General features: G+C 33.7%; 209 protein-coding genes, 1 tRNA gene and 1 pseudogene (2 of these 211 cut by a window edge). 122 read left to right on the top strand and 89 right to left on the bottom strand.

Annotated elements, in window-relative coordinates:
* The 5 genes from C8P67_RS09900 to C8P67_RS09920 all read right to left on the bottom strand — a co-directional run.
* A protein-coding gene (locus C8P67_RS09900) for a class I SAM-dependent methyltransferase (RefSeq protein WP_115812880.1) crosses the window boundary here: on the bottom strand, positions 1-405 show its 5' portion. Its footprint begins 444 nt before the window's first position; 405 of the gene's 849 nt are visible here — the first part of the coding sequence; the start codon lies at positions 403-405; the stop codon falls past the left edge of the window.
* 88 nt (positions 406-493) lie between these two features.
* Positions 494-961, bottom strand: coding sequence for a GNAT family N-acetyltransferase (locus C8P67_RS09905; RefSeq protein WP_115812882.1), 468 nt, complete (start codon positions 959-961; stop codon positions 494-496).
* 244 nt (positions 962-1,205) lie between these two features.
* Positions 1,206-3,077 (bottom strand): tRNA uridine-5-carboxymethylaminomethyl(34) synthesis enzyme MnmG, encoded by a 1,872-nt coding sequence (gene mnmG, locus C8P67_RS09910; protein ID WP_115812884.1) that lies wholly within the window; start codon positions 3,075-3,077, stop codon positions 1,206-1,208.
* A 213-nt stretch (positions 3,078-3,290) separates the two neighbouring features.
* Positions 3,291-3,710 (bottom strand): rRNA maturation RNase YbeY, encoded by a 420-nt coding sequence (gene ybeY / locus C8P67_RS09915; RefSeq protein WP_115812886.1) that lies wholly within the window; start codon positions 3,708-3,710, stop codon positions 3,291-3,293.
* The gene (locus tag C8P67_RS09920) at positions 3,707-7,030 is read right to left on the bottom strand and encodes a hypothetical protein (RefSeq protein WP_115812888.1); all 3,324 of its coding nucleotides are present in this window, start codon (positions 7,028-7,030) and stop codon (positions 3,707-3,709) included. Before C8P67_RS09920 ends, ybeY begins: the two co-directional genes overlap by 4 nt.
* Before the next feature lie 160 nt (positions 7,031-7,190).
* Here C8P67_RS09920 and gltX point away from each other — a divergent pair, with 160 nt between their 5' ends.
* The gene (gltX, locus tag C8P67_RS09925) at positions 7,191-8,702 is read left to right on the top strand and encodes a glutamate--tRNA ligase (RefSeq protein WP_115812889.1); all 1,512 of its coding nucleotides are present in this window, start codon (positions 7,191-7,193) and stop codon (positions 8,700-8,702) included.
* A 34-nt stretch (positions 8,703-8,736) separates the two neighbouring features.
* On the opposite strand, the gene C8P67_RS09930 is transcribed toward gltX, so the two are convergent.
* From C8P67_RS09930 to C8P67_RS09945, 4 genes are all read right to left on the bottom strand, one after another.
* Positions 8,737-8,982: a DUF6327 family protein gene (locus C8P67_RS09930; RefSeq protein WP_115812891.1), complete on the bottom strand. Its 246-nt coding sequence runs from the start codon at positions 8,980-8,982 to the stop codon at positions 8,737-8,739.
* A 5-nt stretch (positions 8,983-8,987) separates the two neighbouring features.
* Positions 8,988-9,338, bottom strand: a complete 351-nt coding sequence (locus C8P67_RS09935) for a competence protein (RefSeq protein WP_115812893.1) — start codon at positions 9,336-9,338, stop codon at positions 8,988-8,990.
* A gap of 13 nt (positions 9,339-9,351) precedes the next feature.
* Complete coding sequence (locus C8P67_RS09940; protein ID WP_115812895.1) at positions 9,352-9,681, bottom strand: YtxH domain-containing protein; 330 nt, start codon at positions 9,679-9,681, stop codon at positions 9,352-9,354.
* A gap of 536 nt (positions 9,682-10,217) precedes the next feature.
* The gene (locus tag C8P67_RS09945) at positions 10,218-12,338 is read right to left on the bottom strand and encodes a glutamine--tRNA ligase/YqeY domain fusion protein (protein WP_115812897.1); all 2,121 of its coding nucleotides are present in this window, start codon (positions 12,336-12,338) and stop codon (positions 10,218-10,220) included.
* 106 nt (positions 12,339-12,444) lie between these two features.
* Here C8P67_RS09945 and C8P67_RS09950 point away from each other — a divergent pair, with 106 nt between their 5' ends.
* The 4 genes from C8P67_RS09950 (at position 12,445) to C8P67_RS22115 (ending at position 13,486) form a co-directional block, all read left to right on the top strand.
* Positions 12,445-12,663, top strand: a complete 219-nt coding sequence (locus C8P67_RS09950; RefSeq protein ID WP_115812899.1) for a hypothetical protein — start codon at positions 12,445-12,447, stop codon at positions 12,661-12,663.
* Complete coding sequence (locus C8P67_RS09955) at positions 12,663-12,959, top strand: type II toxin-antitoxin system RelE/ParE family toxin (RefSeq protein ID WP_115812901.1); 297 nt, start codon at positions 12,663-12,665, stop codon at positions 12,957-12,959. The genes C8P67_RS09950 and C8P67_RS09955 overlap by 1 nt, the downstream gene beginning before the upstream one ends.
* A 2-nt stretch (positions 12,960-12,961) precedes the next feature.
* Entirely contained in the window at positions 12,962-13,333 is a 372-nt protein-coding gene (gene folB / locus C8P67_RS09960) for a dihydroneopterin aldolase (protein WP_115812903.1), read from the top strand.
* Between the two features lie 82 nt (positions 13,334-13,415).
* Positions 13,416-13,486: transfer RNA gene (locus C8P67_RS22115), tRNA-Cys, on the top strand.
* Positions 13,487-13,650: 164 nt separating this feature from the next.
* On the opposite strand, the gene C8P67_RS09965 is transcribed toward C8P67_RS22115, so the two are convergent.
* From C8P67_RS09965 to rnr, 3 genes are all read right to left on the bottom strand, one after another.
* Positions 13,651-14,331, bottom strand: a complete 681-nt coding sequence (locus tag C8P67_RS09965; RefSeq protein ID WP_115812905.1) for a LysE family translocator — start codon at positions 14,329-14,331, stop codon at positions 13,651-13,653.
* 34 nt (positions 14,332-14,365) lie between these two features.
* On the bottom strand, positions 14,366-15,031 hold the full coding sequence (locus C8P67_RS09970) for a head GIN domain-containing protein (RefSeq protein WP_115812907.1): 666 nt from the start codon (positions 15,029-15,031) through the stop codon (positions 14,366-14,368).
* Positions 15,032-15,131: 100 nt separating this feature from the next.
* A complete protein-coding gene (rnr, locus tag C8P67_RS09975; RefSeq protein ID WP_115812909.1) occupies positions 15,132-17,312 on the bottom strand; it encodes a ribonuclease R in 2,181 nt (726 codons plus the stop codon).
* A 106-nt stretch (positions 17,313-17,418) separates the two neighbouring features.
* On the opposite strand from rnr, the gene C8P67_RS09980 reads away from it, so the two are divergent.
* From C8P67_RS09980 to C8P67_RS10000, 5 genes are all read left to right on the top strand, one after another.
* On the top strand, positions 17,419-17,652 hold the full coding sequence (locus C8P67_RS09980) for a putative signal transducing protein (RefSeq protein WP_115812911.1): 234 nt from the start codon (positions 17,419-17,421) through the stop codon (positions 17,650-17,652).
* A gap of 900 nt (positions 17,653-18,552) precedes the next feature.
* Entirely contained in the window at positions 18,553-18,981 is a 429-nt protein-coding gene (rpiB, locus tag C8P67_RS09985) for a ribose 5-phosphate isomerase B (protein WP_115812913.1), read from the top strand.
* 21 nt (positions 18,982-19,002) lie between these two features.
* A complete protein-coding gene (locus C8P67_RS09990) occupies positions 19,003-19,287 on the top strand; it encodes a nucleotidyltransferase family protein (protein ID WP_115812915.1) in 285 nt (94 codons plus the stop codon).
* A complete protein-coding gene (locus C8P67_RS09995; RefSeq protein WP_115812917.1) occupies positions 19,280-19,624 on the top strand; it encodes a HepT-like ribonuclease domain-containing protein in 345 nt (114 codons plus the stop codon). Before C8P67_RS09990 ends, C8P67_RS09995 begins: the two co-directional genes overlap by 8 nt.
* Before the next feature lie 8 nt (positions 19,625-19,632).
* Positions 19,633-20,553 (top strand): cation diffusion facilitator family transporter, encoded by a 921-nt coding sequence (locus C8P67_RS10000; protein WP_115812919.1) that lies wholly within the window; start codon positions 19,633-19,635, stop codon positions 20,551-20,553.
* Positions 20,554-20,682: 129 nt separating this feature from the next.
* Here the strand turns inward: C8P67_RS10000 and C8P67_RS10005 are convergent, their stop codons facing one another.
* The gene (locus tag C8P67_RS10005) at positions 20,683-20,946 is read right to left on the bottom strand and encodes a DUF1294 domain-containing protein (protein ID WP_115812921.1); all 264 of its coding nucleotides are present in this window, start codon (positions 20,944-20,946) and stop codon (positions 20,683-20,685) included.
* Between the two features lie 54 nt (positions 20,947-21,000).
* On the opposite strand from C8P67_RS10005, the gene C8P67_RS10010 reads away from it, so the two are divergent.
* Entirely contained in the window at positions 21,001-23,124 is a 2,124-nt protein-coding gene (locus tag C8P67_RS10010; RefSeq protein ID WP_115812923.1) for a Tex family protein, read from the top strand.
* A gap of 107 nt (positions 23,125-23,231) precedes the next feature.
* Here the strand turns inward: C8P67_RS10010 and C8P67_RS10015 are convergent, their stop codons facing one another.
* A complete protein-coding gene (locus C8P67_RS10015) occupies positions 23,232-25,754 on the bottom strand; it encodes a T9SS type A sorting domain-containing protein (RefSeq protein WP_115812925.1) in 2,523 nt (840 codons plus the stop codon).
* Between the two features lie 88 nt (positions 25,755-25,842).
* Here C8P67_RS10015 and C8P67_RS22000 point away from each other — a divergent pair, with 88 nt between their 5' ends.
* Positions 25,843-25,947 carry a S1 RNA-binding domain-containing protein gene (locus tag C8P67_RS22000; RefSeq protein WP_147298218.1) on the top strand — a complete coding sequence of 35 codons (105 nt, stop codon included), beginning with the start codon at positions 25,843-25,845 and terminating at the stop codon, positions 25,945-25,947.
* A 2-nt stretch (positions 25,948-25,949) separates the two neighbouring features.
* Here the strand turns inward: C8P67_RS22000 and C8P67_RS10020 are convergent, their stop codons facing one another.
* From C8P67_RS10020 to C8P67_RS10055, 7 genes are all read right to left on the bottom strand, one after another.
* Positions 25,950-26,963, bottom strand: coding sequence for a hypothetical protein (locus C8P67_RS10020; protein ID WP_115812926.1), 1,014 nt, complete (start codon positions 26,961-26,963; stop codon positions 25,950-25,952).
* Positions 26,941-28,569: an NAD(P)/FAD-dependent oxidoreductase gene (locus C8P67_RS10025; protein ID WP_115812928.1), complete on the bottom strand. Its 1,629-nt coding sequence runs from the start codon at positions 28,567-28,569 to the stop codon at positions 26,941-26,943. Before C8P67_RS10025 ends, C8P67_RS10020 begins: the two co-directional genes overlap by 23 nt.
* Positions 28,544-30,034, bottom strand: a complete 1,491-nt coding sequence (locus C8P67_RS10030) for a polyamine aminopropyltransferase (RefSeq protein ID WP_245980417.1) — start codon at positions 30,032-30,034, stop codon at positions 28,544-28,546. The genes C8P67_RS10025 and C8P67_RS10030 overlap by 26 nt, the downstream gene beginning before the upstream one ends.
* Positions 30,035-30,056: 22 nt before the next feature.
* On the bottom strand, positions 30,057-30,272 hold the full coding sequence (locus tag C8P67_RS10035) for a DUF350 domain-containing protein (RefSeq protein WP_115812931.1): 216 nt from the start codon (positions 30,270-30,272) through the stop codon (positions 30,057-30,059).
* Between the two features lie 210 nt (positions 30,273-30,482).
* Positions 30,483-31,679, bottom strand: a complete 1,197-nt coding sequence (locus C8P67_RS10045; protein WP_115812935.1) for a DUF4178 domain-containing protein — start codon at positions 31,677-31,679, stop codon at positions 30,483-30,485.
* A 3-nt stretch (positions 31,680-31,682) separates the two neighbouring features.
* Positions 31,683-32,045 carry an S-adenosylmethionine decarboxylase family protein gene (locus C8P67_RS10050; RefSeq protein WP_115812937.1) on the bottom strand — a complete coding sequence of 121 codons (363 nt, stop codon included), beginning with the start codon at positions 32,043-32,045 and terminating at the stop codon, positions 31,683-31,685.
* A gap of 220 nt (positions 32,046-32,265) precedes the next feature.
* Positions 32,266-33,663: a glycosyl hydrolase family 8 gene (locus tag C8P67_RS10055; protein ID WP_115812938.1), complete on the bottom strand. Its 1,398-nt coding sequence runs from the start codon at positions 33,661-33,663 to the stop codon at positions 32,266-32,268.
* A 442-nt stretch (positions 33,664-34,105) separates the two neighbouring features.
* Between C8P67_RS10055 and C8P67_RS10060 the strand changes: the two genes are divergently transcribed.
* The 5 genes from C8P67_RS10060 to C8P67_RS10085 all read left to right on the top strand — a co-directional run bounded on the left by C8P67_RS10060 (position 34,106) and on the right by C8P67_RS10085 (position 40,023).
* Positions 34,106-34,810 (top strand): Crp/Fnr family transcriptional regulator, encoded by a 705-nt coding sequence (locus C8P67_RS10060; RefSeq protein ID WP_115812939.1) that lies wholly within the window; start codon positions 34,106-34,108, stop codon positions 34,808-34,810.
* Between the two features lie 315 nt (positions 34,811-35,125).
* Positions 35,126-36,571, top strand: a complete 1,446-nt coding sequence (locus C8P67_RS10070; RefSeq protein ID WP_115812941.1) for an alginate export family protein — start codon at positions 35,126-35,128, stop codon at positions 36,569-36,571.
* 28 nt (positions 36,572-36,599) lie between these two features.
* Positions 36,600-37,835 carry a CmpA/NrtA family ABC transporter substrate-binding protein gene (locus tag C8P67_RS10075; protein WP_245980418.1) on the top strand — a complete coding sequence of 412 codons (1,236 nt, stop codon included), beginning with the start codon at positions 36,600-36,602 and terminating at the stop codon, positions 37,833-37,835.
* Between the two features lie 263 nt (positions 37,836-38,098).
* A complete protein-coding gene (gene ntrB / locus C8P67_RS10080) occupies positions 38,099-38,980 on the top strand; it encodes a nitrate ABC transporter permease (protein WP_115812943.1) in 882 nt (293 codons plus the stop codon).
* A gap of 236 nt (positions 38,981-39,216) precedes the next feature.
* Entirely contained in the window at positions 39,217-40,023 is an 807-nt protein-coding gene (locus C8P67_RS10085) for an ABC transporter ATP-binding protein (protein WP_115812944.1), read from the top strand.
* 129 nt (positions 40,024-40,152) lie between these two features.
* On the opposite strand, the gene tatA is transcribed toward C8P67_RS10085, so the two are convergent.
* Positions 40,153-40,326 carry a twin-arginine translocase TatA/TatE family subunit gene (gene tatA / locus C8P67_RS10090; protein ID WP_115812945.1) on the bottom strand — a complete coding sequence of 58 codons (174 nt, stop codon included), beginning with the start codon at positions 40,324-40,326 and terminating at the stop codon, positions 40,153-40,155.
* A 326-nt stretch (positions 40,327-40,652) separates the two neighbouring features.
* Between tatA and C8P67_RS10095 the strand changes: the two genes are divergently transcribed.
* The 7 genes from C8P67_RS10095 (at position 40,653) to C8P67_RS10125 (ending at position 47,793) form a co-directional block, all read left to right on the top strand.
* On the top strand, positions 40,653-41,048 hold the full coding sequence (locus C8P67_RS10095; protein ID WP_317125449.1) for a peptidase: 396 nt from the start codon (positions 40,653-40,655) through the stop codon (positions 41,046-41,048).
* 54 nt (positions 41,049-41,102) lie between these two features.
* Positions 41,103-42,590, top strand: a complete 1,488-nt coding sequence (locus C8P67_RS10100) for a GH3 auxin-responsive promoter family protein (protein ID WP_115812947.1) — start codon at positions 41,103-41,105, stop codon at positions 42,588-42,590.
* A gap of 31 nt (positions 42,591-42,621) precedes the next feature.
* A complete protein-coding gene (locus C8P67_RS10105) occupies positions 42,622-43,209 on the top strand; it encodes a transposase (protein ID WP_115812948.1) in 588 nt (195 codons plus the stop codon).
* A 134-nt stretch (positions 43,210-43,343) separates the two neighbouring features.
* Positions 43,344-45,023, top strand: a complete 1,680-nt coding sequence (locus tag C8P67_RS10110; protein WP_115812950.1) for a DUF6909 family protein — start codon at positions 43,344-43,346, stop codon at positions 45,021-45,023.
* Between the two features lie 8 nt (positions 45,024-45,031).
* Entirely contained in the window at positions 45,032-46,024 is a 993-nt protein-coding gene (locus C8P67_RS10115; RefSeq protein WP_115812952.1) for a hypothetical protein, read from the top strand.
* 12 nt (positions 46,025-46,036) lie between these two features.
* A complete protein-coding gene (locus tag C8P67_RS10120) occupies positions 46,037-46,564 on the top strand; it encodes a hypothetical protein (protein WP_115812954.1) in 528 nt (175 codons plus the stop codon).
* A gap of 44 nt (positions 46,565-46,608) precedes the next feature.
* A complete protein-coding gene (locus C8P67_RS10125; protein ID WP_115812956.1) occupies positions 46,609-47,793 on the top strand; it encodes a hypothetical protein in 1,185 nt (394 codons plus the stop codon).
* On the opposite strand, the gene C8P67_RS10130 is transcribed toward C8P67_RS10125, so the two are convergent.
* Positions 47,737-48,948 (bottom strand): O-antigen ligase family protein, encoded by a 1,212-nt coding sequence (locus C8P67_RS10130; protein ID WP_115812958.1) that lies wholly within the window; start codon positions 48,946-48,948, stop codon positions 47,737-47,739. The genes C8P67_RS10125 and C8P67_RS10130 overlap by 57 nt on opposite strands.
* A 6-nt stretch (positions 48,949-48,954) precedes the next feature.
* Positions 48,955-50,196 carry an oligosaccharide flippase family protein gene (locus C8P67_RS10135; RefSeq protein WP_170141445.1) on the bottom strand — a complete coding sequence of 414 codons (1,242 nt, stop codon included), beginning with the start codon at positions 50,194-50,196 and terminating at the stop codon, positions 48,955-48,957.
* 75 nt (positions 50,197-50,271) lie between these two features.
* On the opposite strand from C8P67_RS10135, the gene C8P67_RS10140 reads away from it, so the two are divergent.
* From C8P67_RS10140 to C8P67_RS10160, 5 genes are all read left to right on the top strand, one after another.
* On the top strand, positions 50,272-51,321 hold the full coding sequence (locus tag C8P67_RS10140; RefSeq protein ID WP_147298219.1) for a glycosyltransferase: 1,050 nt from the start codon (positions 50,272-50,274) through the stop codon (positions 51,319-51,321).
* Positions 51,322-51,327: 6 nt separating this feature from the next.
* A complete protein-coding gene (locus C8P67_RS10145) occupies positions 51,328-52,431 on the top strand; it encodes a glycosyltransferase (protein WP_115812964.1) in 1,104 nt (367 codons plus the stop codon).
* A gap of 81 nt (positions 52,432-52,512) precedes the next feature.
* Entirely contained in the window at positions 52,513-53,496 is a 984-nt protein-coding gene (locus tag C8P67_RS10150; protein WP_115812966.1) for a UDP-glucuronic acid decarboxylase family protein, read from the top strand.
* Between the two features lie 91 nt (positions 53,497-53,587).
* Positions 53,588-54,940, top strand: a complete 1,353-nt coding sequence (locus tag C8P67_RS10155) for an exopolysaccharide biosynthesis polyprenyl glycosylphosphotransferase (RefSeq protein WP_115812968.1) — start codon at positions 53,588-53,590, stop codon at positions 54,938-54,940.
* Between the two features lies 1 nt (position 54,941).
* The gene (locus C8P67_RS10160) at positions 54,942-55,709 is read left to right on the top strand and encodes a glycosyltransferase family 2 protein (protein ID WP_115812970.1); all 768 of its coding nucleotides are present in this window, start codon (positions 54,942-54,944) and stop codon (positions 55,707-55,709) included.
* 2 nt (positions 55,710-55,711) lie between these two features.
* Here the strand turns inward: C8P67_RS10160 and C8P67_RS10165 are convergent, their stop codons facing one another.
* Positions 55,712-56,242 (bottom strand): ORF6N domain-containing protein, encoded by a 531-nt coding sequence (locus C8P67_RS10165; RefSeq protein WP_115812972.1) that lies wholly within the window; start codon positions 56,240-56,242, stop codon positions 55,712-55,714.
* Between the two features lie 144 nt (positions 56,243-56,386).
* The gene (locus C8P67_RS10170) at positions 56,387-57,697 is read right to left on the bottom strand and encodes a phenylacetate--CoA ligase family protein (protein ID WP_115812974.1); all 1,311 of its coding nucleotides are present in this window, start codon (positions 57,695-57,697) and stop codon (positions 56,387-56,389) included.
* A gap of 135 nt (positions 57,698-57,832) precedes the next feature.
* Between C8P67_RS10170 and purD the strand changes: the two genes are divergently transcribed.
* Complete coding sequence (purD, locus tag C8P67_RS10175; RefSeq protein WP_115812976.1) at positions 57,833-59,107, top strand: phosphoribosylamine--glycine ligase; 1,275 nt, start codon at positions 57,833-57,835, stop codon at positions 59,105-59,107.
* A gap of 70 nt (positions 59,108-59,177) precedes the next feature.
* Here purD and C8P67_RS10180 read toward each other — a convergent pair whose 3' ends face one another.
* Positions 59,178-59,417, bottom strand: coding sequence for a DUF6341 family protein (locus C8P67_RS10180; RefSeq protein ID WP_115812978.1), 240 nt, complete (start codon positions 59,415-59,417; stop codon positions 59,178-59,180).
* Between the two features lie 145 nt (positions 59,418-59,562).
* Between C8P67_RS10180 and C8P67_RS10185 the strand changes: the two genes are divergently transcribed.
* Positions 59,563-60,492, top strand: coding sequence for a DUF6427 family protein (locus C8P67_RS10185; RefSeq protein ID WP_115812980.1), 930 nt, complete (start codon positions 59,563-59,565; stop codon positions 60,490-60,492).
* Here C8P67_RS10185 and upp read toward each other — a convergent pair.
* The gene (upp, locus tag C8P67_RS10190; RefSeq protein ID WP_115812982.1) at positions 60,487-61,140 is read right to left on the bottom strand and encodes a uracil phosphoribosyltransferase; all 654 of its coding nucleotides are present in this window, start codon (positions 61,138-61,140) and stop codon (positions 60,487-60,489) included. The two genes, C8P67_RS10185 and upp, sit on opposite strands and share 6 nt — an antisense overlap.
* An 88-nt stretch (positions 61,141-61,228) precedes the next feature.
* On the opposite strand from upp, the gene C8P67_RS10195 reads away from it, so the two are divergent.
* Together C8P67_RS10195 and C8P67_RS10200 are read left to right on the top strand one after the other, a co-directional pair.
* Positions 61,229-61,834 (top strand): DUF4254 domain-containing protein, encoded by a 606-nt coding sequence (locus C8P67_RS10195; protein WP_115812983.1) that lies wholly within the window; start codon positions 61,229-61,231, stop codon positions 61,832-61,834.
* A gap of 210 nt (positions 61,835-62,044) precedes the next feature.
* A complete protein-coding gene (locus C8P67_RS10200; protein ID WP_115812984.1) occupies positions 62,045-63,046 on the top strand; it encodes a glycosyltransferase family 9 protein in 1,002 nt (333 codons plus the stop codon).
* 88 nt (positions 63,047-63,134) lie between these two features.
* On the opposite strand, the gene C8P67_RS10205 is transcribed toward C8P67_RS10200, so the two are convergent.
* Entirely contained in the window at positions 63,135-63,443 is a 309-nt protein-coding gene (locus C8P67_RS10205; protein ID WP_115812985.1) for a hypothetical protein, read from the bottom strand.
* Positions 63,444-63,529: 86 nt separating this feature from the next.
* Complete coding sequence (locus tag C8P67_RS10210) at positions 63,530-64,582, bottom strand: ferredoxin--NADP reductase (RefSeq protein ID WP_115812986.1); 1,053 nt, start codon at positions 64,580-64,582, stop codon at positions 63,530-63,532.
* Between the two features lie 272 nt (positions 64,583-64,854).
* Between C8P67_RS10210 and C8P67_RS10215 the strand changes: the two genes are divergently transcribed.
* From C8P67_RS10215 to atpG, 12 genes are all read left to right on the top strand, one after another.
* Positions 64,855-66,315 carry a DUF5687 family protein gene (locus C8P67_RS10215; RefSeq protein WP_115812988.1) on the top strand — a complete coding sequence of 487 codons (1,461 nt, stop codon included), beginning with the start codon at positions 64,855-64,857 and terminating at the stop codon, positions 66,313-66,315.
* 58 nt (positions 66,316-66,373) lie between these two features.
* Positions 66,374-67,069, top strand: a complete 696-nt coding sequence (locus C8P67_RS10220; RefSeq protein WP_115812990.1) for an ABC transporter ATP-binding protein — start codon at positions 66,374-66,376, stop codon at positions 67,067-67,069.
* Between the two features lie 86 nt (positions 67,070-67,155).
* Positions 67,156-69,807 (top strand): type IX secretion system periplasmic lipoprotein PorW/SprE, encoded by a 2,652-nt coding sequence (gene porW / locus C8P67_RS10225; protein WP_115812992.1) that lies wholly within the window; start codon positions 67,156-67,158, stop codon positions 69,805-69,807.
* Positions 69,808-69,809: 2 nt separating this feature from the next.
* Positions 69,810-70,190: a bactofilin family protein gene (locus C8P67_RS10230; protein WP_115812994.1), complete on the top strand. Its 381-nt coding sequence runs from the start codon at positions 69,810-69,812 to the stop codon at positions 70,188-70,190.
* Positions 70,177-70,410 carry an AtpZ/AtpI family protein gene (locus tag C8P67_RS10235; RefSeq protein WP_115812996.1) on the top strand — a complete coding sequence of 78 codons (234 nt, stop codon included), beginning with the start codon at positions 70,177-70,179 and terminating at the stop codon, positions 70,408-70,410. The genes C8P67_RS10230 and C8P67_RS10235 overlap by 14 nt, the downstream gene beginning before the upstream one ends.
* 11 nt (positions 70,411-70,421) lie before the next feature.
* Positions 70,422-70,814: a DUF6168 family protein gene (locus C8P67_RS10240; RefSeq protein ID WP_115812998.1), complete on the top strand. Its 393-nt coding sequence runs from the start codon at positions 70,422-70,424 to the stop codon at positions 70,812-70,814.
* A 120-nt stretch (positions 70,815-70,934) separates the two neighbouring features.
* Positions 70,935-72,083 (top strand): F0F1 ATP synthase subunit A, encoded by a 1,149-nt coding sequence (gene atpB / locus C8P67_RS10245; RefSeq protein WP_115813000.1) that lies wholly within the window; start codon positions 70,935-70,937, stop codon positions 72,081-72,083.
* A 93-nt stretch (positions 72,084-72,176) separates the two neighbouring features.
* Positions 72,177-72,368: an ATP synthase F0 subunit C gene (gene atpE, locus C8P67_RS10250; protein WP_167357301.1), complete on the top strand. Its 192-nt coding sequence runs from the start codon at positions 72,177-72,179 to the stop codon at positions 72,366-72,368.
* 82 nt (positions 72,369-72,450) lie between these two features.
* Positions 72,451-72,951, top strand: a complete 501-nt coding sequence (locus C8P67_RS10255) for a F0F1 ATP synthase subunit B (protein ID WP_115813002.1) — start codon at positions 72,451-72,453, stop codon at positions 72,949-72,951.
* A gap of 2 nt (positions 72,952-72,953) precedes the next feature.
* The gene (gene atpH, locus C8P67_RS10260) at positions 72,954-73,487 is read left to right on the top strand and encodes an ATP synthase F1 subunit delta (RefSeq protein ID WP_115813004.1); all 534 of its coding nucleotides are present in this window, start codon (positions 72,954-72,956) and stop codon (positions 73,485-73,487) included.
* A gap of 36 nt (positions 73,488-73,523) precedes the next feature.
* On the top strand, positions 73,524-75,101 hold the full coding sequence (gene atpA, locus C8P67_RS10265; protein WP_115813006.1) for a F0F1 ATP synthase subunit alpha: 1,578 nt from the start codon (positions 73,524-73,526) through the stop codon (positions 75,099-75,101).
* An 87-nt stretch (positions 75,102-75,188) separates the two neighbouring features.
* Positions 75,189-76,049 (top strand): ATP synthase F1 subunit gamma, encoded by an 861-nt coding sequence (gene atpG, locus C8P67_RS10270; RefSeq protein WP_115813008.1) that lies wholly within the window; start codon positions 75,189-75,191, stop codon positions 76,047-76,049.
* Positions 76,050-76,107: 58 nt separating this feature from the next.
* On the opposite strand, the gene C8P67_RS10275 is transcribed toward atpG, so the two are convergent.
* On the bottom strand, positions 76,108-76,968 hold the full coding sequence (locus C8P67_RS10275; RefSeq protein ID WP_115813010.1) for a helix-turn-helix domain-containing protein: 861 nt from the start codon (positions 76,966-76,968) through the stop codon (positions 76,108-76,110).
* A gap of 270 nt (positions 76,969-77,238) precedes the next feature.
* On the opposite strand from C8P67_RS10275, the gene C8P67_RS10280 reads away from it, so the two are divergent.
* From C8P67_RS10280 to hflX, 19 genes are all read left to right on the top strand, one after another.
* Positions 77,239-79,368 (top strand): TonB-dependent receptor plug domain-containing protein, encoded by a 2,130-nt coding sequence (locus C8P67_RS10280; RefSeq protein WP_211319905.1) that lies wholly within the window; start codon positions 77,239-77,241, stop codon positions 79,366-79,368.
* Between the two features lie 23 nt (positions 79,369-79,391).
* Positions 79,392-80,621: a hypothetical protein gene (locus tag C8P67_RS10285; RefSeq protein WP_115813014.1), complete on the top strand. Its 1,230-nt coding sequence runs from the start codon at positions 79,392-79,394 to the stop codon at positions 80,619-80,621.
* Positions 80,622-80,628: 7 nt separating this feature from the next.
* Entirely contained in the window at positions 80,629-81,030 is a 402-nt protein-coding gene (locus tag C8P67_RS10290) for a hypothetical protein (protein WP_115813016.1), read from the top strand.
* 388 nt (positions 81,031-81,418) lie between these two features.
* Positions 81,419-81,856 carry a GNAT family N-acetyltransferase gene (locus tag C8P67_RS10295; RefSeq protein ID WP_317125450.1) on the top strand — a complete coding sequence of 146 codons (438 nt, stop codon included), beginning with the start codon at positions 81,419-81,421 and terminating at the stop codon, positions 81,854-81,856.
* A gap of 133 nt (positions 81,857-81,989) precedes the next feature.
* Positions 81,990-82,664 (top strand): hypothetical protein, encoded by a 675-nt coding sequence (locus C8P67_RS10300; RefSeq protein ID WP_115813020.1) that lies wholly within the window; start codon positions 81,990-81,992, stop codon positions 82,662-82,664.
* A gap of 3 nt (positions 82,665-82,667) precedes the next feature.
* Positions 82,668-83,789, top strand: a complete 1,122-nt coding sequence (locus C8P67_RS10305; protein WP_115813022.1) for a hypothetical protein — start codon at positions 82,668-82,670, stop codon at positions 83,787-83,789.
* A 26-nt stretch (positions 83,790-83,815) separates the two neighbouring features.
* Positions 83,816-85,630 carry an OmpA family protein gene (locus C8P67_RS10310; RefSeq protein ID WP_115813024.1) on the top strand — a complete coding sequence of 605 codons (1,815 nt, stop codon included), beginning with the start codon at positions 83,816-83,818 and terminating at the stop codon, positions 85,628-85,630.
* Positions 85,631-85,703: 73 nt separating this feature from the next.
* On the top strand, positions 85,704-86,474 hold the full coding sequence (locus C8P67_RS10315; RefSeq protein WP_115813026.1) for an ABC transporter permease: 771 nt from the start codon (positions 85,704-85,706) through the stop codon (positions 86,472-86,474).
* A 6-nt stretch (positions 86,475-86,480) separates the two neighbouring features.
* The gene (locus tag C8P67_RS10320) at positions 86,481-87,311 is read left to right on the top strand and encodes an ATP-binding cassette domain-containing protein (protein WP_115813028.1); all 831 of its coding nucleotides are present in this window, start codon (positions 86,481-86,483) and stop codon (positions 87,309-87,311) included.
* Between the two features lie 33 nt (positions 87,312-87,344).
* Positions 87,345-88,814 (top strand): AAA family ATPase, encoded by a 1,470-nt coding sequence (locus C8P67_RS10325; protein ID WP_211319906.1) that lies wholly within the window; start codon positions 87,345-87,347, stop codon positions 88,812-88,814.
* 128 nt (positions 88,815-88,942) lie between these two features.
* Positions 88,943-90,412, top strand: a complete 1,470-nt coding sequence (locus tag C8P67_RS10330) for a lipopolysaccharide biosynthesis protein (RefSeq protein ID WP_115813030.1) — start codon at positions 88,943-88,945, stop codon at positions 90,410-90,412.
* Positions 90,413-90,529: 117 nt separating this feature from the next.
* Positions 90,530-90,964 carry a dUTP diphosphatase gene (gene dut / locus C8P67_RS10335; RefSeq protein ID WP_115813032.1) on the top strand — a complete coding sequence of 145 codons (435 nt, stop codon included), beginning with the start codon at positions 90,530-90,532 and terminating at the stop codon, positions 90,962-90,964.
* Between the two features lie 82 nt (positions 90,965-91,046).
* Positions 91,047-92,057, top strand: coding sequence for a sugar nucleotidyltransferase (locus C8P67_RS10340; protein WP_115813034.1), 1,011 nt, complete (start codon positions 91,047-91,049; stop codon positions 92,055-92,057).
* Between the two features lie 128 nt (positions 92,058-92,185).
* Positions 92,186-93,538: a tetratricopeptide repeat protein gene (locus C8P67_RS10345; protein ID WP_115813036.1), complete on the top strand. Its 1,353-nt coding sequence runs from the start codon at positions 92,186-92,188 to the stop codon at positions 93,536-93,538.
* Positions 93,538-94,341: a DUF4292 domain-containing protein gene (locus C8P67_RS10350; protein ID WP_115813038.1), complete on the top strand. Its 804-nt coding sequence runs from the start codon at positions 93,538-93,540 to the stop codon at positions 94,339-94,341. Before C8P67_RS10345 ends, C8P67_RS10350 begins: the two co-directional genes overlap by 1 nt.
* Positions 94,342-94,364: 23 nt before the next feature.
* The gene (locus C8P67_RS10355) at positions 94,365-95,597 is read left to right on the top strand and encodes a murein hydrolase activator EnvC family protein (RefSeq protein WP_115813040.1); all 1,233 of its coding nucleotides are present in this window, start codon (positions 94,365-94,367) and stop codon (positions 95,595-95,597) included.
* Between the two features lie 104 nt (positions 95,598-95,701).
* Positions 95,702-97,129, top strand: coding sequence for a murein hydrolase activator EnvC family protein (locus C8P67_RS10360; RefSeq protein ID WP_115813042.1), 1,428 nt, complete (start codon positions 95,702-95,704; stop codon positions 97,127-97,129).
* A 78-nt stretch (positions 97,130-97,207) separates the two neighbouring features.
* Positions 97,208-97,972, top strand: coding sequence for a Bax inhibitor-1/YccA family protein (locus C8P67_RS10365; RefSeq protein WP_115813044.1), 765 nt, complete (start codon positions 97,208-97,210; stop codon positions 97,970-97,972).
* Between the two features lie 277 nt (positions 97,973-98,249).
* Entirely contained in the window at positions 98,250-99,491 is a 1,242-nt protein-coding gene (gene hflX, locus C8P67_RS10370) for a GTPase HflX (RefSeq protein WP_115813046.1), read from the top strand.
* A 43-nt stretch (positions 99,492-99,534) separates the two neighbouring features.
* On the opposite strand, the gene C8P67_RS10375 is transcribed toward hflX, so the two are convergent.
* From C8P67_RS10375 to C8P67_RS10405, 7 genes are all read right to left on the bottom strand, one after another.
* Complete coding sequence (locus C8P67_RS10375; protein WP_115813048.1) at positions 99,535-100,467, bottom strand: DUF3078 domain-containing protein; 933 nt, start codon at positions 100,465-100,467, stop codon at positions 99,535-99,537.
* A 70-nt stretch (positions 100,468-100,537) separates the two neighbouring features.
* Positions 100,538-101,047, bottom strand: coding sequence for a DUF2480 family protein (locus tag C8P67_RS10380; protein ID WP_115813050.1), 510 nt, complete (start codon positions 101,045-101,047; stop codon positions 100,538-100,540).
* 79 nt (positions 101,048-101,126) lie between these two features.
* The gene (locus C8P67_RS10385; RefSeq protein WP_115813052.1) at positions 101,127-101,450 is read right to left on the bottom strand and encodes an SUF system Fe-S cluster assembly protein; all 324 of its coding nucleotides are present in this window, start codon (positions 101,448-101,450) and stop codon (positions 101,127-101,129) included.
* A gap of 158 nt (positions 101,451-101,608) precedes the next feature.
* A complete protein-coding gene (locus C8P67_RS10390) occupies positions 101,609-102,019 on the bottom strand; it encodes a GxxExxY protein (RefSeq protein WP_115813054.1) in 411 nt (136 codons plus the stop codon).
* A gap of 51 nt (positions 102,020-102,070) precedes the next feature.
* On the bottom strand, positions 102,071-102,490 hold the full coding sequence (locus tag C8P67_RS10395) for a SufE family protein (RefSeq protein ID WP_115813056.1): 420 nt from the start codon (positions 102,488-102,490) through the stop codon (positions 102,071-102,073).
* Positions 102,487-102,918, bottom strand: coding sequence for a hypothetical protein (locus C8P67_RS10400; RefSeq protein ID WP_115813058.1), 432 nt, complete (start codon positions 102,916-102,918; stop codon positions 102,487-102,489). Before C8P67_RS10400 ends, C8P67_RS10395 begins: the two co-directional genes overlap by 4 nt.
* 12 nt (positions 102,919-102,930) lie before the next feature.
* Positions 102,931-104,145 (bottom strand): aminotransferase class V-fold PLP-dependent enzyme, encoded by a 1,215-nt coding sequence (locus C8P67_RS10405; protein ID WP_115813060.1) that lies wholly within the window; start codon positions 104,143-104,145, stop codon positions 102,931-102,933.
* Positions 104,146-104,331: 186 nt separating this feature from the next.
* Between C8P67_RS10405 and C8P67_RS10410 the strand changes: the two genes are divergently transcribed.
* Positions 104,332-105,684 carry a serine hydrolase domain-containing protein gene (locus C8P67_RS10410; RefSeq protein ID WP_115813062.1) on the top strand — a complete coding sequence of 451 codons (1,353 nt, stop codon included), beginning with the start codon at positions 104,332-104,334 and terminating at the stop codon, positions 105,682-105,684.
* A 238-nt stretch (positions 105,685-105,922) separates the two neighbouring features.
* Here C8P67_RS10410 and sufD read toward each other — a convergent pair whose 3' ends face one another.
* The 6 genes from sufD to C8P67_RS10440 all read right to left on the bottom strand — a co-directional run bounded on the left by sufD (position 105,923) and on the right by C8P67_RS10440 (position 110,916).
* Complete coding sequence (gene sufD / locus C8P67_RS10415; protein WP_115813064.1) at positions 105,923-107,239, bottom strand: Fe-S cluster assembly protein SufD; 1,317 nt, start codon at positions 107,237-107,239, stop codon at positions 105,923-105,925.
* A gap of 123 nt (positions 107,240-107,362) precedes the next feature.
* The gene (locus C8P67_RS10420; RefSeq protein WP_115813065.1) at positions 107,363-107,731 is read right to left on the bottom strand and encodes a four helix bundle protein; all 369 of its coding nucleotides are present in this window, start codon (positions 107,729-107,731) and stop codon (positions 107,363-107,365) included.
* A 50-nt stretch (positions 107,732-107,781) separates the two neighbouring features.
* The gene (gene sufC / locus C8P67_RS10425; protein WP_115813067.1) at positions 107,782-108,528 is read right to left on the bottom strand and encodes a Fe-S cluster assembly ATPase SufC; all 747 of its coding nucleotides are present in this window, start codon (positions 108,526-108,528) and stop codon (positions 107,782-107,784) included.
* Positions 108,529-108,564: 36 nt separating this feature from the next.
* Entirely contained in the window at positions 108,565-109,053 is a 489-nt protein-coding gene (locus C8P67_RS10430) for a flavodoxin family protein (RefSeq protein WP_115813069.1), read from the bottom strand.
* A gap of 7 nt (positions 109,054-109,060) precedes the next feature.
* Positions 109,061-110,509 (bottom strand): Fe-S cluster assembly protein SufB, encoded by a 1,449-nt coding sequence (gene sufB / locus C8P67_RS10435; protein ID WP_115813071.1) that lies wholly within the window; start codon positions 110,507-110,509, stop codon positions 109,061-109,063.
* Positions 110,510-110,586: 77 nt separating this feature from the next.
* Entirely contained in the window at positions 110,587-110,916 is a 330-nt protein-coding gene (locus C8P67_RS10440; RefSeq protein WP_115813073.1) for a HesB/IscA family protein, read from the bottom strand.
* A gap of 259 nt (positions 110,917-111,175) precedes the next feature.
* Here C8P67_RS10440 and C8P67_RS10445 point away from each other — a divergent pair, with 259 nt between their 5' ends.
* The 3 genes from C8P67_RS10445 (at position 111,176) to C8P67_RS10455 (ending at position 114,190) form a co-directional block, all read left to right on the top strand.
* Positions 111,176-112,135 (top strand): YjgN family protein, encoded by a 960-nt coding sequence (locus C8P67_RS10445; RefSeq protein ID WP_115813075.1) that lies wholly within the window; start codon positions 111,176-111,178, stop codon positions 112,133-112,135.
* A 4-nt stretch (positions 112,136-112,139) separates the two neighbouring features.
* Positions 112,140-113,207, top strand: a complete 1,068-nt coding sequence (locus C8P67_RS10450) for a M48 family metallopeptidase (protein ID WP_115813077.1) — start codon at positions 112,140-112,142, stop codon at positions 113,205-113,207.
* A 125-nt stretch (positions 113,208-113,332) separates the two neighbouring features.
* Positions 113,333-114,190, top strand: a complete 858-nt coding sequence (locus C8P67_RS10455; protein ID WP_115813079.1) for an MBL fold metallo-hydrolase — start codon at positions 113,333-113,335, stop codon at positions 114,188-114,190.
* A 63-nt stretch (positions 114,191-114,253) separates the two neighbouring features.
* Here C8P67_RS10455 and C8P67_RS10460 read toward each other — a convergent pair whose 3' ends face one another.
* The 3 genes from C8P67_RS10460 to C8P67_RS10470 all read right to left on the bottom strand — a co-directional run bounded on the left by C8P67_RS10460 (position 114,254) and on the right by C8P67_RS10470 (position 121,111).
* Positions 114,254-115,504, bottom strand: a complete 1,251-nt coding sequence (locus C8P67_RS10460) for a T9SS type A sorting domain-containing protein (protein WP_115813081.1) — start codon at positions 115,502-115,504, stop codon at positions 114,254-114,256.
* Between the two features lie 194 nt (positions 115,505-115,698).
* The gene (locus tag C8P67_RS10465; protein ID WP_245980419.1) at positions 115,699-116,757 is read right to left on the bottom strand and encodes a T9SS type A sorting domain-containing protein; all 1,059 of its coding nucleotides are present in this window, start codon (positions 116,755-116,757) and stop codon (positions 115,699-115,701) included.
* A 307-nt stretch (positions 116,758-117,064) separates the two neighbouring features.
* On the bottom strand, positions 117,065-121,111 hold the full coding sequence (locus tag C8P67_RS10470) for an RCC1 domain-containing protein (protein WP_115813085.1): 4,047 nt from the start codon (positions 121,109-121,111) through the stop codon (positions 117,065-117,067).
* A gap of 345 nt (positions 121,112-121,456) precedes the next feature.
* Between C8P67_RS10470 and C8P67_RS10475 the strand changes: the two genes are divergently transcribed.
* The 8 genes from C8P67_RS10475 to C8P67_RS10515 all read left to right on the top strand — a co-directional run bounded on the left by C8P67_RS10475 (position 121,457) and on the right by C8P67_RS10515 (position 129,966).
* Entirely contained in the window at positions 121,457-123,037 is a 1,581-nt protein-coding gene (locus C8P67_RS10475) for a S8 family peptidase (protein WP_115813087.1), read from the top strand.
* A gap of 63 nt (positions 123,038-123,100) precedes the next feature.
* The gene (locus tag C8P67_RS10480) at positions 123,101-124,966 is read left to right on the top strand and encodes a M1 family metallopeptidase (RefSeq protein ID WP_115813089.1); all 1,866 of its coding nucleotides are present in this window, start codon (positions 123,101-123,103) and stop codon (positions 124,964-124,966) included.
* Positions 124,967-126,236: 1,270 nt separating this feature from the next.
* A complete protein-coding gene (locus C8P67_RS10490; protein WP_115813093.1) occupies positions 126,237-126,761 on the top strand; it encodes a hypothetical protein in 525 nt (174 codons plus the stop codon).
* Between the two features lie 151 nt (positions 126,762-126,912).
* Complete coding sequence (locus tag C8P67_RS10495) at positions 126,913-127,329, top strand: hypothetical protein (RefSeq protein ID WP_115813095.1); 417 nt, start codon at positions 126,913-126,915, stop codon at positions 127,327-127,329.
* A 160-nt stretch (positions 127,330-127,489) separates the two neighbouring features.
* Positions 127,490-127,969 carry a hypothetical protein gene (locus tag C8P67_RS10500; RefSeq protein ID WP_115813097.1) on the top strand — a complete coding sequence of 160 codons (480 nt, stop codon included), beginning with the start codon at positions 127,490-127,492 and terminating at the stop codon, positions 127,967-127,969.
* Between the two features lie 170 nt (positions 127,970-128,139).
* Entirely contained in the window at positions 128,140-128,484 is a 345-nt protein-coding gene (locus tag C8P67_RS10505) for a hypothetical protein (RefSeq protein ID WP_115813099.1), read from the top strand.
* 177 nt (positions 128,485-128,661) lie between these two features.
* Positions 128,662-129,180, top strand: a complete 519-nt coding sequence (locus tag C8P67_RS10510) for a DUF3997 domain-containing protein (RefSeq protein WP_115813101.1) — start codon at positions 128,662-128,664, stop codon at positions 129,178-129,180.
* 297 nt (positions 129,181-129,477) lie between these two features.
* Entirely contained in the window at positions 129,478-129,966 is a 489-nt protein-coding gene (locus C8P67_RS10515; protein WP_115813103.1) for a hypothetical protein, read from the top strand.
* Positions 129,967-130,208: 242 nt separating this feature from the next.
* Here C8P67_RS10515 and C8P67_RS10520 read toward each other — a convergent pair whose 3' ends face one another.
* The gene (locus C8P67_RS10520; protein ID WP_115813105.1) at positions 130,209-130,829 is read right to left on the bottom strand and encodes an FMN-dependent NADH-azoreductase; all 621 of its coding nucleotides are present in this window, start codon (positions 130,827-130,829) and stop codon (positions 130,209-130,211) included.
* An 80-nt stretch (positions 130,830-130,909) separates the two neighbouring features.
* Here C8P67_RS10520 and C8P67_RS10525 point away from each other — a divergent pair, with 80 nt between their 5' ends.
* The 9 genes from C8P67_RS10525 (at position 130,910) to C8P67_RS10565 (ending at position 138,888) form a co-directional block, all read left to right on the top strand.
* The gene (locus tag C8P67_RS10525) at positions 130,910-131,791 is read left to right on the top strand and encodes a LysR family transcriptional regulator (protein ID WP_170141446.1); all 882 of its coding nucleotides are present in this window, start codon (positions 130,910-130,912) and stop codon (positions 131,789-131,791) included.
* Positions 131,792-132,038: 247 nt separating this feature from the next.
* Positions 132,039-132,464 carry a DUF5713 family protein gene (locus C8P67_RS10530; RefSeq protein WP_211319907.1) on the top strand — a complete coding sequence of 142 codons (426 nt, stop codon included), beginning with the start codon at positions 132,039-132,041 and terminating at the stop codon, positions 132,462-132,464.
* A 60-nt stretch (positions 132,465-132,524) separates the two neighbouring features.
* Positions 132,525-133,154 (top strand): DUF6624 domain-containing protein, encoded by a 630-nt coding sequence (locus C8P67_RS10535; protein ID WP_147298220.1) that lies wholly within the window; start codon positions 132,525-132,527, stop codon positions 133,152-133,154.
* 263 nt (positions 133,155-133,417) lie between these two features.
* Positions 133,418-134,251, top strand: a complete 834-nt coding sequence (locus C8P67_RS10540; protein WP_115813111.1) for a helix-turn-helix domain-containing protein — start codon at positions 133,418-133,420, stop codon at positions 134,249-134,251.
* 76 nt (positions 134,252-134,327) lie between these two features.
* Positions 134,328-135,776 (top strand): serine hydrolase domain-containing protein, encoded by a 1,449-nt coding sequence (locus C8P67_RS10545; protein WP_170141447.1) that lies wholly within the window; start codon positions 134,328-134,330, stop codon positions 135,774-135,776.
* A gap of 163 nt (positions 135,777-135,939) precedes the next feature.
* Positions 135,940-136,476, top strand: a complete 537-nt coding sequence (locus C8P67_RS10550; protein ID WP_115813115.1) for a DUF2975 domain-containing protein — start codon at positions 135,940-135,942, stop codon at positions 136,474-136,476.
* 3 nt (positions 136,477-136,479) lie between these two features.
* Positions 136,480-136,707, top strand: a complete 228-nt coding sequence (locus C8P67_RS10555; RefSeq protein ID WP_115813117.1) for a helix-turn-helix domain-containing protein — start codon at positions 136,480-136,482, stop codon at positions 136,705-136,707.
* A gap of 162 nt (positions 136,708-136,869) precedes the next feature.
* The gene (locus C8P67_RS10560) at positions 136,870-138,192 is read left to right on the top strand and encodes a serine hydrolase domain-containing protein (RefSeq protein ID WP_115813119.1); all 1,323 of its coding nucleotides are present in this window, start codon (positions 136,870-136,872) and stop codon (positions 138,190-138,192) included.
* A 237-nt stretch (positions 138,193-138,429) separates the two neighbouring features.
* Entirely contained in the window at positions 138,430-138,888 is a 459-nt protein-coding gene (locus tag C8P67_RS10565; RefSeq protein ID WP_115813121.1) for an SRPBCC family protein, read from the top strand.
* Positions 138,889-139,101: 213 nt separating this feature from the next.
* Here the strand turns inward: C8P67_RS10565 and C8P67_RS10570 are convergent, their stop codons facing one another.
* Both C8P67_RS10570 and C8P67_RS10575 read right to left on the bottom strand, forming a co-directional pair.
* Positions 139,102-141,762, bottom strand: a complete 2,661-nt coding sequence (locus C8P67_RS10570; protein ID WP_115813123.1) for an MGH1-like glycoside hydrolase domain-containing protein — start codon at positions 141,760-141,762, stop codon at positions 139,102-139,104.
* A 248-nt stretch (positions 141,763-142,010) separates the two neighbouring features.
* Positions 142,011-142,973 carry an L-threonine 3-dehydrogenase gene (locus tag C8P67_RS10575; RefSeq protein WP_115813125.1) on the bottom strand — a complete coding sequence of 321 codons (963 nt, stop codon included), beginning with the start codon at positions 142,971-142,973 and terminating at the stop codon, positions 142,011-142,013.
* A 285-nt stretch (positions 142,974-143,258) separates the two neighbouring features.
* Between C8P67_RS10575 and C8P67_RS10580 the strand changes: the two genes are divergently transcribed.
* Positions 143,259-143,933, top strand: coding sequence for a hypothetical protein (locus C8P67_RS10580; protein WP_245980420.1), 675 nt, complete (start codon positions 143,259-143,261; stop codon positions 143,931-143,933).
* A gap of 101 nt (positions 143,934-144,034) precedes the next feature.
* Positions 144,035-147,313: a transcription-repair coupling factor gene (gene mfd / locus C8P67_RS10585; RefSeq protein WP_394338647.1), complete on the top strand. Its 3,279-nt coding sequence runs from the start codon at positions 144,035-144,037 to the stop codon at positions 147,311-147,313.
* Positions 147,314-147,332: 19 nt separating this feature from the next.
* Here mfd and C8P67_RS10590 read toward each other — a convergent pair whose 3' ends face one another.
* Complete coding sequence (locus tag C8P67_RS10590) at positions 147,333-147,854, bottom strand: hypothetical protein (protein WP_115813129.1); 522 nt, start codon at positions 147,852-147,854, stop codon at positions 147,333-147,335.
* Positions 147,855-148,114: 260 nt separating this feature from the next.
* Here C8P67_RS10590 and C8P67_RS10595 point away from each other — a divergent pair, with 260 nt between their 5' ends.
* The 4 genes from C8P67_RS10595 (at position 148,115) to C8P67_RS10610 (ending at position 150,501) form a co-directional block, all read left to right on the top strand.
* On the top strand, positions 148,115-148,339 hold the full coding sequence (locus C8P67_RS10595) for a hypothetical protein (RefSeq protein ID WP_115813131.1): 225 nt from the start codon (positions 148,115-148,117) through the stop codon (positions 148,337-148,339).
* On the top strand, positions 148,330-148,623 hold the full coding sequence (locus tag C8P67_RS10600) for a type II toxin-antitoxin system RelE/ParE family toxin (protein ID WP_115813133.1): 294 nt from the start codon (positions 148,330-148,332) through the stop codon (positions 148,621-148,623). The genes C8P67_RS10595 and C8P67_RS10600 overlap by 10 nt, the downstream gene beginning before the upstream one ends.
* Before the next feature lie 84 nt (positions 148,624-148,707).
* The gene (locus C8P67_RS10605) at positions 148,708-149,640 is read left to right on the top strand and encodes a helix-turn-helix domain-containing protein (RefSeq protein WP_115813135.1); all 933 of its coding nucleotides are present in this window, start codon (positions 148,708-148,710) and stop codon (positions 149,638-149,640) included.
* Between the two features lie 102 nt (positions 149,641-149,742).
* Positions 149,743-150,501: an SDR family oxidoreductase gene (locus tag C8P67_RS10610; RefSeq protein WP_115813137.1), complete on the top strand. Its 759-nt coding sequence runs from the start codon at positions 149,743-149,745 to the stop codon at positions 150,499-150,501.
* A gap of 404 nt (positions 150,502-150,905) precedes the next feature.
* Here the strand turns inward: C8P67_RS10610 and C8P67_RS10615 are convergent, their stop codons facing one another.
* The 5 genes from C8P67_RS10615 to C8P67_RS10635 all read right to left on the bottom strand — a co-directional run bounded on the left by C8P67_RS10615 (position 150,906) and on the right by C8P67_RS10635 (position 155,972).
* A complete protein-coding gene (locus C8P67_RS10615; RefSeq protein WP_115813139.1) occupies positions 150,906-151,436 on the bottom strand; it encodes a hypothetical protein in 531 nt (176 codons plus the stop codon).
* Positions 151,437-151,579: 143 nt separating this feature from the next.
* Complete coding sequence (locus C8P67_RS22340) at positions 151,580-152,296, bottom strand: (Fe-S)-binding protein (RefSeq protein ID WP_115813141.1); 717 nt, start codon at positions 152,294-152,296, stop codon at positions 151,580-151,582.
* Between the two features lie 77 nt (positions 152,297-152,373).
* Entirely contained in the window at positions 152,374-154,479 is a 2,106-nt protein-coding gene (locus tag C8P67_RS10625) for an FAD-binding and (Fe-S)-binding domain-containing protein (RefSeq protein WP_115813143.1), read from the bottom strand.
* A gap of 340 nt (positions 154,480-154,819) precedes the next feature.
* Positions 154,820-155,476 (bottom strand): aspartate kinase, encoded by a 657-nt coding sequence (locus tag C8P67_RS10630; protein WP_115813145.1) that lies wholly within the window; start codon positions 155,474-155,476, stop codon positions 154,820-154,822.
* Positions 155,477-155,582: 106 nt separating this feature from the next.
* Positions 155,583-155,972 carry a YraN family protein gene (locus C8P67_RS10635; RefSeq protein WP_115813147.1) on the bottom strand — a complete coding sequence of 130 codons (390 nt, stop codon included), beginning with the start codon at positions 155,970-155,972 and terminating at the stop codon, positions 155,583-155,585.
* A gap of 245 nt (positions 155,973-156,217) precedes the next feature.
* Here C8P67_RS10635 and C8P67_RS10640 point away from each other — a divergent pair, with 245 nt between their 5' ends.
* On the top strand, positions 156,218-156,826 hold the full coding sequence (locus tag C8P67_RS10640) for a superoxide dismutase (RefSeq protein ID WP_115813149.1): 609 nt from the start codon (positions 156,218-156,220) through the stop codon (positions 156,824-156,826).
* 762 nt (positions 156,827-157,588) lie between these two features.
* Here the strand turns inward: C8P67_RS10640 and C8P67_RS10645 are convergent.
* The 4 genes from C8P67_RS10645 to C8P67_RS10660 form a co-directional block, all read right to left on the bottom strand.
* A complete protein-coding gene (locus C8P67_RS10645) occupies positions 157,589-159,487 on the bottom strand; it encodes an amidophosphoribosyltransferase (RefSeq protein WP_115813151.1) in 1,899 nt (632 codons plus the stop codon).
* 141 nt (positions 159,488-159,628) lie between these two features.
* On the bottom strand, positions 159,629-160,552 hold the full coding sequence (locus C8P67_RS10650; RefSeq protein WP_115813153.1) for a PfkB family carbohydrate kinase: 924 nt from the start codon (positions 160,550-160,552) through the stop codon (positions 159,629-159,631).
* A gap of 226 nt (positions 160,553-160,778) precedes the next feature.
* A complete protein-coding gene (locus C8P67_RS10655; protein ID WP_115813155.1) occupies positions 160,779-161,174 on the bottom strand; it encodes a hypothetical protein in 396 nt (131 codons plus the stop codon).
* Positions 161,158-161,745 (bottom strand): RNA polymerase sigma factor, encoded by a 588-nt coding sequence (locus C8P67_RS10660; protein ID WP_115813157.1) that lies wholly within the window; start codon positions 161,743-161,745, stop codon positions 161,158-161,160. Before C8P67_RS10660 ends, C8P67_RS10655 begins: the two co-directional genes overlap by 17 nt.
* Positions 161,746-161,968: 223 nt before the next feature.
* Here C8P67_RS10660 and C8P67_RS10665 point away from each other — a divergent pair, with 223 nt between their 5' ends.
* Entirely contained in the window at positions 161,969-162,316 is a 348-nt protein-coding gene (locus tag C8P67_RS10665; RefSeq protein WP_115813297.1) for a DUF6249 domain-containing protein, read from the top strand.
* Between the two features lie 63 nt (positions 162,317-162,379).
* Here C8P67_RS10665 and rnhA read toward each other — a convergent pair whose 3' ends face one another.
* Positions 162,380-162,859, bottom strand: a complete 480-nt coding sequence (rnhA, locus tag C8P67_RS10670) for a ribonuclease HI (protein ID WP_115813159.1) — start codon at positions 162,857-162,859, stop codon at positions 162,380-162,382.
* 5 nt (positions 162,860-162,864) lie between these two features.
* Positions 162,865-163,428, bottom strand: coding sequence for a phosphoribosylglycinamide formyltransferase (gene purN, locus C8P67_RS10675; protein WP_115813161.1), 564 nt, complete (start codon positions 163,426-163,428; stop codon positions 162,865-162,867).
* 175 nt (positions 163,429-163,603) lie between these two features.
* On the opposite strand from purN, the gene C8P67_RS10680 reads away from it, so the two are divergent.
* The 7 genes from C8P67_RS10680 (at position 163,604) to C8P67_RS10710 (ending at position 172,265) form a co-directional block, all read left to right on the top strand.
* Positions 163,604-163,840 (top strand): acyl carrier protein, encoded by a 237-nt coding sequence (locus C8P67_RS10680; protein ID WP_007137004.1) that lies wholly within the window; start codon positions 163,604-163,606, stop codon positions 163,838-163,840.
* A 191-nt stretch (positions 163,841-164,031) separates the two neighbouring features.
* Positions 164,032-165,291, top strand: coding sequence for a beta-ketoacyl-ACP synthase II (fabF, locus tag C8P67_RS10685; RefSeq protein ID WP_115813163.1), 1,260 nt, complete (start codon positions 164,032-164,034; stop codon positions 165,289-165,291).
* A gap of 1 nt (position 165,292) precedes the next feature.
* The gene (gene rnc, locus C8P67_RS10690; RefSeq protein WP_115813165.1) at positions 165,293-166,033 is read left to right on the top strand and encodes a ribonuclease III; all 741 of its coding nucleotides are present in this window, start codon (positions 165,293-165,295) and stop codon (positions 166,031-166,033) included.
* A gap of 115 nt (positions 166,034-166,148) precedes the next feature.
* Complete coding sequence (locus C8P67_RS10695) at positions 166,149-166,637, top strand: IPExxxVDY family protein (RefSeq protein WP_115813167.1); 489 nt, start codon at positions 166,149-166,151, stop codon at positions 166,635-166,637.
* A gap of 5 nt (positions 166,638-166,642) precedes the next feature.
* Positions 166,643-168,073 carry a pyruvate kinase gene (gene pyk, locus C8P67_RS10700; protein ID WP_115813169.1) on the top strand — a complete coding sequence of 477 codons (1,431 nt, stop codon included), beginning with the start codon at positions 166,643-166,645 and terminating at the stop codon, positions 168,071-168,073.
* Positions 168,074-168,179: 106 nt separating this feature from the next.
* Positions 168,180-169,826, top strand: coding sequence for a DUF6377 domain-containing protein (locus C8P67_RS10705; RefSeq protein WP_115813170.1), 1,647 nt, complete (start codon positions 168,180-168,182; stop codon positions 169,824-169,826).
* Between the two features lie 321 nt (positions 169,827-170,147).
* Positions 170,148-172,265 (top strand): glycoside hydrolase family 97 protein, encoded by a 2,118-nt coding sequence (locus C8P67_RS10710; protein WP_115813171.1) that lies wholly within the window; start codon positions 170,148-170,150, stop codon positions 172,263-172,265.
* A 108-nt stretch (positions 172,266-172,373) separates the two neighbouring features.
* Here the strand turns inward: C8P67_RS10710 and C8P67_RS10715 are convergent, their stop codons facing one another.
* From C8P67_RS10715 to C8P67_RS10740, 6 genes are all read right to left on the bottom strand, one after another.
* Positions 172,374-173,720 (bottom strand): DUF5689 domain-containing protein, encoded by a 1,347-nt coding sequence (locus C8P67_RS10715; RefSeq protein ID WP_115813298.1) that lies wholly within the window; start codon positions 173,718-173,720, stop codon positions 172,374-172,376.
* A 19-nt stretch (positions 173,721-173,739) separates the two neighbouring features.
* Positions 173,740-176,577 carry a carboxypeptidase-like regulatory domain-containing protein gene (locus C8P67_RS10720; RefSeq protein ID WP_115813172.1) on the bottom strand — a complete coding sequence of 946 codons (2,838 nt, stop codon included), beginning with the start codon at positions 176,575-176,577 and terminating at the stop codon, positions 173,740-173,742.
* A 208-nt stretch (positions 176,578-176,785) separates the two neighbouring features.
* Positions 176,786-178,000, bottom strand: coding sequence for an MFS transporter (locus tag C8P67_RS10725; RefSeq protein WP_115813173.1), 1,215 nt, complete (start codon positions 177,998-178,000; stop codon positions 176,786-176,788).
* A 361-nt stretch (positions 178,001-178,361) separates the two neighbouring features.
* Positions 178,362-179,402, bottom strand: coding sequence for a Gfo/Idh/MocA family protein (locus C8P67_RS10730; RefSeq protein ID WP_115813174.1), 1,041 nt, complete (start codon positions 179,400-179,402; stop codon positions 178,362-178,364).
* Positions 179,403-179,615: 213 nt separating this feature from the next.
* Positions 179,616-180,683 (bottom strand): NADH:flavin oxidoreductase/NADH oxidase, encoded by a 1,068-nt coding sequence (locus C8P67_RS10735; protein WP_115813175.1) that lies wholly within the window; start codon positions 180,681-180,683, stop codon positions 179,616-179,618.
* A gap of 139 nt (positions 180,684-180,822) precedes the next feature.
* A complete protein-coding gene (locus C8P67_RS10740; RefSeq protein ID WP_170141448.1) occupies positions 180,823-181,722 on the bottom strand; it encodes a S66 peptidase family protein in 900 nt (299 codons plus the stop codon).
* Positions 181,723-181,956: 234 nt separating this feature from the next.
* On the opposite strand from C8P67_RS10740, the gene C8P67_RS10745 reads away from it, so the two are divergent.
* Entirely contained in the window at positions 181,957-183,072 is a 1,116-nt protein-coding gene (locus C8P67_RS10745; RefSeq protein WP_115813177.1) for an endonuclease/exonuclease/phosphatase family protein, read from the top strand.
* A 54-nt stretch (positions 183,073-183,126) separates the two neighbouring features.
* On the opposite strand, the gene C8P67_RS10750 is transcribed toward C8P67_RS10745, so the two are convergent.
* Positions 183,127-184,077 carry an MBL fold metallo-hydrolase gene (locus C8P67_RS10750; RefSeq protein ID WP_115813178.1) on the bottom strand — a complete coding sequence of 317 codons (951 nt, stop codon included), beginning with the start codon at positions 184,075-184,077 and terminating at the stop codon, positions 183,127-183,129.
* 220 nt (positions 184,078-184,297) lie between these two features.
* Between C8P67_RS10750 and amaB the strand changes: the two genes are divergently transcribed.
* Positions 184,298-185,851 (top strand): L-piperidine-6-carboxylate dehydrogenase, encoded by a 1,554-nt coding sequence (amaB, locus tag C8P67_RS10755; protein ID WP_115813179.1) that lies wholly within the window; start codon positions 184,298-184,300, stop codon positions 185,849-185,851.
* Positions 185,852-186,046: 195 nt separating this feature from the next.
* On the opposite strand, the gene C8P67_RS10760 is transcribed toward amaB, so the two are convergent.
* The 6 genes from C8P67_RS10760 to C8P67_RS10785 all read right to left on the bottom strand — a co-directional run bounded on the left by C8P67_RS10760 (position 186,047) and on the right by C8P67_RS10785 (position 194,325).
* Entirely contained in the window at positions 186,047-187,336 is a 1,290-nt protein-coding gene (locus C8P67_RS10760) for an APC family permease (protein ID WP_245980421.1), read from the bottom strand.
* Positions 187,337-187,407: 71 nt separating this feature from the next.
* Entirely contained in the window at positions 187,408-189,870 is a 2,463-nt protein-coding gene (locus C8P67_RS10765; RefSeq protein WP_115813300.1) for a TonB-dependent receptor plug domain-containing protein, read from the bottom strand.
* Positions 189,871-190,312: 442 nt separating this feature from the next.
* Positions 190,313-190,837 carry a DUF6646 family protein gene (locus C8P67_RS10770; RefSeq protein WP_115813180.1) on the bottom strand — a complete coding sequence of 175 codons (525 nt, stop codon included), beginning with the start codon at positions 190,835-190,837 and terminating at the stop codon, positions 190,313-190,315.
* Positions 190,838-190,879: 42 nt separating this feature from the next.
* Entirely contained in the window at positions 190,880-191,611 is a 732-nt protein-coding gene (locus C8P67_RS10775) for a metallophosphoesterase family protein (RefSeq protein ID WP_115813181.1), read from the bottom strand.
* Between the two features lie 467 nt (positions 191,612-192,078).
* Positions 192,079-193,218, bottom strand: coding sequence for an ATP-binding protein (locus tag C8P67_RS10780; RefSeq protein ID WP_115813182.1), 1,140 nt, complete (start codon positions 193,216-193,218; stop codon positions 192,079-192,081).
* 234 nt (positions 193,219-193,452) lie between these two features.
* The gene (locus C8P67_RS10785; RefSeq protein ID WP_115813183.1) at positions 193,453-194,325 is read right to left on the bottom strand and encodes an aldo/keto reductase; all 873 of its coding nucleotides are present in this window, start codon (positions 194,323-194,325) and stop codon (positions 193,453-193,455) included.
* Between the two features lie 225 nt (positions 194,326-194,550).
* Here C8P67_RS10785 and C8P67_RS10790 point away from each other — a divergent pair, with 225 nt between their 5' ends.
* The 8 genes from C8P67_RS10790 to C8P67_RS10825 all read left to right on the top strand — a co-directional run bounded on the left by C8P67_RS10790 (position 194,551) and on the right by C8P67_RS10825 (position 203,838).
* Positions 194,551-195,555 (top strand): AAA family ATPase, encoded by a 1,005-nt coding sequence (locus tag C8P67_RS10790; protein ID WP_115813301.1) that lies wholly within the window; start codon positions 194,551-194,553, stop codon positions 195,553-195,555.
* Between the two features lie 77 nt (positions 195,556-195,632).
* Complete coding sequence (locus C8P67_RS10795; protein WP_115813184.1) at positions 195,633-196,496, top strand: DUF58 domain-containing protein; 864 nt, start codon at positions 195,633-195,635, stop codon at positions 196,494-196,496.
* A 48-nt stretch (positions 196,497-196,544) separates the two neighbouring features.
* The gene (locus tag C8P67_RS10800; protein WP_115813185.1) at positions 196,545-198,173 is read left to right on the top strand and encodes a hypothetical protein; all 1,629 of its coding nucleotides are present in this window, start codon (positions 196,545-196,547) and stop codon (positions 198,171-198,173) included.
* Positions 198,173-199,174 carry a vWA domain-containing protein gene (locus C8P67_RS10805; protein WP_115813186.1) on the top strand — a complete coding sequence of 334 codons (1,002 nt, stop codon included), beginning with the start codon at positions 198,173-198,175 and terminating at the stop codon, positions 199,172-199,174. Before C8P67_RS10800 ends, C8P67_RS10805 begins: the two co-directional genes overlap by 1 nt.
* 90 nt (positions 199,175-199,264) lie before the next feature.
* Positions 199,265-200,299, top strand: coding sequence for a VWA domain-containing protein (locus C8P67_RS10810; protein ID WP_115813187.1), 1,035 nt, complete (start codon positions 199,265-199,267; stop codon positions 200,297-200,299).
* 71 nt (positions 200,300-200,370) lie between these two features.
* A complete protein-coding gene (locus C8P67_RS10815) occupies positions 200,371-201,123 on the top strand; it encodes a tetratricopeptide repeat protein (protein ID WP_115813188.1) in 753 nt (250 codons plus the stop codon).
* Between the two features lie 93 nt (positions 201,124-201,216).
* On the top strand, positions 201,217-202,965 hold the full coding sequence (locus tag C8P67_RS10820) for a BatD family protein (protein ID WP_115813189.1): 1,749 nt from the start codon (positions 201,217-201,219) through the stop codon (positions 202,963-202,965).
* A 126-nt stretch (positions 202,966-203,091) separates the two neighbouring features.
* Complete coding sequence (locus tag C8P67_RS10825; protein ID WP_115813190.1) at positions 203,092-203,838, top strand: tetratricopeptide repeat protein; 747 nt, start codon at positions 203,092-203,094, stop codon at positions 203,836-203,838.
* A gap of 106 nt (positions 203,839-203,944) precedes the next feature.
* Here the strand turns inward: C8P67_RS10825 and C8P67_RS10830 are convergent, their stop codons facing one another.
* Complete coding sequence (locus C8P67_RS10830; RefSeq protein ID WP_115813191.1) at positions 203,945-204,445, bottom strand: CvpA family protein; 501 nt, start codon at positions 204,443-204,445, stop codon at positions 203,945-203,947.
* A gap of 160 nt (positions 204,446-204,605) precedes the next feature.
* Between C8P67_RS10830 and C8P67_RS10835 the strand changes: the two genes are divergently transcribed.
* The 3 genes from C8P67_RS10835 (at position 204,606) to C8P67_RS10845 (ending at position 206,767) form a co-directional block, all read left to right on the top strand.
* The gene (locus C8P67_RS10835; protein ID WP_115813302.1) at positions 204,606-204,962 is read left to right on the top strand and encodes a hypothetical protein; all 357 of its coding nucleotides are present in this window, start codon (positions 204,606-204,608) and stop codon (positions 204,960-204,962) included.
* Between the two features lie 100 nt (positions 204,963-205,062).
* Positions 205,063-206,082: a phenylalanine--tRNA ligase subunit alpha gene (pheS, locus tag C8P67_RS10840; protein WP_115813192.1), complete on the top strand. Its 1,020-nt coding sequence runs from the start codon at positions 205,063-205,065 to the stop codon at positions 206,080-206,082.
* A gap of 277 nt (positions 206,083-206,359) precedes the next feature.
* Positions 206,360-206,767, top strand: a complete 408-nt coding sequence (locus C8P67_RS10845) for a hypothetical protein (protein ID WP_115813193.1) — start codon at positions 206,360-206,362, stop codon at positions 206,765-206,767.
* Positions 206,768-206,939: 172 nt separating this feature from the next.
* On the opposite strand, the gene C8P67_RS10850 is transcribed toward C8P67_RS10845, so the two are convergent.
* The 3 genes from C8P67_RS10850 to C8P67_RS10860 form a co-directional block, all read right to left on the bottom strand.
* Positions 206,940-207,935: an NAD(P)H-dependent glycerol-3-phosphate dehydrogenase gene (locus C8P67_RS10850; RefSeq protein ID WP_115813194.1), complete on the bottom strand. Its 996-nt coding sequence runs from the start codon at positions 207,933-207,935 to the stop codon at positions 206,940-206,942.
* A gap of 299 nt (positions 207,936-208,234) precedes the next feature.
* A complete protein-coding gene (locus C8P67_RS10855) occupies positions 208,235-209,398 on the bottom strand; it encodes an iron-containing alcohol dehydrogenase (protein ID WP_115813195.1) in 1,164 nt (387 codons plus the stop codon).
* Positions 209,399-209,490: 92 nt separating this feature from the next.
* On the bottom strand, positions 209,491-210,261 hold the full coding sequence (locus C8P67_RS10860) for a type 1 glutamine amidotransferase domain-containing protein (protein ID WP_170141449.1): 771 nt from the start codon (positions 210,259-210,261) through the stop codon (positions 209,491-209,493).
* 99 nt (positions 210,262-210,360) lie between these two features.
* Here C8P67_RS10860 and C8P67_RS10865 point away from each other — a divergent pair, with 99 nt between their 5' ends.
* Positions 210,361-211,257 (top strand): LysR family transcriptional regulator, encoded by an 897-nt coding sequence (locus C8P67_RS10865; protein ID WP_115813304.1) that lies wholly within the window; start codon positions 210,361-210,363, stop codon positions 211,255-211,257.
* On the opposite strand, the gene nadD is transcribed toward C8P67_RS10865, so the two are convergent.
* The 6 genes from nadD to C8P67_RS10895 all read right to left on the bottom strand — a co-directional run bounded on the left by nadD (position 211,258) and on the right by C8P67_RS10895 (position 215,353).
* Positions 211,258-211,839: a nicotinate (nicotinamide) nucleotide adenylyltransferase gene (gene nadD / locus C8P67_RS10870; protein ID WP_115813196.1), complete on the bottom strand. Its 582-nt coding sequence runs from the start codon at positions 211,837-211,839 to the stop codon at positions 211,258-211,260.
* Positions 211,840-211,925: 86 nt separating this feature from the next.
* A complete protein-coding gene (locus C8P67_RS10875; RefSeq protein WP_115813197.1) occupies positions 211,926-212,288 on the bottom strand; it encodes a four helix bundle protein in 363 nt (120 codons plus the stop codon).
* 106 nt (positions 212,289-212,394) lie between these two features.
* Positions 212,395-212,967, bottom strand: coding sequence for a guanylate kinase (gene gmk / locus C8P67_RS10880; RefSeq protein ID WP_115813198.1), 573 nt, complete (start codon positions 212,965-212,967; stop codon positions 212,395-212,397).
* Between the two features lie 23 nt (positions 212,968-212,990).
* Complete coding sequence (locus C8P67_RS10885) at positions 212,991-213,731, bottom strand: hypothetical protein (protein ID WP_115813199.1); 741 nt, start codon at positions 213,729-213,731, stop codon at positions 212,991-212,993.
* 10 nt (positions 213,732-213,741) lie between these two features.
* Entirely contained in the window at positions 213,742-214,602 is an 861-nt protein-coding gene (locus tag C8P67_RS10890; protein WP_115813200.1) for a YicC/YloC family endoribonuclease, read from the bottom strand.
* Between the two features lie 400 nt (positions 214,603-215,002).
* Positions 215,003-215,353 (bottom strand): arsenate reductase family protein, encoded by a 351-nt coding sequence (locus tag C8P67_RS10895; protein ID WP_115813201.1) that lies wholly within the window; start codon positions 215,351-215,353, stop codon positions 215,003-215,005.
* A gap of 77 nt (positions 215,354-215,430) precedes the next feature.
* Between C8P67_RS10895 and C8P67_RS10900 the strand changes: the two genes are divergently transcribed.
* The gene (locus tag C8P67_RS10900) at positions 215,431-215,886 is read left to right on the top strand and encodes a DinB family protein (RefSeq protein WP_115813202.1); all 456 of its coding nucleotides are present in this window, start codon (positions 215,431-215,433) and stop codon (positions 215,884-215,886) included.
* Positions 215,887-216,042: 156 nt separating this feature from the next.
* Positions 216,043-217,191 (top strand): annotated as a pseudogene (locus C8P67_RS10905) (cystathionine gamma-synthase); the annotation flags it as partial.
* A gap of 62 nt (positions 217,192-217,253) precedes the next feature.
* On the opposite strand, the gene C8P67_RS10910 reads toward C8P67_RS10905, so the two are convergent.
* On the bottom strand, positions 217,254-218,039 hold the full coding sequence (locus C8P67_RS10910) for a THC0290_0291 family protein (RefSeq protein ID WP_115813204.1): 786 nt from the start codon (positions 218,037-218,039) through the stop codon (positions 217,254-217,256).
* Between the two features lie 301 nt (positions 218,040-218,340).
* Here C8P67_RS10910 and gdhA point away from each other — a divergent pair, with 301 nt between their 5' ends.
* The 6 genes from gdhA (at position 218,341) to C8P67_RS10940 (ending at position 226,715) form a co-directional block, all read left to right on the top strand.
* Positions 218,341-219,684 (top strand): NADP-specific glutamate dehydrogenase, encoded by a 1,344-nt coding sequence (gdhA, locus tag C8P67_RS10915; protein WP_115813205.1) that lies wholly within the window; start codon positions 218,341-218,343, stop codon positions 219,682-219,684.
* Positions 219,685-219,885: 201 nt separating this feature from the next.
* Positions 219,886-222,180 carry a type IX secretion system anionic LPS delivery protein PorZ gene (gene porZ / locus C8P67_RS10920; protein WP_115813206.1) on the top strand — a complete coding sequence of 765 codons (2,295 nt, stop codon included), beginning with the start codon at positions 219,886-219,888 and terminating at the stop codon, positions 222,178-222,180.
* A gap of 39 nt (positions 222,181-222,219) precedes the next feature.
* Positions 222,220-223,665 carry an MBOAT family O-acyltransferase gene (locus tag C8P67_RS10925; RefSeq protein ID WP_115813207.1) on the top strand — a complete coding sequence of 482 codons (1,446 nt, stop codon included), beginning with the start codon at positions 222,220-222,222 and terminating at the stop codon, positions 223,663-223,665.
* A 3-nt stretch (positions 223,666-223,668) separates the two neighbouring features.
* Positions 223,669-224,622: a hypothetical protein gene (locus C8P67_RS10930; protein WP_115813208.1), complete on the top strand. Its 954-nt coding sequence runs from the start codon at positions 223,669-223,671 to the stop codon at positions 224,620-224,622.
* A gap of 47 nt (positions 224,623-224,669) precedes the next feature.
* Positions 224,670-225,383, top strand: a complete 714-nt coding sequence (recO, locus tag C8P67_RS10935) for a DNA repair protein RecO (RefSeq protein WP_115813209.1) — start codon at positions 224,670-224,672, stop codon at positions 225,381-225,383.
* A 213-nt stretch (positions 225,384-225,596) separates the two neighbouring features.
* Positions 225,597-226,715 carry a peptidase associated/transthyretin-like domain-containing protein gene (locus C8P67_RS10940; protein WP_115813210.1) on the top strand — a complete coding sequence of 373 codons (1,119 nt, stop codon included), beginning with the start codon at positions 225,597-225,599 and terminating at the stop codon, positions 226,713-226,715.
* A 111-nt stretch (positions 226,716-226,826) separates the two neighbouring features.
* Here C8P67_RS10940 and C8P67_RS10945 read toward each other — a convergent pair whose 3' ends face one another.
* The 3 genes from C8P67_RS10945 to C8P67_RS10955 form a co-directional block, all read right to left on the bottom strand.
* Entirely contained in the window at positions 226,827-227,645 is an 819-nt protein-coding gene (locus C8P67_RS10945) for a peptidoglycan-binding protein (protein ID WP_115813211.1), read from the bottom strand.
* A 108-nt stretch (positions 227,646-227,753) separates the two neighbouring features.
* Complete coding sequence (locus C8P67_RS10950) at positions 227,754-229,058, bottom strand: ATP-binding protein (RefSeq protein WP_115813212.1); 1,305 nt, start codon at positions 229,056-229,058, stop codon at positions 227,754-227,756.
* A gap of 191 nt (positions 229,059-229,249) precedes the next feature.
* Positions 229,250-230,686 carry the 3' portion of an eCIS core domain-containing protein gene (locus C8P67_RS10955; RefSeq protein ID WP_245980422.1) on the bottom strand. It continues 2,412 nt past the right edge of the window, so the window shows 1,437 of its 3,849 coding nt (coding positions 2,413-3,849); the start codon falls outside the window, past its right edge; its stop codon occupies positions 229,250-229,252.

The raw sequence follows: 230,686 nt of genomic DNA on the forward strand, positions 1-230,686 counted from the left end.
AACAAAAGATACTCCTTTACTTTTTGCAATTGCTTTTGCTTTATCACTTGGTTCGGTTCCCATAGTTTTCCAGCCGTCTTTTCCAGCAACAGCCAAAAATTCTCCAGTACCCGCTCCAATATCCAAAATAGACCCTTTTGAAGGCTGATACGAATTAATTAAATCTAGTTTATTTTTTAGAGCAATATTTTTTACGAAATGATACGCTTTTTCAAATAATGATCTTTTTGAATCAGTGTGCGAAATATAATCGGCACTTTCGTAATAGCTGCCTAAAATATCTAAACTTGGCTGCGGATGCGTAACCAGCATATCCAAAGTTTCGTCATGATACAAATCGAAAGTTTCCTGAGAAACGGAATAATCTTTTACAGTAAGAAAATGTTTTTTGTTTGTAATATCCATTATTGTTTTTAAATAAATAATTTCAGCACTATCGAAAAGCTGAAAAGAAATTCTTTTAATTTTATTGGGTTTGAAAAATATTAATTTATTATGTTCTCTCCCATCTTATTTTTACAGCAGAAATTTTTTCATTTTCCAGCCGTATATTCTCGTTCACAATAAATCCGCACTTAGTATAAAACGCTAATGGAGATAAATATTGTTTTTTATTTCTTTTGAAATAATTCTGATGATCAGTCACCCAACCGTTCAAAACTAAATTATCCTTTTTCAATTCTTCAAGCAAAAGTATTCCAAAACCTTTTCCTTGTAATTTGGTATCAATTATAATTCCGAACCAATTTTGATCTTCTCGTAAAAAGGTAAAAGCCCAGCCCATCAATTGTTTTAAATCGTCAATCAGCAAATAATGTTTTAAGTTCGAAAGATCTGCTAAATACTTTTCAAATTCTTTTAAATCATTATAACAGATTCTCTCAGGATATTCAGAATTCCAAAGTTTAAATAACCTTTGCTTCTGTTCCAAAGTTAAAATACTTGTTTGAACAATATTCATTTTTTAAATCATTAAAAACCTATTAACTCAACAAATATAGGCAATACAGCAGTAGTTTCACGTGGAACATAAAGATTTTAGATATATGATTAATGAATGTTGATTTTAGATTTAAAACTAAATTGTTACAAATGATTTAAACTTAAGAACCAGATATCAGAAATTTAAAAAAATCTCAATTCTGAAATCTCATTCTGAAATCTCATTCTGAAATCTCAATTCTGAAATCTGCAATCTAAAATCCCTATCTCCCCATATAAATCAAAAGCACAGAAATATCACTTGGCGAAACACCGCTGATTCTTGAAGCTTGAGAAATAGTCACAGGTTTAATTTTATTCAATTTTTGCTTTGCCTCGATCGACATCGATTTGATTTTATTATAATCAAAATCTTCAGGGATTTTCACATCTTCTAATCTTGTCAGCTTATCAGCATTATTTCTTTCTTTTTCGATATAACCGGAATATTTAACTTGAATTTCGGCTTGCTCTAAAATTTCCTGATCAAGATCATTCGAAGCAACATATTCCTTTACTTTTTCAAATTTTAAAATATCTTCCAAATCAATTTGTGGTCTAGAGAATATTTTAAACATTTTATCTCCCTGCGAAATTAAAGCAGATTCTTTCTCTTCAAGAATCGGATTTGTTTCTGCAACCGAAATACTTGTCTCTTTGAAAAAAGAAACCATTTTTTCAGATTCATTCAATTTACGTTCCATTCGTCGTAAACGCGCTTCTGAAGCCAAACCAATTTCATACGACAAAGGCGTTAATCTAAAATCGGCATTATCCTGACGAAGTAATGTTCTATATTCCGCTCTAGACGTAAACATACGATAAGGCTCTTCAGTTCCTTTCGTAATCAAGTCATCAATCAAAACTCCAATATAGGCTTCGTCTCTTTTTAAAATCAACGGCGCTTTGTCATGCACTTTCAAATGCGCATTAATTCCAGCCATCAAACCTTGAGAAGCCGCTTCTTCATAACCAGTTGTTCCATTAATCTGTCCAGCGAAATATAAACCTTCAACTAACTTCGTTTCCAAAGTATGTTTTAATTGCGTCGGCGGGAAATAATCATATTCGATTGCATAGCCAGGACGAAAGAATTTTACATTTTCAAAACCGGCAACTGTACGCAACGCTTTAAATTGAATATCTTCCGGCAACGAAGTAGAAAAACCATTTACATAAACCTCACAAGTATTCCATCCTTCTGGCTCTACAAAAAGCTGATGGCGCTCTTTATCAGCGAAACGATTTATTTTATCTTCAATCGAAGGACAGTATCTTGGACCAATACTTTTTATTCTTCCGTTAAACATCGGAGAACGATCAAATCCTTCTCTCAAAATATTATGCACCTCATTCGAGGTATATGTCATGTGACAAGATTTTTGAAATTCCAAAGGCTTCGTCAAATCTGAATAAGAAAACTTGTCTGGCTTTGCATCCCCTTTTTCTTCATTCATTTTAGAATAATCCAAAGAACGTCCATCAACTCGCGGAGGTGTTCCTGTTTTCATTCTTCCCGCTTCAAATCCTGCTTGAACCAAATCTTCAGTAATCCCGAAAGCTGCGCTTTCTCCAGCACGACCTCCGCCAAATTGCTTTTCTCCAATATGGATCAAACCATTCAAAAAAGTCCCGTTTGTCAAAACCACAGATTTTGATCGAATCTCCACTCCCAACGAAGTTCTGATTCCTTTTATCTTTCCGTTTTCAATTATCAAACCTTTTACCATTTCTTGATAAAAATCCAAATTCGGAGTTCCTTCCAACATCATTCTCCATTCTTCGGCAAAACGCATTCGATCACTTTGAACTCTCGGAGACCACATTGCAGGACCTTTTGATTTATTCAGCATCTTGAACTGAATCGCTGTTCGATCTGAAACAATTCCGGAGTAACCACCAAGCGCATCGATCTCACGAACAATTTGGCCTTTTGCAATTCCGCCCATTGCAGGATTACAGGACATTTGTGCAATGTTCTGCAAACTCATTGTAACCAATAAAGTTTTAGATCCCAAATTTGCTGCCGCTGCCGCGGCCTCAGAACCTGCGTGACCCGCACCCACCACAATTACATCATACTCTTCTAAAAACATTTTCTTTTATATTAATCCTTTTCAAAAGGAATTATGAATTTTCAAATCTACGTTCCACGTGAAACACTTTAACTACTTTACATATAAAATTCTAAATACGTTCCACGTGGAACACAAAAACAAAACTTAAATTTTAATCTAAAATTTTTCAAAAAAAACTTAACGTTCCGCGTGTAACGTAATACTTTTTATATAATTTTGATAGGTTTGAATCTACTGTTCCACGTGAAACATAGCAATTTTTTCATCTTCTTTACTTCGCATTAAAGCTTCGTCTCCTTCCGATTTATCTTTATATCCACAGTAATGTAAAACACCATGAACCAATACACGTTTCAATTCATCTTCAAAACTTGTATTATAATCCTTTGAGTTATCTGAAACTCTTTCTACAGAAACAAAAATATCACCACTAATTTCGTTACCCATTGTATAATCGAAACTGATAATATCTGTAAGCGTGTCGTGATTAAGATACTCAAGGTTAATCTTGTGAAGGTATTCATCATCACAAAAGATGTAATTGATTTCACCCTCAGTTTTATTTTCTGAAACTATTACGGAACTTAACCAAGTGGCTATTGCCTCTTCATTCTCTAACGTGAATTCCGATTCGTAATTAAAATTGATCATTTGTTATTAAAATATATTTGAACTTTTTGATTAAAATTCGAGCGCAAAGGTAGCGATTGTCTATTTAATATCTCTATGCTATTTAAATAATCTGAAAGCGCCTTTGGTAAAGGACTCGCCTGATTACTATAATTCTTTGTATTAGTTTCAGACTGGCGTTTAGGATCTTCACCTTGTAAACGAATTGCCGTATCTAATTTTAAAAGTTCTTGTTTAATACTGTTTGTTCTTTGCAAAGATTCATTATTGAAACCCTTATTGAGCAACTGCTTTTCCAATTGTTTCATTTGTTCCAAAGCATTCTGACCGCTATTACCAATTCCCTTTTTATTCAGTTCTTCCTGCAACGCTTCACGTAATTGCTTTTGTTCTTTATAAATATCCATAGTTGCTTTTGCATCTCCTTCACCGTCTCCATCAGAATCACCATTCTCGCCTTGCCCTTTACCAGATTGAGAACCCTTGTTTTTACCCTCACCTGGCTTAGTTCCCTCACCTGGTTTATTACCAGGTTTCATTCCCTGCTTCATCTTCTCGCTAAGTTCTCCTTGCTTTTTGATAATATCTGGCAACTGCATTCCTGAACCTTGACCTGGTTTTGGTTTACCTCCGCTACTATTTCCGGACATCTGCATCTGCATACTATTTAGAGAATCACTCAATAAATCAGCCAGTTTATTAGCTGAGGAAATCGCATATTGCTGTTGAGAAAAACCTCTTTGCAGTTGAGAATCCGATAAACTTTCTAATGATTTATCGATGTTGTATTGAACATTGGCAACCTCTTTTGTAACTTGTTCGGCTATTTTGGGCTGACGCAAAGACATAGCAAACAAGCTGTCATCGATGTGTTTGAACTGTGTTTTTAAGTTCTGCTGGTTACGAATGTATTTGCCAAAAGAAGGCGAACCTAACTTGGTTGCTTTAAACTGATTCATCACATCTTCCTGTGAGAACGAATAAGCCAAGAGATTATCCAGTATCTGACGTAACATTTTCACATCCTCTTCTATCTGATCTTTGCTGGATTCTTCCATTGCCTTATCAATAGCTTTGGACATTTCCTTCATCTTCTTAGAAGCACTTTTTTGACTTTGTTTTGCTTTGGATTTATTGTTGTTTTGTAAATCACTACCCGCTTTATTCAAATCATCCTTGATACTTTTTTCCTTATCCAAATCTGAAGGGATGTCCATAGGTGATTTTAAATCTTCATTATCCTTATCCAATTGCTTCAACTCCTCCTGAATCTTTTCGAATTCTTCAGTAAGTTTCTTTTGTTCTTGCGCTGAATTCTCCTTTTCATTCTCAGATAATTTATCCTCTTTTTGAGATAACTTGTCTAATTTATCAGCTAACTGTTCAGCCTTTTTTTCTACATAATAACGTTTAGTTAATTCAACCAATTGTGCCAGATTCTTGTTTTGGCTTTTACTATTCTCTTTGAATTTTTCCAACTTCTGAACAAAATCTTCGTCCTTGATTTTATTGTTTAAGTCATTCAATTCATCCAATAACTTTTTGTTTTTATCCAATTCCTTATCAGTATTCTCTAAACGTTTTTGCAATAAATCTTTGGTTTCATCCTGCTGTTTTGGATTGGATTTATCCAAATTGTTTTTCATCTTGTTGGCAAACTGCTTCATCAAATCATTCTGTTGTTGCTGTTGCTTTATAAAATCATTTATCTTCTGACGATCATTAAAGTCCAAACCTTCTTTCTCCTTTGAAGTTTGTTGCAGTTTTTCCATTTGAGAAAACTGTTTATCCTGCTTTGATAATGTTTTTTGCAAACTGTTTATAGTGCTGTTTTGTTCCTGAAGCGTGTTGTTTTGCTTTTCTTCATCAGATAAAATTCGGTTTGAAAAGATAACGGAACGGGTACTTTTGAAATGATGAATAGCATCGTTATCAAAAACCTCAAAATAAAAATCATAGTTCTTGCCCTTTTCTACATCAAGATTACTTGGAAAATTAAACACAAACTGATCGAAAGTATCATGCTTTACAGCTATGGTTCCACGTTTTCCAGTCACAGGTTTTCCAGATTCATAGTACACAATCTGTAGTCGTGATACACCATAATCATCAGCCAATTGACCCACAAAATAGGAACTTTCGACACCCAAACTATCTGGAGCTTTTGTAATATTGATGGTTGGAAACTTATCTTTGACAACATTCAGCAGATAAGACAACTTTTCGAAGTTTTTTACTTCATTATTTGATGTAATTATTTGATATTCTGTATTTTGAACTATATTTTTAGTCAAATTAAAGGTGTTTTCAGACTTTGTGAATGGAAAAGCCTGAGAATCATTTTTCCACGTTACATCCTGCGTTCCATTTGTATTCATTATCCAAGAAACCTGAGTTCCTTCAGGTATAATTCCGTTACCGGTTCCTTTGACAATTGTGCTTTTCATATTCAAATATGATGGATATACAAACTTCATTTCAAAGTTGGAAATCGTTGGAACAGCAATCACTTTCAATTCATAATCGGGAGAAATAACTTTATTTGCTTCCAAATGAAAGGAAACATTGTCCATTGGTTTCGTTATTTTAAACTGAAATTCTCCTTGACGAACGGACTCTAGAAAATAACTTTCATCACCAATGATAATCATAACATTTTCCGGAACTATTTTTCCTTCGGATTTTACAGAAAGAATAAAATCTTTGCCCTGTTCTGAAACCAAATTAGGATTCAAAATCGTAAACTTAAACGGAGCCGGTGGCGTAAATGCAGAATTAAAATGCACTACCCTATCCAAACTTTGAGAAATAATTCGGCTATTTCCTGAAAGAAAAAAGAACAGCAAAAACAAAACCGGCAATATCGCTAACGGCAAATATTTTTTATTAGTACCAAAATCAATCGCTTTACCAAAAGGAACCGGACGCAAAGAATTAGCCTTTTGTTCGATGGAAGCCAACAATAATTCGGAGTTATAAACACTAGTATCCGACTTTGAAAGTTGCAGATAGTTTATCAAAGTATCATTCACTTCCGAGAAATGATTTCCAATGATTACTGAAGCCTGAGTATAATCAATTCCTTTCTGAAATTTGAATAATTTGAATATTGGAAAAAGTATAAAACGCAACAGCAGAAAGGTTTCAACTGCTATGAAAAACCAAAATAACAGCGTTCTTCCTTTTGGTTGCAACCAAAGAAAATATTCTATAAATAGCGTAAACAGAAAATAAATCAGTCCGAGACCTATGAAAAAAAGGACGCCACGGATTAATTCATTGGCATAATACTTCTTTATAAAATCTTCAAGTTTTTGATGTATCGAATAAGACTTTTCCAAAATATCGGTATTAATTTAATAACCAATAAAAGTACTAATTTTAATTAGATAAATATCAATTAGAAAATTGGTCAATTAGGGTTAAACTTGAAATTATCTCATTGAATTCATTTTCTAATTTTCTAATTCAGAGTCGTATATTTGCAAAAAATTTACAAGAATGTCAAGACCAGTACGCGTGCGTTTTGCACCTAGCCCAACAGGGCCATTACACATAGGCGGAGTTCGTACCGCTTTATTCAACTATTTATTTGCAAAAAAAAATGGAGGAACTTTCTATCTTCGAATAGAAGATACCGACCAGAATAGATTTGTTCCAGGTGCCGAAGAATATATATTGGAAGCTTTGGAATGGTTAGGAATTGCTCCGGAAGAAACTGTTGGAAAGAATGAAAAATTTGGACCTTACAGACAAAGCGAAAGGAAGCCTCTTTACAAACAATATGCTGATCAATTGATTGAATCAGGAAATGCTTATTACGCTTTTGATACTGCAGAAGCATTGGATGCTCACAGAAAACAGCACGAAGCAGAAGGAAAAACATTTATTTACAATCATCATAATCGTGAAAAACTAGATACTTCATTGGTTATTTCCAAAGAAGAAACTGCCAAAAGAATCGCAAATAACGAAGATTATGTTATCCGTTTTAAGACTCCTCAAAATGAAACTTTGCATTTGCAAGATATCATTCGCGGTGAAGTAAAATTTGAAACCGGTCTGTTGGACGATAAAGTTCTTTTCAAAAGTGACGGAATGCCAACGTATCATTTGGCCAATATTGTTGATGATCATTTAATGGAAACCTCACACGTAATTCGTGGTGAAGAATGGTTACCTTCTATGCCTTTGCACGTGATGCTTTACAGAGCATTTGGATGGGAAGCACCAGAATTTGCACATTTGCCTTTGATTTTAAAACCAATTGGAAATGGAAAATTATCCAAAAGAGACGGTGATAAAATGGGATTTCCTGTATTTCCTTTGGAATGGAAAACTGCAGAAGGCGTTTCATCTGGCTACAGAGAAAAAGGATTTTTTCCTGAAACTGTTGTCAACTTTTTATCACTGTTAGGATGGAATGACGGAACCGATAAAGAACTTTTTTCATTGGAAGAACTTACACAAGCTTTCGATTTAAAAAGAGTTCATAAAGCCGGAGCTAAATTTGATCCAGAGAAAAACAAATGGTTCAACCATCAATATTTAATGCAAAAAGAAGATTCAGTTTTGGCGGAAGAATATTCAAAAATCATTGAATTGAAACATTTAAACAGACATTATTCATTGAACGAAATGACCAAAATTGTTTCGTTGATAAAAGACAGAGCTGATTTTGTTTCTGATTTTTGGGAAATGAGTGACTTCTTTTTTATAGCGCCAACAGCTTATGATGAAAAAGCAAGCAAGAATTGGAAAGCTGAAACTCCAGCTTTAATGCAGGAATTGATTTCGGTAATTGAAGAAATAAGTGATTTTACTTCTTTAAATATTGAAACAATCGTTAAAGACTGGATGACCAAAAACGAAATTGGAATGGGTAAAGTAATGCAACCTTTCCGATTAAGTTTAGTCGGAGCGCTAAAGGGTCCTCACCTATTTGACATTGTCGAAGTCATAGGAAAACAGGAAACTGTTTCACGATTACAGAAAGCAATTGCAACGATATAAAACTAAAAAGCTCCCATTAATTTGGGAGCTTTTTTTATTTTCTATTAATAAAATAACTTATCAGATAAGGAACTATCGTCTGAAAAATAGATCTGAAAGGATTTGGAAAACGCTCTTTGTAAGGAGCTAAAAACCCAGCAATTATATTTTCAGGAGTTACAGAATCTTTTGTTTTTTGAACACTTAATATTAATTTTTGATAGCTGATCTGTTTTTCTAATTTCAGAATTTCTAAATCACGATCAATAGAAGCGTAGGAAGAATATTTTTTGTTTTCCATAAATATTAATCATTAAAAAAGATTTCTGAAAATTTCTCTAAGATTGGTCCTTCTATTACTTTGTCTTTAACCAAAAATAAAAGTAACGTAGAGATCAAATACATGCCACCAACAGAAAGAAAACCAAGCGTGTAACTGCCAAAATAATTACTTAAAGCAAAAGCAACTGCAATAGATCCAAATAATAAGACCATACTAAAGCACAATAAAATCAAAACAAATTTCAAAATCATGGTTGTTGATTTCATTGCAACCTTGAAACCCCATAATTTATAATATGAAACAGATTTTTCAAAATAAGCCTGGGCTTGATTTTGAATATCTTCTGAATTTTCTTTTATTTTATCGAATGCCATAAATTAAATTTTATTACTTCTGAAATTTAGCATTTTTTATTTTAAGTTCTGCCAATTTATTTTCTAAAAAAGTTATTACGTCTTCCGACTTATGACTTAAGTTGGAAACTAATTTTTCATAATTATGATCAATATCGTCTTTACTTAAAATTCCGTTATTTTTTATTTTCTCAGTTACTTCATTTAATTTATCAGTTAAATTATGTTTGGCTTCATCAAAACCATCCTTAATTTTTTCTCTGGTTTTAGAACCTTTTTCCGGCGCAAACAAAATTCCTATTCCTGCTCCAATTGCTACACCTGCTAAAACAGCTACTATTGTACTTCCTGTATTATTTGACATAATTATAAAATTTTAAAAGTTACTATTTACTAAATTTACAACTTTATGAACAAACATGTGTTAACAAGCCGTTAAACTGCAAAATAATGGGTCAAAAACTAAAATAAAGCCCGTATTTCAATTAAAAATTATAAACGAAGTATTGATATAGAAACTATAAAAAAATGTTTTAGAACAAATATATGAATGTCAATTTTAATAAATAAAATAAATTAAAATAATTTTTAAAATAGATTTAATAAATAATAAATATAATCTATTAAAATTTTAAACAATATAACTTGTTTTAATTATAAAAAAGGACCAAAAAAACAGAAAACTACAATTTTTAGCTAAAATTAAAATAAGAGCTTTTAATAAACAAAAAATAAAAAAACATAAATTGGTATAAACAAAATTTTAAAATCTATTAAAATCAATTTATGAAAGTCACTTTTAATAAATAAAAATTATTAAAATTCAAAAAATAATCAAAATATTATATAATAAAAAAGCGCTTTATAAAAAGCGCTCTTAATAGATAAAATTTATATTTTTTATTTCAACAGAAATTTTTCAATAAATTCTATTTCACGGTCTGTTGTACTTTTTGAAGGATTGGATTGTAGTTTCAAAACTTCCTCTTTAAAAGAATTTACAAAATCTGATTCATAATCTAAATTAGATAAATTTAAAATTGCTCTCGAACGAACAAAAGTAGATTCACTTCGCAGAGACATTAAATACAATTTAGATAAATCCTCATTGTCATAATCCGAAGGTTTCAAATTGGCATACTTCAGAATAAAATTGGCAAACAATAAAGAACTTTTATTATTGTTAATATTCTTTCTGAAAGAGTTTTGCAATAAACTGTAATTAGAAATTCCTGATAGCGTCTCCCCTATTGCTTTTCTGATTGCAATACGTTCTTCTCTTGTAGCAACTTTAAAATATTTATTGATTTCTTTCAGCGAATTATTAATGCTGTTTTCATCCTTTTTACCTTTCTCTTCCCAAGCATCTTTAAGCCCAACTGTCTTGTTAAATACTAATTTTGAATCAGTTGCATCTTTATCAACAACAAAATAACCCAAACGCTGAAATTGAAAATGATCACCAATTTTAGCTGAAGCTAAACTAGGTTCAACATATCCTTTGACAATTTCCAAAGAAGAAGTATTCATAAAATCCAGGAAACTTTTCTCTTTGTGGCTGTCTGGTGCTTCGTCAATAAACAAACGATCATACAAACGAACTTCAGCCTCAACAGCATGAGAAATAGAAACCCAATGCAATGTTCCAGCAACTTTTCGCTTACTAGCCTCACTCCCACTTCCACTCAAAGAATCCGTGTCATAAGTAACTTGAATTTCGGTAATTACACCATTAACATCTTTCGTAACACTTTCACCTTTAATGATATAACCATTCTTAAGACGCACTTCATTTCCTATACTTAAACGGAAAAATTTAGCTGGTGCTACTTCTAGGAAGTCCTCTCTTTCGATATATAATTCACGGGAAAAAGGCACTTTTCTATAACCAGCAGATTCATCTTCCTGATTATTTTCTGCATCAAGCAACTCTTCTTTTCCTTCCGGATAATTGGTAATAACCACTTTTACAGGATCTAAAACAGCCATAACTCTTGGAGCTGTTTTGTTTAAATCCTCACGTAAACAAAAATCTAAAAGTGATACATCAATGATATTTTCACGCTTGGCAACACCTATAACATCACAAAATTTACGGATAGCACTCGCAGTATAACCGCGTCTTCTTAATCCGGAGATAGTAGGCATTCTAGGATCATCCCATCCGCTCACAATGTTTTCCTGTACCAATTGCAGAAGCTTACGCTTGCTCATTACAGTATAATTCAAATTCAAACGAGCAAACTCATATTGATGCGGACGAACTCTGTTTTCATCATAAATCTGATCCAAAAACCAATCATATAATTCACGGTGCATTACAAATTCCAAAGTACAGATTGAATGTGAAATTTGCTCCACATAATCGCTTTCACCATGCGCATAATCATACATTGGGTAAATATTCCAATCATTTCCTGTACGGTGATGATGACGATGTAATATTCTGTACATCAATGGATCGCGCATTAACATATTTGTAGAAGCCATATCAATTTTAGCTCTTAAAACGTGACTGCCTTCTGGAAAATCTCCATTTTTCATTCCTTCAAAAAGAGCAAGATTTTCTTCAACAGAACGGTTTCTGTACGGACCGTCAACTCCTGGTTGAGTCGGTGTTCCTTTCTGAATTGCCATATCTTCAGAAGACTGGCTGTCAACATAGGCTTTACCTTTTTTAATCATTGCAACAGCCCATTCATATAACTGCTGAAAATAATCAGAGGAATATACCTCTTCAGACCAGTTGAATCCTAACCATTTCACATCTTCTTTGATTGAATCCACATACTCCTGCTCTTCTTTGGCTGGATTAGTATCATCAAAACGTAAGTTAACAGGCGCATTGTATTTTAATCCTAAACCAAAATTTAAACATATAGATTTGGCATGGCCAATGTGCAGATAACCATTAGGTTCTGGTGGAAAACGAAAGCGTAATTTATCTTGGGGAAAACCGTTTGTTAAACTGTCTTCTATAATTTGTTCAATAAAATGAAGTGATTTCTCTTCTGATGCCATTTTTAAAAATTTTAGCAAAGATAAAAAATTGAGGACAGATAATGGGCAATAACAATATAGACTTTGAATTAAATTTATTAGTATTTTTGCATAAACACTGAAAGTTATGAGACAATTAACAGTAACAATTCCAGACGATTTTTATGAAACTTTTGTTAGTTTTTTCAAACATATTCCTGATGTTTCCATTGATGAAAATGTAAAGGATGAAGTTCCGCTCTGGCAACAGGAAATGGTTTTGGAACGAATGAAAAATGCTAAGCCAGAGGATTATATTAGCTGGGAAGAATCGAAGAAAAGACGTGATGCAAAATGGAATAAATAATGTATAAAATAATTATTCTTATACGTGCCGATTTAGAATTAGATGAAATTATTGAATATTATGAATTGGTTTCTAAAGGTTTAGGAATAAAGTTTAATAATGAATTCGATGATTATGGAGAAACCCTAAGAACCTTTCCTTTTTTTGAAGAAAAATATAATATTGTCCGCACTCTTCCATTGAAGAAATTCCCATACACTATTCATTTTACAGTAGATGAAAATGAAAAAGTAGTTACTATTCACGCAATAACTTCAGATTATCAAGATCCAAACACTACAAAATTAAAATTTTAAAAATGGGCATAATAAAATTAAAAAATATACGCACTTTCTCATACCACGGCTGTTTAATAGAAGAAGGAAAAATAGGTTCAGATTACTGTGTTGACTTAGAAATAAGCACCAATTTGAAACAATCCTCCGAATCAGATAACTTAAAAGATACTGTAGATTATGTACATTTAAACAAGATTGTGGTAGAAGAAATGGCCATCAGATCGAATTTATTGGAGCATGTAGCCAAAAGAATCATTGATAGAGCCTTAGCGGAGCTAGAAACAGTTTCAAGAATTAAAGTAGCTGTTTCAAAAATAAATCCTCCTATAGGCGGTGACGTTGAAGCTGTTACAATTGAAATGGAAGAAGAACGCAATTTTAAATTGTACTAAAAAAAATAAAAACTTAAAAAAGTTAAGATTAAACTTTAGAAATTTAAAAATTTGAATTACTTTTGCCATCCGTTCAAACAATGGCGTCGTGGCCGAGCGGCTAGGCTGGGCTCTGCAAAAGCTCCTACTCCGGTTCGAATCCGGACGATGCCTCAACAACCTCTAAAGCAATTTAGAGGTTTTTTTATGCCTAATTTAAAATTTTAAACCATTAAGATATTAAGTTTCATTAAGTAGCTATCTTAATTTTCTTAATATCTTAATGGTTAAAAAAAAAAGGAACCTAAACAGTTCCTTTTTTAAATAATTATATTTTTCTACTCCTTCTCTATCTTTTCAAATGCTTTTTTAACCATTTGTTTTTCTTCTGGGAAACAGCCTTGAATGATTAATGCGAAACCGAAAATCATTAAAACAATACTAATTCCTCTTTTGATTTTGTAGATATTAGTCGGCGTCATTTTGTGTTTTAACTGCTTGGCTAAAACTATTTTAATACAGTCTATACCAAGATAAGTCAGTATAACCGAAATGAAAAATGTTAATACTCTTGAAGTTTCCATTTCTAATTTCGGTCCTACCGAAATTATTACGGCAAGCCAAAAACCCAGTACACCAATATTGATGATATTTAAGAAAAAACCTTTGAAAAAAAGACCTAAATAATTCTTTTTTATAATCTCATTATCGATAGTTTTGGTATTTACTTTTTTCTCTTTTTTTGTTCCAATAAAAGAAATAAAGCCATAAGCCATCATGATAAAACCTCCAAAAATAAACAAAGAAGAATTATCATTTAAACTCTGAATCAGTCTGTAACTTCCTAAATAAGCAATTGTTATAAAAAAAACATCTCCTAAAACTACACCTAAATCAAAAACTAAAGCGGCTCTGAATCCTTTAATTATACTGGTTTCAATCAGAATAAAAAAAACGGGGCCAATCATAAAACTTAATAATACTCCCCACGGAATACCTGTCAAAATATCGTTTATCATTAAAAAATGACTTTAAAAATTGATTACAAATTTACTATTTCTGAACTATTGTTCCTCCCATAAAAGTTTCCTGTTTTATTTCTTTTGGCTTGCCATAAATAAAAATAGTACCGCCGGCTTTTACTTTTGCGTCCACAAGAGAACTGGCTCTTACATCGGCGCTTCCTCCTGCTGACAAACTAACTGTTGTTTGAGAAGTTTCTAAATCTCCAGCTTCTAAAATCCCTCCAGAATTAATCAAAACCGACTGAGTGACTGCTTTCCCTATAATTTTTATAATTCCGCCAGAATACGCTTTAATAGTAGCTTTTTCGACCTCAAGCACTGCAGTAATCTTTGCTCCTTCTTGTGTTCCCAAAGTAATAGAAGTCTGCTTGAAAATATCAGCACAAGTTACACTGCTTCCTTCATTGGCATCAATACTCTGAATTTTTTTGAAATATAAAGTCACTTTAACTTCGTCACCAGACATTATTTTTGTCAATGGCATTCTTATTTTCAAAAGCCCGTTTTTATTAACAACTTCAACTTTACTTTGGCTTGTTCCAGTAATAACTGCTTTATTTTCAGTAGAAGCAATTAAAGTAACATTCAGTTTATCAAACACTTTTACTTCATCAAAATCCTTTAGCTCTATCGTAGTTTGTGCAAAAGTGAATTGTGCTAAAAACACAAAACCTATCAAAATTATCCTTTTCATGTTCTATAAATTAATTGTTAATAATAAAGATTCTAAGATGCTGAGTTACTAAGTTGCTAAGATTTAGATTAAAATCTTAGCAAATATCTTTAAAAAAAACTTATTCGTTTCTTTTTATAAAATTGAAATCCAGCTGTTTTTTGACCAAATCGGCGTTTTTAACTTTTACATAAATCTCATCACCCAATTGCAATAATCTGTTGGAATTAGCTCCTACCAAAGCATATTGTTTTTCATCAAAAGTGTAATAATCCTCTTTGATATCGCGGGTTCTCACCATCCCTTCGCATTTATTTTCGATGATTTCTACATAAATTCCCCATTCGGTAACTCCGGAAATAACACCTAAAAACTCCTGATCCTGATGATTTTGCATGTATTTTACCTGCATATATTTTATAGAATCTCTTTCGGCATTGGTAGCTAAACCTTCCATTGTTGATGAATGTAAACATTTGGTTTCATATTCTTCTTCATCGACAGATTTTCCTCCATCCAAATAAAACTGCAATAAACGATGCACCATAACATCAGGATAACGGCGAATTGGTGATGTAAAATGCGAATAATAATCAAATGCTAATCCGTAATGTCCAATATTGTCAGTAGAATATTTGGCTTTGCTCATTGATCGAATAGCCAAAGTATCAATTAAATTCTGCTCTTTTTTACCATTCACTTCTTCCATCAAGGCATTCAATGATTTTGAAATATCGCCTTTATTTCTGAAATCTATTTTATAACCAAACTTAGCAATAACGTTTTGCATCGCTATTAATTTATCTTCATTAGGTTCATCGTGAATTCTGTAAATAAACGTTTTCTTTTGTTTTCCAATGTATTCCGCCACTTTTCTATTGGCTAATAACATGAATTCTTCAATCAGATGATTGGCATCTTTAGAAACTTTAAAATAAACGCCTTCTGGTTCTCCTTCCTGATCTAAGTTGAATTTTACTTCGACTTTATCAAAAGAAATTGCCCCTTCATTCATTCTGTTTCTTCGGAATATTTTCGCTAATTGATCCATTTTCAATGTAGCCTGAACTATTTCATCCGAAACTACATAAGAACTTCCCGTTATAGAAGTTTCAACTGGAATGGTATTATCTTTGGTTTCAATAATGTACTGAGCTTCTTCATAAGCAAAGCGCTGATCAGAAAAGATGACAGTTCTTCCAAACCATTGATTTACAACCTGACATTTTTCTGTGATTTCAAAAATAGCCGAGAATGTATATTTCTCTTCCTGAGGACGCAAAGAACAAGCAAAATTAGAAAGTACTTCAGGTAACATTGGCACTACCCTATCCACCAAATAAACTGATGTTGCTCTTTGAAAAGCTTCATCATCCAAGATAGTTCCTTCTTCCAAATAATGTGAAACATCGGCAATATGAATCCCAATTTCGTAATTGCCATTCTCTAACTTTTTGAAAGACAATGCATCATCAAAATCTTTAGCATCTTTCGGATCAATTGTAAAAGTCAGCGTATCACGCATATCACGGCGCTTGGCTATTTCACTTTCTTCAATCGAAGTATCTATTTTTTGTGCATAAGTCTCAACCTCAATCGGAAACTCTGCAGGCAAACCATATTCGGCAAGAATTGCATGAATTTCGGTATCGTGTTCTCCAGGCTTTCCAAGAACTTTTATCACTTTTCCAAAAGGACTATCAGCTCTCGCAGGCCAATCTTCGATATGAACCAAAACCACATCTCCTTGTTCGGCCTCCCCTATTTTATCTTTTGGAATAAAAATATCCGTATACATTTTTGGATTGGCAGTCGAAACAAAAGAGAAATTCTTCTGAATATCAATCACCCCGACAAAGTCGGTTTTGTATCTTTCAACTATTTCAACCACTTCACCTTCAGCTCTTCTTCCGCTTCTTTTGTTATAAACATACACTTTTACGGTATCTTTATCCAAGGCGTGATTCAGATTGTTGGTTGGAATAAAAACATCTTCTTCAAATTCAGGACAAATAAAATAGGCACTTTTACGGCCCGTCATATCAATTGTTCCTTCGTAATATTCTTTACTGCTGGCTTTTATCAAATATTTACCAGGTTCTGTTTCTATAATTTTTTTGGAACCGGCCAAAATCTTTAGATCTTTTATAATCTGATTACGGCTTTGAGTGTCGTCTAATTCTAATTTTGACGCAATCTGCTTGTAGTTAAAGGCTTTATTGGCACTATTCGATAATATTTTTATAATTTTATCCGAGAAATCTTTGTCTTTCTTAATCGGTTTTCTTAATCTTTTACCCATGTATCTTTTCTTAAATGCCTAAAATTACGAAATTGTATTCACTATTCCGTATTCCAAAAGAGTTTTAAACTAATAATAACTTCATTACATTTATAAAAAATTCTAAATGAACGGCTTCAAAACAATCGCTATTTTTAATTATCCGCATGAAATTGTGGTACTTAAACATATTTTGGAACAGGAGGAAATTCATTATTTTTTCGAAAACGAACACCTTGTCTCCGTAGATCCATTGGCAAGCTTTGCCTACGGAGGCATCCAGCTAAAAGTACATCCAAACGATTTTGAACAGGTTCAGGAAATTCTAGATAATTTGAATCCAAAACTTTCCATCGTTTAGAAAACTTCGCAATTCAATATTTTTTTGGGCGTGACCCTCCCGAAAAGGTCGGGTCGGGCTATACGTTCCCGCTTCCCGATGAAAAATCGGGAGAGCTCCACTTCCATCCCTCACGCAGATCCTGCAAAACAAGAACAAAAACAGTAAAAAGAAACAACTTTTGAAGAAACAGAATATTTTAAAATTTTTTCTTTGTTTTCAAATTTCAAAGTTGTCAACATATATTAAATACAACAAAAAGAAATTTTAAAATTTTAAAAAATATTTATGGTTATTATAGCTTGTTAATTGTTGCTATAAATTTCTAAAAAAATGTATTGAAATCAAGTTTTAGGTTTTTATCTTGAGTTATCAACAGTGTTATTTATATGTAAAATCCTGTCTTTTAAGATATTTTTTAAAATAGTTAACAACTGTTAACATTTCAAAATTGAGATAAATTGTAAATAAGTGTTTTTTATTTTCTTGTTCAAAAACTAAAGTTTAGTATTGATAACTTTTCCAAAAATTCCTCAAACTTTATTAGGTTTTTAAAAATAGGTTTTGGATTACATAATTTTTTCAAACAAACTAAAAAAACTTCTAAAATTCTTTTCAAAGTTATAAACATTTTGTGTTAATTTAAGGTTAACTGAATATCAAGCAGTTACGTTTTGGTATTAACATTACAAAATATTAACATTTTAATTACATTCTCTTTACTGGTTTACAGTCAGTTGTAAATAATGATACATGTTAATAACCTTAAAAATTTCTTATAATCAGCGGATTATAGATGATTATAAAATTTGTCTTTTTTCGTATTTCTTAATCTATCAGTAATATAAAGTGAAAAGGATTTTTGTATGCTATCTTAAATAGATTGGCTAAATTTGCATTTCAAAAACTAATACAAAAAAAATGAAAATTTCAATAGGAAATGACCACGCCGGACCGGATTACAAAAAAGCAATTGTTCAGTATTTAGAATCAAAAGGACATCAGGTTACTAATTATGGAACAGATACAGAAGCTTCTGTGGATTATCCAGATTTTGGGCATCCAGTTGCAAGTGATGTAGAAGAAGGAAAAGCAGATTTTGGTATCGTAATCTGCGGAAGCGGAAACGGAATTGCAATGACTGTTAATAAACATGCCGGAGTTCGTGCAGGTTTGTGCTGGACCAAAGAAATTGCCTATTTGACCCGCTTACATAATAATGCCAATATTGTTAGTATTCCTGCCCGTTATACTTCTATTCAGCAGGCGGTAGAGATTGTTGAGACTTTCTTAGAAACTAAATTTGAAGGAGGAAGACATCAAACCAGAGTTGATAAAATAAGCTGTTAAAATATTTTGTAACTTCGCAATATGCTGTCACAAAAAGAAATACAAATTATTATAGAAATCTTAAAACCATACAATCCAAAACGTATTGGATTGTTTGGTTCTGTGGCTAGAAATGAAGAAAAAGAAACAAGTGATATTGATATTTTATACAATTTTAATACTCCAATTTCTCTTTTTGGACTTGTTGATATTCAAAACGCATTACAGAACGTATTGCATAAAAAAATAGATTTAGTTTCAGAAAATGCAGTTCATCCATTATTGAAAGAAAGAATTTTTAATGATTTAAAAATTATTTATGGATAAGGATAAAAATATTTTCCGGCTTTTGCACGTGATTGATTGCATAGAGAAGATAGAAATAATTATCAAAGATTTGTCTTATGAAAGTTATTTGGAAGATTGGATAAAACAAGATGCGATCTTTAGAAATATTGAGATTATTGGAGAAGCAATAGTAAATGTTGAAGAAGAACTAAAGGAAAAATATCCAGATGTTCCGTGGGTTCAAGCAAAAGGAATGCGAAATTTTTTGATTCACGAATATTTTAAAGTAGATCAGAATGCGGTTTGGGAAACCGCCCATAATCATCTACCCAAATTGAAATTTCAAATACTTTCAATTATCAACGACATTAAATAAACTTCAAAATGTCGCACAACCACAATCATAGTCATGACCATCATCACCATCCTGTAGAAGGTAAAAATCTGCTATTTTCGATTGTCTTGAATATTGTGATTACGGTCGCACAAGTTATTGGCGGTATTCTTTCGGGAAGTTTGGCTTTGCTGTCTGACGCACTGCATAATTTTTCCGATGTACTTTCTTTGGTATTCAGTTATGTTGCTCATAAATTATCCCGAAAAAAAGCTTCCAATGATCAAACTTTTGGTTACAAGCGAGCCGAATTGATAGCCGCTTTTATCAATGCAATGACTTTGATAATAGTGGCTTTGTTTTTGGTTTATGGAGCAGTAGAAAGGTTTTTCAATCCACAGCATATAGAATCGGGATTGGTTATTTGGATGTCAATTATAGGTATTGTTGCTAATGGTTTGTCAGTAGTAATGCTGAAAAGCGATGCCGACAAAAACCTGAATATGAAATCGGCCTATCTGCATTTGTTTACAGATATGATGGCTTCTATTGCAGTGTTAATAGGCGGTCTGCTGATGAAATATTTCCAATGGTTTTGGGTTGACAGTTTATTGACTTTGATAATTGCTATTTACCTGATAATCGTTGGTTTTGATTTGTTAAAAAAATCAACCCAAATGCTAATGCTTTTTACACCAAGTCATCTTGACATTAATGAAATTATCAGCGAAGTTCATAAAATATCAGGAGTGCGCAAACTGCATCATATTCATCTTTGGTATCTCAACGAAGAGGAATTGCATCTTGAAGCGCATCTTGATTGTTCTGAAGACATAAAAATGTCCGAATTCAATGAACTTTTGGATAAAGTAGAACACGTTCTGTTCGAAAAATTCCATATCAATCATATCAATATTCAGCCGGAATATAAAAAGGAAGAAGAGTCGAAGGATTTTATAGTTCAGGATTAAGTTAAAAAAAAAAAATCGGGTGCTGCGCACCATACAATTTAGAGCTCGTTAATAAAACAGGGCTTTTTTTGATTTCTATTGACTGTATTTACATTAATTCAGTCAGTCAATTGACGCAATTAACATTTTTTACCTGTTTAAATAAAACCAGCCTATCAAAATTTGTAAAATTAAAATCAGCCAAAATTTTAAAAGATAACTTTTTTTGGCTGTTTTATGTCTGAAAGTCAACATTCCTAAACCCGAACCAATTGTTCCTCCCAAAAAAGCTGAACCTAAAAGAGTCCGTTCAGGAATTCTTTGTTTTTGAGTTTTTGCCAAATGCTTATCATAAGCCATTAGGATAAAAGCTATTCCATTTAAAATCAAAAAATAGTAGAATAAAATGTTCATTTAACTAAAATTAATCGTTAAAGATATTATTTTAGCTGTCCAAAATATTAAAAAATGACCAACATACAATTCATTTCAAAATCCGTTGCAACATCAGCAATAAATATTCAAAACACGGTTCAATTACTTGAGGAAGACTGCACCATTCCATTTATTTCCCGTTATCGAAAAGACAAAACAGGGAATCTGGACGAAGTGGTGATTGAACAAATTGCAAAATTGCAAAAGGATTACGAAACGATTGTAAAGAGAAAAGAAGCGATTTTAAAATCCATTCAGGAACAAAATGCGTTGACTCCGGAGTTGGAGAAAAAAATTCAGCAAAGTTTCGATTTACAGGAATTGGAAGATTTTTATCTGCCTTATAAAAAGAAAAAAAGAACCAAAGCCGATGTAGCGAGAGAGAATGGATTGGAACCTTTGGCTAAAATAATTATGAACCAAGGGAAGGATGATGTTGATTTCCTGGCGACACAATATTTGAATGAAAATGTTATCAACGAAGAATCAGCTTTGCAGGGAGCAAGAGACATTATCGCTGAATGGATTAATGAAAATATTTACGTAAGAAAACAGTTGAGAAGATTGTTTGAGCGTAAAGCGACAATTACAACCAAAGTGGTTAAAGCCAAAAAAGACGAGGAAGGAGCCCAAAAATTCAATCAGTATTTTGAATGGGCAGAACCATTGACCAAAGCTCCATCGCATCGTTTATTGGCTATTTTGAGAGCCGAAAATGAAGGATTCATCAAGTTCAAAGTAGATGTAGAATTGGATGATGCCTACGATATTATTGACGAATTAGTTATAAAAGGTGACAACAGTACCACACCGCACATACAATTAGCGATTGAAGACAGTTACAAACGTTTACTGAATCCAGCGATTTCTAATGAAACATTGCAGGAAGCCAAAGCTAAGGCTGATGCCAATTCGATTCAAGTATTTGCTAATAATTTAGGGCAGTTGTTGCTGGCACCACCATTGGGCGAAAAAAGAATTTTAGCAATAGATCCAGGATTCCGTTCGGGTTGTAAAATTGTTTGTTTGGATGAAAAAGGTGATTTACTGTACAACGAAACCATTTATCCTCATGCTCCTCAAAATGAAACGGCAATGGCGATGAAAAAGATAAAATCGATGGTAAATGCTTATAATATTGACGCCATTTCAATTGGAAACGGAACAGCTTCGAGAGAAACGGAATTCTTTATCAAGAAAATTGCTTTTGACAAACCGGTTCAGGTTTTTATAGTTTCGGAGGCAGGAGCGTCGGTTTATTCGGCTTCGAAGATTGCGAGAGAGGAGTTTCCTAATTATGATGTGACGGTTCGTGGTTCGGTTTCTATCGGGCGAAGACTTTCAGATCCCTTGGCAGAATTGGTAAAAATCGACCCAAAAGCCATTGGAGTTGGACAATACCAACACGATGTGGATCAAACCAAATTAAAAGAAGAATTGGATTCGACAGTAATCCGTTGCGTGAACTCGGTGGGGATAAATATCAACACGGCGAGTAAACATTTGTTGAGCTATGTGAGTGGAATAGGAGAGAAGCTGGCCGAAAACATAGTAACCTATCGTTCCGAAAACGGCCCTTTTACCGATAGAAAACAACTGAAAAAAGTGCCTCGTTTGGGTGATAAAGCCTATCAGCAAGGAGTGGCTTTTATCCGAATTTCGAATGCCAAAAATCCTTTGGACAATTCCGCAGTGCATCCCGAAGCGTATGCTATTGTGGAGAAAATGGCAAAGGATTTAAAACTTTCGGTAAATGATTTGATTGCCAATAAAGAGAAAACAGCTTTAATTAAGGCCGAAAATTATATCACACCAGAAATTGGTTTATTAACCTTAAAAGACATCATCAAAGAGCTTGAAAAACCAGGATTGGACCCAAGAAAATCTGCCAAAGTTTTCGAATTTGATCCAAATGTGAAATCAATAAAAGACCTGAAAACCGGAATGATTTTACCCGGAATTGTCAATAACATCACCAATTTTGGCTGTTTCGTAGATATCGGTTTGAAAGAAAGTGGATTGGTTCACATTTCCCAACTGAAAGCCGGTTTTGTAAGCGATGTCAATGAGGTGGTTAAATTACACCAACATGTTGAAGTAAAAGTGACTGAGGTTGATGAGGATAGGAAACGAATTCAGCTGACGATGGTATTATAGAATAATTTCAATTTGAAAATTCCAAATTTTATAAGCTAGAATATTACAAACAAAAAACTCTCAAATTGCAACCGTAATTTGAGAGTTTTTTGTTTGTAATCAATTGATTATATTTTTATAAATTTTTGAGATGTTTCTCCGCTTTCGTCTTTTATTTTTATTAAATATATACCAGAATTAAAAGGGCTTACATCTATTGATGAATTTGCATTTTCTTTGGTATAAATTAACCTTCCCAATAAATCATAAATTTTTACAGAATAATTGCTTTCATTTAAAGAATTGATATTTAGCGTATTTTTTACTGGATTTGGCCAAAGTAAAAAAGCTTTTTTTTCTATACTGAATTCTTCGTTTGATAAAACTACTTCATTTCCTTTAAGTTTAATCAGGTAAGCGGATCTATTATCGCCTTGATAACTCAAAAATAATCCTCCTACATAGATTTTTCCATCAGGTTCTAAGACTACAGAACGGACATTAGGAGCAGTTGTTTGAAATGATGGTCCAACATTAAAACTTTGATCTTTAGTTCCATCAGAATTATAACGAGCTAAATTATATAAAAAATAACCTCCAACAATTATTTTTTTATCTTTTTGTATAACTATAGAATAAATTCTATTCCCTAATTTAATTACATTATCAAAAGAAGTGTCTCTGCTTCCATCTTCATTTATTCGAAATAAACTACCAGAAGAACCGCCTGGAGAACTAAAAGCAACCATTATTTTTCCGTCTTCTTGTACAGTTAAAGTTTGTACAGCAGACATAACAAATTCAGTTGTTAATTGAAAAGAGTCATCAATACTTCCATCAGTATTTAAGCGTACTAAATATTTTGCATCTTTGCCTTGATATTTAGTAAAATCTCCCGCAACTAATATTTTTCCATCTGGTAATAAAACTAAGTTAGTAACTCTAGCATCAAACCCTGTTCCAACTTTAAAAGTTTTATCTATAGATCCGTTAGAATTTAAACGTATTAAATTGCTACAGAGCGTACTTTGATATCTAGAAAAATAACCTCCTACAATTACCTTACCATCAGGTTGAACTTTTATGTTATGAACAGTTAAGTAGTTAGGAAATCTATCTCCTGCATACAGTCCAGAACCAGTGTTAAAAGTCGTATCTGGAGTTCCGTTGGCATTCAATCTAATTAAAGCAGGATATTCTTTACCTTGATAAGTTCCAAAAGTACCTCCAATAAGCAATTTCCCGTCAGATTGCTCGGTTACAGTTAAAACCCTGCAATTACTGCCAGAAGTTGCTGAGGTTGTGAATCCTTTTCCAATATCAAAATTTTTGTCCTTAGTTCCATCAGTATTAAATCGAATTAATTTTTTTTGAGAACTTTCCTCGTAACTGGTAAAATCTCCTCCAACAACAATTTTTCCATCAGATTGACGCAAAATACATTCTACTTCTCCATCAAGACCATAACCTAATTTAAGCGAAAGGTCTTTAGTTCCATCTACGTTTAAACGAATTAATCCTTTTTGAGGATTACCTTCAAATTTAATAAATCCTCCACCTGCAATAATTTGTCCATCATTTTGTACAGCAATTGTTTTAACATCAGAAAAATCAAATTTATCCTCAATTTTGAAAGTTTTATCATTGGAACCATTAGAATTTATACGGACCAAATGACTTTGAGAAGATCCTTGATATGAATTAAATTCTCCTCCAACAAGAATTTTTTCGTCACTTTGAAGTTTAATAGTTGTTACGTTGCAAGTGTAAGGATACATATCGTAGGAGAAACTAACTTGCGATGAAAAAAGATTATCTTTTGTTCCATTACTTCTTAAACGTGCTAAATAACCGCCAAAAGTTCCTCCAACAAGTATTTGATCATCCTTTAGAACATTGATAATATTAACAGTATTATTGAATGTATTTCCAACACTAAAAGTTTCATCTTTACTTCCATCTATATTAAGTCGAATTAAACGGTCTTGCTGCTGGGTTTTGTTCTTAAGATATTGTCCACCAATAATTAATTTTCCGTCAGATTGTAAACCAATTGTATTAATAACTATATTCGGGTTTTGGACAATAAAAGAAGTATCTTTACTTCCATCACTGTTTAAGCGGATTAAAAAATCCTGACTTTTGTCCTGATAATAGTTAAATCCACCGCCTAAAACTATTTTCCCATCAGGTTGTACAATCATTGATTTAATACAATTGTCTTCAAAATAATTTTTAAGAAAACCAGTTCCTATATTTAATGAAGTATCTTTACTTCCATCAGGATTTAAACGAATTAGACCACGCTGAAGTTTGCCTTGAAAAACATTAAAATCACCAGCGACTAATATTTTCCCATCATTTTGAAGTAAAATAGATGATACTGAATTATCAAATCCTGTCCCAATGTCAAAGGAATCATCTTTACTTCCGTCAGAATTTAAACGAATCAGACAATTTTGAGACCCATTTTTAAAGGTAAAGAAATTGCCTCCAACAAGTATTTTTCCATCGGGCTGTATAACAATGGTTTTAACGCTTCCGCCAAAACCTGTGAGACTACCAAAAACTTGGGAAATATCGGTTGGATTTTGGCTGAATACTGCAAAGAATTGTAAGAAGAAAATTAAAAAGAGTAGAGTTTTTTTCATAAAAATAAATTTCGTCAAATATAAGTATATTTTTACTTCAGAAATATTTTAAGAAAATTGATTCTTTTTCTTAATTAAGTTTGGTTTTTTGAGCTACGTAAAAAAAGCGGTAAAACTACACCTGCAAGTTGAGGTAAAAGTCACAGAAGTGGATGAAGACAGAAAACGTATTCAGTTGATGATGGTTTTGTAAAATCATTTCTTATTTTTCCATATAAATCCATCCAACAAATAATGAGTAAACTGTGGTACCGTTAATAGCGGTACCACTAAAAAATACCAATTCGAAAAATCTTCTATTGAACCCGAAAATTGTTCGTTCCAAACTAATATTTCCCAAAAATATTCTTCCGAAAAAGCAATAAACAGTAAGATTGCGATAAAGAATAAAAGCCCTTTGAAATGTTTGAAATAATGGAGCCAATCCAATTCTGCAACTGTTTTTTTGTCAATCTCTTTCAGATAAATAAGAGCCATATAAGGAATTCCGTGAGAAACGACATTAAGCAGGGTAAAAATTAAATCATTATTAAAATATACAATTCCAAAATACCAAGACAAGATAGTTCCTACGATTATCGCATTTTTTGGGATATTGAAATAGTTGGTTTTTATGAATAAATAGATTGTTCTAATGGCATAAAAAAGAATTATTAAACCATAAAGCCAGCTTAAAATCGTAATTAAAAATGGATTTTGGAAATGTAAAAATTCATTTTCCACAAACCAGTTAAATTTTCTGGGCGCTGATAAAAACCAATACAACATTGGATAAATTGTGGCGGTATAAATAATTAAATTGTCGATCCACGCCCATTTTTTGGATTCATTTCGGGCATATAAACGCATAAAACCATATTGCTGTCTGATGAAGTGAAAAACGGCTATATAGGCCAAAACAGACCAAAAAACACCGCTTCCAAAAGAAAACAGAAACATCCCAATTAGTAAACATAAAATTGGTAATCCAATCAATAGTTTTTTTCTTTTTTGAAATTCCTCAGCAACAAAATAAGTTTTAAATAAAGTGGCGTAAACGTGTGCCACATCAATAAAAACGATTAGAAAAAGCCAGGTATAAAATGAATATTCTTCTTCTATTTTCTGAAGTTGATTTTGGAATAAAAACACAATGGCTACGACCACAAAGGACGGTAACAGAATAAACAAACTGTCAGTTTTCGTTTTATGAATCCAGGGCTGTTTCATCGATCATTGAGTTTACTGCGTTAATTCCCTGATAAAAGGCTTCTTCAAAAATGGAGATTCCAGACAAATCACTGTGGGCAAAATAGATTTTGTCTGCAATGGGCTGAGAGGCTTCTTTTTTGGCTTTGCCATAAATAAAATTCGGCACAGGACTTATCATTCCATGTCCCAATAAATGAATTTCGATGTTTTCTGTAGCCGATTCAATAGCTGGATGCGCTATTTTTAAATCATCAAAAACCATTTGTTTCCAATATTCTTTAGGCTTTTTGTACAATTCCCTGCGTGTCTTTTTCAAGTCGGATGAAGAAAAACTATAGTAATACGTAATTACTTTTTTATCCTGAACCTGTTGCAAAGACTGATGTTGGTCATAAACGTATCCCAAACCTTTCGAGCCATAAATTACATTGTCCCAACACAGCGGAAAACTGCCATTATCCGTTAAATCGGAAACTACTAAAGTGGCCAATAACCAAGGCGTGTAATGAAAATGTGAGGCCAAACCTTTTCTGTTTTCTAATAAATATTGGTTTACAAATTGAGGCGTTGCCAGCAAAATTTTATCGGCTATTATGGCAATTGAAGTTTTAGTTTTATTATCAAAAACTTTGGCAACTGCTTTATTATTGTGGTTTTCAATTTCGTAAACCAAATGATTTTTTAGCGATTTTCCTTTTACATATTTTTGCAAATGATGGGTTAACCTTGAATTTCCTTCAGGCCAAGTGAGAACGCTATCATGTTTGTCTTTGGAAGCATTTTGTTTTCTTCCGGCAAAATAATGGATTCCGGCATAAGCCGAAACGTATTCTATTCCCAAACCAAAATCATCTTTGCAACAATAATCAATGTAATTATAAAGCGGTTTTGATGTAAAATGATTTCGATCAAACCATTCTTTCATAGTGATCGAATCAAGTTCTTTTACGTCTTTATTTTCAGAAGAATCAGCAAGCGGAATCATAAACCAATACTTTCCTTGTTCATCTTTTTTTATCCTAAAATCATCCATTAATTTAAAAAAACGGATTAATTCTTTGTCTTCCTGAGCTGTGTTTCCCTCTTTTGGAACAACACCTTCCTGCCAATTGTTTTTTATATATAAACGTTCATCGGGAGCAAAGGTGAGTTGTGTTTCATCAAATTTTGGGAAGCCGTTGGAGTCATAGCCTAGTATGATTTTTTCTTCTTCCAAAAATTCCAATAAGGCTTTATCTTCTAAATTTGGTAAAGGAAGATAATGGGCACCTAATGGATATTTTGAGTATTTATTTTCGCCGTTGGATGAATTTCCGCCCAAATGATCTTCTAATTCCACCATCAGAAAATCTGTAATTCCTTTTTTGGTTAATTGTCTGCAAGCACTTAATCCTGAGATTCCTCCGCCAACAATTAAATAAGGAATAGAAATTTCCTTTGTTGGTTTAGGAAAATTTTTGACACGCAGTCGATGTCCCAAAATATGATTGGTTCCGGATAATCGAATTAATAAAGTGATGGCTTTTTCTTTGCAGGCATCCAAAAACGGAATAACCAATAAAGAAACAGCTATCGTTTTGAAGAAGTTCCTTCTTGAGTTATTGTAATTTTCCCCATTCTTCATCGAAATAGCGCACTAAAATTTGGTTATCTAATCGATTGATTTCTATGTCTTTTGAAATCATATCCTGAGAGAAATAATTGAATTTATCAAACTGATAATTGTAAAAACGGAGATTATTCAATTTTCGGTTTACGGTATTGAAAGTGGTTCCAAAACCATTAATGGCAATGGTAAAGCCCCATTCACCGAAGGATGGTACATAAGCGTGATAAGCATCCACCTGCGGAAAAACCTGCATCACGGTTTTGTTGATACACCAAAAAGATTTCGGGGCAAAATAAGGAGATGTGGTTTGGATTACGACAACAGCATCCGGTTTTAGTAATTGTTGAATTGTGGCATAAAAATTAAGCGAGTATAATTTGCCTAAACTGTAATTGGAAGGATCCGGAAAATCGACAATGACAACATCAAATTTTTCGGAACAGTTTTTTGCCCAGATGTAAGCATCTTTGTTGAAAACGCTGACCTTTGGATTGTTGAGTGAATTTTTATTAAAACCGGTTAATATCGTATTGGTTTTAAACATGTTGGTCATGCCTTCATCCAGATCGACTAATGTTATTTTTTTAACGTCTTTGTATTTTAATATTTCTCTGACTGCCAGTCCATCACCACCGCCAAGAACCAAAACATTAGTCACATTTTTTGCCATCGAAAGGGCAGGGTGAACCAAAGCTTCATGATAGCGGTATTCATCGGCAGAACTGAACTGTAAGTTGTTGTTGAGGTACAGTCTATAATCGCTTTTGTTGTGTGTTAAAACTATTCTTTGATAAGGAGTTGTGTTGGTGTAAATGATGTTTTCGCCATACAGTTTTCCTTCAGAAAAGGATAAAATTTTGTCTGAAAAAATAAATACTACCAATAAAATTAGAAACGACAGTATGGCTTTGCTTCGTAAAAGGTGTATTTTTTTTAATTCGTTTTTAAGCAAATAACACAATGCTATAGCAATGGAAACATTAATCATTCCGAAAAAAAGAGAAGTACCCATAATACCTAGTTTTGGCACTAAAATGAGCGGGAATAAAATGGATGCCAACAATGCTCCTATATAATCAAAGGTAAAAACATTAGAAACCAAATCCCGAAATTCGACTTTGTCTTTCAGGATATTCATCAATAGCGGAATCTCCAATCCTACCAGACAGCCAGTTATAAACACCAGAAAGTAAAGTATGAACTGAAAGGAATAAATACTTTCAAAAAGCAAAAATAAAATTACGGAGCTTAATCCTCCGATTAGCCCCACCAGAATCTCAATTTCAACAAAAGTGTTGAGTAGATTTTTGGTTAAAAATTTAGAAAAATAGGAGCCAATACCCATCGAAAAAAGATAGACTCCAATGATGAAAGAAAATTGCTTTACCGAATCGCCCAATAAGTAACTTGCCAAAGTTCCTGCGACCAGTTCATAAACCAATCCGCAGGTGGCGATAGTAAATACGGCGAAAAGCAGCAAATATTCAAATTTTAAAAACTTTTTACCCATGAATCGCAGCACTGATAATCATTGAAATACCAATGATAAAAGCTCCAAAAACAATTGCTAAAGCCACATTGTTGTTCTTTGAAATTTGATCCCAGGTATTTTCCGGAGTTAATTTTTCGATGATAAAATAAGCAATCAGCAGAATTACAATTCCAATTAAGGAAAAGACAATTGAGGCTAAAACAGGTTTCATAGTTAGAATATCCATAGTATTTTGGTTTTGATTATTTGTGGTAAAAATGATTTGTACCAATTCTTCCTGTAGAATTAGGTTTATAATTTTCAGTCGATTCGCAGTCACAAATTCTGTTGCCAGTTGCGTTATAATAAACAAATAGGCCGTAGAAAAATACTCCTAAGAGAATCGCGAGGTAATTGGATTTAATAAAAGGTATAATTTTTTCCATACAATTAGTTATTATTCATTCCATCTTCTTTCTTCAAAATTTCTTTCAAGAAAATACATTCCGATTACGAATACTGCCATAAAAATGAAGACCATCCAGACATTTCTTGTAGAAGGGCTTGACCACGATGCCTGAATTTGAAGTGACCGATTTAGAGTATCTTCTGTCGCTTTCATTGGGGTAACAGCTAGATGGTATTTGCCAGCTGCAACTCCGCAAATGTTAAATTCTTCGGTTGGGTCTCCTTCTGTCCAGTTTTCTCCATCAGTGTAACCATGATAATATTCGATATCTTTATTGGCATAAATTTCTTCTCCTGTAGTTTCGTTGATCAAAGCCACCTGCACATTGGCCCACGAATTATCCACATTCGAATGCACTCTTACTGATAGGGGTGCAGCGCTTCCGCTTAAAGTAAAGGATGGTGTTATATAATCTTTAGATACAAATTGGTGAAAGAAAATTTCAGTATTCAGCACATTTTGCTCAACACGGTCTTTATTAAGATACCAATTGGTTAAAAGAATTAATACAGCAACGCCACAAAAAGTCAATGCTAAATTTCTGATATTGAATATAAAAGGCTGTATTTGTCCGATACCTTTTTTCCAAGGCAGATTAGTTATTCCAAACGCTTTCTTAATTTCACTTTTTGATATGTGTTTTCCCAAGAAAGCAGTCTGCTCATGACCACATTTTTCAAAAGAAAGCATCAATGGTGGGTTGATGAATTCTATGAGTTCGATTTTGTCAAAAATATCAAAATCAAAAAATCCTTGGGCTGCAATTAATGTTGGATAATAATAATCGTATCGGTCGTAGGTTACGTCTTCATGTTCAACCGTTAATGGATGATTGCCTACTTTTTTTTGGAACTCGATTTCTGTTAAAATTATCCAATGTCCTGCGGCTTCAGACAGATACAAATAATCGCCTTGTTTTCCTTCCAGAATATATTCAGCCCATTCGAAACCGCTGTTTTTCTTGATAAGAATGCCGGTAATTGTATATTGCTTATCATCAAATGTGGCGGATTTTCCTAATTCTAATTTTTCATTAAAAGAAAAAGGCTTGTGTTTATTGTGAAATTTTAGACCTGCTTCTGTGTTTTTGTAAACAGAAGTACAGTTGGGACAAGCAAAAGTTGTTACTTCAAAAGAAACATCCAGAGCTGTAGTTGTATTGCAGTTATAACAAGGTACCGTCATATACTATCGGTTAATTTCGAAATCTTTTAAAACTTTGGCGTCAAAATAGCTGATATATGCAGCTGTAATTTCTTTGACTTTTTCTGTATTGTCCTGAAGATAATTACACAAATAAACATCTAAAGTCAATTGTTTAAATTCAGGCCAGGTATGAATGCAGATATGCGATTCTTTCAAACATATGGCAATGGTAAAACTGTTATTTTCGAAATCATGAGTATTAATGCCTACTGTTTCTAGATTGTATTTTAAAATTAAATCTTCAGAAAAAGCTATGAAACTCTCACTGGAAATTAATTTTTCTTCTTGTTGGACTTCAAGCGTGACAAGTTTATGTAAACCAGGAGAGTAAAGGGGTATTGTCATTAAATAATAATGGTTTGAATGTTTGCTTTATTACCAATAAATAGCAGTAAAAGGCGGCAAAATAGTGAATTTTATGGTAAAAGTTAAATTTTTTATAAGGAATAAAACTAAAATTAATGAAATTGAATCGATCATATAGATAATTCCATGGAAGATGATTTTATAAAAAACAAAAACTCCTAAATTACATTAATAGTTTAGGAGTTTTTCAGTTTAAGTATTATTTCAAAATAACTTTTTTGATTACACTTTTAGTATCATTAGTGATTTTTATCAAATAAAGTCCTGAAGAATGATTGCCTAAATTAATTTCAGTGGTTTTGGAAATTGTTTTTTGTTTCGAAACTATATTTCCCAGAGGGGAGAAAACCATAATTATTGAATTTTCAGGAGCTGAAACTGTAAATTTATCCGAACTAGGATTTGGATAGAGTGAAATGGATGAATTTTCTATATTAAAATCCTCACGCGCCAAAGTCGCGGTAGGGGGAAGGTAGAAATTACCTGTTAGCAGGAATAATGTCAATGTTTTCAGGGTTTGGTTAAAATAACTTTTGGGTTCACCCAATCCTTTTAAATCGTTATAAGAAGTATCCAAATGCGCCTGATTTTCTCCTGCCATTGCTGCACAGGCAAATGGCCCCACAAAAGTAGCGTTGTGCCATGGCTCAGTTACAGTTCCATTTTGGTTGTAACCACTTTTAATGTTTGCCGATCCTCCCAAAGTTACACGAACAAAATCAGATGATTTTTTGGCATAAGCTTTTGCATCTGCATTCCCGTACCAAACATAATCCATCGTAATTCTCCAAGGTGTTCTTGCGGCGTCATAAGAATAAAATTTTCCCTGATTTGCATATCCACTGGCTTGTGAAGAATAATTCCCAGAAGCCTCACACCAATCGGATACCAATCCGCCAACGGCATTATTTTGGGTCAAATTGTTATTGATAACGGTATAAGCTTTGGTGGCAACTGAATTCCAAAAAGAAACATCATTCGTAAAAACTCCGAATGCACGATAATAAGCTGGTGAAAAATAAGAAGGATTAGTTAGAGAGCTTCCGCCAAAAGCATCTCCTGGCTTTAGCACGAAAGTGTTGGCCTCAACTTCATTAGCTTTAATAGAAGCAATTAATGTTTTTGCATTAGCCTTATAATTGATTGTTCCAGTACTGCTCCACTGATAATCGGCGACAATGAGTGCAAATGCTACGTCAAGATCGGCATCAGTTGCTCCGTTATCACCTTTTTTTCCTGAACAGCCGTTAATTTTCCAATTCATCAGTCCGTTGCCGTTTACATTGTCTTTGTAATATTGCCAAAGTCCGTCAAAAAGTGCTTTATCGCCAGCATAGACAGTTAACAGCATTCCGTAACCTATTCCTTCAGAAACGGTTTCAGTTGGATTATCAAATTTTACTCTGTAGCGGCCATTGGTACAGTTCTCAAGAAAATTGAATTTCCAAGTGTTGTAGTTATTTAAAGCATCCTGACTGTTTTTTACTGTAGGCATCAGACCATTTCCATACGTTTTGTTGGCTGGGAAAGGCTGCTGGGTTTGAGAATAATTGTTGATGCAAAAAAAGATACTCATTAAGATAACTAGGTTTTTCATATCGGTAAATTTAGGAATGCTAAAAGTAGGATTTTTATATAAACGAAAAAATATTTTTATATTTTATTTAAGTAAAAAACTACAAATTACAAAAACTACGTATTTTTACTTATTAATGAATTATTATGAATAATTTGAAAAAGTGAGTTTCTAAGTAGAGGAAACATTCAATGATGCCGTTTTTTTGTATTTATTTATAAAAAATACGCAAAAAAAGGACTTTTTCCTAGCTGTTTTTTTGCATCTGGCAAAAGCCGTATATTATTATTTATTGCGAAAAACTTATACATTTACTTCAAATAAAGATTGTTACAGTAAAATTTTTACTGATTTTGTTATTTAACCAAGATTTATTCATAGCATTGAATTTGTGATTCATATCGAAATAAGGAATGAAATATTGGTTTGGATGTATTACTTAGAAATTAATAATTAGCTACAGATGAAAGAGAATCAGGCTATTTGCAGTAGCTGCAGTAATGAAAATTGTTTTATCAAAAAACATATTCATTTGCCCAACATGCAAAGTTATATAGAGAAAAAACATAGTTTCAGCTGCAAGAAAACACAGCAGTTTATTATTGAAGGTGCACCTATTCAAGGACTTTACTTTGTGCAGAAAGGTAAGGTGAAAACGGTAAAAACCGGTATTAATGGCAGAGAACAGATTGTTCGTTTTACGACAAATGGAGACACAGTGGGTTTTAGGGGGTTTGGAACTAGCAATCGTTATTTAATAGGAGCATATGCACTGGAAGATACTGTTTTGTGTAATTTTAATAATGAAGTCATGATGGACATTCTTAAGAACATTCCAGAGTTTACCTATGATATGATGCTTTTTTATGCTGAAGAGCTAAACAAGAGCGAGAACAACATCAGGAAGATTGCCCACATGAACGTGAGAGAGCGAGTGATTGATACCTTATTATATATACATCGAAAATTTGGTCAAACGAATGATTTAATTAATCTGGATTTGTCACGAAAAGAGATAGCCGATTTTGCCGGAACTACCGAAGAGCAGGTGACCAGAGTGATTTCTAGTTTGAAAAGAGAGGAATTGATCAAAACAGTAGGAAAGAAAATAGGCTTGCACCAAATTAATAAAATGCAGTCAGAAATTATGGAACATAAGTATATCTAAGTAGTTTTTTGATTATACATTAGATTTAAAAGCCCTTTTAGGGCTTTTTTTATGGAAATAAATGACCATTTTTTGAAATTTGGAATAAAAAAGTTTTGATATTTTTTTTCTACGTAAATGGTTTAGGCAAAACATAAGTATTATAAAGTCAATGAATACAGTATTTTGCATGTAAAATTTGCCAAAACGCAGTAAATTACCTGTCATCATCAGATTTTTTTCTGCGTAAAAAAGAGGTTTTGAGCTGTAAAAAGTAAATACGTAAGTATAAATACGTATGTATATTTGCTTCATACTAATCAAAACCTATTCATCATGCAAAAGATTACAACAGGAGTACAAAAAATAAAAGCATTAAAAGAAAGCAGAAATTCAAAATCAATTTTATTAGGACTAGCCATAACATTGTTTGGTTCGTCAGTAGCAAATGCTCAGCTGACAGCGACTGGACAATTCAGACCAAGAGCAGAATTTAGAGACGGATATAGTACGTTACAAGCAAAAGACGCAGAGACTGCTGTTTTTACTTCACAAAGAACAAGGCTGAATGTTGGGTTCACAGGATACAGATTCAAATTTTTTGTTGCTCTTCAAGATGTTCGTGTTTGGGGACAGGATGCTTCAACAATAAATAGAGTAACAACTGCAGAGAACAATGGAGTGCAGTTACACGAAGCTTGGGGTGAAATTATGTTGGTGGACACTACCAGTACCATTCAAAATTTATCTTTAAAAATAGGACGTCAGGAGATTTCATATGATGATCAAAAAGTTATTGGAGGTCTAGATTGGTTACAGCAGGCACGTTACCATGATGCGGTTGTCTTAAAATATTTTAACAAAGGATGGACAGCTGATTTTGGAGCCGCATTTAACCAAAACAAAGAGTTATTAGCAGGAACAATTTATAACGGTGTTCCGGCTGCAACAGCAGGATATCCTGCAGGGACTAATGGTTTGGGAACCAATTATAAATCACTTGAATATGCTTATCTGGCTAAGAAGTTTTTCTTTGGAGATATTTCCTTTTTATTTTTAAGCGATAACTTCAATAAATATACCAATGTAACTGAAGGAACTCCGCCGGTTACAACCAAAGTAAATGAGCAGGGAATCTGGACCCGCAACACTACTGGTTTTTACTATAATGTGAATGCAACTAGAAAATTGAAATTCGAAGGAAGTATTTATCATCAATTTGGACATGACAAAAACGGACGCAGCTTAAACAGTAATTTGGCTTCTATTACTTCGACTCTGCAAGTGGGAAGAAAATTATTTGTAGGTCCTGGAATCGATTATTTATCTGGAACTGACGGAACAAAAGCTGTTACAGCAACTTCAGAGAACAATCAATTTGATCCGCTTTACGGAACACCTCATAAATTCTGGGGAACTATGGATTACTTCTACGCTTCAAGCGGTTTTGGCTCACAAGGTTTGTTAAACTACTTCCTGAAAGCGAAATACAACATGAAAGACAACCTGACTCTTTTTGCTGACATCCACTGTTTTGAAGCAGCAAACAAATTATCTAACGGAGCGGGAGGAACACAAACAAGTTATTTAGGTACAGAGCTTGACTTAAAAATGAGCTACAACATGACCAAAATGATCAATATCGAAGCTGGATATTCAGTAATGCAGGCTACAAAATCAATGGCTTCTGCACAAGTTAAAGCAGTTGCCAATGCAAACCTTACTCCGCAATGGGCATATGTAATGGTAAATATTAAACCAAATTTTTTAAATAAAAAGTAATTGAATTAACGATTTAAAAACTAAAAAAATGATACAGACTAAAAAACATATAAGAACTCTTTTTGCCCCATTGATGTTGATAATGTGCGTGGTTTTGTTCTCTTCTTTCACGACAAAACCAAATCCGCCAGCGAGTGAACCTGTAAAACTGGGTTTCATTCCTCTGACCGATTGTTCACCAATCGTTATGGCCAAAGAACTTGGTTTATTCAAAAAATACGGTGTTGAGGTTGTCGTAACCAAAGAAACATCTTGGGCAAATGTCCGTGACAAAATCCTAACAGGCGAATTAGACGGTGCTCACTGTTTGTACACCATGCCTTTCTCAGTGTACACCGGAGTGGGAGGGAAAGCAGGATCTGAAATGAAAATAGCCATGATGCTTAATGTTAATGGGCAAGCGATCACTTTGTCGAATGATTTTTGCGGAAAAGTTTCATTCAAACAAATGAACAAAGTGACGCCTGTCGTGGCTGCTAAATTAAAAGCCGAAAAAGAAGTGACTTTCGCTATGACTTTCCCAGGAGGAACTCACGATTTGTGGTTAAGAAACTGGATGTCATTGGCAGGTTTAAACCAAAAAGCGGTAAAAATCATCACTATTCCGCCTCCGCAAATGGTAGCCAACATGAAAGTAGGTAACATGGACGGATACTGCGTTGGTGAGCCTTGGGGCGGAGTTGCCGTAAAACAAGGAATTGGTTTTACGCAAATCGCTTCTCAGGATATCTGGAAAGATCACCCAGAAAAAGCGTTGGTTGTCAACAAAGACTTTAGCGCATCACGCCGCGAAGATTTGAAGAAAGTAATGAAAGCCATCATGGAAGCATGCATCTGGTTAGACAATCCTGCCAACCGCAAGAAAGCTGCTGCCATCATCGGGAAAGCGCCTTATGTAAACGCTCCAGCCGATGTTATCGAAGCAAGATTGATGGGAGATTACAACTTGGGCTGTAATCAAGGAACCGAAGTGTATGACAAAGACTATATGCTTTTTTACAAAGGCGGAACAGTAAATTACCCTCGTAAATCCTACGGAATCTGGGCAATGGCACAATTTGTACGATTCGGATATTTGAAAGAAGAACCTAATTATCAAGCAATCGCCGACAAATTAATTCTTCAGGATTTATACGAAGAAGTGGCCAAAAGCATGAAAATCAAAATCCCTGCAGACGACATGAAACCGTTCTCTCTTACGATGGATAAAACAGTTTTCAACCCAGCAAATCCATCCGCTTATTTAAAAGTGGTGAAGCGTTAGAAAAAGACGCTAAGACTCTGAGTTGCTAAGATTCTAAGTTTTTTTAAAATCTCAGAAACTTTGAGTCTTAGAAACTAAAAAAATAATTTGGGCGTGACCCCGCGGAAAAAGGGGCTTACTTTTAGGAATGAATATTCAGCCCCTTTTTTCCGCGGGGTCGGGCTATCCGCGCTACTTCGGTAGCCAGCTCCTATCCCTCACGCACTCGCAGAAACTTAGAAACTCAGCTTCTCAGCAACTTAGTAACTTAAAAAAAAATAATTATGTCAAATTCAACAACAGCAGCAATAGAAACAGATGAAGTAGCAGGAAGCTATTCTCTTCAAAAGACTTTTGGTAAAGTAATTAAGAAAAAAAGCCTCAAAAAAGCCTCACGTTATTTAATTGAAAAAGCAAAATCAATTGCATTTGCCTGTATTGGTTTGGCTATTTTTTGCGGATTTTGGAGTGCGTTAAGCATTTATACTAAAGAAGCGCTTCCAGGACCAACGGCAACTTTGAAAGTATTGTACGAAATGTTAAGCGACCCGTTTTATGATTACGGTCCAAATGACAAAGGAATCGGATTACAGTTATTTGTTTCGATAAAAACAGTTTTGACTGGATTCTTGTTAGGTTCTTTGTTTGCAATCCCTTTCGGAATCTTAATTGGAGCAAGTTCTTTCTTCAAGAAAATATTTTATCCAATTGTTCAGTTTCTTAAACCGGTTTCGCCTTTGGCTTGGTTCCCAATTGGATTAGTTGTTTTTAAAGACACAGGTTTGGCTACAATATTCATCGTGTTCATCACTTCTTTATGGTCTACTTTGATTAACACTGCTTTTGGAGTTGGAACGATTCCGCAAGATCATAAAAACGTGGCGAAAGCTTTTGGTTTCTCAAAATGGAGATATTTGACCAAAGTTGTTTTCCCTTACACATTGCCTCACATCATCACGGGATTGCGATTGAGTATAAGTGTGGCGTGGTTGGTTATTGTTGCTGGCGAAATGTTATCAGGTGGTGCAGGAATCGGATTTTTTGTGTGGGACAGCTGGAACGCACTGAGTTTGGAAAAAGTAATCTCAGCCATCATCATCATCGGATTTGTGGGAATTATTTTTGACGGATTTTTTACAATGATTGAAAACAAGTTAAAATACTAAGTTTCTGAGAGGCTAAGTTCCTAAGTTTTTAATCTTAGTGATTTAGAATCTCAAAAACTTCTAAAAAAGCAAAATGTTGTCCTTTAGCCCCGATAGAAGTGGAAATCCTTGTTTGCCGGGGTTCGGCAAACAAGATTGCAACGTAAAGCGGGACGAAACTCTCAGATAAAAGACAAATGTTCTGCTCCAAAAAAACTTAGAAATTTAGAATTTCAGAAACTTAAAAACTAGAAAAGATGAGCTATTTAGAAATAAAAGATTTGGAAATTTCTTTTCCAACTCCAAAAGGAAAATACATTGCAGTAAGAGACATCAACCTTTCGATCAAAAAAGGTGAAATCATATCAATCATCGGGCATTCGGGCTGTGGAAAATCGACCATTATGAACGCGATAGGAGGGATGCTGACTCCAACAGGAGGGTCTGTAGTTTTGGATAATAAAAACGTAAAAGGGCCAGGGCCGGATAGAGGAATCGTTTTCCAGAACTATTCGTTACTGCCATGGCTAACGGTGGAAAACAACATTTTCCAAGCTGTAGATTCGGTTATGGATTGTTCTACAGCAGAGAAACACGAAATCGTGATCAAGAACCTGAAAATGGTGAATTTGTACCAGCATAAAGACAAACTGCCGGGACAGCTTTCGGGCGGGATGAAACAAAGGGTAGCGATTGCGAGAGCATTTGCTATCAATCCGGGAGTGTTATTGATGGACGAACCTTTTGGCGCATTAGATGCTTTGACCAAAGGCTCTATGCAGCTTGAAGTTTTGAAATTATGGAACCTGAACAACAGAGAAAAAACTATTGTAATGATTACGCACGATATTGAGGAAGCCTTGTTTTTATCCGATAGAATTGTGGTTTTGCATAATGGTCCAGCCTCCACCATTCGCGAGATTGTACATGTAAATCTGCCAAGACCAAGAAATAAAATAGAAATCGTAAAAACTCCCGAATATATTGAACTGAGAGATCATTTATTACACCTCTTGACCGATCATTTTTCTATTGAGGATATGGGCGTTGCTTATAAAAGTTAGTTAATTTTGTTTGCCAAAAAATGGTCTTTTTAGTATTGAAAAGGCCTTTTTTAAAAAATAAAAATTCCAAACTCCATTATAAAATATTGGAATTTGGAATTTTTATATTGAAAGAATTTCTAAGAAAATTTATTCTTTAGTTTCTTCTTTTTTATCAGCTGGCTGATCGTCTTTGGCTGCGTTTTTAAATTCTTTAATACCGCTTCCTAATCCTTTCATTAATTCTGGAATTTTTTTACCTCCAAAAAGTAATAAAAGAACTCCAATAATCAAAAGTATTTCTGGTAAACCTAATCTTCCCATGATTGAATATTTAATGCCGGAGCAAATTTGTAATTATATAATGGACAAAGGTATATAGAATAAATTTATGAGCATTGTTTTTAAACTTTTTTTTGTTTGAGATAGCGTTAAATATTTTATAAAATTAAGTAGTTTGTAATATAACTACCTGTATTACGCTAGTGTTGGCAACACTTTAAATCATTATATTTGTGACTTAAATATAAATCATGCCTAAAAATCGGTTAAAAAGGAAAAAGTTTTGGGACAGATTATTAATCAAAAATCGATTAGTAATTTTGAACGAAAATACTTTTGAGGAAATTTTTTCTTTTAAATTGAATATAATGAGCGTTTTTGTTACGCTTACTTTGGGTGCCATTTTTCTGATTTCTGCTACTACGATATTGATTGCTTTTACTCCGCTGCGGGAACTTATCCCAGGCTACTCATCTTCGGAACTGAAAAAAAATGCGACAGTTCTTGCTTTAAAATCGGATTCGCTTTCGAAAGCGTTAAAGAAAAACGAAATCTATATCAAATCAATTCAAAAAGTACTCAATGGTGAATTAGAATATGCCAAATTCAGCAAAGATTCTATACTTTCATCTGCTGATGAGGTAAAGGAAGCAGTAGATTTGTCTCCTTCTGAAACCGAAATTGAATTGAGAAAAAGAGTGAAGGAGGAAGAGAATATCTCCACAGCCACACCAAACGGAAAGAGCCAAAAAACTAAAAAATAATCCGGATGTTCCGTATTATAAACAATAGTACAACTTTATAATAAATTCCAAAGAATGTCACTAAAATCACTTGCGGCAAAAATATTTGCCCAAAGAATATATAAAAAAACACAAACCTGGGCCAATTCACCTGTTGAAACCCAAAAAGCTGTTTTCCAAAATTTAATACAAGATGCTAAACAAACTCAATTTGGGAAAGACCATTCTTTTGCCCAAATAACGACATTCGAAGATTTTGCTAATCGGGTTCCTATTAGAGATTATGAAGCTTTGAAGCCTTATGTAGACAGAGTTGTAAAAGGTGAGGAAAACATTCTATGGAAAGGAAAACCGCTTTATTTTGCCAAAACTTCTGGGACAACATCTGGTGCAAAATACATTCCGCTGACCAAGGAATCAATGCCGTATCATATCGAAGCAGCGCGAAATGCGATTTTGCATTATATACAAGAAACCCAGAATGCCAGTTTTGTAAACGGTAAAATGATTTTCCTGCAGGGAAGCCCTATATTGGAAGAAAAATACGGAATAAAACTAGGAAGATTGTCTGGAATTGTGGCGCATTTTGTTCCAAAATACCTGCAGAAAAACCGACTGCCGTCTTGGGAAACCAATTGTATTGAAGACTGGGAAACCAAGGTAAATGCAATCGTCGGAGAAACGATCAATGAGGACATGACCGTGATTTCGGGAATTCCGTCATGGGTGCAGATGTATTTTGAAAAACTGCAGCAAAGAGCAGGAAAGCCAGTTGGAGATATCTTTAAGAATTTCAATCTATTTATTTACGGAGGCGTTAACTACGAACCTTATAGAGCTAAATTCGAAAATTTAATAGGCAGAAAAGTAGACAGCATAGAATTATTTCCCGCTTCGGAAGGTTTTTTTGCTTATCAGGATTCTCAAAAAGAAAAAGGAATGTTGCTGCTATTGAATTCAGGGATTTTTTATGAGTTTATAAAAGCGGATGAATTTTATTCTGAAAAACCAAAAAGGCTTACGATTGGCGAAGTAGAGTTGGGCGTAAACTATGTTCTGATTATTTCTACTAACGCCGGACTTTGGGGCTACAACATTGGTGATACAGTTCAGTTTACCTCTTTGAAACCGTACCGCGTCATCGTTTCGGGACGAATTAAGCATTATATTTCTGCTTTTGGAGAACATGTAATTGGGAAAGAAGTGGAACACGCTCTGCAGGAAGCGATGGAAGGAACAAACGTAAGAGTCAATGAATTTACCGTTGCACCACAAATCACGCCGGCTGAAGGATTACCGTATCACGAATGGTTTATCGAATTTGAAAACGAACCAGCCGATTTTAACTCTTTTGCGGAAGCGCTGGACAATGCCATGCGAAAGCAAAACATTTATTATGACGATTTGATTGTGGGTCATGTTTTGAAAAAATTGGTTATCAGCAAAGTTGCTAAAAATGGTTTTCAAGACTACATGAAATCGATTGGGAAATTGGGCGGGCAGAATAAAATTCCGAGATTATCGAATGATAGGAAAATTGTGGATATGTTGACAAAATTTTAGTATTCGATGAAGTAGATTAAATTATAAATTGATGAGTCAGGTAAAGTTTCAAAACAAATATCGCATTTCTTCAGCAAGAGCACAATGGTGGGATTATGGCTGGAACGGCGCCTATTTCATAACCATTTGTACCCAAGATCGAGAACATTATTTTGGAGAAATTCAAAATGATAAAATGGTTTTGTCTCAGGTTGGTGTTATTGCCGATATATTGTGGCATCAGATACCGGCACATCATAAAAATATTGAATTGGGCGATTTTGTAGTTATGCCAAATCATATTCACGGAATTTTGATTATTGACAAACGGGATAATGTCATAGACGACGTAGAGACAGGGCATGCCCTGTCTTTACCATCCCAGCCCGAGGTGGGTTCGCATCGTTTTCAAAACATTGGCAAAAATACCATTTCGTCTATTATTGGATCCTATAAATCAGCGGTAACCAAACATGCTAACAGATTAGGATATCCACACCAATGGCAAAAATTATTTTATGACATTATCATTCGAGACAATAACGCATATCAGCAAATTTCTGATTATATTGTTTCAAACCCAGAAAATTGGGGAAAGGACAAATTTAAAACCGATGATAAATCAAAATTAAAAATATAATTTTTCGTCGATTATATTGTAGTCAAAATGATATCCCAAAACTTCAAAAGATGTCCTCCAAAAGAAATAAATCTTCCAATATTTATAGTTAAAAAAGCAAAATCCTTACATTTGATTATATTAAAGAGAACAGCATGAAAGACGCAAAAAATATATCCAGATCCAGAGCGCATGAATCATCGGCGGCAATTGAAAAAATGTACATTACGATGCGTCATCTTTTTAATAGAGGTTTTTACAAACCGATGGGCGTTTCAGGCGACACATTAAGAGAAGCTTTGTTAGCTTTAAGACCCGAAATATATGGGAATATTGCCGAAGAGAAAGTAGAACTAAATGGTTTGTTATATGTTATAGAACGTCTTCCAATAGGGATTGAAGAGTGCCGTTTTATTAATCTGACGTCGGATGAAGGTTATTCTAAATCTCATTTCAAAGCTATTGTGCCTCCAAAAAGACGCCGTAACTGTTATCGTATAGACGAAGAGCAGATGAATGTTGAAATTACCAGAGGGCGATCAGATATTTATGATATTCTGACGCACTTAACATTCATTTTTATTGAATCGCACAAAATCAAAAATAGAGTGTTACAGGATGAGGTTGGTGAAGTTTCCCGTGATTGGATTAAGCTGGAAATAGCAGTTTCTCAAACCAAAAAATTGACTTTGGTAGAAAAGGAAAAAGCGATTTCTCATGCAGCCAACATTCTTGGGCGAACATTTGAGGAAGTTTTGAATATCTATGATGATTTTGGAACAGATACAGCTCCAGACCGATTCCTGCATGTAATTTATTGGCTTGGAAAATTAGCAATCGAAGAAGTTAATGATAACCAGAAAAGAACGATTACTTTTAGTCCGGTTTTGAGAGAGCGTTTGGGACACCACATTCATGGAGAAATTTGGGCAAATAATATCAAGGAAGTACTGAAAGATAATCAATTGTTGGACAGGCCTATTCATGTGATTAGTGCCAATATGCATTCGGTGATGAACTCTATTTTTGCCACACCTCATTTAAAATCGAAATTCAAAGACAAATCGGATTTCTTTATTTATGAAGAGCTGAGCAAGTCGGGTGCTAATGAAGTCCGCAGTCAGGTGGAAGCTCTTGCATTGAAACAAGGAATGATTTTTCTTCCGGATACGTCGGGAACTAACATAGACGTGCAGATTTTTGATACGGCCAAAATAGATTGGCCAAAAACAGCTTTTCCTAAGGCAGATTTACCAGAGAAAAAACCTGTGATTATAGTTATGGATTATGCTTTTGGAGAGCAGGCTTATGAAACAATCGATGAGCTGTTAAGACCTTATAAAAAAGATACGCTGCTTAGGGTAGAATCGGTTTCGATTATGGGTAAAGCAGGAATTCTGGAAGGCGGAAAGGGAGATATCATGATTCCGAATGCTCATATCAACGAAGGAACGGCTGATAATTATTTCTTCGAAAATGAATTAACTCCCGAAATGTTTGAAGGTAATGACATCGCAATTTATGCAGGACCGATGGTTACTGTCCTTGGAACCTCATTGCAGAACAAAGATTTATTAAAGTTCTTTTATGAATCGACTTGGGGAGTTATCGGGCTTGAAATGGAAGGGTCTTATTATCAAAAAGCCATTCAGGCAGCATCTAAAATCAGAAAAAGTGTTCCGCATGATATCAAAGTCAGGTATGCGTATTATGCATCGGATAATCCATTGGAAACAGGAAGTACCTTGGCTTCGGGAGGACTAGGAACAACTGGTGTAAAACCGACTTATCTGATTACAATAAAGATATTAGAACAAATTTTTAATATAAAATAGTTTAAAAAATGAGTACAAAAGTACCACAGAACAATGATGATCAGGAAATTGATTTAGTTCAGATTTCAAAAAAAATAGGCAATTTTTTTGATGGGATAAACAGGTCTATTTTTAGAGGGATTCAATTTTTTGTTCGTAATTGGGTAATTGTTTTACTGTTGTTTATAGTTGGATTTGGCGTGGGTTTGTTTTTGGACAAAACACAAAAACAATTTGATAATAAAATAATAGTAGAGCCAAATTTTGGAAGTGTTGATTATTTATATTCCAAAATAGATTTGATTCAGTCAAAAATTCAGACAAACGATACTGAATTTTTTAAAGCTATTGGAATATCTAATGTTCCAAAAATTTCAAAAATTTCAATTGAACCTATAGTTGACGTCTTTAAATTTGTTAATAATAATGAACAAAATTTAGAAGTATTAAAATTAATGACTGCCAATGGCGATTTAAAATCTATTATTAACGAAACTACAACTGTAAAAAATTATCCATTTTATATTATTAGTTTTTCGACAGATGGCTTATTAAGAGATCAAAGCACTGCTACAGCATTATTGAATTATATCAATACCAGTAAATATTATTCTGAAGTCCAAAAAATAAGACTTAATAATATTCAGCAAAGAATTAAAGAGAATGATGAAGTAGTAGCTCAAATTGATGGAATATTGAACAAGTTTTCTAGTTCAGAATCTACTGGTAATCAAAAGAATGACAAATTAGTATATTATAATGAAAATACGCAGCTGAATGATATTATCAAAACCAAAGATGGCTTACTAAGAGAAAATGCAGGTCTTAAATTAGAATTAGTGAATTCTGATAAAATTGTAAAAGAGAGTTCCATTGCGACTAATATAGTGAAGACAGAATCTTTAAAAGGAAAACTGAAATTTGTTTTGCCTTTCTTATTAATACTGATTTATCTTTTTACGCTTCGTTTTATGAGCTTTTATAAAAGACATTCTGCTTTTGATAAAATTAATAAATCCTAAATATTATCATAAATGAATTCAAAATCACTTTATATTTATTTATTTTTATTTTTCACGCTGGTTTCCTGTAATCAGAAAAGTGAAAATGATATAGAATCAAAAGATAATTTTTCAGTTGTTATCGAAGGAATCTTTGGAAAAAACGATAAACTTCAAATTTATTTTCTCACAGAAGATAAAGACTGGAACGATGAAAACTCAGTAATTGTTCCGGTTTATGCATCATCTGAGATGCAAAAATTTGAAGTACAGCTTCCTGACAAAATTACTCCAATTAATATTAGAGTTGATGTAGGGGAAAACAAAACTCAATCAAATATAACCATAAAAAACATTTCGATTCTTTATAAAACCAAAATTATAAACGGGGACAATAATAATTTTACTGAGTTCTTTTATCCTAATGAATTTATTGCATGGGATCCTGATTATTTTGGATATAAGCTTAATAAAAAAGATAATTCCTATGATCCTTTTTTTATGGGTAATGATCTATTAATTGGAGAATTAGAACAAATAAAAGAACAGCCAAATGAATAAACACCTGAGTTTTTCAATTCTAATTTGTAGAGAAAGAAATTAAAATGTGTTTTAATTATAAAATAAATTTAAACAATGAAAAAATTAGAGAATATCTTTTTTTAATTGCTGTTATACTTATAATTCTAATACCGAAAGGAGGGTTTAAGCTGGCAGGGATTCCAATTACATGGGGATATTTGTATTTAGGATTTCTTTTTCTTCTTTCAGTAGTACTATTATTTAATAAAAGAAAATTTTTAGTTTCTTCTAAGCACTTTTATTGTTATTTGGCAACTTTGCCTTTTGTTTTGTATTTTTCAATTAATCTGTTACTTAGAGGTTATGATGGATCATTTGGGAATTTAATTGCTTTTTATGTAAGTTTTGCATTTTTACCGTTATCATTTTTATTATTCAGTCCTTTTTTGAAGAAAATAGATGTTGTTTTTTTAGATAAATTGATATGTAAAGCTGTTTTTTTTGTTTCTCTTTATGGATTACTATTATTCACTTTTAAACAGATTACCGGTCATTATATTGAAATTCCGTATATTACTGTGAATTCGGGTGACTTGGGAACTTTAGAAGGAAAATACAACATGCGGGGATCATTGTATAAGTTAATTTCTACCTATAATAACGGTAATATTTTTGGGGTCTGCATTTTATTATTGTTTCCTATATTTCACAAAGAAAATAAATCTAACTTAAAATTAGCGGTGGTAATTTTGGCTCTGCTGCTAACACTTTCAAGAACAGTCTGGTTAGGATTGCTTTTTTATTTTATTCTTATTTATAGAGACAAAATTTTCAAATTAATAAAAATATATGCTTTTTTGGGATTTGTTTTTTTTCTCTTTGCTACGCTTTTAATGAATAAATATTTTCAATATAAATCTTTTTCAGGATTCATTTTGGATTCTAATTTAGGGGGAAGAATTAATCAAATACGGCAGTTCACCGGATTAAGTTTTTTTGGAAGTCAGACATTTGATTTTATTGAAGAAATTGTTTATTTGTCTATATTTAAGCAATTTGGAATTGTGGGTTTATTATTGTTCTGCATTTCATTTTTTTTTCCAATTTACATTGCTTTAAGCACTAAAAACAATAATTACTATTATCTATTAGGGAGTATAACTTATTTGTTTGTCTGTTTTAGTGATGGCTGTATGCTGTACATACCAACTTTAGCTTTTTTCTATTTCGTGAATACTATGATCTTTATTTCTAAAAACAGCGCCTAGCAGCAAAACATCACAAACAAAATAAATATAAATCCCGTATTGACGAACCAGTATATTTTCTGTGATAAAGGAAATTAGAAACAAAATTGTTATTGATAAATATAAATATTGCTGTTGTTTCAAAGCTTCTTTTATTTTTAAAAAAAGGGTCCATAAAAAAGTAACCAGCAGCAAAAAGCCTCCTTTTAGCAAAAAATCTAAATATTGATTATGAGAATTTATTCTAAATTTTTTTAATTCAAAATTATCAAAAGACTGATAACATTGATCTAATCTTTGCTGTATTAAACTATAATCCATTCCCAAAAAATGTGATTCGTTAATGAGTTCCATACTGCACGTCCAACTTGCATATCTAGTAGAATTTGCAAAAGAGTCATTGGCTATAAAATGAAAAGCGTCAAGGTATCTCTGAGATAATAAAACGACAGCCGCAATAATAAGTCCGGTTATAACTTTGAGTTTAATAGGAAGTACTATTTTTTGCTTTTTTAAAATAGTAAAACGAATAATAACTATTACAAGAAGTCCTAAAATTATATTTCGGGAATTATAAATAATCAGCCCTAGCAGCAGGTTTACGAATAGTAATAGGAAACATAGTTTGAGACCCTTAGAATGATCTTTAATATCTGAAATATAATCTACTAAGAATAAAAGAGCAATTCCAATCCAAAGACATATATAAGTGCCATGAATTTTACAATAAAATTCCAAGTTATAACGTGCCAAGTACCAGTCAAAATGATGATTTGGAATATCAATTATATAAAAGCCTATAAAATACATGCATAACAAACTTACTGATATTGAGTAAGCAAGTTGAATCCTTTTTCTGTGTCTGATAAATGAATCTATTTGATACAAATAGTAGCTCCATAAGGGTGCCAAAAACAATAAAAAACTTTCACCTATCAGTTTTAAGCTTGAACTGCCAAAATAAAATAAATAATAAAAAGTCAGGATAAAAAAAGAACCTATAAAGGGAACGTTTTTAGCCGTAATTTTTAAATCACTAAACTTGGTTAATGACAATAATTGCAAACCAGTTAAAATCATCAGAATTGATTGAATTGCCTCTAAATAGTAAATAAAAGGAGAAATAACCAGTAAATAAAATGTTGGAATCAGTAGAGTTTTTGCAGTAACTTTCATTTTAATTTAGTCAATTTGAGATTTAAAGAAGTTGAGTTTTTTATCTGAAATAATTGCAAAATTCAGAGACACTGTGATAAATATTTCAGTGAGTATTAAAGCAATTATGATTCCGTAGACCTTTAGAAAATAACAAAGGATACTTCCTAAAAAAACATTGAGAAATAAGCCAACAAGATGTGAATAAAAATAGATGTTTTTTTTATGATGCAAAATTAATGTTATATACGCTGATTGATTTAAAGAAGCAATAAGAGGAATGGAAGCTAATAAAATTAAGTAATGACTGGACTCACTTGTTCCTTCGTTACTAAAAATTTGAATAATTAAACATGGAAAAATAAGTAACAGTAGAGTTCCTAGACCGTAAATACCAAAGTAAATAATAAATACGGATTTTAAAAATCGATTGAGCTGTGCTGTTTTCAAAATGCCTATAGAACAGGCTTTATAATAAATGCCCTGAAATAGAACGCTGATGGATTGTTTACAAAGCATAACTATTTTTTCGGCAACATTGTAAATCCCCGCTGTTTTAGTGTCTAAAAAAAAGCCTAAAATCACGGTGCTGGAATTTAGCATTACACAAATGGTTAAGTTGGTTAAAAATAATTTAAATCCTTTTTGAAGTTCTCGGTAGATTTCTGATAAAGGAGAAAAAGAGTAGCAGAAATTACAATTTTTAATTAAAAATAAAGTAGAGAAGATAAAAATTAAAATATCGGATATCCCTAAAAAATAAAAAACATATTGAAAATCAGTCTTTTCTGCTAATGTTAAAATTATAAGACCAATACATGATATTTTAATGATAGTATTGATTGCAAAATAAGGAGTTACTTTATTTAACCCAATAAAAAAGCAAAGGTTATTTTGCGATCTGGAAAACAAGAAAACTAAAAGAGAAAATGAAAATAATGTTTCGTTTCTCAGATTATCGAAAAAGAAAATAAATAATCCTAAAATAATAAGAGATGGAATGAATAAAGTAATTTTTGTATTGATGACTTTTGAAATGTATTGATTTAATAAAGCTATATTATTTTGTGTTTTCTCGATTTCGATAGGCGCAAATGCATACCATGAATAATCATATATCACAGAGATCATATTGATTAACGCCATTGAAATAGCAATTAACCCATAGTTTTCAATCCCAAACGTTTTTATATAAAACGGAATTAAAAACAGGGGGAAAAGTAAATTGACGAGATTTATTCCAAAACTGAGTGAAATATTTTTAAACACTATTTAGATATGGATTGCGTTTATAAAGTAAAGTTTCTTTTATTTTAAAACTTTTTACAAATTAAAATTTTATTTTTGAAAAAATCAGAAAACATTAGCTTTTTAATGAATAAAATAAAAGAAGGATATAGTATTGCAATTCCCGCGTACGGCAGACCCAATGAATATTATGAACTACTGCAGTCTATTCTTGATATGAATTTTTTGCCTAACGAAATTATCATTTGTGAAGATTTTTCAAAGGAAAGAGAGGCAATAAAAGAAATAACAAATAAGTATAGATTTTATTTTGATGAGCAAAAGGTTATTATAACTTATGTTGAAAATGAAACTAATCTGGGTTACGATGCTAATATTCGAAAACTAGTTGATTTAGCACTTTATAAATGGGTGGTGCTTATTGGTAACGATGATTTGTTTTTAAAAAACGGATTGAAGGAAATTGATTTATTTTGCAAAAAAAACAATTCTGTGGCAATGATTTCCAGGCCCTTTGTCAGATTTGAAAAACAAATAGAGAAACCTATCGGAGTTTCGAGGATTTTAAATGAAGAAACTATTATTAAAAAAGGTAATTCTCCAAAATTAATTTTTAGATCCTGTGGTTTTGTGGGAGGCTTAGTTATTAATAAAGAATGGGCACAACCATTAGCAACGAATAAATATGACGGTACGCTTTATTATCAAATATATCTTGCGACACATGCTTTTTGTACCTCGGGAATAGGCTATTTATTAATGCCTACGGTAGCAGGGAGAACGGGTAATCCTCCTTTATTTGGAGAATCTGTAAAAGATGGCAATTTGCATATTCAGGGAGCATATTCTGCTAAAGCGAGAGCAGCAATGTGGAAAGGTGTATTGGATATCGGTCAAGATGTAGGTACAGAATATAATATTAACTTAGTTAATGAATTAAGAAAAGAATTAATGATTCGACAATCATTTCATGTTTTTGAAATGAATGTTGGGGTATCAAAAATAACTTTGTTAGAACTTAAAACTGAATTAAGAAAGCTTAATTTATACAGTCATTGGATTCCAAAATTTTTGTATTTCATAAATTTAATTTTTGGAAAATATGCATATTATTTTTATTACCTTACCCGAAAAATAGTTCAATAAACTTCAATGAAAAAAGCACTTATCAGTGATTGGTATTATGTAAACGGGGGAGCTGAAAAGGTAATTCATTCCCTTAATCAGATATGGGATGACTTTGATCACTATGCTTTAATCGATTTTTTAAATGAAAAAGATCGAGATTTTATTTTGAATGGCAAGAAAGCTAAGACGAGTTTTATTCAAAATTTACCAACCGCGAAGTCGAACCATCGAAAGTTTTTACAGCTATTTCCCTATGCAATTGAGCAATTTGACCTAAGTCAATACGATTTAATATTAAGTTCTTCATCTTCTATCGCAAAAGGAATTCGAACAGCACAAAATCAGCTGCATATTTGTTACTGTCATTCTCCCATGAGATATGCGTGGGATTTACAGCAGCAATACCTAAACGATTCCGGATTAGATAAAGGATTAAAAGGAATTTACGCAAAATATGTTTTAAATAAGATCAGAAAGTGGGATGTTATAAATTCGGATAATGTTACTTATTTCATTGCAAATTCAAAACATATTGCCAAAAGAATAAAAAAAATATATAATCGCGATTCAATCGTAATTTATCCGCCTGTTGATGTAGAATTTTTTACTTTAGAAGAAAATAAAAAAGAGTATTACTTTACTGCTTCGAGAATGGTTTCATATAAAAAGATGCTTTTGATTGTTGAAGCATTTAATGAATTGCCACATTTAAAATTGATAGTTGCAGGCTCCGGTCCCGAATTAGAAACAATAAAAAAAGTTGCTAAAAGCAATATCTCTATAATTGGAGGTATTGATTCACTAGAATTAAAAAAACAGATGCAGGGAGCAAAAGCTTTTGTCTTTGCGGCCGAGGAAGATTTTGGAATTGTACCTGTAGAAGCACAAGCATGCGGGACTCCCGTAATTGCTTATGGAAAAGGAGGGGTTCTAGAAACTGTAGTTGATCACAAAACAGGTATTTTTTATAAGGAACAAACAGCTCAAAGTTTAAAGGAGGCCATTCTTTATTTTGAAAAGCAGCTGTTTGATCCAAAAGAAATAAGGAAACATGCTTTGCAATTTTCAAAAGAAAGATTTGAAAATGAAATTAAAGCATTTATAGATGAAAAATATAAGGGGCATTAAAACTTGAATTAGATTGTTTATCATAAAAAGTTCAATAATAAAGCCCATTCTTACTATATTTGGCGTCTATAAAATACATTTATGAAAAGAATACTTATCACTGGAGCGGCAGGTTTTTTAGGATCTCATTTATGTGATCGTTTTATTAACGAAGGTTATCATGTAATAGGAATGGATAATTTAATCACAGGTGATTTAAAAAACATAGAACATCTTTTTAAATTAGAACATTTTGAGTTTTATCATCATGATATCACAAAGTTTGTTCATGTCCCAGGAGAGTTAGATTATATTTTGCATTTTGCTTCACCGGCAAGTCCAATTGATTATTTGAAAATTCCAATTCAAACCTTAAAAGTTGGTTCCTTAGGGACGCATAATTTATTAGGTTTAGCAAGAGTAAAAAAAGCTAGAATTCTTATAGCTTCTACATCCGAGGTGTATGGAGATCCTTTGGTTCATCCGCAGACAGAGGAATATTATGGAAATGTAAACACGATTGGACCACGAGGTGTATATGATGAAGCCAAACGTTTTCAGGAATCTATTACGATGGCTTACCATACTTTCCATAATGTAGAAACTAGAATCGTTCGCATTTTTAATACGTACGGACCAAGAATGCGTCTCAATGATGGCCGTGTTATTCCGGCTTTTATTGGACAGGCAATTCGTGGTGAAGATTTAACTATTTTTGGTGACGGAATGCAGACACGTTCTTTCTGTTATGTAGATGATCAAGTAGAAGGAATATTTAGATTATTACACTCAGATTATGTTTATCCTGTAAATATTGGAAATCCAGATGAAATCACGATTAAGGATTTTGCTGAGGAGATTATCAAATTAACAGGAACTTCTCAAAAAGTAGTTTATCATCCATTACCAGTAAACGACCCTTTACAGCGCCAGCCAAACACTGATAAGGCTAAAGAATTGCTGGGCTGGGAGGCCAAAGTAAATCGTGCCGAAGGAATGAAAATTACTTATGATTATTTTAAATCTTTATCAAAAGAAGAACTATCTAAAGAAGAGCATAAAGATTTTTCTAAGTATATAAATTAGCGAAATAACTAATAAGAAAGACTTTGCGTAAGCAAAACCCAATGAATAAAAGCGATACCATATGTGACCGCTAGAAAATACTTTTACACATATGAAAACCAAAACAGGAAGATACTCGGGCTATATCCGCCCATTTTCACGCATATTAGATTTGATTATTATCATTTTTTTTATTGCATATTTTTCGGGTTTCCCTGTTTTTCAAGATTTTTATGCTTTTTTCAGCAGCTGTGCTTGGTTTATTATTGCGGCCAATTTAGGCTTTTATGAAGTCTATCGTTATACCAAAGTCATTGCAATTTTGAATTGTACTTTAAAACAGACGGTAGCTTTTGCCGTAAGCTGTCTTGCTCTCGCTTATTTTTATCCTGAAAGACATAGCTTGAGAACGATACTGGTATTTACATCAGTCTCTGTCTCAGTAATACTTAGTTTTAAATTGTTTATTTATTTCTTTTTAAGGAAATATAGAATATTATTTGGGGGAAACTTTAGAAGCGTAGTTCTTATAGGCAGCGATAAAAACATTAAACCTTTACGGCAGTTTTTCGAAGAAAATCCAGATTATGGATACAAATTGATTAAGGTATTCGATGTAAATTCTCTTAAAAGCGATTGCTGTAAGGACATGTTTGCTTTTATTTTGGATAGTAAAATAGATGAAATTTATTGTTCAATGGAAGATTTGTCCAGTAAACAAATTGAAGATTTTATTTTCTTTGCTGATAATAATTTGAAAACGCTCAAATTTTTGCCAGACCAAAAGCAATTATTGTCTTTAAATGAGGTCTTCGAATATTATGATTATATTCCAGTAATTTCGCAGCGGACAATTTCCCTTGATGATTCCCTTCATAAGATAATTAAACGCATTTTCGACATTATTTTTTCGCTCATAATAGTAATAGGTCTACTGTCCTGGCTGACACTTATTTTGGCAATTATTATAAAGCTGGATTCCAAAGGCCCATTATTTTTTGTACAGAAAAGAAATGGTTTAAATAATAAAGAATTTAATTGTTTCAAGTTTCGTTCAATGAAAATCAATGAGCTGGCTGACATTGAACAGGTTTCAAGAAATGATTCTAGAATTACCAAAGTTGGTAAATTTATTCGAAAAACCAGCATTGATGAGCTGCCGCAATTTTTTAATGTTTTGATGGGAGATATGTCTGTAGTAGGTCCAAGACCTCACATGGTAAGTCATACAAATATGTATGCAGAGCGGATAGATAAATTTATGGTGCGTCATTTTATAAAGCCAGGGATAACTGGTTTGGCTCAGACTAAAGGTTTTCGAGGCGAAGTTGAGTCAGATAAGGATATTATAAATAGAGTGAGATATGATATTTTTTATATAGAAAAATGGTCATTATTACTTGATTTTAAAATCATTTTCAACACTGTTTATAATACGGTAAAAGGAGATAAAAAAGCCTATTAGCATGGAACTTTTAGTATCAATAATAACACCTTCTTTTAATTCCGAAAGGTTTATCACCGCAACTATTCAGTCGGTGCTAAATCAAACTTATCAAAATTGGGAAATGATTATTATTGATGATTGTTCCAATGACAATACGGTATCAATTATAGAACAATTTACTGCCAATGATATAAGAATACGTTTTTTTCAATTAGAAAAGAATTCTGGTGCCGGAATTGCCAGAGAAACGGCTTTATCAAAAGCCAAGGGTGACTACATCGCTTTTTTGGATGCAGATGATCTTTGGAAACCATTAAAACTCGAAAAACAGCTTCAGTTTTTGAAAGATAATAAAATCCATTTCACGTTTTCTTTCTATGACTGTATTGATGAAGTTGGGAATTCTTTAAACAAAAGGGTAGAAGCACCAAGAAATCTTTCCTATCTTCAATTGTTTTTTTGCAATTATGTTGGAAATCTTACAGGGATTTATGATGTAAATTATTTTGGAAAAATAGCAATTTCATCCACTAGAAAACGCCAGGATTGGATGGTTTGGCTTACTATTTTGAAAAAGGTTAAGAAAGCAAAACCAGTTCCTGAAAGTTTGGCTTTTTATCGCATTCGGGAGAATTCATTATCTGCCTCCAAAGTTGATTTATTGAAACATAATTTTTCCGTTTACAGACGTTTTCACGGTTTTAATTATGTGACTTCTCTGTTTATTATGATTGGGTTTTTATTTACTCAATTGTTGATAAAACCTCGATATATCAAGAAAATTTAGAATTATTTCTTGTATCCAATTTTTACTCTATCAATTTCATTTTCCTTTTTATCGGTCAATTCATCCAGATATGAAAATACCAATTCGATATTTTTATCATGATTTTCCAGCTTTTTCTGAATTTGAAGAATGTCAATTTTAATTTCGGTAGTGTCCAAAAGCATTTGTCTCACTTTGGTAAATATCCGCATAATTTGAATATTCGTTTGAATGGCTTTGTCGCTATTGAGAACACTTGATAACATCAGGACCCCATGTTCGGTGAAAACAGAAGGGAGATATTTCAAATTAGACCCTCGGCCATTCTTCAAGATCACAAATTGTGATCTTGAAGAATCGTATTCTGTTTTTGTAAGCTCAAACATAAAATCTTCAGGAAATCTTGATATATTCCTTTTCACAGCTTGTTTTAAAATCCTTGTTTCAATTCCATAGAGCGAGGCTAAGTCACTATCAAACATTACTTTTTGATTTCTAATGAAGTAAATTTTGTTAGAAATTAATTCTTCTGAAAGCAGTATTTCGTTTTCCATATATTATATTTCATTTCTTTAAGGTCGCAAATTGCGACCTTGAATGTCTTGAAGTCACAATTTGAGACTTCAAGATTGAAATTTGAAGTCACAATTTGTGACCTCCAATTTTAAATTAAAAACTAATATACGATTTTATTTACATTACAAAAAAGAAGTAAACTGCTTCAATTTTCCACGTTTGCTTCTTTCTAAGGTTGTTTTTCTGTTGAAAGTAAAAAGTAAATTGGGTTCCAAATACAATGCAACTGCTTGATTTATTTTATCAATTTGTTCCTCATTCAATTCAGAATCACTCACATATTCCACTTCAAATTGATTGATTTTGGTTTGTTTGATGACAAATTCTTTTACATTTCCATCGTCTTCTATGATACTTTTTGTTACATAATAAAAGGTAAGTCCAGGAGACTTTTTACCGCTTGGCAAGATTGCCACATCATTAGTTCTTCCAATTAATTGTTTAAGGATTGGTTTCTTTGGAGTGCTTTTTTCGTCCAAAATACCGATGTCGCCAAGGTCATATCGAATGAAAGGATGCGCTTTGTTGAAAAGAGAAGTAATCACAATCCGGCCTGGAATTCCATTGGGAACTGCCTGATTATTGTCGTCCAAAATTTCTACAAATAATGTTTCTGAATTAACCTGCCATTGACCATCAGTATTTTGAAAAGCAATTAAATCCAATTCCGAAGCTCCATATTCATTGACAATAGGAATGCCAAATTGTTTTTCCAATAGCAGTTTGTCTTCTTCAAAAAGCATTTCGGAAGTGACCATACATACTTTTAGAGTTGGACAGATTTCCTTTAAAACGATATTTTTTTTCTGCAAAAATTTGGCAAACAAAACTATCGATGAGGTATAGCCGTTGATATAATCGAATTTCTTGGTTTTAAAATCTTTCAGAAAACCTTCCAATATTTGATCTGACAAATTGAAAATTGAAAACCGAAACCGATGAGTCAAAAAATCTTTAAAGCGTTCTTTTTTGTTTCCAATAAAATCTAGTGGAATACCATAAAAACGAGCCTGATAGGACGAATTAAAATCAATTCCGTACCAGCCAAAACGATAAATATTGGAAGCCCAAGTTAGTGCATGACAAAATTTATCTTTAGCAAACACAAAAGGATGGCCACTGGAACCAGATGTTTTGTTGAGGTAAACTGATTTTTCGTTGTAACCCAAAGAAAGTCTTTCTGCTAAAGGTTTCTGTAAGTTGGTTTTGTTTAAAATGGGTAAATCAGACCAGTTTTTAAAAGAATCGGTTTGTGCTAATTCTTTGTAAAAAAGGTTATTATTCAAATGAAAATTGACAATTTCTGATTTTTTTTGTTCGATATAATCACTGAAATTTTCTTCTGGAATTGCAATAATTCTCTGCAATTCGGCTTTGGCTTCCTTCATCGGGAAACCATTAATTTTTAGTGTTAAGTCGAATAGTTTGAACATCAGCAAGAGTAAATTTTGTCAAAAATAATATTTAGCTGTCACTATTGAGGATTAAACGTTAAGTTTTTAGAATATAATTATTTTTTACGTTCAAAACGGATTATTTTTGCACCACAACTTTTATAAAACAACACCATGAATATTTTACTATTAGGATCAGGAGGAAGAGAACATGCATTTGCGTGGAAAATGATTCAAAGTCCGCTTTGTGACACCCTTTTTGTAGCTCCTGGAAATGCAGGGACTGCTCAAATTGCAAAAAACATTGACATCAGCGCCACTGATTTCGAAGCTATAAAAGCATTGGTTATCAAAGAAAATATCGAAATGGTAGTTGTTGGGCCAGAAGATCCGTTGGTAAAAGGGATTTATGACTTTTTCTTAAACGATCATGATTTAAAAAATATTCCAGTAATTGGTCCTTCACAAGTTGGAGCGACATTAGAAGGAAGTAAAGAGTTTGCCAAAGAATTTTTGATTAAACATAAAATTCCAACAGCAGCTTATGATAGTTTCACAGCTGAAACGGTTGAAAAAGGATGCAAGTTTCTAGAAACATTACAGCCACCTTATGTATTGAAAGCAGATGGATTAGCAGCAGGAAAAGGAGTTTTGATTATTCAGGATTTGGCGGAAGCACAAACTGAATTAAGAAACATGTTAGTAGGTCAAAAATTTGGCGCAGCAAGTGCTAAAGTAGTTATCGAAGAATTTCTTGACGGAATCGAATTGAGCTGTTTCGTTTTGACAGATGGTAAAAGCTATAAAATTCTGCCAACTGCCAAAGATTACAAACGCATTGGTGAAGGTGATACAGGTTTGAACACAGGCGGAATGGGAGCTGTTTCTCCAGTTCCTTATGTGGATGCGGTTTTGATGGAAAAAATTGAAACTCGTATTGTAAAACCAACTATCGAAGGTTTCCAAAAAGATGGAATCGCATATAAAGGTTTTGTATTCATTGGTTTAATCAATGTAAATAACGAACCAATTGTTATTGAATATAACGTGAGAATGGGTGATCCGGAAACGGAAGTGGTTGTTCCAAGATTAAAATCGGATTTAGTGGAATTGTTTTTGGCTGTGGCCAATGAAAAACTAGACGAATTCAATCTGGAGGTGGATGAAAGAAGCGCTACTACAGTGATGATAGTATCTGGAGGGTATCCTGAAGATTTCGAAAAAGGAAAAGTAATTTCAGGTTTAGAATCAGTTACAAATTCTATCGTTTTTCATGCTGGGACCAAATTAGACAATGGAAATGTGGTGACGAATGGCGGAAGGGTTATGGCAATTACTTCTTATGGAGATAATTTTCAGGAAGCTTTGAATAAATCATATCAAAATGTAAATAAACTGCATTTTGATAAAATGAACTTCAGAAAAGATATTGGATTCGATTTAATCTAAAACAAAAAAAACACGGATTGAACAATATTAGAAGTTCAATTCGTGTTTTAATTTTTATTTGGATTGGAGATTATTTATCGTCACCCAAAAAAGAATGTGCAGTTGTATCTTGATATTCTTCTCCGTTTTCTTTTTGTAATTTCAATTGTTTAATCCAATAAACGATAGCAACTGAACAGATAATCATAAAGATCCAGTTGATAGTATTGGCACCAAACCAAGTTTTAAGTTCTAATGAACGCAAAAAGTCTAGGGGAGCGAATAAAATATTTACGAATAAGTATTGAATTCCTTCAAAAAATGATGTCATAATATATCTCTTTAATTTTTTATTATTTTTTGTTTTGGAATTTTGAACGTTAAAAAAAAGAATTCATCAGAATCTTTTTTAATCTTGCCTAATTCCTTTTTAAACAAGTATTATATTTACAGTCACAAAAGTATAAAATATCCTTATGATAACAAGTGTTTTTAAAAAATCTACACCATTTAATTTTTCTTTGGTTGTTATTTTAATGCTGGTTTTCTTTTTTCTATATCAAATCCAAGATGTAACCTGGACTAATTCTGTTATTCTTATTCTTCAAAAAACAGGTTTATTTCTGGTTTTATTTGCAACGGTTTTTCTCAATAGTTTTATTTCTAAAAAAAACGGATTGAGCAGGGACAGTACTTATACGGCTTTTTTTACTTTTTTATACCTAGTTTTTTTTCCGGATTTATTTGACAGTCCGAATTTAATTCTGGCTAATTTTTTTGTGCTGTTAGCCATTAGAAGACTTGTTTCTTTGCAGACGCTGAAGGAGTCAAAAGAGAAGCTTTTTGATGCATCATTATGGATTTTTATTGCAGCTGTATTTCAATTTTGGAGTATTTTATATATTCTGTTGGTATTTATATCTGTTATATTTCATGTTTCTAGAGACTATAGAAATTGGTTTATTCCATTTATAGCTCTTTTTGCAGTTTCTATTTTGTTTACAGCCTGTTCATTAATTTTTGATATAGACAGTATTGCATTTTTAGAAGGGAGCAGTAAAATAGATTTAAGACTAGACTATTTTACCAATAATTATCAAAATGCAGCTTTTGCAATTTACACGACGGCAGCATTATTTTTTGTAATGTTAACTTTTTCTAACTTATCAAGCAGACCATTGGTATTGCTTTCTTCTTATAAAAAAATCATCGCATCGTTTTTTATCGGAATCTTAGTTTTTGTTTTATCTGCTAATAAAAGCAATGAGGTATTAGTATTTACTTTTGCGCCTTTGGCGATATTGACAACGGCCCAGATCGAATTGTCTCAGCCCAAATTGAAGGAAGAAATAATTATATTTGTTCTTATGGCATGCAGCTTATTTGCTTTTTTCTCTCAGTTATAATTTAGTACCATAAGCAAGATCACCGGCATCTCCCAGTCCGGGAACAATGTAGCTTTTATCATTAAGTTTCTCGTCAAGCGAAGCAATCCAAAGATGACAGGTGTCGGGTAAGTTTTGTTTTAGATAAGTAACACCTTCAGGAGCAGCAATAATCACGGCAATATGGATTTCTTTTGGAGTACCCCGCTCAATTAGTTTATTAAAAACAGCGACTATAGATTGTCCGGTTGCCAGCATGGGATCAACTAACAATATGTTTTTGCCATTAATATCTGCAATAGCTTCGTATTCAACACAAATATCAAAGCATTCATCATTATTAGGGTGGTGTCTGTAGGCCGAAATAAAACCATTTTCAGCATTGTCAAAATAGTTTAAAAAACCTTGGTGTAAAGTCAGTCCAGCTCTTAGAATGGAACACACAACCAGCGGATCTGCAATTTCGGTAGTTTTTTTAAGACCAAGAGGCGTTATTGTTTCAACATCTTTGTATTGAAAAGACTGACTCATTTCGTAAGCCATAATTTCGCCAATACGCTCAATGTTTCTGCGAAACCGCATACTGTCTTTTTGAATATCGACATTGCGGATTTGGCTTAAAAAATGATTCAGCACACTATTTTTTTTCGATAAATGATGAATTTCCATAGATCTGTTATTAAGAACTTAATTTGTAGAGTTTTTTTTAAACTATAAAAGTATAAAAAGTATCTTTGTGTTTCTAAAATCATAAGATATGTTTTCAAAATTAGCTTATTCAGTATTTGAGCAAAGTATAAAAGATTATCATCAATTTGATAATGTTGACCAACCAATAAACAATCCCTTTCCAAAAGATAAATTTGAGCATTTGTTATATCTAAAAAACTGGATAGATACTGTGCAATGGCATTATGAAGACATTATTCGTGATCCAAATATTGATCCGGTTGCCGCTTTGACTTTAAAAAGAAAAATCGATGCATCTAATCAGGAACGTACTGATATGGTAGAATATATTGATAGTTATTTTCTTCAAAAATACAGTCACGTTATAGCAAAAAATGGGGCAAAAATTAATTCTGAAAGTCCGGCTTGGGCATTTGACAGATTATCTATTTTGGCACTAAAAATTTATCACATGAATGAAGAAGCCACTCGTACGGAAGCTTCACAAGATCACAGAGATAAATGCCAGGCGAAGTTGAATATCCTTTTAGAACAAAGATCAGACTTGTCAACTGCAATTGAAGATTTATTGACAGACATCGAAAACGGTGATAAATTCATGAAAGTGTACAAACAAATGAAAATGTACAATGACGATGATTTGAATCCTGTTTTGTATCAGAATAAAAAGTAGTTTTTGGAGCTATTCCAGCTTTCCATTACAATTCCTCACAAAAAAAGTATAGTTTCTATTGTTCTAAAAAGAGCTTCCGCTGGTCGCTTTTTTAGAACAAGAAACTTTACTTTTTTTGTTCCGGGATTTCCATTTCAATCTGGGCTATAAATCCAAACCACAAAATCATAATAGAGTAAATTGTCTAAAGAAATTCAACATATTGCCGTAATGAGACTCTCTGCAATGGGAGATGTTGCCATGACTGTTCCAGTTTTGCGTGCGTTTGCGAAACAATATCCCGAAGTAAAAATAACGATGGTTTCCAGACCATTTTTCAAACCTTTTTTTGAAGGAATTCCTAATCTTTCTTTTTTTGCTTTTGATGAAAAACAAAGACATAAAGGTTTCTTTGGACTATTGCAGTTATTTCAGGATTTGAAAACCCTGCAGATTGACGCTTTTGCTGATCTGCACAATGTTCTGCGTTCCAAAGTAGTTCGTACCCTTTTTGCCTTGAGCGGAAAAAAAATTGCTTCAGTTGACAAAGGTAGAGAAGAAAAAAAAGCCCTTACCCGTTCCGAAAACAAAATTTTCAAACCACTGACAACGATGTTTGAAAGACACGCCAAAGTCTTTGAAGAACTTGGATTTCCAGTAGATTTATCAAATCCGGAGTTTCCTAAAAAAGCAATTTTAGACCAAGAAGTGATCGGCATAATTGGAGAAAATAACCAAAAACTGATTGGAATTGCTCCTTTTGCGCAATACGATTCTAAAGTATATCCTCAAGATTTAATGCAGGAAGTTATCAATCAATTAGCAGAAAATAAAGCTCAGAAAATATTGCTTTTTGGAGGAGGAAAAAAAGAAATCGAAATTTTAAACCAACTAAGTGCTGGTAAGGAGAATGTTATAAATATGGCTGGGAAAATCAAGTTTCCTCAGGAACTGCAACTGATCAGCAATCTTGATGTGATGCTTTCTATGGATTCTGGAAACGCTCATATTGCGGCTATGCTGGGAGTAAAAGTAATTACGCTTTGGGGCGCAACGCATCCGTATGCTGGTTTTTTACCTTTCAATCAGCCACTTGAAAATGCTTTGGTGTCGGACAGAAATTTGTATCCAAAATTACCGACATCCGTTTACGGAAATAAAATTGTCGAAGGTTATGAAGATGCAATGAGGACGATTCCTCTAGAGGAGATAGTTTTAAAAATTCAGTCTTAAGTTTAAAAAAAACAATAAAAAATTCCAAATCCCAATTGTATTGGAGTTTGGAATTTTTATTTTGAGAGTTATAATATTTGTAATTTTACTATAAATAAATCTTTTCGTCTTGACAGCGCCTCAAAATATAACCTTTTAAGTTGGAAATAGTCTCCTGATAATTGGGCACATCATAGCCAAAACGTTCGTGTTCCATCTGTTCTTTTTCGACAGCGTTACATCCTTTGATAACTTCTTTGAGCATATCAAGCATTGCCAATTCTTTGTTATTGGTTTTTGCAAATTTGAATTCAACGATTTCATCCTGAAGTTCTTCGCAATATTCTAATAGTTTTGCGACTTCGGGTTCGTCCAAAAGATATTCTTTGCCTTTAAAAAGTTCTCGCGTAGATTTCATTTTCAATGCATTTTAAAAAATAAACTCCAATATTAGAATTTAGAATTTTAATATTGGAGTTTTCGTTTAGTGACTAAATCATTATTCTATACATCGTCATAATCTACTTTTATAGTAGCTGTAGTTGGATGTGCCTGACAAGTTAGGATTAAACCTTCTGCAATTTCACTGTCGGTAAGGATAGAATTTTTTCTCATTTCGGCAGCACCTTCTGTAACACGGGCCAGACAGCTGCTGCAGATACCGCCTTGGCAGGAATAAGGAGCATCTATTCCTTGTTTCAGGGCAGCGTCTAGAATGCTTTGTTTTTGAGACATTTCAAAACTTGTCTCTTCATCATCTACAATAACTGTGATTTTAGAATGACCGCTTAACGATTCTTTGATAGGATTTTCTTGAGTTGAAGATGTGAAAAGTTCGAATTTGATAGCCGATTCTTTCACATTTTTTTCTTTCAGAACATTGGAAACGGTATTGATCATTTCTTCTGGACCGCACAAATAGAATTTATCAAATTCCAATGAAGAATGTTTGTTGTTCAAGGCATAATTTACCGTGGATTTATCAATTCGGCCAAATAATGTATTTTCAACATTTGCCTGGCTGTATACAAAATGAACAAAAAGACGTCCTACATACTGCAGCTGTAAGTCGTGCAGTTCCTGATGAAAAATAGTTTCTTCGGGAGATTTGTTTCCATAAACCAATACAAAAGAACTTTTGGGTTCGCTTTTCAAAACCGATTTTATAATGGACAAAACAGGTGTAATTCCGCTTCCTGCCACAAAAGCTATATAATTTTTTTGACGGTCAATTTCAGGTTCAAAAATAAATTTCCCTTCTGGTTTTCCTACTTCAAGGACATCGCCGGCTTTTAATTTGCTGTTCGCAAATTGAGAAAAAGCACCGTCTTTTACGGCTTTCACCGCAATACGAAGTTCACCGCTTCCTGGCGCTGAGCAGATGGAATAAGCTCTTCGGATTTCGGTATTGTCTAATGTCAAACGTAAATTAATATATTGACCAGCTATAAAAGTATAATTAGATTTTAATTCTTCGGGTACATTAAAAAGTACGGAAACAGCATCTTTGGTTTCACGTTTTACTTCTTTTACTATTAATTTAAGAAAATTTGGCATGAGAATGTTTTTTTGCAAAGATAGTAAACGATAACGTTTTCTAAAAGTGATGCAGTTTGAAAATTTTAATACCTAATTTAATTATGTATAAGAATCTTAATATTTGCAGAAAATGCTTTTGTTTTGGCGGTACTGCTTGTTTTTATTCAGATAATGATTATTCCTAGGAGAGTTGCTGAAGATTTATCAAAAACATATCCAGAATATTATTTGCAAAAAGCGTAACGTTTTCCTACTCCAAACTACTAATTTACAAAACCAAATAAAAAACCATGTTTGCAAAATTTATTTATCTTGAGTGGAAATCTTTTACAAGATCAGCTTCTTTCGCTTCCAGTGTAGCCTTGAAAATTCTAATGGGTTTGCTTGTCCTTTATTTTACGGTACTTTTTTTAGCAATGGGGGTTGGAGCATTTTATATCCTTAAAAAAATGCAGCTGGATCCATTGATGACGGTAAACAAGTTCTTGATTTATTATTTTGTTTTGGATTTGATTGTACGCCTTATGCTTCAGGCAATTCCTGTAATGAACATTCGGCCATTGTTGACAATGACTTTTAAGAGGCCAACTATTGTACATTTTTCTTTGGGCAAAACTGCTTTGTCATTTTTCAATGTTACTCACGCTTTTTTCTTTCTCCCTTTTTCTATTGTTTTATTGTATGAAGGATATGACCCATTAAGTGTTATACTTTGGAGCACTTCAATGTTTGCATTGGTGTATTGTAATAATTTCTTGAATATTTTGTTGAATAATAAAGATAATTTATTGGCAGTTTTTATTGCGATTGCACTGATTTTGGCGGGCTGTCAATATTATAAACTTTTTGATATTACGAATTATGCACTTCCATTTTTTGAAGCATTATTTCATACCAAATGGGTCTTTATATTCCCAGTCTTAGTTTTGGCAGGATTGTATTATTGGACTTTTAATTATCTGAAAGGAGATTTGTATCTGGATGCGGGCTTGACTATCAAAAAGGATATTGCAAAAACTGAAAATCTAACGTGGTTAAATCAGTTTGGAACTTTAGGTACGTTTCTTAAAAATGACATTAAATTAATTAAAAGAAATAAGCGTTCGAAAACTACGGTAGGGGCAAGTATATTATTTTTGTTTTATGGTCTGATATTTTTTAATAATCCTACGCAGCCCGAAGTGATGCATATTTTTGCAGGAATATTTGTGTCGGGAGGATTTTTATTCACTTTTGGACAGTTTGTACCAAGCTGGGACAGTTCTTATTATCAATTGATGATGACTCAGAACATTCCGTATCGCGGTTATCTGAATTCTAAATGGTGGCTGGTAGTTATTGCCACCGTTATTTCTACCATTTTGGCTTCGTTCTATTTGTATTTTGGCTGGAAAATATACCTGACTATTGTAGCGGGAGCCATTTATAATATTGGCGTAAATTCACATTTAGTGCTGTTGGGTGGTGCTTTTACGAAAACTCCAATAGATTTATCAATGTCAAAAGGGGCTTTTGGTGACAAAAAATCATTTAATGTAAACACCATGTTGCTTACATTGCCTAAATTATTTCTACCCGTGCTTTTATATTGGTTAGGTTCCTATTTAATGAACCCAAAACTCGGACTGGCTTTTGTAGCTTTGGCTGGAGTACTAGGGTTTATGTTTAGAAATGTTGTTTTTTCGATGATAGAAAAAATTTATAAAAAAGAGAAATACAAAACCATCGAAGCCTATAAACAAAAAGCTTAAAATCTATTCTTTTAATCAAATAAACGGTTAAACAATTTAACAGTTAAACTTATAAAAAATGATACAAGTTAATAATCTTACCAAAAAATATAACGACACAGCAGTTTTAAATATCGAATCATTAGAAATTCCAAAAGGGCAGAGCCTTGGGCTGGTTGGAAACAACGGGGCAGGAAAAACTACTTTTTTCAGTTTGTTATTAGATCTGATTCAGCCGTCTACAGGAAATATTTTAAACAACGGAATTCAGGTGAATACTAGCGAAGACTGGAAACCTTTTACGGCTTCATTTCTAGACGAAAGTTTCCTGATAGGATATTTAACTCCCGAAGAATACTTCTATTTTATTGGGGATTTGAGAGGGCAAAACAAGGCAGATGTTGATGTACTGTTGGCGCAGCATGAAGAATTTTTTAATGGTGAAATCCTTAAAAATAAAAAATATCTGCGCGATTTATCCAAAGGAAATCAAAAGAAAGTTGGAATTATTGCAACTTTGATAGGAAATCCCGAAGTTATTATTTTAGATGAGCCTTTCGCTAATTTGGATCCAACGACTGTAAACAGATTAAAAAAAATCATCAAAGAATTAGCCGATAATCCAAATGTTACCGTCTTGGTTTCAAGCCATGATTTGCAGCATACTGTTGAAGTCTGTGATAGGATTGTTGCTTTGAATAAAGGAGAATTGGTAAAAGATATGCTAACTTCCAAGGAGACGCTGCAGGAATTGGAATTGTTTTTTGCGGTTTAATTTATATATTTCAAAAAGAAACGTATTTTTACAAGTCATTGTACTAAAATACTTTTTAAAAAGTTTAATGATTTAAACGTTTTCCCTTGAACAGCAATACATCAAAATACATTTTAGCCTTACTCATTATATCTTTCTTGATAGCATGTTCTACCAAGAAAGATACTTTTTTGGCTAGAAATTCGCATGCTTTGAGTACAAAACTCAATATATTGTACAATGGTCAGATTGCATTAGACAAAGGTGTTAAAGGAATAAACGACAATACGACCGAAAATTTCTGGAATCGCCTGCCTGTCGAGAAAATGCAGATTACTGATGATGTTCCAGCAGATGGAAAATCCAAAAATGCCGATTTTGAATTAGCCGAAGCTAAAGCTACCAAAGCGATTCAAAAACATTCCATGAATATTGGCGGGCACGAAAAAAACTATCAAATTGATGAGGCTTATTTATTGCTGGGAAAATCGAGATATTACGATCAAAGATTTATTCCTGCCTTAGATGCATTCAATTATATTCTGTATAAATATCCTAATAGCAGTAATATTTATGACGCTAAAATGTGGCGCGAAAAAACGAATGTCCGTTTAGGAAATGAAGCAGTGGCTTTAAAAAACATTTCGAAACTCATTAAAGATAATGAGTATATGAAGAAAGAGATTAAAAAACAGAAGTTAAGCAGACAGGAATTTGCCAATGCCAATGCGATATTAGCCAGTGCTTTTTTAAATTTAGAAGAAAAAGACAGTGCTGTGATAAAACTAAAACTAGCAAATGAATACACTAAAATTCACGAAGAGAAAGAGCGTTATTCTTTTTTGCTAGGCCAGCTGTATGAAGAAGCAGGTCAAAAAGACAGCGCCGTATATTTCTATCAGACGGTCATAGACATGAATAGAAAAGCTGAAAGGAGATTTGTGATTCAGGCTTATGCAAAAAAAGCACAGCTTTCAGATTATAAAGATGCCGATTATGATTTGTTTGTCAAAAAATCTAAAAAGATTATGGAAGACAGAGAGAACAGGCCGTACTTGGATGTGATTTATCACAGCATTGGAATTTTTTATGATCATCATAATGAAAAAGAATTGGCTTTGGATTTTTATAATGCTTCTTTAGAAAAAAAATCTGCTGATTCCTATTTGAACGCTTCTAATTATAGAAACATTGGAAATTTATATTTTAAGCATACCGAATATCTTAGTGCTGCAAAAAATTATGATAAGTCTTTAGAATTATTAGACCCAAAATCCAGAGAGTTTCTTCAGATTTCAAAAATCAGAAAAAATTTAGATGAAGCTATTATTAATGAGACAATCGCCAAAAGAAATGACAGTATTATTTATGTATATAATTTAAAGGAACCGGAGCAGGTTGTTTTCTATGAGAATTATATTCAAAAGTTAAAAAGCAGTGATGAGCTTAAAAAAATGCTTGATGAGAAGCAAAAACAAATAGACAATAACATTTTGTTAAATGGCGAAGTGAGTAAACCTGATACTGCAGTTCCGAATCAGAATATGCAGACATTAAATCCTCCAACAGATGCGCCAAATACAAATCCATCAGCGATTGCCAATACATTTTATTTCTATAATCCCAATACTGTTGCGTATGGAAAATTGGAATTTAGAAAAATATGGGGAAATAGAGTTCAAAACAGTTATTGGAGATTTTCATCAGGAGCAAATTTAGGGGCAAATGCTCCAGTAGCTGCAACTGCTGCAGTTACAGCACCCGATGATAAACTAACCGCTCCTGTAGCAGTAAATGAAAAATATACGACTGATTATTATTTAAAGCAATTGCCAAAATCACAAAAAGCAATTGATAGTATCAGCAAAGAAAGAAATGCTGTTTATTATGAATTAGGTATTATTTATAAAGAAAAATTTAAGGAATATAATTTGGCTTCCAATAGATTGGAACAATTGTTATTGTATCAGCCGGAAGAAAAATTAATTCTTCCAACGAAATACAATTTGTATAAAATCTATGAGATCACTAATCCAGCTAAAGCAGAGGCTATAAAACAGGAGTTAATAAGTCAATATCCTAATTCCCGATATGTGCAGATTATTACAAATTCAGGTTCAAATGAAGGGGCAGGCATAGGAACTCCAGAAGGGGAATATGATAATTTATATCGTTTGTATAAGCAGGAATCTTTCGCGTCTGTTTTACAGCAAGTTGATGGTTTAATCAGCAATTTTACAGGAGAAGCTATTGTGCCTAAATTCGAATTGCTAAAAGCAAACACTATTGGTAAATTATACGGACTGGCACCTTACAAAAAAGCAATGCAATACGTTGCTGATAATTATTCTAATAGTAAGGAAGGAAAAGAAGCTATAGAAATTCTAAAAACCCAAATTCCGCTTTTGGAACAAATGAAATTTAGTACAGCAGAAAGCAGAAACTGGAAAGTGGTTTTTAAAATTGACAAATATGACAATAAAGCGGAAGCAGCTATTGAAAGTAAAGTGATCTTGTTTTTTGCCAATGAAAATGTTGAAAAACTAAAATACACTTGTGATTCCTATTCTGAAAAGGAAAGTTTTGTTTCAATACAAGGAATACATTCACAATCGTATGCTCAATTCGTTGCTGCTCTTTTTGCTGAGAATGAGAAATATAAAATCAGCCAGCCAGGAATTATCATTTCAAATGAAAATTATAAAATAGTGCAAATCAAGAAAAATTTCGACGAATATCTTTCATTAAAAAAACTGTAATTATGTTTGATAAAAAACCAAAATCGTACACAGATCTTTTAGGAAAGACCAACAGAATTGTAGAAGGTACGACGATTCATGGAGATATTATTTCACCAGCCGATTTTAGGCTAGACGGTGAGCTGATAGGGAACTTTACATCAAGCGGTAAATTAGTAATTGGACCTTCTGGAAGTATCAAAGGAAATATTATTTGTAATACAGTAGATATTGAAGGAAAATTTGAAGGCAAAATCAAAGTAGAAGGCCTTTTAAATATAAAGGAATCAGCCAGTATTATAGGTGAAGTCGAAATTGGCAAACTGGCAGTAGAACCAGGCGCTGTCTTCAATGCTTCCTGTGTTATGTTTAAAACTGCAGCTCCAGCAAATGCCGACGAATAACTCCCCAAAAAAGAACAACTATAATAAATGGTTGGCCTTGATAAATATTCCAATTCAAATGGGAGTTATCATTTTCTTGTTTTCTTATTTAGGAAACTGGATGGATGAGAATCATCCAAGCCCCAAAGTATATTATGTAAAAATTATGGTGATGGTTGGGGTGTTTTTGGCACTTTATAATGTTATCAGGCAAGTAAACGAAATCAACAAAAAACAATAAATCAAAGAATAATGAGCTTTAAAAAAACTTACCCATTTTTAGTTTTAATGGGTACTGCATTCCTTTTATATGCAATCCATAAAATGGTTTTTAATGTTTTAAATATTCAAGAAGAGACTTTTCATTATTCTTTGGAAACACTTTATTTGTTTTTTCTGCTTTTATCTGCGATTATTTTCAGGGTTTTATTAACAGTCAGAGAAAAAAGTTTTGACAATGTGGGAATGTCGTTTCTTTTGGCTACCAGTGTAAAAATGGTTTTTTGTTACTTGATTTTAAGACCATTATTGCAGACTCCAAAATCAGATAATCCTGTCGAACGAATAAATTTCTTTATTCTGTTTATTGTCTTTTTAACAATTGAGACACTTTTTACGATACGCTTAGTAAACGAAAAGCAATAATCAATATCCCTGTGAATCAAATTCTCAAAAAAATACTTTTATAATGCTTTTGAGTATTAATAAAAAATGTACCTTTGCACCAAATTTTAGAATCGTTAAAAAATAAGATATTTAAGAGATATGGTGATTTCCAACAAAGCACTTAGATTTATTATAGCGACTTTCGTTATATGTCTTCCTTTTATTAGTTTTGCAAACCCTGAAACAGCTACTACAAATGCTCAAAATGTAGAATCTCAAGAAGGTTCGAAATCAGGTCATGAAGCTCACGCTGAACCAACAGATGTTAAATCTGAAATTAAGGAATTTATTAATCACCACCTTTTAGACGCTCACGATTTTACTTTCAATGCTAATAAAGAAACTGGAGAGCATTATGGATTTTCATTACCAATCATTCTTTGGGACAATGGACTACAGATGTTTTCTTCTTCTGAATTTCACCACGGACCAATTGCTGATGTAGCGGAGCATAATGGGAATTTCTACAAAATACACCACGAAAAAATTTATAAAACCGATGCTTCAGGTGAATTAACAGAAGAGCACGGTCATCCAACAAATGTTAGGCCTTTAGACTTATCTATTACTAAAAGTGTATTTGGAATTTTAACAGTAGCATTAGTAATGTTTTTAGTATTTGCAGGTTTAGCAAAATCGTATGCTAAAAATGGTGGAATTTCTTCTGGAGTTGGCCGTTTCTTTGAGCCACTTGTACTTTATGTTAGGGACGAAATTGCTATTCCAAACATTGGAGAAAAGCATTATAAAAAATATATGAGTTATTTGTTGACTATATTTTTCTTTATTCTGTTTTTAAACATATTAGGATTAGCTCCTTTTGGATTCAATGTGACTGGTAATATTACAATAACTTTATCTTTGGCGGTATTAACTTATTTGATTACTACTTTTACAGCTAACAAAAATTATTGGTCACACATGCTTTGGATGCCAGGGGTTCCTGTAATTTTAAGACCAGTATTGGCATTAATAGAATTATTAGGAACAATTATTAAGCCGTTTTCATTAATGATTCGTTTGTACGCTAATATGATGGCGGGTCACGTAGTGTTAATGAGCATTATCGGGTTAATGTTTATTTTCAAAAGCTGGATTGGAAGTTCTTTATCATTTGTATTAGCATTTGCACTTTCTATTCTAGAAATATTAGTTGCCTTTTTACAAGCATATATTTTCACGATGTTATCATCATTATATTTTGGAGCTGGTAACGAAGAGCATCATCACGAAGAAGCTCATCATTAAAATTTAGATTTCAGATTTAGATTTCAGATTTTCATAATCTAAATTCAAAAATCTAAACTCAAAAAAGAATGTTTAATTTTTAATATATATATTATGCAAATTCCAGAAATTGTTGGAGCAGGATTAATTGTAATCGGAGCAGGTTTAGGTATTGGTAGAATTGGTGGTTCAGCAATGGACGCTATCGCTCGTCAGCCAGAAGCTTCAGGAAAAATCCAAACAGCTATGATTATCGCAGCTGCTCTTATTGAAGGTATCGGTTTCGCTGCTTTGTTCGCGAAATAAGAATCAAAAGCAATGGTTGCAACGGTTGGTTGCAACTATTGTTTTAAAATTAAAACATTAAAATTAAATATATAGATATAAAATGGATAAGTTAATAAATGATTTTTCGTTTGGTTTGTTTATTTGGCAAGTATTAATCTTTGTTGGGTTAATATTTTTATTGAAAAAATTCGCTTGGAAACCAATTCTTGATGCTGTAAACGATAGAGAAGAAGGAATTAAAAATGCTTTGCTTTCTGCTGAAAATGCAAAAAAAGAAATGCAGAATTTACAAGCTGATAACCAGCGTATTTTACAGGAAGCTAGATTAGAGCGTGACAACATGCTTAAAGAAGCTCGTGAAATGAAAGACAAAATGGTTGACGATGCTAAAACTGAAGCTCAGGCTCAAGGTCAAAAAATGATTGACCAAGCAAAAGCTGCAATCGAAAGCGAAAAAAATGCAGCTATGGCTGAATTGAAATTGCAAGTTTCAACTTTGTCACTTAGTATTGCTGAAAAATTATTAAAAGAGGAATTGTCTAACAAAGAAGCTCAGACTAAATTAGTTGAGAAATTGTTAGGTGACGTTAAATTGAACTAATCATGGCAAGTACTAGAGCAGCAATTCGTTATGCAACCGCAATTTTAGATTTATCCAATTCAAAAGGGGTATCTGAAGCTGTGAATAATGACATGAAATCTATTGCTTCAACGATTAAGGGAAATGAGGAATTGAATACTTTTATTCAAAACCCAACCATTAAGGTAGAAGTGAAAGAGAAAGCACTTTTAGAAGTTTTTGCTACTGTTGACAATGTAACCAAAGGTTTGCTTCATTTGTTGTTTGAAAACAAAAGATTTGAAATCCTTGATGTTATCGCAGCAGAATACAGCAAATTGTTTGATATCAAGAATAATGTTGAAGTTGCTAAAGTAACAACTGCTGTTGCTATGGACGCAGCACTTGAAGCTAAAGTTCTGGCTAAAATTGCAACACTTTCTGATAAAAAAATTACGATAGTAAATACTGTAGATCCTTCTATCATCGGAGGATTTATATTAAGAATAGGCGATCAGCAGTACAATGCTTCTGTTGCCAACAGATTACAAATATTAAAGAGAGAGTTAAGTAATTAGTTTTATTACACATAAGTGTCTAAATTATAATTTAAGATGGCGGAAATCAAACCAGCTGAAATTTCAGCGATATTAAGAAAGCAAGTAGAAGGTTTTGAGTCAGGTGCTACACTAGAGGAAGTGGGTACAGTACTACAAGTTGGAGATGGTATTGCTCTTATTTATGGGCTTTCAAATGTTCAATACGGTGAGTTAGTTGAATTCGAAAACGGATTAGAGGCAATCGTTTTGAACCTTGAACAAGACAATGTTGGGGTGGTACTTTTAGGACCTTCAACAGGAATCAAAGAAGGATCTACTGCAAAAAGAACACAACGTATCGCTTCTCTTAAAACAGGAGAAGGAATGGTAGGACGTGTAGTGAACACTCTTGGTTTTCCAATTGATGGAAAAGGACCAATCGGTGGTGAATTATTCGAAATGCCTTTGGAAAGAAAAGCTCCTGGAGTTATCTTCCGTCAGCCGGTAACTGAACCATTACAAACAGGTGTAAAAGCAGTTGATGCTATGATTCCAGTTGGTCGTGGACAGCGTGAGCTTGTTATTGGTGACCGTCAGACAGGTAAATCTACTGTTTGTATCGATACCATCTTAAATCAAAAAGAATTTTACGATGCAGGTAAACCTGTATTTTGTATATATGTAGCAATTGGTCAAAAAGCTTCTACTGTTGCAGGAATTGCAAAAACACTAGAAGAAAAAGGTGCAATGGCTTATACAGTGATCGTAGCAGCAAATGCTTCTGATCCAGCTCCAATGCAGGTTTATGCTCCTTTCGCAGGTGCGGCAATTGGAGAATATTTCAGAGATTCAGGACGTCCAGCTTTAATTGTTTATGATGATTTGTCTAAACAAGCTGTGGCTTACCGTGAGGTTTCTCTTTTATTAAGAAGACCACCGGGACGTGAAGCATATCCTGGAGACGTTTTCTACCTACACTCTCGTTTATTAGAAAGAGCTTGTAAAGTTATCGCTGATGATGGAATTGCTAAAGACATGAATGATTTACCAGATTCATTAAAAGGAATCGTTAAAGGTGGAGGTTCATTAACTGCATTGCCAATTATCGAAACTCAAGCGGGTGACGTATCTGCATATATCCCAACAAACGTAATTTCGATTACAGATGGTCAAATTTTCTTGGATGGAGATTTGTTTAACTCAGGGGTTCGTCCAGCGATCAATGTAGGTATTTCTGTTTCTCGTGTTGGAGGTAATGCTCAGATTAAATCAATGAAAAAAGTATCAGGTACTTTGAAATTGGATCAAGCACAATTCCGTGAATTGGAAGCGTTTGCTAAATTTGGTTCTGACCTTGATGCTGTTACTTTGAACGTAATTGAAAAAGGAAAAAGAAACGTTGAAATCTTGAAACAAGGTTTGAATGATCCTTTTACAGTTGAAGACCAAGTTGCAATTATCTACGCTGGATCTAAAAACTTATTGAGAAATGTTCCTGTGAATAAAGTAAAAGAATTTGAGAAAGATTTCTTGGAATTCTTAAATGCTAAACACAGAGCTACACTTGATGCTTTGAAAGCAGGAAAATTAACAGATGAAATTACAGATGTACTTGAAACTGTTGCAAAAGAAATTTCAGCGAAATATAACTAATTTTAGTTGATGGTTGTTGGCTGATTGTTGTTGGATTTATCCAAGTAAACTATCAACCAACAACTAACAACCAACAACTATAAAAAAATGGCAAATTTAAAGGAAATCCGTAATAGAATTACTTCCATTTCATCAACGATGCAGATTACATCGGCAATGAAAATGGTTTCTGCAGCAAAGCTAAAGAAAGCACAAGATGCGATCACTGCAATGCGCCCTTATGCCGAAAAATTAACGGAATTATTACAGAATCTATCTGCGTCGCTTGATGGTGATGTTGGTGGAGAATTTACTACACAGCGTGAAGTAAAGAAAGTTTTAATTGTAGCTATAACTTCTAACAGAGGTTTGTGTGGTGCTTTTAACACGAATGTAATTAAGGAAGCTAAAAGCCGTTCTGAATATTATGCAGGTAAACAAGTGGATATTTTTGCCATTGGTAAAAAAGGAAACGACATTTTATCTAAAACTTCAACGGTAATTGATAATCAAAGTGCAGTTTTTGATCAATTGACTTTTGATAATGTGGCTCTTATTGCAGAGGCATTAACTCAAAAATTTGTTTCGGGTGAGTACGACAAAATTGAATTGATATACAATCAATTTAAAAATGCTGCGACACAAATTGTTCAAGTTGAACAGTTTTTGCCATTAGCTCCTATTCAATCAGACAAAAGAGTTTCTGTTGGTGATTATATTTTTGAACCTGCAAAGGAAGAAATTGTAATGACTTTGATTCCAAAAGCATTAAAAACACAATTGTACAAAGGTATTCGTGATTCATTTGCATCGGAGCATGGAGCACGTATGACTGCGATGCACAAAGCAACTGATAATGCTACTGATTTGAGAGATCAATTGAAATTGACTTACAATAAAGCACGTCAGGCAGCAATTACTAACGAGATTCTTGAGATCGTTGGTGGAGCAGAAGCTTTGAAAGGATAATATTTTTTATTCGAATATATTTAAGAGTCCCGCAATTGCGGGACTTTTTTGTTAGCAATTATTTCAGTTTACTGGGAACATAACCAAAATATTTTTTGAATGCTACTGTAAAGTGCTGGGGATTTTTATATCCAACTTCATAAGCAACTTCAGAAATGTTCATACTTTTTTTAGAGAGAATTTCTTTTGCTTTTTCCATTCTAAGACGAGTCAGGTATTGAAATATTGGCTCGCCATAAACGTGCTTAAAATTGCGATTGAGTTTATAGCGGTTGATTCCTATGGCAAAGGCTAACTCTTCAACAGTTACTGAGGCTTGAATATTTTTCTGGAGCGTAGTTTCAACTTTTGTTATTTGTTCCTGTTCTATTGCGCTAAGATAGAGTTGTGAATTTGTTTTCTCTTTGTTATTAATTTTAGAAAACATATAAAGGAATATTTTAATTATTTCTGATTCCAGATAAGGCAAATCAGTTTCTTTCTCTTGCGATTTTTTAATTATGTTATCCAGAACCGGTTTCAAAGTTTTAGGAATTTTTTCTCCTTCTTCCCACATTTTGAAAGCTGTTTTTTCTCTTAGTGCTTTCCCAAAGATGCCACTTATTTTATAAAAGTCATTTTTGAAAATTTTGCGTATAAAATCTTCCGTGCATTCTATTTCTACTGATTTTCTTATTCCGGAATACCAATTTAATACACCATCTATTATTGGCAAATAGAAAAAATTGTATTGGTCATCTTCTATGGTTATCGATATATCGTTTTTGTTATTGGGCTGAAAATCAATTTTTCCTTCCAATTCAAAATGTAATTTAATGAATGGAGAATCCTGTTTTATATCAAATGTCAATTGTGAAGCGATATTGAAATTATTTACAATGATTACAACCCCATCCAGAAAAATTTTTTTGTTCAACATTTTGAAATAATATAATAGTAAACGAATTTAAATAAAATTGTTTTTGATAAGTTGTAGTTACCCAAATGCGTATGTAATAATGCGTTTTGCGTTGGTTTTTATTTATGCGAAAAATATAATTTCGCACACCAATACTTATTTAAACTAAATAAAAACAAATGTATGTAAAAATACAAAAGTTTGGCTTTTTATAGGTTTAAATTTTAACTCTGATTTGTATCAATAATGATTTTTAAAAGGAAAAGTGGCTTAGTCTTTTTTGCAATTATATTGTCAATCCAATTTTTGTCGGCTCAAACTAAAATCGAAAAAGATACAATCAAAAAGGATGAACTCAATGAAGTTAAAGTAGTAGCCAAGTCCAGAGCAAAAATTGTAAGTGAAGAAGCCATAAAAATTGAGGTTTTGGATGTGAAAGAATTACAAAGTAGTTCGACTACATTAGGTGATGCTATTAATAGAATGTCGGGAATCAGAGTGCGTCAAGCCACTGGTTTAGGTTCGGCAAATAGTATTATAATCAACGGATTTACAGGTCGTGCAGTAAAATATTTTAAGGATGATATTCCCTTGGATTATCTAGGTGAGTCATTTAATGTTTTGACTTTACCAACTACAATGCTTGATAGGGTAGAAGTGTATAAAGGAGTTCTACCAACGAATTTAGGTGCAGATGCTTTAGGCGGAGCAGTGAATTTTGTAACACAGAAAAACAAAAAAGAGCATTTGGAATTGAGTTATGAATATGGTTCTTTCAACACACAGAGATTCACTTTTAATTCGTATTCGATAAGTAAAAACGAAAAATATTTTGCCGGAATGGATGGTTTTATAAATCATTCCGATAATGATTACTGGGTTGATGCCAAAGTGATTGATCCGGAAACCGGTACTTTATCTGAGAAAAATGTAAAGCGTTTTCATGATAAGTTTACCAATGGGTATGCCGAAATTTACGGAGGAATCAAAAATTTTTCATTCGCAGATGAATTGAAAATTGGAATTACTTTGACAAAAGTCAAAAAAGACCAACAACATGGGGCTTTAATGACTAATCCTTATGGCGAGATTTATATAAAAGAAGCCGTAATTGCACCAACGCTTAATTACAGAAAAGCATTTCTTGATAATAGACTGATTTTTACCAATTTCAACACCTATTCTTTGATAAACAGCCAAGTGATTGACAGTTGCGGTTGTGCTTACGATTGGTATGGAAACAAAACTTTGATTCCGGCACGGGAAGGGGAAGCAGATGCCAATGGTTCATTGGCAAATATTGATTTTAGGAATTTCATCAACAGAACTTTTTTGAATTATACGATCAATACAACAAATTCAGTTTCGTTTAATCTTGTGTATTCAGATCAGATTCGTGAAGGATCTGATCCTTATGGTCCGGTTTATTTTCATTCAGGCAGAGACATTTTATCGGTTCCGGCTATTTATAAAAAACTGGTTGCTTCCTTAGGTTGGGAAAGCAGGTATTTTAATGAAAAACTAACCAATAATTTTATTGTCAAAAACTATCATTTTGAAACCAGCGGAACCGATGGAGGCCGTTTGAGTTATACTGAAGAGACAATTAAAAATAAAGGAAAAAACTATGGTTTTGCAGACGCTTTGAAGTATAAAATCAATAAAAAATCCTTTATTAGAACAGGAGTAGAAAGCGCTTATCGATTACCGGAACAAGGCGAAATCTATGGAGACGGACAATTTTTGTTATCCAATTTTAATTTGAAACCCGAAAAGAGTTTTAATCTCAATCTTGGTTATCGTTACGATGCAATAAATAAATACTATTTTGAAACGAACATTTTTTATCGAAAAACCGAAAACTTAATTATATTGGTTCCGGTTCTAATGCCTTTTTCTCAATATAATAATGTGAATAAAGTCAGAGGATATGGAGTGGAGCTTGATGGAGGATATCACTTTACCAATTGGCTGAACATCTCAGCAAATCTTACCTATCAAGATTTACGATTGTTCGGAATTACGGATCCAGCAGAAGTTTTCCTGAACGAAGCCCGATTAAGAAATACCCCTTTTCTATTTGGAAACATTTCGTTGAACTTCAATAAAAACAATGTTTTTAAGAGTGATGATACTTTCAAAGCTTATTATAATTATTCCTATACACACAATTATTATTTAGCCAATGTGCCAAAATCTTCTGAGTCGTCAAATATTTTTGATACTCCAAAGATTGATACAGATTTGGTTATTCCTACCCAACATTTGCATTCAGCAGGAATTGTTTATTCCTTAAAAAAAGAAAAAATAAACTTTGGCTTCGAGGTCAGAAACATATTCGACGAAAAACTATTTGACAACTTTAAGGTACAAAAAGCAGGAAGAAGCTTTTACCTTAAAATCAGATATTTATTTAACTAAAATTCATTATTAAAAAACAAATTATGTATCAAAATTTTCAAAAAGCATTAGTTGTATTAGGTCTTGCAACTACTTTATTTACGACATCCTGCTCAGACGATAACAATGATCCTGAAACACCAGCAACAGTAGCTGAAAATTATGTCGTTATGTCAGGAGAATCTAAAAATCCATTTTCAGGATATATTACTTCTTTCGGAGGGACTTTGCCTTCAGGTCAGATTTCCAATATTAAAACTTCTTCGAAACAAGTTTTGGGTAGTTTAGGAATGCGATCTATTGGAAAATATTTTTATAAAATGGCTAATTTTCAATATGAAACCGGAGTTCAAAAATTTAGTATTACGGCTTCGGGAGAAATAAAAGACGAAGGTTTTATTGCTTGCGGAAAAGCTATTTTAGGTTCTGCTCAATATACTGTTGTCAATGAAACTACAGGATTTTATTTTGATGGTGACAGAGGATTACTGAAAATCCAAAAATTTAATCCTTCAACAATGCAAAGAACAGGGGAGATTGATTTGAGTACGCAATTAGCCAATAATGCTATCGAATACATATCTGTTGGGCAAAATTGTTTGATGGTAAAGGAAGGAAAACTTTTTGCAAACATTCATTACGGAAAATCGGCTTCAAAAGGATTTTTGGATGCTGTTGATGACAAAATTCGTTTTGCTGTAATTGATATTGCTACAGCAACTTTTGAAAAAGTAACTACTTTCACGACAGGAACTCCGCAACAAGTATGCTGGTTTACTGATAATTCAATGTGGGATTTGGGTGATGATGGCGCTTTGTATTTCTGTACTTTAGGAAAAGTAGCTGGTGGAGCATCAAAAATTTTGCGAATCAAAGCTGGTGCTACAGATATTGATACCACTTGGAAATTAGAAATGGATGATTATAAACTGAATGGTTGTTTTGTAAATGTAATTGCCAAAGGAGGAAAAATCTATACCCGAATTCCAACAGAAAGTTTAAAATCAGATTTCTCTAATCTGTATGGTGATATTTGGAGTCCAACAGTTATTGATATCAATACTAAAGTTGCCACAACTATTTCTGGAATTCCGGTTTGTGAATTTAAAGGAAATGAAGAGGCAATGGTAGAAGTGGATGGTAAAATACATTTCCTAATTTCAAATACTAGTTTAGGAACTAATGGAGTTTACAAAGTAGAAGGGACAACAGGAACACAATTGTTTAATCTTACCCAAGGTGGAAGAATCGTTGGTTTTGGAAAATCTAAATAAGAAATCTATGAACACAATAACAAAAATTACTTTTTGCTGGTTGCTAATCGTAGTCGCATTGGCCTATCACGTACAATATGAAATGTCGGGATTGTTTTTTGGTAAAGACATAAAATCTCCTGAAGCTACAGGTGAAATGCCTTATTTTCTGCACTATTTTAATATAGCTGTTACTATAATTCCGTTATTTTTTGCTTTACTGACACCGTTTGTAAACCACAAAATCTTTGTAATGGTTTCACTCGTTTATGCAGTTTTATATTTATTGTTAAATGCATTTCACGTTATAGCCACAGCTATGGAAGATATTTTTAATTTATCACAAATGACTCTGCTGACTTTTGTTGCTGTAACTAATATCCTTTTGGTGCTCTCAATTAACAAATGGAGGAAAGAACAGATGATTTAAAGTGATTGAATTTTAATTATAAAATACATAAAATGAAAAAAGAGCCAATTGGCTCTTTTTTATGCTTGTTTTTAAAGGAACAAATAGCTTTATAATCCTTGGCTCTTGTTTAAGGGTGACTCTTAGCTTTCCCTGAGGCTTGTTTTATAAGGGAACAATAGCTTTATAAACCCTATGCTCTGTTTTTTTTGTGGGTAAAACTTAGCTTCGCCCGAGCTTTGTTTTGTGGGGACAAATTAGCTTTATAAAAACCCCTTTTCTATTTTTTACATTACAAATATCTATCATAAAAATCGTTCCTGCAATACCCACTTTTAGTGATTTTTAATAAATTTTATTCAATTTTTTTTTCTTTATTTTTGTTGTTCAATTCTTAAATTCTATTCAATTGAGACTCTCGGAACTTACTACTGTAGCGGAAATGCTGGCGCAAATTGAAACAATGAAACATTTGTATCCAAAAATGACTTTAGAAAAATACGAATTCCATTTAAAGGAAATGGTTCCGCATAATTATAAGCAGGTGGCCGTTTTTGATGGTGAAGTTTGCGTAGGTTTATCTGGTTTTTGGACAGCAGTCAAACTTTGGACAGGGAAGTATATTGAAATAGATAATTTTATTGTTCATTCTGATTACAGATCCAAAGGAATTGGAAAGATGATGACCGATTATATTGATACTAAAGCTAAGGCCGAAGGCTGTAACGCTGTTGTATTGGATGCTTTCACGGGTAATTTTATTGCGCATCGTTTTTATTACAATCAAGGGTTTGAGCCAAGAGGCTTTCATTTTGTAAAAATGTTAAACGAAGAGGGATTGACATAGGATAAAATGCATTTTGTTTATTGAAAAAGTTTATATTTATATTTTATTTTTTAGTAACTTTTTAACAAGGTTAGCGTATAATAGTAGAAATTGTTTTACAACATCTATAAACTAAGATTAAATAATATACAAAATGGCAAAAGAAAGTTTTAATTGGAAAAGTCTTTTTATTAATGAAGAAACTGAATCACCATCAGAAACAAATACACCGCAGACTCCAATAACTCCACAACCTAGCGAGGTTACCAAATTTCCTAACCATGCCACTCAGCCAATCTCTTCGGAATCTTTATCCAACCCATTTTTAAAAGAAATTTTTGAAGTATATGATAAAGGATTTGAATCTTTAAATGCTTCGGGTTTTGATTTTTTTGAATTGTATAAATCTGTTGTAGCTGTTGGGATTTCAAACCCTCAGAGTTATCAGATGGCTTTCACAATGGGAAAAACAATTCAGCCAGATTTGAGCAAACAATTTCTTCTTGAAAAAGCAAATTTTTATATTACTGAAATTGAAAAAGTCTATTCTAAATACGACACTATTGGAAAAACAAAAAAAACGGATTTAGAAAATAATCTGACGAAAGAAAAATATAATCTTTCCAAAAGCATTGAAGAATTGAATACCAAGATTCTTCAGCTTCAAAATGAATTGGAAACTAAAAAAGCAGAATTTCAAAAAATAGATTCTGGTAATATAGAACAATTTTCGGAAATAAAATTAAAGATGGAAGCTAACGATTTAGCCAAACATAAAATCATCGATTCAATCAACACAGTAGTAACAGGAATTAATCAATATCTATAATTAATGGACAAATTCGAACAAGAGAAGAGTGCACTATTATCACTTCCAATATTAAAACATTTTGACGAATCAAAAGGTGAAATAGCCTTAAAATCCGGAACCTTAAAAAAAGGAGAACAAACTTTATTTTGGGGTTTGGCTTTGGGTTTATTGGGTGTTGGAGGATATTTAACTTGGACATATATTATTCCACCGCTTTTTACAATGCTGGGTCAGGCAATTGCTTTATCGGCGACCGGTGTTTTTTTGGTTTTTTTAGTAATGATGTTTCCTGTTATTATGAAAGGATTGAGATTTGCTACCAAAAATCTTCACAAAGCATTAATTCAAAGCAATCCTTTTAATGAATTGGAAGAACAAAAACAAAAAATGGTAAAAAACCGTGAAGTTTTTAAGAACACTAAAGCTAAGTTGAAAGGTCTTAAAAATGAAATGGAAATTGAAGCCAGCAAATCTGAAAAAGAGGCCAAAGGTTTTCAGGAAGATGTTTTAAGTTTAAAGCGCCAATGCGAAAAACTGAAATCGGCAATGGATGAAATGGTTAGGTTGAACGGAGCTGGTGCCAAAGATACTGATGAGTATGTAGCGCTTCAAAGTGAGCTGGCCAGAAAACTAAGTGATTCCCAAAGGATTTCTACACAATATGAGCAAAGCAAAAATTTCATTCAAAAGTATGGGGTTCGTGCCAATGTTTTAGGAAAAATGGACAGAAAATTGACGTTGGCCGGAACAGCAATTGACATAAAAATTGCCGATTTTGACGCTACAGTTACGATGCTTCAAAAAGAATACGAGTTTGCCAGAAATGCTAAAGAAGCAACAGAAAGTGCCAAAAGTGCGATGATGTTCACCAAAGATTGGGAACTGGAATATGCACTGGAGGTAGTAACTTCGACAATTGCACTGGATATTGCCAGAACTTCTGAAAACCTGATTGATATTGATTCTCTTACTTCTAAATATTCTGTAGATAATGATGAGTTGTATTCCAGATTAGATTCATTGGCAGATGAAATTAAAACGGGAGACAACACCATTCCTGATTCAACAAAATATTCGAGTCCAAATTATAAAATGACCAAAGAAGACAAACTGTCAAGTGGTGGTTTTGGAGATATTTTTTAATAAATAATTTAAATTTTAAAAATAAAATGGGAAAAATTTTAAGAACGGAAAAGCTAACCACTTTTTCAGAATTATTGATTGTTATTATTGCAATAGGAGGAATTTTAGGAGCAGTATATTATATTTCTCCTGGAATCAAAACTGCTATTTCAAAACAATTGAATGGAATGGAATTGAATGGAACAGATGTAAATAATGTTACCAATGCCGAAAAAATTGCACTTCCTACTACTGACATCTCTTCTGAAGTAAGCAGTAAACCTTTAGTAAGAATTGGAGGATATGCATGGAATGCTCAGTCAGGAATCATTGTTTCTAATGGAGGACCAAAAACAACAAAAGGATCCCTGATGGAAAAAAACGGAGTTAATCTTGAAATTGTACGTCAGGACTGGCTTTCGGAATTGCGTAATATGCAAATGAAATTCATCGAAGAATTCGATAAAGGAGAAGCTTTCCCTTCATCTGATAAAAGTGTTTTTGCAGTTATGATTATGGGTGACGGAGCGCCTTTTTATATTAGTTCTGTTCAAAAATCATTAGACGAGAAATACGGAAAAGACAAATATCATTTACAGGTTATGGGTGTAGTTGGTATGAGTTATGGTGAAGACAAATTAATAGGACCACCAAGCTGGAAATCTGATCCAAAATCTATGAAAGGGTCTGTTATTTCGGCTGTTCTTGGAGATGGTGACTGGGTTACAACCGTAAATTATTGTTTTGCAAATGGATTAAAAGTAAATCCTGATCCAACAACGTATGATGCTGAAGCAGTAAATATTTACCCTTCAGAAAATGACGATTATATCAAATCGGCTGAGGAATTGATTAAATCCCAAACAACAGGATGGACTGTTACTTTGAAAGAAGTGGTAAACGGAAAATTAACCGGAAAATCGGTTAACAGAAAAATTGATGGTTGTGCAACCTGGACGCCTGGAGATAAAACGGTTTTTGATAAACTTTCTGGTTTTGTTGATATCGTTTCTACGAAAGAGTTCAATAATCAAATGCCAACAGCACTTATTGGTGTGAAAGAATGGGCTGTAAAAAATCCTGATATTGTTTCCAATATTTTGAAATCGGCTTTGACAGCTTCTAATCAAATGAAAAATTATGAAGACTGGAAGGTAAGAGCTTCTCAGGCAGTTAGTGATACTTATAAAATGGAAACTCCAGAATATTGGTATAAAATGTTTAAAGGACAGCAAGGAACAAAAGGCGGATTGACCTATAATATGGGAGGATCAAAAGTGTTTAATTATGCTGATGCGATGCAGTATTTTGGAATGTCAGACGGTGTAAACAGATATAAATCAGTTTATAATCAAGTTTCTGGATATTTAACAGAATTGAATCCGTTTGGATTTAATGAAAATGTAGGCGCTGTTGTTCCTTACGATCAGGCAGTAAATTTATTTTTCCTTAAAAACATTAACGATATCGAATCGACTTCTGCAGATAAAGCAGATTATTCCATACAAGCTACAGAGGTTATGGCTTCAGGCGAATGGAAAATCAATTTTAGTTCAGGAAGCGCTTCAGTTCAAAGCAGTTCAAATAAAGATTTAGAGAAAATTTACAATCTTTTGGTACAGGCAGAAAACAGCAAATTAACGGTTGTTGGGCATACTGATAATGTTGGAAACAGTGATGCGAATTTAGCGTTATCAAAAAGCAGAGCGCAAGCTGTTGTAGATTATCTGAAACAAAAAGGTATTCCGGAAAACCGTTTCCAACTGATTGATGGTAAAGGTCAAAATGAGCCAGTTGCTGACAATGGTACAGAATCTGGTAAATCGAAAAACCGTAGAGTTGTAATTACGTTCTTGAAATAAACTTTTCCATAATAGCAAAGACACAGGAATTCATTAATGGAAAACTGTGTCTTTGTTTTTTAAAATATTTTTTATGATAAAAATTTTTACCCCTTTTGAGAAATTATCAAAAAGCCACAAAACGTTTATTTTATTGGGCTGGCTGTTTCTTTTGATTGTAATTTGGTTTGTTGGAACTTCTGGGACAAAACATCTTTTTCCTTCGCCAAGTCAGGTTTTGACCGGTTTCACGGATTTGTATAATGAAGGTCTGGTAGTACATATTTTCAATTCTTTGCAATTGTGTTTTATCTCGATTTTTTTGGCTACAGTAATTTCATTGATGTTTGCTTATACATGGCCAATTCCGGCTTTAAAATCTATTTCGGAATTTGTGACTAAATTTCGTTTTTTGCCTTTTACGGGATTGTCATTTTATATCACGATGGTAATCCACGAAGCAAGAACAATGCAGGTCTGGATTTTGGTGATATTCCTGACCACTTTTCTGACTACCTCTTTAATTGCGGTTATCAAAGATATTCCTCAGGAAGAATTTGATCACGCCAAAACTTTAAAATGCAGTCGATTGGAAGTGCTTTGGCAGGTTATTATTTTGGGAAGACTGGATTATGTTATGGATGTAATCAGACAAAATCTGGCAATCACATGGATGATGCTTGTTACAGTAGAATCAATAGTTGTGGCATCAGGCGGATTAGGATTTTTAATAAAAAACTCCGATAAGTTTATGAACACAGGACGAATAATAGCACTTCAAATTATTATTTTATTAATTGGTTTGGGGCTTGACGCCGGCATAAATTTTTTAAGAAAAACAATATTTAGATATTCAAAAATATAAATTCAGATGAAACACGAATATAAAGAAACGCTTTTATATGTTGAAAATCTTAGCGTTGCCTATGATGACGCAGTTATTATAAAAGACATAAATCTTACCGAAAAAGATGTTATACGCGAGGGTGTAGACTGCACAGGTCAAGTGATTGCATTTGTAGGAAGATCTGGAAGAGGAAAATCTACTTTTTTTAAAGCTTTAACAGGATTGGTTCCTTGTACTGACGGAAAAATATTGATTCGTGATTTTGAGAACAGTGAACCAAATTCCGCTAAACTTGTTAAAGAAGGGGATATTGGTTTTGTAGATCAGAAATACACTTTGTTCAGACATAAAACAGTTTATCAGGCATTGAAATTTTCATTGAGAAAAACAACTCTTTCGGATACCGAAAAAGAAAGCAAAATAAAAGAATATTTGAAAGTATGGGGATTGGAAAACTGTGCTGACAAATATCCAAATGAACTTTCCGGAGGACAGAGACAAAGAACGGCAATTATAGAACAGCTTTTTTCTTCGGATAATTTTATTGTTTTGGATGAACCTTTCTCTGGTTTAGATGTTGGAAATATTGAAGAAGTGAAAAAATCTTTTGACTTGCTATGTAAAACTTCTGATTATAATACAGTAATATTTTCTACCCATGACATTGAATTGGCTTTGGAATTGGCACAGTCTATTTATGTAATCGGACATCCAACAATCAATGGGAAAAAAGAAAAATACGGAACGATAGTGGCGAAGTATGATCTTAGAGATATTGGATTGGCTTGGACAGAATTTGGTGAGGAGCATAGAAAATTATGCAAAGAGATTATACATCAAATGATGATTTCGTAATAGAGCAAACTTTTAAAAATGTAATTTGGTCTGTTGCAAAAGATTTTAGAACCAGAAAATAAAGATAAAATAATGGCATTAACTGCTTCATTTATTCAAGAATTAAGAGAAGAAACTTCCAAAGTCCTTGCCATTTGTTCATCATTAAATAAAGAAAATTTATTTATTCAAAAAATAAATCAGCTGGAGGTTCCCAATAATCCAAATGGTTTGCTGATAAAAACAGAGCATTTTTTCCTTTCAGATTGTATAGAAATGTACAATCTGTGTTTGGGGAAAGAAAATGATAGAGCCAGATTTACATTGGCCTATTATTATGATGCTTTGCGTAATGCCAGTTTTGCCGATGAAAAAGAAGCTAAGTCTTTAAATTCATTAGTAGCTACCGAAAATTTTAAAAAGCATATTTTAAAAATCAGAAATGAAAACCGTTTGCTATGGTCAAAGCCGAGTGACAAAAAATATTTCATTCCGAGTGTTTTGTTAGAAATCAATAATCCTGACTACGAAAGAATTTTAGAGAAATATCAAAATTTCCTGCAGTATTCTTATGAAGTTAAGTTTAAAAAAAGAGAGGATTTCGGAGCATTTATTGGATTAAAGGCGAATGATAAAAAAAATGAAAATTCGGATGTGACTTTTGTTTCAGAGAACGATTCTTTAGAAATTGTGCTTAAGGAATTAGATCAGTTAATAGGATTGGACGAAGTAAAAAAAGATGTTTATGAACTGATAAACCTTTTGAAAATTCAAAAAAAGCGTTCTTCCGAAGGATTAAAAAACATTGAAGTTACTTTACACACCGTTTTTTTGGGGCCACCTGGAACAGGAAAAACCTCAGTAGCTAGACTTTTGAGCAGGATATTCAAGCATTTGGGATTTTTATCAAAAGGGCAAATGTATGAAACCGACAGAGAAGGAATGATTGCAGGCTATGTAGGACAAACGGCTTCTAAAGTGGATAAAGTAGTAGAAGAAAGTTTGGGAGGCGTCTTGTTTATTGATGAAGCTTACGCTTTAACCCAGAATGCTTTAGGAAACGATTATGGTTCTGAAGCGGTAAATACACTGTTGAAAAGAATGGAAGATCATCGGGGTGATTTGGCAGTGGTTGTTGCCGGATATACAGAACCAATGAAAGGCTTTGTAGAATCCAATCCAGGATTGCGGTCTCGTTTCAACCGTTTTTTTAGTTTTAACCATTTTACTCCTGAACAATTATTCCTAATCTTTGAAAATTTTTGCAAAAACTCTGATTTTATAATTGATCCAGATGCTAAAGAAAAATTGACCGATACCTTTGAATTACTATACTCCAAGAAGGATGAAAATTTCGGAAATGCCAGAGTAGTCCGTAATTTATTTGAAAAATGTGTTCAAAATCAAGCCAATCGAATAGTGAATTTATCATTGCTTAATCAGGAAGTATTAAAAACTTTTACAGAAACTGATGTGCCAGAACCTAAAGATACTCAAAACCAAATCAGTTTTTTTCAGGAATAATTTTGATTTTTTGCTAATATTAAACAATCTGAAATTACCTTAGCGATCGAATTATTCAATTACAAAACACAAAAAATAACCAAAGAATTGGTTATTTTTGCTTTATAATAATTAACAGACAACTCATTTTGGGATTATATAAAAAGCTTTTTCAACAAACAGCCATATATGGACTTGCGACAGTAATACCAAGAATGTTCAGCTTCTTGCTGGTGCCACTTTATACCGGTTTATTGCCACAAGCGGAATACGGAAAGGTATCTATAATATTCGCTTGGATGATCTTTTTCAATGTAATTCTAGCATATGGAATGGAGACAGCTTTTTTTAGATTTTACAATTCCGAGAAAAACAAAGAAAGTGTAGTTGAAACAACCATTATATCTATTTTTTGGTCTACGATTCTTTTTATTTTTATAGCGTTATTATTTCGAAATTCCTTAGCTCATTGGTCAGGTGTAGATACACAATATATAACCTATTCGATTTGGATCTTAGCATTGGATGCTCTCGTTATTGTACCTTTTTCTAAATTAAGAGCGAATCAAAGGCCCATGTTTTATGCTGGGATTAAAATAGGAAATGTTCTGGTCAACCTTTGCCTGAATTTATTTTTCCTGATGTATCTGCCAAGTGTTTCAGTATCTCAGCCTGACAGTTTTCTAGGTTCTATTTACATAGAAAATTTTCAGATAGGATATATATTTCTTGCTAATATCATAGCGAGTTTTCTAACTTTTGTAGTGCTGTTTCCGGACTATTTTACGATAAATTGGAAATTTGATTATGAACTTTGGAAACGGATGATCCGCTACGGATTACCCATAATGATAGCAGGAATTGCATTTGCCATCAATGAGCAGTTTGATAAAATCCTTTTAGGTAATCTATTGCCAGCCAATATCGCTGCTGAACAAGTTGGGATATATTCTGCATGTTATAAATTAGGATTATTTATGGTTTTATATAGAACCGCTTATACCTTAGGAATTGAGCCTTTCTTTTTTAGCCATGCATCCAATGAAAATGCACAGCAGACTTATGCAACTGTTACCAAATATTTCGTGATTTTTGGATCTTTAATTTTGTTATTCGTAATTGTATTTGCTGATCTTTTAAAGCGGGTTATGATTCCAAATCCTGCTTATTGGGAAGCCATGAAAGTAGTTCCGTTAATCATTTTGGCCAATTTTTTCTTGGGGATTTATACCAATCTTTCCGTTTGGTATAAACTCATTGATAAGACTTATGTAGGTGCTTATATTTCTATAGTCGGTGCGGCTGTAACTTTAGTTTTGAACTTTTTACTGATTCCGAAATACAGCTATTATGGTTCGGCAATTGCTACTCTTTCGGCTTACGGAAGCATGATGTTCATTTCTTATTATTTCGGGAACAAGTACTATCCAATTCCATACGACAAGAAAAAAATAGGCGGTTACCTATCGTTATCGATTGGGTTTTCATGTATTTCTTTTTATGGATTTAATCAAAATTATTTTATCGGAGTAATACTTTTAGCTGTTTTTATGGGTTTTATTTATTACAACGAAAAAGAAACACTTTTACGAATTTTAAAACGGCCTGTTAAAAATTAGGAGCTATTTCCTGCTGTCCGCTATATCTTTTCCTTTTTAAAGAAAAAAGGAAAAGGATGTCGCTTCCATCAGGGCTAGGGCATTCTGCAATTAATACAATTTATATTTAAAGAAATAATGACAATAAACATCATCAATAAATCACAGCATGCATTGCCAAATTACGAAACAATTGCTTCGGCAGGAATGGATTTGCGGGCAAACTTAACCGAATCAATAATTTTACAGCCGTTAGAAAGAGCCATTGTAAAAACAGGCCTTTTCATAGAATTGCCAATAGGTTATGAAGCTCAGGTGAGGCCTAGAAGCGGACTTGCTGCCAAAAACGGAATCACAGTTCTCAACGCACCGGGAACGGTCGATGCGGATTACAGAGGTGAAATTGGAGTAATTTTAGTAAATTTATCCAATGATCCATTTACTATTCAAAATGGAGAACGTATTGCACAGCTTATTATTGCCAAACACGAACGTGCCGAATGGATCGAAGTTGAAGAATTATCTGAGACATCAAGAGGAGCAGGAGGGTTTGGAAGTACAGGAGTAAAATAATTTAATAATTTAGCGATTAATAATTGAAAGATTTTTTTTAATTTTTCAATCTTTTTAATTTTTCAATCTTTTAATAAAACACATGAAAATAATTGTCCCAATGGCAGGACGCGGTTCACGCCTTCGCCCACATACATTAACAATTCCTAAGCCTTTAATTCCAGTTGCAGGAAAACCAATCGTGCACCGTTTAGTCGAAGACATTGCCGGAGTTTTAAATCAGCCGATTGAAGAAATAGCATTCGTTATCCACGAAAGTTTTGGAAAAAAAGTTGAAGAAGATTTAATAGCAATTGCTGAAAAATTAGGAGCAAAAGGAACTATTTATTATCAGAATGAAGCACTTGGAACTGGTCATGCAATTATGTGTGCCAAAGATTCACTGAGCGGACCAGCTGTTATTGCTTATGCTGATACTTTAATTCGTGCCAATTTCGATTTAGATGCAAATGCGGACAGCGTTATCTGGGTAAAACAAGTAGATCAGCCAGAAGCTTTTGGAGTGGTAAATTTAAACGAAGCAAATGAAATAATTGAACTGGTTGAAAAACCAAAAGAATTTGTTTCGGATCTTGCCGTTATCGGAATTTATTATTTCAAAGATGTTGCCGTTTTAAAAAATGAACTGCAGTCAGTACTGGATAACAATATTATTCACGGCGGCGAATATCAGATTAATGACGGAATAAAGCAGATGATGGCAAAGGGAATGAAATTCGTTCCTGGAGAAGTAGACGAATGGATGGACTGCGGTAACAAAGATGTTACGGTTGAAACCAATTCAAGAATGCTTGGTTTCCTTCAAAGTGACGGAATTAATTTAGTTAGTCAAAATGTCAAATTAGAAAATTCAACTATAATTCCTCCTTGTTATATTGGAGAAAATGTAATTCTAATCAACTCAACGGTAGGGCCAAATGTGTCTTTAGGAAATAGCTCTCATGTACAAAACACTACAATACAAAACAGTTTGGTGCAGACACATTCACACATCAAAAATGCAGTTTTAGATAATGCAATGATTGGAAATCATGCCAGTTTTGATGGAAAATTTACCAGTATAAGTATCGGAGATTATTCGGTTTTAGAATAATTTAAAAACAATATAAAAATAACAAGCAGCATTATTTAAGTTTTTATTATGCTGCTTTGTTGTTTTTTTAATTTATTTTGCATTTGCTGACAAATAGTAATGAATTTGTTTTCCAACACTTTTTTTCAATGATAAAAAAATGGCCTTTCATATTAGCTTTTTCTATTTTACTATGCAATACAGTCACAGTATTGGCACAGACAGAACCTGAAGAAATTAAAGTGGATGGTGATAAGTTTCAGGATTTTTTTTATGAATCTATATTTCAAAAAAGTATCGAAAATTATGATAAATCGCTGGTAGCCTTAGATCAATGTCTAAAGCTAAAACCAAATAATGAAACCATTTATTTTGAGATGGGAAAGAATTATTTGGCTTCCAAGGATTATAAAAATGCATATTCTTCCTTCGAGCGTGCTGCACAAATAGATGCTAATAATAAATGGTTTTGGGTGGGATTGTATGATGTGTGTTACGAGACCAAAGATTTCAATCAAGCTATAATTATTGTCAATAAAATTATTCCTTTTGATGCAGAATACAGAGAGGATCTGGTTTCGCTTTATATGATAACTAAGCAATTTGATAAAGCTTTGGCAGAAATTAATGATCTGAATGAAAAAGTTGGAAAAACCGAAAGAAGAGAGATGTATAAAATGGAAATCTTATCGGAAAGTAAATTTCAAAATTCCGAAGTGGGTACGCTAAAAGGTCTTATTGATAAAAATCCTAAAGAAGAATCCAATTACATAGCATTAATTTTTTTGTATTATAATAGTAATGAAGAAGATAAAGCACAGGAAGTTGCTAAAAAGTTAGAAAGAGAAATACCAGAATCGGTTTGGGCACAAGTAAGCTTGTTCAAAGATTATATCGAAAAAAATGACGGCATCAGTGCAGTAAAATCTATGAATACAGTGTTATCAAGCCCTAAAGTTGATTCCAAAATAAAACACCGGATCTTTAATGAGTTTTTGCTTTTTTCGAATGCAAATCCTCAATTCACACCAGATTTGGATAATGCAATAGGTTATTTCAAAAATGACAAAGAGGTAAATGTTGCCAAGGAGATAGGGAAGTTTTATCATAATAAAAAAGAATGGATTAAGGCCATTAAATATTATGAGATGTCGGAAAAAAATAATTCTGAAGTTGATCTGGAGACCAATTTGCTTTGGCTTCAAGCATATACTGAACTCAAACAGTTTGAAGCTGTAGTAAAAAAAGCAACGGCAATGATTGACACCTATCCTGCCGAACCTCAGTTTTATTATTATTCAGGAATGGCAAACAATCAATTGCAGCTTTTTAAAAAAGCCAAAGAGATTCTTGAAATGGGTCTAGATTATGTTGTTGAAAATAAAGATTTAGAAATTAATTTCAATATACAGCTTGGCGAAGCTTATAACGGCTTAGGCGATACAGCCAAAAAAGAATTATATTTTAACAAAGCCAATCAATTATTAAAAGAGAAAAAATAATGAATCGATTTATAGTAAGACTACTTTTTGTTTGCATGATTTGCTTTGGCAGTTCACTTTTATTAGTGTCTTGTAAAGCGAAGGGAAAAGTAGTGGAAGTAAGTAAAAAAGAAGATTCGGACAGCATGTCAGCAGATCGAATTCTAAAAAATTATTATGCCAATAAAAGTGATTTCAAAACACTATACATAAAATCCAATGTTAAATATGATGATGAAAAACAATCTCAAAATTTAACTGCCGAAATAAAGATAAAAAAGGACGAACAAATTTTGGTAAGTATTCGTTTTCTTGGAATTACTATGGCAAAAGCATTGATAACACCAGCTACTGTAAGTTATTATGAGAAGTTAAACGGCACATATTTTGAAGGAGATTTTAGTACATTAAGCAAATGGCTTGGGACTGATTTGGATTTTACTAAAGTTCAAAATTTATTAGTTGGGCAGGCAATGGACGATTTAACCAGAGGAAAGTATCAAGATTCATTAGTGGATCAATCGTACCGATTAGAAGCTATTTCTAAAAATAATACTAAAAAGTACTTCTTTTTTGATAAAGAATCATTTTTACTAAACAAGCAGGAGATTACACAAACTGCTGAAAATAGAAAGATAGAGGTTTTATATTCGGATTATAAAAAGTACAATGAATCGCCATTACCATCAAAAATTGATATAAATGCAGTCCAGGATAAAGGCAAAACAGAAATTAATTTGAACTATAATACTCTAACCATAAACGAAGAACTTAATTTTCCATATAGTGTGCCAAATGGCTATAAAAGAATTTTAATTAAGTAAATTTGTACCAATATAATTGTAAAATGCAAAAATTTCTCTTAGGACTATTTTTTTTATGCACGACCTCAGTAATCTGGGGGCAAGAGTCGCAACAGGAAAAATTAGAAAAGCGTAAAGCCGAAATTCAACAAGAAATTTTGGATAACGAAAAGATGCTTCAATCGGTAAAGAAAAAGGAAAAATCTGCCGTAAATGTGATTATTTTACAAAACAATAAAATAAAACTCAAAGAAAAATTGATTTATACTACAGCGAAACAAACTAAGATTCTTAGTAACGACATGTATATTAATCAATTAAAAATGAATAAATTAAACAGAGAGCTGGTCGTTCTCAAAGAAGATTACGCTAAGATGATAGTGAAATCATATAAAAGCAGATCAGAACAAAGCCGTGCGATGTTTCTGCTGTCATCAGAGAACTTTCTGCAGGCTTATAAAAGAGCCCAGTATATGAAGCAGTATACCGGATTTAGAAAAATGCAGGGTGAAGAAATCAAATCAAAATCGGATGAACTTTTAGGTTTTAATGAAAAGCTGAATGCTCAAAAAATAGAAAAGAAAAAATTATTAGCAGAAAACACCAAAGAAAAATTATCTCTTGAAAAGGAAAAAAGAGAGCAATTAAAATTGGTAAATTCGATTAAAAAAGACAAGAAAAAAATCACTTCCGAAATTAAAAGGAAACAAACTGAATCACGGGCAATTGACCGCCAGATTGATCGTTTAATTCGTGAAGCTATTGCTGAGGCCAATAGAAAAGCAGCAAGTGAAAATCCAAATGCACCAGTTACTGCGTATTCATCTGCAAGGATTGTGTTAACCGCTGAGGGCAAAATATTAGCTGATAATTTTAGAGCCAACAAAGGACAACTGCCTTGGCCAGTTGAAAAAGGCTTTGTATCACTTGGTTACGGCGAACAGCCACATCCAGTTTACCCAAGTCTCGTGATTCATAATAGCGGTGTCGAAATTACAACAGAGCAAGGAGCTAATGCTCGAGCAGTCTTTGGAGGTGAGGTATCTAGTGTGATCGTTTTGTCTCCAGTAAATAAAGCGGTAATGATTCAGCATGGAGATTATTTTACGGTATATCAAAATTTAAGTTCTGTTTTTGTTTCCAAAGGGGACAAGGTTTCTATCAAACAAAACATAGGGAAAATAAGAACAAACGGCGAAGGTAAAACGGTTTTAAAGTTTACAATTTCACAAAATACTTCGTATAATAACCCAGCATATTGGTTATACAGAATGTAAGTTCTTTCAAGAAAAATTATGTACAGCACTATTTATTTGTAAAAATTTAATAGTGCTGTTTTTTATAAAATCATTCATTAAGTTTGCATTATATATAAAATACGATGTTAAAATATTTTCTAAGTTTTATTTTTCTAATAACAGCAGCTTCGCTTTGGAGCCAAGACAATCAACAAAAAAAATTAGAAGAGCGTAAAATTAAAATTCAGCAGGAGATTCGTGAAAATGAAACGAAACTTCAAACTGTAAAGAAGAAAGAAAAAACAGCTGCAAAAGCAATCGTTCTGCAAAGCAATAAAATCAAACTTAAAGAAGAATTAATTGCTACCACTGAAAAGCAAAAAGCACTCCTCGGAAATTCAATATCTATTAATCAAGCGCAGATAAATAAACTCGAAAAGGAACTCGAGCTGCTCAAAGCAGATTATGCCAAAATGATTGTGCAATCGTATAAAAGCCGATCTGAAGAGAGCCGTGCGATGTTTTTATTGTCATCAGAAAGTTTTCTTCAGGCCTATAAACGAGCACAGTATATGAAACAATATACTAATTATAGGAGAGTTCAGGGGAAGGAAATACAAGCAAAGACATACAGTTTGTATACTTTTAATGCAAAATTAGACGTTCAAAAAAGTGCCAAAGAGCAGCTTATTGTTGAAAATGATAAAGAGCGATTATCTTTAGAAAAAGAAAAGCAGGAACAAGAAAAATTGGTTGCCTCATTAAAGAAAGATAAAAATAAAATTATTGCCGATAATAAGAAAAAGCAGCAGGAATCTAAAGCAATTGATAGAAAAATTGATAAATTAATTCGTGAAGCAATTGCCGAGGCTAATAGAAAAGCGGCTATAGAAAAAGCAGCTAAAGCAAAAGCAAAAGCAGACGCAATTGCGAAAGCTAATGCCTTGGCAAAAGCGCAGGCATTAGAAAAGAAAAAAGAGATTGAAAAAGCAAATGCACTAGCAGCAGCAAAAGCTAAAGCAGCATCTAAACCAGCTCCAAAACCAATTCCAGTTCCAAAAGAAGTGGAGAAAGCAATTGCAAAAGTGGAAACTGCACCTACAGCTGTACCCGTTTCCGCCACCAAAATAGATTTGAGTCCGAGCGGAAAAGTAGATTCAGATAATTTCAAAGCCAATAAAGGGAAACTGCCTTGGCCTGTTGAGAAAGGGTATATTTCGCTAGGATTTGGTGATCAGGCGCATCCTGTATATAAAGCATTAGTTATTCATAATAGCGGACTGGAATTCACAACTGATTCTGGTGCCAGTGCAAGAGCAGTTTTTGGAGGAACAGTTACAAGTGTAATTATTATTTCTCCAGTAAATAAAGTTGTTATGTTACAGCATGGAGATTTTTTTACTTTGTATCAAAACCTGAGTTCAGTGAATGTAAGTAAAGGAGACGAAGTAAATATTAGGCAGTCATTAGGTAAAATCAGAACTAATGGCGAGGGTAAAACAATATTAAAATTTGCTATTACTCAAAATACGACTTATGCTAATCCAAGGGCTTGGCTGTCGAGTAAATAGCAGAAAAAAATTAATAAAATTTTAAACTATCTTGTCAAAATTATAGTATATATTTGATAAAATTTAAACTAGAAAATTATGAATTCGAATAATCCATTTTTAAATAACAAAACATTTTCTACTGCTGTTTCAAGAAAAGACAATACGTTTAATGCAGTCACTATTGATGACAATCAAGACATGACATTGTCTGGAACAATCAATAGAAGTTTAATTCTTTTTTTGTTATTGATTGCTTCAGCAACTGTGATCTGGTGGGCTACTTCTAATGAAATACTGAATCCAATTGTTCCAATAATTGGCGGTGCGGTTGTAGGATTGATTTTGGTTCTAATAGCATCATTCAAACCAGAATATTCGTCTTATTTAGCTCCTGGCTACGCTCTTTTTGAAGGACTGTTTATTGGTGGAATATCTGTTATTTTCGAAGCAATGTATCCTGGAATCGTAACTCAGGCAGTAGGAGCAACCTTTGTTACTTTTGCTGTTTGTCTTGGTTTGTATAAATATAAAATTGTAAAAGTGACAGAACAATTTAAATCTATTGTTATTGCTGCAACTTTGGCGATTGCAACTTATTATTTGTTTTCTTGGGTATTCTCACTTTTTACAAGTTTTGTACCAGTACATTACGGCAATTCTATGATGAGTATAGGAATCAGTGTATTTGTGATTGTAATTGCGGCTATGAACCTGTTCTTGGATTTTGATATGATAGAAAAAGGAGTTCAGCAAAGAATGCCAAAATACATGGAATGGTACGGTGCTATGGGATTAATGATTACATTAGTATGGCTGTATATCGAGTTCTTGAGATTACTGTCAAAACTGTCTAAAAAATAGATTAAAAAAATATTTCATATTAAAGAGATGCCTTTCAGAAACGAAGGGCATTTTTTTTGCGTGAGGGATTGAAGTGGAGCTCTTTTTATATTTGGCACTTTTACCAAATATAAAAAAGCGGGAACGGAAAGCCCGACCCAGAGTTTTTACGAAGGGGCACGCCCAAATAAACTTTTACGGACTGATAAAGTAAATTGGAAGATCTACGTTTTATTTTGTCTACGATTAAAGGAATTGTAGCTGTCAAATCATTAAATTTGCAGTCTTATTTAGAGACATGTTAGAAAAAGAAACAATAAATTTTGAAAAAACGGCCATTGTTGGTATCGTTACCCAAAATCAAAGCGAAGAAAAACTCAATGAATATCTTGATGAATTGGAGTTCTTGACATTTACCGCAGGAGGCGAAGTGGTGAAACGTTTTACGCAAAAAATGGAGCGTCCCAATCCTAAAACTTTTGTAGGGACAGGAAAATTGGAGGAAATTTGTCTTTTTGTAAAAGAGAATGATATTTCGACTTTGATATTCGATGATGAGTTGTCACCTTCTCAGCAAAAAAATATTTCTAAAATAATTGACTGCAAAATACTAGACCGTACAAATCTTATCCTTGATATCTTTGCGCAAAGAGCCGAAACCTCTTATGCGAGAACACAAGTGGAATTGGCACAATGCCAATATTTGCTTCCTAGACTTTCTGGCATGTGGACGCACTTGGAACGTCAAAAAGGGGGTATCGGAATGCGTGGTCCTGGGGAAACTGAAATCGAGACGGACAGACGTATCGTTCGTGACCGTATAGCATTATTGAGAGAGAAGATTAAAACCATCGACAAACAAATGGGGGTGCAGCGAAGCAACCGCGGAGCAATGGTTCGCGTTGCCTTGGTAGGTTATACTAATGTTGGTAAATCAACTTTGATGAATGCTATTGGGAAAAGTGATGTGTTTGTCGAAAACAAACTTTTCGCAACATTAGATACAACTGTTAGAAAAGTAGTGATTAAGAACCTGCCTTTTCTGCTTTCGGATACAGTTGGGTTCATAAGAAAACTGCCAACTCAATTGGTTGATTCTTTCAAAAGTACCTTGGACGAAGTTCGCGAAGCCGATTTGTTATTGCATATTGTTGATATATCGCACCCCGAATTTGAAGATCATATTGCGTCTGTAAATCAAACTTTGCATGATATCAAGGCACATGATAAACCAACGATTATGGTTTTCAATAAAATTGATGCCTACAAACACCTGACAATTGACGAAGATGATTTAATGACTGAGAAAACTCCAAGGCACTTCACATTGGAAGAGTGGAAACAAACTTGGATGCACCGTTTAGGAGAACAGAATGCTTTGTTTATTTCGGCAACACAAAAAGAAAATTTTGAAGATTTTAGAGAACGCGTTTATGAAGCCGTTCGTCAAATACACATTACCCGCTTTCCATACAACAAATTTTTATATCCGGATTATAAGGATGCTGTTGAGAAAGAAGAAAAAGAAGATAATGAATAAACAAAAAGACCTTTCGGCAAGCTGCTAAAAGGTCTTTTTTAATTTAAAAATTATAATTCAGCCCAACGCCAAATACTTCTTTAGTTTGAAAACCTGGAAAAGCATCATCATCATAAATAGCTTGAAAATTTAAATTGGCCGATAATATTTTGTTGATTTTCATTATAATGATCAAGTTGTAGTTAATGTCGATATTTTGCGGATCCTTCAAATAATTAGAATATAAATTTAAAAGATTTTCGGCTGTTACATTTTCCATAATTTGGAATTTATAATAGGCAGTAGCATTGAAACCCAATTGATATAATAAACTTTTATTGGCATCCACACCAAAATAACTACCATCTACATAACCAGGTATTGAAGTGTAAAAACTATCTACAAAAGTAAATTTAGATGTTAATGGAGCAAAATTAATTTTTAGGTTTTCTGTCTTTTTCCAATATAGACCAGGACCAAATAATAGGTAACCAGGTGACATAAAGTTGGTGTTTTCTTCTCTAATTTCAGCTCCATTTTCATCTTTAGAATATAAATATCCTTTTGAGAACTGTGTTCTAAAATTGACTAGAAAGGAGTAGTACCAATAACCTTTCGTTTTTTTGGCAACAATTGAATTAATTTCAAGCTGATCATCAGTCTTCTTTTCAAAATTCGCACTTTGTGTTTGAAGCAGACCATAGGAAGCCATGATTCTGTTTTCCCAAGTATAATCATCTTTTTTATAATCGATTTTATAATCAAGACCAAGGTTGCCGGAGAAGCTGTTTTCACCGCCTGCTACCCAGTTGCTAAAGTTGGCCTGGTTAAAGAGAAACGTAATTTTACCTGTAGATTTCCATCCATTTTTAATAGTGTCATCTATAGTTTTGGCTGCGTCTTGTGTCTTTTTTATTAGATCTTTTTCGGCATCTTGAGCATATAGCAGTGTCGAAACGGGAAGTAAAATCGTTATTAATAAAATAATTTTTTTCATTGTAAGAAGTATTGGTCCAATACAAATATAACGAAAAGAATAAAGTGTTAAAAATGAGGATATTAAAAAATTATTTTTTAGTTTTTTTGTATAAAGGAACTGCCGAGCAGGCCTCGCCGTACATTATACTCCTTGCATATGGCTGCAGGTAGTGTGCTGCCAAAATATAAGCCCGCATTGGAACTGGTTTTTTGGAACAGCCTTTTATGATAACGGGTTTGTCTTTATAAACTGAATAGTCAATTTTAGGAAGCAATTCTTCGTAGAAAGCGGCATCTAAATCTTCGAGTGTTCCATTTATAATTTTTTTGGCATAAGGAGCCAAATGCATTGTTATCAATATAAAAGCCCAACGCGGAAGAATCGCATCTGTACTGCATGAAACTGCTACAAATTGATCTTGATATTGTGACCAATCCTGATTGTTGAGCTGTTCTCTAAAGTCTTTTTCCTTTAGCAAAAAACCTTCAATTAGCCACTGTGAGATATCAATCTGCGTACGCATTCCGGCTGGATAATAGTCTTCAAGATCGAAAACTTCCAGAACACTATTGGCTACTTTATTGATTATTTCTTCCATTATAAAAAGTTTATTGTTTGTTGTTTATAGTTTATGGTTCGAAAACAACAAACTATAAACAACAAACCCATTAACTGATTTAAAGCATTCCTAATTCTAATTTTGCTTCTTCGCTCATCAAATCTTTACTCCAAGGCGGGTCAAAAGTGATTTCCACTTCAGCATCTTTTATATGCTCGATTGATTTTATTTTTTCCTCAACTTCTCTTGGTAAACTCTCTGCTACAGGACAGTTTGGAGATGTTAGAGTCATCAATATTTTTACTTCATAATCAGTATTGACCATTACGTCATATATCAATCCTAATTCGTAAATATCTACTGGAATCTCTGGATCGTAAATTGTTTTTAGTTTTTTTACGATTGATTCTCCTAAGTCTTCGGTGTTTATTTCTTCTGTCATAATTTTTATTTTTAAACCAAAATAGATTTTAAGTTTTTTTTAAACCATATAAGGTCATATACGGTTTTGATTTGTGTTTTATTCGGTAATTTTTCGGATCAATTTTATTTAATCGGATTAATTTATTATGGTCTCAAATGCCTTATATGGTTGACTTTTTATTCTTCTTCTAAATATCTGTATAATTCATTTACGTATGATTTCTGTCCTTCTTTAAAGATGTGAGTCACATTGAAATTTATGATTAACCCCATTGGAACTTCTAAAAGTTTCATATAAGTTAAAAGCTGTGCTTCGTGAATTGGTAAAACTTTTTCAACAGCTTTTAATTCTATAACTAGACTTTTTTCAATAAATAAATCACATCTCAATCCAGCTTCAACCTCTAATCCTTTGTAATTTACAGGTATAATTAATTCTGTTTGAAAATCAATTCCTCTAATCGTTAATTCTTTTTTCAAACAGTTATGATAAACACTTTCTAAAAGACCTGGACCAAGATGTTTGTGAACTTCGATCGCACAACCATTAACTTGATAGACTAATTCTTTAAGATATGTTTTTGTCATTAATTTTATTTTTCGCTTATATGACCTTAAATGCCTTATATGGTTTAAGATTTATTTTTTAGCATCAAATGCCAATGCATACATTTTAATATTTTTTATCATAGAAACCAAACCATTGGCTCTTGTTGGCGAAAGATGCTCTTTCAAACCTATTTCATCAATGAAATCGGTATCTGCGTTTAGTATGTCAATTGCTTTTTGGTTGGAAAAAGCTCTAATTAAAATCGCTATTATTCCTTTGGTTAAAATAGCATCGCTGTCGGCAGTAAAGACAATTTTGTCCTCTTTTTGCTCACCTTGAAGCCAAACTTTGGATTGACACCCTTTAATCAGATTTTCGTCTGTTTTTGCTTCTTCTTTTATTAGCGGAAGATTCTTTCCTAATTCAATGATGTATTCATAGCGCTGCATCCAGTCATCAAACATTGAGAATTCATCTATGATATCGTTTTGTATTTCTTTTATTGTCATTCTTCTTTTTTTGAAAAGGATAGTATTGTATTTACTAAGTTCTTTATTTTTTCGGGAGGAAAACCATTGTCGAAAGTCTGGCTTTCATATGTTTTTCCTTTGTATGTTACTTTTAAATTTGCCATTGCAGCGCCGTCATGAAAACGTTTCTGTGTAGGCGCTTTCAAATTCGGAATTTCTTCCAGATTCACTTTTTGAAATTCTTTTATCAGAGCATTCCATTGTGCGTCCGTCAGAGAATTTGAAACTGGTTTTCCGTCTCTTGTTTTCGTCACGAAAACTGTTTTGTTTTCCACAGCAATGTTATTATACATACCTCTTGAATTGGCTGTGTATTCAACCTTGGCGTCAGCCAAATCTACATTTTTTTGACCTTCGCAGTTGTTACCAAGGATTATCGTCAAAAACAAGAGTGCTATGAATTTCATAATTTTACGAATTTAAGAAAGCATCATTTGCGCTTTTTTCACGGCTTCAACCAATGCGTCAATTTCTTCTTTGGTATTGTAAAAAGAAAATGAAGCTCTTATCGTTCCTGGAATACAGAAGAAATTCATAATCGGCTGAGCGCAATGGTGACCGGTTCTTACAGCGATACCCAATTTGTCAATTATTGTTCCAATGTCATACGGATGAATACCATCAATATTAAACGAGACAACTGAAGTTTTTGTTTTACTGTTTCCGTAAATTTTTAGTCCTTCAATTTCTGATAATCGTTCTGTGGCATATTCCAGCAGTTCCAATTCCTGTTTCTGAATGTTTTCAAAACCAATTTCATTCATATAATCAATGGCCGTTCCCAGAACAATTCCGCCTGCAATATGTGGAGTTCCTGCTTCAAATTTATGAGGCAGATCGGCATAGGTTGTTTTTTCGAAAGTTACCTCTTTGATCATTTCACCACCGCCTTGATAAGGAGGTAATTTATTCAGCCAAGCTTCTTTTCCGTATAAAATTCCTGTCCCCGTTGGACCGCACATTTTATGTCCCGAAAAAGCATAGAAATCACAATCCAAAGCCTGAACATCTGGTTTTAAATGCGGAACTGCCTGCGCTCCGTCAATTAAAACTGCTGAACCAACTTCGTGTGCTTTGTCGATCATATATTTGATAGGATTGATAATTCCCAATGCATTCGAAATATGATTTACGGTAACGATTTTGGTTTTGGCAGAAAGCAATTTGTCGTATTCAGCCATTATCAATTCGCCGTTTTCATCCATCGGAATTACTTTTAGCGTTGCTCCTGTTTTTTCGCAGAGCATCTGCCAAGGCACAATATTGCTGTGGTGTTCCAATGAAGAAACAATCACTTCATCACCCGATTTTAAAATCGAAGCAAATCCATTAGCGACCAAGTTGATACCAAAAGTAGTTCCCGAAGTGAAAAGCACTTCGTGGGCATATTTGGCATTAATATGATTTTGCACTTTTCCGCGTGAAACTTCATAAGCATCAGTTGCCAATTGGCTCAATGTATGAACGCCTCTGTGAATGTTGGCATTAATTTCCTGATAATACTTTGCAATCGCATCGATAACCACTTGCGGTTTTTGCGAAGTGGCTCCGTTATCGAAATATACTAGTGGTTTTCCATTTACTTTTTCTGAAAGAATAGGAAAGTCGGCTCTTATTTTTTGAATATCTAACATTGTTTTATTTAGATTTTTTCTAAATACAAAAGTAACACAATTGATTTAGTTTTCTAGGAACAATAAGGAATAATTGTGAAATCGCTTTGGAAGAAAGTATTGTTATTGATATAAAATCAAACAGAATTTATCAGTCTTTATTTTTGTGTTCCTTTTTTTATTAAATTAGGATAAATATATCCTGTTATGAAAAAATATTTGAAAATAATCGTCTCTTTGGTTCTTTTGTTTTTGATTTATTTTGGCATTACAACTTTCCGAAGGCTGGAATTAATTTCAGGATTTTCGGCCAAAAGCGTTGCAAGCTGTCATTTCATAGCCAATCGTTCACTGGAAAATATCGAGGAAAGTGATAATGATTTTGACGTTATTCGTTGGGCTTCCAATGAAATAAATGAATCAGAAAAATTTGCAGCGGCTACCGTTTTTGGGTTAAAAAAACGAAAAGCAATTTATAGAACTGAATTGGGTGCTACATTAATTGATGATAATTTTGATGTCAATAAACCGTATGAAATTCCCAAAAGAACGAAATCTAAAAAAAATTATCTTCCTTTTCCGTATGGAGATGCAGAACCCAATGACACTGTTTTTGCCAATGTAGATTATACCAAATTGAATGAGGCTGTCGCCAATGCATTTGATGTGGAAGAAGATAATATCAAAAGAACGCGTTCTGTTTTGGTTATTTATAAAGACAAAATCATTGCTGAGAAATACGCGAATGGCTTGACAAAAAATAGTATTCTTTTGGGCTGGTCAATGACTAAGAGTATCACAGGAACTCTTTTTGGAATACTTCAAAAACAAGGAAATTTTGATATCTACAAGCCAGCTCCAATTCCCGAATGGCAAAATGATGACAGAAAAAACATTACGACCAATGATTTGCTTCATATGAATTCGGGTTTGGAATGGGACGAGCATTATGACAGAATCTGTGATGCAACTGAAATGCTTTTTCACGATGAAGATATGTCCCGCTCACAATTGTTGAAACCAGCCGTTTTTAAGCCTAATACCCATTGGAATTATTCTTCTGGAACGACTAATTTGCTTTCGGGTATTTTGCGGAAGCAGTTCAAAACGCATCAGGAATATCTGGATTTTTGGTATTCAGCATTGATTGACAAAATCGGAATGCACTCAATGATTGTAGAAACTGATATGGCAGGTAACTATGTAGGTTCGTCCTATGCTTGGGCAACAACAAGAGATTGGTCAAAATTGGGATTATTATATTTGCATAAAGGCAATTGGAATGGAGAACAACTATTTAACACCAGTTGGGAGAAGTATGTTTCAACTCCTACAAACACTTCAAATGGTAAATACGGAGCGCATTTTTGGCTCAATGCAGATGGATTTTATCCAGATGCTCCAAGAGATATGTATTCCTGTAATGGTTTTAACGGACAAAAGGTATTTATTATTCCGTCAAAGGATTTGGTAATTGTGAGATTGGGATTGACAGGTGATTCTAAATTTGATTTTAACGGGTTGTTGAAGGGAGTTGTGGGGAGTGTGAAGAAAGAATAATATGGGAAAGAATAAATTTTTAATATCATTTCTATTAATGATAATTGGTTTTGTTTTAAATGGAATGGCTTGGTCAACAATTATTAGCCATCCTTATAATTCCATTTGTCTTGTTTTAGGTTTAGTATTATCTTTTCTTGGATTTATATTGTTTATTTATTGTTTAGTAAAAAAATAAATAAAAAACCCGACAGGTTTTTAAAACCTGTCGGGTTTGAATATAATTTGTGGTTAAAAACTATAAATCAAATCCAATTTTTACGCCCAATTTATTAGCGATAATAGTCGTGATTCGTTGTTTCAATTCAGGTATTTTGATGTTTTCAATTACAGAATTCGAGAAAGCGTACATTAATAATGCTTTGGCTTCTTTCTTTGGAATTCCACGTTGTTGCATGTAGAACATAGCAGTTTCGTCCAATTGTCCAACAGTACAACCGTGAGAACATTTTACATCATCAGCAAAAATTTCCAATTGTGGTTTAGCGTTGATAGTTGCTTTGTCGCTCAAAAGGATGTTGTTGCTTTTTTGGAATGCATTTGTTTTTTGAGCTTCTTTTTCCACATATACTTTTCCGTTGAAAACTCCAGTAGAACGATCAGTGAAAATTCCTTTGTAATCTTGAAAACTTTCGCAATTTGGCGATGCATGGTTTACCAAAGTGTAATGGTCAACGTGCTGTTTGTCCCCTATAATTGTGATTCCGTTTAAAGTGCTTGTCAATCTTTCTCCAAAGTGGTAAAAGTTCAAATTGTTTCTGGTCAAGTTTCCTCCAAAAGAGAAAGTGTGAACCGAAACGTGGCTTTCCTGTTTTTGGGAAACATAAGTATTGTCAATCAAATTGGCTTCCAGATTGTCATTTTGAATTTTGTAATAATCCACAATGGCTCTTTTTTGAGCAAAAATCTCAGTAACCGAATTGGTCAAAACCGGATTGTTATTCAGGCTTTGGTGACGTTCGATGATTTGAACATGTGAGTTTTCGCCAACAATAACCAAGTTTCTTGGCTGTACCAAAAGTGCGGTTTCGTTTCCTGTAGAGAAATACATGATTTCGATAGGCTTATCGGCAACTTTGCTTTTTGGGATGTTGATATACGCTCCTTCATTGGCGAAAGCCGTATTTAGAGAAGTCAAACTCTCATCTTTACTGGCAATTTGATTGAAGTAAGAATCAATAACCATTTTGTATTTTGGCTTGTTCAATGCCGATGACATTAAGCAAACATCAACTCCCTCGTGAGTCGTTGAAGATAAATGCGAGCTAAAAACACCATCAACAAAAACAACTTTGTAAGTGTCTATTTCGTGTAAAAAGTATTTTTTTACGTCGCTATATTGAATAGCGTTCTCAGTTTTTGGAAAAACGGTAAAGTCATTTTTTAAAATGGCACTTAGCGAAGTGTATTTCCAGCTTTCTTCTTTTTTGGTTGGGAAACCTTTATTTTCAAAGTTTTTTATTGCTAAAGTTCGCACGTCATGAAGTTCGGAATGAACATCGACACGCTCTTCAAAAGCCATAAAAGACGATAGTAATTTTTCTTTTAATTCCATTTTTTATTTAGGTCTTAAAGTTGAAAGTCAAAAGTCGAAAGACTCAAGATTGTCAACTATTCTTTATGTTTATAAGTCTTAAAAGTTTTAAAGTCAAAGCAAATTGTTTTATGACATTTGACATTATGACTTTGGACTCAAATATTTAATAAAACCACTTAACAATTTTGATATCTCTGTTATTGATTCTAAAAGTTTTTCAAACTCTTCTTTTGTAATATAATTTAAATCAAAGGCCAAATATAATTGAGAACGAACTTCACCTGCCGAAGCTTTGGCAACATATAAAAAATAAATAAACTCCTTATCTGTATTTCTTTCAAAACCTTCAGCAATATTGGAAGTTATCGAAATAGATGCTCGTCTAATTTGTCTGGTAAAATCAAAGTCTTTTTTAAAGTTTGAATTTTCAGTAATTATGTAAATTCTTTTGTTTAAAACTCTTGCCTTTTGCCAAGAATTAATTTCTTCAAAAGAATTAAACTTACTCATTTACGGTTTTTTTACTTTACAACTTTAGACTTTACGACTTTGGACTTAATTTAATTCTCTGCTTTAATCCAATCGTATCCTTTGTCTTCCAATTCGTGTGCAAGCGATGCGTCACCAGATTTCACGATTTTTCCGTTGTAAAGAACGTGAACAAAATCAGGAACGATATAATCCAATAATCTTTGATAGTGCGTGATTACAACTACTGCATTTTTCTCGCTTTTCAATTTGTTTACACCATTGGCTACAATACGAAGCGCATCAATATCTAATCCAGAATCGGTTTCGTCAAGGATAGCTAATTTTGGCTCTAACATTGCCATTTGGAAAATCTCGTTACGTTTTTTCTCTCCTCCAGAAAATCCTTCATTTAATGAGCGAGAAAGAAATTTCCTGTCGATTTCCAATAATTCAGATTTTTCACGAATCAATTTCAGCATTTCATTTGCTGGCATTTCTTCCTGACCTTTAGCTTTACGAGTTTCGTTAATTGCAGATCTCATAAAGTTGGTTACCGATACACCTGGAATTTCTACAGGATATTGGAACGAAAGGAAAACTCCTTTGTGTGCTCTTTCTTCTGGAGCTAATTCGGCAAGATCGTCTCCGTCCAAAATTACTTCACCATCAGTTACTTCGTAGTTTTCATTTCCTGCAATTACAGCTGATAAAGTACTTTTTCCGGCACCATTAGGTCCCATGATGGCATGAACTTCTCCTGCTTTTATTTCAAGGTTTATCCCTTTTAATATTTCCTTGTCACCTATTGAGGCGTGTAAATTTTTTATACTTAACATTTGTTTTTTTAATTTTAAAAGAATTTCAAATTCTCTTTATGACAAAATACTATTTATGTGTTCCTGGTCTTTTATTGTTTGATAGGAAAAATGTTGTTCTCCTAGATATTTCATTCCTAAATAATTTGCAGATAATCGAAAGGGTAAATGAAAATCATAATCTAATTTATCATCATCAGAATTTGAAATAACAAACATTTCTTTACCTCTGAATTTTCGACCTATTTCCTTTTCTGTTCTAATTAAATCTGAAAACCGATCGAAAAATACTTTCATTATACCACTCATAGCATACCAATATACAGGTGTAGCAAAAATTATGGTATCATATTTTTCCAGTATCGATTTTATTAAACACAAGAAATCATCTTCGATATTCTTACTTTCATAATCATAGTAGGAAATAGAATAATCTTTTAAATCAATAATATCTGCATTTATTTGATTAGAAATTTTATCTGCTATTTTAGAAGTATTTCCATCACTTCTAGAAGAACCTACTATAATAACTTTTTTGTTTTCCATTTTCAAATTAACCGACACTTCCTTCTAATGAAATTTCCAATAATTTTTGAGCTTCAACAGCAAATTCCATTGGCAATTTGTTCAAGACATCTTTACTGAAACCGTTTACGATAAGTGCAATTGCTTTTTCGGTTGGGATTCCACGTTGGTTGCAATAGAAAACCTGATCTTCACCAATTTTACTGGTTGTCGCTTCGTGTTCTATTTTGGCCGATGGATTTTTACTTTCAATGTATGGAAAAGTATGTGCGCCACAATTGTTACCCATTAACAAAGAGTCACATTGCGAAAAGTTTCTGGCGTTTTCAGCCCTTGCACTAATCTGTACTAAACCTCTATAGCTGTTTTGTGATTTTCCTGCAGAAATTCCTTTGGAAATAATAGTTGATTTACTGTTTTTACCCAAGTGAATCATTTTGGTTCCTGTATCTGCTTGTTGGAAATTATTGGTAACGGCAATTGAATAAAATTCACCAATTGAGTTATCACCTTTTAAAACAACAGAAGGGTATTTCCAGGTAATTGCAGATCCTGTTTCCACTTGTGTCCAAGAGATTTTTGCATTGTTCTCACACAATCCTCTTTTAGTCACAAAATTGAAAACCCCGCCTTTACCTTCTTTATTTCCTGGATACCAGTTTTGAACGGTAGAATATTTTATTTCAGCACCTTCCAATGCAATTAATTCAACAACAGCTGCGTGTAGTTGATTTTCGTCACGGGTTGGAGCGGTACATCCTTCTAAGTAAGAAACATAACTGCCTTCGTCAGCAACTAATAAAGTTCTTTCAAATTGCCCTGTTCCTGCCTGATTGATTCTGAAATAAGTGGAAAGTTCCATTGGACAGCGAACGCCTTTTGGAATATAGCAGAAAGATCCGTCTGAGAAAACAGCTGAATTCAATGCTGCATAAAAGTTGTCTTTTTGAGGAACAACTGTACCAAGATGTTTACGAACTAATTCGGGATGTTCTTTAATAGCTTCGGAAATACTCATAAAGATTATTCCTTTTTCAGCCAATGTCGCTTTGAAAGTTGTTGCTACCGAAACGGAGTCAACCACAATATCCATAGCGATATTGTTCATCTTTTTTTGCTCATCGATTGAGATTCCTAATTTTTTGTACATTTCCAAAAGTTCTGGATCTACATCGTTAAGAGTTTTGTTTGGGTCTGCTTTTTTAGGAGCTGAATAATATGAAATAGCCTGAAAGTCGGGCTTTATATAGTTAACATTTGCCCATTCCGGCTCAATCATTTCCTGCCAAGCGCGAAAAGCTTCAATTCGCCAATCGGTCATCCATTGTGGCTCGTCTTTCTTTTGGGAGATTGCTCGAACAATATCTTCGTTTAGACCAATAGGAAAAGTTTCAGATTCTAATTCAGTATAAAATCCGTACTCGTATTCTTTGGTCTCTAATTCGATTTTTAAATCGTCTTCGGTGTATTTACTCATTTTTAAGTCTTAAAGTTTGAAAGTCAAAAGTTTGAAAGTCAAGCTAGTCTTTCGACTTTATGACTTTCAACATTGGACTAAAGGGAGAATGATTCTCCACAACCGCAGGTCCTGTTAGCATTTGGATTATTAAAGACAAATCCCTTGCCATTTAACCCTCCAGAAAACTCCAAAATTGTTCCTGCTAAATAAAGGAACGATTTTTTTTCGACTGCAATTTTTATTTCGTTGTCTTCAAATATTTTATCATCTTCGCCTTTGTTTTTGTCAAATTTCAAATCATATGACAAACCAGAGCAACCACCGCTTTTTACACCTACTCTTACGTAGTCTATAGCAGCATCATAACCATCATCTTTCATCAAATCGATGATTTTCTTTTTGGCAGTATCAGAAACTTGTATCATCTTAGTTTTTTTTATTTTTTTAGAATTAAATAACTTATTGTGAGTTCTGTAGTCAGCACAATTTCTGTAAGCTTCTTTATATTCTAATATTTATTTCGTCTAAATTAACTGCAAAGATACTATATAAAATGCTTTTTTTCATAACTGATAACATTTATATAACTAATATCAAAATAGGAATTTGTTATATAAAATTAGATTTCTCAATTAAAAAAGATATATTTATGTCCTATTAACAAACAAAATAGTACTAATAAAGATGGAAGAAACATTACACACCCCAACAAACTATCAGCTTGAGTTTAATGGAAAAGGAAGCGAATTTTTTAGCGTTATTATTGTCAATTGGCTATTGACAGTTCTTACTTTAGGGTTTTATTACCCATGGGCCAAAGCAAGAAAATTGCAGTTTTTATACGGCGAAACGTCTTTGAATGGCGATTCTTTTTCATTTCATGGAACTGGTAAGGAAATGTTTAAAGGTTTTATAAAAGCAATACTTATAATAGGAGTTCTTTACGGATTATTCTTTTTATTCCTTTATCTCCAATTACCAATTTTGGGAATTGGAATTCTTTATTTAGGCATTTTGGCGCTATTGCCATTTGCAATCCATGGTTCTTATAGATATAGAATGTCCAGAACTTCTTGGAGGGGAATCCGTTTTGGCTATAGAGGAGACCGAAAAGAGTTTAGTATAAATTTCTTTAAATGGCTTTTGTATACTATTTGTACTTTTGGAATATACGCCTCTTGGATGTCTATTAATATGAGAAATTATGTATTAGGAAATATCCGATTCGGCGATGTTGAATTTAATAGTAATGGTGATGGCGGTGATTATTTTATGCTGAATCTTAAGGGGTATCTCTTAACGGTAATTACTTTAGGAATATACTCTTTTTGGTGGCAAAAAGATCTTTTTGAATATTACATCAATAATTTAAGTCTGAGTAAAGACGATAAAGAAATAGCCTTGAATTCAACCGTGACAGGTGAGGGTTTTTTTGGTCTTGCAATTGTAAATATATTAATAATCATTGGCACGCTTGGCATTGGTTATGCATGGGTGGTTACCAGAACGATGAAATATATTTTTGAAAATATTGAGATGGAAGGAAATATTGATTTGAATCTATTGCTGCAGACCGAAGAAAATTATAAAGATGCTACAGGCGAAGATATAGGTGATTTCCTCGACATGGATTTTGTGATGTAATAGGATGAAAGAAAAAACTAATGCAGTCTTCTTTGACGGAGAATCAGCAATTCCGAAGGATATTGAATTAATTCTCGACATTGAAAAAAATGTTCTTGTTTTTGAAACGGAGAATAATCAGCAGCACACTTGGAATCTGAATGAAATTAATTTTCAAATAAAATCAAAGAATATGAACATTGAACATGGAAATGATCCTGTTCAAAACATCAAAATTAATAATAGCGATTTTACAGCAAAACTTCAGTATTTAAGAAAAAAACGCGGCAATCAGAGCTGGTATCATAAATTAATGGATATGGGAATCAAAGCCCATATCCTTTTTACCGTTTTCATTTTTGCGATTATTGGATTGGGCTACTTGTATGTCATTCCTTGGGCAGCAGAAAAAGCAGTGATAATCATTCCAGAAGATTATGATTCTAAGTTAGGATCCACCTTTTTTGATCAGAATATGCTGTTTAGCGATGTTGATGCCGAGAAGACAAAAGCATTAAATTTATTTGCAAAGGAGCTGCATTTAAAAAACACAAAAAAATTAAAATTCACTGTTGTAGATTCGCCAATTGTAAATGCTTATGCACTGCCAGACGGGAACATTGTTGTTTTTTCAGGCATACTTAAGACCATGAAAAATTATGATGAATTAGTGGGTCTTATTGGTCATGAAACGGCCCATGTGAATCATAGGCATTCAATGAAAATGGTATGCAGAAATCTATCTGGCTACATATTTATATCAGCTATTTTAGGAGATGCGAATGGGATTATGGCAACAATTGGAGACAATGTAAATAATTTGCAGTCACTGTCTTATTCAAGGAATTTTGAGCATGAAGCAGATGTTGAAGGTTTCGAAATTGTTGCTTTAAATAAAGTAAATCCAAAAGGGATGTCGAATTTATTCAAACGGCTGCAAGACGAAGAAGTTGTGACTATTCCTGAATTTTTAAGTTCGCATCCAGTTACAACCGACAGAATTAACGATATCAATGAATTGATTAAAACAAGACCTTTTCAATTTGAAGATAATTTAAAATTAAAGAAGCTGTTTTTAGTCATTAAAAATTAAAGTAAGCCTGAATTCAAAAATGGATTCAGGCTTTTTTTATTGGTTTGATTTTTGAATTCGTTCCAAAATAGTTTTAGATTATTCTTGAATCGCATACATTTGGTATAAATTCAACACTAAGTATTATGAAACTTTATCCAATAGAAACAGGTAATTTTAAACTAGATGGCGGCGCAATGTTTGGCGTGGTACCAAAAACCATTTGGAACAAAACCAATCCCGCCGATGAAAATAATCTCATTGATATTGCCGCACGCTGTCTGCTGATTGAAGATGGTAATAGATTGATTTTGATTGACACCGGAATGGGGAATAAACAGTCAGAGAAATTTTTTGGATACTATTCGCTTTGGGGAATGCATTCTATGGATAAATCTTTGGCGCAGTACGGTTTTCACCGAGACGATATTACCGATGTTTTTATGACGCATCTGCATTTTGACCATTGTGGCGGAAGTGTGCAGTGGAACAAAGATAAAACGGGTTATGAACCTGCTTTTAAAAACGCTAAATTCTGGACCAATGAAAACCATTGGGAATGGGCGACAAAACCAAATGCACGAGAAAAAGCATCTTTTTTATCCGAAAATATTCTGCCGATGCAGGAAAGCGGACAGCTTCATTTTATTTCAAAACCAGAAAGTGATTTTGAGATTTCTAAAGAGCTGGGATTTGGAATTTTTTATGTTGATGGTCATACCGAAAAAATGATGATTCCGCATATTCAGTATCAGGACAAAACCATTGTTTTTTGTGCCGATTTATTGCCTACAGCCGGACACCTGCCCTTGCCGTACGTCATGGGATATGACACGAGGCCTCTGCTGACAATGCCTGAAAAATCAAAATTTCTGAACACCGCCGCCGATAATAATTACTATTTGTTTTTGGAACACGATGCGCATAATGAAATTATAACTGTTGAGCATACCGAGAAAGGGGTGCGATTGAAAGAGCGGTTTAGCTCTTCGGATATTTTCTAAGACATAAAAAAACCACATTTTCATTAGTTAGAAAATGTGGTTTTTTTGTTTAACAAAATAGAATTACTCTACTATAACTTTTTTGACAGAAGCTGCGTCCTGATTAATTAGGTACACGAAGTAAACTCCTTTTGGAAGCCCTGATAAATTAATTGTATTATTTGTATTGGCAGAATCTAAGGTAAATGTTCTTACTAATTGTCCTGATACATTATAAACTGTTGCTTTTTCAAGGATAATATTATCAATGTACAATTCTTCTTTGGTAGGATTTGGATAAACCGCTATTTTGTCAAAAATGGCTTCAGAAATTCCTAGCCATGAACAACTTGTACTATAAGTAGCATAGAAATTTTTTTTGTTTGGCCAGTTTAAATTCGAATAGTCAACATCATCTACTTGAATGCAGATTAAATTTAGATTTTCTGTAAAATCAATGTGAGTATCACCAAAATTAACATTCTTTCCGTTCTTCAAATTTAGGTTTGCTAATCGATTTGAATTACAAATTAAGTAATTTAGATTAGTATTCATAGAAATATCTAAACTCGTTAATTGATTATAACTACAATTTAATAAATCTAAAAGAGTATTCTTAGAAACATTTAAATTAGTTAATTGATTAGCTATGCAAAATAAATCTTTTAAAGTGGTATTCTTAGAAACATCTAAATTTGTTAATTGATTATAATCACAAGATAGACTCCGTAACGCTATATTTTTACTAACATCTAATGCTGTTAATTGATTAGAATTACAATTTAAGACACTTAAATCAGCATTCTTTGAAATATCTAAATTCGTTAATTGATTAAAATCGCAAAATAAGCTCTGTAAAGCCACATTCTTTGAAAAATCTAAATTCGTTAATTGATTATAACGGCAAAATAAGTTCTCTAAAGCAACATTTTTGGAAACATCTAAATTCTTTAATTGATTATTGTCAAAAAGTAAGTCCTTTAAAACAGGATTATTGGAAAGATTTAAATTCGTTAATTGATTAGAATTGCAACTTAAACTTGCTAAAGCAACATTTTTAGAAACATCAAGAGTAGTTAATTGGTTTTCCTCGCAAAATAAATGTATCAAACTCACAAAATTCTGAATTCCAGTTAAATCTGTAATATTGCTACTTGAAACATTCAAATAAGTTAATGAATTGATACTAGAAGTCAATACTTTCCCATCTGCCACACCAGAGTCGATCCTAAGTGCAATTAATTTGTTTTCGAAATTCACATCTGGAATAAGTGTGTATTGTGCAAACGAAGGTAATGATACTAAAAATAGCAAAAAAAGTAATTTTATTTTCATAGATAAAGGTTTTGGATAAATTTTAACAAGAATACGGAATATTTTTTTCTTACAAAATTCATTTATATTGATTATAATTTCATGAATTTTATTTTACAATAAAAAAACGCAGGAGTTGGCGGCTACTTTAAGTATATAAAAAACCACATTTTCATTAGTTAGAAAATGTGGTTTTTTTGTTTAACAAAATAGAATTATTCTACTATAACTTTTTTGACAGAAGCAGCATCCTGATTAATTAGGTACACGAAGTAAATTCCTTTTGGAAGATCTGATAAATTAATAGTATGGTTTGTATTGGCAGAATCTAAAGTAAATGTTTTTACTAATTGTCCAGACACATTATAAACTGTCGCTTTTTCTACAGCAATGTTTAGAATATTAACTTCTCCTTTTGTTGGGTTTGGATAGACAGCCGCTTTATTAAATTGAGAATCTTCAATACCCAAAGTACAAGTTTCAGAATAACTGGCGATAGCGTCTTTTGCTCCTGCCCAATTGTTGTTTGAATATGTTACATCATCAACTTGTATGCAAGTTAAGTTTGGATTCCCTGACAATCTTATATTAGGATTTGTTAATAAAGTGTTTTTTGAATTTTTTAGGTTCAGATTCGAAAGGTTGTTTGAAGAACAATCTAAATTAATTAGAGTTACATTTTTTGAAACATCTAAAGTAGTTAATTGATTTTCTTGACAACTAAAAGTATACAGAACTAAGATTTTAGAAACATCCAGAGTGGTTAATTGATTTTGATAACAAGTAAAAGTATACAAAGTTAAGTTTTTAGAAACATCAAGTGTTGTCAATTGATTGGAGTAACAGTGTAAGTCTTGCAATTTTACATTATTAGAAACATCTAGAAATGTTAATTTATTGATAGAGCAATCTAAATAGCCTAAATTCAAATTGTTAGAAACATCTAGAGAAGTTAATTGATTGTGGGAACAAGATAACCAATTCAAAAGTACATTTTTAGAAATGTCTAGAGTAGTTAATTGATTGAAATCACAGTTTAACTCTGTCAGAGCTACAAAATCCTGTATTCCAGTTAAATCTGTAATATTGCTACTAGAAACATCCAAATAAGTTAATGAATTGATACTAGAAGTCAATACTTCCCCATCTGCCACACCGGAGTCAATCCCTAATGTAATTAATTTATTTTCAAAATTCACATCTGGTATTGCGGTGTATTGAGCATAAGTTGATAATGATACTAAAAACAGTAAAAGAAGTAATTTTGTTTTCATAAATATTTTGGATTTTTTTTGCATTTAAACAATTTTGCAATAGTATTATTTTTCAGCAATATATTGTTAAAAGAACTCAATCTATTTAAAGTTTAAAATGTATTATTTGAAGTTTGTAGAACAGAGAATTATAATATTAGTATTATTATTTTAATAAGATATTGATGAAAGTAAAATTCATAAGCATTGAGCATAAAGAGAATGGCTTGTGATTAAAAGAGCGATTCAGTTGCATGGATATTTTATAAAACTAAAAACAACATTTTCATTAGTTTGAAAATGTTGTTTTTTAGTTTTACTAATTTCATTACTCTACTATAACTTTTTTAACAGAAGCAACATCCTGATTAATTAGATACACGAAGTAAACTCCTTTTGGAAGCCCTGATAAATTAATAGTATTATTTGTATTGGCAGAATCTAAAGTAAATGTTTTTACTAATTGTCCAGATACATTATAAACTGTCGCTTTTTCTACAGCAATGTTTAGAATATTAACCTCTCCTTTTGTTGGGTTTGGATAGACAGCCGCTTTACTAAATTGAGAATCTTCGAGACCCAAAGTGCAAGTTTCAGAATACATAGTTGTTGTTTCTTTAATCTTGGACCAATTTGCGTTTGAATAATCAGCGTTATCCACTTTTATACAGCCTAAAGTAGTAATTCCCAAAAAGGTTGTTCCTCCGGTGCTGGACAATTTTTTGTCTGTTATCGATTTCACGATAAAATTATGGTTGTTTCCATTTTGCAGATTTATGTATACAAGCGGGTTACCAGTGACATATAGAATTTGAAGTTTAGTGTTTTTAGAAAGATCTAAAATAACCAGCTGATTATTACTGCAGTCTAAAATGTTTAGTGCTGTAAAACTTTCAATTCCGGTTAAATCTTTGATATTACTATTTGAGAGGTCTAAAGTGGTAACTGCGCTTATGTCTGCTATAGTAATTTTTCCGTTTAAGCCATCAGTGTCAATTCCTAAATCAATTAGCTTTTGTTCAAAATTTGAATCGGGAATATAAGTAAATTGATTTGAATTTTGGCAGTCTGTATTAAAATTAGCCGTAGCATCTTTTTTAGTAGACCAATTTTCATTAGAATAATTAATATCGTCAACTTGAATACAGCTTAAATTCGGATTTATTTTAAAATTTAGATAGGCAAGGTTGGTATTGTTCCCATTTTTCAAATTCAAATTCGTTAATTGATTAGAATTAGAATATAAACCGACTAAGGCTGTATTGACGCTTACATTTAAAGTGGTTAACAGATTTTTTGAACAATTTAAAAATTCCAAAGCTTTATTTTTGCTTATATCCAAATTTGTTAATTGATTAGACTGACAATACAGCTCTGTAAGAGTACCGATAGTCGAAACATCCAAGTTGGTTAATTTATTTTCGCGGCAATCAAGAAGTTTCAATGCAGTATTTTTACTTACATCCAAAGTGGTTAGCAGGCTGGTATTGCATCCCAAAAATATTAAATCAGTATTTGCACTTACATCCAAAGTACTGATTTGGTTTGAACCGCAATCTAATTTTTTTAAAGCCTTATTTATTTTTACATCCAAAGCCGTTAATCGATTTGAATAACTGCTTAAAGTATCCAAAGCAATATTTTTACTTACATCTAAAGTCTCTATTTTGTTGTTGTTACAATCTAAAGTTTTCAAAAATGTATTTTTGCTTACATTCAATGCTGTTAATTGATTTTGATTACAGTACAGATCCGTTAATTGTGCAAAGTCTTGTATTCCTGTTAGATCTGAAATGGAACTATTGCTAACGTTTAAATGTGTTAAGGTACTAATTTTGGATGTTAGGACTTTCCCATCGGTACTGCCGCTGTCGATTTCCAAATCAATTAATTTTTGTTCAAAGTTTGAATCAGGAATTAAAGTAAAAAGATCATTATTTACAGGTGCAGGTGTATATAAACCTGTTATTTCTTCCTGTGTAAGCACGCGATTCCAAATACCGATATCATCAATAGCACCTTCAAAATAGTTGTCTAATTTATTTCGTCCTATTCTAAAAAAAGTATTAAAACCGTTTGTATATAAACTGGCTGTTCCGCCCATTTTATATACTCCGTTTATATATAAGGAGTAATTGTTATTTGTTTCATCAAAAGTCATTGCAAAAAATGTCCATTCATCGTTAAAATAATTTTCCTGAGATGAAAAAGTTTTAGAATCAAATTGCATATCTAAATAGCCTTTTCTATAAAAACTGATTTTAAACCAATAATTAGGGTCATTTATATTTCCATAATTTAAAAGACAAAAATCTGATTCTGCAGAATTAATTGGATCAGCCATTTTAAACCAGCCTGTAATTGTCCGCGATCCTCCTTTAAGAGGATAATTAGCAATATCGGATTCAATGTTGCTGCTTGTACCATTAAAAAAGTAAGCACTATTGCTTTTACCGAATCTATCTTCTGTTAGAGTAACATCGGTGGCAATTCCATTATTTCCTTTTCCGCTTGTATCATTAGCATTTCCGGTAAAAGGATAATAAGCAAGCAAGCCATTTGTTGGAATTGGTTCATTTGCTGACACGGTTGTTATTATTACATCGACAGCTGTTCTTGAACTTTCGCAGCCGTTGATTGTTTGCGAAACATAATATTTACCTGTCTTCAGTGCAGCCGATAAATCTAAAGCTGTCCCATCTGTAATGTCATTATACCATTGAATATTAGCTCCGACAGCCTGTAAATTGGTAACTGTGGCGCCAGTATTGAATGTCTGTGCAGCTGCGGTAGGAGGAGGTGTATAATTTACCGTAATAATAATAGTATTTGAAACTGTACAGCCATTGAAGTCTTTTACGTATAGTTCATAAGTTCCTGGCGATAAGTTAGTGAATACATTCGAAGGTTGAAAAACCATATTCGAAATTCCATATTGATAGGGTGCCGTTCCTCCATTCGCAATAATGGTTATAATTCCGTTATTGTTCCCATTACAGTCTGTATTTGTACTTGTTGTTGTAGCAAAAAGAGGACTTGGCTCTATAATGACAAAACTCTTAGTGATTGATAACATATTAGCATCTGTAATCGTACAAGAATAATCACCAGCTTTCAATCCAGTAATTGAGGCTGTTGTATCTCCATTTGACCAAAGGTAGGAATAAGGTGCTGTACCGCCCGAAATGGACGCTATATATGCCGAACCTCCGTCATAATTTATACAGCTTATGTTAATTTGCTTTGTCGTTACTATTAATGAACCTATACAATTTAATACTGTCGGTACATTTTTATCAATAGACGTTTCGTCACCCAATTGTCCTAAGGAATTGCTTCCCCAGGTCCACAAACTTTCGTCTGTTTTTATAGCCACTGTGTGGACAGAGCCTCCATCAATCATTTGCCAGTTATTTTCTGTTCCTATTTGTAACGGAACAAGACTATTGATCTTTGTGCCATTCCCAAGTTCTCCATCAGAGTTAAAACCCCAAGCCCATAAAGTACCGTCTGTTTTTACAGCAATCGTATAGTTAACTCCTCCGTCGATAGTTTTCCAATCGGCAGATGATCCTATTTGTGTTGGCACAAGTTTATTCGTTGTAGTACCATCTCCTAATGCCCCGTAAGTATTATCTCCCCAGGCCCATAAGGTTCCATCTTTTTTTATAGCAATTGTATGATCACTTCCTGCACTTATTGTTTTCCAATTGTTTTCTGTTCCTATCTGTACTGGAGAAGTTTTTTTTGTTGTAGTGCCATCTCCTAATGTTCCGTATGTATTATTTCCCCAAGTCCATAATGTTCCGTCTTTTTTTAAGGCAACCGTGTGAAGTTTGCCAGCTGCTACTAACTGCCAATCATTAGCTGTCCCTACTCGTGTTGGAGTATTTCTGTCTAAGCTGTTACCAATTCCTAATTGACCAGAAAAATTATTTCCCCAAGCCCATAAGGAGCCATCTGTCTTTAGTGCGGCTGTGTGACCATGCCCAGTCACTATTGTTTGCCAATTCTTTGCTATTCCTATTTGCTGGGGAGCATTAAAATTGGTAGTAAACGAACCATTACCAATTTGCCCTAGTCCGCCATATCCCCATGCCCATAATGAACCATCTGTCTTTAGTGCAACTGTATGACCCCATCCTGCAGCGACTGTTTCCCAATCGTTATCTGTTCCCATTTTTGCGGGGGCATTTTTACTTGTTGGTGAACTATTTCCTAATTGTCCTTGGTCATTACTTCCCCATGTCCATAAGGTGCCGTCTGTTCTTACCGCAGCTGTATGACTGTAACCGGCAGCCATTGTTTTCCAGCATTGCGCTTTTGTATGAAAGTATGAAAGCAGGATAAGAATGAATAGTAAAGTTTTTTTCATAGAATAAAGATTTGGGTTGTTTAATAGTATTTTTAATATTTGGAGTTTGTATTTAAAAAGTAAATCTATTGTTTGGAACTAAGTTGATTAGAGAGAATAAATCGATAGTAAATAATGTAAATATAATGAGTAATTTTGTTTTCATATATACAGTTTTTTTGCATAGCAATAATAAGAAATATATTTTGTTTTCCTACAAAATACCTTAGGAATAATTCATATGTTTTACTTTAAAAAGCGATTTTTAAAAGTATTTTATCATAAAATACCGTTAATGACTGCATAATTATTAATTTACTCCATTATTTTTGGACTTTATTATTAAAACCGAAATCTATTTACTCAATGAAAAATATATATGTAGGATCATTAGCATTATTTACTGCTTTGTCTGTATGCTTTTCAGCTAATGCGCAGACATCAGTACCTTATACTGCCAAAAAAGGAAAACTCAGCACACCCGAACTGCAAAGATGGTCGCATCTGGATTTGGCCAAAGACAGTGTTCCAGGAATGAGTGTAGACAAAGCTTATGCAGAATTATTAAAAGACAAAAAAGGAGTAAAGGTAATTGTGGGAATTGTAGATTCTGGTGTCGACATTGACCATGAAGATCTAAAATCAGTTGTTTGGACCAATAAAAAGGAGATTCCTGGAAATGGAATCGATGATGATAAAAACGGTTTTATCGATGATATTCACGGCTGGAACTTTCTGGGAGATGCAGTCCATGAAACACTCGAAATGACCCGAATTGTAAAAAAAGGCGATGACGGATCAGCAGTTTATAAAAGCGCTTTGGCCGCTTATAACGAAAGATACAATAAAGCTGTCGAAGGCAAAGAGGTCGTTGATATGATTATAGCCAGTGACAAAGCAGTTCAGGCCCGCCTGAAAAAAGAAAATTACACGCTTGAAGAGGTAAAAGGCATCGCAACAATTGACCGCGAGCTGTACAGAAATAAGATGGTAATAGCCCGCGTTATGGAAGATTCAGGGCTGGATTTTAGAGCCAATATCGAAGAGTACAGAAAAGACGTTTATGACCAGCTTAATTTTAATCTTAACAAAGATTTTGACGGCAGAAAAGCAGTTGGAGACAACCCGGACGACATTAAAAACACCAAATACGGAAACAATACCGTTTATGGCTCGGACAAAGAAGAAGCACTTCACGGAACCCACGTTGCTGGTATTATTGCACAGGTGAGAGGCAACAATATTGGCGGAGACGGAATTGCTGATAACGTAGAAATCATGGCTGTGAGAGCAGTTCCAGACGGAGATGAGTATGACAAAGACATCGCATTAGCAATTCGTTATGCCGTAGACAATGGTGCCAAAGTCATCAACGGAAGTTTTGGAAAAAGTTATTCGCCACACAAGCAATGGGTTTATGATGCTATAAAATATGCCGAAAAGAAAGATGTATTATTTGTACATGCAGCCGGAAATGACGGAGATAATATTGATTTGCCGGAAAATGCAAATTATCCAAATGACTCTGATGACAATAAAAAAGAATTTGCTTCGAATGTATTGACTATTGGAGCTTTGAATAATAAATACGGAGAAAATGTAATTGCTCCATTTTCAAATTACGGCACTTTTAATGTAGATGTTTTTGCGCCGGGTGACGAAATTTATGCAACCATTCCAAACAACAAATACAAATATCTGCAGGGAACATCAATGGCATCGCCAAATGCAGCCGGAGTTGCAGCTTTGATCCGTTCGTATTATCCAAAATTATCTGCCAGACAAGTGAAACAGATCTTGATGGATTCTGGGACACCGCTTCCGGATAATGTAGTTGTGGGCGAAGAAGAGCATATAAATGTAAAAGCTGACAAGTCATCAAAATCGGCCAAAATGGTAAACGCTTATAACGCACTTTTGATGGCTGAGAAAATGTCTAAAAAATAAATTTAATTTTTATTAATCCGATGGAAGAGACTTTTGACTCTTCCATTTTTTCATTTTAATACAATGCGAAAACTCATTTTATTCCTCTTTTTTTCTGTAAATCTTTTTGCCCAGAAACAGGGCTACTGGCAGCAGCATGCCGATTACAAAATGGACGTCACTATGGATGTCAAAACCTACCTGTACAAAGGAAAACAAGAACTGATTTATACTAACAACTCCTCGGATACACTCAAAAAAGTATACTATCACTTATATAATAATGCTTTCCAGCCGGGCAGTGAGATGGATGCCAGAATCCAAACTATCAAAGATCCCGATCCGCGTATGGCAGCCAAGATAAAAGTGGACGGAAAAGATGTGAAAGAAAGCCGGCTCAAAAACCTCAAGCCAAATGAAATAGGGTATTTAAAAATCTCTAATTTCAAACAGGATGGCGTTGCTGCCACGGCAAAGGAATCGGGAACGATTCTGGAAGTGACTTTGGCCAAGCCAATCTTGCCTAATTCAAAAACAGTTTTAACTCTGGATTTTGACGGTCAGGTGCCGGTACAGATTCGCCGTTCGGGACGAAACAATTCAGAAGGTGTCGAATTATCGATGGCGCAATGGTATCCAAAAATGGCCGAATTTGATTTTGAAGGCTGGCATGCAGATCCGTACATCGCTAGAGAATTTCACGGTGTCTGGGGGAATTTTGATGTAAATATTACTATCGACAAAGAGTATACGCTGGGCGGAACGGGTTATCTGCAAAATCCAAACGAGATAGGACATGGATATCAGGATGCAGGAGTAAATGTGGTATATCCCAAAAAAGCCAAAACGATAACATGGCATTTTCTGGCGCCAAATGTTCATGATTTTACCTGGGCAGCCGACAAAAATTACCAGCACGATATAGTAAAAGGAGCAAACAATGTCGACCTGCATTTCCTTTTCAAAAACACGCCTTCGGTAGTAGAGAACTGGCAAAAAGTAGAGCCGCTGCTGGTAAAAGTGCTGGATTATTACAATAAAACAGTAGGGGACTATCCGTACAAACAATATTCATTTATTCAGGGAGGCGACGGCGGTATGGAGTATGGCATGTGTACCCTTATGCTGGGCAACGGAACTCCCGAAGGGATTTTCAGTACCGCCTCACATGAGTTTGGACACTGCTGGTTTCAGCACATTCTGGCGTCCAATGAATCGAAACACCCCTGGATGGACGAAGGCTTTACCACATATATCGAATATTTGGTAAAAAATGAATTAAAAACCAAAAAAGAAGAAAACGCATTCACAAAAGTGTATGCATCCTATTATAATTTAGTACAGTCCGGAAAGGAAGAACCGTTAAGCACCCATGGAGACCACTTCAATGAAAACCGTTCTTACAGTACATCATCTTATTATAAAGGATGTATATTCCTGTCGCAGCTGGGGTATATAATCGGTCAGGATAATTTGAACAAAACGATAAAAAGATATTACCAGGACTTCAAATTTAAGCACCCGGGGCCAAACGATATTAAGAGAACCGCCGAGCGTGTTTCGGGAGCCAATCTCGATTGGTACCTGCTGGAGTGGACACAAACCGTAAATACCATCGATTACGCAATTAAAGATGTTAAAGAAGATGGCGAAAAAACCACGGTAGCACTGGAAAGAATCGGCCGCATGCCAATGCCTATTGACCTATTAGTCGAATATACCGACGGAACAAAAGAAAGCTTCTATATCCCATTACGAGATATGAATTTCGAAAAAGAGAATCCCAATCCAGCCATTACCCGAACTGTTCTTAACGATTGGACATGGGCCAGTCCTAATTATGAGTTTAGCATTTCTAAACCTAAAACTGCAATTAAGAAAATCACGATCGACCCAAGCGGCATGATGGCCGATGTCAAGCAGAGTGATAACGTTTATGAAGTGAAATAACCATTCCCAAAAATAATCAGGGCGTGCCACCATAAAGAAAAGGGGCCAAATCATCTAGACCGGTGATTCGGCCCCTTTCCTTTATGCTGTCGGGCTATCCATGCTGCTGCGGCAGCTTATTCCTATCCCTCACGCGGGTTCAGTATTCAGGTTTCAGATTACAGCAGTTGCCGTAATACTAACAGCCCCATTATTAATAAAGGGCTTTTTTGTGGCCGAAAGCAACTAAAAAACAGTCCAATAGGGATGCTTATAGGCAGCGTTACCCCCATAAAAACCCAGCATACCCCCTATAAATAGGTAGTATGGGAGGTAAAATAGGGGGCATTAGGGAGTATTAATAGGGGCAAAGGGGGTGTTTATGGTATATCTAGGGGGTATTAATAGGGGCAAAGGGGGTGTTTATAGTATGTCTAGGGGGTATTAATAGGGGCAAAGGGGGTGTTTATGGTATGTCTACGGGGTATTAATAGGGGTAAAGGGAGTGTTTATAGTATAGTCTAGGGGGTATTATACCCCCTAATAACAGATTCTTTTCACAAAAAAGCACTAAAGGAAATTCTTTCCATTAAAAAAATAAGAGCTATGTTTGTAAGACAAAGCCACCGTTATTGGGTGGTTTGTTCTGATTTTATCAGGGCTATATGTAAGTTGGCAAAAAATTTAAAAACACAAAACTTAAAATAGAGTACTCCGTGAAAGAGCAGCATTATAAATATTTAGCAATAACATTTTTCCTTATAATCATTTGGATTTTGGTTGGACTTTTTAGTTCATACGATAATCAAAATTCTATCTTCAGTACTTGGTCTTTGTACTTTTATTTAGGCGGAAGTATGATGTTGGGAATAGCTCTTACAATAATTGTTTTAGCATTGAGATTGATCTTCTTTAAAAAAGAAAAGTTTAAAAATAATTTATTTTATGTTTTCTGTGGGTTCCTGAATATGATAATTTGCATCATTTGGTTTGTAACACTGTTAATGAAAATGATATCGATTGATTATAAATTAACCGAATTAGGAATCCCAAGTTTTTGTTTAGCAATTATTATTTTGACAGACTTATATTTTCCAAAAAGTCAATAAAGTAGTGTCAGAATAAAGCATATTGCTAACAGCTACAACAGATTTAGGCATTTGGCTTAATGGAAAGATGGTTTTGTATCTGGATGATTTGGCAAATCCGAAGAATGGACTTAATTTAGTCCCAAACCCGCTGTAGTACCAGAACGTGGTAGCAAATTAAACATATAACGATTAAAAAGAAAATGAAATTTGAATTAAAGTTTGATGAGAATATTTATAGAAATCAAATGGATTTGCTTCGGGATTTAGCTTGGAAAGATAAAATCGCGTACTATAAAAACTCACATTTTCTTGGCATAATTTTACTTATAATCGGTTCTTTACTTTTTTTTGACAGACCTAGTTTTTTTGGATTTGTATTGATAATTTTTGGTTTAGGAATTTTAATTCCATACTTCTATTATTATTTTAAGATAAAGTCCTCATATAAAGGATTTGAAGAAGTAAAAACTAAAGAAATAGAGGCGTGTCAAAACATAGCAACTTTTACTTGGGAATTTACTGAGCAAGGTCTAATCTCCAAAGTCCAAGACAATGAAAGAATGCTTGAATGGAAAGAATTTATAACGTATTTAATAAAAGAGAATAACTTGTTCCTTATTACAGAAAAATACGAACCTATGATTTTAGGAGAAACTGAAGTTGGCGAAGAAAACTTTAAGAAAATATTAGATTTCGTTGAAAAAAGAGTCACAGAAAAAAAATAATATGCTGGTAACAGCCCACTACAATGGATTTGGGCAATTGGTTTAATAGAAAAATGGTTTTGTATTTGAATGATTTGGCAAATCCAAAGAACGGGCTTAATTTAGTCCCAAACCCGCTGTAGTACCAGAACGTTATGCAACATTTTACAAAATGAGAATATTCGACTTTCTTAAGAGAAAAAACAACTGTCAAGACAATATATCGGAATCAGAAGCCGAATTTGAAATGCATAGTGCTAAACCCCTTTTCAGTTATCTCAGCCTGAAGTTAGAAAACGCTGTGACCTATGAAGACTTATTTAATTTGTGCTTTGCTCTGTTTTGCACATTAGATATTCTACCTGAAAATCTAAAAACTTTGAAACTTTCGAAAGAGGTTTTAGCTATGACTTTTGCAAAATTAGCAAGAGAAAGGAAAATCATTAATTTTAATACAAACAAATCAATCGAGTTAATGTTTAACGACATTTCGGATGAAAAGCATTGGATAGAACAAATTAAAGTACATATGATTGCTAACAAATGGCCTAATAAAGAAAGTGCTAGAATATTACTGGAAAGAAGTTGACCTTGAAAGAAAAAACGTTGCATAACAGCTACAACGGATTTGGGCATTTGGCTTAATTGAAAGATGATCTTGTATTTGTGATGATTTGGCATATCCGAAGAATGGGCTTAATTTAGTCCCAAACCCGATGTAGTACCAGAACGTTACTGGCAATTATACAATGAAAGAGAAACTTATAATTTTAATCGGAATATTTTTTTTATTTATTGGTTGGAAAAAAGAATCAAAACCTAACCTCCTGCAATACATAAATCGCGTAAACAAATTGGAAATCCTAACTGTTGACGATAAATGCGGAGAATGGGGCGGAAATGAAAGAATGTTAACAATTTATCGAGACGATTTAAAAGGACAGCTTTTAGGTGATTACATTGAAAAAGTGAAGAATTGTAAAGACAAAAAAGAAGCGCAAATCACAAAATCTATTAAGCGAATTAAACTTACTCAACAAGAAACCGAATTAATTCTTGAAAGTGTGAATGAACTTTGTGAAAAAAAATTAAACAGAGAAGATTATCCAAGCCATAGCGGAATATTTAACCGAATTATGCTAAGCGATTCTTCAATAGTAATAAAGGATTTTCCTTCTGTTGAGTTAACGAGCTTAAATAAATTAGTTACTGAATTGAAGAAAAAATAACTGCTGTTAACAGCTACTACAACGGATTTGGGCAATTGGCTTAATGGAAAGATGGTTTTGTATCTGGATGATTTGTCAAATCCGAAGAATGGGCTTAATTTAGTCCGAAACCCGCTTCAGAAGCGGGACGTTGTACGACAGTTTAAAAGACCATCATCAAAAATTCACCAATGAAAAAAAGTAAAACGAGAATAGTTCTAATCGGCTTAATCATTTTGGTTTTAGGTTTTGTTGCCATAAAAAACTTGTTTGAAATTCCAGAAAATCCTCATACAGAATTTATTGCTCGTCAAAAATTCTCGGGAATTATTCAAAAAAAATATACTGATACAATTTCTGAAGTACAGCAAATTTTGGTAGATGGGAAAAAGTATTATGTGGATAAAGAGTTTTACAATCAGTTAAATATCGGGGATTCAGTTTCAAAAAAACTGTATGAACTTAATGCAATAATTTATAAAACTGATGGAAGAATAATTCAATACGACTTAATAAATACTAAAAAAAAGCAATAGATTAAAAAACCGTCGCAAAACAGCTACTACAACAGATTTGGGCATTTGGCTTAATGGAAAGATGGTTTTGTATTTGGATTATTTGGCATATCCGAAGAATGGGCTTAATTTAGTCCCAAACCCGCTGTAGTACCAGAACGTTGTGCGACATGTTACTTGAAAATCAGAATAAACAACATGAAAAACTTACTATCTATAATTCTTATTATCTCGATTGTTTTGACATCGTGTGAAGATTCAATGCCTGTAATCAACAAAGAATATAAACTTCAATATGATAGAAATAGTAACATATATTTGGTTAAAATTAAGAATGAAGAAGCACTTATAGGAGGGCATATCATGTTTTATGGTTACAACAAAAATTTTATCATTGTTCAACAAAAATTCCCGCAGAATATAACAGAAGCAAATCTAGCAAATAATTATAATGATAGACAAAAGGCTGTTTTTAAAAGTAATTTGTCTGAATACTATATTTTTAAAATTGATACCGACAGTGTGTTTGGACCTTTTGATAAAAAGGAATATTTAAGTGTACGCAAAAGCCTTAACATACCATCAATTTTAAAATTAAATCATTCAACACTTTCGCATTATACAAATGGACAACGTAAAGATGTTGGTTATAAAATCATGGATGAAGATGTGATTGACATTAAAAATTTGGAAGGAAACGAAAGCGTCTATTTTTAATGAATAGAAAAACACGATCGCACAACAGCCACTACAATGGATTTGGGCAATTGGCTTAATGGAAAGATGGTTTTGTATCTGGATGATTTGGCAAATCCGAAGAATGGGCTTAATTTAGTCCCAAACCCGCTGTAGTCCCAAGACGTCAGGCTGTGAAAAAACCTCCTCAAATTTAGAAAGTATTCGGAGGGCTGCCAAAGAAAAATCTCAAACATGAGATTCTCACGAGGCAGATTTTAGTTTTTTCACAGTCTGACGTTGGGCGACATAATATAAATAACAAATCGGAAAAAAACAATGAATACATTTCAATTACCTGAAGTTTGGATTTCATCAATTGAACATCTTGATAAAACAACTATAATAAATTCTGAAAATAAGTGGTGGAAACAAATTATTGGAATCCAAAAAATTGATCCTGAATTTCCACAAGTCAAAGCTTCCGCATTTACTTTTCCGTTAGTCTATTTTTCAATTGGCGAAATTAAAGTTATTCCAGAAAAATTAGAATATAGTGCGAAAATATTTGAAGCTAAACCAAACATGCAATATAAAAATATCCAAAATGATTTAAATTTTGATTTACTATTCAATCAAATTGATAAAATTTCTATTTATAAATATCCAAAACCTTATCTTGAAAAATTTAATTATCCTTGGATAAAAATAAGATTGAAAAATGGGAAAACAATTTTAATTTCAAGCGCTATGAAAATTGGACAAATTGAAAATGGACTTAAAGAAACAACTGCTCTATATCATTTCTTACAAAATTACGTCGCCTAAAACGTTAGTGGTAATTTTAGTGAGCCAACTAAAAAAAACAAAAGGCTCGCTGACAGCAAATGAATCCAATTTTCGTCAAATATGTCTGCAAAGAGTTAGTTTAGCTCTAGCAGTGAATTACCCCCCCCCGCTAGCGTGAGCGTCCCGCTCGTGAACACTAACACCAAGCTAAAACAATTATAAATTAGCAATAGGTGCGAGCGAGACGCTCTCACTAGCGGAGAGATGCTGAAATAGTAGTATTAATTTGGAAACCATCTATCAATCAAAGTTTTTATTTCCAATTTCGCATTTTCAAGAATTGAATTTAATTGGTCTCTATTTTGGTCAACCCCAAAAGCTGAAATCTGTTCTGAAGAGATACCCATAAAATCAAAATTTTGTTTTAGTGTAGATGAAGCAAATTCCTTGATAGTATCAGAATTATTATAATCGAATCCACTAACGACTATTGATAAGGCTTTTTTATCTTTACAAAGACCGCTAAAGCCTGTTTCAGGGCTAAAAGAAAATGTCTTATCACTAACGACAATAGCATCTATCCAAGCCTTTACTGTTGCTGGCATTGTAAAATTGTAAATAGGAAAAGCCAATACAATATTATCAGCTGCAATAACTTCATCTATAAGTTTATGATGATTAGACAGCGTTAAGAGTTCTGTTTCCGAAAAGTCTCTTTTACCCATATTCCATTCCATTATTAAATTTAAATTTTTTTCTAATAATAATTCTGGTGGAGTTTCAGCTAAGTTTAAATGTGTTATTTCTGTTTTTCCTTTTGCTAGTTCCACAAACTCATCAAATAAAATTTGGGTATAAGAGCCTTTTCTAGGGGTGTAATTTATTACTAATGTTTTTGTCATTTGTTCTATTTTTTTACAAATATAGAATCAACACATTGATAATTTTAATTATTTTTGTTTGCTTATTTATAATATATGTTATGATTAATTTAGAATGGCTGCGCACATTCAGCGTTATATATGAATGTAAAAATATAACTGAAGCTTCAAAAAAATTAAATATGACTCAACCTGGAGTTAGTAAACATTTATCTGCCCTGGAAAGCCATATTGGAAAAAAACTATTTGAAAGAACCACCCGAAAATTAGAACCTACCGAATATGGAAAATTTTTATATTCACAAATTAATAATCCATTAAGTGAATTAGAAAAAGTAGAATATTATTCAGGTAAAAGAGCAAAAAAACAACGATCTGCAATAACAATTGGCTGTACCACAGACTTTTTCAAGAAAGAATTAATACATCATATTTATACTTTTGACATGTATATAGTGACCCATTTTGGAAATGAAAAAGAATTGATTGAAGCTCTTGAAATGGAAAAAATTCAATTATTGGTTGGAATAAAAAAACACGATACTTACGATCATGAATTCACATACATAAAGAATGAAGAGTTAGAATTAATTTGCTCCAATTCTATTGTTATTCCAGAAAATATTGAAAAAGATGATACGCAATTCATCACATGGCTGCAAAAGCAAACTTGGTTTACATATGACAATAACCAAAATGATATAAAAAAGTTCTGGGATTCCAGATTTCATACCAGTCCCAGAATAGTTCCAAGATATATATTACCCTCTTATCTGGACATAATAGAAGCTTTAAAAAATAATAGCGGATTTAGTATAGTTCCTAAACATTTATGTGATGAAGCGTTAGAAAAAAAAGTAATTAAAGCACCAATTAAGTCTTCTAAAATAATAGAGCAAAAACTATTTTATTCATTCAAGCTGAAGAATAATAACCTGAAAGAAATTAAGCTTTTTATAGAGAACATGAAAAAAACTAATTGACCTCCTTATTAAAATGGCTTTTCTTTAGCCGACAATTCTCATCAAAACATAAAAGACAATTTAGAGAATAACATAGAAGCGGTAAAAGTTTACGCATATTGTTACAAGCACTAACACACGTTTGTGGCTATTGCGCAATTTAGTGGAATTATCGTTTTCAATTCGTATTTTCGTTTAACCGAAAATACTCGTCTTCGAAGTCCGCAACATCCAGAAGCACGAGAGCGTTAGACCTAATTTTATAAAGATGAAAAGACATATTATTGTAATAATTTCTCTGATTTTGTTTTCTTGTAATAGTAAGCAAGTGAAAAATGAAAACACAATAAAACAAGAAAATTTAAAAAATGAGAAAATGAAAAATTATGCCTATTTAAAAGATATGTATGCGGATTCATATTTTCCGAAATTTCTGGTTGACAAAGTGAAAACAATTCTTATTGAACTATGCATTAATATTGAAAAAACATCTCCGAAAAATCTTGACGAACTTTATAAGTTAACACATACAGCTACTATAAAAATAAATGATTTACAAAACGAATTCTTTGAGCATAACAGCGAGATTGAAACTGGTGCTAGAGAATCGATTGGGGCAGACTTTGACTTTATTGCTAAAACATATGGATTCAATGCCGATGTAGAAGAACTGATTGCTCCCAGAGAATGGTAAAAAACGGTTACTAACAGCAGCCACAACAGATTTGGGCAACTTTAAACAAACATTATCTATATGAAGAATTTTCTTTTCATTTTACTACTATCAATAACATTGACAAGTTGTGCATCAAGAATGACAGATGAGAAAAAGTCTGCGCTTAAAAATGAATTAAAAGAAATTGTAAAAACTGATCAAATTGCTGCTTCTCGTTGGGAGCAAAAATGGGAAAAATATAAAGACAGTGTTTTTACAAATAATAAAATCAAAGTTGAAAAAATGTTCAATGATTATGGCTTTCTTGGCTTTGATAAAGTTGGCACAGAAGGATCAAATGATTTTTGGTTAATCGTTCAGCATAGTGACAAATTTCCAGAGTTTCAAAGAAAAGTATTAAAGGATATGAGCAAGCAGGTCAAGCGAAAAAATGCAAATGCAAATAACTATGCATATTTGTTTGACAGGATTCAAGTCAATGCTGGATTAAAACAAAGGTTTGGTACACAGCTTACTTACAAAACAGAAACAACCGGTAGAGCAATTCCAAAAATTGGATTACTTGACTCAATAAATGTTGACAAAATTAGAAAGGAATATAATTTAAATCCTTTGAAAGATTACTTAAATCAAATGACAGCAATGCATTATGAAATGAATAAAGAACACTATCAAAAAATGGGAATAGCGGAACCAAATCTTTATTAACCAAACCTGGACGGAACCCTAGTTTTAAGAACTTACCTGTTTTTTGGTAATTTTAAAATTTTGTTTTCACGAAGAAAGTTCGATCTTGGCAGAGAGGACTCAGTCCGCTCCTATCGGCAAATTTGTGAAGCGAAATAAAGCTAGAGGTAATTTTAGTGAGCCAACTACAAAAAACAAAAAACTCGCTGACAGCAAATGAATCCAATATTAAGTCAAATATGACTGCAAATAGTTAGTTTAGCTGTAGCACCGAATTACCACCTATGAAAATAAAAGCTTATTCCCCTTTAAATCCTTTACTTAAAAAATACATAGAGTGCATTTATATACTTACACATACATCTGAAGAAAAACCTGCCAAATACATAACCTTTCCATCTATTTTTACCATTGTTTCAATAAGTGAAAAATCAAAAACTATTAATACAGGAAATAAAATTATAATCGAGCAGTGTAATGACAATAAGATTGAAACAAATTTGGTGTCTAATTTCAATAAACCGGTGTATGTCCAATACGAAGGGAAAATAAACGAAATTACTATCTACTTTAAGCCGTTAGCTATTAATTCATTTTTGGAGCATGAATTAAACCATTACAACAGTTCGAACTTTTCTGAATTTTCACCTTTTGAAGATTATAAAAAAGCTATGATTGAAATTCTGTCTCTGCAAAATGAGAGCGAAAAAATTGAAGCTGTTGAAAGTTATTGGTTATCCAAATTAAAAGGGTTTCAGCATAATTTCCTCGAAACTATTTTGTCTGAAATGATGAGTGAAGAAAATGACGCTTTAACAATTACAGAATTATGTAAAAAAAATGCTATTTCACGTACAACATTAAACAAACACTTTGGCAGACATATCTGCAAAACACCATCTGAATTCAAAAAGATACTACGATTTAGAAATGCGGTTAATAAATACGCATCAGATAATGCAGGAAACAATTTAACGGATATTGCATATGGTGTTGATTATTTTGACCAGTCGCATATGACAAGAGAATTCAAATCAGTGACTGGGTTTTCTCCAAAGGATTTTTTTAAAAAAACTACTGCGCTGGAAAAAAAACAGATTCACTGGCTGTTTTTATAGATAGGTTTACACTTGTACAATTTTTCCTTTTATGATTAAAGTACTTTTGGCACTTAAACATAAAATGATACCCATTATGACAACTCGTCAAATATATTTTATTACCGCTATTTTCTTTGTAGCTCTTTTACAGCCTATCGTGGTCCGATCACAAAATTTGGAAAGTATAGTTAATCCAATAAGTTCTCACTTAAAAAATCTTGAAAAAGAAAATAATTTAAGCGGCGTTGTTCTTATCGCAAAAAATGGCAGACCAATATATAGAGAAGCATTTGGTTTTGCCAATTTGCCTGATAGTGTTAAAAATAAGCCAGATACGAAGTTCAATTTAGCTTCTATAAACAAAATGTTCACAGGAGTGACTATTATGCAATTGGTGGAATCTGGCAAAATTTCACTTCAGGATAAAGTAGGCAAATATCTTTTGGATTATCCTAATAAAACTGTTGCCGATTCTGTGACAATTCATCAATTATTAACGCACACTTCAGGAATGAGCAGTTTTTGGGAGGACTACGACAAGCTTGCAAAAGTAAACTTCAAAGCTGTTTCTGATTACCTTCCGTTGTTTGTTGATAAAAAACTTGCCTTTGCTCCAGGCAGTGGCTTTTTGTATAGTAATTCAGGATATATGGTTTTAGGCTTAATCATTGAAAAGGTGTCGGGTCAAAATTATTTTGATTTTGTAAAAGAACACATATATAAACCTGCAAAAATGATTAATACTGATGCTTACGAATTGGGGAATGCTATTCCAAATTTAGCTACCGGGTATACAATGTCATTGGAAGAACCGGGGCAATGGAAAAACAATATTTTCTCAAATCTGGCCAAAGGAACTCCTGCTGGAGGAGGCTATTCGACAGTTGATGACTTATTGAATTTTGCCAATACTTTACAGAACGATCGTTTACTTAGCAAAGAGAGTACAGCTCTTTGTACATCAGGTAAAGTGAAGTATAGAGAAGGAATGTATGGCTATGGGTTTGAAGAAAACACAATAAACGGGCACCGCATTATTGGACATACTGGTGGACACGATGGCATTGCTTGTGAACTGATGATTTATCCAGATTTGGGATATACTGTTGTTATTCTAACAAATGGAGAAGTCGAAAATTATTGGGAAACGAGTAATCTAATTAAAAAACAATTAGTGGGTTCATCACCATCAATTGATAATTTTTTTTACACTAAAGATATAATTAATATAGTATGTGATAAAGGTTACGAAGCTGGTATTAAGGAAATAGAACACAATTCAAAGAAATATTCAGTAAGAGAGAATCTTATTGAAAGATATGGTTATAAGCTATTGTTCGAAAAAAATAATAATCAGGCAATAGATTTATTTAAGTTAAATATTCATCTTTTTCCCAACTCAGCATATAGTTATTATTATATAAGTGAGGCATATAGGTTTTCAGGTCAAAAAAAACAAGCAATTGAATATCTAAAGTTATACATTGAAAAAGAGCCAGAAGACAATGATGCTAAATTAAAATATAGATTGCTAATAAAATAACTGCAGATAACAGATGCCGCAACGGATTTGGGCAATGGGCTTAAATTATTAATTTGATAAATATGAAAATCTAAATAATTAAAATTTACTGTAAAAAAATATATATTTATTGTTTATCAATAATTATTTATTATATTTGAACATAATTTTAAACTTAATAATTATGTCAAAAACAAACAACTTCGTATTTTGGGGTCTTTATGTTGTGGCCTGGCTCATTTTTGTCGGCTTGTCGATTGAAGCAGGAGGATTAATTGTAAATTTCTTTTTTAGTCTGTATAACCCTGAATTTGTCCAAAATCTTTATCAAAAACTGGATTTAATTGAAATGTATAAAGACAATAGATCAGCTTTTTTTGGCGTCTATAGTTTTATTCTAATCATTTCAATTTTAAAAGCCTGCCTGTTTTATACAGTTATCAGACTAATGCACAAAATGGATTTGTCAAAACCATTCAGCAGTTTTGTTGAGAGACAAATTTCACAAGTGAGTTATTATACCCTTTCAATTGGACTGCTAAGCTACATTGCCAGACAGTCAGTTAAAAATTTAATGCATCACGGTTTTGTTCCCGACAACTTAAACCAATTTTGGGCAGACAGTCAGGCATTTATTTTAATGGGAGCTGTAATTTATATTATTGCGACTATTTTCAAAAAAGGAGTAGATATTCAAAACGAAAATGATTTAACTGTATAAGCTATGCCAATAATTGTAAACTTAGATGTGATGATGGCAAAGCGAAAAATTTCTTTGAATGAACTTTCTGAAAGAGTAGATTTGACATTGTCTAACCTTTCCATCTTAAAAACTGGAAAGGCAAAAGCAATCCGTTTCAGTACTTTAGAATCAATCTGTAAAGCACTGGAATGTCAGCCTGGTGATATTTTGGAATATGTAGGTGACGAAAAAAAGGATAGCGAACCATGACAGCATTGTGGCTAAATGGCTGTTTCTTATTCTTTCATTTTCCGAAAAAACTCATATCTTTAACAGAAAATAATCGTTCCGCTGGCGCCAATTATTGCCAAACTGCGGAACGCTGATTACTATTTTAGAGAACCCATAAACCATAACAGCAACAAGATAAAAATGAAAAAAACAATCTTAACAACAGTATTACTTTTACTATTAGGTCAAATAGGATTTGCTCAAACAAATTTTGACAAAATAAAATTGGATAATTACTTTAATGCACTTGAAGCGAATAATAAGTTTATGGGAAGTGTTGCCGTTTCACAAAATGGTGAGATCATTTACACAAAATCAATGGGATTTGCTGACGTTGAAAAAAATGTTAAAGCAACCAAAAATTCGAAATACAGAATTGGTTCAATTTCTAAATCGTTCACGACAGTTTTGATTTTAAAAGCAGCCGAAGATAAAAAGCTAGACTTAAGCCAAACTATTGATAAATGGTTTCCAATAATTAAAAACGCTGATAAAATATCAGTAAAACAATTGCTTAGTCATAGAAGCGGGATACACAATTTCACAAATGATAATGACTATCTTACTTGGAACACACAGCCAAAGACAGAAAAAGAAATGCTTGAAATTATAGCAAAAGGAGGCAGCGATTTTGAGCCGGACAGCAAAGCAGAATACAGTAATTCAAACTTTGTGCTTTTGACTTATATTTTAGAAAAAACGTATTCAAAATCGTATTCTGACTTATTGCAGCAATATATTGCAAAGCCACTTGGTTTGACAAATACGTATGTTTTTGGAAAAATTAACACCAGCAAAAGTGAATGTAGATCATACAACTTTGCAGGAACTTGGAAGGTAGTAACTGAAACCGACTTTACAATTCCGTTAGGTGCGGGGGCAATAATTTCCACGCCAAGTGACTTGACAAAATTCGCGGATGATTTGTTTGGAGGTAAACTTTTAAAACCGGAAAGTCTTGAAATAATGAAAACTATTAAGGATGGTTACGGAATTGGTTTGTTTCAAATGCCTTTCCATGAAAAGATGGGTTATGGACATAATGGAGGAATTGACGGTTTTAGTTCTGTTTATTCTCATTTCGCAGAGGACAAAATTTCATATGCTTTAATTACAAACGGAACAAAGTTAAATATGAACGATATTTCCATTGCTGTTTTAAGTGCAGTTTACGGCAAACCTTACGACATACCAGTTTTCACAACGTACAGCTTGACTTCGGAAGAAGTTGATAAGTATTTGGGCGTTTATGCTTCCGCAGAAATCCAATTTAAAATTACATTCACAAAAGATGGAAATGCTTTAATCGCACAAGGCACAGGACAGCCGGCATTCTCTCTAGAAGCAACAGAAAAAGACAAATTTAAGTTTGACCAAGCAGGAGCGAAATTTGAATTTAATCCGACAGAAAAGACAATGATTTTATTTCAAGGCGGTGGGCAGATTAAATTTACGAAAGAATAAAAAAAGCATCCATAAGCTGCTTCAACGGATTTGGGCAATAAATATGATGGAACGCTAGTTATATATTAGTGATGATTTGCTTCTTCTGCTCGTTATCGTTCAGGTTGTAAATCCGAAGAAGAGGCTTATTTAATCTCAGTTTTACAGCAGCAGTTGGTACATTATAAGCCATGTTAGATGATATTTAAGTTTCCCGGATAATCAAAAATTTGAAAGATTAATCTAAAATTTAGCGTTATGACAAAGTTACAATACACAATAAATATCAACGCACCTGTTGCCAAGATATATGATTTAATGCTTGGTATTAGCAGTAAATCAACTTATGAAGAATGGACATCTTTGTTTAACCCTACATCTACCTATGAAGGAAGCTGGGACAAGGGAAGTAAAATTCTATTTATTGGAGTCGATGAGAAAGGAGAAAAGGGAGGTATGGTTTCCAGGATAGCTGAAAATATTCCCAATAAATTTGTTTCTACTCAGCATTATGGGCTTTTAAAAGCTGACAAGGAAATTACGGAAGGACCTGAAGTAGAAAAATGGGCAAATGGATTTGAAAAATATACTTTTGAAGAGAATAATGGGACTACCAAAGTTATTGTTGACTTAGACACCTCTGAAGATTTTTTAGATTATATGAACGAAGCCTATCCAAAAGCACTCGACAAGCTGAAAGAAATTTGTGAAAAATAAAGAATTGCAAGAATATTTTAAAACATAAAAAAGAAACACAGCCTAATAACAGCCACAACATCGGATTTGGAGAATTTGATTAATTGGAAAGGGATGTTTTTTTTGGGAGATTATGTAAAGAGATTTTAGTCCAGCATATATTTTATAAACTATAAAAAAACCACCAAGTAAGACACATAAATCTTATCTGGTGGTTTTTAAATATTATATAATTTATTTTTTCTCTTCACTCAAATGCCTGATAATTTCGGCAATCAATCCAGTCCATCCTGTTTGGTGATTGGCTCCTAAACCTTTGCCGGTATCTCCGTCAAAGTATTCAAAAAACAAATGATTTTTATTGAAGAGCGGATCTTCCTGAAACTTTTTGTATTCGCCGTACATTGGAATTTTTGTATTGGTATTGGGTACAAACAGTTTTAATAAACGCTCGGCTACACCTTCGGCTGCTTCCTGTAAATTTACTAATTCACCAGATCCGGCAGGGAATTCAACTTTGAAATCTTTTCCGTAATAACCATGAAATTTTTCTAGGGAATCCAATATCAGATAATTCATTGGGAACCAGATTGGACCTCTCCAATTGGAATTACCGCCAAACATATCTCCGGTAGCTTCGGCTGGCGTATAGTCTACTTGAATAGTTCCGCCGTCATGCTTGAATTTATAAGGATGATCTTTATGGTATTTAGATAAAGACCGTACACCAAAATCAGACAGAAATTCTTTTTCGTCAAACATACGCTTGAGGATCATTTTCATTCTATGTCCTCTAAGTGTAGAGAGTAAACGCGTTTCTCCTTTTCCGGGATTGTACCAGCTGGATACCAGACTTGCTAAGTCGGGACGGTTTTTCAAGACCCATTCTACACGACGCCTGAATATTGGGAGTTTTTCCAGCAGATCTGGAGTTAATACCTCGACAGCAAATAATGGAATTAATCCCACCATCGAACGAATTTTTAATAATTCGGCATCTCCATTTGCTTTGTGGAGCATGTCGTAATAAAATTGATCATCTTCATCCCAAAGGCTTACTTTATTGTCTCCTAAGGATTGCATTGCTCCAGAAATATGGAGAAAATGCTCAAAGAATTTGGAAGCCATATCCTGATAAACAGGATTTTTTAATGAAATTTCGCAGGCTATCCGCAACATATTTAAGCAGTACATTGCCATCCAGCCAGTTCCGTCGGCTTGTTCTAAGTGACCTCCTGTTGGCAGATCGGCAGATCGGTCAAATACCCCAATATTGTCCATTCCAAGGAATCCTCCTCCAAAAATATTGTTGCCGTTTTCATCTTTCAAATTAACCCACCATGTGAAATTGAGAAGCAGTTTGTGAAAAATACGTTCCAGGAAAACCGTATCACCAACGCCATTATTAGCTTCTTTATCAATCTCATATACTTTCCAGGTAGCCCACGCGTGAACAGGCGGATTAACATCCGAGAAGGACCACTCATAAGCAGGAATCTGTCCATTGGGATGCATATAATATTCGCGGAGGATAACCAGTAATTGCCTTTTGGCAAAGTCAGGATCCAATCTTGCAAGAGGCAGGCAATGAAAAGCTAAATCCCAAGCTGCAAACCATGGGTATTCCCATTTGTCCGGCATCGAGAGAATGTTGGAAGTGTACATGTGTTTCCAAGAGCTGTTGCGTCCTTCTTTGCGGTTGGCATCAGGCCGTGGTGTCGACGGATCGCCTTTTAACCATTCAAAAACATTATAGTAATACCATTGTTTTGTCCAGAGCATGCCAGCATAAGCCTGCCGCTGAATGGATTTTAATTTTTCATCTTTAACTCCTTTTTGGATAGTATGATAAAATTCATCCGCTTCATCTATTCTTTTTTTGAAAATAGCATCAAAATCTTCAAAGGCATCTTCTAGAGTAGTATTGACAAACCTCAGGCGGTATTCCTTTTTGCCGTTAGCAGGAATAATATCATTATAATGTGCAGCCGCCTTGGTGCCAATAGCTTCTGGATTAATACTGTTTTTTTTATTATTGATGATATAATCGTTAATTCCATCTTTGGCATAAGCGGATTGTGCAGGTGATTTATAAAGCCTTTCAAAATTAGTTTTATTATCGCAAAACAATAAATCTTTGGCATATTCAGCATATAAATTAAAAGAGCCGACCAAACGGTGCTGTACTTCAATATGTGATTTTTCTACTCCTGTTAAGGTAGGTTTGTGTTTGTAATTTTCGTATCCCCAGCTCCATGTGTTTCTAAACCAAATTGTTGGTAATACAGTAATAGGTGCAGCAATTTTTGAACGGTTTTCTACCGTAACCTTGATTAATATGTCTTGTTCGTCGGCTTTGGCATGTTCTATAGTAATGTCAAAATATTCGTCATTGTCAAAAATACCCGTGTCTAGCAGTTCGTATTCTGGTTCTTGACGGCTCCGTTTTTTGCTTTCCTGAATTAATTTTTCATATGGAAATGCTGCATGAGGATATTTATACAGCATTTTTTGATAGGAATGAGTAGGGGTAGCGTCCTGATAGTAATAAATTTCTTTAACATCCTCACCGTGATTGGTTTCGGATGGTGTTAAGCCAAACAAACGTTCTTTTAATATGTGGTCTTTGTGATTCCAAAAAGCAAAAGCCAGGCAGATATGCTGTTTGTTATCTGAAATTCCTGCTATGCCTTCCTCACCCCAGCGGTAGGCTTTGGAGCGTGCCATATCGTGAGTAGTGCTTCCCCATGCATAACCGCTTTGAGAGTAATCTTCCCTAACGGTTCCCCATTGTCTTTCGGATAAATAGGGACCCCATTTTTTCCAGCCTTTGTTGTCGGTTCTTAATCCTAATCGTGCTTTTTCAGCGCCTTTTTCTGCATCAATTTCTGGCATACCGTAACTAATTTGATTCTTAATTGCAATTTAAATAAATCGCACGTAAAAGTACCTATAGATTTGACAAAAATCAGCGGGGATAATTACTCAAACGATATTTGTGAATAGTTTTATTTATTGAATTATAATAACCTCAGAATTTGCTTAAGTTTTTTAAATATGACAAATAAAAGATTAGCACAAACCTCACTATAAATTAGTGTTTTTCCTTTTATGCAGTACACTCAAATACAAGAAAGAATGTGTTACTGCAAATCAGTATTGTATTGCGGAGCGAGGTTTTTCAGCATTTCGGCAGTCATCGTTTCCAAATCAAATTTGTGATTCCAGCCCCAGTCTTCTCTCGCTCGGGAATCGTCGATACTGGCAGGCCAGCTGTCGGCAATTTTTTGACGGAAGTCCGGTGCGTACGTTACTTCGAGGTCCGGTATGTTTTTTTTGATTTCGGCAGCAATTTCGGTTGGAGTGAAACTGATGGCGGCAAGATTATAAGAAGAGCGGATCTTGATTTCTTCAACAGGAGCTTTCATGATGTTGATGGTAGCAGCAATGGCGTCGTCCATGTACATCATTGGCATTTTGGTTTCGGAGGTCAAAAAGCATTCGTATTTTTTATCAGAAAGTGCTTTGTGGTAAATGTCTACGGCATAGTCAGTCGTTCCTCCTCCGGGCAGTGTCGTCCAGCTGATTAGTCCAGGATAACGGATGCTTCGAACATCGACACCAAACATATTATGGTAATATTCGCACCATCTTTCTCCAGCCTGTTTGCTGATTCCGTATACTGTGGAAGGTTCCATTATGGTATATTGCGGCGTATTTTCTTTGGGAGTTGTCGGTCCAAAAACGGCGATACTCGAAGGCCAGAAAATCTTTTTTATTTTTTTTGCTTTCGCCAAATTTAAGACATGAAACAATGAATTCATGTTCAGATCCCAAGCAAAAGCAGGATTTTTTTCGGCTGTTGCCGATAGCAGTGCGGCCATCAGATATATATCGGTAATCTGGTGGATTTCTACTAAATGTTCAATTTGGTTAAAATCCAAAGCATTAATTACTTCAAAAGGACCCGAATTGACGACATCGTTATTCAGTTTTCGAATATCGGAAGCAATCACATTATCAGTTCCATAAATCGCTCTGAGCTGATGGGTCAGTTCTGTGCCTATTTGCCCGCAAGCGCCTATAATTAATATTTTTGGATTCATATCAAAAGGGTTTTATGTTGCAAATATAACGATTTCGCAAAATGTAACATGTAAATACTTTATTTTTTATGAATTTTATAAAAAAATAATCTAAAAATTTTTATATCGTAATTGTGATCCGATTAAGAGATGGGCTGTTTACTGGATATTTTAATGTATATTTAATTATTTGCATTGATTTTTGGAATTGGTTTTTGTCATTGAAATTGTTATTGATTTTGTCATTGATATTACTATTGTCATTGCCATTGATATTTGTAACTTTGCGTTCAAATAATTTAGGAAATGAACAATAAATTAGCACTGTTTTTTTTGGTGATTTTAATGCAGTTTTCGTGTAACAATAACGATACGCGTCTTGCTGATCAATTAAGAGATGCAAAAAAGAAAGAAGTAATTTTTACCAATATAAAAAAAGGCTGGAATTTTTTTGACACACCAATCAATGAAACCTCAGAAGCTACTGTAAAGACATGGCAGCAATGGCGTGAGTTTATGGATGAACTCGCCAAAAAACCAAAGAAAACAATTGGCGATTTCCAGAAGAAATCCAAAATGCTGTCAACTAAAGTAATGGCTTTGAATACTAATATTCCCGCTCAATTTGACACACCGCAGATAAGAAGCAGAATTGCTACTTTGATTACACAGGTCCGAATGCTGGATTTGTATATAAACTTGACTGATATCTCCGATAAAAAAGTAGTAAAACTTGTTGCAGAAATTAATATAGAACTGGTTTCTCTGCAGAGACAGATGGATAAAATCGTTGAGAAAAGCAAGATTCCAATGGAGACAGGAGAATCTGAATTGTTACAGATGATTATGGACACTACTAGAGCAATACCTTCTGGAAGCCCAATGATGCCTGGGAATCCTGGTAATAACGGAATACCTGAAAAATATCATACAATGCCTAGTAATCCTGGAGGAACAGCTAGTCCAAAAAATCCAAACTAAGCAAAATCTTGAGTAAAGCCACTTCTATATATTCGGTTTATGATTCTTCTCCAAAAGCGGCTCAAATTGTAGCTCGTTTGCAGGAAAATAATCAGGTAAAAATGCAATTGGACGGTCTGCTGGGATCGGCAGTTTCCTTTGTCATTCATTCGGTTTTCAAGAAATCAGAGCTTCCTTTTCTAGTGGTTTTGAACAATAAGGAAGAAGCAGCCTATTATTTGAACGATTTGGAACAAATGATAGGCGAGCAGGATGTACTGTTTTATCCGGGATCTTTCCGTCGTCCGTACCAAATTGAAGAAACGGATAATGCCAATGTTTTGCTTCGATCCGAAGTGCTTAACAGAATCAATTCCCGCAAAAAACCAGCCATAATTGTAACGTATCCAGAAGCACTTTTTGAAAAAGTCGTGACTCGTCAGAATTTGGATAAAAACACGTTGAAAGTTACTGTCGGGGATAAAATTTCTATTGATTTTCTGAACGAAATTTTGTTCGAATACGAATTCAAAAGAGTTGATTTTATCACGGAACCAGGCGAATTTTCTGTTCGTGGTGGAATTGTCGATGTGTTTTCGTTTTCGAATGATAATCCGTATCGAATAGAGTTTTTTGGGAATGAGGTGGAAAGTATCCGAACTTTTGATGTCGCAACCCAATTGTCATTGGAACAAAAGAAAAAGATTACCATTATCCCGAATGTCGAGAATAAGGTTTTTCAGGAAAATCGAGAAAGTTTTCTGGATTATATAGCCGAAAGAACGGTTTTGTTTTTTCAGAATACGGAGAATCTTTTATACGAATTGGACAAACAGTTTGCCAGAGCCGAAGAAGCTTTTGAGAAATTGTCCAAAGATATTAAACACGCCACGCCGGAACAATTGTTCTTGAACCAAAAGTCATTTGTAAAACGGGCGTTGGATTTTTCGGTGGTGGAATTCAATTCTAAACCGGTTTTTAAAACGACGAAGAAATTTGAATTTCATATTCAGCCACAGCCATCGTTCAACAAGCAGTTTGATTTACTGCTGAATAATTTGAGTGACAATCATTTTAACGGTTACCAAAATTATTTGTTTTGTTCGAATGAAGCGCAGACGAAACGTTTTCATGATATATTCGAATCGTTGGATGAAGCCAATTCCGAGAATATCCGCAAGCAATACAAAACAATCGTTTTGCCGTTATACCAAGGTTTCATCGATCAGGAAAACCAAATTACGTGTTATACCGATCATCAGATTTTTGAGCGTTACCATAAATTCAGCATCAAAAACGGTTATTCGAAAAAGCAGAATTTAACTTTAAAAGAACTTACGACTTTGTCCGTAGGCGATTATGTAACGCATATCGATCACGGAATCGGGAAATTTGGCGGACTGCAAAAAATACAAGTTGAAGGCAAGACACAGGAAGCGATTAAGCTTGTGTATGCAGATAATGATATCGTGTACGTGAGTATTCACTCGCTGCACAAGATTTCGAAATACAACGGAAAAGACGGAACGCCTCCGAAGATTTATAAATTAGGATCTAACGCTTGGAAAGCTTTAAAACAAAAAACCAAGGCAAGAGTCAAACATATTGCATTCAATCTGATTCAGTTGTATGCCAAACGCCGATTGGAAAAAGGATTCCAATTTGCACCCGACAGTTATCTGCAGAACGAATTGGAGAGTTCGTTTATTTACGAAGATACTCCGGATCAAATAAAATCGACACAGGAAGTTAAAACCGATATGGAAAGCGAACGCCCTATGGATCGTTTGGTTTGCGGTGACGTGGGATTTGGTAAAACCGAAGTTGCGATTCGCGCGGCCTTCAAGGCTGTGGATAATAGCAAACAAGTTGCAGTCTTGGTGCCGACGACTATTTTGGCGTACCAGCATTATAGAACTTTTAGTGAAAGGCTGAAAGATATGCCGGTTTCTATTGGTTATCTGAATCGTTTTAGAACTGCCAAACAAAAAGCTGAAACCTTAAAGCAATTAGCCGAAGGGAAACTCGATATTGTCATTGGAACGCATCAATTAGTTAACAAAAATGTGGTTTTCAAAGACCTTGGTTTGTTGATTGTCGATGAGGAACAGAAATTTGGTGTTAACGTAAAAGACAAACTCAAAACGATAGCGGCTAATGTCGATACTTTGACATTGACGGCGACGCCAATCCCGAGAACTTTGCAGTTTTCGCTGATGGCGGCCAGAGATTTATCGGTAATTACAACACCTCCGCCTAATCGTTATCCTATAGAAACGAATGTGGTTGGATTTAATGAAGAGCTGATTCGTGATGCAATTTCGTATGAAATTCAGCGCAACGGACAGGTCTTCTTCATCAATAACCGAATCGAAAATATAAAGGAAATTGCCGGAATGATTCAGCGTTTGGTGCCTAACGCCAGAGTTGGAATTGGTCACGGACAAATGGAAGGTGCCAAACTGGAAGAATTGATGCTTGCCTTTATGAACGGCGAATTTGATGTGTTGGTTGCTACGACAATTATCGAAAGCGGTTTGGACGTTCCGAATGCGAATACCATTTTCATCAATAATGCCAATAATTTTGGTCTGTCTGATCTGCATCAGATGAGAGGACGTGTGGGACGAAGCAACAAGAAAGCGTTCTGTTATTTCATCTGCCCGCCGTATTCGCACATGACTGAAGATGCAAGGAAACGAATTCAGGCTTTGGAACAATTCAGCGAATTGGGAAGCGGTTTGAACATTGCGATGAAAGATCTTGAAATTCGTGGTGCGGGAGATTTATTGGGTGGAGAACAAAGCGGTTTCATCAACGACATTGGTTTTGATACGTACCAAAAAATCATGAACGAAGCCATCGAAGAATTGAAGGAAAATGAATTCAAGGATTTATACCCCGAAGAGAATAATATCGAGACCAAAGAATATGTAAAAGATCTGCAAATCGACACCGATTTTGAGCTGTTGTTTTCAGACGAATATATCAATAATGTCACGGAGCGTTTGAGTTTGTATAACGAATTGGCCGACGTGAAAAACGAGGAAGAATTGGTTGTTTTCCAAAATAAACTGATTGACCGTTTTGGTCCGATGCCTCCAAGAGCGAATGCTTTAATGAACAGCATCCGCATCAAATGGATCGCAACTCGTGTGGGAATCGAAAAACTGGTGATGAAAAAAGGCAAAATGATTGGTTATTTTGTCTCCGATCAGCAATCGGATTATTACCATTCGAAACGTTTCCATAAAGTGATTCAGTTTGTGCAGACACATAGCAATATTTGTGTAATGAAAGAAAAGCAAACACCAAATGGATTGCGATTATTGCTGACTTTTGACAATGTCAAATCGACTAGAGTGGCCTTGGAAATGATGCAGAAGCTGGGAGGGGAGTAAAAGTTATAGCTGTTTAATTTTATTGTAATGATTCGATACTTTTAATGTTTACTCCAACAAAACAATCGTCTTGACAGTCATCTGCCTCATAACCACAAATTGAGATTAATCCATTGTTTTTAGTTTCAAAATGTATTTTGACATTATCTCTTTTTATAAGCCATTCTTGTTCAGCCTTTTTATATATTTCATCTAATGTTAGAGCAGGCTCACCATTTGTATGACTGCCAATTTCACTTCCCTTTTCAATCCATTCCAATTCTCCTTGAGGTATATTATTTCCAAATCCTTGAGTAATAGTGTATTTAAAGTGTCTTTCGGTTGCTTTTCCATCTACTATAATTATGGTGGTTTCCCAAGCAATACCAATCCATGATGCACCAGTGACAATATATTTATATGAATTATTGGTTGATTGTTTGAAATCTGACAGAGCAAGGACACTATTCTGAAAATCACTTTTATCTTCATCATCTGATTCACAAGAAGAAATTAAACAGCTAATCAATAATAATGCAATAATGTAAATTTTGTTTTTCATGGTTACTGTGTTTTATTATTATAGATGCAATTTTAATTAATTAGTTGCGTATTAATGGATGATATTTTTTTAAAAAGGTAAAAATAGTTTTAGAAGTAATATTTTAAAGACTTCAAAGGTAGCTGCCACATCAAATAAAAATAGGTTTAAAATCGATTTCTATTTTTGACAATTGAAAATGAAATGATTAGTTAAACTCTCGCATTTGCTTTTAAAAGCCATTCCAAATAGATATATTTGTTATACTAATATTTTGAGTCATGAATCTAGCTGCCAGAAAATATAATTTCATTCAGGAAATTACCGCTATAGACGAAGTTCTTTTGGAAAAACTTGAAATGGTTTTAAAAGCAAACAAAAAGGATTGGTATGACGATTTGAGTTCAGAAGAAAAGCAGGAAATAGAAATGGGTTTAAAAGAAGCCGATAATGACCAGCTGTTAAGTCATAAAGAAACAATGAGCCAATTTGACAAATGGCATTAGAAGTTAAATGGACTTTACAGGCAAATAAAGGTTTGGCAAAAGTTATTGCTTACTTAGAAGCAGAATGGACTTTTAGAGAAATTCTGCAATTAGAGAAAAATATTATTCAAGTCACAAGTCAGATTGTTCTTTTTCCGGATTTATATCCAAAATCGAAAACCTATACAAATCTTCACAAGGTAATTGTAGATAAGAATAATTACTTGGTTTATCGTGTAAATCATAAAAATTCTACAATTGAAATTATTAATTTTAGGGGAACAAAACAAAAGCCTAAACATTAATTTTTTGGCATTTTTATTTTTTAAACTATCTCAGGACTTTTTTTGTAAATATCCGTATATTTGATTTTTACAAATTAACTTTCAATGAAATCAAGATCAATAGAAAACTTTTACGAGGACATTTCTTCAGAATGTTTTATAGAAAAGAATGCATTGCTGTTGCCCAATGGTATTCAGAAAGAAGTGGGGCATTTCAATGTTTTCAGTATAAAAGAACTTTATGAAAGGTTAAAAGGTAAATCCTGTATGCCTTATGATAAAAGAGCTTATTACAAAATAAGTTTGATTCGGGGGAAGAATAGAGTGGAATATGCCGACAAGGTAATCGAGGTTGATCAATATGCTCTTTTATTTGCAACGCCAAAAATTCCTTATAATTATCTTCCTTTGGATATGCAGCAGTCTGGGCATTTTTGTGTTTTCACCAATCAGTTTTTGACGAAGGATAAAACCGGAATGGATTTGGATAAACTGCCCATTTTTCAAACTGACGGTTATCCGGTTTTTCAGCTGACCGAAGATGAGGTAGTTGAAATTGATTTGATTTTCAAAAAGATACATCAGGAAATTAATTCGGATTATGTTTATAAATACGATTTGATTCGAAATTATGTGGCGGAACTTATTCATTTTGGACAAAAACTGCAGCCTGTTACCGCTTTGTATTCCAAACATAATTCGGCAGCCAGAGTTTCTTCTTTATTTGTAGAATTATTAGAAAGACAATTTCCAATTGAGTCTTCCCGCCAGCGTTTGGAATTAAAATCGGCCAAGGATTTTGCCGACCGTTTATCTATTCATGTGAATCATCTCAATAAGGTTTTAAAAGAAAGTACAGGGAAAACAACCACTGTATTAATCAGTGAGCGATTGATTCAGGAAGCCAAAACTCTGTTGAAAGAAACCGATTGGAATATTTCGGAAATTGCGTATTCGCTCGGTTTTGAAGAACTGGCGCATTTCTCCAATTTTTTCAAAAAACAGACTGCACTGTCTCCATTATCTTTTCGAGTTTAAATAGTTTGATTTGAATTTCGCAAATTCTGGATTGATATTTGCAACAGCAGAACTTTACATCTCAATTAATTTTGTCTTATTAATTTAAAACAAAAACTTAAGATGGGAAATAAAATTGCTCTGGTTACCGGTGGAAGCCGCGGATTAGGAAAAAATATGGCTTTGAGTCTTGCCAAAAAAGGACTGGATGTTGTGCTGACGTATCACAGCAAAAAAGCCGAAGCTGAAGAAGTTGTGAGCGAAATCGAAAAATTAGGTCGAAAAGCCGTTGCATTGCAATTGAATGTGTCTGATGTAAGTGGTTTTGATTCCTTTTTTCAAAACGCAAAGTCAGCTTTACAAAACACGTTTGGTACTGATAAAATTGATTTTTTGATCAATAATGCAGGTGTTGGAGCTTATGCAAGTTTTGCAGAAACCACAGAAGCTCAATTTGACGACATGGTTAATATTCATTTTAAAGGAGCTTTTTTCCTTACACAAAAAGCCTTGGACATATTGAATGACGGTGGAGGTATTGTAAATATTTCGTCTGGATTGGCACGTTTTTCATATCCAGGATATGCCGCTTATGCAAGTATGAAAGGTGCTATTGAAACTTTGACGAGTTATCAGGCGCAGGAATTGGGCGCAAGAAAAATCAGGGTGAACATTGTCGCTCCAGGAGCGATTGAAACTGATTTTGGTGGTGGTGCTGTTCGTGATAATGAACAGTTAAATCAGCAGATTGCTTCTCAAACGGCATTGGGACGCGTAGGTTTACCTGACGATATTGGAAGTGTGGTAGCCTTTTTGTGCACACCCGATTCAAAATGGGTAAATGGACAGCGCATAGAAGTTGCGGGAGGAATTCATTTGTAATTGAATTTATCACAGAGGTATCTAATACAAAAAAGAAGCTTTAAAAAGATTCTTTTTTGTTACCAATAAAATGTCCTTGGTAAATTCCCAAATCTTTCTGTAAAAAATGTAATGCAAAGGCGCACAAAGACAAATAGTTTCGAAGTATTAAAAATTTAAACAAACCATACAATTAATTTAAACAAAAAGTTATATGAATTAAATTTTAGAAGTCTTTGTGGCTTTGCAATAATATGCTAAAGGTTTACGAATAGTTTTGTATAAAGATCAATCTATCTTACTGCAAATATAAGCAACAAGATTTGATAACACTATTGTGTAAACCAACAGTTTATGAAATTAGTTTTTAACACTGGATGTTGACAGGCTGCAAAGCTATTTTGATAAGAGAAGCAGGAACAATATTATTTTTGTAAAAATGGTTCGATGTTTTTTATATGTATTCCGATGAAGCAATCGTCTTGACATCCGTTTATAACATAACCACAGGTCGATATTAGTCCATTGTTTTCGGTTTCAAAATATATCTCAGCATTATCTCTTTTTATAAGCCATTCCTGTTCGGCTTTATTATATATTTCGTCTAATGTTAAAGGAGCAGCAGCTATATTTGTATGACTTCCAATTTTACTTTCATTTTCAGTCCATTCTAATTCTTCCTTTGGGATATTATTTTTTAATCCGCTGGTATTAGTGTATTTAAATTGTCTTTCAATTACTTTTCCGTTAGAAATGATTATAGTAGTTTCCCAAGCAAGACCAATCCAGGTCATGCCAGAAACGATATATTTATAGGAGTTATTGGTTGATTTTTTGAACTCAGACAAAGTCATATTACTGTTTTTGAATTCATTTCGATCAGTATTGTCTGATTCACAAGAAGAAATAAAACCACCGACCAATAATAATACAATAAGAGAAAATCTATTTTTCATGTTACATTTTTATTAGTATAGATGTAACTTTAATTATTTGGTTGCGTGTAAACGGGTTAAATCTTATAGGTTTGCGAAAAGTTCTTTAGTAATAGCAAAAAGTCTTAAACAGAAGTTATCAAATGCAAAAGAATAACTGTTTTTTACCTCGTCACTTCCTCAATCAGATAAAAAATAGATTTAAAATCGATACCGCTCATTTTTTCAAGTCCTATTTCGCAGGTTCTGCTGGTGGAATAACCCTCTGTACAGCCGTAAGGAATCTGTGCTTTTAATTCTCTTAATCCGTGTTCGTTTAATTCAGGAACTAAAAAACCTCTGTCTCCTGCAAAACCGCAGCAATTACTGTCTATAAGGGTAACATTGTCAGCACATAATTTAGACAGAGCAGTCAATTGTTCTGTCTTGCCAATTTTTTTAACGGAACAAACCGGGAAGACTGTTATTGTATCTTTTTTATTTTTTATAGTTAATAGCGGCATTACATACTCCAGCATAAATTCGATAGGATCAACTATTTTCAGGGCTTTAGAAAATTCTTCTTTCGAATGGTAAAAACATGGACTCATGTCGTACAAAATAGGATATTTACCACTTTCTGAAGCTTTCAGCAGTTCTTTTTCCAATGCCTCAGATTGTGAATGATTGGTTTCTGCAAAACCTTTGCTTGAAAAAGGCATACCGCAGCAATGATTATCCATTGATTCGGGATAAATTATTGTGAAACCGGCACGAACCAATAAGCGGTGCGTCAGTTCGGTCAACTGTAGATCATCTGAGTTCTGGAAACGGTTTTTTCCCATGCTTCTGTTGATGCAGGAAGGGAAGTAAACTACTTTTAAATCAGCTGTTGTATTCATTACTTTTTTAATTAAAGATTGAACCGCAGATTCGCAGATTTATAAATAAAAATTTAAAAAAATCAGCGAATTAGCGGTTAATTTTTCACGTTAATTTTATCGGCTCCTTTTGGCATTTCTGGAATCCATTTTGGCACTTTCCCAAAAGTGATAAAATGCGACACATGCGACAAGGCTGTCATAATAGTCGTTCCAAAAATGGAATGGAAGAAAGAAACAATTTTCAGCCCCGTTCTCATAATTGAAGTTGTTCCAGCCATGTGAGAACCAATGTAAGCAGCTGTTTTTTTATTGTTGGAATCCAGTTCATTGGCACGCCAGGTTTTTACAAATTTTCCGGTATCGATATGAACAGGGCAGGCCAAGGCGCAAAGTCCATCGGTGGCACAGGTTTCGTCCAGCTGATAGGTAACGTCTTTTCTAATGTCTGCCAATCGCTGCGGGTCATCATTGGATTCTTTCAATCGTGTTATTTCCCGTGCAATTACAATACGCTGTCTAGGCGATAAAGTTAAACCTTCGGATACGCAATGTGGTTCACAAAAACCACACTCCATACATTTGTCAACAATATTATGAGTTTCGGGCAGCGGTTTTAAATTTTTGAGATGTGCTTTGGGATCCGGATTGATTAAAACATCGGGATTGATTTTATTGTTTGGATCAAAAATAGTCTTGATGCGTTTCATGATTTGATAAGCTGCAGCTCCCCATTCTTTTTCCACAAAAGGAGCCATGTTTCGGCCTGTTCCGTGTTCGGCTTTTAATGAACCGTTAAAACGGTCAACAACCAAAACTGCCAATTCGGACATCAGTTTTTCGTAGCGATCCACTTCGGATTGGTTCGAAAAGTCCTGTGAAAACACAAAATGCAGATTTCCTTCAAGGGCATGGCCAAATAAAACGGCATCGTGGTATTCGAATTTTTTGAATAAATCTTTTAGTTCCAAACAGGCATCTGCTAGTTGAGGCAGAGGGAAAGCAACATCTTCAATAATTACCGTTGTTCCATTTTTTCGAAGCCCGCCAACTGTAGGCAGTAAGCCTTTTCGGGCTTTCCAGTTAAAATAATATTGTTTGGGATTGGATGTGAATTCATATTCTGCATAGGTCGGAATAGATTCAATTTCTAAACGGACTTTAAGCTGTTTCAACAGCATATTGTCCAAATCATTATCCCGGCATTCAACTAATAGAGCACAAGCAGACTCAGGCAATGTTTTGAAATAATCGGGTGCGTCAGGATCATTTTCTACGGAGCGAATGGATTCTCGATCTAGTAATTCTACTGCGGCAACAGGCGCTGATTTTAATAAAATAGTGGCATTGCAGGCGTCCTGAATTGTTTTGAAAATTAACAAAGAACAGGATTTATGTTTTTCGTCTATAACCGTTTTGAAAGTCACATTCGAAATAAAAGCCAAAGTTCCCTCAGATCCTACCATCAAATGTTTGATAATCTCAATCGGATCCTGATAATCGACCAGAGCATTGATACTGTAGCCAGTTGTGTTTTTTATCTTAAATTTATTTTTTATCTGATGATAAAGCGTTTCGTCATTTTTGATCTGATCTCTTAGACTTTCGATTTCCTGAATTAAGGCAGATTGATTTTTTTTGAAAGCTTCAACACTTTGTGTATCGGCGGTGTCAAGTATAGTTCCGTCATACAGTACAATTCGAATGTCGGCTATGGTTTGATAAGAGTTTTGTGCCGTTCCACAGCACATCCCGCTGGCATTATTGGCAACTATTCCGCCAATCATGCAGGCACCGATAGAAGCAGGATCGGGCCCGATTTTTAATCCGTGGGGAGCTAAGTGAATATTGGCTCTGGCACCAATAATGCCGGGTTCGAGCTTTACTTTTTCCTTGTTGTCAAAAAGTTCAAAGTTTTTCCAGCCATGCGTTGCAACTACCAAAACCGAATCCGTAATAGCCTGGCCTGATAAACTGGTTCCTGCCGCGCGAAAAGTTAGTGCAATATCGAGTTTTTTGGCTTGTTTTATAATTTCGACAATCTCGGCTTCGTTGTGTGCTAGAATGACGATTTTAGGAATCAGTCTGTAAAAACTCGCATCTGTTCCGTAGGCAAGTGTCTGCAAAGGATTGGTCAAAATACGTTTGGAATCAATAGAAACTGATAAAATGTCTTTTAACTTTTGGTAGGAAGGTGCTAACATAGCGATTGCATTTTATAAAGAGGGCTCAGATTTTTTTGTAATTAAAGTGTAAATTTAGGGATAAGTGTATGTTCTGCAATTTGAATTCTGTTGAATCTTTATAATTCTTATTGAGAAAAAATAAGCAATCAGATTTATGCAGATTTTTGAGGGATGCTTGCAAAAAAGCAAAATGTTTCTCGTTAGCCCCGATCGCAGTGGAAATCCTTTTGTGCCGGGGTTCGGCACACAAGATTGTAGCGGAGAGCGGGAGGATTCCGGCTGAAAAGGCCTAATCTTTCTGCTCAAAAAAAAACGAAGCCAATTAGCCTCGTTTTTTGAATATAAAAGATTCCTTTATCTAGTTTTTCAAATCTTTGATTACCTTGAAAGCTACATCTACTTCATTTTCGCTTACTAAAATAGTAAACTCATTAGAAGTTGAAATTACCTCGTTGATAATAATTCCTTCCCATGCCAAACGCTGGAAAATGAAATAATAAATCCCAGGAACTACTATATTTTCTTTTGGTAATTTAACAGTAATAGACGCCAGATTTTCTAGTTTTTGAATTAGTTTTTCTGATGAAAAATGCTTTTCCACCAAGTGATTTACGCTGTTACTCACAACAATATTTGTCTCATTAACTCCTTTGGATGAAGTATAAAAAATATCTGGCAATGAATTGATATCGGTGATTAAATCGGCCTGTTTGTTCAAAACAGTATCCGAAACTACATAGGTATAATCTGTTAAAGCTGAACGTACTGTGATTTCGCCTATGTTTTTTATTACTTTATTAATTTTGTGATTTAATCGAAAATCTAATTCTTCCGTTAAACGTTTTAGAGCCATTACTACAGCTCCCTGTTTTACTTCTTTTCCAAATTCACTTTCCAATTCTGTCATGATATTTCGTGACAAAGAAGTCAGATTGATAATGCCTAGTGACAATGCATTCAGCAAAAAAGGTTTTGTTTTGATATAATTTTCAACAATTGAGGAAACTGTTTTCATAATCTTTAGGGGTTATTACGTAGTTAGTACTTAGTTTTTGGATCTAAATTCTTTGCAAAGATACATAAAAAACAATTTGTTACAAATATAACATTGTTAAATTTTTTTAAAAATGATAAAAAGCATTTATAAGGTGCTCAATAACAAAGGATTTTTCTTCTTTGTGACCCGAGACCGAAGGACGGACAGACGCAGTAATGGCAATAATGTCAAAACGCACATTAATATCCAAGTCTCTTTGGGTTACGTAAGCATCTACAGCTTTTACTAAAAGCTGGATTTTTTTTGGTTTTACAAAATCTTGGGGCAGACCATATTCTAGAGACGAACGGGTTTTTACTTCTACTATAGCAAGAGTATCTTCTATCTGGGCAATAATATCTATTTCGGCTTTTTGAAACGTCCAATTTTTGTTTAGTATAGTGTAGCCATTTTTTTTGAGATATTCTACAGCAAGATCCTCTCCCAATTTCCCCAGTTCGTTGTGTTCTGCCATTTTTTGAAAATTAGAAGTTATATAGTTACCGGCAAATCTGATTGATTTAAACCGATGAACGCAATATTTAATTTCAATTTTTGATTCATATTAATTAAACATAATTACAAAAATTACAGCTATTTTGATAACAAAAATAATGTACCATCATTTTAATTGATGAAATTATAACAAAATAGAATTTTCAATTCCAAAGTTAAATGTTTAAATTTGAATAATTTTATAAATCATTAAACAACTATATTATGGCTTTTGAATTACCACAATTACCTTATGCGTATGACGCATTAGAACCACATATCGATGCCCGTACAATGGAAATACACCATTCAAAACATCACAACGCTTACACTACAAATTTGAATGCAGCTATTGCTGGAACGGATTTGGAAGGAAAAACAATTGAAAATATCTTAATTAATTTAGATAAATCTAATGCTGCTGTTCGTAATAATGGTGGTGGTTTTTATAATCACAACTTATTTTGGACTGTTATGTCAGCTGATGGAGGCGGATTACCAACTGGTGAATTGCTAGAAGCTATTGAAAGTTCTTTTGGAACTTTTGAAGAATTTAAAGCAAAATTTGCTAAGGCTGGTGCTACACAATTTGGTTCTGGATGGGCTTGGTTATGTGTACAAAAAGGAGGTAAATTAGATGTTTGTGGAACTCCAAATCAAGACAATCCATTAATGCCAGAAGTAGGATGCGGCGGAACTCCAATTTTGGGTATGGATGTTTGGGAACATGCTTATTATTTAAATTATCAAAACAGAAGACCTGATTATATTGAAGCTTTCTTCAGTGTAATTAACTGGACTGAAGTATCTAGACGTTTCGCTTTAGAGAAATAAAAAAATAGAATAAAGAACATAGAAGATAGACGGACGAACCTAGATTTTGTTCGTCTATTTTTTTTTGACACTTTTAATCTTTTTTCTATTCTCTCTTATTTCTATTTTCTTTTTTGACTTTATGCCAATAAAAAAGGTGAAATTTTACTTTCACCCTTTTTGCCCCAAATCTACCATAAACTTAACCTACTAAAAATTATGGTAGTCAAATATACATAGTAAAAAACTATTTCAATATTATTTTCGATAAACTGCTGATAAAATCGTTTAAAGTGTAATTAATTGATTATCAATGTATTTTATTGTTGTTTATTTTGAAATTGATTTTTAAAACGAAACAATAAATTGAAAACGCTGATCACACATAAATAAAAAAGGTGAAATTTTACTTCCACCTTTTTTGCCCCAAATCTACCATAAATTTAACCTACTAAAAATTATGGTAGTCCAAATATACGCTGAAATCAATTATATAAATATTATTTTCGATGAATGCCTGATAAAGTCGGTTAACATGTAATTGACTGATTTTCAGTAAGTTTTTATTGTTGTTTATCTGTTTTAACAAAACAAATTCTCTGCCAAAATAAAAACTGAGTTTATGCCAATAAAAAAGGTGAAATGTTACTTTCACCCTTTTTGCCCCAAATCTACCATAAACTTAACCTACTAAATTATGGTAGAGCAAATATAATTTAGTACTTATGATTTTAAAAATAAATTCGATAAAGTACCTACAAACTCGATAATCGGTCAATTTCATTAATATGCTCTTGCATCCTTACCTTCATAAAAATTCATAAAAGCTCTGTTAACCACGCGATTACCTCCTGGAGTAGGATAATCACCTGTGAAATACCAATCGCCTAAATTTTTCGGACAAGCTGTATGTAAATCTTCTACTGTTTGGAAAATAATTTTTACTTCTGCATTAATTTCAGGTGAACTAAGCATTTCAGCTATTTTATCTGAGATTTCTTGCGGAGTGAAAGAATCATATATTGCGTTAACATAGTTTACAACATCATTATCATGGAAGTTCTCCTGTGCTTTACATTTAGCATAAACTTCATCTACGATATGATATAAGTTTCTTTCTTTCAACAGTTCCAATGCCGCTCTAAAAGCAACTAATCCTTCTAGCTTCGCCATATCTATTCCATAACAATCAGGGAAACGGATTTGCGGAGCAGAAGAAACAATTACAATTCTTTTTGGTTTTAAACGATCCATCATTTTGATAATACTCATTTTAAGAGTTGTGCCTCTTACAATACTATCATCAATAATTACCAGATTATCTGTTGGCTTGATTACTCCATAAGTCACATCATAAACATGGGCAACTAAGTCATCTCTGCTGCTATCTTCGGTAATAAAGGTTCTTAGTTTAGCATCTTTTATTGCTACTTTTTCGGTTCTGATTTTTACCGAAAGTAATTTTTCTAAAGAGTCTACTGTTAACGTGTCTTTATTTTCGAGAATGAAATTTGTTTTTCTTTGATTTAAAAAATCTTGAGCCGCTTCAACCAAACCATAAAAAGAAGTTTCGGCTGTATTCGGGATATATGAAAAAACAGTATTATCAGTATCGTTATCTATAGATTCTAATACCGCTGGCAAAATCAATTTTCCTAGATTTTTTCTTTCCTGATAAATTTCAGCATCACTTCCTCTTGAAAAATAAATACGTTCAAATGAACATGCTTTTTTTACAGTTGGAGCTAAAATTTCCTTCATAGAAATATCCCCATTCTTTTTGATAATCAATGCGCTTCCAGGATCAATTTCTTTTACTTTTTCAAAAGGAACATTAAAAACCGTTTGAATAACCGGACGTTCAGAAGCTACAACAACTATTTCATCATCTTGATAAAAATATGCTGGACGTATTCCTGCAGGATCTCTAAATACAAAGGCATCACCATGACCTAATAAACCCGCCATTGCATATCCTCCATCTAAATTTTTGGATGAACGAGTTAATATTTTGGCAATGTCAAGTCTTTCAGCGATCACAGGCGAAGCTTCTCTTTTAGAGTAGCCTTCAGCTTTACAATCCTGGTACAGCTGCATTACTTCCTTATCAAGAAAGTGACCAATTTTTTCCATTACCGTAACGGTATCTGCCATTTCTTTTGGGTGCTGTCCCAGCTCTACTAAATTCTGAAAAAGCTCTTTAACATTTGTCATATTAAAGTTTCCAGCCAAAATCAAATTCCTGTGCATCCAGTTGCTCTGACGTAAAAATGGATGAACGCTTTCGATGCTGTTTTTACCAAAAGTTCCATAACGAACATGTCCTAAATACAATTCACCTATATATGGAATGTTTGCTTTAAGCTTAGCTACATCATCTGCATACTCAGGATGAGCGTTCATTTCTTCGTTTACTCTTTCGTTTATTTGTTTAAAAACATCTTGAATAGGCTGTGCATGGTTTGAACGGACACGGCTTATATATCTTTCACCAGGTTCTACATCAAATTTAATACTTGCAAAACCAGCACCATCTTGACCGCGATTGTGCTGTTTCTCCATCATCAAGTACATTTTTTGTATGCCGTAAAAAGCAGTTCCGTACTTTTCTTTGTAAAATTCCAGAGGTTTTAAAAGTCTAACTAAAGCTATTCCACATTCGTGTTTTAAAGCGTCGCTCATTGTTTTGTTGTTTGTAGTTGTTGGTATTTATTGGGTCTTTATTGTTTTATTTCAAAAATTAAATACTAAGCTAATTCTTATTGTTTTTTATAAACATAGCAGTACTAATTAAAAAAAGCCTCATAACGAGGCTTTAGAACATTATAATTCTATATCAAACTGGGTCAAAGATTTAAACTGTTTTAATCTTGAGACCACTTCATTCTCATCTAAATCAACCATCCTTTCTGTTCCAAATTTCTCTACACAGAAGGAAGCTAAATTCGAACCGTAAATTATTGCATTTTTCATATTATCGAAAGATACATTTTCACTTTGTGTAATATATCCTGAAAATCCTCCAGCAAAAGTATCTCCTGCACCTGTTGGATCAAAAACGTCTTCTAATGGTAATGCCGGCGCAAAGAAAATTTCTTTACCATGAAATAATAAAGCTCCATGTTCACCTTTTTTGATAACCACATATTTAGGTCCCATTTCATGAATTTTCGCAGCTGCTTTGACTAATGAATATTCACCAGAAAGCTGGCGTGCTTCTTCGTCATTTATCGTAATAACATCTACTCTTTTGATGATGTCTAATAATTCTGGCAGGGCACAGTCCATCCAAAAATTCATAGTGTCAAGAACTACTAATTTTGGTTTGGTTTCCATTTGATCCAAAACACTGCTTTGCACTAAAGGATGTAAGTTACCTAACATCACAATTTCGGCATTTTTATAATCTTGAGGTACTTTCGGCTGAAAATCTGCCAAAACATTAAGTTCGGTCACCAAAGTATCTCTTGAATTTAAATCGTTGTGGTACAATCCGCTCCAGAAAAAAGTTTTTCCGCCTTTAACAACTTCAATTCCAGAAATATCAATATTTCTATCTGTTAGCAAATCCAAATATTCTTGTGGAAAATCATCACCTACTACAGAAACTATCGCAGATTTTACATTAAAAAAAGAAGCTGATATCCCTATGTATGTTGCCGCTCCACCAAGAATTTTATCTGTTTTTCCAAAAGGAGTTTCAATTGCGTCGAAAGCTACTGTTCCAACAATCAATAATTTATTCATTATATGAGTTTCGAATTAGGGTGCAAAGATACTCCATAAGTTGCAATATTGCAAAGGGTGTTGCTCTCAAAGTTTTCATAAAAAAATAATGTCTTTTTTGAGGCTAAAACTATTGCATATTAGATGATTATAATTGATTTCTAACTCGCTTAAAGTGGAATTGCCTGGTATGAAAAACTACTGTTTTGAAAAATTTTATTATTTGAATGACTAATTTAAGAGCAATTTAAAATTGATATTTTTTATCAAAATAATTTTTCAATAATCCAATCTGAATCAAGATCATAAAAGGCACTATTAAAATGGCATACATAATGTTTCTGGAGAAATGGATTCCTGAAAAGAAAGCAGCAGCTCTTTCAGAATAGATTTTACCAATTTCCAGATTGTTTTCTGTACCAGAAAAAAGAAAAGCATAAACTCCGACAATAAGCAACATAAAGGCAATAAAAAACCATGTCGTGTTGGAAATCAAAGGTTTGTAAATTTTAGTTCTGTGTTCTTCAGCTATTAAAACCTGAGACATTATTTTTTTGGTAAAATCAATTGATGGTGACTCTAAAGTATCTTCAGCCATCATTTTTTCAATAAGATCTTCAATATTTTTATTGCTTTCTTTCATAACAATCTATTATTTCTGGTTCTAACTGCTTTTTTAAAATAACTGCTAACTTCTGTCGGCTTCTAAATAATTTTACTTTAACATTATTAGCTGTAATATTCATGACTTTGCCAATTTCGTCTAAATTCTGATCTTCGAAATAAAATAAAGTCAGTAAAAAATTCTCTTCGCTGGGCAGTAAATTTAAGCAATTTTGAATTGTTTGCTTTCGTTCTTTTTCTTCTAAAGCACTCAGCGCATTATCCATCGTTTTAATCAAATGTGCTGAAAATTCATCTATCGAAATATTATTTTCTTCTTTTTTGTTTTTCTTCAGACGGTCTAAACAGGTGTTGTAAGCTATTTTATAAATCCAGGTCGAAAATTTCGAATCCCCTTTAAATTTACTTAAAGAATTGTATATTTTGATGAAAGTGTCCTGCGCAACTTCTTCAGCTTCTTCTCTGTTTTTAACCATTTTAAGTGCCAAAGTAAAAATCAAGTATTTATAGCGGTCAACGAGTACAGCAAACGCATTTGTTTCGCCATTTATCACTTTATCTATATAGTGCTGATCGTTTTGAGTACTCATATTAATGTAAGACGATAATTTATTTGCATAGGTTACAACTTCTAGATAAAAACTCTAATCTTAAATTTTAAATCAAAAATTAAATTCGTACACCACATTAAATTTAAAACTTATTAAAGAGACAGTTGCTGCCAATCATATTTATTTTTTTTTCTAAAAGCTGTAACCTAAACAAAAGTCATCTCGTCATATGGAATATCAATCAATTAAAAAATATAAAATTATGGGACCAGAAATTTTAATTCCAATTACGCTCTTTATGATGATCTTCGGGATTTTCTATCTTATTTATTCAACCAGAAACAGAGAGCGGTTAGCACTTATCGAAAAAGGCATTGATGCCAGTATCTTTTTAAAAGGAAAAGAGAATGGAGTTCCGGCGTGGAAAATTTTGGTAGTGAACCTTGCCTTCTTATTAATAGGCAGCGGTATTGGGATTTTTATCGCCTTACTTATTACAACCTACACATCTTTAGAAAATGGTGCTGTTTATCCGTCTATTATTTTTATAATGGCAGGAGTAGGCTTGCTTGCAGGATTTAGGACCGCTAAAGATCTGGATAAAGAATAAGTTTTTTTAGCTAATACAAAAAATAACGTATCTAGAAAATTATTTCTTGATACGTTATTTTTTTTAATCCATTTTTGAACCGATGGTTTCATAATAAACATCGACAGAAAGTTTAGGTTTCATGGATGCCATAACGGCTAATTCATCACACCTTTCATTTTGAGGATGGTTATTGTGTCCTTTAATCCATTTAAAATCGACTTGATGCTTGCGGTAAACAATTAAAAAACGTTTCCATAAATCAGGGTTTTTTCTAGCAGAAAAGTTTTTTTTCTCCCAGCCAAAGACCCATTTTTTTAAAACCGAATCGACAACATATTTAGAATCTGAAATGACCAAAACCTTCATGTTTGGATTTTTAAGTTTCTCCAGACCGACAATTACAGCCAGAAGTTCCATTCTATTATTTGTCGTTAGCCGAAAGCCCTCATAGAATTCTTTTTTATGCGGTGTCCCAACTAATTCCATTACCACACCGTAACCGCCATTTCCGGGATTTCCTTTAGCGGCACCATCGGTGTAAATATGTACTTCATGTCCCATTTAGATTATTGTTCTAAAATTGTCTGAATAATTTCTGGAAAATACTTTTGTTCCAGTTCATGAATCTTTTCAGCCACGGTTTCTGGAGTATCACTGTCTGTCAGTGCAACATTTTTTTGGAAAATAATACCGCCTTCATCATAATGCTCGTTTACATAATGAATGGATATTCCGGTTTCTTTTTCCTTATTGTTAACTATTGCCCTGTGTATGTGCATGCCGTACATACCTTTACCTCCATAATTAGGCAATAGTGCTGGATGAATATTGATAATTTTATTAGGGTATTTTTCGATTATGTTTTCTGGGAACTTTAGTAGGAAACCAGCCAGAACTATCAGATCTGGATCGATTTTCTGTATTTTATGTAAGATAGTTCTTTCTGTTAAATCATCTTTTGAAAAAATTTCAATAGGAATTAGATGATTTTTTGCCCTTTCTATAACTTTTGCAGAAGCATTATTTGTAAAGACCGAAACAACACGCGCAATTTCAGTTTTTTCAAAATATTTAATAATGTTTTCGGCATTAGTTCCTGATCCTGAGGCAAAAACAATAATTTTTTTCATAATTGAATTAATTTTTAGAATGCAAAAAACGGAATAAAAAACGAAAATAAATAGTATCAAAAGAGCTTTCTTAGAATTAATTTTATAAATTAGTGTTACATTTATAAACTAAATCGTGGTTTTAAAATAAAGTTTTTTATTTTTGCCAACAAATTAAATTCTAAAATTAAAGATTATGTCAGACATTGCATCAAGAGTAAAAGCGATTATCGTAGACAAATTAGGTGTTGACGAAAACGAAGTTGTAACAGAAGCAAGCTTCACTAATGATTTGGGAGCTGACTCATTAGACACTGTTGAGCTTATTATGGAATTCGAAAAAGAATTTGATATTCAAATTCCAGATGATCAAGCAGAAAACATTGCTACTGTTGGTCAAGCTATCTCTTACATCGAGGAAGCTAAAAAATAATAATTATACACCCGATTTCTAAAATTTTTTAAAATTTTAAGTCGGGTGTTATTATTTAAAAAATTAAATTTTTAGATTGAACTTCAATCAAATTATATTTACAATAAAAACCCATGGCTCTTTTAGTTACTTTTTATAGTATAGAAAGCATGGGCTTTATTTGTTAAAAGATAACAAAAATAAAAACGTTTATGGTTTTAAGAAGAGTTGTTGTAACAGGCCTTGGAGCTCTTACTCCCATTGGAAATAATATCCAAGAATATTGGGACGCACTTGTGAATGGAGTTAGCGGAGCGGCTCCTATTACTTATTATGATACAGAAAAGCATAAAACGAAATTTGCCTGTGAAGTAAAAAACTTCAATATCGAAGATTTTATGGATCGTAAAGAATCTCGAAGATTAGACAAATTTGCTCAATATGCTGTTGCCGCAAGTGATGAAGCGATTAAAGATGCTGGACTTACTGATGGTAATATCGATAAAGAAAGAGTTGGTGTTATTTGGGGAGCAGGAATTGGCGGTTTAGAAACTTTCCAGGAAGAAGTAATTTATTATACAAAATGTGATGGAGCCCCAAAATTCAATCCGTTTTTTATTCCTAAAATGATTGCCGATATTGCTCCTGCGCATATCTCAATGCGTAATGGTTATATGGGGCCAAATTATACTACTGTTTCTGCGTGTGCATCTTCTGCAAATGCATTAATTGATGCTTTCAACTACATCCGTTTAGGAATGTGTGATGTTATTATATCAGGAGGCTCGGAGGCTGCAATTACTATTGCAGGTATGGGAGGTTTTAACTCAATGCATGCTTTATCTACCAGAAATGAAAGCCCTGAAACAGCTTCAAGACCTTTTGATGCAACTAGAGATGGTTTTGTCTTAGGAGAAGGGGCAGGAGCTCTAGTTCTTGAGGAATACGAACATGCAATAGCAAGGGGTGCTAAGATTTATTGTGAAATAGGCGGTGGCGGTATGTCTTCAGATGCTTATCACTTAACTGCACCGCATCCGGAAGGAATTGGTGTTATTGCAGTAATGAAAAACACATTAAGAGATGCAGGAATGAACCCGGAAGATGTTGATCACATCAATACTCACGGAACTTCTACTCCATTAGGAGATGTAGCCGAATTAAAAGCAATTAGCGCTGTTTTTGGTGATCATGCAAAATCCATTAATATCAATTCAACTAAATCAATGACTGGGCATTTACTTGGTGCAGCTGGAGCTATTGAAGCTATTGCTTCTATTTTAGCAATGCAGTACGGGATTGTTCCTCCAACAATTAATCATACAGTTGTTGATGAAAATATTGACCCATCATTAAACCTTACATTAAATACACCACAAAAAAGAGAAGTAAATGTTGCTATGAGTAATACTTTTGGCTTTGGTGGACATAATGCCTGCGTATTGTTTAAAAAATTAGATTACAAAGCATAAAATGCGTTTTCTAAAAAAAATATTCTCAAAATCCCGTTCTCTAGAAGACGGGATTTTTTTTAATTCTATCCAAAATATTCTTGGATTTGAGCCTATAACTATAGAATTTTACAAAAAAGCATTCACTCATCGCTCTTCAAACCGCATTGATTTAAAAGGAAATCCTGTTAACTACGAGAGGCTTGAGTTCTTAGGCGATGCTATGCTAAGTTCTGTTATTGCTGCTTATTTATTCAATGAAGCGCCCCTTGGAGACGAGGGTTACTTAACAAAAATGCGCTCAAAAATAGTTAGTAGAGAGCATTTGAATGAATTGGGCAAAGACTTAAATTTAATAGAATTTGTAGAAAGCAAGGTTCCTGTGCATCATTTTGGAGAAAATATACATGGTAATATATTCGAATCATTGATTGGCGCCATATATTTGGACAAAGGCTATGTGTATTGCGAGAAATTTATACAAAAAAGAGTAATAACACCGTATGTTGATATTGCCCGATTAGAAGGTAAAGTTATCAGTTATAAAAGTCTTGTCATAGAATGGTGCCAAAAAGAAAAAAAACAGTTTCACTATGATATCTTTGAGGACAATGCAATTGATGGACAGCGATTATTTGGAGTTAAACTAAGTATTGATGATAAAGTTATTGCAAAAGCGAGAGCTACTTCAAAAAAGAAAGCTGAAGAAAAAGCATCACAGCGGGCTTACTTCGCTTTTCAAGAAAAAATTGAAAGAAAATAGCTAAATGATTATCAATGCTACATCGTTTTCGTTAATAAAATATCATAATCCTAGAGCTTTAGCGTCCTTATACTAATTTAGAAATATTATATTTACAGCTTATTTTTTAATGACCATGGCAATTCATAAACTGAATTTTGGTGAATTTGATGAGATAGATTATGATCTTATCGCTATTCACACCACATTAGAAGATTACCGATTGGCTTATTTTATCAATCAAAAACTTCATGTAAACCTGAATAAATCTATCAAAGAAATTCAAATTACTGATAAAGAAGGGGAAGTTCATTTTTCTAGATTTCATTATTATGAAAAGAAAAAAGATATTTCGTGGGATTTGATACAGAATATAAACGAAGTCATTCAAAAAAAAAAAGAAGACAATCAAAGTTTGTTTACAAATTTTGACATAGAAGTAGCAAAAAAAGTGTACATGATTCCTGAATTCAAAAAAGTAAATTACTTTTTGAAAATAGAAAACAGCGAAGACGACACCAATCTTTTGAAAATTCAAAGTGAGCTGAATTCAATAGATCAAATAGCTGCCAGCTATATTGTTGAAATAAATAAGATAAAATCAAAAAACAATTTAATTTTTTAAGAAAAATGCTTACAAACAAAAAGACCAAAATTGTAGCCACACTTGGGCCTGCATGTAGTACACGAGAAATCATTAAAGATATGATTGAGGCAGGTGTAAATGTATTTAGAGTAAATTTTTCGCATGCTGATTATGAAGATGTTAAAAATAAAATCAACATTATCCGCGGTATAAACGAAGAATTTGGATACACTACTGGTATTCTTGGAGATTTACAAGGTCCTAAACTTCGTGTTGGGGTTATGGAAGACGGCGTTGTTGTAAACGATGGTGATTTAATCACTTTTACAACTGCTGAAGATATAATAGGTACTTCGAAAAAAGTATTTATGAAATACAAAAACTTCCCAAATGATGTTAATCCAGGAGAAAGAATATTACTTGATGATGGAAAATTAATTTTTGAAATCGTTGAAACAGATAAAAAATCAGAAGTTGTTGCCCGCGTTATTCAAGGAGGTGAATTAAAATCTAAGAAAGGGGTAAACTTACCAAATACAAAAATTTCTTTACCTGCACTGACAGAAAAAGACATCGCTGATGCCATTTTTGCAATAGAAATGAAATTAGACTGGATTGCTCTTTCATTTGTTAAGACTCCAAGAGATTTACAAGATTTACAAGAATTAATCGCAAAACACTCCGAATATAAAATTCCAATTATTGCCAAAATCGAAATGCCTGAAGCATTAGAGAACATGGATAGAATTGTGGCTTATTGTGATGCATTAATGGTTGCAAGAGGTGATTTGGGTGTTGAACTTCCTGCTCATGAAGTACCATTAGTACAAAAAGAGCTAATCCGCAGAGCTAAAACTGCTAGAATTCCAGTAATTGTTGCTACACAAATGATGGAGACTATGATTACAAGTTTGACTCCAACTCGTGCTGAAGTAAATGACGTAGCTAATTCGGTTATGGATGGTGCAGATGCTGTAATGCTTTCTGGAGAAACTGCTGCAGGAAATTATCCAGTACAGGTTATCCAAAAAATGACTCAAATACTTGAAGCTGTTGAAGATTCTCCGCTTATTCAAGTTCCTCAAAATTCTCCACAGGTAAGAACTAACCGTTTTATTACTAAAACAGTTTGTCAGCATGCAGCTACTATGGCTAATGTAATCAAAGCTAAAGCAATTTGTACTTTGACAAATAGTGGTTATACAGCGTTCCAAATTTCGGCATGGAGACCTTCTGCTCACATTTTAGTTTTTACATCAAACAAAAGAATTATCACTCAGCTTAATTTATTATGGGGAGTAAAATCTTTCTATTATGAAAAATCAGTAAGTACAGATGACACTGTTATTGATGTAAATAATATTGTAAAAGAAAAAGGTTTTGTAAAAAAAGGAGATTTCTTAATCAACTTGGCAGCTATGCCAATTGTTGAAAAAGGGATGGTTAATACCCTAAGAATTTCTGAAATAGAATAAATTTTTTAATGCCAATATATAAAACCGTCTTAAATCCTTTAAAGATTAAAGACGGTTTTTTTCATTTAAATTTTTGATTATTTTTACAGAAACAAAACCTCTTTGAATGAGTCGATTATTGTTATTTGTTGTTATTTTGCTTCTGCCTTATTATTCAATATCTCAAACAGATTCAGAGTCATTATTAGCTGCAATAGACCAAACTATTGAAAATAATTCCTTTTACACTCAAAAGAAAGAACGAGAAATTACGCAGCTTAAATCGCTTTTAAAAAGTACCAGCGCTTTTAGTTCTAAATACGAGATTACTCAAAAACTGTATATCAGTTACAATTCCTATCAGTCAGACTCCGCTTTAGTCTATGCTAGAAAAAACCTTAAAATTGCAGAAAGTCTTAAAAATTCAGAAAAACTAAACCAAGCTGAAATAAATCTTGTGTCCATAATGGGAACACTAGGAATGTACAAAGAAGGTATTGATGTACTTAATTCTATTGTTATTTTACCGGTTTCTTCTCTAAAAGGACCTTTTTACAGCGTAAGCCGGACAATTTATGGACAAATGGCCGACAATGCTTCTTCTCCACAAGAAAAAGAAAAGTATTTATCACTTGCAAAGAAATATCGGGATTCTTGCATTACATATTTTCCAACTAACACTGTTTCTTACATTACAGCTAAAGCCGATCGGAATTTAGACCATCAGCAGCCAACAGAAACCCTGCATTTATTACTTCCGTATTTTCCTAAAATTGAAGATAGTGATCCTAATCGGGCGATTATATCGTATCTCATTTCGCAAGCTTATAAACAAAAAAAAGACAGATTACAGCAGAAAAAATGGTTAAGCATTTCGGCTTTATCTGACTTGCGATTAGCTAAAAAAGAATATATTTCTCTTCGTTCATTAGCATTTTTGCAATATGAAGACGGCGATATTGAACGAGCTTATACTTATATCAAACGCTCTCTAGATGATGCAGTGGCTTGTAATGCACGTTTGAGAACCTACGAAATATCAAAAATGCTCCCAATCATAAGTGAATCTTATCAGCAGCAAAGCGAAACTAACAGATTTCAATTGGTAGTTTTTTTAATTAGTGCTGGTTTTTTGGTACTTGTTTTGTTAACGCTTTTGTTTTTGTTTTTTAAACAGATGAAAAAATTAGCAGCAGCAAAAAAAGAGCTGAGTTTGGCTAATTTTAAACTTTCGGAACTGAATGCTGAGCTAAATACTTTTAATGAAAAATTAAATCTGTCGAACAATACTTTGACTGAAGCTAATTTTTTGAAAGAAATTTATATTGGCCGTTACATGGATCAATGTTCGGATTATTTAGGAAAACTGGATGAATACCAAAGGAAACTAAATGTACTGGCTACCACTGGTAAAATAAATGATCTGATCAGTACCGCAAAATCAAAAGACTACATCGAAAATGAATTAAGAGAGTTTTATGCCAATTTTGACAAAACATTTTTAGAATTATTTCCTGACTTTATTCGTGATTTCAATATTTTGTTACTTCCAAATGAAACCGTCCATCCAAAAGAAGGGGAACAGCTTAACACCGAATTAAGGATTTTTGCTCTAATTCGTTTGGGAATAAAAGACAGTGCCAAAATTTCCGTGTTCCTTCGGTATTCTATTTCTACTATTTACAATTACCGTTCACAGCTCAAAAACAAATCCGCCGGACCAAGAGACGAATTTGAAGAAAGGGTAATGCAGATTGGAACAAGTACTAAGTAAATACGGTCTCTTTCTAACTTATTTAACTTAAAATTTACTTCCTCTTCAAGAAATTTCTTGTTGCTGAGCCACTTTTTTTTTAAATTAAAAAATAATAACTTATTGATTTTTAGTTATTTATTTTGTAATTTTAAAAAAACAATCTACTTTTTTTAAAAACCGAAATTTTCCGACCTGCAAAGCATATACTTTTACTTTTGCGGAAACGGTATTTTTATAAATGCTAAAGACCATATCATTTATCAGTTTAATGCAGATCAATGTTTGTAAAATAAATCGATTTCGTAAAACTATTTTGAAACAAAAAATAAATTTACTTATATGAAACACTTACTTTATACTGCTTTATTTTATTTAATAGCATTGCAGTGTGCCAATGCGCAGCAATTAAAATCTCCAAATGGAAATTTCACAATGGAGTTTACATTGCTAAATGATGGAACGCCAAGTTACAATTTAACCTATAAGGGTAAAACAGCTGTAAAACCTAGTAAATTAGGTCTTGAATTAAAGAATGACAACAAATCTTTATTGAATGATTTTACTCTTGCAGACAGTAAAATATCTTCATTTGACGAAACATGGAAACCTGTGTGGGGAGAAGTGGAATCGATCCGCAATCAATACAATGAATTAGCAGTAACACTTAATCAAAAAGGAACTGATAGAAAAATTATTATTCGTTTCCGATTGTTTAATGATGGTTTAGGTTTTCGCTATGAATTTCCAAGCCAAAAAAACTTGGTCTATTTTGTTATAAAAGAAGAAAGAACTCAATTTGCAATGGCAGGAGATCATACTGCGTTTTGGATTCCGGGAGATTATGATACTCAGGAATATGATTATACTACTTCTAAATTATCCGAAATCAGAGGACTATCCGAAAAGGCAAAAACAGCAAACTTATCACAAACTTCTTTTTCCTTAACAGGAGTTCAAACTTCTCTTATGCTAAAAACAAATGACGGCCTGTATATTAATCTGCATGAAGCAGCGCTGATTAATTATTCCTGCATGCATTTGAATCTTGATGATAAGAATATGATTTTCGAGTCATGGCTGACACCAGATGAAAATGGTGATAAAGGATACATTCAGGCTCCATCACATTCGCCTTGGCGTACAATCATTGTGAGTGATGATGCCAGAGAAATTTTAGCTTCAAAAATGACTTTAAATTTAAATGATCCCTGCAAAATTGAAGAAACATCTTGGATTAAACCTGTTAAATATGTTGGTGTTTGGTGGGAAATGATTACTGGAAAAACTTCATGGTCATATACCAATGAATTTCCATCTATACAATTAGGGGTTACCGATTTTTCTAAAGCCAAACCAAATGGAACACATGGTGCAAATAATGCAAATGTGAAAAAATATATTGATTTTGCTTCCGCAAATGGTTTCGATGCTGTATTAGTTGAAGGCTGGAATCAAGGCTGGGAAGATTGGTTTGGACACTCTAAGGACTATGTTTTTGATTTTGTAAGTCCATACCCTGATTTTGATGTGAAAGGATTACATGAATATGCAAAATCCAAAGGCGTAAAAATAATTATGCATCATGAAACTTCTGGATCTGTTCGTAATTATGAGCGTCATATGGATAAAGCGTATCAATTCATGAAAGATAATGGATATGATGCTGTAAAAAGTGGTTATGTAGGCAGTATTATATCTAATGGTGATAATCATTACAACCAATTTATGATCAATCACTATCAGTATGCAATAGAAAAAGCTGCCGATTATAAAATTATGCTTAATGCGCATGAAGCCGTAAGACCTACAGGTATTTGCAGAACGTATCCAAATCTTATTGGCAACGAAGCGGCCAGAGGTACGGAATATCAATCTTTTGGCGGATCAAAACCTAATCACGTAACATTGTTGCCTTTTACCCGATTAATAGGTGGTCCAATGGATTATACTCCAGGTATTTTTGAAATGGATTTAAGCAAATTAAACCCAAATAATAATTCACATGTAAACAGCACTATTGCCAACCAGCTTGCTTTGTATGTAACACTTTATAGTCCGTTGCAAATGGCTGCCGATTTACCAGAAAATTATAATAGGTTTCCAGATGCTTTTCAATTTATCAAAGATGTTGCAGTAGATTGGAGTGAAAGTAACTATCTAGAAGCAGAACCAGGTCAATATGTAACTGTTGCCCGAAAAGCAAAAGGAACTAACAACTGGTTTGTGGGGAATGTAAATGGATATGATTCTCGTACTTCAAATATTATTTTTTCTTTTTTAGAAAAAGGAAAAAAATATACAGCTACTATTTATGCTGATGGAAAAGATGCCAATTACAAAACAAATCCGCAGGCTTATACAGTCAGAAAAATAGAAGTTACCAATAAATCTAAGCTTTCACAGCTTAGTGCTCCTGGTGGCGGTTATGGGATAAGTATTATTGAAAACAAAAAATAATAGTATGATATTACCCTAACGGATAAACAAATAGACAACTATTAAAAATTAAGGCTCATTAAGGATTAAATACTTAATAAGCCTTAATTTTTTTAATGGTTTAAAATCTTACGGTTTTTCGCCAAAAATCTTAATGTCATCAACCATAAAAGCACCGTTTAAGGTTTTGTTTTTCCCAGAACCAATGTATTTGAACGCAATATTGATATTTCCTGAGTAGGCTGACAAATCGATCCCGCCAGAACTTATAAATTCACGGGAAGGGGTGGATAAAGATGATACTTTGGCTGCTAGTTTTGTCCATGTCGCCCCAGCAAGGGTACCTTCAAAATTGGTTGAAATATAGACTTCCAAAGTATTTTGAGGAGAATCGGTTTTTAAGTCGTGCTGTGCGCTTCGAAAAGACAGTACCGGATTTTTATAATCTTCCAAATTAATTTTTGGAGAAACCAGCCAAGCTATGTTTTCGGCTGCGCTGGTACTTGTGGTATTGAACTCAGCATAACCATTGCTGCTATAAACCATGCTTTTCCAAAGCTTCGAGGCTTTTTCGACAATATTGCTCCAGCCAGGCAATGCAAAATTTACATTGTGCTTAACGGACTGAAAATCTTCTGCAAAAAAAGGAATATTTCTGTTGCCACTTATTATAATATCTTTTTCGGATCGGACCATTAATTGATAATCGATGCCGAATTTTGTCAGGATTCCGCGAATATTTCCGTTTCCTTCGGGTACTAAATGATCTGAAAAAGCAGCATAACCGCTTGTTCTAAAGATAATCTGATTCCCTGTTTTGTCCCGCAGATTCCAATTCGTTGCTCCTCCAATGTCATTGGTTTCTTCATAATAATGCCGTCCTAATGCCGATTCAGTAAACTCTACATCTTTCAATTCGACTAGAGTATTTATCTTGGTATCATTCAAAGCTTCTTCGATGGTAATTTGCTTCACCAATTGGCTTTCTTCAATGATTGTGCAGGAGGCATTCAGTACTTTTTTATAGTCATTTTGAGGAATTCGGCCAACACCGCCTTCGTCGTAGCTGTTGACAAAAATATTTCCAATGCGCATTCCTCCAAAATAAAAATCAGTATACAGATCTTTCATTTTGATATAGACTTTGTTTCCAACTCTAAAATCGATATAAGTATTTGATGCATCTACTGGTGCACTAAATCCCAATGCAGGAGCAGTGTTTGTCTCCAAAGTTTGAAATGAAATTGTTTTAAAAAAATTCCCTTCTTCATCGCTGGAAACTACATAAGCTTCAATAATATCATCATATTTATATTGTGTTACTATAGAATTAGTACTCGAACGGATTTCTTCGACGGTACGATTTACTTTTAAATCAGGTTGGTTACATGAAAGTTTTGGCACACTAAACTCTTCGGCACAACTAGTTAAAAGTATCGCAGTTCCTAATAAAACAATAGTAATTTTTAATTTCATAATCTTTTTACTTAAAAATTTATAAATTGACATACAAATTCACAAAATAGGTTCTACCGTATCCATAAAAATATTTATTCCCAAAATTGGATGTTCCGCTGGAAACATCCTGATTGAGCTGTCTAAAATTGGCATTTCTTGCCTGTTCATAACCTCCTGTTTTATAAATCAAGTCTAGAACGTTATTCAGTGTTGCAAAGAGTCCAATGTTTTTTCCTTTTATTTTCCAAGATTTTCCGCCGGATATGTTTAATAATGTAATAGGATCAAATTTTTCCTGTGTTAGTAATTCACGAGCTCTTTCTTCTGAAGCTTCGGGAAAGTTGAAACCGCTCGCAGGGTTTTTATAGAATATATCGGTTCTCGAAATGGGAGAAACATCTATAAAGGTTTCAGCCAAATAATTAATATTAGCACCAATCCACCAGTATTTTGGATCGCGGTATTCGATTCCCAATGCGGCTGCCTGTTGTGGCATTCCCGCCTGATGGTAATTTTTCAAGGCGGAAGTTCCAAAATCGAATACTGGATTTGGATTTTCTTCAGTAGCTTGGGCGTCATTGGTTATCGTGACATTTGGATTGCTATTATAAGTATATTGACCGTAAACCATCGAAAAATTAGTCATCAGTGTCGGGCTCAATTGATATTGAAAACTAAACTCGGCACCAATATTCCTTTTGTCTAAATGCGTCAATGTTTGACTTACAAAAGCATCGGTGCTGGCATATCCTGCTCCGTCATCAAAAATCCCTTCGGCATAGAAGAAAGAAGTCTGCGTGATGTTCTTTATTTGGGCATAAAAAAGTGTGATGCGCGTTTGCCATTTTGGAGTTCGATAAAAATAACTCGCATCCAAACTGCTTATGTTTTCATTCTGCAATCCTGCAACCACCGAATTATTCAAACGGGAATTCGGAAATGTATTTCGTATTGTAGGTGCATTCGAAAGATAGGCTCCATTAAAATTCACTTGCCGTCTTCCCGAAATTTTAAATAATGCTCCTCCTTTGAAACCAAAATTATCAAAATGTACTTTCTCGCTTTTCCCAAAAGAATTGGCTGGATAAATTCCATTTTGGTACAAACCTTCGCGCTGATAAATAGTGCTTACAAAATTTTGTGCCAAATAAAAATCAACTTTGTTGTAGGTGAATTTAAAATTGGTAAACAGATTTAAAGCATTTGCAGCATAATTAAAATTGTAACCGTAAATATCTCCTTCAACAACTTGTCTGTCGGGATGATTCAAATCCGACTGTGCTTGGTCTCCATTATAAAAAACATCAATATCCTCAAAATACAAACCTCCCAATAAATCCTTTAATTGCTGGTAATTATGAGATTTTAAATGACTGTAAAAACCGCCTGCAGTTAAAAAAAGATTATCATTTATCTGCGTATTGAAAGAGGAAGTTGCCGTCATCGTTTGGTCATCGGCGTGATCTTCATACAAAACATAATTACTTTTCGCAGGTTTATAAGCTGTTATATTTCCGTTGTCATCCAAAACCGGTGACTGATTTGCATAATACAAAGCATTCCAATTGATCTGATTATTGGCTAGAAACTGCTCTTTGCTTTTCTGCGCTTCTTCATAATCAGGAATAAATGCTCCCGAAAATTCACCATTGTCTTTCGCATACATTGAAGTATAATAGCTTGGCATTTTTCTGTAATAAGTAGGGTCTGGACTATTTGCATTTTGATAGTCAATATTACTGTTGGTGATTTTTCCAAATTGATACGTCAAGCTCGAATTCAGCATTGTGGCTTCATCAATGGTAAAAAAATGATTCAGCATTAAGATGGGTTCTTCAATGGTTTTTATTCTGGCGTTGCGTTTTTTACCGTCAAACCAGCCCCAATAGGAATTGTATCTTTCGCTTGTTAATTCGGTAACTTCGGCAGTGTTTGGTGAATTTTTGGCTCTTGAATTTGGGGTGTAGAATCCAGAGAAATTCAAGGAATGCTGATCGTTTATTTTCTTTTCGACACTAATAAAACCAGCTATTGCATTATAATTTGTTCCTTCAAAATAGCCTTCTTCAGCCCAGCGTGTTCCTGCAGAAACTACAAATGCCCAGCCTTTGGCATTCATTCCTGATGCATAGGTTCCAGTCATTCGCCAAGAATAATTCGTATTAGTCCCTGAAAAAGAAAGTATAGTTCCCGGTCTGTAAATAGATGCTCGGGTATTGATTTGCTGCGTTCCCAAAATACCTCCAAAAACATAATCCGAAGGGAAAGAACCAATAGTAAATTCCTGATTCCGAACAGCATTATTCAATCCGCTCCAATCGCCCCATTGCGGACGGCCGTCGTACAATTTGTTCATCGTAACACCATTAATGGTTGTAGTGGCATATTGACTGTCCAAACCTCGGATTCTAAATCGGGCCTGTCCCCAATTAAAAGCAGCCGCCTGCTGAAAAGCATCTCTGGAAGACTGTAAAAGTCCCGAAGTGCTTTCGGAACCGCTGTTGTCGTCGCTCAAATCAGTTTCGAGAAGCGTGATTAGGCCCGTCTGCTGTTCGACCATTTGATTATCTTCCATCGGGATAACTCCTAAGTCAAGCATTTGATCTTTTGTAATAGCTACAGGAAGCACCAGATCTTTAAAACCCTGACTGTGTAAAAGCAGTAATTGATTGCCAGGCAGAACATTATAAAAACTAAAAACACCATCGTTAGAAGTAAGCTGCATTAACTGAGTATTTTCAATGGTAACAATTACATTTTCTAATGGTTTTTGAGTTTTTGAATCAATGATTTTCCCTTTAACGCCTGTTGGTTTCTGGGCAAAAACAAAAGTTATTTTCAATAAAAATATTATTCCGAACAAAAATTCCCTCATACTTATTTTACTAACTAATGGAATAAGTCATGTCAGGACACGACAAATCCAAAGATTAAATTCGTTTAAAAAAGAGGATAAAGAATGTTTTGGAAAAAGAGATGGTATTTTGAATATCAGCCAAATAGAAATAGCTTTCGATTGATTTCGAAAACAAACATAGGAAAAAAACTATTTAAAAAAATAAGTAAAAACCTGTTTTTTGTGATTATTCGCTGATTACTTTTATACGGCCTACCATAAAAGCGATGAAAAACCCAAAAATTCCAATAAAAGCAAAGGAAAAACGCAGACTAAAGAGTTCGGCAATATGACCTATTACAGGCGGTCCCATTAAAAAACCAAGGAAACTTACACTTGAAACGGTGGTCAAAGCTTCGCCAGTTGGGATTGTCGGATGCTTGCCTGCAATACTATACAAAGTAGGAACTACAGTTGAAACTCCCAGTCCAATTGCCATAAAAGCAATCATCGAAGGTATTATATAAGGAAAAGCTACTGCTGTAAAAAAGCCTGACGAAATCATAATCCCGCTGATCTGCATAACTTTTTTTCGTCCATATCTATTGATTAATTTATCTCCAAAAAAACGACCGCTGGCCATCATAATCATAAACGAAGTATAGCCTAAAATTATTAATGCACCAGGCGCTTTGACAATATCTTTAAAAAAAACGCCACTCCAGTCAAACATAATTCCTTCGCTGGCCATACTGCAAAATCCAATAACACCCAGTAAAACTAAAGTTTGGTCTGGTTTACGGAATCCTTTTTTCTTCTCAGTTTTCATTGTTTCCTTAGCTTTAATCAAGAGTTTGAAATTTAAAGCAATAAGTAAAAATGCTGTGAAGGCTACAATTAGGAAATGAGTATAGGTACTGAGCTGTAATGCCAGCATTCCCAAACCTACTAATGCACCTGTAAATCCTGCCAGACTCCACATCCCGTGAAAGGAAGACATGATCGTTCTTCTAAAAAGTCCTTCGGTATAAATGCCCTGAGTGTTTACAGAAATATTGGTCAGGTTTCCAAAGATTCCAAATGCATATAATGCAAGAGCCAGCTGCCACGCGTTTTGAGCCAATCCCAAATTCGTTAAACTCACTGCATACATTGAAATGGCAAAGGGCAAAATACGATGACTTCCAAAGCGGGTTACCAATTTACCAGAAAAATACATCATCGTTAACTGACCGACAGGAAGTGCAAAAAGTATAGTTCCTAGTTGTCCATCGCTTAAATGCAAAGTCGATTTTATAGTTGGAATTCGGCTTGCCCAAGTAGCAAAACATAATCCCATAGCAAAATAAAACATAGAAACTGCGAGCCGAATTCTAAGCAGATAAGAAGCTTTAGCATCGCGATAGTTTTTCTTGTATTTTCCTTTGGCTTTATACCAGCCTATAAAATTAAAATATTGCAAATTTCTGCTCTTTAAAAATGTAATACAAAGGTACTAAATGAATTTGTTTAAATCCGTTGCTAACAATTACTCCTTAAATTAAAACGTTATTGTTCATAATTTTGATTCTGATTAATATTTTTTGAAGCAGAAAGATTAGGCATTTTTAGGAAACATTGGTCCCGCTTTCCGTTACAATCTTATTGCCCGAACCCCGGGCAACAAGGATTTCCACTACAATCGGGGCTAAACGACAACATACTGCTTTTTTACAATTTCAAAAAAAGGCAAAGGATTCGAGTTTGTAATCTGCCACCAGATTTAAGAGATTTCTATCCATTAATCTGGGGTCAAATATTTTTAAGCAGCAAAGTATTTAGTTTTATAAGTCGATTACTTTTTTCTGCTCACTGCTTTGAATTGATGCTTCAATAATCTGCATTACCCGAGTTCCATCCTGAGCTGTTACAGGTTCTGGTAAGTCATTGACAATTGACTTATAGACACCATCAAAATAATCATAATAGTTCCCTTGAAGTGCTGGTACTTTTTTCCTGATGATTTCACCATCAATTTCAGTGTGCAAAAATCCTTCCAATTCTTTTGGTTCTGTTCCCCAAGTATCCAAGTTTGGTTTTTTGCCTAATTTTAATTCATCTTCCTGTACATCCCCGCGAGGTTTTAGGAAAGAACCTTTTTTGCCGTGAATAACATACGCAGGATTGGCTTCTCTAACGAAAAAGCCAGCTTTTAACCGCACTCTAAAATCGGGATAGAAAAGCAAAATATCGATCCAGTCATCTACCAAAGAATGTTCTCTTGTTATTCTGATATCAGCAGAAACACTTTGAGGAAATCCAAACAGATATAAAGCCTGATCAATAATATGCGGTCCAAGATCTTTTAAAATTCCCGCTCCATCATTGGCAGTTTCTTTATGTGCTTTTGGACTCAAAATTGGATTATAACGGTCAAAATGAAATTCGGCTTCTACTATTTCTCCAAGTACGTTACTGGAAACAATCTGCTGTACTGTTTTTAGATCACTATCCCATCTTCGATTTTGAAATACTGAAAGTTTTACCCTTTTTTCTTTAGCCAAATCTGCCAATTCCTGAGCTTCAGCGACAGTGGCAGTAAACGCTTTTTCGACTACGGCATGTTTTCCAGCAAGCAAAACCTGCTTTGCATATTCAAAATGAGTTCCTACCGGTGTATTCACAATTATCAATGCAGCATCGCTTTGAAGCACATCGTCCAGAGAAGCAAAACTTTTTGTATTTGGATAATCCAATTGGATTAATTGTTTACTTCTTTCCCAAGAACCTAGTAACTCAAAGCCTTCATGAAATTCTAAAAAAGGAGCATGGAAAACTTTTCCAGACATTCCGTATGATAATAGCGCGGTTTTTATTTTTTGCATATTGTTTTATTATAGTTTGTTATTTTCCAATAACAATTGTTGTCAAAGTTTGTCATTCCGAGGAAGGAGGAATCTCCACAAGAAATTCCGTAATCAAAATCCCCAATCTTTGTCGAGTTTCTAACGAAGATTCCTCCTTCCTCGGAATGACAATATTGTGTAAAATAAGTCTAATAATCAAAAATAATTCGTAAAAATTAGTGTAATTAGTGTTTATAATTTTGCTCGTTCGTATTGCTTCGGCCATTGGACATCTGCCCCTAACTCACGTGCAAAATCTAATCCTAAATTTGGATTTCTAAGGGATTCTCTGGCGAACAAAACTAAATCTGCTTTACCGCTCGCTATAATATCTTCGGCTTGCTGGGAAGTTGTGATCAAACCCACTGCGCCAGTCAATATTGTACTTTCTATTTTTATTTGTTCGGCAAAAGGAACTTGGTAATTTGGACCTAAAGGAATCTGCTGATGTGATACCAGCCCTCCCGAAGAAACATCTATTAAATCGACTCCTTTTTCTTTTAAGATTTTGGATAATTCAACTGATTCTTCAGCATTCCATCCGTCTTCTGCCCAGTCTGTAGCAGAAATTCTCACTAGTAGCGGCAGTTCTTTTGGCCATTCTGATTGTACTGCTTTTAGAATTTCAAGTGTAAATCGGATTCGGTTTTCAAAACTGCCTCCGTATTCGTCGGTTCTTGTATTTGTTAAGGGTGATAAAAACTGATGCAGTAAATAACCGTGCGCTCCGTGAATTTCCAATACTTGATATCCTGCAATGACTGCTCTTCGCGCTGCTAATTTAAAATCATTGATTACTTTTTGAATACCCGCTGTATCTAGTGCCGAGGGTGTTTGCTCATTATCGTGATAGCTAATGGCGCTTGGCGCAAAAGTTTCCCATCCGCCTTGATTTTGAGCTAATTTTTTATTTCCGTACCAAGGTGATGAAACACTTGCTTTTCGGCCAGCGTGGGCTAATTGTATTCCTGCAACAGCGCCTTGGCTGTTTATAAATTTGGTGATTTTTTTTAATTTTTTGATGTGATCATCGCTCCACAAACCTAGGTCGGAGGGAGAAATTCTGGCTTCGGGAGAAACGGCTGTGGCTTCCTGAATGATTAAACCAGCTCCTCCTGTGGCACGGCTGCCAAGATGTACCAAGTGCCAATTGTTAGCAAAACCCTCTTCGGCAGAATATTGACACATCGGAGAAATTGCTATTCTGTTTTTGAGCGTGATGCTCTTTATTTGCAGTGGTGAAAATAATTGCGATTCCATAAGTGAAAGATAGTTGTTGTTTTTAAAAGTAAATTAGACTATGAAATAGAAACGGCAGTGTGATTGTCTTTATTGGAGTTATCTCTTCTAAAAAGCATAAATATTTTTGCTTATAAAACAATAGTATTCAAATTTTCAGCTATTTGTTAAAAATAACAGCACCTCCTTTTTCATTTACCTCGATACTTACGGTATTACCCATAATCAACGCTCTGTTATCATGGACATGTCCTGCGGGAAAATTATATAGAATTGGAATATTATATGTTTTAGTTACATCTTCGACAATTTGATTGGCATTTTTCCCCCAAGGAATATCATTGTCTTTCATTTTTGTCATGCCTCCTACAATGATTCCTTTGATGCTTTCGAGGCAGCCATTGCGTTTTAGATTCATCATCATACGGTCAATATGATAAAGATATTCATCTAAATCTTCGATGAACAGAATTTTATCGGTACAGTCAATCGCCGATTTTGACCCCATTAAACTATATAAGATGGATAGGTTTCCGCCCACTAATTCGCCAGTGGCTTTACCATAACGATTTAACGGAAACGAATCGATTTGATATTTTAAAGGGTCGCCAAACAAAGCGGTTCTTAAAGATGAAATCGATTCAGGTGCTGTCCTTTCGACACTCACCGGCATTGTTCCGTGAATGGATTTGTAGCCCATTGTGTTGAGATGATTGTGCAGAACGGTAACATCACTAAAACCTACAATCCATTTTGGATGCTGTTTGAATTTAGTGAAATCCAATAAATCAATCATACGCACTGTTCCGTAGCCACCGCGTGCGCACCAAATCGCTTTGATATTTGGATTGTCCATTTGTTTCTGAAAATCGGCAGCGCGCTGTTCATCTGTTCCCGCCAATTGATTTAGGTCTAAGCCAATGGTATTTCCAATAACAGCTTCCAAACCCCAGGAATGTAATAAATCGATAGTAGGTTTTAAGTTGTCATCGACATTTTTTCGGGCAGTCGCTACAATAGCAACAGTATCGCCTTTTTGTAAATAAGGTGGTGTAATCATAGTTTGAGCTTGACTGTTTATAGATTGTAAAACAAAAATAAGCAATAGCATCGGATACAAAACACATTGTTTTTGAATAAAAGATATGGAATGGTTTTGTATGCTGTACATTTAAAAAAAGATTTGATTTATTACTTATTTTGGGTAAAACAAAGATATGCATTTCTAAATGAGAACAAATGAATGTAATCAATTTACTATATTTACAAAAACTGGAATTCAATATTTAAAATAATGGTGTTCAAAAAGACATATTTATATCTGCTTTTACTTTTTGTCATACTTAAATGTAATGCCCAAACTAAGGCTTTTGTAATTCATACCGTGGCGTTTTACAACTTTGAAAATTGCTATGACACTATTAATGATCCGATGACTAATGATGATGAATGGACACCAGCAGGAACGCAGCATTGGAATAGTAAAAAATATTATCACAAACTGGAAAATTTAGCTAGAGTTTTATCTGAAATTGGTTCTGCAGAAAATCCAAATGCTCCCACCTTTATAGGAGGTGCCGAAATCGAAAATCGAGATGTTCTTGAAGATTTAATAAAACAGCCCAAATTGATTGATAAAAATTATGGAATTATTCATTTTGATTCTCCCGATAAAAGAGGAATCGATGTTGCCTTATTGTATCAAAAAAAGCAGTTTCAGCCCACAAGTTTCAGTAATATTCCTTTGTATGTTTATAAAAAGACACAGCCCGTTAAAGATGCAGAAAAAAACGAATCGGCCGAAAATTTAGAAACCGAAGATATTATTCAGGTAAATTCTAATAATCATAGGGTTTATACGAGAGATCAATTGCTGGTAACTGGTTTTTTAAACGGCGAAGAAATACATATTATAGTAAATCATTGGCCGTCACGAGCTGGCGGCGAAAAAAAATCAAGTCCATTTCGCGAATCTGCAGGCGCATTGAATAGGAAAATTATTGATTCTTTACAACGTATCAATCCCAATGCAAAAATTATTACGATGGGAGATTTAAACGACAGTCCATTTAATAATAGTGTGAAAAAAGCGCTGGGAGCCAAGGGAAAAATTCAGGATACTGGAACTTTTGGAATTTACAATCCTTTCGAAGAAATGGCTAATAAAGGATTGGGAACGATTGCTTTTCGGGATGCTTGGGATATTTTTGACCAAGTTATGGTTTCAGAATCATTGCTTCAAAAAGATTATAAAACTTTCCAATATTGGAAAGCTGGAATTTATAACAAACCTTTTTTAATACAAAAAAGCGGCAAATATAAAGGATATCCGTTACGGCATTCCCTGACTGAAATTGGTTTTAGTGACCACTTTCCAGCTTATATATATTTGATAAGGGAGAAAAAGTAAAAAACCGCAAGGTTCGCAAACCTGCGAATTTTGCGGTTATAACTAAAATCAATATTATAAATCGAAACGTCTTCCTTGTTCTGGAAAAATCAAATCAACGCCAAGAGGGTTTTCTTTTTTCAGCTGATCTTTAATTTTCTGAATATTTTTTAATGGCGGTTTTCTATGTGTTATGATAATTTTAAAATTTTGTAAGCTTCCTTTTCCAGCGAACTCCTCTAATTTGCCAAGTTCTTTCATTAAATGATTTGGTGTTAAATGACCATATAGTGCGTTATCAGGCTGCTCATTTGGAAACGAAACTTCAATAAAAATTCCTTTTAGCTGTTTTTCTTTAATTAATGGTGCAACAGCCTGCCATAGAGAACTTAAATCATCGCTCTTTTCTATTTCGTCCGGGCCTGTATCACCTAAATACAAAACCGCATTATCGCCATTATGAATTAAAAAAGCAGTACTCATATAAGGATTTCCATGACTTAAAGGAAATGTTTTCACAGTCATAGATGTATTGGATATTTTGACTTCCTCTTCAAGAGGAAGGGTTTGAAAATGATATTTTTTTATTTGATAACCAGGACCTTCATCACCAAAATTAGCCCAGGTTTCTCCATTAAAATAGTGGTTCTCCATCATCTGCATACATTTTTTTGCAGCATAAACTGTTTTGGAAGAATCGGCTGGAGCGTTAATTATCAAACCCGAAACATGATCTAAGTGAGCATGGGAAATAAAGTATCCTTTAATGTATTTTCGCAAAACTTCATTGGCAGAAACTGTAAAAACATTGTTTGCAACTGCCTTTTCAATTCCAGCATTTATTGTACCCGCATCGAGACAGATATAATCGTCTGTCTGCATAGGTGCAATTAAATAAGCCGAAAGGTTAGTTTCGTCAACCCCGCCTCTAACACCCAATGGAACTACTTTAAAGGCAGCTTTTTGCGCAAGTAATGGAAGTGATATCAAAAAGAGCATTACAAAGTGGAGAATAATAGATTTCATGTTCAAATATGTATTATGTTTTTATTTATAAACAGATTATAAAAATACTTCCTTCTTTTTGAAAGAACGTATTTTTTTCTAAAAATTGATAACAACACAGCAGAAAACAATAATTTTACTATTGTGAAATTTTGATTTTTTAGCTTTATGGATATCGAAGTTAATCTTAAAATAATATCTTTACACAAAAAATATAACAATTTTAACTAAAAAAGTTACAATGACAACAATAGCAGATCAATTTGGAATGAAAGAGGCATTAGCGCAATTGGGCGTTAAAGCTATAAACGAAGGGACCTCGACAGGAATTAGCCATTTTTCAAGCGGAGAAATTTTAGAGAGTTTTTCACCGGTAGATGGTAAATTAATTGCTTCTGTAAAAACGAGCACACCAGCGGATTATGAAAAAGTAATGCAGACAGCGGCCGAAGCTTTCAAAACATTCCGATTGATGCCAGCACCGCAGCGCGGGGAAATTGTACGTCAATTTGGAGATAAATTACGCCAAAATAAAGAAGCTTTAGGCAAATTAGTTTCTTACGAAATGGGTAAATCACTGCAGGAAGGATATGGCGAAGTTCAGGAAATGATCGATATCTGTGATTTTGCAGTAGGATTATCACGCCAATTGCACGGCTTAACTATGCACTCGGAGCGTCCTGGACACAGAATGTATGAACAATACCATCCGTTGGGAATTGTGGGAATCATTTCAGCTTTTAATTTTCCGGTTGCTGTTTGGTCATGGAATACGGCATTGGCTTGGATCTGCGGTGATGTCTGCGTTTGGAAACCATCTGAAAAAACGCCTTTATGCGGGATCGCCTGCCAAAATATCATTGCTGAGGTAATCAGAGAAAACAATCTTCCAGAGGGGATTTCTTGTTTAATCAATGGAGATTATAAAATAGGAGAATTATTGACTGCCGATAAACGCGTTCCTTTAATTTCTGCTACGGGTTCAACTCGTATGGGTAAAATTGTGGCACAGACTGTTGCTGGCCGTTTAGGAAAATCATTATTGGAATTGGGAGGAAACAATGCCATTATTGTAACGCCGGATGCTGATATCAAAATGACCGTTATCGGAGCTGTTTTTGGAGCAGTGGGAACTGCAGGACAACGTTGTACTTCGACCCGCCGCTTGATCATTCACGAAAGTATTTATGAAAAAGTGAAAGATGCTGTGGTTTCGGCTTACGGACAATTGAGAATTGGAAATCCATTAGACGAAAAAAATCATGTTGGACCACTTATTGACACGCATGCAGTTGAAATGTATAACAGCGCATTAACCAAAGTTGTTGCCGAAGGTGGTAAGATTTTGGTTGAAGGAGGCGTACTTTCTGGCGAAGGATATGAAAGCGGCTGCTACGTAAAACCTGCTATTGCCGAAGCGCAAAATTCATTCGAAATTGTACAGCACGAAACTTTTGCACCAGTTTTATATTTGATTAAATATTCGGGAACTGTTGAAAATGCTATCGATGTTCAGAATGGAGTAGCACAGGGATTATCTTCGGCGATTATGACCAATAATCTTCGTGAGGCAGAACATTTCTTATCAGCAGTTGGGTCTGATTGTGGAATCGCCAATGTGAATATTGGAACTTCCGGAGCCGAAATTGGCGGTGCTTTTGGTGGAGAAAAAGAAACCGGAGGCGGTAGAGAATCCGGTTCTGATGCTTGGAAAGTATATATGAGAAGACAAACCAATACAATTAATTATACTACAAGTTTACCTTTGGCTCAAGGGATAAAATTTGATTTGTAAGTAATTTTGAAATAGAAACTATTATTATGGCCAGCGGTTTTAACCGCTGGCTTTTTTTGATACTAACAAAGAGCAAAAGCTGTCGTTTAGCCCCGATAGTAGTGAAAATCCCTTTGTGTCGGGGTTCGACACAAAAGATTGCAACGAATAGCGGGACAACTGTTAATGAAATATTTAATGTTCTGCTCCTAAAAATTAATCGAGTTCAGTTTGTTCAGGCTTTGTTTTTGTGTCAAAGAAATACAAAATCAAACCTATTAAAATAATTGAGAGTCCGATTAAACTCTCTTTTGGATGTGCTACAAAAGTGAAATAACAGATGTAAATACCAAAGGCTAAAAACACCACTGGGAAAATCCAAAAATAGTTTCCTTTGAAAATGTGTCTTTTACAGGAAGGAATTGTAAAAACCGTTGCCACTGCCAGAGTAGCCAATATTTGAAGCAAAAAGGAAGAATAGATAAAAATCTCTTCGAATTCACCAGTCAAAATTATAGCAATTGCGATACAAGCGTGAACCCATAAAGCGATGTATGGAATGCCGTTTTTGGATTGATTCATAAAGCTCCAAAGTTTATTTTCTTTTGAAGTTGCAAAACTTAATCGGGAGCCAATCCATAAATAACCACTAATGGTAGCAATTAATTGTGCTGCAATAAAAAAGCAAATCCATTTTGCTCCATTTAATCCTAAAAAATTCTTTGCCGCAATAGAGGCAACATCTTCTTGATTTATCAATGACGAAATTGATGCATGTTTTAAAAAAACATAATTGATTAAAATGTAAACTGAAGTCACAAACAGCGTTCCGATAAGGAGTGATTTTGGAAGATTTTTTCTTGGATTTTTTATTTCTCCAACAATATATGAAGCAGAATTCCAGCCCGTATAAGCAAAAGAAACAAATACAAGTGAAGTCGCAAATTCGGGCATTTGAACTTCTTTTATCCAGCTATTATCAAAATTTAAACTATTTGGACCTTGGGGAGCATAATACAATCCGAGACCAATTAAAACCAAGACAAACACAACTTTTAGTAAGGTAAAGCCGTTTTGAAAATTACTGCTCGTTTTTAAACTAAAAGACTGCGAAAGCGTGGTTAAAATAATAATGGCTATGGCAAATTCTTTTCCTAGTTGGAGTCCAAAGATTTGTAAATATTTGCTCATCGCCAAAGCGGCCAATGCAACGGGTGCAGAAAAACCAACAATTAATGAAATCCAGCTGGTTAAATATCCAAAAAAAGGATGAAAACCGCGGGACAAATAAATATAATCGCCTCCAGATTCTTTGTAATAATTTCCTAACTCTGAATAGCAAAAAGCCCCGAACACTGCTAAAACACCGCCAATGAACCACAGTAAAATTATAGAATAGGTATTGGTCAAAGAAGCAACCTGATAGCCCAAAGAAGTAAAGATTCCTGTGCCAATCATGTTTGAAATCACTAATGCTGTGGCGGTAAGCCATGTAATCTTTTTCAAAGCTGAAAGTGTGTATTAAATAAAAAAAAATGCCAAGGCAAAAACCTTGGCAAAGTAATAAAAATAATGAATTATAAACGGTAACTTATTCTAGCAAAATAGTAAGCACCTGTTGTTCCCATTTGAACGGGAGCGTATTTAAATACATTGTAATAACTGTTTTCATAAACTTGTTTGTCTGGGAAAACATCAAATAAATTATTAGCTCCCAGAATAAGCTGCATTTGAGGAATAATTTTATAAGCTACGCTTAAGTCAGTAACGATTTTTCCCCTGTGTTCCTGTTCGATTCCAAAAGGGAAACCGTTACGTGTAACTTCTCCGAAATATGTATTTCTAAGTAAAAAATTGAATTTATTCACGCCATAATTTAAAGCTAAAGTTCCTTTATGCAAGGGTGTATTTGATTCAATCAAGCTTCTTTCCTGAGGTCCGTAATAAACATCTTCCTGACCAGCAAAAATTGCCGGTATATTATTTAAAGTTTTGTCTACTGTATTTTTATTGTAGTTGTATAACACTGAAATACCCAGATTTCCGCCTCCTAAATCCAAGTTGTAATCGGCTACAAAATCGATTCCTTTGGTTGTAGTATTTATAGCATTAGTAAAGAAACGGCCCGTTTGTGCGCCATATTGTTCAAATATCGCTTGGAGTTCTGGAATCGGATCACCGTAAGGATCATTTCCTAAATTTCCGGTAAGGATGATTCTATTGTCGATTTTAATTTGATAAGCATCAATCGTAAAGCTCAGTTTTTTTATTGGAGAATATACAATTCCAAAACTGTAATTCGTTGAGGTTTCTTCTTTTAATTCTGGAATTCCAAGCTGTTTTGCGACGTCACTGTCATTTCTAAATATACCTGAATTTAATAATTTTCCATCTACAACATCGGTGGCAATATTGTTGAAATAGTGCTGCTGCAAAGAAGGAGCTCTAAATCCTGTACTCGCCGAACCGCGAACAAAAAAGTTGTCTGTAATTTTATATTTAGCTGAAAGTTTACCATTTGTAGTGTTTCCAAAATCGGTATAGTTTTCGAAACGAAGCGCACCGCTAACTAAAAATTTATCGGTAATATTTAATTCCGTATCAGCATAAACAGCAAAACTGTTTCGGGATTCATTTACAACATTCAAAGGAGAAAAACCAGGGAAAGACTGCGCTCCGCCATTTTCATAAGAAGCTGGTTCGCCTTGCTCAATTTGATAATTTTCATACCTGAATTCTGCACCAAAGGCTACGTTTAATCCTTTCAAAACAGAATCGAAGGAGCGAGAAGCATCAGTATTTATCGTGTTTTGCATAAACGAGTGACTTCCTGCATCAAAATTAGTTGGACTCGCTGCTCCTAAGGAAACATTATTAGTATTGTTTACTTCGTATTTGAAATCGTTAGATCCATACGTATTACTAAAGTCTAATTTCCAATCGCTCAATTTAAATTTTATACCAGAAATTAAGGAAAGATCCAGAATATTTGACTTTAATTCGGGCTGAAAACCATTCGGAAATATTTCCGGGACTACATTTCCTGTTTCGCTTGGCAACCGTCTAAAACCATAACCGGTTCCATTTTTTTTATTGAAACCGCCTGCAGCGTAAAATTCAATATTTTCGTTTATTGGTACGGCTGTATTTAAAAAACCCTGAATGTTTTGAATTTTGGCATCGCCCACCTGGAAATTAAAATCATCTCGATGTAACCCTTTGGCAGCAAGCAAATCATCGTCTATTTTACGAGAAGCAGCAGGGGCTTCAGCAAAATCGTAAGCAAAATAATTATCATAAGCCGATTGGTCAAAAATAATCAGGTTGTGATTTTGAGAACGATTGGTATTTTCCCGATTGTTAAACTCAGCTGTTAAATTGATAAAACCACCTTTATCGCCCAGTTTATGACCATAATTCAAATTTAAATTGGTTGTTTCGCCATCATTACGGGAAGTTTGTCCGTAAGTGGCATTAGCTTCCAGTCCTGAGTTTTCTTTTAAAACTAAATTGATTACTCCTGCAATTGCATCCGAACCGTACTGAGCTGCTGCACCATCTCGTAAAACCTCAATCCGTTTGATCGCCGAAGCTGGAATAGCACTTAAATCAGTTCCAACCGAACCATTTCCAACCGTATTTTGATAGTTTACCAATGAGGTTGTGTGTCTTCTTTTGCCATTAATCAAAACCAAAGTCTGGTCTGGACCCAAACCTCTCAGCGATGCAGGATCAATATGTTCCGTCCCGTCCGAAGCCGATTGCCTGTTCGAATTAAAAGCAGGAATCATATATGTCAAGATATCGTTGATACTTGTTTGCGGTGTTACATTTTTGATTTTTGCCAAGTTAATGACATCGATAGGAACTGGAGTTTCAAGCTTACTTTTACTTGGATTCCTGCTTCCTACAATAATAATTTCATCTAAATTGTTTTGTTTTGAACTTAAACTGTCCTTTTCTTGAGCATTCTGCGAAAAAGCCTGATTAGCCGAAAAAAGTATAAGAGCAGTAAAGCTCAATTGTAAAATTCTTTTCATTTGTTGGTATTTATTGTTTTTTATTGATCCTATATTATTGCTTGGTGTATTCGCGATCGAGTTGATTAGATTCATTTAAAACAATAACCCTCTGAAATTGGGTATTAAATGTTTTTACTCATTTAAATGGCAGGGAGAAAGTTTATTTTTCGTATTCTCCATACTTCATAATTACAGTATAGAATATTAACTCTATAAATTTGGTCAAATTTATAATGCAAAATTTGTGATTTTTCCTCCAACTACAAAATAAATAATCATAAAAAACCATTTATTCTTGTTATATTGTTGGTATACAGTTATTTGTTATTCTTGTGTAACTGTGTTAAATGGTGCTTCGGCATCAAAACGATATTTATAATCTGTATCTTAAACTTTATTTTTTGGCATAAAAAAACGGCTTGTTTTCATTAACAAGCCGTTTTTATTTGAAATTTAATTCTTAATCCAAATTAAATGAAGCTCCAATACTAAACGTAACCTGATTGTTCAAATGATCAAATACATCTTTGTTGTCGCTATATTTTGCAATTGGGAATCCAAGTTCGGTAAAAACACCAAAGCCATCCGTAAAAAAGTAACGTCCTCCCACATGACCTCCAAAATTGTGTAATCCTAAACTTAGACCTGGGTAAACATCTAATTCTTTTACGCCAATTACACTGCTCAAATTCGCATTAATTCTAAATTTTGTATCAAAACGATCTTGAAATTCAGGTTTTTCATCAGCATAAGTATTTGCTCCATAAATACCTGAAAATTCATCTACTCCCAATAAATAAGTAAATACAAATCCATAAGAGAAATTTTCACCAAGACCAAAATCAGCCGATCCTTGGATTCCTGAACCGCCGTCTTGTAAGTTGGCACCAATATTAATTTTCGAATCTCCTTTTCCTTTAAAGGCTTGCTGTGCATTTGTTATTCCAAAAGTAACTAAGAATAAAACTGTAATAATTTTTCTCATTGCTGATAATGTAAATAGAATTTTTTTGGGCAAATATACTATTTAGATTCTATTCCGTCCTTTTTCTGTAGGATATAAACTTGGTAAAGGTTCGCTTTGCCAAAACTCTTTGGTATCGACGTCAAGTATTGTTAGTGATCCTTTGAAAGCTGCGCTGGTATCAATATTCCATACATTTGCTTTTTGTACTGGAACTGTTTCTCCAATGCGGGATACAGGTGTGTGACCAATGTAGATTTCATTGTACAGCGTAAATCGTTTGGGATAGTAGGGATGATCCGATTTCATTTTTGGATCTAATGACAATGCGGTTTCCCAGAGTGTTCTGTCCCAATAGAACAGCTTCGGAAAATATTCATAATCTACACCATTTATGTTCGTAAAACCTGCATGAATGAACATTCTGTTGTGTTCATCTAAATAATAATCTTTTAGAGACTCTAAAAACTCGACATGCCTTTTTTTTGTTTCGCTGTCTACACTTTCATAAGCCAAAACAGTAGCTTCTCCTCCATGCTGATACCATTGTTCATTATCCTTATTATCGGCGAGCCATTCTCTCAGCAGTTCATCATGGTTTCCGCGAATACAGATAACACTGTGAGTTTTTTGTAATGCAATCAAAAAATCAATTACTTGCGGAGACTGGCTCCAGCCATCTACATAATCGCCCAAAAAAATGAGTTTATCTTTTGTACTTACGTTTGCTCTTTCCAGGATTTGATGCAAGGCTCTCAAACCTCCATGAATGTCTCCTATTACTAATGTTCTCATATTCTCAATTTATCCTTTTACAAAAATAGCAGAAAAGTGATGCAGATTGATTTTTTTTAAAGAGATGAAGAGTTTTTTAACCGGCGCAGCATAAAAGATAGAGAGTGTAAATTAAACAGCTCAAGTTTTATAAAAAACTATGTAAGAATTAGATTTAAATAAAATTTAAGTTTTTATTAAGAATAAATCAGTTGAACGGGTGTTTTTACCTGTTGAATTTCAAGGGACTAATGTGTGAAGTAATGTAATTTTAGAGTACATTTGGTATTCAAAAAATATCACGGTTTTTATGTGATTGATTTTTTAAGAGATATTATAATTTATTTAAAGTTTTTAAAATGAATGCACTTCTGACTTTGATGCTTTTAATGACCAATTTTATTTGTCAAGTTATAATTGATGTGGTTACGTGGGCAGCGGGATTATTTAGCTAATTGCAATAATCATTTTATGATGAAATAAAACTTTTATTGAACATCATATTTCATTTTCCTTAAAATTCGTAAAGCTTCCTTAAACGAAAGATACACTTGCGTATAGGGTTTTAATAACGTTTTTGCATCTATCAGCTTTTGTTTTGCATCTTCAAAACCATTGAGATAGCAGATCATAAAGGTTGATGGCAAATGATTCAAATCTCTTTTTTCGTTTTCTGTTAGTCTGCTGTTTTTTTCCAGTTTATTTAGTAAGGCAATGTTTGAATTATAAATATGAAACAGCATTTTTTTATTGTATTCAGGCGGTTCAAATAGTATTTTTCGATCAATTTTATAATATCCATTATCGTGAAAATAGATTGTCTGCTGTTCAAGCGGATAATAACTGGTTCTGTCATTCAAACCCAGAGGCAGATATTCAATAATTGTAAAACTGTCTTCGTCATAGGTTATTTCGACAACATCTTGAGCGGAATAGAATAATTTAATCTGTTCGTTAATAAGTTCAATATCTACGCGGGACAAATATGTTTTGTTTCGTGATTTTTTAATAACTCCTGCCCAGCAGATGACAAATAATTCTTTGAAGACTTTGTATTTTGGCGACATGTCTTTATGCCGAAAATTCATAAAATCAATTACACCGTCAAGCGTATATTCGATACTGTTTCTCGAATTATTTTCGATACCAATAACGGTTTCAGTATTTTGAAAATTTTTCTCTATTTCGCCTTCAATCGGCATTGTATTGCTTCCTCTTCGAACAAAAATGGTATTGGCAGCAATTGTATGTATTCCTTTTTTAAAATAAGAAGTTTTACTATTGGGTTTTATTGTTACCAGACCAATAACTTTATCTTTTGGCAGATTGGGAAAAGGGACATTTTCATATTGAATTCTGGGAGGGTTTTCAAGAAAGGCATTTACTAAATTCTGAATTCGGCTGTCATCAAAAAAATCGTCTCCAACAATTTCATTGTTTTCATCTTCAACACCAACAACTATATAGGAATTATTCGTAGGATTAGAATTGGATAAGGCACAAATGTGTTTTAGAAACTTTCCCTTCCCTTCCCGAGTGTGCAGATTCAGCTGTCTTTTTTTATCATAAAAACTGCTCTCATCATTGTGAGCAAGCAGGTTTTTGATAAGAAGTCGTTTGTTGATCATTTGATTTTAGATTGCGGATTAACGATTTTAGACTGCAGATTTATTACCAAAAAACTATAAAATTAAAATGATTCACTTTCGGTTTTGACAAAGACATTAAGTTTCGTTTGTAAATACTAAACCTTTTTTATAATGTTTATGAAGATAAAAAGCATAAAAAAACTCAAATAAATTAAGCTGTGCGATATTCCTTTTACATATATCTGAAATCAAAAATCGTTAATCAAAAATATTTCATGGCACATCATTTCCTGTACTGGCAGTCCAAAGAGAAAACCAATCTTCGATTTCCATTTCAATTTTAGTAGCCTGCATTAAATTAGCCAATCTTTTTTTGTCGGAAGTACCGCAGACTGGCAAAATTCCGGCAGGATGTTTCAATATCCAAGCCAGCAAAATAATATCATTGGAAACTTCATATTTTGAAGCTAATTCATCTGCAGTTTTTTGAATGCGTTGTGACTGCTCATTGTCATCTCTAAAAACAGTTCCTAACGGTGACCAGCACATCGGAGTGATTCGGTTGGTCTGCATGTGGTCAAGGCTTCCGTCAAGCATTGGTTCCAGATTAGTAATTGAAAACTCAATCTGATTGTAATTGATTTTGGTTTTTGTCTCAACTAAATTGCATTGGCTGGGCGTAAAATTAGATACGCCAAAATCTAGAACCTTTCCAGTTATTTTTAATTTTTCAACAGCTTCTGCAATTTCATCGGCTTGCATTAATGGACTTGGGCGATGCAACAGCAGAAGGTCTAAATAATCGGTTTGTAAATTTTTCAAAGACTGTTCTGCCGAAGCAATAATATAGTCTCTGGAATACTGATAATGTTTGATTTTATTATTTCTGTTTTCAGATAACATTTGGATCCCGCACTTCGAAATTAACTGTATAGCACTGCGGTCAATTTTGCTTTGGCTGAAAGCTTTTCCAAAATCTTTTTCGGTTGTATATCCGCCATAGATATCAGCATGATCAAAGGCCGTAATACCGCTGTCTAGGCAGGTATTCATAAGCGAAATCATTTGTTCGGTGTTACAGTTTTTACCCCAAATTCCCCATGTCATAGTGCCGGCAATAATTTTAGAAAATGGAATTTTACTCATGGTTAATTTTTTAGTATCCTCTTTGTAATTAGAGGGTTAGTGCTATGAATTTGATGATTATTTTTTTTAGTTCTTAAAAATAGGTAAATGCAATCATAATTCGTCCTTAAAATTAGCGGTTTTACAGAAGTTTTAACCATTTTTTAACATCTTACGTCTAAAAAAAAATTCAATTTGCACCATCAAATAAAAGATGCCAAAAACAAGAGGCTTAAATATAATAATATGGAACAAAATTCAGCGACTTTAGACATTAGAGCAATCAATGAAAAAATCGAAAGAGAAAGTGCTTTTATAGACCTTCTCACAATGGAAATGAACAAAGTTATTGTGGGCCAAAAACATATGGTCGAAAGATTATTAATCGGACTTTTGGGACAAGGACATATTTTATTGGAAGGGGTTCCGGGATTGGCGAAAACATTAGCCATAAATACACTTTCACAAGCTATTCAAGGTTCTTTCAGCAGAATCCAGTTTACGCCGGATTTATTGCCTGCCGATGTTATTGGAACCATGATTTACAATATTAAAGCTAATGAGTTTTCTATAAAAAAAGGACCAATCTTTGCTAATTTCGTTCTTGCCGATGAGATTAACCGTGCTCCTGCCAAAGTACAGTCTGCTTTACTTGAGGCAATGCAAGAAAAACAGGTTACTATTGGCGATACTACTTTCAAATTAGACAAACCGTTTTTAGTTCTAGCAACTCAAAACCCTGTTGAACAGGAAGGAACATACCAATTGCCAGAAGCGCAGGTGGATCGTTTTATGCTGAAAACAGTTATTGATTATCCAAAAATGGAAGATGAGCGTTTGGTAATCCGTCAGAATCTTAAAGGAAGTTATGAAAAAGTAAATCCTGTAGTTTCTGTTGAACAGATTTTGAGAGCGCAGGAAGCTGTCCGTGAGGTATACATGGATGAAAAAATTGAAAAATACATTCTGGATATTATTTTTGCTACTCGTTATCCAGAGAAATATAAATTGGCTGATTTGAAACCTTTAATCAGTTTTGGAGCATCGCCTCGTGGAAGTATTAATCTTGCTACAGCGGCTAAATGTTATGCTTTTATCAAACGCCGTGGCTATGTAATTCCTGAAGATGTTCGTGCAGTAGTACATGATATTTTACGCCACAGAATTGGTATTACTTATGAGGCCGAAGCTGAAAATGTTACATCTGTAGACATCATCAATAAAATCATAAACGAAATCGAAGTACCTTAAAAGTTGATGGTTGATAGTTTGTGGTTGATGGTTTTAAACCAACAACCAACAACCAATTACCATAAACCAAATTAAAAATGGATACAAAAGAGCTTTTAAAAAAAGTACGTAAAATAGAAATCAAAACCCGAAGATTGAGCGATCACATCTTTTCGGGCGAGTACCATACATCGTTTAAGGGCCGGGGAATGACATTCAGTGAAGTTCGTCAATATCAATTTGGCGACGACATCCGTGCCATCGATTGGAATGTAACTGCCCGCTACAATGAAGCTCACGTTAAAGTTTTTGAAGAAGAAAGAGAATTGACCATGATGTTAATGGTTGATATTTCGGGTTCAGAAAGTTTTGGTTCTAAAAATCAGTTTAAAAAAGAAATTGTTACCGAGATTGCTGCTACAATGGCATTTTCGGCTACTCAAAACAATGATAAAATTGGATTGATTTTATTTTCCGATCAGATCGAATTGTACATTCCTCCAAAAAAAGGAAGATCACACGTGCTGCGTATTATTCGCGAGCTGATAGAATTTGAGCCAAAAAGTTATAAAACTGATATTGCACAGGCTTTAAAATTTTTATCGGGTACCCAAAAAAAGAAGGCTATTGTGTTTGTCATTTCCGATTTTATGTCGGCAGAATATGAACACACTTTAAAAATAGCTTCAAAGAAACACGATATTACGGGTATTAGAGTGTATGACATCCGAGAAGAGAAAATACCAAATTTAGGTATTGTTTCTATGCTGGACGCAGAAACAGGCGAGACAAGACTGATTGATACAGGATCCAAATCGGTTAGGATGAATTACGAGAAACATTACCACGATAATGTTAATTATTTCAAGGAAACTTTTAGTAAATCAGGTTCTGGTGTTGTAAATACTAGAGTTGATGAAAGCTATGTTACCAAATTATTAGGCTATTTTAAATCGCGTTAAGACAAACCAAAAAGTTTTAAAAACCTGTTAGGTTTAAATTGAAAACTAATGAAAATTAAATTTTACTTACTATTACTGCTGTTTTCAACTTCTATTTTTGCGCAAAAAAAAGTAGAGACAAGTATCGATACCACAAAAAATAAAATTGGAGCAGAGTTTAAATTAACTTTAAAAACTTCTGTAGATACTTTATCTAAAGTTGTTTTTCCAAAATTAAAAAACATTGGAGCGCTGGAAGTAATTCAGTCTTATCCAATCGATACTATCAAAAAAGACGACCGTTATGAACTAATTAAAAAATACGGTTTGACTCAATTTGATTCGGGCAGATATACCATTCCGAGTATCAAAATCTTAATTAATAATAAAGAATTTTTGAGTGACTCCCTCAAAGTTGAGATTGCCAATGTACAGGTCGATACATTAAGACAAAAAATGTATGACATTAAGGAGATTGTAAAAGCAGAAGATTCAATAGGAGACTGGTGGAAATATCTTTTGGGAATTATATTGATTTTAGGAATCGGAGCTTTTGTTTATTGGTACACCAAAATCCGCCAAAAGAAAAAAATTGAAGAAGAAGTTTATAAAACACCGATTGAAAAAGCGACAAGTTTACTTAATATATTAGAAAAGAAAGAACTTTGGCAGCATGGTGAAGTCAAAGAATATTATAGCGAACTGACTGATATTGCGAGAAATTATATTGAAGAAGCTATAGAAATTCCGGCAATGGAAAGCACGACTTCTGAGTTGATTGAGGGATTGAAAAAAGCTTCTTTAAAAAAGAAAATGAAGCTTTCACAGGAAACGATAGAAAATTTATTTGCTGTTCTAAAACAAGCCGATTTAGTAAAGTTTGCTAAGTCAACTCCTTTAGAATTTGAAATTACTGATGATAGAAATAAAATTCAAAAAGCAATTTTGACATTGGATGAAGCGATTCCGGTTGAGATCCCAATTGAAGAAGATACTATTTTGAATGAAGCTCAAAAGCAAAAACAGATTCAAATTTTGCTTAGAAAAAAGAGAAATCAGCGTATTGCAATATCAATTGGATCGGTTCTTTTCTTGCTTTTTGCAACTACAGCTTATTTTATTGCCACTAAGGGATTTGATTATGTAAAAGACAATATTCTTGGACATCCAACCAAAGAACTGCTGGAAGGAGAATGGATTAAAAGCGAGTACGGAAATCCAGGAGTTATTGTAGAAACTCCAAAAGTCTTGAAACGAATAGATTTGACAAAATCATTACCAAAAGACGGAATGGCACTCATTAAAGAGATGCAGTCTTTTGGGTATGGCAGTCTGTTAGACAATTTTTATATTATGGTATCCACTATGAAATATAAAAAAGAAGGTGAATTAGATTTGTCAAAAGCTATTGAAAGTTCATTGAAAGTATTGGAAACTCAAGGAGCACAAAATATGATTGTTAAAGAAGAAGACTTCCAGACCAATAAAGGAATTACAGGAAAAAAAGGATACGGAACATTTTCTAGAATTGACAGCAATAGTCAAACGAGTACAAAACTATATTATGAAATACTGCTTTTTGGACAAGAAGGAGGATTACAGCAGATTCTTATTCTTCACGAAGAAGGCGATAAATATGCTGTAGAATTATCAGACCGTATTTTGAACTCGGTAGAACTTAAATCAGCAAGTAACTAATGGAAAAAATAACCTTTTTAAATCCAGAATTTTTTTGGTTGTTTCTTCTTATGCCTGTTGCAATTGCCTGGCTATTTTGGAAAAGGAACCAGCAGACAGCAACCTTGAAAATGAGCTCACTTCAAGGATTCAAAGGATCAGAATCTTTATTAGCGAAATTAAAACCAGGGCTGGATGTTTTACGAATATTGGCATTATCATTATTAATCGTTGCATTGGCCAGACCAAGAACGGTTGATATTAGTAATAAAACCAAAACCACAAAAGGAATTGATATTGTAGTGGCTGTCGACGTATCAGGAAGTATGCTTGCTAAAGATTTTAAACCAAACAGAATGGAAGCGCTGAAAAGAGTTGCTGCTGTTTTTGTTGACGAAAGACCTAATGACAGAATCGGATTGGTAGTTTATGCATCTGAAGCCTATACAAAGTCACCGGTAACAAGCGATAAAGCGGTTATTCAGGAAGCAATCAAAAGTATAAAATACGATAATGTTTTGCAGGACGGTACTGGAATCGGGATGGGATTGGCAACAGCCGTAAACCGTCTAAAAGACAGTAAGGCCAAAAGTAAAGTAGTTATTTTGCTGACAGATGGAGTGAATAACGCTGGGTTTATCGAACCTGAAACAGCTTCGGATATTGCACAGCAATATGGTATAAAAGTATATACTATTGGTATCGGTACTAATGGAATGGCCGAGTCTCCATATGCAATCGGTCCAAATGGGCAGTTACTTTTCCAGATGATGAAAGTTGAGATTGATGAAAAGTTAATGAAAAATATTGCGTTGAAAACTGGAGGTAAATACTTTAGAGCAACAAGCAATGATAAATTAGCAGCAATTTATAACGAGATCAACAAGCTTGAAACTACAGAAATCGAAGAGTTGAAATTCTATGACTATGATGAAAAATTCAGGTTTTTTGCTTTATTGGCTGGTCTTTTGTTATTGATAGAGATAGGTTTACGAAATACAGTTTATAGGAGTTTTATATAAAAAGATTGATGAGTGTAGATTAACGATTTGTGATTTCTGATTTATTGCTTTCTGCAATCAAAAATCGTTAATCCAAAATCAAAAATTATTATGGAATTAGACGAACAAAAATATTTATACTTACTTTTTATACTGCCAATTGTAGCGGTACTTTTTCTGATAAATTTATATTGGAAAAGAAAAAAACAGCGTGAATTTGGAGACTTGGAGATAATTAAAAGACTAAGTCCAGAGCGTTCTGTTTTCAAACCGTTTTTAAAATTAGGTGTAACGCTGTTGGGATTGGCTTCGGTGATTATCGGGCTGGTAAACCCAAAAATTGGTACAAAAGTAGAAACTGTAAAAAGAGAAGGGATAGATATTGTCTTTGCAATGGACGTATCCAAAAGTATGCTGGCCGAAGATGTGGCTCCAAGCCGTTTGGAAAAAAGCAAGCAGATTGTGTCGCAGATTATCAATCAATTAGGAAGCGACAGAATCGGGATTGTTGCCTACGCAGGAAGCGCTTTTCCCGTGTTGCCGATAACTACTGATTATAGCGTAGCCAAAATGTTCTTGCAGAGTATGGGGCCTGGAATGGTTTCTTCACAGGGAACATCACTTGATGAAGCTATAAAATTATCAGGAACTTATTTTGATGATAAAAGCAAAACGAGCAAACTGCTAATATTGATTTCTGATGGAGAAGATCATTCTGAAGGAGCCGAATCTGCTGCAGAAGAAGCGAAGAAATTAGGAATGAAAATCGTAACTATTGGTCTTGGTACCGAAAAAGGAGGAACTATTCCATTGAAAAAAAATGGAAGAGTCGAAAGCTACCAAAGAGATAATAATGGCGAAGTCGTAATCACTAAATTGAACCCAAATAGTTTAGCAACAATTGCCAAAATTACTGGCGGTGGTTATGTAAACGGAAACAATACTCATGAAGTTCTTGACTATATAAAAGCAACATTGGATAAAATTCAGAAAACCGAATTTGAAGCAACACAAATGGCCGATTTTCAATCACAATTTCAATGGCTGTTAGGTTTTGGATTTGTGTTATTATTTGCAGATATTTTCCTTTTGGAAAGAAAAACCAATTGGGTGAACAAATTGAATTTATTTAACGAGAATAAATAAGGTATTAAAATCAGAGGGAGTTAACCAGTCGATTGTTGTCTACTACTTTGAAAAGGAACATTTAGAAAAAAATGAAACATAAAATTATATACTTACTATTACTGCTTTTAACTTTTGTGGCTAACGCCCAAGAGAAGGACAAAGTTCTGCCTGAAGCAAATGAGGAATATGTAGCCAAAAATTTTGTTGATGCAGAAGCCAACTACAGAATTTCGCATTCTAAATTTCCAAATAGAACGGTGGCTTCATATAATTTAGGTAATGCTATTTATAAACAGAATCAATTTTCAGAGTCAAAATTTGCGTACGCTAATGCATTGAAAAACTTAAAGACTAAATCACAAAAGCACAAAGCTTTTCATAATTTAGGAAATGTTTTCATGAAAGAAAAAAATTATACGCAGGCAGTAGAAGCCTATAAAAATGCTTTGAGAAATGATCCCGAAGATGAAGAAACCCGTTATAATTTTGCATTAGCCAAAAAAATGCTGAAGGACAATCCCCCTCCAAAAGACGATAAAAACAAGGATAAAAATAAAGACAAAGACAAGAATAAAGATAAAGATAAAAAAGACGACAAGAAAGATCAAGATAAGAAAGATCAGGATAAAGATAAAAAAGACGATAAAAAAGACGGTGACAAAAACAAAAAAGAGGATAAACCAAAAGATGACGGACAGCCAAAGCCAAAGCCAGGCGGAATTCCAAAACAGCGTATGGAAAACCTTTTAGATGCCGTAAATAATGAAGAAAAGAAAGTTCAGGATAAGGTTAATGCCAATAAAGTAAAAGGAGCTCCTGTAAAAGCAGAGAAAGATTGGTAGAATTTAAAGTTGATTTGTTTAATCGTTTATTTGTTTGTTCGGAACACTTAAGCGATTAAACAGTTAAAACGGTTAAACAATTTAAAATAAGTAATGAAACGATATTTAATTTTATTCCTATTATGTTTTCAAGGACTTTTTGCTCAAGTACAATTTGAGGCAAGAGTAAGCAAGACGACACTTGGACTCAATGAGAGACTTCGTATCGATTTTTTGATGAATATTGATGGCGATAATTTTGTTCCACCTTCTTTTGACGGCTTTAGAATTATTGCGGGACCAAGCCAGCAGGTGAGCCAGTCTTGGATAAATGGAAAAACGTCATTCGAGAAAAGCTATTCCTATTTTTTGTTACCTGCTCAAAAAGGTATTTTGACAATCAGACAAGCCGTTATCGAATTTAACGGTCAGATTTACAAAACACAGCCTATAAAAATAAATGTAACTGCCGCTACAGAACAGCCGAGAGATCCAAATGACTCTCAAATTTCTGCAGATGATAATCTTTATTTAGTTGCCGATATTACAAATACAAATCCATATATTAATCAGCCGATTACAGTGGTTTATAAATTGTATTTCAGCTATAATATTGGAATAAGCAATTGGAAAGAGCTTAGCAAACCCAAATACAATGATTTTTGGAGCCAAAACATTGAAATCAAGAATTTGGTTACCGAAGAAGGAATGTTTAAAGGCGAGAAGTATCGTTATGTTGTATTGAAAAAAGTAATTCTGTATCCGCAAAAATCAGGAAAATTAACGATTGAACCCCTGGCAATGGATATCGATGTCCAATTACCGACCAATCGCAGGGACTATTATGGCCGTGTAATAGTGGCTGATGGAAATAAACGCGTATCGGCTGGTGCCAAAACAATCAATGTAAAAGCTTTGCCAGAAGCAGGGAAACCAATTGACTTTACTGGAGCTGTTGGTAAATTTGATTTTAAAGCGATTCCTTCCAAAACTACTTTGAAAAACGGAGAAAGTCTGGATCTCGTTTTGAGTGTTGCCGGGACTGGGAATTTAAAATTATTTACGCTGCCAAAACCAGAAGTGCCAAATGCATTAGAAATGTATGATGCGGTTCACACTGAAAAAGTAAATACGCCATTATCAGGAATGAATGGCAAAATATCAGATTCTTATACTATTGTGCCACAATACAAAGGGGATTATATCATTAAGCCAATGCATTTTTCTTATTTTGATTTAGGTACAGGTACTTACAAAACGATCAGTTCTTCTGAGATAAAAATTAATGTGTTAGATGGTCCTACACAAACAGCAGAAACACATGAAACGGCAAGTGCTGGTAAAAATAAAATTGAACCTACTGAACAATTCAGATATATTGATTTAAGAACCGAACTTGTCTCCAGTAAAGAGCCAGCTTTTTTCGGATCTAATAAATTCTATTCTTTATTGCTTTTGCCGTTTTTATTACTTCCGATAATTGTATTATTTAAAAAGAAAAAAGAAGCAATCGACAGTGATGTTTTTGGTAACAGAATTAAAATGAACAATAGATTGGCTAAGAAATATTTATCTGAAGCCAAAAAACAAATCAATAACAAAGAACTTTTCTATGTGGCGCTGGAAAAAGCGATGCACAATTTCCTAAAAGCGAAACTACATATTGAAACTTCGGAAATGAGTAAAGACAATATTCAGGATTTATTATTGTCCAGAAAAGCCAGTCCAGAAGCAGTAAGCAGTTTTATAGCTCTTACTGAGAATTGCGAGATTGCGAGATATGCGCCATCATCAAGCGCAACAATACAGCATGATTTTGATAAAGCGGTAACTATTATTTCTGAATTAGAAAAACAAATCTAAGCTTTTAAGCCGCTTAGATAAAGCTGATGATTTTAAAAAAAAGAATATAGTTTTCTAAAATTCTTTAGATACAAACAAAACTTAGAATCTTAGTCACTTAGATTCTTAGAAACTTAAAAAAGGAAAATGAAAAATATTTTTTACATACTATTATTAATCTCACAAGTTTTCTATGCCCAGACAGGCTTTGAAAAAGGAAATGATTTGTATAAAAATGGCCAGTACGATCTTGCTGCCAAAGAATATGAATCTGTTTTGGCAACAAATAAAGAGTCTGCGCAGCTGTATTTTAATTTAGGGAACTGTTATTATAAACTGCAGCAAACAGCTCTTTCGATTTATAATTACGAGAAAGCCTTAGTTTTGGACCCCAATAATGCAGCCGCATTAAACAATATTAAATTTGCTCAAAAAAGAACTGTCGATGAAATTAAGGTAATACCAAAAGTTGGTTTTGGTAAACTTCTCCGTGATTTCACAGGAATTTATCCATTCGATACTTGGGCATATATTGCTGTTGGCTTTTCGGTATTATTTCTTGTGTTGTTTATCGGTTATTATTTTTCTCAAACAGGACTTATTAAAAGGCTTTTCTTTGTTGGAATGTTTATCGTTTTATTATTTATGCTAATGAGTGTTGCATCTGCCTTTTTCGAAAAAAGTCATTTTGAAAACGAAAGACCTGCGATCGTTTTTGCGCAATCTGCCGATGTGCGAAGCGAACCTCAAAATGCGAGCAGTTCCATTTTTATTTTGCATGAAGGAACAAAAGTATATGTGGAAGAAACTCTCGATAACTGGAAAAAAATTCAGTTAACAGATGGAACCGAAGGCTGGATTGACAGCAAAGCGATAAAAGAAGTGAAGAATTAGTGTTCAGTCTGTGAATTGACAATTTTGTTTTATAAAAGAACAGCCCATAGTTTCAACTACGGGCTGTTCTTTTGTATAATGTTTACTGCAATCTGCTTTCTGAAAACTACTTTCTTGCTTTATCGTACCATTTTTCGATAGAAGGGAATATAAATCCAGCGATTTTTTGAACAGGATTAAAGAAAATGGATTTGTCCAAAGTTTCTTTTTTGGCCAAAAAATTATGGTAATTTATTTTTTCGAAAATTGTAAAAAAGATACTGATGATTAAAATGGTTTTCAGTACTCTGAAAAAACCGCCGCCAAGACTGTTTATCCAGCCCAAAAAAGCAAAATCGGCTAAGTTGGTCAGGAATTTGCCCATCAGATAAATACCGACAACTACAATAATAAAAGTTAGGATAAAAGCAAAAATTTGAATAGTGTAAGGATTCCAATGCAGCCAGCCTGATAAAATATTCCTCAATATATCCGAAAATTTGATAGCAATGTAAATACCAAGAATAAGCGAAAAGAACGAAGCCATTTCAACAAATAATCCGTTTCTAATTCCTTTGAAGAGTGAATAACACAATAATCCACCTATAATAATGTCAAAAAAACTCATTTTTTTATTTTAAAATTAAAAGCGCAAAGATAAAAGAATTCATCGGTAACCATTGTCAATTTTCAAGTTCTTATCTTTGTAAATAATTCGATTTCATTTTTTGAAAATCTGTGGAATAAATCTGCAGTCAAAAATCTGCAGTCAAAAATCAAAAATCAAAATGTCAAGAGACACACAACTAAAAGAACGCTGGGAACGGCTTGTAGATATACTTTCCAATCAATTTTCGCAAGGTGAAGATTTGGATTTGGATGCCATAATTTATTTAATAGGAGTACAGGAATTAGGAAAAGTACACCGTGAATTCAAAAAAGACGAGAAGCTCAATTTAATGCATATTGCTATCTGCAGGTTGCTGGAGCCTTATGGATTCTACGAATTTGATTATTTTGACGAAGACGGCTGGCCTCATTATATCGTAAAAGAACAATTGCCGGCCCTAAAGGCTGGAGAACAATCTGTTTTGATGAAAGAAGCAATTGTCAATTATTTTCTGGAAAAAGAGCTTATCGATTAACGATTTAAGATTTTGGAACAGATGATTAGAAAAACTTCTAATTTCTAACTTCTAACTTCTAACTTTTCCTTAAATTCGCACTCTCAATTACGGAATGACAATGATAGACAAGATAAAAGAATATATTGGTGAAGCTCAGGCTTTCTCTACTCAAAATCCAGCAGAACTAGAGGCATTTAGAATAAAATTTTTGGGAACCAAAGGTTTGCTGAAAGATCTTTTTGCTGAATTCAAAAACGTACCAAACGACCAAAAAAAGGAATTTGGACAAGTAATCAATTTACTTAAAACTTCTGCCGAAGACAAGGTAAAAACCATTCAGGAAGCCTTAGCAAGCAAAGAAGAAGTTAAAGGATTTTACGGTGATTTAACCCGTACGGCAGAACCTTCAATAATTGGTTCCCGTCACCCTATTTCATTGGTAAAAAACCAAATTATCGATGTCTTTTCGAACATTGGATTCAACGTTTCAGAAGGTCCGGAAATCGAGGACGATTGGCACAATTTCACAGCATTGAACCTGCCGGAATATCATCCAGCTCGTGATATGCAGGACACCTTTTTCATCCAGACCAATCCTGATATTTTATTGCGTACGCACACTTCATCAGTTCAGGTGCGTTATATGGAAAACAATAAACCGCCAATTAGAACTATTTCTCCAGGGCGAGTTTTTCGTAATGAGGCAGTTTCTTCACGTTCACACTGTATTTTTCATCAAGTAGAAGGTTTGTACATTGATAAAGACGTTTCTTTCGCCGACTTGAAACAGACTCTTTTGTATTTCACAAAAGAAATGTTCGGGAAATCAAAAATCCGTTTACGTCCATCTTATTTTCCATTTACTGAGCCAAGCGCCGAGGTTGATATTTATTGGGGTTTAAAAACCGAAACCGATTATCGTATCACAAAAGGAACAGGCTGGTTGGAAATTATGGGCTGTGGAATGGTAGATCCTAACGTTCTTACCAATTGCGGAATCAATCCTGCCGAATACAACGGATTTGCATTCGGAATGGGAATTGAGCGTATCGCGATGCTATTATACCAAATTGGCGATATCCGTATGTTTTATGAAAATGATGTACGTTTCTTGGAGCAATTCAAAGCGAGTATATAAAGATTTAAGATTTTTGATCAACGATTTTTGATTTCAGAAGGATTGAAAAAAGTTAATCATAATCAATATAAGGAGCTATTTCCAGCTGTCCACTATATCTTTTATGCCGAACCCCGGCATAAAAGGATGTCGCTCCCATCTGGGCTAGGACATTCCAGATTTAAGATATTTAGTTTAAGGCCACAATAAATAAAAATTTAAGATTTTTTATTAACGATTTTTGATTTAGAAGTTTAAATCAAAAATCGTTAATCATCAATCAAAAATCAGAAATCCAATGAAATCCGACATTACCGTTCCAGAAGTAGAAAATGTATTCCTTGCCGCCGTCCAGGAATGGAGCGACGATTTTATGGAAAAAGTATGGTATGCTTACTTAATAAATGACAGCGATTTTCAGCTAGACAGCGTTATGGTTGTTTCCAAAGCCTTTGGAACCATCGACGGCGAAATGAAGAAAACCTCTCTTTTGCGTCATGCATTTATGGAAGTTCCGGCAGTTTCGGTGGTAAAAATCGAAATGATCGAAAAAAGTGTATTGGCACTTAATAATGAGTTTATGATAACCTATTTCATTGGAAACACTTTATATGACAAAAAATTTATCTTCAAAGCCAACAGCATCAATGAAACCGATGTGGAAGAAGTGCCGTTGCTGTTTGTTGATGGAGTGATGGTGAAATAATAAAATCGGAGACCTAACAGGTTTTAAAAACCTGTTAGGTCTTATGAAGATGAGAGTAAACTATTTCAGCTTTCTTTCATTCAATAATAACAAAAAAGGCATTTTCTTAAATTAGAAAATGCCTTTTTTTATTGTTTACTCAATCTGAAATCTGAAGACTAAAATCTGCGATCTAATCAAGCTCCTCAGTTAGTTTTTTAAATACTGCTTTGGCTTCTTTTCCTTCATACAAAATAGCATAAACAGCATCAATAATTGGTGTGCTGGCACCGTAACCTTGGTTGAGTTTATAGGCGCTTTTTACGGCATAATAACCTTCGGCAACCATGCTCATTTCCATTTGCGCCGATTTTACGGTATAGCCTTTCCCAATCATGTTTCCGAACATTCGATTTCTCGAAAAAACAGAATACCCTGTCACCAATAAATCTCCCAAATAGGCTGAATCATTGATGTTTCGCTTCATTTTATGCACTTTTTTGATGAATTTTTTCATCTCACGAATAGCATTGCTCATAATCACCGACTGGAAATTATCGCCATAACCCAATCCATGTGCAATACCTGCTGCGATGGAATAAATATTTTTTAGCATTGCGGCATATTCAGTACCTATGATATCATCTGATATTTTCGCTTTGATATAGTTTCCAGATAAATTTTTGGCAACTATTGAAGCTTTTTCAGGATCGCCGCAGGCAATGGTTAAGTACGAGAGTCTTTCCAATGCAACTTCTTCTGCATGGCAAGGACCTGTAATTACTCCAATATTGTAATATGGAATGTCGTATTTATAATGAAAATGTTCCCCAACAATTAAACTGGTTTCGGGAACGATTCCTTTTATAGCAGAAAAAATAATTTTATCTTTTAAAGATACCGTTAGTTTCTCTAATTCAGCATTTAAAAATGCGGAAGGAATCGCAAATATAATGTAATCTGCATAAGCAACAGCTTCATTAATATCGTTCGTAAGTTTTAGTTTTTTATTATCAAACTCAACAGAACTCAAATAATTTGGATTGTGTTTGTGGTTTTTTATGTGTTCAATGGCAGCGTCATTTCGCATATACCATGAAATCTCGGGAAGATTTACGCACAACATTTTAGCTATAGCAGTAGCCCAGCTTCCGCCACCAATCACTGCAAATTTTAAATTATCGGCCATTTTGTTATTAAATTTCACCAAAAGTACTTAAAAATACACCAATAACACAAATTAATTTTTTTGTCAAGTATGGATTTTACAGGGCTTTTTAATGTCTTTTGCCAAAAAAATAAATTATTTATATTTTTTTTTGATTTTATACAATATTTATACAACACTTACGTTGTAAGTGATTATAAATAAAATGTTTAAGTAAGAATATGAATTTTGAGTTAGTTAGTTTTGTTTTAGTATTTTAAAAAGGCGTCCATTGTGGTTAAATGAGCGCCTTTTTTTTATGAATAGCTGGAACAATCTGATTAGTAGCTTGCTAAAACAATTTCTTTTACTTTTTCTAAAGTAATATTTTGTTTTTCTCCCAAGGCTTTCCAGCCTCTTTTTTCAAAACGGTCAACAATAAAATCGGCAGTTTTTTCAATGTTTTCAGCGTTTTCAGAAAGCAGGGTTTTCATTCCCATAGTTTGGAAAAAAGTTATCGTTTTTTCTATGGCCTGCTCAGCAATTTCTTCCTCGGTTCCAGTTAAATTAAAAACACGTTTTCCGTATTGAGCCAATTTTCCTTTTTTGGTTTCAAACATTACTTTATAGAGGTTAGGACCAATAATTGCAAGTGTTCTGGCATGGTCAATTCCGTAAAGAGCAGTTAATTCGTGTCCAATCATGTGAGTAGCCCAATCGGTTGGAACTCCTTTTTGAATTAATCCGTTTAATGCCATAGTACAGCTCCACATAAAGTTGGATGCCAAAGAATAATCCGTTGGATTTTCTGCGACATCTGGGCCAATCTGGATTAATGTCTGTAAAATACTTTCAGCAATTCGGTCTTGTAAAAATCCCTCATGCACATAAGTCAGGTATTGCTCCAGCACGTGAGTGTAGGCATCTACAACTCCGTTTTGTAATTGTTTTTTTGGCAATGATTCAATTACGGTAGGATCGCAGATAGAAAATTTTGGAAATAAAGCAGAACCGCCAAAATCCAGTTTTTCATGAGTAGCTGCAATAGTCACCACCGAGCCCGAGTTCATTTCACTTCCTGTTGCCGGCAAAGTCAAAACTGTTCCAAATGGAACGACATTCGCACCTTCTTTGAAAAGAATTCTTTTTTTAAGAATATCAATTGGATCTCCTTCAAAAGGAACGGCTGCCGATATGAATTTCACGCCGTCAATAACGCTTCCACCGCCAACTGCTAGAATAAAATCAATTTTTTGCTCTCTGATAACAGCAACGGCTTTCATCAAAGTTTCAAAATTCGGATTGGCTTCTATTCCGCCAAATTCGACAATATCGTAACCTTCCAGACTTTTGCGCACCTGCTCGTGAACGCCGTTTGCAAAAATACTTCCGCCTCCATAAGCAAGAAGAATTTTGGCATTGGCCGGAATCAATGTGTTTAATTTTTCTATTTGTCCTTTACCAAAAACTAGTTTTGTAGGATTGTATAATTCGAAATTCAGCATGATGATTTTTTTTAGAGATACTAAGTTACTAAGTTTCTGAGATGCTAAGTTCTTTTAACTCACTTAGCATCTCAGAATCTCAGCAGCTTTGATTATTTTTTTGAATTCAATTGTACCAATAATTTTTCTGCAACTAGTTTAGATGAAGCTGGATTTTGACCTGTGATCAATAAACCATCTTCTACTGCGTATGCTCCCCAATCAGCTCCTTTGGAATATATAGCTCCATTTTTTTGTAACTCGTCTTCTAGTAAGAAAGGAACAATTTTGGACAATCCAACAGCATCTTCTTCAGTGTTAGCAAATCCGGTTACTTTTTTTCCTTTTACCAAAAATTCACCATTTACTTTTACATTTTTTAAAACAGCAGGAGCATGACATACAAAAGCAACTGGTTTTTTATGCGTATAGAAAGATTCAATCAAAGCGATAGAGTTTTTGTCTTCAACTAAATCCCAAAGCGGTCCGTGACCTCCAGGATAAAACACAGCGTCATAATCAGCCTGATTTACATCTGCTAATTTTTTGGTGTTTTTTAGTTTTTCCAATAAAACTTTATCGGCGTCAAATCGTTTGGTGTCTTCGGTAGCTGATGAAGGATCAGCACTTTTTGGGTCTATTGGAGGCTGTCCTCCCTTTGGAGTTGCAATGTCAATAATCACTCCTTTGTCCAATAATGCATAATATGGCGCAGCCAATTCTTCGGTCCAAAATCCTGTTTTTTCTCCTGTGTTACCTAATTGATCGTGACTGGTAACTACGAATAATACTTTTTTCATCTTTTTGTTATTTTGTTTTTGCGCAGCTGCTATAAAGGAACCTGCAATTAATAATACGATTGTTAATAGACTTATTTTTTTCATGATTTTATTTATTTGATATTTATCGATGAGCAAATTTATGACGAATATGGTATCAGTAAAAATAATTTAAATTATGTTTGTGATAAATTTATTTATATAATGGTTAATCTTGAATGGTACCGAACGTTTAAATCGGTGTATAAAAACGGAAATTTTTCTTTGGCGGCCAAAGAATTATTTATAAGCCAGCCTGCTGTAAGTCAGCAGATAGTAATGTTGGAGGCACATGTCGGTTATAAGCTTTTTAATCGAAAGTCCAAAGGGGTAGAACCAACGGAATACGCTAAGTTACTCAATAATCTGATTATAGATGCGTTAGACCGATTGGAAAATGTAGAGAACGGATTTAGAGCCAAAGCTTTCAATGCCAACCGATTATTGTCAGTTGGTATTTCCAAACATTTGATGAGCAGTATCGGGAGCGCATTGGTCGCAAAATTTGATTTTATCGATTTCACGTTTCATAATAACGATTCGCTTTTTGATTTGGTAAATACCAAAAAATTGGATTTTGCAATCGTAACCAAGAAGTTTGACACTTTTGATACGATTCAGAAAAAGGTCGGCGATATTAAACAAATTATTGTTGGATCCACCGAGATCGATTCTACCGTATTAAAAACAGCAATTAAAAATAAAGATTTTACGGCAATTGAAAACTGGCTGAATGAACAAAAGTGGTACAGCCACGATGCCGGAATTCCGCACGTTAAATTATTCTGGCTTCATGTTTTTGCTAAAAAAAGGCCTTCGATTGTGGCCAATTATATCATCCCATCCGAATATGAAATGCTCGAAATCCTCAGTAAAAATACAGGAGTTGCAGTAACTTGGAATTGCAATGCCAAAAATCTGATTCAGGAAAAAAAACTGCAGTTACTTTGGAACAGCAAAGAAATGCCAAGTACAGAAGTATTTTTATTATCTGGGAAAAAAGATAATATGAGTACTTTTTTTCAGGATATAGAAACGGAATTGAAAGGGGTTTTGGGGTAGTTACTTTCTATAAAAATTATTATGATCAATATATTCCCAGACTTTATTAGGCAATAAAGGCTGGACATTTTTCCCTTTCTTCACATTCTCCCGAATAAAAGTCGATGAGATCTCCACAATAGGAGCATCAATTAAATGGATTTTAGGATGATTTTTTAGTTCTAGATTCTCGGCTTCGGCAGAAATACGGGGATAAACGTAGATATCGCGGTGTTCCAAAATCACTTCATAATTTTTCCATTTGTGTAATGACTTTAAATTGTCTTCGCCCATAATTAAGGAAAATTCATGATTAGGATATTTTTCCTGTAAATGAACCAGTGTATTTACGGTATAATTGGGTTGCGATAATTTGAACTCAATGTCAGATGGTTTTATTTTTTGAAAATCTTCTGTGGCGAGATAAACCATCTGCAGACGATGATAATCATCAAGCAGAGTTGCTTTCTTTTTTAACGGATTATGCGGTGTAACCACCATCCAAACCTGATCCAAATCGGCATGTTCTGCCATATGATTGGCAATGATAAGATGCCCAATATGTATGGGATTGAACGTTCCGAAATAGAGACCGATTTTCATTTTTTAGTCCTTAGTTTTTTAGTCCTTAGTTTTTTAGTCCTTAGTTGCTATGTGCTAAAGATTGAAAAACTAGGGATTAACAATTACTATTTTAAATTTTTTGAAAAAGCATTTATCATTTTACCTTCTTCTTCAATTAAGAATAAAAGTTCATTGAATATATCTTCATTTTGAATAAATTCTAGTTCTTTTGCGATTATTAATTGTGTTTCTAATTCGTTTAAAGAACCTCTTGAAATATTCAAAAAATGATTGAATGATTTGTCGGTTTGTCGTCCAAAACCTTCTGCAATATTAGAAGGAATTGACACACTTGCTCTTTTCAACTGACTTGTTAGAGCATATATTTCTTCTTTTGGGAAATCCTTAGTGAGTTTGTAAATTAAAACAACAATTTTAATCCCTTTTTGCCAAATAAGTAATTCTTTGTATGATTTAATCCCACTCATAAATATCTCTAATTTTATATTTTGTTAAAGCAGTCCTTAGATTTTAGTACTCTGTCGTTTAGAAATAATCATGAGGGCTATGGACTAAAAATCTAATTACTAAGGACTATTTAGAAACAAAATCCTTCACCAGCTGATGCGCTTCTTCAAGAGCCACTTCCAAATCATAGTTTTTGATAATCACATCAAATTGAGGTGCAGTTGCCAGTTCTACCGAAGCTTTTGCAATTCGCATATTGATTTTATCTTCGCTTTCGGTGGAGCGTTCTTTCAGCCTTCTTTTGAGTTCATCGACACTTGGAGGTTTTACAAAAACTGCCAAAGTTTCTTCAGGAAATTTATGTTTAATGCGTAAACCGCCGGCCACATCAATGTCAAAAATCACGTTTTTACCTAGCGCCCAAATGCGTTCAACCTCGCTTTTTAGCGTACCGTAAAAATTATCGCGATACACTTCTTCCCACTCTACAAAATCTTCTGCTCGGATATGATTTTTAAACTCTGCCAAAGACATAAAGTAATAATCCTTTCCGCTTACTTCTTCTACACGGGCTTCACGCGTCGCGGCCGAAATAGAAAACTCCAAATTCAAGTCTTCCTGCTTTAATAAATGTCTAACTATAGTGGTTTTCCCAGATCCAGATGGCGCCGAGAATACGATTAATTTTCCTTTTTTCATTGGTATTATTGTAAATGCAAATGTTAATTTGCAGTTTCATTTTCTATTAATGGACTAAAATTTTTAAATCTTGTATAAATTTCTAAATCTTTAATTTTTTCTTTCTTTAAAGTCTTATGCTCTCCTTTTTTGCCAACGAGATAAACTTCTCTATAATTATCATATAGCTCAACTCCTGCAAATTCTCTCAAAGTATAGTGATCAATTTTTAAAAAAACTGTTGAAGTTCCTCCATAAACCATCCAAGAATCAATGCAATTTAAGACTTCATTATATTGCAAGTTTGGATAATTATCTGAATTTCTAATTAATTTCAATTTTCCAGTAGTTTTTTCAAAAATTAATAATGTCCGAATTTCATTTGCTCCACGTGCAGCAACAGATGACTGAAATGTAAAATCATTTAATTTATCATTATTAAAATCAGTAGTTTTTGGATCACAAGACACAACTCCGTCTTTAGGTAAAACTATTTTTTGTTTTTCAAGCCAGTGATTTTCTTGCTTTTCGGAGAATTTAATTTCGACATAAGTACTATCCATATTGTTATATGAATTGAGCTCTACTTTATATTTTCCTTTTTCTCCAATGTTTGTACTGTCAATAAAACTTTCTCTTAAAACAATTTCATTAATTGTTTTAACACTATCTTTTTTAACAATTATGGTTTTTTCTTTTTTTGTGATGATTGAATTCTTTTTTTCTTTTGGATTATTACAACCAAAAAATAAGAAGGCAAAAAATAAAATAAAACCATTTTTCATTAATTAAACTTTACAAAACATTTAACACCTGCTCCTTAATTTTTTCCAATTCATCTTTCATCTGAACCACTAATTTTTGCATCTGTGCATGATTTGATTTGGAACCCATCGTGTTGATTTCACGTCCCATTTCCTGTGTTATGAATCCAAGTTTTCTACCGTTGGCTTCCGTTCCGTTTATGGTTTCAAGGAAATAATCTAAGTGATTCGTCAAGCGGACTTTTTCTTCAGTAATATCAAGTTTCTCTAAGTAATAAATCAATTCCTGCTCAAAACGGTTCTCGTCAACATTAACTTTCAATTCAGAAATAGCAGTCTGCAAACGATCTTTAATCGCCTGAACACGTTCCGGATCAAGTTCCAATGCTTCATTCATAAATTGGCGAATGTTCCCAATTCTCAACTGAAATTCATTTTCCAATGATTTCCCCTCGTCTTTGCGAAAATTTAAGATGTTCTGTAACGCTTCTTCGATGGCAGTTTGGATTTGTGCCCAATCATTTTCGTCGATTTCCTCGCGTTCAATTTTCATCGTGTCGGGCATGCGTACGGCCATTTTCATCAATTCGGTTTCATCGGCATCGGCATAAACCTCTCGTAACTGACTGATGTATGCTTTTACGATAGGCACATTGACTTTGGTCGAAGTCTGTTCGGCAGTACTTTCGATAAAAATCGAAAAATCCACTTTCCCTCTCTCCAGTTTCAGGGCGATTTGGTTGCGCAAACCCAGTTCCATTTCGCGGTACAGCGAAGGCATTCGCACATTCAAATCCAAACCTTTACTGTTTAAAGATTTTACTTCTACCGTAATTTTTTTGGTTGGCAATTGCAAAGTCGCTTTACCAAAACCAGTCATCGATTGTATCATATATTTTTCTAAAAGTGTTCAAAGATAAGAAAAAAGTGGTCAGTGGTCAGTTTTTAGTAATCAGTGCGTCACAACACAGATTATTTTTCGAGAAGACGAAAATTGATTCTTTTTTTGGAGCAGAAACATTAGGCATTTTTAGCAGGCATTGGTCCCGCTTTCCGTTACAATCTTGCGGGCTGAACCCCAGCCCACAAGGATTTCCACTTCAATCGGGGCTAAAGAGAAACATTTGTAATTTTTTTAGGCATCTTAGACCTAACAGGTTTCAAAAACCTGTTAGGTCTCTATAAAAGACTTATTAAATTAGCCACAGATTTAAAAGATTAGCACAGATTTTCTCAAATATTGAGAAATAAAATCAGTGTTAATCCTTTTAATCCGTGGCAAAAAAAATACATTACCCCAGTACTTTCATCACCTGATGAATATTCTGCTGAGAATTGCCAATGTATATTTTGTCATCAATAATAAAAACTGGACGGCTCAGGAAAGTGTAATGTTCCAAAATGTATTTTTTATAATCATCTTCGGTAAGGGATTTGTTCTTTAAATCCATCGATTTGTACAATTGTGCCTTTCTGCTGAACAAAGCTTCATAACTTCCCGAAAGCTTATGCATCTCTTCCAGTTCTTCAACAGTAATTGGGTTTTGCTTAATATCGTGAAAAGCCAGATTATGTCCTTCCGGTAGTGATTTTATAATTTTTCGGCAAGTGTCGCACGAAGCGAGGTAGTATATTTTGTTCATTATTTTTTCTGTTTTCTAAATGCAAAGGAAAACATTTGATTTTAAAATGTTTAATTTTATGCAAAAATATAAAACAGATGAAAGATACATTTGAAGTTAACAGCACTAGCAGAAAAATGCTGAATGCTTATTTTGAAAACTATACGTTAGAACAGCTGAATAAAATTCCAGATGGGTTTACTAATAATTTAATTTGGAATATTGCTCATATTGTTGTGACGCAGCAAATATTGGTTTATAAATTATCAGGATTGCCAATGATGGTTTCTGACGAAATGGTCGAAAAATATCGTAAAGGAACAAAACCTGAAAAGGATGTAACTCAAGCAGAAGCAGATGAAATTAAAACATTGCTGTTTGATACCTTACATAAGTTAGAAGCAGATTACAGCAACGGTATTTTTGTAAATTATCAGGAATATCCAACTTCCACAGGATTTATTTTAAAAAGTGCAGTAGGAGCAATTGAGTTCAACAATTTTCATGAAGGACTGCATATCGGAATTATGATGAGCATTCGAAAGTTCGTGTAATCGGTTGAAAGAGTAAAACAAGTGTACTAAATTTTTGCCACAGATTAGAAAGATTAACACAGATTATTTATGTGTAATCTGTGTTAATCTTTCTAATCTGTGGCTAATTTTTTTGTCCCCAATAGTTAAAAAAGTTGAACAGTAGAAAAAAATAAAGCGATGAAATTCAATACCAAAGTCATTCACGGAGGCCAGCATCACGATCCGAGTACAGGCGCAGTAATGCCACCCGTTTACCAAACATCAACTTTTGTACAAAATAGTCCAGGAAAACCGTTGAATCCCGATTACGAATACAGCCGTGCTGCAAACCCGACACGTACAGCGTTGGAAAACGCTTTGGCAAGTATCGAAAACGGAACACGAGGATTGGCTTTTTCATCAGGACTCGCGGCTACCGATTGTATTTTACGATCCTTTAAAGCAGGCGATGAAATCATTGCGATGGACGATTTATACGGCGGAACATACCGTATGTTTACCCGAATTTACAAGGATTCCGGAATTAAATTTCATTTTGTAGATATGAATGATTTGTATAATTTCAAGTCACTTATTAATGAAAACACCAAATTAGTTTGGGTAGAAACGCCAACAAACCCTTTGATGAAATTGGCCGATATTCAGGAAATTGCCAAAATAACTACAGCAAACAATATTCTTTTTGCAGTCGATAATACTTTTGCCACGCCTTATTTGCAAAAGCCATTGGACTTGGGAGCTGACATAGTAATGCACTCAGCAACTAAATACTTGGGAGGGCATTCAGATGTAATAGCAGGAGCTTTAATTGTAAAAGATGATGCTTTAGGAGATCAATTGCATTTTCAGCAATTTGCAACAGGAGCAACCCTTGGACCAATGGATAGTTTTTTAGTGCTTAGAGGAATTAAAACGCTGCATTTAAGAGTACAAAGGCATTGCGAAAACGGAACTAAAGTAGTTGAGTTTCTAAATAATCATCCTAAAATAAAAACAGTTTATTATCCAGGATTGCCAGATCATCCGTATCACGAAATTGCAAAAAAACAAATGAGCGGTTTTGGCGGAATGGTTTCTTTCACATTTAGCTCTGGTAAAAAGGAAGATGCAATACAGTTTCTTGAAAAACTAAAAGTGTTTACGTTGGCAGAATCTCTTGGCGGTGTAGAATCATTAGCCAATCACCCAGCTTTAATGACTCATGCTTCTATTCCAGAAGAAAAAAGAAAAGAAGTCGGAATTACAGATGATTTGGTTCGACTGAGTGTCGGTATTGAAGACGCCGATGATTTGATTGCTGATTTAACTCAGGCATTAGCATAAAAACTAAAAAATCCAACTTTATAAATTAAAGTTGGATTTTTTTTATATAAATGGTGTTTTTTCTAATGTTCCAAATAGAAAATATATCCAATACTGATAGACGTCAGCCAATCGTTGTTTTTGTTTTCTTTAAACAAATCTTCATTAGGGTTAAGTCCATCAACCCAGTCTGAACTGAAATATTGAGCTCTTACATCAAATATAAGATCAGACATTGAAGTGAGTTTGTAGCGGGTCCCAAGATTTAGAGCTACAGAAAAAACCGCTTTACTCTCGTTAGAATATCCGTGAGGACGTCCGTCTGATGGGACTAAATATTTAGGATAAGTAGTAATTATATTTCCAAGTTCTCCTAATTCAGAAGTAGCTGTGGCGTTATAATAACTGATCTGTGGTCCTAAACCGATGTACGGATTAAAACTCCCAACTGTTCTCTCAAAATCATGAATATGAAGGAAGCTGTACTCAAGCTGAATACCCAAATTGATTAATTGAGTTGTTCCCCGCATCGCCTGCAGCTGTTTTGCAGCGGGAGTGTTTTTGTCTACCCATTCTCCATAATGCTGTAAATTTGTTTTACTGTACGAGAATTCATTTCTTACTTTGAAATGTTCTGCAAAATAATCATTTACAAAATCAGTATATGAGAAATTCAAATAGTCAACAAAAGCAATTCCAAAACCCATATTGTTTATATTGGTTTCTGCATCGTCGCGTTGTCCATAATCAGATCGAAATTGGACTGGTCCAGCAATAACACCTAATTCATGCGTGATTCCTGCTTGGGAAAAAGAAGTAAATGGTAAACCAATTAAGAGTAATAATGTGATTATTTTTAATTTAGGCATAAGTAGGTAGCATTTTCGTGGCTGGACAAAGATATAAAAAGTGCTAATATAGAATTTGTTAAACAGTAAAAAATAAATAATAAAAAAATAAAATTTAGAAAAAAGGGTATATCTTTATAATTTTTATCAATACTATATCGATTTCGTAAAAACATTATTTCATATATTGAATTTTTTATAAATGACTAATAAAAAGATAATTTTACTTAAATGTAGTATTAAAAAAGTTAAAATGTCTTAATAAGGTGTATATTTGCAAAACTAACGGAAGCGTTTCTCTAACGTTTATAATTTAAAAATCATGTCACAAAGTATTACCGATTTTATCGAATTAGTTGCCAAAAAAAATCCGAATGAGCCGGAATTTATGCAAGCTGTTACCGAAGTTGCTGAAACAGTGATTCCTTTCATCGAAGAAAATGAAAAATACCAAAACAAAATGATTTTGGAAAGAATGGTCGAGTCAGACCGTATTATTATGTTTCGTGTAGTTTGGACAGATGATAAAGGGGACACACAAGTAAATAGAGGATACCGTATTCAGATGAACTCAGCTATAGGTCCGTATAAAGGAGGAATTCGTTTTCATCCTTCTGTAAATTTAAGTATTTTGAAGTTTTTGGCTTTTGAGCAGACTTTCAAAAACAGTTTGACTACATTACCAATGGGCGGAGGAAAAGGAGGAGCCGATTTTGATCCAAAAGGTAAATCAGATAATGAAGTAATGCGTTTCTGCCAAGCTTTCATGACCGAATTATCAAAACATATTGGTGCTGATACTGATGTTCCTGCGGGAGATATTGGTGTAGGAGGAAGAGAAGTAGGATTCATGTTTGGCCAATTTAAAAGATTGAGAAATGAATTTACGGGAGTTTTAACTGGTAAAGGAATTTCTTTTGGAGGTTCATTAATTCGTCCAGAAGCCACTGGATATGGAGATGTTTATTTTGCACAAAGTATGCTCGCTACAAAGGGAGAAAGTTTTGAAGGAAAAACAGTAGTTATTTCTGGTTCTGGAAACGTAGCACAATACGCAGCCGAAAAAGCAACTCAATTGGGAGGCAAAGTAGTGACGCTATCAGATTCTGCTGGATATATCTATGATGCTGACGGAATTGATACGGAGAAATTAGCACATATAATGGAAATTAAAAATGAGCAAAGAGGAAGAATCAGCGATTATCTTGCAAAATATCCAAATGCAAAATATGTAGCCGATAAACGTCCATGGGAAATAAAATGTGATGTAGCGCTGCCTTGTGCGACACAAAATGAGCTGAATGAAGAGGAAGCCAAAATGCTTATTGCTAACGGTTGTATCTGTGTTGCCGAAGGAGCAAATATGCCTTCAACACCAGAAGCTGTTCACGTATTTCAAAAAGCTAAAATTTTATTTGCACCAGGAAAAGCTTCTAATGCTGGCGGCGTAGCCACATCAGGACTTGAAATGTCACAAAACTCATTGCGCCTAAGCTGGACCTCAGAAGAAGTGGACGAAAGATTAAAAAATATTATGAAGGACATTCACGCTTCGTGTGTAAAATATGGTACAGATGCCACAGGTTTTACTGATTATGTACGAGGTGCCAATATTGCAGGTTTCGTAAAAGTAGCCGATGCCATGCTTGCACAAGGAGTGGTATAAGGTCTTTTAGAATTCAGATTGCGAAATCAGTCTGCAGAATTTAATTATGTTTATGAATGCCTTTTTCTGTAAAGATTAAAGGCATTTTTTTTGCAGTCAACTAAAGTAAAAATCAAAAAAAACTATTTTTGCTTCATTCGGTATCTGAAATATAAAATCTCTTTCCCTTTGTATTATATTTGTGAACCAATTTGTTGTTCAATGCAAAAAAGACTGTTATATCTGCTTTTTTTATTTTTGGTCCAAATCACTTTTGCCCAAAGCAATCTGTCTTGGCAGGGATATTTTTCTTATACCCAAATCAAAGCAGTTTCCGAATCGCCAAAAGCTGTTTACGCCGCTTCCGAAAATGCCTTGTTTTCCAAAAATAACAGCACTAACATTATAAAAACCACCACAACAGTCGATGGTCTTTCGGGCGAAACTATAACAGCACTTTATCACAGTCCAGCATTCAATAAAACCATCGTTGGATATCAAAATGGATTATTGATCATCATTAACGAAGCCGATGGTTCGATGCTCAAAGTAGTCGATATTATCAACAAAAGTTTACCCGCCAATATAAAACGTATCAACAATTTTATTGAATATAACGGAATCGTATATGTTTCCACCGATTTTGGAATTGTGCAATACAATTTAAATACTTCCAAGTTTGGAGATACTTATTTTATAGGAGACAATGGAGCCGAAATTAAAGTTTTTCAAACTGCCATTTACAGCGGATTTATTTACGCAGCTACATCAAGCGGTATTCGAAAAGGAGATGCAGCCAATCCTAATTTAATAGATTACAACCAATGGCAAGTTACCGCAGGTGGTAATTGGGTTGGAGTCGCTTCACTTGATACAGCTTTATATGCTGTAAATACAGCTGGCTATGTTCATAAATATGATTCGGCCACAAATATATTTAATGGCTTTTTGCAATTGCCAGAGTCGGCGGTCAATTTTAGAGCTATTACCGATTATCTGATTATAACAACGCCTAATAGTGTCTTGATATATAACAAACAGATGGTATTGGAACGTCAAATAAATAAAGACCAGATTATTGGTATGAAATCCACTTTTAGCTGTGCAACAATTATAGGTAACATAATTTACATAGGCACAACTGAAAATGGATTGATTACAGCCTCACTTTCGGGCGATGCAGCCTTTGAAAACATAACTCCAATTGGTCCTTCCCGGAATAATATTTTCGCTCTGCAGGCATCACAGAATCAGCTTTGGACAGTATATGGTGATTATGATATTGATTATAATCCCTATGGATTGGATGATTATGGAATTAGCAAATATTCAGCAGCTGGATGGCTGAATATTCCTTTTGAGGAGGTGCTTGGTGCCAAATCCATGACGCGCATTGCAATCAATCCATCGAATGAGAGAGAAGTGTACGCGAGCTCTTATTTTTCAGGATTATTGAAAATTAAAGACGATGTTCCCGCAATTCTTTATAATCAAACCAACAGCAGTTTAGAATCTTTAACAGTTAGTCCCCCAGATCCCAATTACATTGATATTAGAATTGGCGGAACAGCTTTTGATAAATCGGGAAATTTATGGATTAATAACTCAAGAGTTTCCAATGGTTTAAAAATGATGAGTTCCAGCGGGCAATGGACGAGTTATGCAATGGGCAAAATTATAACAGCACCGGGCAGTAATGATTTTAACAAACTGGATATCGATAAATATGGGACAAAATGGATGTCGACCAACATAAATGGAGTGATAGGATTTAATGAAAGCAGTAATACGTTTAAGAAAATTACTTTTGGCACAGACCTTGGAAATCTGCCCGTGCAAGATGTTCGGACTCTTGCTGTAGATACTAAAAATCAGCTTTGGATTGGTACTACAAAAGGATTGAGAGTTTTGTATAATGTAAATGATTTTCAAACCGAAAGCCAGCTTACAACCGAAAGTATTATTATCATGGAAGATAATCTGGCTCAGGAATTGCTTTATGAGCAATTTATAACCGATATTGAAGTAAATGGTGCCAATGAGAAATGGATTGGAACTGCAGATGCTGGTGTATTCTTGGTTTCTCCAAACGGCCAGCAGACCAAGTACCATTTTACTTCAGACAATTCTCCTTTGCCCAGCAATGTTATAAATGATATTAGTATTAATAGCAGTACCGGCGAAGTTTTTATTGCCACTTCCAAGGGAATAATTTCTTTCAAAGGAATTGCGACATCCGCTAGCGATGACTTAAATAATGTATATGTATATCCTAATCCTGTTCGTCCAGAATATCAAGGAACAGTAAAAATAAATGGACTGCTCAATAAAGCCAATGTAAAAATTACTGATGTTGCCGGCAATCTGGTTTTCGAAGCCACTACCGAGGGAGGAACTTTAGAGTGGGATACGACTGCTTTTGGTAAATACAAAGTGGCATCAGGAGTATATATGATTTTTGTATCTGCTCAAGATGGCGGAGAAACAAAGGTTAAGAAAGTGATGATTATAAGATAAAAAAAATTAAAATGAAATACATAATTATAAACGCATAGGATGCTTTTTAACTCTCTAAATTTTGCAATTTTTTTGCCAATCGTTTTTCTTCTTTATTGGTTTGTGACAAATAAATCACTCAAATTTCAGAATCTATTATTGCTTGCATCAAGTTATTTTTTTTATGCCTGCTGGGATTGGAGGTTTTTATTTTTATTGATTTTTTCCACATTATTGGATTATTTTACCGGAATAAAAATGTCTGAATCAAAAGATCAAAGAACTAAAAATTTTTGGTTTTGGTTAAGTATTTCGATAAATCTAGGTTTTCTAGGTGTTTTTAAATATTATAATTTTTTTATTCAATCATTTGCAGATGCAGTCTCTAATTTTGGGTTCCATGTAAATCCTTGGACATTAAATGTGATCTTGCCTATAGGAATTTCATTCTATACTTTTCATGGCTTGTCGTATGTAATTGACATTTACAAAGACAGAATAAAAGCAGAAAAAAATATTATTGATTATTCTTTGTTTGTTAGTTTTTTTCCACTGTTGGTTGCCGGGCCTATTGAACGAGCAACACATCTTTTACCTCAAATTCAGAAAAAAAGAACCTTTGATTATACCAAGGCAGTTGATGGCTTAAGACAAATTTTGTGGGGATTATTCAAAAAAATTGTAATTGCAGATCAATGTGCTCAACATGCCAATATAATTTTTAATAATTCATCTGAATATTCGGGAAGTACCCTTGTGCTAGGAGCAATATTTTTTTCATTTCAAATTTATGGTGATTTTTCAGGTTATTCAGATATTGCAATTGGAACAGCACGGCTTTTTGGTGTCGACTTATTAAGGAATTTTGCGTTCCCTTATTTTTCAAGAGATATTGCAGAGTTTTGGAGAAGATGGCACATTTCACTTTCAACTTGGTTTCGAGATTATTTATATATTCCATTAGGAGGAAGCAAGGGGGGTACGTGGATGAAAGTTAGAAATACCTTTGTTATTTTCTTAGTAAGCGGATTTTGGCATGGTGCCAATTGGACTTTTATTGTTTGGGGTTTGCTTAATGCCTTGTATATTATGCCTTCTATTGTTTTTAATACAAATCGTAATAATCTGGACATCGTGGCTCAAGGAAAATATTTGCCAACTGTCAAAGAAATTTTTCAGATGGGACTCACTTTTAGTTTAACCATTTTGGCATGGATTTTTTTTAGAGCAAATAATTTAGAACATGCTATTAATTACATCTCGGAAATATTTTCAAGTTCATTATTTACTTTTCCTAAATATGACCAAGATGATTCTAAAAAAACATTATTTATCTTATTATTTATTTTTATAGTTATTGAATGGATGGGAAGAGAAAATCAGTTTGCTATTGCAAAAGTGACTAATTGGAAGCCAGTTTTTAGATATTCACTATATTATTTGATTATAGTTATAATCTTTTGGTTCAGTGGTAAAGAACAGCAATTTATTTATTTCCAGTTTTAGTATATGAAAAAGTTTATTCTCAAGATATTTTATTTTGTCTTGCCTTTGTTAATTATATCTTATCCTTTTGACTATGTAGTTTCATATTTTCTAAGCCAATCGAATGAACCTCCTGGTGAATTTGAAGTTATGAATGATATTTATAATTCAAATGCAAATTGTGATATTGCAATTTACGGTTCTTCAAGAGCATGGGTACATATTGATTCTCAGATAATTACTGATTCATTGAATTTAAAAGCTTATAATTTTGGAAATGATGGACATAGTTTTGATTTACAATATTTACGTCACTTAGAATTTCTCAAATATAATAAGAAGCCTAAAACAATAATTCTAGCTGTTGATGTTTTCTCTTTGGAAAAAGGTACAGGTTTATATAAATCGGATCAATATCTTCCATATATGCTGTGGAATACTAATATTAAAAAATTTACAAGTTCATATATAGGTTATAATAATTTAGATTATTATATTCCAATTATCCGATATATAGGAAAAAAAGAAGTATTAAAAACAAGCAAAGAAATACTTATAAATGGAAAACCTGCAAAAAAATATCGAAAAAATGGTTTTTTAGGTATGGATAGGGAATGGAGTACTGATTTTGAAAAAGTTAAATCCAAACAAAAAGAGTATGTTGCAAAATTAGATAAGCAAAATATTGAGTTATTTGAGACCTTTATTCAAGAATGCAAGAGAATGAAAATAAATTTGATTTTGATTTATACACCTGAGTATATTGATGGACAAAAATTTGTATCAAATAGAAAGGAAGTGATTGCCATATATGCAAAATTTTCAAAACTTTATGATTTAAAATTTTATAATTATTCAAATGATCCAATATGTTTTGATAAAGCATTTTTTTATAATGCAAGCCATTTAAATAAAAGAGGTGCTGAAATATTTACTAAAAAATTTGCAAGTGTCTTAAAAGCAAACAAGTTGAACTAGCTTTTAATTAAAGTATCATTTTTTAGGAATTAAAAAGAATAAAAACTATGCAAATCAAAACAAAAGCCATAGTAATATCAGCTTTAAAATTTCAAGAGAAAAGCTTGATTGTAAAATGTTTTACTTTATCCAGCGGACTGAAATCTTATATTGTACGCGATGCTTTTTCCTCACGAAGAGGTAGTTCCAAAATAGCTTATTTTCAGCCTTTGACTATTATCGAAATTGAAGCTGTTCATAAAAATAAAGGGACTTTGGAAAATTTCAAAGAAGTAAAAATAGCTTCCCCTTTTCATTCGATACATTCGGATATTTTTAAGAGCACTATGGTTTTGTTTCTTTCTGAAATTCTGCATCATTCAATACATGAAGAAGAGAAAAATGAATCGTTGTTTACGTTTCTGGAAACAGCTCTGCATTGGCTTGATCAGCACGATGAAATTTCCAATTTTCATTTGATTCTGATGCTGGAGACCACAAAATATCTTGGTTTTTATCCTGATAAATCAGATATAGATATGCCTTTTTTTGAAATGATTGAGGGAGTTTTTACTCCTTTTCATGCTGTTAGTTCTCTTACTGAACACGAAACTCAATTGTTCAAAAAACTAATTCAGCTGAAATTTGAGAATGGTCAAAAAATATTTCATGTTATCGAAAGACAAGTACTTTTAAAGATTCTAATTGACTACTACAGCTTTCATCTCGACGGTTTCAAAAGACCAAAATCGCTGGATGTTTTGAAAGAAGTTTTTTCTTGATTTTTTAGGCTTATAAAACTATAATGGTCAATGAATTTTAGCATTATTCATTATTTGTAAGACTTCAAAAGACAAATATTAAAATAATATTGAATGTAAGAATTGAATGTGAGAATTGAAAAATAGTCTATTTTTACTTTTTAATTCTTACATTTTTAATTTATGCGACTTTTCCTTTCAAGCCTGTTTTGTATACTTTTTGTTTGTTTCTCAATGCAGTCGCAAAGTTTGCGAACTAGCAATGTAATTTTTGATAAATTAACTAAGCAGCCTTTAGAGAATGTAACTATCTTCAACGAGAAAGATAATTCCATTACAAATGCGGAAGGTTTTTTTTCTTTTGTTTCAGAAAATAACGCAATCAATATTAATTTACTAGGCTACGTCCCGATTAAAACCACTTTTGAAGAAATCAAAAAGCAAGACACTATTTTTATAGAGTCAAAAGTTTTTGAACTCAATGAAGTTTTTGTTGGTAATTTAGAGCCATTCATGAAAAAAGTATATGATAAAATGGGCGAAAATCCTATTCCAAATTACACATCAGACTTTTTTTTGAGAAATGTTTTAAAGAACGACAATACAATTGTTAAATTACAAGATGTTTATGGTAAAAGAAATAGAAATAACATTGAAAAGAACAGCACAAAGATTGAAATTTTGAATATGAGAAAAGTTAGTCTTTTCGAAAAAAAATATCGAGTAGAATTAAAATTTCCTGATTTTAATGAATTATTCACGACAACAGTTCCTCTAAGAGATAAATGCACTTTTAAAGAAGTAGCTTATAATGATAGTAATTATAAAAAAATTGAATTTGAGGCAAATGAAAAAGATGGCTGGGGGCAAACGATGAGAGGATATTTTATCATCAAACGTCAGGATTATGCTGTTATCGAGTTAAAGATAGAAATGATTGATAATCCTGAGACTATTCCTTACAAAGAAATAATGCTCTCAGGAATAAAAAATAGAACAATAAAATACAATAAATTTATGCAATTTAATAAAAGTGAATCTTTTAATAAATATTATTTAAGTAATGCAAAACTTGAGGCAGAATTGGAAGTGTTAGGCGAAAAAAAAATAGAGAAGACATTTTATTATAAGCTTGTTATGAATTATTTCTCTACAAATAGTCCAACAAATGAACAGATAAAATCTAATTTTCCTTCGGATAAAGATATATTCAAGGCTAAATTTCCTTATTCAGAAAATTTTTGGAATAATCAAAATCAATTGCCTCTAACGAATGAACTTAAAGATTTCTTGAATCGGGTTTCTGAAAATAAAGAGAAGGAAAAGGAATTTGAGGTTATTGGGAACTTTTAAAAAAGATTGAAGTTTGTCTTTAAAAAAGTAAAAATAGAGTTGAGAGCAGGAACCATATTTTCTAAAAATCCCTAAGATCCCTGCTTCTAAAAATTGATCATCAACTTTTGTTTATACTAAAGGTTCTATTGAAAAAAAGTCAATTTTGGATTGTTTAAAATTTCGAATTCGGTTCATGACTGCATTTCCATTATGAGAGCCATCGGAATTGGTGTTTCCTTCGATGGTTTCAATTATATCGCCATGAATGGCCGTTACAATTCCGGTATGAACCCAATCGTTTGGTGTTTTTTGCAATAAAAAAATGTCTCCTGGTTTTATAAGACTTGGATTTGTTCTCGCTGTTTGATAACGGGTGAGTAATTTTTTTTGAAGTCCAATGGTGCCTACAGTATCACAGCTGTACGTTAATGGAATCAGGGTTTTGAAGTTTTTTCCCTGAATAGATGCCGCTTGGTCAAGTATTGCCTGCACAAATCCCATGCACCAAAACCAGTCGGTTCCTTCATTTCCGTCCATGTAGCTGCGTACCCAAGGACCTGTATTGCTTTGATTCTTGATAACAAGTTCGAACGGGTGATTTTTGAGATGATTTTTGGCAGTATTTACAATTAATTCCCGAAGCGTATTCCCTGCGATAGCATCTTCAAAGGCTTTTTTTAGAGGGGCGGAAAGTAAAGCAAATACGGCTTGATCGACAATTCCTGTTTGGGGCAATGCATTGAATTTTTGATAATTGAGAACAGCTTTTTCAGTTGCCGGTCCAAAATCGCCATCAATACTGGCAGCTGTTCCCGAGCTTGGATTTTGCATTGCAAATAAATTCAGCCACGACTGAATTTTTTCAATGTCTTTCTTGTTGTTGTCAGTACCTTTTCGTTTTTGGGGACTCTTGATGAGTAACTCTTTTTTGTAGAATGTTTTTTGCATGGCTTTATTGTTTTAAATGTTTTTCCAAATTATCGCCTATAATCTCTTCTGTTTTTTTCTGTTTTCTAAATCAAAGCAGCCGTACTAAAACATCTTTCTTAGTTGAGACTATAGCATTTTACCTTCTTTAGCATATTCTTTTTTTATTCCCTGAATCAAATAGTTTAGCTGAATAAATTCGTTTTTATCTTCAATGGTTTTAAGACATGCATATTGAATTATATTGACAATATTTGAGCCTGTAATCTCATATTTTTTAGAGAGATCTTTTAGGTTAATATCATTTGATAATTTAATCCCTTTAGGCAGATTGGTTTCCCATAGCCGCAATCTTTCCGGATATTGGGGGATTTCAAACTCAATAATAGATTGAAATCTTCGGGTAAAAGCGGCGTCAATATTACTTTTGAAATTGGATGCTAGTATCACTAATCCCGGATGGTTTTCGATACGCTGCAGTAAATAAGAGACTTCCTGATTTGCATATTTGTCATGGGCATCTCGCACATTTGTCCGTTTTCCAAAAATAGCATCGGCTTCATCGAAGAATAGAATCCAATCTTTGTTAATGGCTTTGTCAAATAATGCTGACAGGTTTTTTTCGGTCTCTCCTATGTATTTTGAGACTATCATCGATAGGTCTATTCTGTAGACGTCTTTGTTTGTGTATTTTCCAAGCAAGGATGCGGTTAAGGTTTTTCCTGTTCCAGGAGCTCCATAAAACATGACTCTGTAGCCGGGTTTTATTTTGCTTTTCATATCCCAGTCGTGGAGCAAAATATCATTAAACCGCAGCCAGGTTTCAATTTCTTTTATTTCCTTTATGGTATTGCCGTTGAGTACTAAATCGTCCCAATTGAGCTTAGTTTCCAAAAGTTCGGCGGGGAAATTACTGCTCATTTTTGGTTTCAAAATTTTTCCGGAAATGAACAGCTCAATATATTCTTCGTCCAGAAACAGCAGTCCGCTCATTTTGGGTTCTCCCACAGGAACTTGGTCTATTTTGATGATGCCTTTTGTAAAAACATAGGATTCATCATTTAGAAAGCTGATGAAGGCTATCCGGGCATTTAAATCATTCCCGGCAATAAGAAACAGTGCTGTTTCGGCAGTTGGGAGTATGCCTCTGTGGTTTTTTGATTTTAGTCCTCCAAATTCGGCAATTTCTCCGCCATTAGGGAGGTATTCTGCCACAATCGAACTTAAAAAACTAGGAAGAATATTTGGAACCAATGCCAGCGCTAACAATAAAACATCATTATCTGATAAATGATTTTCGATGATTATTTTATTGACAGCATCCTGTGACTTTGTTTTTTTGAACACTGGTTTTTGCGACGGATTATCAACCATAAAAATAGTGTCCAGCTGATGGATGAATTGCAGTTTTAAATATTCGAATATGGTTTTCATTTTTGTATTGGTGATTTTGGATTTAATCGGTTATTTTTCTTTTATTCAATTTACTTGAACTCAGTAAAGAGAAATTTCATACTGTCTTCTTTTTTGAAGTAGATTTTATAGAGGAGTTTGCTAATTTATTGTGTTTTAATTTTTTTATACTAATGAGATATTTCTTTATTTGTGAGTAATTTATGTAAAAATTAATGATCACTTTTTGCTCTGTTTTCTGGTCCAGATAAAACTTGAGCATTAGAATAACTATTACTACCGCCCCTAGATCTCGCAAAAATATGATCAATATTTGGTTTTTTGTCATGTCCTACATGTAGTGAATTGTCTAATTCTTCTCCTGAAATATCGGACTTGTTAACACCATTATTTAGGTAACGATTATGATTCAAAATGTTTGTTTTCTGTGAATTAGAAAAATGTTTATAAGGAGCAACTTCACTTGGCACATCAACAAACTGGCTACCATATATTCCAGGATTGTCAGTGTTTCTATTGAGTTTACTGAATAATTCAACTAATGATGTAATTTTTTTACCACCAATCTCAATTTGACTTAAATTTGATAAATCAGTTATTACAGATGAAAGAAATCTATCTAAATGCACTGGAAAAGGCTGTCGTTGATGTTGTGTCCATGGCTCATAAACATTGCGTACAATAGAGTTATGTTCGGTTATATTTACTGCATGTTCTAATCTTTGACGTATTCTCGTTTTTCCAGTAAAATTGTCCATTGTATTAACTTCGTTTAGTGCACTAATGAGTCCAACGTTAACTACTATTTGTCTATTGCTGGCCATTAAAATTTCTATTGATCCATTTTGTACTCTAGCTGTAAGTGTATGACCTTCATCTCCCATGGAAAAATTTTGTTCTGTTGTAACATCTGGAACTTGAATTAATGATTGTTCGTTTGTAGCAGCAGCTTCAGGCGCACCTCTTCCCATAATCCGATCCAGCATATTCATTCCCGTATCCACCGCTTTATTTACCAGCCACGTAAGTGCCTCATCAACCATTTGCTGGACAGAAATAATTATTTCGCCAATTCGTCTGCCAATTCCCGAAAGTCCAACCTGATTGGCAAGGAAACCAATCACAACAGGCATGGCTTGTCCCATAGTTCTTTCAAGATAGTTGGCAGCTGTGGTTACATTTCCTTTGGCTACATCGGCAACGCCATTTACAAATGAGTTGACCACTTCGAGCATTTCACGCAGGTATTTTATAAAACTTTGTATGGCACTGTACAAAGCCATTGCTCCATTAATTACCGCCATGATTCCGGTTGGGTCTAGCATACTCAGCAATCTGGCGGTGATGCGGTTTACAATTTGCTCCATCACAAAGTTTTTCACTGCATCAAGAACGGTATTCCAAAGATTGCTCAGTTGTTCTTGTATTTTATCCCAAATGGCCGCCATTCCCCGTTCCTGAACATCTTTTATAAATGTCCAAATTCCTTCGAGAGTGTTAATCACGCTGCGAATTCTAGCGACTCTTGCTGGGCCTATGCGAGGATGTGCGGCCAGTTTCTCCCAGATTTTTTCCATAGAAATCCCTAGGACTTCTAGCACCCAAGAAATCACGCCTCTTAAAGAGAAATCAGTAAGCACTGGCACATT

Source organism: Flavobacterium aquicola, assembly GCF_003385115.1.
In the GTDB taxonomy this organism is placed as follows: Bacteria; Bacteroidota; Bacteroidia; order Flavobacteriales; family Flavobacteriaceae; genus Flavobacterium; species Flavobacterium aquicola.

What these genes read in the sequence shown, in the direction of transcription:
- atpA (WP_115813006.1), top strand. Translation starts at nt 73,524, where the DNA reads ATGGCGGAAATCAAACCAGCTGAAATTTCAGCGATATTAAGAAAGCAA.
- C8P67_RS10290 (WP_115813016.1), top strand. Translation starts at nt 80,629, where the DNA reads ATGAACACAATAACAAAAATTACTTTTTGCTGGTTGCTAATCGTAGTC.
- nadD (WP_115813196.1), bottom strand. Translation starts at nt 211,839, where the DNA reads ATGAAAATCGGTCTCTATTTCGGAACGTTCAATCCCATACATATTGGG.
- C8P67_RS10230 (WP_115812994.1), top strand. Translation starts at nt 69,810, where the DNA reads ATGTTTGATAAAAAACCAAAATCGTACACAGATCTTTTAGGAAAGACC.
- C8P67_RS10550 (WP_115813115.1), top strand. Translation starts at nt 135,940, where the DNA reads ATGTCAAAAACAAACAACTTCGTATTTTGGGGTCTTTATGTTGTGGCC.
- C8P67_RS10665 (WP_115813297.1), top strand. Translation starts at nt 161,969, where the DNA reads ATGGGACCAGAAATTTTAATTCCAATTACGCTCTTTATGATGATCTTC.
- C8P67_RS10525 (WP_170141446.1), top strand. Translation starts at nt 130,910, where the DNA reads ATGATTAATTTAGAATGGCTGCGCACATTCAGCGTTATATATGAATGT.
- C8P67_RS10480 (WP_115813089.1), top strand. Translation starts at nt 123,101, where the DNA reads ATGCGAAAACTCATTTTATTCCTCTTTTTTTCTGTAAATCTTTTTGCC.
- C8P67_RS10235 (WP_115812996.1), top strand. Translation starts at nt 70,177, where the DNA reads ATGCCGACGAATAACTCCCCAAAAAAGAACAACTATAATAAATGGTTG.
- hflX (WP_115813046.1), top strand. Translation starts at nt 98,250, where the DNA reads ATGTTAGAAAAAGAAACAATAAATTTTGAAAAAACGGCCATTGTTGGT.
- C8P67_RS10530 (WP_211319907.1), top strand. Translation starts at nt 132,039, where the DNA reads ATGAAAAGACATATTATTGTAATAATTTCTCTGATTTTGTTTTCTTGT.
- C8P67_RS10355 (WP_115813040.1), top strand. Translation starts at nt 94,365, where the DNA reads ATGCAAAAATTTCTCTTAGGACTATTTTTTTTATGCACGACCTCAGTA.
- C8P67_RS10430 (WP_115813069.1), bottom strand. Translation starts at nt 109,053, where the DNA reads ATGGAAAACAAAAAAGTTATTATAGTAGGTTCTTCTAGAAGTGATGGA.
- C8P67_RS10630 (WP_115813145.1), bottom strand. Translation starts at nt 155,476, where the DNA reads ATGAAAACAGTTTCCTCAATTGTTGAAAATTATATCAAAACAAAACCT.
- C8P67_RS10220 (WP_115812990.1), top strand. Translation starts at nt 66,374, where the DNA reads ATGATACAAGTTAATAATCTTACCAAAAAATATAACGACACAGCAGTT.
- C8P67_RS10540 (WP_115813111.1), top strand. Translation starts at nt 133,418, where the DNA reads ATGAAAATAAAAGCTTATTCCCCTTTAAATCCTTTACTTAAAAAATAC.
- C8P67_RS10310 (WP_115813024.1), top strand. Translation starts at nt 83,816, where the DNA reads ATGGGAAAAATTTTAAGAACGGAAAAGCTAACCACTTTTTCAGAATTA.
- C8P67_RS10830 (WP_115813191.1), bottom strand. Translation starts at nt 204,445, where the DNA reads ATGAGTTTTTTTGACATTATTATAGGTGGATTATTGTGTTATTCACTC.
- C8P67_RS10610 (WP_115813137.1), top strand. Translation starts at nt 149,743, where the DNA reads ATGGGAAATAAAATTGCTCTGGTTACCGGTGGAAGCCGCGGATTAGGA.
- C8P67_RS09965 (WP_115812905.1), bottom strand. Translation starts at nt 14,331, where the DNA reads ATGATAAACGATATTTTGACAGGTATTCCGTGGGGAGTATTATTAAGT.
- C8P67_RS10205 (WP_115812985.1), bottom strand. Translation starts at nt 63,443, where the DNA reads ATGAAATCTACGCGAGAACTTTTTAAAGGCAAAGAATATCTTTTGGAC.
- C8P67_RS10680 (WP_007137004.1), top strand. Translation starts at nt 163,604, where the DNA reads ATGTCAGACATTGCATCAAGAGTAAAAGCGATTATCGTAGACAAATTA.
- C8P67_RS10945 (WP_115813211.1), bottom strand. Translation starts at nt 227,645, where the DNA reads ATGCAAAAAACATTCTACAAAAAAGAGTTACTCATCAAGAGTCCCCAA.
- C8P67_RS09970 (WP_115812907.1), bottom strand. Translation starts at nt 15,031, where the DNA reads ATGAAAAGGATAATTTTGATAGGTTTTGTGTTTTTAGCACAATTCACT.
- C8P67_RS09955 (WP_115812901.1), top strand. Translation starts at nt 12,663, where the DNA reads ATGTATAAAATAATTATTCTTATACGTGCCGATTTAGAATTAGATGAA.
- C8P67_RS09995 (WP_115812917.1), top strand. Translation starts at nt 19,280, where the DNA reads ATGGATAAGGATAAAAATATTTTCCGGCTTTTGCACGTGATTGATTGC.
- C8P67_RS10395 (WP_115813056.1), bottom strand. Translation starts at nt 102,490, where the DNA reads ATGACAATAAAAGAAATACAAAACGATATCATAGATGAATTCTCAATG.
- upp (WP_115812982.1), bottom strand. Translation starts at nt 61,140, where the DNA reads ATGGAAATTCATCATTTATCGAAAAAAAATAGTGTGCTGAATCATTTT.
- C8P67_RS10025 (WP_115812928.1), bottom strand. Translation starts at nt 28,569, where the DNA reads ATGAAGAATGGGGAAAATTACAATAACTCAAGAAGGAACTTCTTCAAA.
- C8P67_RS10900 (WP_115813202.1), top strand. Translation starts at nt 215,431, where the DNA reads ATGAAAGATACATTTGAAGTTAACAGCACTAGCAGAAAAATGCTGAAT.
- atpH (WP_115813004.1), top strand. Translation starts at nt 72,954, where the DNA reads ATGGCAAGTACTAGAGCAGCAATTCGTTATGCAACCGCAATTTTAGAT.
- C8P67_RS10925 (WP_115813207.1), top strand. Translation starts at nt 222,220, where the DNA reads ATGCTTTTTAACTCTCTAAATTTTGCAATTTTTTTGCCAATCGTTTTT.
- C8P67_RS10405 (WP_115813060.1), bottom strand. Translation starts at nt 104,145, where the DNA reads ATGTTAGATATTCAAAAAATAAGAGCCGACTTTCCTATTCTTTCAGAA.
- C8P67_RS09930 (WP_115812891.1), bottom strand. Translation starts at nt 8,982, where the DNA reads ATGGAAAACAAAAAATATTCTTCCTACGCTTCTATTGATCGTGATTTA.
- ybeY (WP_115812886.1), bottom strand. Translation starts at nt 3,710, where the DNA reads ATGATCAATTTTAATTACGAATCGGAATTCACGTTAGAGAATGAAGAG.
- C8P67_RS10385 (WP_115813052.1), bottom strand. Translation starts at nt 101,450, where the DNA reads ATGACAGAAGAAATAAACACCGAAGACTTAGGAGAATCAATCGTAAAA.
- C8P67_RS10150 (WP_115812966.1), top strand. Translation starts at nt 52,513, where the DNA reads ATGAAAAGAATACTTATCACTGGAGCGGCAGGTTTTTTAGGATCTCAT.
- C8P67_RS10055 (WP_115812938.1), bottom strand. Translation starts at nt 33,663, where the DNA reads ATGAAAAACCTAGTTATCTTAATGAGTATCTTTTTTTGCATCAACAAT.
- C8P67_RS10930 (WP_115813208.1), top strand. Translation starts at nt 223,669, where the DNA reads ATGAAAAAGTTTATTCTCAAGATATTTTATTTTGTCTTGCCTTTGTTA.
- gdhA (WP_115813205.1), top strand. Translation starts at nt 218,341, where the DNA reads ATGTCACAAAGTATTACCGATTTTATCGAATTAGTTGCCAAAAAAAAT.
- C8P67_RS10070 (WP_115812941.1), top strand. Translation starts at nt 35,126, where the DNA reads ATGCAAAAGATTACAACAGGAGTACAAAAAATAAAAGCATTAAAAGAA.
- C8P67_RS10600 (WP_115813133.1), top strand. Translation starts at nt 148,330, where the DNA reads ATGGCATTAGAAGTTAAATGGACTTTACAGGCAAATAAAGGTTTGGCA.
- C8P67_RS10085 (WP_115812944.1), top strand. Translation starts at nt 39,217, where the DNA reads ATGAGCTATTTAGAAATAAAAGATTTGGAAATTTCTTTTCCAACTCCA.
- C8P67_RS10345 (WP_115813036.1), top strand. Translation starts at nt 92,186, where the DNA reads ATGATAAAAAAATGGCCTTTCATATTAGCTTTTTCTATTTTACTATGC.
- C8P67_RS10185 (WP_115812980.1), top strand. Translation starts at nt 59,563, where the DNA reads ATGATAACAAGTGTTTTTAAAAAATCTACACCATTTAATTTTTCTTTG.
- recO (WP_115813209.1), top strand. Translation starts at nt 224,670, where the DNA reads ATGCAAATCAAAACAAAAGCCATAGTAATATCAGCTTTAAAATTTCAA.
- C8P67_RS10790 (WP_115813301.1), top strand. Translation starts at nt 194,551, where the DNA reads ATGGAACAAAATTCAGCGACTTTAGACATTAGAGCAATCAATGAAAAA.
- C8P67_RS10695 (WP_115813167.1), top strand. Translation starts at nt 166,149, where the DNA reads ATGGCAATTCATAAACTGAATTTTGGTGAATTTGATGAGATAGATTAT.
- C8P67_RS10555 (WP_115813117.1), top strand. Translation starts at nt 136,480, where the DNA reads ATGCCAATAATTGTAAACTTAGATGTGATGATGGCAAAGCGAAAAATT.
- amaB (WP_115813179.1), top strand. Translation starts at nt 184,298, where the DNA reads ATGACAACAATAGCAGATCAATTTGGAATGAAAGAGGCATTAGCGCAA.
- C8P67_RS10305 (WP_115813022.1), top strand. Translation starts at nt 82,668, where the DNA reads ATGGACAAATTCGAACAAGAGAAGAGTGCACTATTATCACTTCCAATA.
- C8P67_RS10390 (WP_115813054.1), bottom strand. Translation starts at nt 102,019, where the DNA reads ATGACAAAAACATATCTTAAAGAATTAGTCTATCAAGTTAATGGTTGT.
- C8P67_RS10170 (WP_115812974.1), bottom strand. Translation starts at nt 57,697, where the DNA reads ATGTTCAAACTATTCGACTTAACACTAAAAATTAATGGTTTCCCGATG.
- C8P67_RS10300 (WP_115813020.1), top strand. Translation starts at nt 81,990, where the DNA reads ATGGCAAAAGAAAGTTTTAATTGGAAAAGTCTTTTTATTAATGAAGAA.
- C8P67_RS10800 (WP_115813185.1), top strand. Translation starts at nt 196,545, where the DNA reads ATGAAAATTAAATTTTACTTACTATTACTGCTGTTTTCAACTTCTATT.
- C8P67_RS10885 (WP_115813199.1), bottom strand. Translation starts at nt 213,731, where the DNA reads ATGAAAAATGGTTTTATTTTATTTTTTGCCTTCTTATTTTTTGGTTGT.
- C8P67_RS10855 (WP_115813195.1), bottom strand. Translation starts at nt 209,398, where the DNA reads ATGCTGAATTTCGAATTATACAATCCTACAAAACTAGTTTTTGGTAAA.
- C8P67_RS10255 (WP_115813002.1), top strand. Translation starts at nt 72,451, where the DNA reads ATGGATAAGTTAATAAATGATTTTTCGTTTGGTTTGTTTATTTGGCAA.
- C8P67_RS10060 (WP_115812939.1), top strand. Translation starts at nt 34,106, where the DNA reads ATGAAAGAGAATCAGGCTATTTGCAGTAGCTGCAGTAATGAAAATTGT.
- C8P67_RS10720 (WP_115813172.1), bottom strand. Translation starts at nt 176,577, where the DNA reads ATGAGGGAATTTTTGTTCGGAATAATATTTTTATTGAAAATAACTTTT.
- C8P67_RS10450 (WP_115813077.1), top strand. Translation starts at nt 112,140, where the DNA reads ATGAAAGAAAAAACTAATGCAGTCTTCTTTGACGGAGAATCAGCAATT.
- tatA (WP_115812945.1), bottom strand. Translation starts at nt 40,326, where the DNA reads ATGGGAAGATTAGGTTTACCAGAAATACTTTTGATTATTGGAGTTCTT.
- C8P67_RS10625 (WP_115813143.1), bottom strand. Translation starts at nt 154,479, where the DNA reads ATGTTAGCACCTTCCTACCAAAAGTTAAAAGACATTTTATCAGTTTCT.
- C8P67_RS10105 (WP_115812948.1), top strand. Translation starts at nt 42,622, where the DNA reads ATGAGTCAGGTAAAGTTTCAAAACAAATATCGCATTTCTTCAGCAAGA.
- C8P67_RS10710 (WP_115813171.1), top strand. Translation starts at nt 170,148, where the DNA reads ATGAAACACTTACTTTATACTGCTTTATTTTATTTAATAGCATTGCAG.
- C8P67_RS09935 (WP_115812893.1), bottom strand. Translation starts at nt 9,338, where the DNA reads ATGGCATTCGATAAAATAAAAGAAAATTCAGAAGATATTCAAAATCAA.
- C8P67_RS10275 (WP_115813010.1), bottom strand. Translation starts at nt 76,968, where the DNA reads ATGTTGAACAAAAAAATTTTTCTGGATGGGGTTGTAATCATTGTAAAT.
- C8P67_RS10570 (WP_115813123.1), bottom strand. Translation starts at nt 141,762, where the DNA reads ATGCCAGAAATTGATGCAGAAAAAGGCGCTGAAAAAGCACGATTAGGA.
- C8P67_RS10940 (WP_115813210.1), top strand. Translation starts at nt 225,597, where the DNA reads ATGCAGTCGCAAAGTTTGCGAACTAGCAATGTAATTTTTGATAAATTA.
- C8P67_RS10010 (WP_115812923.1), top strand. Translation starts at nt 21,001, where the DNA reads ATGACCAACATACAATTCATTTCAAAATCCGTTGCAACATCAGCAATA.
- C8P67_RS10890 (WP_115813200.1), bottom strand. Translation starts at nt 214,602, where the DNA reads ATGATACAATCGATGACTGGTTTTGGTAAAGCGACTTTGCAATTGCCA.
- C8P67_RS10350 (WP_115813038.1), top strand. Translation starts at nt 93,538, where the DNA reads ATGAATCGATTTATAGTAAGACTACTTTTTGTTTGCATGATTTGCTTT.
- C8P67_RS10730 (WP_115813174.1), bottom strand. Translation starts at nt 179,402, where the DNA reads ATGCAAAAAATAAAAACCGCGCTATTATCATACGGAATGTCTGGAAAA.
- pheS (WP_115813192.1), top strand. Translation starts at nt 205,063, where the DNA reads ATGATAGACAAGATAAAAGAATATATTGGTGAAGCTCAGGCTTTCTCT.
- C8P67_RS10095 (WP_317125449.1), top strand. Translation starts at nt 40,653, where the DNA reads ATGAGCGTTTTTGTTACGCTTACTTTGGGTGCCATTTTTCTGATTTCT.
- C8P67_RS10635 (WP_115813147.1), bottom strand. Translation starts at nt 155,972, where the DNA reads ATGGCAGAACACAACGAACTGGGGAAATTGGGAGAGGATCTTGCTGTA.
- C8P67_RS10895 (WP_115813201.1), bottom strand. Translation starts at nt 215,353, where the DNA reads ATGAACAAAATATACTACCTCGCTTCGTGCGACACTTGCCGAAAAATT.
- gmk (WP_115813198.1), bottom strand. Translation starts at nt 212,967, where the DNA reads ATGAAAAAAGGAAAATTAATCGTATTCTCGGCGCCATCTGGATCTGGG.
- C8P67_RS10875 (WP_115813197.1), bottom strand. Translation starts at nt 212,288, where the DNA reads ATGAGTGGGATTAAATCATACAAAGAATTACTTATTTGGCAAAAAGGG.
- C8P67_RS10505 (WP_115813099.1), top strand. Translation starts at nt 128,140, where the DNA reads ATGAAAAAAAGTAAAACGAGAATAGTTCTAATCGGCTTAATCATTTTG.
- C8P67_RS10495 (WP_115813095.1), top strand. Translation starts at nt 126,913, where the DNA reads ATGAGAATATTCGACTTTCTTAAGAGAAAAAACAACTGTCAAGACAAT.
- C8P67_RS10035 (WP_115812931.1), bottom strand. Translation starts at nt 30,272, where the DNA reads ATGGATATTCTAACTATGAAACCTGTTTTAGCCTCAATTGTCTTTTCC.
- C8P67_RS10020 (WP_115812926.1), bottom strand. Translation starts at nt 26,963, where the DNA reads ATGAAACAGCCCTGGATTCATAAAACGAAAACTGACAGTTTGTTTATT.
- C8P67_RS10515 (WP_115813103.1), top strand. Translation starts at nt 129,478, where the DNA reads ATGAATACATTTCAATTACCTGAAGTTTGGATTTCATCAATTGAACAT.
- C8P67_RS10000 (WP_115812919.1), top strand. Translation starts at nt 19,633, where the DNA reads ATGTCGCACAACCACAATCATAGTCATGACCATCATCACCATCCTGTA.
- C8P67_RS10100 (WP_115812947.1), top strand. Translation starts at nt 41,103, where the DNA reads ATGTCACTAAAATCACTTGCGGCAAAAATATTTGCCCAAAGAATATAT.
- atpG (WP_115813008.1), top strand. Translation starts at nt 75,189, where the DNA reads ATGGCAAATTTAAAGGAAATCCGTAATAGAATTACTTCCATTTCATCA.
- C8P67_RS10805 (WP_115813186.1), top strand. Translation starts at nt 198,173, where the DNA reads ATGGAAAAAATAACCTTTTTAAATCCAGAATTTTTTTGGTTGTTTCTT.
- C8P67_RS10780 (WP_115813182.1), bottom strand. Translation starts at nt 193,218, where the DNA reads ATGATCAACAAACGACTTCTTATCAAAAACCTGCTTGCTCACAATGAT.
- sufD (WP_115813064.1), bottom strand. Translation starts at nt 107,239, where the DNA reads ATGGAATTAAAAGAAAAATTACTATCGTCTTTTATGGCTTTTGAAGAG.
- C8P67_RS10015 (WP_115812925.1), bottom strand. Translation starts at nt 25,754, where the DNA reads ATGAAAAAAACTCTACTCTTTTTAATTTTCTTCTTACAATTCTTTGCA.
- C8P67_RS10865 (WP_115813304.1), top strand. Translation starts at nt 210,361, where the DNA reads ATGGTTAATCTTGAATGGTACCGAACGTTTAAATCGGTGTATAAAAAC.
- C8P67_RS10410 (WP_115813062.1), top strand. Translation starts at nt 104,332, where the DNA reads ATGAAAAAATATTTGAAAATAATCGTCTCTTTGGTTCTTTTGTTTTTG.
- C8P67_RS10565 (WP_115813121.1), top strand. Translation starts at nt 138,430, where the DNA reads ATGACAAAGTTACAATACACAATAAATATCAACGCACCTGTTGCCAAG.
- gltX (WP_115812889.1), top strand. Translation starts at nt 7,191, where the DNA reads ATGTCAAGACCAGTACGCGTGCGTTTTGCACCTAGCCCAACAGGGCCA.
- C8P67_RS10795 (WP_115813184.1), top strand. Translation starts at nt 195,633, where the DNA reads ATGGATACAAAAGAGCTTTTAAAAAAAGTACGTAAAATAGAAATCAAA.
- C8P67_RS10200 (WP_115812984.1), top strand. Translation starts at nt 62,045, where the DNA reads ATGAGACTCTCTGCAATGGGAGATGTTGCCATGACTGTTCCAGTTTTG.
- C8P67_RS10145 (WP_115812964.1), top strand. Translation starts at nt 51,328, where the DNA reads ATGAAAAAAGCACTTATCAGTGATTGGTATTATGTAAACGGGGGAGCT.
- C8P67_RS10735 (WP_115813175.1), bottom strand. Translation starts at nt 180,683, where the DNA reads ATGGAATCGCAATTATTTTCACCACTGCAAATAAAGAGCATCACGCTC.
- C8P67_RS10400 (WP_115813058.1), bottom strand. Translation starts at nt 102,918, where the DNA reads ATGAAATTCATAGCACTCTTGTTTTTGACGATAATCCTTGGTAACAAC.
- C8P67_RS10130 (WP_115812958.1), bottom strand. Translation starts at nt 48,948, where the DNA reads ATGAAAGTTACTGCAAAAACTCTACTGATTCCAACATTTTATTTACTG.
- C8P67_RS10510 (WP_115813101.1), top strand. Translation starts at nt 128,662, where the DNA reads ATGAAAAACTTACTATCTATAATTCTTATTATCTCGATTGTTTTGACA.
- rpiB (WP_115812913.1), top strand. Translation starts at nt 18,553, where the DNA reads ATGAAAATTTCAATAGGAAATGACCACGCCGGACCGGATTACAAAAAA.
- C8P67_RS10110 (WP_115812950.1), top strand. Translation starts at nt 43,344, where the DNA reads ATGAAAGACGCAAAAAATATATCCAGATCCAGAGCGCATGAATCATCG.
- C8P67_RS10785 (WP_115813183.1), bottom strand. Translation starts at nt 194,325, where the DNA reads ATGAGTAAAATTCCATTTTCTAAAATTATTGCCGGCACTATGACATGG.
- C8P67_RS10420 (WP_115813065.1), bottom strand. Translation starts at nt 107,731, where the DNA reads ATGAGTAAGTTTAATTCTTTTGAAGAAATTAATTCTTGGCAAAAGGCA.
- C8P67_RS10460 (WP_115813081.1), bottom strand. Translation starts at nt 115,504, where the DNA reads ATGAAAATAAAATTACTTTTTTTGCTATTTTTAGTATCATTACCTTCG.
- C8P67_RS10575 (WP_115813125.1), bottom strand. Translation starts at nt 142,973, where the DNA reads ATGAATCCAAAAATATTAATTATAGGCGCTTGCGGGCAAATAGGCACA.
- C8P67_RS10475 (WP_115813087.1), top strand. Translation starts at nt 121,457, where the DNA reads ATGAAAAATATATATGTAGGATCATTAGCATTATTTACTGCTTTGTCT.
- sufB (WP_115813071.1), bottom strand. Translation starts at nt 110,509, where the DNA reads ATGAGTAAATACACCGAAGACGATTTAAAAATCGAATTAGAGACCAAA.
- C8P67_RS10850 (WP_115813194.1), bottom strand. Translation starts at nt 207,935, where the DNA reads ATGGCCGATAATTTAAAATTTGCAGTGATTGGTGGCGGAAGCTGGGCT.
- porZ (WP_115813206.1), top strand. Translation starts at nt 219,886, where the DNA reads ATGCAAAAAAGACTGTTATATCTGCTTTTTTTATTTTTGGTCCAAATC.
- C8P67_RS10380 (WP_115813050.1), bottom strand. Translation starts at nt 101,047, where the DNA reads ATGGAAGAAATAATCAATAAAGTAGCCAATAGTGTTCTGGAAGTTTTC.
- C8P67_RS09940 (WP_115812895.1), bottom strand. Translation starts at nt 9,681, where the DNA reads ATGTCAAATAATACAGGAAGTACAATAGTAGCTGTTTTAGCAGGTGTA.
- C8P67_RS09945 (WP_115812897.1), bottom strand. Translation starts at nt 12,338, where the DNA reads ATGGCATCAGAAGAGAAATCACTTCATTTTATTGAACAAATTATAGAA.
- C8P67_RS10500 (WP_115813097.1), top strand. Translation starts at nt 127,490, where the DNA reads ATGAAAGAGAAACTTATAATTTTAATCGGAATATTTTTTTTATTTATT.
- C8P67_RS22340 (WP_115813141.1), bottom strand. Translation starts at nt 152,296, where the DNA reads ATGAATACAACAGCTGATTTAAAAGTAGTTTACTTCCCTTCCTGCATC.
- C8P67_RS10660 (WP_115813157.1), bottom strand. Translation starts at nt 161,745, where the DNA reads ATGAGTACTCAAAACGATCAGCACTATATAGATAAAGTGATAAATGGC.
- pyk (WP_115813169.1), top strand. Translation starts at nt 166,643, where the DNA reads ATGCTTACAAACAAAAAGACCAAAATTGTAGCCACACTTGGGCCTGCA.
- C8P67_RS09980 (WP_115812911.1), top strand. Translation starts at nt 17,419, where the DNA reads ATGAACGGCTTCAAAACAATCGCTATTTTTAATTATCCGCATGAAATT.
- C8P67_RS10595 (WP_115813131.1), top strand. Translation starts at nt 148,115, where the DNA reads ATGAATCTAGCTGCCAGAAAATATAATTTCATTCAGGAAATTACCGCT.
- C8P67_RS10075 (WP_245980418.1), top strand. Translation starts at nt 36,600, where the DNA reads ATGATACAGACTAAAAAACATATAAGAACTCTTTTTGCCCCATTGATG.
- C8P67_RS10590 (WP_115813129.1), bottom strand. Translation starts at nt 147,854, where the DNA reads ATGAAAAACAAAATTTACATTATTGCATTATTATTGATTAGCTGTTTA.
- C8P67_RS10470 (WP_115813085.1), bottom strand. Translation starts at nt 121,111, where the DNA reads ATGAAAAAAACTTTACTATTCATTCTTATCCTGCTTTCATACTTTCAT.
- C8P67_RS10810 (WP_115813187.1), top strand. Translation starts at nt 199,265, where the DNA reads ATGGAATTAGACGAACAAAAATATTTATACTTACTTTTTATACTGCCA.
- purD (WP_115812976.1), top strand. Translation starts at nt 57,833, where the DNA reads ATGAATATTTTACTATTAGGATCAGGAGGAAGAGAACATGCATTTGCG.
- C8P67_RS10375 (WP_115813048.1), bottom strand. Translation starts at nt 100,467, where the DNA reads ATGAAAAAAATTATTTTATTAATAACGATTTTACTTCCCGTTTCGACA.
- atpE (WP_167357301.1), top strand. Translation starts at nt 72,177, where the DNA reads ATGCAAATTCCAGAAATTGTTGGAGCAGGATTAATTGTAATCGGAGCA.
- C8P67_RS10455 (WP_115813079.1), top strand. Translation starts at nt 113,333, where the DNA reads ATGAAACTTTATCCAATAGAAACAGGTAATTTTAAACTAGATGGCGGC.
- rnc (WP_115813165.1), top strand. Translation starts at nt 165,293, where the DNA reads ATGCGTTTTCTAAAAAAAATATTCTCAAAATCCCGTTCTCTAGAAGAC.
- C8P67_RS10615 (WP_115813139.1), bottom strand. Translation starts at nt 151,436, where the DNA reads ATGAAAAATAGATTTTCTCTTATTGTATTATTATTGGTCGGTGGTTTT.
- C8P67_RS10155 (WP_115812968.1), top strand. Translation starts at nt 53,588, where the DNA reads ATGAAAACCAAAACAGGAAGATACTCGGGCTATATCCGCCCATTTTCA.
- C8P67_RS10125 (WP_115812956.1), top strand. Translation starts at nt 46,609, where the DNA reads ATGTGTTTTAATTATAAAATAAATTTAAACAATGAAAAAATTAGAGAA.
- C8P67_RS10765 (WP_115813300.1), bottom strand. Translation starts at nt 189,870, where the DNA reads ATGAAAAGAATTTTACAATTGAGCTTTACTGCTCTTATACTTTTTTCG.
- C8P67_RS10160 (WP_115812970.1), top strand. Translation starts at nt 54,942, where the DNA reads ATGGAACTTTTAGTATCAATAATAACACCTTCTTTTAATTCCGAAAGG.
- C8P67_RS10320 (WP_115813028.1), top strand. Translation starts at nt 86,481, where the DNA reads ATGAAACACGAATATAAAGAAACGCTTTTATATGTTGAAAATCTTAGC.
- C8P67_RS10645 (WP_115813151.1), bottom strand. Translation starts at nt 159,487, where the DNA reads ATGAGCGACGCTTTAAAACACGAATGTGGAATAGCTTTAGTTAGACTT.
- C8P67_RS10165 (WP_115812972.1), bottom strand. Translation starts at nt 56,242, where the DNA reads ATGGAAAACGAAATACTGCTTTCAGAAGAATTAATTTCTAACAAAATT.
- atpB (WP_115813000.1), top strand. Translation starts at nt 70,935, where the DNA reads ATGGTGATTTCCAACAAAGCACTTAGATTTATTATAGCGACTTTCGTT.
- C8P67_RS10580 (WP_245980420.1), top strand. Translation starts at nt 143,259, where the DNA reads ATGAACAATAAATTAGCACTGTTTTTTTTGGTGATTTTAATGCAGTTT.
- C8P67_RS10770 (WP_115813180.1), bottom strand. Translation starts at nt 190,837, where the DNA reads ATGAGAAAAATTATTACAGTTTTATTCTTAGTTACTTTTGGAATAACA.
- rnr (WP_115812909.1), bottom strand. Translation starts at nt 17,312, where the DNA reads ATGGGTAAAAGATTAAGAAAACCGATTAAGAAAGACAAAGATTTCTCG.
- rnhA (WP_115813159.1), bottom strand. Translation starts at nt 162,859, where the DNA reads ATGGGACATGAAGTACATATTTACACCGATGGTGCCGCTAAAGGAAAT.
- C8P67_RS10545 (WP_170141447.1), top strand. Translation starts at nt 134,328, where the DNA reads ATGACAACTCGTCAAATATATTTTATTACCGCTATTTTCTTTGTAGCT.
- C8P67_RS10655 (WP_115813155.1), bottom strand. Translation starts at nt 161,174, where the DNA reads ATGAAAGAAAGCAATAAAAATATTGAAGATCTTATTGAAAAAATGATG.
- C8P67_RS10360 (WP_115813042.1), top strand. Translation starts at nt 95,702, where the DNA reads ATGTTAAAATATTTTCTAAGTTTTATTTTTCTAATAACAGCAGCTTCG.
- mfd (WP_394338647.1), top strand. Translation starts at nt 144,035, where the DNA reads ATGCAATTGGACGGTCTGCTGGGATCGGCAGTTTCCTTTGTCATTCAT.
- C8P67_RS10115 (WP_115812952.1), top strand. Translation starts at nt 45,032, where the DNA reads ATGAGTACAAAAGTACCACAGAACAATGATGATCAGGAAATTGATTTA.
- C8P67_RS10445 (WP_115813075.1), top strand. Translation starts at nt 111,176, where the DNA reads ATGGAAGAAACATTACACACCCCAACAAACTATCAGCTTGAGTTTAAT.
- C8P67_RS10465 (WP_245980419.1), bottom strand. Translation starts at nt 116,757, where the DNA reads ATGAAAACAAAATTACTTCTTTTACTGTTTTTAGTATCATTATCAACT.
- sufC (WP_115813067.1), bottom strand. Translation starts at nt 108,528, where the DNA reads ATGTTAAGTATAAAAAATTTACACGCCTCAATAGGTGACAAGGAAATA.
- C8P67_RS10120 (WP_115812954.1), top strand. Translation starts at nt 46,037, where the DNA reads ATGAATTCAAAATCACTTTATATTTATTTATTTTTATTTTTCACGCTG.
- C8P67_RS10210 (WP_115812986.1), bottom strand. Translation starts at nt 64,582, where the DNA reads ATGCCAAATTTTCTTAAATTAATAGTAAAAGAAGTAAAACGTGAAACC.
- C8P67_RS10285 (WP_115813014.1), top strand. Translation starts at nt 79,392, where the DNA reads ATGTATCAAAATTTTCAAAAAGCATTAGTTGTATTAGGTCTTGCAACT.
- C8P67_RS10845 (WP_115813193.1), top strand. Translation starts at nt 206,360, where the DNA reads ATGAAATCCGACATTACCGTTCCAGAAGTAGAAAATGTATTCCTTGCC.
- C8P67_RS10440 (WP_115813073.1), bottom strand. Translation starts at nt 110,916, where the DNA reads ATGATACAAGTTTCTGATACTGCCAAAAAGAAAATCATCGATTTGATG.
- C8P67_RS09950 (WP_115812899.1), top strand. Translation starts at nt 12,445, where the DNA reads ATGAGACAATTAACAGTAACAATTCCAGACGATTTTTATGAAACTTTT.
- fabF (WP_115813163.1), top strand. Translation starts at nt 164,032, where the DNA reads ATGGTTTTAAGAAGAGTTGTTGTAACAGGCCTTGGAGCTCTTACTCCC.
- C8P67_RS10835 (WP_115813302.1), top strand. Translation starts at nt 204,606, where the DNA reads ATGTCAAGAGACACACAACTAAAAGAACGCTGGGAACGGCTTGTAGAT.
- C8P67_RS10640 (WP_115813149.1), top strand. Translation starts at nt 156,218, where the DNA reads ATGGCTTTTGAATTACCACAATTACCTTATGCGTATGACGCATTAGAA.
- C8P67_RS10240 (WP_115812998.1), top strand. Translation starts at nt 70,422, where the DNA reads ATGAGCTTTAAAAAAACTTACCCATTTTTAGTTTTAATGGGTACTGCA.
- C8P67_RS10745 (WP_115813177.1), top strand. Translation starts at nt 181,957, where the DNA reads ATGGTGTTCAAAAAGACATATTTATATCTGCTTTTACTTTTTGTCATA.
- C8P67_RS10340 (WP_115813034.1), top strand. Translation starts at nt 91,047, where the DNA reads ATGAAAATAATTGTCCCAATGGCAGGACGCGGTTCACGCCTTCGCCCA.
- C8P67_RS10815 (WP_115813188.1), top strand. Translation starts at nt 200,371, where the DNA reads ATGAAACATAAAATTATATACTTACTATTACTGCTTTTAACTTTTGTG.
- C8P67_RS10215 (WP_115812988.1), top strand. Translation starts at nt 64,855, where the DNA reads ATGTTTGCAAAATTTATTTATCTTGAGTGGAAATCTTTTACAAGATCA.
- C8P67_RS10650 (WP_115813153.1), bottom strand. Translation starts at nt 160,552, where the DNA reads ATGAATAAATTATTGATTGTTGGAACAGTAGCTTTCGACGCAATTGAA.
- C8P67_RS10825 (WP_115813190.1), top strand. Translation starts at nt 203,092, where the DNA reads ATGAAAAATATTTTTTACATACTATTATTAATCTCACAAGTTTTCTAT.
- dut (WP_115813032.1), top strand. Translation starts at nt 90,530, where the DNA reads ATGACAATAAACATCATCAATAAATCACAGCATGCATTGCCAAATTAC.
- C8P67_RS09905 (WP_115812882.1), bottom strand. Translation starts at nt 961, where the DNA reads ATGAATATTGTTCAAACAAGTATTTTAACTTTGGAACAGAAGCAAAGG.
- C8P67_RS10860 (WP_170141449.1), bottom strand. Translation starts at nt 210,261, where the DNA reads ATGAAAAAAATAAGTCTATTAACAATCGTATTATTAATTGCAGGTTCC.
- C8P67_RS10910 (WP_115813204.1), bottom strand. Translation starts at nt 218,039, where the DNA reads ATGCCTAAATTAAAAATAATCACATTATTACTCTTAATTGGTTTACCA.
- mnmG (WP_115812884.1), bottom strand. Translation starts at nt 3,077, where the DNA reads ATGTTTTTAGAAGAGTATGATGTAATTGTGGTGGGTGCGGGTCACGCA.
- C8P67_RS10005 (WP_115812921.1), bottom strand. Translation starts at nt 20,946, where the DNA reads ATGAACATTTTATTCTACTATTTTTTGATTTTAAATGGAATAGCTTTT.
- C8P67_RS10195 (WP_115812983.1), top strand. Translation starts at nt 61,229, where the DNA reads ATGTTTTCAAAATTAGCTTATTCAGTATTTGAGCAAAGTATAAAAGAT.
- C8P67_RS09990 (WP_115812915.1), top strand. Translation starts at nt 19,003, where the DNA reads ATGCTGTCACAAAAAGAAATACAAATTATTATAGAAATCTTAAAACCA.
- folB (WP_115812903.1), top strand. Translation starts at nt 12,962, where the DNA reads ATGGGCATAATAAAATTAAAAAATATACGCACTTTCTCATACCACGGC.
- C8P67_RS10050 (WP_115812937.1), bottom strand. Translation starts at nt 32,045, where the DNA reads ATGACAATACCCCTTTACTCTCCTGGTTTACATAAACTTGTCACGCTT.
- C8P67_RS10715 (WP_115813298.1), bottom strand. Translation starts at nt 173,720, where the DNA reads ATGAAATTAAAAATTACTATTGTTTTATTAGGAACTGCGATACTTTTA.
- C8P67_RS10705 (WP_115813170.1), top strand. Translation starts at nt 168,180, where the DNA reads ATGAGTCGATTATTGTTATTTGTTGTTATTTTGCTTCTGCCTTATTAT.
- C8P67_RS10950 (WP_115813212.1), bottom strand. Translation starts at nt 229,058, where the DNA reads ATGAAAACCATATTCGAATATTTAAAACTGCAATTCATCCATCAGCTG.
- C8P67_RS10315 (WP_115813026.1), top strand. Translation starts at nt 85,704, where the DNA reads ATGATAAAAATTTTTACCCCTTTTGAGAAATTATCAAAAAGCCACAAA.
- C8P67_RS10820 (WP_115813189.1), top strand. Translation starts at nt 201,217, where the DNA reads ATGAAACGATATTTAATTTTATTCCTATTATGTTTTCAAGGACTTTTT.
- C8P67_RS10740 (WP_170141448.1), bottom strand. Translation starts at nt 181,722, where the DNA reads ATGATTACACCACCTTATTTACAAAAAGGCGATACTGTTGCTATTGTA.
- C8P67_RS10750 (WP_115813178.1), bottom strand. Translation starts at nt 184,077, where the DNA reads ATGAAATCTATTATTCTCCACTTTGTAATGCTCTTTTTGATATCACTT.
- C8P67_RS10775 (WP_115813181.1), bottom strand. Translation starts at nt 191,611, where the DNA reads ATGAGAACATTAGTAATAGGAGACATTCATGGAGGTTTGAGAGCCTTG.
- C8P67_RS10045 (WP_115812935.1), bottom strand. Translation starts at nt 31,679, where the DNA reads ATGACGGTACCTTGTTATAACTGCAATACAACTACAGCTCTGGATGTT.
- C8P67_RS10180 (WP_115812978.1), bottom strand. Translation starts at nt 59,417, where the DNA reads ATGACATCATTTTTTGAAGGAATTCAATACTTATTCGTAAATATTTTA.
- C8P67_RS10520 (WP_115813105.1), bottom strand. Translation starts at nt 130,829, where the DNA reads ATGACAAAAACATTAGTAATAAATTACACCCCTAGAAAAGGCTCTTAT.
- C8P67_RS10535 (WP_147298220.1), top strand. Translation starts at nt 132,525, where the DNA reads ATGAAGAATTTTCTTTTCATTTTACTACTATCAATAACATTGACAAGT.
- purN (WP_115813161.1), bottom strand. Translation starts at nt 163,428, where the DNA reads ATGAAAAAAATTATTGTTTTTGCCTCAGGATCAGGAACTAATGCCGAA.
- C8P67_RS10365 (WP_115813044.1), top strand. Translation starts at nt 97,208, where the DNA reads ATGAATTCGAATAATCCATTTTTAAATAACAAAACATTTTCTACTGCT.
- C8P67_RS10560 (WP_115813119.1), top strand. Translation starts at nt 136,870, where the DNA reads ATGAAAAAAACAATCTTAACAACAGTATTACTTTTACTATTAGGTCAA.
- C8P67_RS10490 (WP_115813093.1), top strand. Translation starts at nt 126,237, where the DNA reads ATGAAATTTGAATTAAAGTTTGATGAGAATATTTATAGAAATCAAATG.
- C8P67_RS10605 (WP_115813135.1), top strand. Translation starts at nt 148,708, where the DNA reads ATGAAATCAAGATCAATAGAAAACTTTTACGAGGACATTTCTTCAGAA.
- ntrB (WP_115812943.1), top strand. Translation starts at nt 38,099, where the DNA reads ATGTCAAATTCAACAACAGCAGCAATAGAAACAGATGAAGTAGCAGGA.